Origin of the sequence: Pseudomonas sp. dw_358 (genome assembly GCF_018449655.1) — a bacterium.
In the GTDB taxonomy this organism is placed as follows: Bacteria; Pseudomonadota; Gammaproteobacteria; order Pseudomonadales; family Pseudomonadaceae; genus Aquipseudomonas.
In genome coordinates this window covers 113,864-341,065 of sequence record NZ_JAAVUX010000001.1, presented here as the reverse complement: position 1 = coordinate 341,065, position 227,202 = coordinate 113,864, and the positions used below count along the sequence as shown (strand labels likewise).

The 227,202-nt window shown below is 62.1% G+C and carries 214 protein-coding genes, 2 tRNA genes, 1 other RNA gene, 1 pseudogene and 1 riboswitch (2 of these 219 only partly in view); of the genes and pseudogenes, 107 read left to right on the top strand and 111 right to left on the bottom strand.

The window, feature by feature from the left end:
• The 7 genes from HB675_RS01605 to pilB all read right to left on the bottom strand — a co-directional run.
• Positions 1-282 carry the 5' portion of an NAD(P)/FAD-dependent oxidoreductase gene (locus HB675_RS01605; protein WP_213875337.1) on the bottom strand. The gene continues 1,017 nt to the left of window position 1, outside the view, so the window shows 282 of its 1,299 coding nt (coding positions 1-282); it begins with the start codon at positions 280-282; the stop codon falls past the left edge of the window.
• Positions 283-481: 199 nt separating this feature from the next.
• On the bottom strand, positions 482-1,111 hold the full coding sequence (locus HB675_RS01600; protein WP_213875336.1) for a DUF1780 domain-containing protein: 630 nt from the start codon (positions 1,109-1,111) through the stop codon (positions 482-484).
• 247 nt (positions 1,112-1,358) lie between these two features.
• Complete coding sequence (gene yacG / locus HB675_RS01595) at positions 1,359-1,559, bottom strand: DNA gyrase inhibitor YacG (RefSeq protein WP_213875335.1); 201 nt, start codon at positions 1,557-1,559, stop codon at positions 1,359-1,361.
• Positions 1,556-2,170, bottom strand: a complete 615-nt coding sequence (coaE, locus tag HB675_RS01590; RefSeq protein WP_213875334.1) for a dephospho-CoA kinase — start codon at positions 2,168-2,170, stop codon at positions 1,556-1,558. The genes yacG and coaE overlap by 4 nt, the downstream gene beginning before the upstream one ends.
• Entirely contained in the window at positions 2,170-3,039 is an 870-nt protein-coding gene (locus HB675_RS01585; protein ID WP_213875333.1) for an A24 family peptidase, read from the bottom strand. Before HB675_RS01585 ends, coaE begins: the two co-directional genes overlap by 1 nt.
• Position 3,040: 1 nt before the next feature.
• Entirely contained in the window at positions 3,041-4,258 is a 1,218-nt protein-coding gene (locus HB675_RS01580; protein WP_213875332.1) for a type II secretion system F family protein, read from the bottom strand.
• Positions 4,259-4,260: 2 nt separating this feature from the next.
• Positions 4,261-5,955, bottom strand: a complete 1,695-nt coding sequence (pilB, locus tag HB675_RS01575; RefSeq protein ID WP_213875331.1) for a type IV-A pilus assembly ATPase PilB — start codon at positions 5,953-5,955, stop codon at positions 4,261-4,263.
• 265 nt (positions 5,956-6,220) lie between these two features.
• Between pilB and HB675_RS26070 the strand changes: the two genes are divergently transcribed.
• The 6 genes from HB675_RS26070 (at position 6,221) to HB675_RS01545 (ending at position 11,249) form a co-directional block, all read left to right on the top strand.
• Positions 6,221-6,640 carry a pilin gene (locus HB675_RS26070; protein WP_213875330.1) on the top strand — a complete coding sequence of 140 codons (420 nt, stop codon included), beginning with the start codon at positions 6,221-6,223 and terminating at the stop codon, positions 6,638-6,640.
• Between the two features lie 233 nt (positions 6,641-6,873).
• Positions 6,874-7,314, top strand: a complete 441-nt coding sequence (locus HB675_RS01565) for a prepilin-type N-terminal cleavage/methylation domain-containing protein (protein ID WP_213875329.1) — start codon at positions 6,874-6,876, stop codon at positions 7,312-7,314.
• Between the two features lie 155 nt (positions 7,315-7,469).
• Positions 7,470-7,545, top strand: a tRNA-Thr gene (locus HB675_RS01560).
• A 176-nt stretch (positions 7,546-7,721) separates the two neighbouring features.
• On the top strand, positions 7,722-8,900 hold the full coding sequence (locus tag HB675_RS01555; protein ID WP_213875328.1) for an ATP-binding protein: 1,179 nt from the start codon (positions 7,722-7,724) through the stop codon (positions 8,898-8,900).
• Between the two features lie 124 nt (positions 8,901-9,024).
• Entirely contained in the window at positions 9,025-10,326 is a 1,302-nt protein-coding gene (locus HB675_RS01550) for an SGNH/GDSL hydrolase family protein (RefSeq protein WP_213875327.1), read from the top strand.
• A gap of 116 nt (positions 10,327-10,442) precedes the next feature.
• The gene (locus HB675_RS01545) at positions 10,443-11,249 is read left to right on the top strand and encodes an EAL domain-containing protein (RefSeq protein ID WP_213875326.1); all 807 of its coding nucleotides are present in this window, start codon (positions 10,443-10,445) and stop codon (positions 11,247-11,249) included.
• A gap of 92 nt (positions 11,250-11,341) precedes the next feature.
• Here the strand turns inward: HB675_RS01545 and HB675_RS01540 are convergent, their stop codons facing one another.
• On the bottom strand, positions 11,342-11,605 hold the full coding sequence (locus HB675_RS01540; protein ID WP_213875325.1) for a hypothetical protein: 264 nt from the start codon (positions 11,603-11,605) through the stop codon (positions 11,342-11,344).
• Positions 11,606-11,657: 52 nt separating this feature from the next.
• Complete coding sequence (nadC, locus tag HB675_RS01535; protein ID WP_213875324.1) at positions 11,658-12,506, bottom strand: carboxylating nicotinate-nucleotide diphosphorylase; 849 nt, start codon at positions 12,504-12,506, stop codon at positions 11,658-11,660.
• 258 nt (positions 12,507-12,764) lie between these two features.
• Here nadC and HB675_RS01530 point away from each other — a divergent pair, with 258 nt between their 5' ends.
• From HB675_RS01530 to ampE, 3 genes are all read left to right on the top strand, one after another.
• Positions 12,765-15,023 carry a DUF1631 domain-containing protein gene (locus HB675_RS01530; protein WP_213875323.1) on the top strand — a complete coding sequence of 753 codons (2,259 nt, stop codon included), beginning with the start codon at positions 12,765-12,767 and terminating at the stop codon, positions 15,021-15,023.
• A gap of 86 nt (positions 15,024-15,109) precedes the next feature.
• A complete protein-coding gene (ampD, locus tag HB675_RS01525) occupies positions 15,110-15,673 on the top strand; it encodes a 1,6-anhydro-N-acetylmuramyl-L-alanine amidase AmpD (RefSeq protein WP_213875322.1) in 564 nt (187 codons plus the stop codon).
• Positions 15,670-16,506, top strand: coding sequence for a regulatory signaling modulator protein AmpE (gene ampE, locus HB675_RS01520; RefSeq protein ID WP_213875321.1), 837 nt, complete (start codon positions 15,670-15,672; stop codon positions 16,504-16,506). Before ampD ends, ampE begins: the two co-directional genes overlap by 4 nt.
• Before the next feature lie 29 nt (positions 16,507-16,535).
• Here ampE and HB675_RS01515 read toward each other — a convergent pair whose 3' ends face one another.
• Together HB675_RS01515 and cra are read right to left on the bottom strand one after the other, a co-directional pair.
• Positions 16,536-17,324 carry a TatD family hydrolase gene (locus tag HB675_RS01515; RefSeq protein ID WP_213875320.1) on the bottom strand — a complete coding sequence of 263 codons (789 nt, stop codon included), beginning with the start codon at positions 17,322-17,324 and terminating at the stop codon, positions 16,536-16,538.
• 3 nt (positions 17,325-17,327) lie between these two features.
• Positions 17,328-18,323, bottom strand: a complete 996-nt coding sequence (gene cra, locus HB675_RS01510; RefSeq protein WP_213875319.1) for a catabolite repressor/activator — start codon at positions 18,321-18,323, stop codon at positions 17,328-17,330.
• Positions 18,324-18,592: 269 nt separating this feature from the next.
• Between cra and ptsP the strand changes: the two genes are divergently transcribed.
• Genes ptsP through HB675_RS01495 form a run of 3 tightly spaced genes read left to right on the top strand, consistent with a single transcriptional unit; the run spans position 18,593 to position 24,161 of the window.
• Positions 18,593-21,463 (top strand): phosphoenolpyruvate--protein phosphotransferase, encoded by a 2,871-nt coding sequence (gene ptsP, locus HB675_RS01505; protein ID WP_213875318.1) that lies wholly within the window; start codon positions 18,593-18,595, stop codon positions 21,461-21,463.
• Positions 21,463-22,401 carry a 1-phosphofructokinase gene (gene pfkB, locus HB675_RS01500; protein WP_213875317.1) on the top strand — a complete coding sequence of 313 codons (939 nt, stop codon included), beginning with the start codon at positions 21,463-21,465 and terminating at the stop codon, positions 22,399-22,401. Before ptsP ends, pfkB begins: the two co-directional genes overlap by 1 nt.
• 14 nt (positions 22,402-22,415) lie before the next feature.
• On the top strand, positions 22,416-24,161 hold the full coding sequence (locus HB675_RS01495; protein ID WP_213875316.1) for a PTS fructose-like transporter subunit IIB: 1,746 nt from the start codon (positions 22,416-22,418) through the stop codon (positions 24,159-24,161).
• Between the two features lie 50 nt (positions 24,162-24,211).
• Here the strand turns inward: HB675_RS01495 and HB675_RS01490 are convergent, their stop codons facing one another.
• Both HB675_RS01490 and HB675_RS01485 read right to left on the bottom strand, forming a co-directional pair.
• Positions 24,212-26,584: a PepSY domain-containing protein gene (locus HB675_RS01490; protein WP_213875315.1), complete on the bottom strand. Its 2,373-nt coding sequence runs from the start codon at positions 26,582-26,584 to the stop codon at positions 24,212-24,214.
• A 127-nt stretch (positions 26,585-26,711) separates the two neighbouring features.
• The gene (locus HB675_RS01485; protein ID WP_213875314.1) at positions 26,712-28,994 is read right to left on the bottom strand and encodes a TonB-dependent siderophore receptor; all 2,283 of its coding nucleotides are present in this window, start codon (positions 28,992-28,994) and stop codon (positions 26,712-26,714) included.
• Between the two features lie 217 nt (positions 28,995-29,211).
• On the opposite strand from HB675_RS01485, the gene HB675_RS01480 reads away from it, so the two are divergent.
• Positions 29,212-29,892, top strand: a complete 681-nt coding sequence (locus tag HB675_RS01480) for a Fe2+-dependent dioxygenase (protein ID WP_213875313.1) — start codon at positions 29,212-29,214, stop codon at positions 29,890-29,892.
• Position 29,893: 1 nt separating this feature from the next.
• Complete coding sequence (locus HB675_RS01475; RefSeq protein WP_213875312.1) at positions 29,894-30,637, top strand: tetratricopeptide repeat protein; 744 nt, start codon at positions 29,894-29,896, stop codon at positions 30,635-30,637.
• Between the two features lie 54 nt (positions 30,638-30,691).
• Here the strand turns inward: HB675_RS01475 and yejK are convergent, their stop codons facing one another.
• Entirely contained in the window at positions 30,692-31,693 is a 1,002-nt protein-coding gene (gene yejK, locus HB675_RS01470) for a nucleoid-associated protein YejK (RefSeq protein WP_213875311.1), read from the bottom strand.
• A gap of 361 nt (positions 31,694-32,054) precedes the next feature.
• On the opposite strand from yejK, the gene HB675_RS01465 reads away from it, so the two are divergent.
• Positions 32,055-32,336: an HU family DNA-binding protein gene (locus HB675_RS01465; RefSeq protein WP_213875310.1), complete on the top strand. Its 282-nt coding sequence runs from the start codon at positions 32,055-32,057 to the stop codon at positions 32,334-32,336.
• A gap of 61 nt (positions 32,337-32,397) precedes the next feature.
• Here the strand turns inward: HB675_RS01465 and rlmF are convergent, their stop codons facing one another.
• The 4 genes from rlmF to HB675_RS01445 form a co-directional block, all read right to left on the bottom strand.
• The gene (rlmF, locus tag HB675_RS01460; RefSeq protein ID WP_213875309.1) at positions 32,398-33,312 is read right to left on the bottom strand and encodes a 23S rRNA (adenine(1618)-N(6))-methyltransferase RlmF; all 915 of its coding nucleotides are present in this window, start codon (positions 33,310-33,312) and stop codon (positions 32,398-32,400) included.
• 98 nt (positions 33,313-33,410) lie between these two features.
• Positions 33,411-36,257: a valine--tRNA ligase gene (locus tag HB675_RS01455; RefSeq protein ID WP_213875308.1), complete on the bottom strand. Its 2,847-nt coding sequence runs from the start codon at positions 36,255-36,257 to the stop codon at positions 33,411-33,413.
• A 110-nt stretch (positions 36,258-36,367) separates the two neighbouring features.
• Complete coding sequence (gene gcvA / locus HB675_RS01450) at positions 36,368-37,342, bottom strand: transcriptional regulator GcvA (protein ID WP_213875307.1); 975 nt, start codon at positions 37,340-37,342, stop codon at positions 36,368-36,370.
• Positions 37,342-38,415 carry an LLM class flavin-dependent oxidoreductase gene (locus tag HB675_RS01445; protein WP_213875306.1) on the bottom strand — a complete coding sequence of 358 codons (1,074 nt, stop codon included), beginning with the start codon at positions 38,413-38,415 and terminating at the stop codon, positions 37,342-37,344. The genes gcvA and HB675_RS01445 overlap by 1 nt, the downstream gene beginning before the upstream one ends.
• Before the next feature lie 194 nt (positions 38,416-38,609).
• Here HB675_RS01445 and HB675_RS01440 point away from each other — a divergent pair, with 194 nt between their 5' ends.
• The gene (locus HB675_RS01440; RefSeq protein WP_213875305.1) at positions 38,610-39,677 is read left to right on the top strand and encodes an LLM class flavin-dependent oxidoreductase; all 1,068 of its coding nucleotides are present in this window, start codon (positions 38,610-38,612) and stop codon (positions 39,675-39,677) included.
• Position 39,678: 1 nt separating this feature from the next.
• Here the strand turns inward: HB675_RS01440 and HB675_RS01435 are convergent, their stop codons facing one another.
• The 3 genes from HB675_RS01435 to HB675_RS01425 form a co-directional block, all read right to left on the bottom strand.
• Positions 39,679-40,074: a DNA polymerase III subunit chi gene (locus HB675_RS01435; RefSeq protein WP_213875304.1), complete on the bottom strand. Its 396-nt coding sequence runs from the start codon at positions 40,072-40,074 to the stop codon at positions 39,679-39,681.
• A 7-nt stretch (positions 40,075-40,081) separates the two neighbouring features.
• Entirely contained in the window at positions 40,082-40,510 is a 429-nt protein-coding gene (locus HB675_RS01430) for a DNA polymerase III subunit chi (RefSeq protein ID WP_213875303.1), read from the bottom strand.
• A 128-nt stretch (positions 40,511-40,638) separates the two neighbouring features.
• Positions 40,639-42,129, bottom strand: a complete 1,491-nt coding sequence (locus HB675_RS01425; RefSeq protein WP_213875302.1) for a leucyl aminopeptidase — start codon at positions 42,127-42,129, stop codon at positions 40,639-40,641.
• 288 nt (positions 42,130-42,417) lie between these two features.
• Here HB675_RS01425 and lptF point away from each other — a divergent pair, with 288 nt between their 5' ends.
• Both lptF and lptG read left to right on the top strand, forming a co-directional pair.
• Complete coding sequence (gene lptF / locus HB675_RS01420) at positions 42,418-43,533, top strand: LPS export ABC transporter permease LptF (RefSeq protein ID WP_213875301.1); 1,116 nt, start codon at positions 42,418-42,420, stop codon at positions 43,531-43,533.
• Positions 43,526-44,587, top strand: coding sequence for an LPS export ABC transporter permease LptG (lptG, locus tag HB675_RS01415; protein WP_213875300.1), 1,062 nt, complete (start codon positions 43,526-43,528; stop codon positions 44,585-44,587). Before lptF ends, lptG begins: the two co-directional genes overlap by 8 nt.
• A gap of 121 nt (positions 44,588-44,708) precedes the next feature.
• On the opposite strand, the gene HB675_RS01410 is transcribed toward lptG, so the two are convergent.
• From HB675_RS01410 to HB675_RS01385, 6 genes are all read right to left on the bottom strand, one after another.
• Positions 44,709-44,921 carry a cold-shock protein gene (locus HB675_RS01410; protein ID WP_003227496.1) on the bottom strand — a complete coding sequence of 71 codons (213 nt, stop codon included), beginning with the start codon at positions 44,919-44,921 and terminating at the stop codon, positions 44,709-44,711.
• Between the two features lie 333 nt (positions 44,922-45,254).
• The gene (gene gcvT, locus HB675_RS01405) at positions 45,255-46,379 is read right to left on the bottom strand and encodes a glycine cleavage system aminomethyltransferase GcvT (RefSeq protein ID WP_213875299.1); all 1,125 of its coding nucleotides are present in this window, start codon (positions 46,377-46,379) and stop codon (positions 45,255-45,257) included.
• A gap of 77 nt (positions 46,380-46,456) precedes the next feature.
• Positions 46,457-49,324, bottom strand: coding sequence for an aminomethyl-transferring glycine dehydrogenase (gene gcvP / locus HB675_RS01400; protein WP_213875298.1), 2,868 nt, complete (start codon positions 49,322-49,324; stop codon positions 46,457-46,459).
• Positions 49,325-49,335: 11 nt separating this feature from the next.
• Entirely contained in the window at positions 49,336-49,713 is a 378-nt protein-coding gene (gcvH, locus tag HB675_RS01395) for a glycine cleavage system protein GcvH (RefSeq protein WP_213875297.1), read from the bottom strand.
• Positions 49,714-50,005: 292 nt separating this feature from the next.
• Positions 50,006-51,364 carry a carbohydrate porin gene (locus HB675_RS01390; protein WP_213875296.1) on the bottom strand — a complete coding sequence of 453 codons (1,359 nt, stop codon included), beginning with the start codon at positions 51,362-51,364 and terminating at the stop codon, positions 50,006-50,008.
• A gap of 386 nt (positions 51,365-51,750) precedes the next feature.
• Positions 51,751-54,120 carry a membrane-bound PQQ-dependent dehydrogenase, glucose/quinate/shikimate family gene (locus tag HB675_RS01385; protein ID WP_345945740.1) on the bottom strand — a complete coding sequence of 790 codons (2,370 nt, stop codon included), beginning with the start codon at positions 54,118-54,120 and terminating at the stop codon, positions 51,751-51,753.
• Between the two features lie 324 nt (positions 54,121-54,444).
• Here HB675_RS01385 and HB675_RS01380 point away from each other — a divergent pair, with 324 nt between their 5' ends.
• Positions 54,445-55,233 carry an SDR family oxidoreductase gene (locus tag HB675_RS01380; protein WP_213875294.1) on the top strand — a complete coding sequence of 263 codons (789 nt, stop codon included), beginning with the start codon at positions 54,445-54,447 and terminating at the stop codon, positions 55,231-55,233.
• A gap of 16 nt (positions 55,234-55,249) precedes the next feature.
• Complete coding sequence (locus tag HB675_RS01375; protein WP_213875293.1) at positions 55,250-55,888, top strand: TetR family transcriptional regulator; 639 nt, start codon at positions 55,250-55,252, stop codon at positions 55,886-55,888.
• On the opposite strand, the gene HB675_RS01370 is transcribed toward HB675_RS01375, so the two are convergent.
• The 9 genes from HB675_RS01370 to HB675_RS01330 all read right to left on the bottom strand — a co-directional run bounded on the left by HB675_RS01370 (position 55,885) and on the right by HB675_RS01330 (position 65,289).
• The gene (locus tag HB675_RS01370; protein WP_213875292.1) at positions 55,885-58,155 is read right to left on the bottom strand and encodes a molybdopterin guanine dinucleotide-containing S/N-oxide reductase; all 2,271 of its coding nucleotides are present in this window, start codon (positions 58,153-58,155) and stop codon (positions 55,885-55,887) included. The genes HB675_RS01375 and HB675_RS01370 overlap by 4 nt on opposite strands.
• 287 nt (positions 58,156-58,442) lie before the next feature.
• Positions 58,443-59,543 carry a redox-regulated ATPase YchF gene (gene ychF / locus HB675_RS01365; RefSeq protein WP_213875291.1) on the bottom strand — a complete coding sequence of 367 codons (1,101 nt, stop codon included), beginning with the start codon at positions 59,541-59,543 and terminating at the stop codon, positions 58,443-58,445.
• 21 nt (positions 59,544-59,564) lie between these two features.
• The gene (gene pth, locus HB675_RS01360; protein ID WP_213875290.1) at positions 59,565-60,149 is read right to left on the bottom strand and encodes an aminoacyl-tRNA hydrolase; all 585 of its coding nucleotides are present in this window, start codon (positions 60,147-60,149) and stop codon (positions 59,565-59,567) included.
• Positions 60,150-60,225: 76 nt separating this feature from the next.
• Positions 60,226-60,828: a 50S ribosomal protein L25/general stress protein Ctc gene (locus HB675_RS01355; RefSeq protein WP_213875289.1), complete on the bottom strand. Its 603-nt coding sequence runs from the start codon at positions 60,826-60,828 to the stop codon at positions 60,226-60,228.
• 139 nt (positions 60,829-60,967) lie between these two features.
• Positions 60,968-61,909, bottom strand: coding sequence for a ribose-phosphate diphosphokinase (locus HB675_RS01350; RefSeq protein WP_213875288.1), 942 nt, complete (start codon positions 61,907-61,909; stop codon positions 60,968-60,970).
• A 47-nt stretch (positions 61,910-61,956) separates the two neighbouring features.
• Positions 61,957-62,031 (bottom strand) — tRNA-Gln (locus HB675_RS01345).
• Between the two features lie 34 nt (positions 62,032-62,065).
• Positions 62,066-62,869 carry a 4-(cytidine 5'-diphospho)-2-C-methyl-D-erythritol kinase gene (gene ispE, locus HB675_RS01340; protein ID WP_218626393.1) on the bottom strand — a complete coding sequence of 268 codons (804 nt, stop codon included), beginning with the start codon at positions 62,867-62,869 and terminating at the stop codon, positions 62,066-62,068.
• 70 nt (positions 62,870-62,939) lie between these two features.
• Positions 62,940-63,557 carry a lipoprotein insertase outer membrane protein LolB gene (gene lolB / locus HB675_RS01335; protein WP_213875286.1) on the bottom strand — a complete coding sequence of 206 codons (618 nt, stop codon included), beginning with the start codon at positions 63,555-63,557 and terminating at the stop codon, positions 62,940-62,942.
• A 4-nt stretch (positions 63,558-63,561) separates the two neighbouring features.
• Positions 63,562-65,289 carry a tetratricopeptide repeat protein gene (locus tag HB675_RS01330; protein WP_213875285.1) on the bottom strand — a complete coding sequence of 576 codons (1,728 nt, stop codon included), beginning with the start codon at positions 65,287-65,289 and terminating at the stop codon, positions 63,562-63,564.
• A 175-nt stretch (positions 65,290-65,464) separates the two neighbouring features.
• Here HB675_RS01330 and hemA point away from each other — a divergent pair, with 175 nt between their 5' ends.
• From hemA to HB675_RS01300, 6 genes are all read left to right on the top strand, one after another.
• Positions 65,465-66,742: a glutamyl-tRNA reductase gene (hemA, locus tag HB675_RS01325; protein WP_213875284.1), complete on the top strand. Its 1,278-nt coding sequence runs from the start codon at positions 65,465-65,467 to the stop codon at positions 66,740-66,742.
• Entirely contained in the window at positions 66,739-67,821 is a 1,083-nt protein-coding gene (gene prfA, locus HB675_RS01320) for a peptide chain release factor 1 (RefSeq protein WP_213875283.1), read from the top strand. The genes hemA and prfA overlap by 4 nt, the downstream gene beginning before the upstream one ends.
• On the top strand, positions 67,822-68,652 hold the full coding sequence (prmC, locus tag HB675_RS01315; protein ID WP_213875282.1) for a peptide chain release factor N(5)-glutamine methyltransferase: 831 nt from the start codon (positions 67,822-67,824) through the stop codon (positions 68,650-68,652). It begins immediately after the preceding gene.
• Positions 68,646-69,401 carry a molybdopterin-synthase adenylyltransferase MoeB gene (locus tag HB675_RS01310; protein WP_213875281.1) on the top strand — a complete coding sequence of 252 codons (756 nt, stop codon included), beginning with the start codon at positions 68,646-68,648 and terminating at the stop codon, positions 69,399-69,401. Before prmC ends, HB675_RS01310 begins: the two co-directional genes overlap by 7 nt.
• Entirely contained in the window at positions 69,394-70,194 is an 801-nt protein-coding gene (gene murI, locus HB675_RS01305; protein ID WP_213875280.1) for a glutamate racemase, read from the top strand. The genes HB675_RS01310 and murI overlap by 8 nt, the downstream gene beginning before the upstream one ends.
• A gap of 112 nt (positions 70,195-70,306) precedes the next feature.
• Positions 70,307-70,831, top strand: coding sequence for an acyloxyacyl hydrolase (locus HB675_RS01300; RefSeq protein ID WP_275957922.1), 525 nt, complete (start codon positions 70,307-70,309; stop codon positions 70,829-70,831).
• A gap of 145 nt (positions 70,832-70,976) precedes the next feature.
• Here HB675_RS01300 and phrB read toward each other — a convergent pair whose 3' ends face one another.
• The 5 genes from phrB to HB675_RS01275 form a co-directional block, all read right to left on the bottom strand.
• Complete coding sequence (gene phrB, locus HB675_RS01295) at positions 70,977-72,413, bottom strand: deoxyribodipyrimidine photo-lyase (protein ID WP_213875278.1); 1,437 nt, start codon at positions 72,411-72,413, stop codon at positions 70,977-70,979.
• A gap of 18 nt (positions 72,414-72,431) precedes the next feature.
• Complete coding sequence (locus tag HB675_RS01290; protein WP_256737444.1) at positions 72,432-73,355, bottom strand: MerR family transcriptional regulator; 924 nt, start codon at positions 73,353-73,355, stop codon at positions 72,432-72,434.
• A 1-nt stretch (position 73,356) separates the two neighbouring features.
• Entirely contained in the window at positions 73,357-74,322 is a 966-nt protein-coding gene (locus tag HB675_RS01285; protein ID WP_213875276.1) for a DUF523 and DUF1722 domain-containing protein, read from the bottom strand.
• Between the two features lie 106 nt (positions 74,323-74,428).
• Complete coding sequence (locus HB675_RS01280; RefSeq protein ID WP_213875275.1) at positions 74,429-74,659, bottom strand: TIGR02450 family Trp-rich protein; 231 nt, start codon at positions 74,657-74,659, stop codon at positions 74,429-74,431.
• On the bottom strand, positions 74,652-75,638 hold the full coding sequence (locus HB675_RS01275) for an FAD-dependent oxidoreductase (protein WP_213875274.1): 987 nt from the start codon (positions 75,636-75,638) through the stop codon (positions 74,652-74,654). The genes HB675_RS01280 and HB675_RS01275 overlap by 8 nt, the downstream gene beginning before the upstream one ends.
• A gap of 193 nt (positions 75,639-75,831) precedes the next feature.
• Between HB675_RS01275 and HB675_RS01270 the strand changes: the two genes are divergently transcribed.
• Positions 75,832-76,731 carry a TIGR01777 family oxidoreductase gene (locus HB675_RS01270; protein ID WP_213875273.1) on the top strand — a complete coding sequence of 300 codons (900 nt, stop codon included), beginning with the start codon at positions 75,832-75,834 and terminating at the stop codon, positions 76,729-76,731.
• A gap of 39 nt (positions 76,732-76,770) precedes the next feature.
• Entirely contained in the window at positions 76,771-77,799 is a 1,029-nt protein-coding gene (gene hemH, locus HB675_RS01265; RefSeq protein ID WP_213875272.1) for a ferrochelatase, read from the top strand.
• 151 nt (positions 77,800-77,950) lie between these two features.
• Here the strand turns inward: hemH and HB675_RS01260 are convergent, their stop codons facing one another.
• Positions 77,951-79,213: a uracil-xanthine permease family protein gene (locus tag HB675_RS01260; RefSeq protein ID WP_213875271.1), complete on the bottom strand. Its 1,263-nt coding sequence runs from the start codon at positions 79,211-79,213 to the stop codon at positions 77,951-77,953.
• A gap of 2 nt (positions 79,214-79,215) precedes the next feature.
• Complete coding sequence (gene upp, locus HB675_RS01255) at positions 79,216-79,854, bottom strand: uracil phosphoribosyltransferase (RefSeq protein WP_213875270.1); 639 nt, start codon at positions 79,852-79,854, stop codon at positions 79,216-79,218.
• A gap of 146 nt (positions 79,855-80,000) precedes the next feature.
• On the opposite strand from upp, the gene HB675_RS01250 reads away from it, so the two are divergent.
• The 3 genes from HB675_RS01250 (at position 80,001) to HB675_RS01240 (ending at position 81,473) form a co-directional block, all read left to right on the top strand.
• On the top strand, positions 80,001-80,558 hold the full coding sequence (locus HB675_RS01250; RefSeq protein WP_213875269.1) for a hypoxanthine-guanine phosphoribosyltransferase: 558 nt from the start codon (positions 80,001-80,003) through the stop codon (positions 80,556-80,558).
• Positions 80,559-80,626: 68 nt separating this feature from the next.
• Positions 80,627-81,124 (top strand): hypothetical protein, encoded by a 498-nt coding sequence (locus HB675_RS01245; protein ID WP_213875268.1) that lies wholly within the window; start codon positions 80,627-80,629, stop codon positions 81,122-81,124.
• Between the two features lie 64 nt (positions 81,125-81,188).
• On the top strand, positions 81,189-81,473 hold the full coding sequence (locus HB675_RS01240) for a PA4642 family protein (protein ID WP_213875267.1): 285 nt from the start codon (positions 81,189-81,191) through the stop codon (positions 81,471-81,473).
• 44 nt (positions 81,474-81,517) lie between these two features.
• Here the strand turns inward: HB675_RS01240 and mqo are convergent, their stop codons facing one another.
• Complete coding sequence (gene mqo, locus HB675_RS01235; protein ID WP_256737451.1) at positions 81,518-83,041, bottom strand: malate dehydrogenase (quinone); 1,524 nt, start codon at positions 83,039-83,041, stop codon at positions 81,518-81,520.
• 619 nt (positions 83,042-83,660) lie between these two features.
• Here mqo and HB675_RS01230 point away from each other — a divergent pair.
• Entirely contained in the window at positions 83,661-84,245 is a 585-nt protein-coding gene (locus HB675_RS01230) for a YajG family lipoprotein (protein ID WP_213875265.1), read from the top strand.
• A 116-nt stretch (positions 84,246-84,361) separates the two neighbouring features.
• Here the strand turns inward: HB675_RS01230 and HB675_RS01225 are convergent, their stop codons facing one another.
• Together HB675_RS01225 and HB675_RS01220 are read right to left on the bottom strand one after the other, a co-directional pair.
• A complete protein-coding gene (locus HB675_RS01225; RefSeq protein WP_213875264.1) occupies positions 84,362-84,565 on the bottom strand; it encodes a hypothetical protein in 204 nt (67 codons plus the stop codon).
• Between the two features lie 72 nt (positions 84,566-84,637).
• A complete protein-coding gene (locus HB675_RS01220; RefSeq protein ID WP_213875696.1) occupies positions 84,638-85,804 on the bottom strand; it encodes a 1-acyl-sn-glycerol-3-phosphate acyltransferase in 1,167 nt (388 codons plus the stop codon).
• Between the two features lie 117 nt (positions 85,805-85,921).
• Here HB675_RS01220 and HB675_RS01215 point away from each other — a divergent pair, with 117 nt between their 5' ends.
• From HB675_RS01215 to HB675_RS01205, 3 genes are read left to right on the top strand one after another with little or no spacing between them, the layout of a single operon-like run.
• A complete protein-coding gene (locus tag HB675_RS01215; RefSeq protein ID WP_213875263.1) occupies positions 85,922-86,104 on the top strand; it encodes a CPXCG motif-containing cysteine-rich protein in 183 nt (60 codons plus the stop codon).
• Positions 86,104-86,367, top strand: a complete 264-nt coding sequence (locus tag HB675_RS01210) for a DUF2007 domain-containing protein (protein WP_213875695.1) — start codon at positions 86,104-86,106, stop codon at positions 86,365-86,367. Before HB675_RS01215 ends, HB675_RS01210 begins: the two co-directional genes overlap by 1 nt.
• A gap of 43 nt (positions 86,368-86,410) precedes the next feature.
• Positions 86,411-87,031: an SOS response-associated peptidase gene (locus HB675_RS01205; RefSeq protein WP_213875262.1), complete on the top strand. Its 621-nt coding sequence runs from the start codon at positions 86,411-86,413 to the stop codon at positions 87,029-87,031.
• A gap of 11 nt (positions 87,032-87,042) precedes the next feature.
• Here the strand turns inward: HB675_RS01205 and HB675_RS01200 are convergent, their stop codons facing one another.
• From HB675_RS01200 to HB675_RS01190, 3 genes are all read right to left on the bottom strand, one after another.
• Positions 87,043-87,630, bottom strand: a complete 588-nt coding sequence (locus HB675_RS01200; RefSeq protein ID WP_213875261.1) for a TMEM165/GDT1 family protein — start codon at positions 87,628-87,630, stop codon at positions 87,043-87,045.
• A 23-nt stretch (positions 87,631-87,653) separates the two neighbouring features.
• Positions 87,654-87,842: riboswitch (yybP-ykoY riboswitch) on the bottom strand.
• A gap of 39 nt (positions 87,843-87,881) precedes the next feature.
• Positions 87,882-88,880 (bottom strand): class I SAM-dependent methyltransferase, encoded by a 999-nt coding sequence (locus HB675_RS01195; RefSeq protein ID WP_213875260.1) that lies wholly within the window; start codon positions 88,878-88,880, stop codon positions 87,882-87,884.
• 45 nt (positions 88,881-88,925) lie between these two features.
• Positions 88,926-89,855, bottom strand: a complete 930-nt coding sequence (locus HB675_RS01190; protein ID WP_213875259.1) for a 2-hydroxyacid dehydrogenase — start codon at positions 89,853-89,855, stop codon at positions 88,926-88,928.
• Positions 89,856-89,991: 136 nt separating this feature from the next.
• Between HB675_RS01190 and HB675_RS01185 the strand changes: the two genes are divergently transcribed.
• The 5 genes from HB675_RS01185 (at position 89,992) to HB675_RS01165 (ending at position 96,751) form a co-directional block, all read left to right on the top strand.
• Positions 89,992-90,621: a LysE family transporter gene (locus HB675_RS01185; RefSeq protein ID WP_213875258.1), complete on the top strand. Its 630-nt coding sequence runs from the start codon at positions 89,992-89,994 to the stop codon at positions 90,619-90,621.
• A gap of 101 nt (positions 90,622-90,722) precedes the next feature.
• The gene (locus HB675_RS01180) at positions 90,723-92,402 is read left to right on the top strand and encodes a fatty acid--CoA ligase (protein WP_213875257.1); all 1,680 of its coding nucleotides are present in this window, start codon (positions 90,723-90,725) and stop codon (positions 92,400-92,402) included.
• A gap of 155 nt (positions 92,403-92,557) precedes the next feature.
• Positions 92,558-94,444, top strand: coding sequence for a DUF1302 domain-containing protein (locus HB675_RS01175; RefSeq protein WP_213875256.1), 1,887 nt, complete (start codon positions 92,558-92,560; stop codon positions 94,442-94,444).
• Positions 94,445-94,491: 47 nt separating this feature from the next.
• Positions 94,492-95,856 (top strand): DUF1329 domain-containing protein, encoded by a 1,365-nt coding sequence (locus HB675_RS01170; protein WP_213875255.1) that lies wholly within the window; start codon positions 94,492-94,494, stop codon positions 95,854-95,856.
• Between the two features lie 187 nt (positions 95,857-96,043).
• Positions 96,044-96,751 (top strand): OmpA family protein, encoded by a 708-nt coding sequence (locus HB675_RS01165; RefSeq protein WP_213875254.1) that lies wholly within the window; start codon positions 96,044-96,046, stop codon positions 96,749-96,751.
• A gap of 60 nt (positions 96,752-96,811) precedes the next feature.
• Here the strand turns inward: HB675_RS01165 and HB675_RS01160 are convergent, their stop codons facing one another.
• Positions 96,812-97,690 (bottom strand): acyltransferase, encoded by an 879-nt coding sequence (locus HB675_RS01160; RefSeq protein ID WP_213875694.1) that lies wholly within the window; start codon positions 97,688-97,690, stop codon positions 96,812-96,814.
• Complete coding sequence (gene pta, locus HB675_RS01155; protein WP_213875253.1) at positions 97,690-99,798, bottom strand: phosphate acetyltransferase; 2,109 nt, start codon at positions 99,796-99,798, stop codon at positions 97,690-97,692. Before pta ends, HB675_RS01160 begins: the two co-directional genes overlap by 1 nt.
• A 227-nt stretch (positions 99,799-100,025) precedes the next feature.
• Here pta and HB675_RS01150 point away from each other — a divergent pair, with 227 nt between their 5' ends.
• Together HB675_RS01150 and HB675_RS01145 are read left to right on the top strand one after the other, a co-directional pair.
• Positions 100,026-100,511 carry a peptidylprolyl isomerase gene (locus HB675_RS01150; RefSeq protein WP_213875252.1) on the top strand — a complete coding sequence of 162 codons (486 nt, stop codon included), beginning with the start codon at positions 100,026-100,028 and terminating at the stop codon, positions 100,509-100,511.
• Between the two features lie 229 nt (positions 100,512-100,740).
• Positions 100,741-101,847, top strand: a complete 1,107-nt coding sequence (locus tag HB675_RS01145; protein WP_213875251.1) for an NADH:flavin oxidoreductase — start codon at positions 100,741-100,743, stop codon at positions 101,845-101,847.
• Between the two features lie 4 nt (positions 101,848-101,851).
• Here HB675_RS01145 and HB675_RS01140 read toward each other — a convergent pair whose 3' ends face one another.
• On the bottom strand, positions 101,852-102,829 hold the full coding sequence (locus HB675_RS01140) for a glycosyltransferase (protein WP_213875250.1): 978 nt from the start codon (positions 102,827-102,829) through the stop codon (positions 101,852-101,854).
• 62 nt (positions 102,830-102,891) lie between these two features.
• Entirely contained in the window at positions 102,892-103,620 is a 729-nt protein-coding gene (cysZ, locus tag HB675_RS01135; protein ID WP_213875249.1) for a sulfate transporter CysZ, read from the bottom strand.
• Positions 103,621-103,974: 354 nt separating this feature from the next.
• Between cysZ and trxB the strand changes: the two genes are divergently transcribed.
• Positions 103,975-104,940, top strand: a complete 966-nt coding sequence (gene trxB, locus HB675_RS01130; protein ID WP_213875248.1) for a thioredoxin-disulfide reductase — start codon at positions 103,975-103,977, stop codon at positions 104,938-104,940.
• 68 nt (positions 104,941-105,008) lie between these two features.
• Here trxB and HB675_RS01125 read toward each other — a convergent pair whose 3' ends face one another.
• The 4 genes from HB675_RS01125 to folM are packed head-to-tail and all read right to left on the bottom strand — an operon-like array spanning position 105,009 to position 106,773.
• Positions 105,009-105,350: a HopJ type III effector protein gene (locus HB675_RS01125; protein ID WP_213875247.1), complete on the bottom strand. Its 342-nt coding sequence runs from the start codon at positions 105,348-105,350 to the stop codon at positions 105,009-105,011.
• Positions 105,343-105,639 carry a DUF1244 domain-containing protein gene (locus HB675_RS01120; protein ID WP_213875246.1) on the bottom strand — a complete coding sequence of 99 codons (297 nt, stop codon included), beginning with the start codon at positions 105,637-105,639 and terminating at the stop codon, positions 105,343-105,345. The genes HB675_RS01125 and HB675_RS01120 overlap by 8 nt, the downstream gene beginning before the upstream one ends.
• Positions 105,640-105,653: 14 nt before the next feature.
• Positions 105,654-106,025, bottom strand: a complete 372-nt coding sequence (gene folX, locus HB675_RS01115; RefSeq protein ID WP_213875245.1) for a dihydroneopterin triphosphate 2'-epimerase — start codon at positions 106,023-106,025, stop codon at positions 105,654-105,656.
• A gap of 40 nt (positions 106,026-106,065) precedes the next feature.
• Positions 106,066-106,773 carry a dihydromonapterin reductase gene (gene folM, locus HB675_RS01110; RefSeq protein WP_213875244.1) on the bottom strand — a complete coding sequence of 236 codons (708 nt, stop codon included), beginning with the start codon at positions 106,771-106,773 and terminating at the stop codon, positions 106,066-106,068.
• 164 nt (positions 106,774-106,937) lie between these two features.
• Here folM and HB675_RS01105 point away from each other — a divergent pair, with 164 nt between their 5' ends.
• A complete protein-coding gene (locus HB675_RS01105; protein WP_213875243.1) occupies positions 106,938-107,882 on the top strand; it encodes a MerR family transcriptional regulator in 945 nt (314 codons plus the stop codon).
• On the opposite strand, the gene HB675_RS01100 is transcribed toward HB675_RS01105, so the two are convergent.
• On the bottom strand, positions 107,879-108,484 hold the full coding sequence (locus tag HB675_RS01100) for a hypothetical protein (RefSeq protein WP_213875242.1): 606 nt from the start codon (positions 108,482-108,484) through the stop codon (positions 107,879-107,881). The genes HB675_RS01105 and HB675_RS01100 overlap by 4 nt on opposite strands.
• Before the next feature lie 67 nt (positions 108,485-108,551).
• Positions 108,552-109,010, bottom strand: coding sequence for a PAS domain-containing protein (locus tag HB675_RS01095; protein WP_213875241.1), 459 nt, complete (start codon positions 109,008-109,010; stop codon positions 108,552-108,554).
• Between the two features lie 128 nt (positions 109,011-109,138).
• On the opposite strand from HB675_RS01095, the gene HB675_RS01090 reads away from it, so the two are divergent.
• From HB675_RS01090 to hmgA, 3 genes are all read left to right on the top strand, one after another.
• Entirely contained in the window at positions 109,139-109,594 is a 456-nt protein-coding gene (locus HB675_RS01090; protein ID WP_213875240.1) for a flavodoxin, read from the top strand.
• A 103-nt stretch (positions 109,595-109,697) separates the two neighbouring features.
• On the top strand, positions 109,698-110,636 hold the full coding sequence (locus tag HB675_RS01085) for an alpha/beta hydrolase (protein WP_213875239.1): 939 nt from the start codon (positions 109,698-109,700) through the stop codon (positions 110,634-110,636).
• A gap of 304 nt (positions 110,637-110,940) precedes the next feature.
• A complete protein-coding gene (hmgA, locus tag HB675_RS01080; protein ID WP_213875238.1) occupies positions 110,941-112,239 on the top strand; it encodes a homogentisate 1,2-dioxygenase in 1,299 nt (432 codons plus the stop codon).
• Here hmgA and HB675_RS01075 read toward each other — a convergent pair.
• Positions 112,233-113,039, bottom strand: a complete 807-nt coding sequence (locus HB675_RS01075; protein WP_213875237.1) for a transglutaminase family protein — start codon at positions 113,037-113,039, stop codon at positions 112,233-112,235. The genes hmgA and HB675_RS01075 overlap by 7 nt on opposite strands.
• 129 nt (positions 113,040-113,168) lie before the next feature.
• On the opposite strand from HB675_RS01075, the gene HB675_RS01070 reads away from it, so the two are divergent.
• On the top strand, positions 113,169-114,191 hold the full coding sequence (locus HB675_RS01070) for a Glu/Leu/Phe/Val dehydrogenase dimerization domain-containing protein (protein ID WP_213875236.1): 1,023 nt from the start codon (positions 113,169-113,171) through the stop codon (positions 114,189-114,191).
• Positions 114,192-114,193: 2 nt separating this feature from the next.
• On the opposite strand, the gene HB675_RS01065 is transcribed toward HB675_RS01070, so the two are convergent.
• Positions 114,194-114,436: a YebG family protein gene (locus HB675_RS01065; RefSeq protein WP_213875235.1), complete on the bottom strand. Its 243-nt coding sequence runs from the start codon at positions 114,434-114,436 to the stop codon at positions 114,194-114,196.
• 241 nt (positions 114,437-114,677) lie between these two features.
• Here HB675_RS01065 and HB675_RS01060 point away from each other — a divergent pair, with 241 nt between their 5' ends.
• Positions 114,678-115,166 carry a phosphate-starvation-inducible PsiE family protein gene (locus HB675_RS01060; RefSeq protein WP_213875234.1) on the top strand — a complete coding sequence of 163 codons (489 nt, stop codon included), beginning with the start codon at positions 114,678-114,680 and terminating at the stop codon, positions 115,164-115,166.
• A gap of 127 nt (positions 115,167-115,293) precedes the next feature.
• Here HB675_RS01060 and HB675_RS01055 read toward each other — a convergent pair whose 3' ends face one another.
• The 3 genes from HB675_RS01055 to HB675_RS01045 all read right to left on the bottom strand — a co-directional run bounded on the left by HB675_RS01055 (position 115,294) and on the right by HB675_RS01045 (position 117,312).
• The gene (locus HB675_RS01055) at positions 115,294-115,623 is read right to left on the bottom strand and encodes a DUF3509 domain-containing protein (RefSeq protein ID WP_213875233.1); all 330 of its coding nucleotides are present in this window, start codon (positions 115,621-115,623) and stop codon (positions 115,294-115,296) included.
• Positions 115,624-115,847: 224 nt separating this feature from the next.
• Positions 115,848-116,270: an HPF/RaiA family ribosome-associated protein gene (locus HB675_RS01050; RefSeq protein WP_213875232.1), complete on the bottom strand. Its 423-nt coding sequence runs from the start codon at positions 116,268-116,270 to the stop codon at positions 115,848-115,850.
• Positions 116,271-116,397: 127 nt separating this feature from the next.
• Positions 116,398-117,312 carry an AraC family transcriptional regulator gene (locus tag HB675_RS01045; protein WP_213875231.1) on the bottom strand — a complete coding sequence of 305 codons (915 nt, stop codon included), beginning with the start codon at positions 117,310-117,312 and terminating at the stop codon, positions 116,398-116,400.
• 131 nt (positions 117,313-117,443) lie between these two features.
• Between HB675_RS01045 and HB675_RS01040 the strand changes: the two genes are divergently transcribed.
• The gene (locus tag HB675_RS01040; protein WP_213875230.1) at positions 117,444-118,349 is read left to right on the top strand and encodes a DMT family transporter; all 906 of its coding nucleotides are present in this window, start codon (positions 117,444-117,446) and stop codon (positions 118,347-118,349) included.
• A gap of 7 nt (positions 118,350-118,356) precedes the next feature.
• Here HB675_RS01040 and HB675_RS01035 read toward each other — a convergent pair whose 3' ends face one another.
• Both HB675_RS01035 and HB675_RS01030 read right to left on the bottom strand, forming a co-directional pair.
• On the bottom strand, positions 118,357-119,331 hold the full coding sequence (locus HB675_RS01035; RefSeq protein ID WP_213875229.1) for a D-glycerate dehydrogenase: 975 nt from the start codon (positions 119,329-119,331) through the stop codon (positions 118,357-118,359).
• Positions 119,332-119,389: 58 nt separating this feature from the next.
• A complete protein-coding gene (locus HB675_RS01030; RefSeq protein ID WP_213875228.1) occupies positions 119,390-120,337 on the bottom strand; it encodes a LysR family transcriptional regulator in 948 nt (315 codons plus the stop codon).
• 191 nt (positions 120,338-120,528) lie between these two features.
• On the opposite strand from HB675_RS01030, the gene HB675_RS01025 reads away from it, so the two are divergent.
• Genes HB675_RS01025 through HB675_RS01010 form a run of 4 tightly spaced genes read left to right on the top strand, consistent with a single transcriptional unit; the run spans position 120,529 to position 125,300 of the window.
• A complete protein-coding gene (locus HB675_RS01025) occupies positions 120,529-122,049 on the top strand; it encodes an efflux transporter outer membrane subunit (protein ID WP_213875227.1) in 1,521 nt (506 codons plus the stop codon).
• Positions 122,046-124,211, top strand: a complete 2,166-nt coding sequence (locus tag HB675_RS01020; protein WP_213875226.1) for an FUSC family protein — start codon at positions 122,046-122,048, stop codon at positions 124,209-124,211. The genes HB675_RS01025 and HB675_RS01020 overlap by 4 nt, the downstream gene beginning before the upstream one ends.
• Positions 124,201-124,401, top strand: a complete 201-nt coding sequence (locus tag HB675_RS01015) for a DUF1656 domain-containing protein (protein WP_213875225.1) — start codon at positions 124,201-124,203, stop codon at positions 124,399-124,401. The genes HB675_RS01020 and HB675_RS01015 overlap by 11 nt, the downstream gene beginning before the upstream one ends.
• Before the next feature lie 23 nt (positions 124,402-124,424).
• Positions 124,425-125,300 carry an HlyD family secretion protein gene (locus HB675_RS01010; RefSeq protein WP_213875224.1) on the top strand — a complete coding sequence of 292 codons (876 nt, stop codon included), beginning with the start codon at positions 124,425-124,427 and terminating at the stop codon, positions 125,298-125,300.
• A 28-nt stretch (positions 125,301-125,328) separates the two neighbouring features.
• On the opposite strand, the gene HB675_RS01005 is transcribed toward HB675_RS01010, so the two are convergent.
• The 14 genes and pseudogenes from HB675_RS01005 to yaaA all read right to left on the bottom strand — a co-directional run bounded on the left by HB675_RS01005 (position 125,329) and on the right by yaaA (position 143,009).
• Positions 125,329-126,153: an SDR family oxidoreductase gene (locus tag HB675_RS01005; RefSeq protein WP_213875223.1), complete on the bottom strand. Its 825-nt coding sequence runs from the start codon at positions 126,151-126,153 to the stop codon at positions 125,329-125,331.
• A 26-nt stretch (positions 126,154-126,179) separates the two neighbouring features.
• A complete protein-coding gene (locus HB675_RS01000; RefSeq protein ID WP_213875222.1) occupies positions 126,180-126,644 on the bottom strand; it encodes a multidrug transporter in 465 nt (154 codons plus the stop codon).
• A 160-nt stretch (positions 126,645-126,804) separates the two neighbouring features.
• Positions 126,805-127,446 (bottom strand): alginate O-acetyltransferase AlgF, encoded by a 642-nt coding sequence (locus tag HB675_RS00995; protein WP_213875221.1) that lies wholly within the window; start codon positions 127,444-127,446, stop codon positions 126,805-126,807.
• Positions 127,447-127,466: 20 nt separating this feature from the next.
• On the bottom strand, positions 127,467-128,615 hold the full coding sequence (locus HB675_RS00990; RefSeq protein ID WP_213875220.1) for an alginate O-acetyltransferase: 1,149 nt from the start codon (positions 128,613-128,615) through the stop codon (positions 127,467-127,469).
• 9 nt (positions 128,616-128,624) lie between these two features.
• Complete coding sequence (locus tag HB675_RS00985; protein WP_213875219.1) at positions 128,625-130,046, bottom strand: MBOAT family protein; 1,422 nt, start codon at positions 130,044-130,046, stop codon at positions 128,625-128,627.
• Positions 130,047-130,141: 95 nt separating this feature from the next.
• Positions 130,142-131,263, bottom strand: coding sequence for a mannuronate-specific alginate lyase (locus tag HB675_RS00980; RefSeq protein WP_213875218.1), 1,122 nt, complete (start codon positions 131,261-131,263; stop codon positions 130,142-130,144).
• A gap of 206 nt (positions 131,264-131,469) precedes the next feature.
• A pseudogene (locus tag HB675_RS00975) lies at positions 131,470-132,810 on the bottom strand (alginate O-acetyltransferase); the annotation flags it as partial.
• A gap of 11 nt (positions 132,811-132,821) precedes the next feature.
• Positions 132,822-134,441, bottom strand: coding sequence for a mannuronan 5-epimerase AlgG (gene algG / locus HB675_RS00970; RefSeq protein WP_256737442.1), 1,620 nt, complete (start codon positions 134,439-134,441; stop codon positions 132,822-132,824).
• Between the two features lie 26 nt (positions 134,442-134,467).
• Positions 134,468-135,952, bottom strand: a complete 1,485-nt coding sequence (locus HB675_RS00965; RefSeq protein ID WP_213875215.1) for an alginate export family protein — start codon at positions 135,950-135,952, stop codon at positions 134,468-134,470.
• Positions 135,949-137,358 (bottom strand): alginate biosynthesis protein AlgK, encoded by a 1,410-nt coding sequence (locus HB675_RS00960; RefSeq protein ID WP_345945739.1) that lies wholly within the window; start codon positions 137,356-137,358, stop codon positions 135,949-135,951. Before HB675_RS00960 ends, HB675_RS00965 begins: the two co-directional genes overlap by 4 nt.
• A gap of 17 nt (positions 137,359-137,375) precedes the next feature.
• Positions 137,376-138,539, bottom strand: coding sequence for an alginate biosynthesis protein Alg44 (locus HB675_RS00955; RefSeq protein ID WP_213875214.1), 1,164 nt, complete (start codon positions 138,537-138,539; stop codon positions 137,376-137,378).
• 32 nt (positions 138,540-138,571) lie between these two features.
• The gene (alg8, locus tag HB675_RS00950) at positions 138,572-140,056 is read right to left on the bottom strand and encodes a glycosyltransferase family 2 protein (protein WP_213875213.1); all 1,485 of its coding nucleotides are present in this window, start codon (positions 140,054-140,056) and stop codon (positions 138,572-138,574) included.
• Between the two features lie 64 nt (positions 140,057-140,120).
• The gene (locus tag HB675_RS00945) at positions 140,121-141,437 is read right to left on the bottom strand and encodes a nucleotide sugar dehydrogenase (protein WP_213875212.1); all 1,317 of its coding nucleotides are present in this window, start codon (positions 141,435-141,437) and stop codon (positions 140,121-140,123) included.
• Positions 141,438-142,232: 795 nt separating this feature from the next.
• Positions 142,233-143,009: a peroxide stress protein YaaA gene (yaaA, locus tag HB675_RS00940; RefSeq protein WP_213875211.1), complete on the bottom strand. Its 777-nt coding sequence runs from the start codon at positions 143,007-143,009 to the stop codon at positions 142,233-142,235.
• Positions 143,010-143,115: 106 nt separating this feature from the next.
• On the opposite strand from yaaA, the gene HB675_RS00935 reads away from it, so the two are divergent.
• Positions 143,116-144,249, top strand: coding sequence for a polysaccharide deacetylase family protein (locus tag HB675_RS00935; protein WP_256737441.1), 1,134 nt, complete (start codon positions 143,116-143,118; stop codon positions 144,247-144,249).
• 320 nt (positions 144,250-144,569) lie between these two features.
• On the top strand, positions 144,570-145,964 hold the full coding sequence (locus HB675_RS00930) for a PhoH family protein (protein ID WP_213875210.1): 1,395 nt from the start codon (positions 144,570-144,572) through the stop codon (positions 145,962-145,964).
• A gap of 45 nt (positions 145,965-146,009) precedes the next feature.
• On the opposite strand, the gene glsB is transcribed toward HB675_RS00930, so the two are convergent.
• On the bottom strand, positions 146,010-146,918 hold the full coding sequence (glsB, locus tag HB675_RS00925) for a glutaminase B (RefSeq protein ID WP_213875209.1): 909 nt from the start codon (positions 146,916-146,918) through the stop codon (positions 146,010-146,012).
• A 116-nt stretch (positions 146,919-147,034) separates the two neighbouring features.
• Here glsB and moaC point away from each other — a divergent pair, with 116 nt between their 5' ends.
• The 3 genes from moaC to moaE are packed head-to-tail and all read left to right on the top strand — an operon-like array spanning position 147,035 to position 148,198.
• Entirely contained in the window at positions 147,035-147,508 is a 474-nt protein-coding gene (moaC, locus tag HB675_RS00920; RefSeq protein ID WP_213875208.1) for a cyclic pyranopterin monophosphate synthase MoaC, read from the top strand.
• A complete protein-coding gene (locus HB675_RS00915; protein ID WP_213875207.1) occupies positions 147,505-147,747 on the top strand; it encodes a MoaD/ThiS family protein in 243 nt (80 codons plus the stop codon). Before moaC ends, HB675_RS00915 begins: the two co-directional genes overlap by 4 nt.
• Before the next feature lies 1 nt (position 147,748).
• Positions 147,749-148,198 carry a molybdopterin synthase catalytic subunit MoaE gene (moaE, locus tag HB675_RS00910; RefSeq protein ID WP_213875206.1) on the top strand — a complete coding sequence of 150 codons (450 nt, stop codon included), beginning with the start codon at positions 147,749-147,751 and terminating at the stop codon, positions 148,196-148,198.
• A gap of 38 nt (positions 148,199-148,236) precedes the next feature.
• On the opposite strand, the gene HB675_RS00905 is transcribed toward moaE, so the two are convergent.
• Positions 148,237-149,241: a GlxA family transcriptional regulator gene (locus tag HB675_RS00905; protein WP_213875205.1), complete on the bottom strand. Its 1,005-nt coding sequence runs from the start codon at positions 149,239-149,241 to the stop codon at positions 148,237-148,239.
• A 351-nt stretch (positions 149,242-149,592) separates the two neighbouring features.
• Between HB675_RS00905 and rplM the strand changes: the two genes are divergently transcribed.
• The 4 genes from rplM to HB675_RS00885 all read left to right on the top strand — a co-directional run bounded on the left by rplM (position 149,593) and on the right by HB675_RS00885 (position 151,723).
• A complete protein-coding gene (rplM, locus tag HB675_RS00900; protein WP_213875204.1) occupies positions 149,593-150,021 on the top strand; it encodes a 50S ribosomal protein L13 in 429 nt (142 codons plus the stop codon).
• 14 nt (positions 150,022-150,035) lie between these two features.
• Positions 150,036-150,428 (top strand): 30S ribosomal protein S9, encoded by a 393-nt coding sequence (gene rpsI / locus HB675_RS00895; RefSeq protein ID WP_213875203.1) that lies wholly within the window; start codon positions 150,036-150,038, stop codon positions 150,426-150,428.
• A gap of 231 nt (positions 150,429-150,659) precedes the next feature.
• Positions 150,660-151,277, top strand: a complete 618-nt coding sequence (locus HB675_RS00890) for a glutathione S-transferase N-terminal domain-containing protein (protein WP_213875202.1) — start codon at positions 150,660-150,662, stop codon at positions 151,275-151,277.
• Between the two features lie 17 nt (positions 151,278-151,294).
• Positions 151,295-151,723: a ClpXP protease specificity-enhancing factor gene (locus HB675_RS00885; RefSeq protein WP_213875201.1), complete on the top strand. Its 429-nt coding sequence runs from the start codon at positions 151,295-151,297 to the stop codon at positions 151,721-151,723.
• 61 nt (positions 151,724-151,784) lie between these two features.
• Here the strand turns inward: HB675_RS00885 and HB675_RS00880 are convergent, their stop codons facing one another.
• From HB675_RS00880 to HB675_RS00865, 4 genes are all read right to left on the bottom strand, one after another.
• The gene (locus HB675_RS00880; RefSeq protein ID WP_213875200.1) at positions 151,785-152,363 is read right to left on the bottom strand and encodes a BON domain-containing protein; all 579 of its coding nucleotides are present in this window, start codon (positions 152,361-152,363) and stop codon (positions 151,785-151,787) included.
• Positions 152,360-152,953 carry a phosphoheptose isomerase gene (locus HB675_RS00875; protein ID WP_213875199.1) on the bottom strand — a complete coding sequence of 198 codons (594 nt, stop codon included), beginning with the start codon at positions 152,951-152,953 and terminating at the stop codon, positions 152,360-152,362. The genes HB675_RS00880 and HB675_RS00875 overlap by 4 nt, the downstream gene beginning before the upstream one ends.
• Before the next feature lie 132 nt (positions 152,954-153,085).
• Positions 153,086-153,457, bottom strand: coding sequence for a YraN family protein (locus HB675_RS00870; RefSeq protein ID WP_213875198.1), 372 nt, complete (start codon positions 153,455-153,457; stop codon positions 153,086-153,088).
• Positions 153,457-155,253: a penicillin-binding protein activator gene (locus HB675_RS00865; RefSeq protein WP_213875197.1), complete on the bottom strand. Its 1,797-nt coding sequence runs from the start codon at positions 155,251-155,253 to the stop codon at positions 153,457-153,459. The genes HB675_RS00870 and HB675_RS00865 overlap by 1 nt, the downstream gene beginning before the upstream one ends.
• A gap of 164 nt (positions 155,254-155,417) precedes the next feature.
• Between HB675_RS00865 and rsmI the strand changes: the two genes are divergently transcribed.
• The 18 genes from rsmI to lpxC all read left to right on the top strand — a co-directional run bounded on the left by rsmI (position 155,418) and on the right by lpxC (position 174,966).
• Positions 155,418-156,287 carry a 16S rRNA (cytidine(1402)-2'-O)-methyltransferase gene (gene rsmI / locus HB675_RS00860; RefSeq protein WP_213875196.1) on the top strand — a complete coding sequence of 290 codons (870 nt, stop codon included), beginning with the start codon at positions 155,418-155,420 and terminating at the stop codon, positions 156,285-156,287.
• 172 nt (positions 156,288-156,459) lie between these two features.
• An RNA gene (gene rnpB, locus HB675_RS00855) (RNase P RNA component class A) lies at positions 156,460-156,819 on the top strand.
• Between the two features lie 308 nt (positions 156,820-157,127).
• The gene (gene mraZ, locus HB675_RS00850; protein ID WP_213875195.1) at positions 157,128-157,583 is read left to right on the top strand and encodes a division/cell wall cluster transcriptional repressor MraZ; all 456 of its coding nucleotides are present in this window, start codon (positions 157,128-157,130) and stop codon (positions 157,581-157,583) included.
• A gap of 2 nt (positions 157,584-157,585) precedes the next feature.
• Positions 157,586-158,527, top strand: a complete 942-nt coding sequence (rsmH, locus tag HB675_RS00845; RefSeq protein WP_213875691.1) for a 16S rRNA (cytosine(1402)-N(4))-methyltransferase RsmH — start codon at positions 157,586-157,588, stop codon at positions 158,525-158,527.
• Positions 158,524-158,817 (top strand): cell division protein FtsL, encoded by a 294-nt coding sequence (gene ftsL, locus HB675_RS00840; protein ID WP_213875194.1) that lies wholly within the window; start codon positions 158,524-158,526, stop codon positions 158,815-158,817. The genes rsmH and ftsL overlap by 4 nt, the downstream gene beginning before the upstream one ends.
• Complete coding sequence (locus tag HB675_RS00835) at positions 158,814-160,571, top strand: penicillin-binding transpeptidase domain-containing protein (protein ID WP_256737440.1); 1,758 nt, start codon at positions 158,814-158,816, stop codon at positions 160,569-160,571. Before ftsL ends, HB675_RS00835 begins: the two co-directional genes overlap by 4 nt.
• Positions 160,571-162,034, top strand: a complete 1,464-nt coding sequence (locus HB675_RS00830) for a UDP-N-acetylmuramoyl-L-alanyl-D-glutamate--2,6-diaminopimelate ligase (protein ID WP_213875193.1) — start codon at positions 160,571-160,573, stop codon at positions 162,032-162,034. The genes HB675_RS00835 and HB675_RS00830 overlap by 1 nt, the downstream gene beginning before the upstream one ends.
• Complete coding sequence (gene murF, locus HB675_RS00825) at positions 162,027-163,394, top strand: UDP-N-acetylmuramoyl-tripeptide--D-alanyl-D-alanine ligase (RefSeq protein WP_213875192.1); 1,368 nt, start codon at positions 162,027-162,029, stop codon at positions 163,392-163,394. The genes HB675_RS00830 and murF overlap by 8 nt, the downstream gene beginning before the upstream one ends.
• Positions 163,394-164,476, top strand: a complete 1,083-nt coding sequence (gene mraY / locus HB675_RS00820; protein WP_213875191.1) for a phospho-N-acetylmuramoyl-pentapeptide-transferase — start codon at positions 163,394-163,396, stop codon at positions 164,474-164,476. Before murF ends, mraY begins: the two co-directional genes overlap by 1 nt.
• 5 nt (positions 164,477-164,481) lie before the next feature.
• Positions 164,482-165,828, top strand: coding sequence for a UDP-N-acetylmuramoyl-L-alanine--D-glutamate ligase (murD, locus tag HB675_RS00815; RefSeq protein WP_213875190.1), 1,347 nt, complete (start codon positions 164,482-164,484; stop codon positions 165,826-165,828).
• The gene (gene ftsW, locus HB675_RS00810) at positions 165,828-167,039 is read left to right on the top strand and encodes a putative lipid II flippase FtsW (RefSeq protein ID WP_213875689.1); all 1,212 of its coding nucleotides are present in this window, start codon (positions 165,828-165,830) and stop codon (positions 167,037-167,039) included. The genes murD and ftsW overlap by 1 nt, the downstream gene beginning before the upstream one ends.
• The gene (murG, locus tag HB675_RS00805; RefSeq protein WP_213875189.1) at positions 167,029-168,099 is read left to right on the top strand and encodes an undecaprenyldiphospho-muramoylpentapeptide beta-N-acetylglucosaminyltransferase; all 1,071 of its coding nucleotides are present in this window, start codon (positions 167,029-167,031) and stop codon (positions 168,097-168,099) included. Before ftsW ends, murG begins: the two co-directional genes overlap by 11 nt.
• Entirely contained in the window at positions 168,092-169,546 is a 1,455-nt protein-coding gene (murC, locus tag HB675_RS00800; protein WP_213875188.1) for a UDP-N-acetylmuramate--L-alanine ligase, read from the top strand. Before murG ends, murC begins: the two co-directional genes overlap by 8 nt.
• Complete coding sequence (locus HB675_RS00795; RefSeq protein WP_213875187.1) at positions 169,543-170,520, top strand: D-alanine--D-alanine ligase; 978 nt, start codon at positions 169,543-169,545, stop codon at positions 170,518-170,520. Before murC ends, HB675_RS00795 begins: the two co-directional genes overlap by 4 nt.
• Positions 170,521-170,524: 4 nt before the next feature.
• On the top strand, positions 170,525-171,388 hold the full coding sequence (locus HB675_RS00790; protein ID WP_213875186.1) for a cell division protein FtsQ/DivIB: 864 nt from the start codon (positions 170,525-170,527) through the stop codon (positions 171,386-171,388).
• 17 nt (positions 171,389-171,405) lie between these two features.
• The gene (gene ftsA, locus HB675_RS00785) at positions 171,406-172,674 is read left to right on the top strand and encodes a cell division protein FtsA (protein WP_213875185.1); all 1,269 of its coding nucleotides are present in this window, start codon (positions 171,406-171,408) and stop codon (positions 172,672-172,674) included.
• Between the two features lie 68 nt (positions 172,675-172,742).
• Complete coding sequence (ftsZ, locus tag HB675_RS00780; RefSeq protein ID WP_213875184.1) at positions 172,743-173,942, top strand: cell division protein FtsZ; 1,200 nt, start codon at positions 172,743-172,745, stop codon at positions 173,940-173,942.
• Positions 173,943-174,054: 112 nt separating this feature from the next.
• Entirely contained in the window at positions 174,055-174,966 is a 912-nt protein-coding gene (lpxC, locus tag HB675_RS00775) for a UDP-3-O-acyl-N-acetylglucosamine deacetylase (RefSeq protein ID WP_213875183.1), read from the top strand.
• Positions 174,967-175,199: 233 nt separating this feature from the next.
• Here the strand turns inward: lpxC and HB675_RS00770 are convergent, their stop codons facing one another.
• Both HB675_RS00770 and HB675_RS00765 read right to left on the bottom strand, forming a co-directional pair.
• On the bottom strand, positions 175,200-175,973 hold the full coding sequence (locus HB675_RS00770; protein WP_213875182.1) for a hypothetical protein: 774 nt from the start codon (positions 175,971-175,973) through the stop codon (positions 175,200-175,202).
• A gap of 102 nt (positions 175,974-176,075) precedes the next feature.
• The gene (locus HB675_RS00765; RefSeq protein WP_213875181.1) at positions 176,076-176,531 is read right to left on the bottom strand and encodes a DciA family protein; all 456 of its coding nucleotides are present in this window, start codon (positions 176,529-176,531) and stop codon (positions 176,076-176,078) included.
• 306 nt (positions 176,532-176,837) lie between these two features.
• Between HB675_RS00765 and secA the strand changes: the two genes are divergently transcribed.
• The 3 genes from secA to HB675_RS00750 all read left to right on the top strand — a co-directional run bounded on the left by secA (position 176,838) and on the right by HB675_RS00750 (position 181,912).
• Positions 176,838-179,585, top strand: a complete 2,748-nt coding sequence (secA, locus tag HB675_RS00760) for a preprotein translocase subunit SecA (RefSeq protein ID WP_213875180.1) — start codon at positions 176,838-176,840, stop codon at positions 179,583-179,585.
• Positions 179,586-179,718: 133 nt separating this feature from the next.
• Positions 179,719-180,936 carry a bifunctional glutamate N-acetyltransferase/amino-acid acetyltransferase ArgJ gene (gene argJ / locus HB675_RS00755; protein WP_213875179.1) on the top strand — a complete coding sequence of 406 codons (1,218 nt, stop codon included), beginning with the start codon at positions 179,719-179,721 and terminating at the stop codon, positions 180,934-180,936.
• Positions 180,937-180,955: 19 nt separating this feature from the next.
• The gene (locus tag HB675_RS00750; protein WP_213875178.1) at positions 180,956-181,912 is read left to right on the top strand and encodes a Nudix family hydrolase; all 957 of its coding nucleotides are present in this window, start codon (positions 180,956-180,958) and stop codon (positions 181,910-181,912) included.
• 27 nt (positions 181,913-181,939) lie between these two features.
• Here the strand turns inward: HB675_RS00750 and HB675_RS00745 are convergent, their stop codons facing one another.
• The 4 genes from HB675_RS00745 to HB675_RS00730 are packed head-to-tail and all read right to left on the bottom strand — an operon-like array spanning position 181,940 to position 186,466.
• Entirely contained in the window at positions 181,940-182,503 is a 564-nt protein-coding gene (locus HB675_RS00745) for a cob(I)yrinic acid a,c-diamide adenosyltransferase (RefSeq protein ID WP_213875177.1), read from the bottom strand.
• Between the two features lie 2 nt (positions 182,504-182,505).
• Positions 182,506-184,539, bottom strand: coding sequence for an ATP-binding protein (locus HB675_RS00740; RefSeq protein WP_213875176.1), 2,034 nt, complete (start codon positions 184,537-184,539; stop codon positions 182,506-182,508).
• 49 nt (positions 184,540-184,588) lie between these two features.
• The gene (locus HB675_RS00735; protein ID WP_213875175.1) at positions 184,589-185,512 is read right to left on the bottom strand and encodes a putative 2-dehydropantoate 2-reductase; all 924 of its coding nucleotides are present in this window, start codon (positions 185,510-185,512) and stop codon (positions 184,589-184,591) included.
• Between the two features lie 3 nt (positions 185,513-185,515).
• Entirely contained in the window at positions 185,516-186,466 is a 951-nt protein-coding gene (locus HB675_RS00730) for a diguanylate cyclase (RefSeq protein ID WP_213875174.1), read from the bottom strand.
• A 159-nt stretch (positions 186,467-186,625) separates the two neighbouring features.
• On the opposite strand from HB675_RS00730, the gene HB675_RS00725 reads away from it, so the two are divergent.
• Complete coding sequence (locus HB675_RS00725) at positions 186,626-187,105, top strand: YajQ family cyclic di-GMP-binding protein (RefSeq protein WP_213875173.1); 480 nt, start codon at positions 186,626-186,628, stop codon at positions 187,103-187,105.
• Positions 187,106-187,205: 100 nt separating this feature from the next.
• Positions 187,206-188,048 carry a mechanosensitive ion channel family protein gene (locus HB675_RS00720; protein WP_213875172.1) on the top strand — a complete coding sequence of 281 codons (843 nt, stop codon included), beginning with the start codon at positions 187,206-187,208 and terminating at the stop codon, positions 188,046-188,048.
• 84 nt (positions 188,049-188,132) lie between these two features.
• Here HB675_RS00720 and HB675_RS00715 read toward each other — a convergent pair whose 3' ends face one another.
• Both HB675_RS00715 and HB675_RS00710 read right to left on the bottom strand, forming a co-directional pair.
• Positions 188,133-189,683: an AmpG family muropeptide MFS transporter gene (locus tag HB675_RS00715; protein ID WP_213875171.1), complete on the bottom strand. Its 1,551-nt coding sequence runs from the start codon at positions 189,681-189,683 to the stop codon at positions 188,133-188,135.
• Positions 189,684-189,726: 43 nt separating this feature from the next.
• A complete protein-coding gene (locus tag HB675_RS00710; protein WP_213875170.1) occupies positions 189,727-190,086 on the bottom strand; it encodes an MGMT family protein in 360 nt (119 codons plus the stop codon).
• A gap of 73 nt (positions 190,087-190,159) precedes the next feature.
• Between HB675_RS00710 and HB675_RS00705 the strand changes: the two genes are divergently transcribed.
• The 5 genes from HB675_RS00705 (at position 190,160) to groL (ending at position 194,772) form a co-directional block, all read left to right on the top strand.
• A complete protein-coding gene (locus HB675_RS00705; RefSeq protein WP_213875169.1) occupies positions 190,160-191,164 on the top strand; it encodes a DUF481 domain-containing protein in 1,005 nt (334 codons plus the stop codon).
• Between the two features lie 101 nt (positions 191,165-191,265).
• Positions 191,266-191,994 (top strand): HugZ family protein, encoded by a 729-nt coding sequence (locus HB675_RS00700; RefSeq protein WP_345945738.1) that lies wholly within the window; start codon positions 191,266-191,268, stop codon positions 191,992-191,994.
• A 64-nt stretch (positions 191,995-192,058) separates the two neighbouring features.
• Positions 192,059-192,541 (top strand): FxsA family protein, encoded by a 483-nt coding sequence (locus tag HB675_RS00695; RefSeq protein WP_213875167.1) that lies wholly within the window; start codon positions 192,059-192,061, stop codon positions 192,539-192,541.
• Positions 192,542-192,786: 245 nt separating this feature from the next.
• Positions 192,787-193,080: a co-chaperone GroES gene (locus HB675_RS00690; RefSeq protein ID WP_213875166.1), complete on the top strand. Its 294-nt coding sequence runs from the start codon at positions 192,787-192,789 to the stop codon at positions 193,078-193,080.
• Positions 193,081-193,128: 48 nt separating this feature from the next.
• On the top strand, positions 193,129-194,772 hold the full coding sequence (groL, locus tag HB675_RS00685) for a chaperonin GroEL (protein ID WP_213875165.1): 1,644 nt from the start codon (positions 193,129-193,131) through the stop codon (positions 194,770-194,772).
• Positions 194,773-194,884: 112 nt separating this feature from the next.
• Here the strand turns inward: groL and HB675_RS00680 are convergent, their stop codons facing one another.
• Positions 194,885-195,622: a phosphatase PAP2 family protein gene (locus HB675_RS00680; protein ID WP_213875164.1), complete on the bottom strand. Its 738-nt coding sequence runs from the start codon at positions 195,620-195,622 to the stop codon at positions 194,885-194,887.
• A 227-nt stretch (positions 195,623-195,849) separates the two neighbouring features.
• Here HB675_RS00680 and colR point away from each other — a divergent pair, with 227 nt between their 5' ends.
• From colR to HB675_RS00655, 5 genes are all read left to right on the top strand, one after another.
• On the top strand, positions 195,850-196,533 hold the full coding sequence (gene colR / locus HB675_RS00675; RefSeq protein WP_213875163.1) for a response regulator transcription factor: 684 nt from the start codon (positions 195,850-195,852) through the stop codon (positions 196,531-196,533).
• Positions 196,523-197,803: a HAMP domain-containing sensor histidine kinase gene (locus tag HB675_RS00670; protein WP_213875162.1), complete on the top strand. Its 1,281-nt coding sequence runs from the start codon at positions 196,523-196,525 to the stop codon at positions 197,801-197,803. The genes colR and HB675_RS00670 overlap by 11 nt, the downstream gene beginning before the upstream one ends.
• Positions 197,804-197,952: 149 nt before the next feature.
• On the top strand, positions 197,953-198,621 hold the full coding sequence (locus tag HB675_RS00665; RefSeq protein WP_213875161.1) for a class I SAM-dependent methyltransferase: 669 nt from the start codon (positions 197,953-197,955) through the stop codon (positions 198,619-198,621).
• Between the two features lie 5 nt (positions 198,622-198,626).
• The gene (locus HB675_RS00660) at positions 198,627-199,340 is read left to right on the top strand and encodes a lipopolysaccharide kinase InaA family protein (RefSeq protein ID WP_213875160.1); all 714 of its coding nucleotides are present in this window, start codon (positions 198,627-198,629) and stop codon (positions 199,338-199,340) included.
• Between the two features lie 2 nt (positions 199,341-199,342).
• Positions 199,343-199,549, top strand: coding sequence for a hypothetical protein (locus HB675_RS00655; RefSeq protein WP_213875159.1), 207 nt, complete (start codon positions 199,343-199,345; stop codon positions 199,547-199,549).
• Positions 199,550-199,574: 25 nt separating this feature from the next.
• On the opposite strand, the gene HB675_RS00650 is transcribed toward HB675_RS00655, so the two are convergent.
• From HB675_RS00650 to HB675_RS00640, 3 genes are all read right to left on the bottom strand, one after another.
• Positions 199,575-201,626, bottom strand: coding sequence for a bifunctional diguanylate cyclase/phosphodiesterase (locus tag HB675_RS00650; protein WP_213875158.1), 2,052 nt, complete (start codon positions 201,624-201,626; stop codon positions 199,575-199,577).
• 223 nt (positions 201,627-201,849) lie between these two features.
• On the bottom strand, positions 201,850-202,446 hold the full coding sequence (locus tag HB675_RS00645; RefSeq protein WP_213875157.1) for a Fe-Mn family superoxide dismutase: 597 nt from the start codon (positions 202,444-202,446) through the stop codon (positions 201,850-201,852).
• Between the two features lie 168 nt (positions 202,447-202,614).
• Complete coding sequence (locus HB675_RS00640) at positions 202,615-203,214, bottom strand: LysE/ArgO family amino acid transporter (RefSeq protein WP_213875156.1); 600 nt, start codon at positions 203,212-203,214, stop codon at positions 202,615-202,617.
• A gap of 88 nt (positions 203,215-203,302) precedes the next feature.
• Between HB675_RS00640 and HB675_RS00635 the strand changes: the two genes are divergently transcribed.
• The 3 genes from HB675_RS00635 (at position 203,303) to HB675_RS00625 (ending at position 206,162) form a co-directional block, all read left to right on the top strand.
• Positions 203,303-204,193, top strand: a complete 891-nt coding sequence (locus HB675_RS00635) for a LysR family transcriptional regulator ArgP (RefSeq protein WP_213875155.1) — start codon at positions 203,303-203,305, stop codon at positions 204,191-204,193.
• Between the two features lie 25 nt (positions 204,194-204,218).
• Entirely contained in the window at positions 204,219-205,220 is a 1,002-nt protein-coding gene (locus HB675_RS00630) for an NAD-dependent epimerase/dehydratase family protein (RefSeq protein ID WP_213875154.1), read from the top strand.
• 84 nt (positions 205,221-205,304) lie between these two features.
• The gene (locus HB675_RS00625) at positions 205,305-206,162 is read left to right on the top strand and encodes an ATPase (protein ID WP_213875153.1); all 858 of its coding nucleotides are present in this window, start codon (positions 205,305-205,307) and stop codon (positions 206,160-206,162) included.
• 157 nt (positions 206,163-206,319) lie between these two features.
• Here HB675_RS00625 and HB675_RS00620 read toward each other — a convergent pair whose 3' ends face one another.
• Together HB675_RS00620 and HB675_RS00615 are read right to left on the bottom strand one after the other, a co-directional pair.
• Positions 206,320-207,372: an alkene reductase gene (locus HB675_RS00620; RefSeq protein ID WP_213875152.1), complete on the bottom strand. Its 1,053-nt coding sequence runs from the start codon at positions 207,370-207,372 to the stop codon at positions 206,320-206,322.
• 58 nt (positions 207,373-207,430) lie between these two features.
• The gene (locus HB675_RS00615; protein WP_213875151.1) at positions 207,431-207,733 is read right to left on the bottom strand and encodes a metalloregulator ArsR/SmtB family transcription factor; all 303 of its coding nucleotides are present in this window, start codon (positions 207,731-207,733) and stop codon (positions 207,431-207,433) included.
• A 177-nt stretch (positions 207,734-207,910) separates the two neighbouring features.
• On the opposite strand from HB675_RS00615, the gene HB675_RS00610 reads away from it, so the two are divergent.
• The gene (locus HB675_RS00610; protein ID WP_213875150.1) at positions 207,911-208,480 is read left to right on the top strand and encodes an ACP phosphodiesterase; all 570 of its coding nucleotides are present in this window, start codon (positions 207,911-207,913) and stop codon (positions 208,478-208,480) included.
• A gap of 24 nt (positions 208,481-208,504) precedes the next feature.
• Here the strand turns inward: HB675_RS00610 and HB675_RS00605 are convergent, their stop codons facing one another.
• A complete protein-coding gene (locus tag HB675_RS00605; RefSeq protein WP_213875149.1) occupies positions 208,505-209,281 on the bottom strand; it encodes a lysophospholipid acyltransferase family protein in 777 nt (258 codons plus the stop codon).
• A complete protein-coding gene (gene olsB, locus HB675_RS00600; protein WP_213875148.1) occupies positions 209,281-210,036 on the bottom strand; it encodes an L-ornithine N(alpha)-acyltransferase in 756 nt (251 codons plus the stop codon). The genes HB675_RS00605 and olsB overlap by 1 nt, the downstream gene beginning before the upstream one ends.
• A 231-nt stretch (positions 210,037-210,267) precedes the next feature.
• On the opposite strand from olsB, the gene HB675_RS00595 reads away from it, so the two are divergent.
• Positions 210,268-211,425: a phosphatidylserine/phosphatidylglycerophosphate/cardiolipin synthase family protein gene (locus HB675_RS00595; RefSeq protein WP_213875147.1), complete on the top strand. Its 1,158-nt coding sequence runs from the start codon at positions 210,268-210,270 to the stop codon at positions 211,423-211,425.
• A gap of 95 nt (positions 211,426-211,520) precedes the next feature.
• Here the strand turns inward: HB675_RS00595 and HB675_RS00590 are convergent, their stop codons facing one another.
• Entirely contained in the window at positions 211,521-213,044 is a 1,524-nt protein-coding gene (locus tag HB675_RS00590) for a fumarate hydratase (protein WP_213875146.1), read from the bottom strand.
• Between the two features lie 328 nt (positions 213,045-213,372).
• Here HB675_RS00590 and HB675_RS00585 point away from each other — a divergent pair, with 328 nt between their 5' ends.
• Together HB675_RS00585 and HB675_RS00580 are read left to right on the top strand one after the other, a co-directional pair.
• Complete coding sequence (locus HB675_RS00585) at positions 213,373-214,479, top strand: diguanylate cyclase (protein ID WP_213875145.1); 1,107 nt, start codon at positions 213,373-213,375, stop codon at positions 214,477-214,479.
• Positions 214,472-215,416, top strand: a complete 945-nt coding sequence (locus HB675_RS00580; RefSeq protein ID WP_213875144.1) for an iron-sulfur-binding ferredoxin reductase — start codon at positions 214,472-214,474, stop codon at positions 215,414-215,416. Before HB675_RS00585 ends, HB675_RS00580 begins: the two co-directional genes overlap by 8 nt.
• A gap of 41 nt (positions 215,417-215,457) precedes the next feature.
• Here HB675_RS00580 and pyk read toward each other — a convergent pair whose 3' ends face one another.
• Entirely contained in the window at positions 215,458-216,909 is a 1,452-nt protein-coding gene (gene pyk / locus HB675_RS00575; protein WP_213875143.1) for a pyruvate kinase, read from the bottom strand.
• 181 nt (positions 216,910-217,090) lie between these two features.
• Here pyk and HB675_RS00570 point away from each other — a divergent pair, with 181 nt between their 5' ends.
• Entirely contained in the window at positions 217,091-217,468 is a 378-nt protein-coding gene (locus HB675_RS00570) for a tetratricopeptide repeat protein (RefSeq protein WP_213875142.1), read from the top strand.
• Positions 217,469-217,620: 152 nt separating this feature from the next.
• Positions 217,621-217,980, top strand: coding sequence for a PilZ domain-containing protein (locus HB675_RS00565; protein WP_213875141.1), 360 nt, complete (start codon positions 217,621-217,623; stop codon positions 217,978-217,980).
• 67 nt (positions 217,981-218,047) lie between these two features.
• Here the strand turns inward: HB675_RS00565 and HB675_RS00560 are convergent, their stop codons facing one another.
• The 6 genes from HB675_RS00560 to HB675_RS00535 are packed head-to-tail and all read right to left on the bottom strand — an operon-like array spanning position 218,048 to position 224,842.
• Positions 218,048-219,382 carry a DUF58 domain-containing protein gene (locus tag HB675_RS00560; RefSeq protein ID WP_213875140.1) on the bottom strand — a complete coding sequence of 445 codons (1,335 nt, stop codon included), beginning with the start codon at positions 219,380-219,382 and terminating at the stop codon, positions 218,048-218,050.
• Positions 219,379-220,431: a MoxR family ATPase gene (locus HB675_RS00555; protein WP_213875688.1), complete on the bottom strand. Its 1,053-nt coding sequence runs from the start codon at positions 220,429-220,431 to the stop codon at positions 219,379-219,381. The genes HB675_RS00560 and HB675_RS00555 overlap by 4 nt, the downstream gene beginning before the upstream one ends.
• Positions 220,432-220,475: 44 nt before the next feature.
• Entirely contained in the window at positions 220,476-221,636 is a 1,161-nt protein-coding gene (locus HB675_RS00550) for a DUF4350 domain-containing protein (protein WP_213875139.1), read from the bottom strand.
• Positions 221,633-223,153: a DUF4129 domain-containing protein gene (locus HB675_RS00545; protein WP_213875138.1), complete on the bottom strand. Its 1,521-nt coding sequence runs from the start codon at positions 223,151-223,153 to the stop codon at positions 221,633-221,635. Before HB675_RS00545 ends, HB675_RS00550 begins: the two co-directional genes overlap by 4 nt.
• The gene (locus HB675_RS00540; protein ID WP_213875137.1) at positions 223,140-224,120 is read right to left on the bottom strand and encodes a stage II sporulation protein M; all 981 of its coding nucleotides are present in this window, start codon (positions 224,118-224,120) and stop codon (positions 223,140-223,142) included. Before HB675_RS00540 ends, HB675_RS00545 begins: the two co-directional genes overlap by 14 nt.
• Positions 224,117-224,842, bottom strand: a complete 726-nt coding sequence (locus tag HB675_RS00535; RefSeq protein WP_213875136.1) for an RDD family protein — start codon at positions 224,840-224,842, stop codon at positions 224,117-224,119. Before HB675_RS00535 ends, HB675_RS00540 begins: the two co-directional genes overlap by 4 nt.
• A 126-nt stretch (positions 224,843-224,968) precedes the next feature.
• On the opposite strand from HB675_RS00535, the gene sbcB reads away from it, so the two are divergent.
• The gene (gene sbcB, locus HB675_RS00530) at positions 224,969-226,408 is read left to right on the top strand and encodes an exodeoxyribonuclease I (RefSeq protein WP_213875135.1); all 1,440 of its coding nucleotides are present in this window, start codon (positions 224,969-224,971) and stop codon (positions 226,406-226,408) included.
• Between the two features lie 86 nt (positions 226,409-226,494).
• On the opposite strand, the gene mvaT is transcribed toward sbcB, so the two are convergent.
• Positions 226,495-226,875: a histone-like nucleoid-structuring protein MvaT gene (mvaT, locus tag HB675_RS00525; RefSeq protein ID WP_213875134.1), complete on the bottom strand. Its 381-nt coding sequence runs from the start codon at positions 226,873-226,875 to the stop codon at positions 226,495-226,497.
• A 279-nt stretch (positions 226,876-227,154) separates the two neighbouring features.
• On the opposite strand from mvaT, the gene purU reads away from it, so the two are divergent.
• Positions 227,155-227,202 carry the beginning of a formyltetrahydrofolate deformylase gene (gene purU, locus HB675_RS00520; RefSeq protein WP_213875133.1) on the top strand. 801 nt of this gene lie beyond the right edge of the window, so the window shows 48 of its 849 coding nt (coding positions 1-48); its start codon is at positions 227,155-227,157; the stop codon falls past the right edge of the window.

Below are 227,202 nucleotides of genomic sequence, written 5' to 3'. Positions count from 1 at the left end.
CGCCAGCTGGATCTGTTTGCCGGCACGGTCCAGCCCGCTCATTTTGCCGAGCTGGAAGTTGAAGTGGTTCCACTTGGCCTGGGCCACGTAGTTGAGCTCGTCTTCCGAGGAGTTCAAGGAGCCGGCCGCCACTTCATGCAACAGCGGTTTCCAGATGTGGGTCAGGCTGGCGTCCACCAGGGTCACATTGGCCTTGCCACGCTTGCCCAGGGTCTTACCCAGGCGGGTCGCCAGCTCCAGGCCGCCGGCGCCGCCGCCGACAATCACGATACGGTGAGTCATGGGGATATCTCATAAGGTTTACGGAATTCGGGCCGGGACGGGCGAGCGCGAGGCAGCTCATAGCACCGTGTCTCACGGCGAGGGGAGGGCAATGATGTGCGCGTGGTACAGCGTACGCTTGGGGGCATCTTTCATTGGCAGTCAAATAAGGCAATGCAGGCTTTGTAACATTCGCCGGGGCTGAGCGCCATCGTCTCTTTCACAAGCTGATGCCGACATCGAAAACAATGCTGCGGCCCAGATTGGCCCGCAGAAAACCCGGGGCATCGGGATGGGCGAACAACACCCGGGCAAAGGTCGGGCCCACCAGCGACAACGAGCGCCACCCTTGGCGCAGGTACTCGGTGGGCGGCGGAAAATGGCTGTTGAGGTCCAGCACTTCGCGCTTGAGGCTGGCGAAGGCGATGATGTCCAGCTCGTTCAATTCCAGCCCGCGCTCGCGGTAGTTGTGGCTCTTCTTGCGCAGGGTCGGCGCCAGGCGTTGCAACAACTCCACGGCACTGATGCGCTTGGGCCGCGCCTCGCGGCGCACCAGCTGGCTCAGGGAAAAGGCACTGCGCCGGCGTTGCAGCTCTTCGCGCCACTCGTCATTGAGACGACGGCCCTCGTCGAGGACGAAAAACACTTCGAAACTGGCGTCCTGGAACAACACATCCGGCGGCTCCTGCCCGGCCGGCATGAAATCCTCATCGCGGTGCGGCACGTTCAAGCCCTGCAACAGACGCTGACACACCCATCTCTCGCGCTCCCACTTGCGGGCATTCGACAGGAAGGCATTGGCTTGTTCGGCCTGCAGGGTGAGCAGGCGCAGGTAGTCGGAGTCATCCATGGGGCTGAGCTTAGCGCTGTTAGATGTCTGTCTGCCATCGTTGCGGCAGAAGCGGCGGTGATTGGAACGGCTCACAATCCAACGGGGCGACTCCATGATTTCACACAACTGGCGTAGGAGCCGACCTTGGTCGCGATGCAGACAACTCGGTCTGTGGTGATGCCATCGCGACCAAGGTCGGCTCCTACGCCGGTTGCGCGAAGCCGTGGAATGGCCCGCGGGTTACCTGCTGAAATCGTGGTGACACTTAATGCCGCGGCCCCAACTCCTCTGAAAACAGATCATCCTCGGCATCCGGTGCCACCGGAATCTTGTGTTCTTCCGAGGCCCAGGCCCCGAGGTCAATCAACTTGCAACGGTCCGAACAAAACGGCCGGTTGGGGCTGGCGGCGCTCCATTCCACTGGCGCGCCACAGGTCGGGCACTCCACATTCACAGGTGAGCTCATGCTTGGCCTCCAGAAAGGGTCAGATAAAAGGTATGCAGGCGGTCGATCTCCGAGCGCAACCACGCCAGGTCGCGGTCATTGACCAGCACATCGTCGGCCTTGGCCCGGCGCTGCTCGCGGGTGGCCTGCGCCTTGAGGATCGCCTGCACCTGTTGTTCGTGGGTGCCGTCGCGGGCCAATGTGCGTTGCACCTGCAAGGCTTCCGGCGCATCGATCACCAGCAGCCGATTGGCCACCTTCGACTGCCCGGACTCCACCATCAACGGCGAGACAAACACCGCGTACGGTGAAGTCGCCTTGGCCAGTGAATCGGCGATTTCCTGCGCCACCAGCGGGTGCAGCAAACCCTCGACCCAACGGCGCTGCTCGGCATCGGCAAAGATCACCGCCCGCAACGCCCCGCGATCCAGCGTGCCATCGGCCTGCAAAATGCTCGGCCCGAAGCGCTCGGCAATCTGCGCCAGCGCCGGTCGGCCCGGTTCCACCACCCAGCGCGCCGCCTGATCGGCGTCCACCACGTGCAGCCCCAGCTCGGCAAAGCGCTCGGCGGCGGCACTCTTGCCGCTGCCGATCCCGCCGGTCAAGCCCAGTACCCAAGGTGTTGCGCTCATCAGAAGCCCGCGAAATGCATATAAGAGGTGTTTATTTGATCACCCCACAGCAATGCAATCCACCCCGCAATGGCCAGATAAGGCCCGAACGGTATCGGCGTGCTGGTCTTGGCATCGCGCAAACGCAGCATGATCACCCCCAGCACCGCGCCCACCAGCGACGACAACAGGATGGTCAGCGGCAACACCTGCCAGCCACCCCAGGCGCCGATCATCGCCAGCAACTTGAAGTCACCATGGCCCATGCCTTCCTTGCCGGTGACCAGCTTGAACAGCCAGTACACCAGCCACAGACTCATGTAACCGGCCACCGCGCCCCATAGCGCATCGGGCAGGCTGGTGTTCAAAGCTTGGCTGTTGAGGATCAACCCCAGCCACAGCAACGGCAGCACCAGCACATCCGGCAGAATCTGGTGGTCGGCGTCGATCAGGCTCATGGCCAACAGACCCCAACTCAACAGCATGAACGCCCCGGCCTGCCAGCCAAAGCCGAAGTGCCAGGCGATGAAGGCGGTAATCAGGCCGCTGGCCAATTCCACCAAGGGGTAGCGCTTGCTGATCGGCGCCTGGCAGCCTGCACAACGCCCGCGCAGGGCGAGGTAGCTGATGATCGGCAGGTTCTCCCAGGCGCGGATCTTGTGGCCGCAATGAGGGCAGGCGGAGTGGGGGAGGAGGAGGTTGTAGACGGGGCCCTTGGGCTCTTCCGGGAGTTTGAGGATGTCCCGGGCCTGGGCTTGCCACTCGCGTTCGAGCATTTTCGGCAGGCGGTGGATGACGACGTTGAGGAAGCTGCCGACCAGCAGGCCCAGAATCAGCGCGCACACGGCGAAGGCCAGCGGGGAGCTGGCCAGGAGGTCGAGGAGGGTCATGTTAGACGGCGTTGCCCAGTTGGAAGATGGGGAGGTACATGGCGATGACGAGGCCGCCGACGAGGACGCCGAGGACTGACATGATGATGGGCTCCATCAGGCTGGTCATGCTGTCGACCATGTTGTCGACTTCGGCTTCGTAGATGATGGCGACCCGTTCGAGCATGCCATCCAAGGCGCCGGACTCTTCGCCGATGGCAGTCATTTGGATGGCCAGCGAAGGGAATACGCCTGTGGTACGCATCGAGAAATTCAGCTGCATGCCGGTGGAGACGTCCTGTTTGATCTTGAGGACGGCGTTTCGGTAAACCACGTTGCCGGTGGCGCCCGCCACTGAGTCCAGTGCTTCGACCAGTGGGACGCCAGCGGCGAAAGTGGTGGCCAGGGTACGGGCATAGCGTGCTAGCGACGACTTGACCATCAGCGGGCCAATGATCGGCATTTTGAGAAGGAGCCGGTCTAGATTGTCTCGGAGTTTTTCACTGCGGCTGAGTGCATTTTTCCAGATGAAAAACAGAGCTACGATGCCACCGAGCATCGCCAGATACCACTCTTGGACAACTTCCGACAGCCCCACTACCATCAGGGTAAAGGCTGGAAGCTTGGCACCAAATCCGGAAAAAACCGCCTGAAACTGAGGCACTACTTTGATTAGCAAAATGCCCGTCACAATAATTGCTACGACGACTACCGCAATAGGATAAGTCATCGCTTTCTTGATTTTCGCCCTCAGCGCCTCGCTTTTCTCTTTGTAAGTGGCTACGCGGTCCAGCAACGTTTCCAGTGCACCGGCTTGTTCGCCTGCGTTCACCAAATTGCAGTACATATCATCAAAATATTTTGGTTTCTTGCGTAGAGACGCGGCAAAGCTGTTCCCAGCGGCCACCTCCAGCTTGACCTCCTCGACCAGCTTGCGCATGTTCGGGTTTTCAGAGCCCTCGGCAATGATGTCAAAAGATGAGAGCAGAGGCACACCGGCCTTCATCATGGTCGCCATTTGCCGTGTAAACAGGGCAATGTCCATGGGTTTGATTGGTTTGCCCTTGCCGAAGATCGAAGCACTTTTCTTGCGGACCTTACCTGGCGTCACACCTTGTTTACGCAACTGCGCCTTGATCATCTGCACATTCTGACCGTTCATTTCGCCGGTCATCTTGGTGCCCTTGCGGTCCACGCCTTCCCAGGCGTAGGTGCCGACTTTCATTTCCTTCGCCGCCATGATTAATCCTTGGTGACCCGGTTGACTTCCGCCAGGCTGGTCACGCCAAGCATCACTTTATAGAGGCCGGAAGCACGCAGGTCACTGAAACCGTCTTTGCGCATTTGCGTGGCGATGTCGATGGAGTTGCCGGACTCCATGATGATCTGCTGCAGCGCCTTGGTATTCTTGACCACCTCGTAGATACCTTGGCGTCCCTTGTACCCCCCATTGCAGGCATCGCAGCCCACCGGCTCATACACGGTAAAGGTGCCAATCTTGTCCGGCTGGAAGCCTTCTTCGAGCAGGATGTCCCTAGGGATATCGGCAGGGCGCTTGCACACGGTGCAGAGCTTTCTCGCCAGGCGCTGGGCGATGATCAGGTTCACTGAGGTGGCGATGTTGAAGCTGGCCACACCCATGTTCATCAAGCGGGTGATGGTCTCAGCGGCGCTGTTGGTGTGGAGTGTCGAGAGTACCAAGTGCCCGGTCTGAGCGGCCTTGACCGCAATCTCGGCAGTTTCCAGGTCACGGATCTCACCGACCATGATCACGTCCGGGTCCTGGCGCAGAAATGAACGCAAGGCAGAGGCGAAGTCCAGGCCCTGCTTGTTGTTGACGTTGACCTGGTTGATGCCTTCCATGTTGATCTCCACCGGGTCTTCGGCGGTGGAGATGTTGATATCGACCGTATTGAGAATGTTGATACCGGTATACAGGGAAACAGTTTTCCCCGAACCCGTCGGGCCCGTCACCAGAATCATGCCTTGGGGTTGTGCCAAGGCAGCCAGGTACAGCTCCTTCTGATCCGCCTCGTAGCCCAGGGCGTCAATGCCCATCTGGGCACTGGTGGGGTCGAGGATACGCATCACGATCTTCTCGCCCCACAAGGTCGGCAGGGTGTTGACCCGGAAGTCGATGGCCTTGTTTTTCGAAATGCGCATCTTGATCCGGCCGTCCTGCGGGCGCCGACGCTCGGAAATGTCGAGGCTGGCCATCACCTTCAGGCGTGCCGAGATACGCCCGGCCAAGTTAATGGGCGGGCGCGCGATTTCTCTCAGGATGCCGTCTGTGCGAAAGCGCACGCGATAGGCTTTTTCGTAGGGTTCGAAGTGAAGGTCTGAAGACCCGCTGCGAATGGCGTCCAGCAACATCTTGTTTACAAAGCGCACCACCGGGGCGTCGTCAGCGTCTACTCCGACTTTTTCTCCGGCATTGTCGCCGGATGTTTCAACGTCCAGGTTGTCGAGCTCATCGCCCAACTCTTCCAGTCCACTTGTGCCGCTTTCGAAAAACTTCTCTATCGCATCCGCCAGCTTGTCTTCTTCCACCAGAATGGCTTCGGTGTTCAGGCCGGTATTGAATTGGATGTCAGTGATGGCTTGATGGTTGGTGGGGTCAGACACACCCACGAACAGTTTATTGCCGCGCCGCCAAAGTGGCAGTGCGTGGTGCTGGCGTACCAGCTTTTCACTGACCAGACCGCGGGGCTGGCTTTCAGGATCGACCATCTTCAGATCGATCAGCGAAACCCCGAACTGATCGGAGGCAATCTCGGCAATTTCCCGGCTTTTCGCCAGCTTGTTCTGCACCAGATAGTGGACCAGCGGCACGCGGGTGCGATGGGCCTGTTGATACGCCTGCTGCGCGTCTTTGTCGGTAAGCAATTCGGCTACGACCAGTTGCCTGGCGAGGCCGGTTAGGGCGATATCGTTCATTGGACCACCGGATACATACAATCGCTGTTTTATAGCCTAGTCCAGCGCAGGTGCCAAATAGTGCTGGCGGCCGGTTTCGCTGGTCAGGATTTGTTACTGCAATTCGCTCGCCAACCACGGGGATATGCCTCAGGCTGCACCGCTCTTATCCGGGCCGATGGCACGGGTTATGCTCTGTAACCCGCTGGCACCGCGACGTCAGGGGGAGGCAGCCGGTCTCGCAGCGCTCATGAGGAGCCTGCTCCATATTCGAGGGAACCGAAGAATGAAAGTGATTCAACGTGGCTTCACGCTGGTCGAGTTGATGGTTGTGGTGGCAATCGTCGGTATTTTGGCGGCCGCTGCGACGCCGCTGTATCAGACCTACATCAAGCGAGCGGCATACACCGAAATTGTCAGCGCAATGGCACCTGTACAAACGGCTATAGCCATCTGCTACCAAGATAGTGGTTCGCTGAGCAATTGCGATGCCTATAGCAAACTGGGTGTGAATGAGCCAACCAGCTACGGTGCATTGGGCTCGCTCGTCCTTAATCCGGGCACCGCCGCCCTGTACGCCACCCCTACAAATTATAAGGGCTTGATCAGTACAGAGACCTGTACCTTGACCCCTGTTGTAACCGGTAGCGTCATAGGGTGGGTCTTCAGTGGTCCATGCATCGATAACGGCTATGTGAAGCAATAGCGATTTCTGTCCAGCAAAGCGTACTTCCTCGAATGAGGCAGCTGACAAAAAACGTCAATAAATGCCCGGATGAATGAGTCCTGGAACCAATTGCTACTTGAAAAAGGCAGAAGATCGGGACTCTGCAAAGTTGGCACGACCCATGCTCTAGTCATTTCAGGACTTGAGGGCTCGCCGATAAAACGGCATTGCCGCCTTCAGTGAGCTCCGTCATTTCATCCGAGGATTCAGCAATGAACAAAGTGCAGAAAGGCTTTACCCTGATCGAACTGATGATCGTTGTAGCAATCATCGGCATTCTGGCTGCAATCGCGATCCCGCAGTATGGTGACTACACGTCGCGTACTCGCGCTGCTGGTGCAATGGCTGAATTGGAGTCGACTAAAACCGCAGTCAGCATGTGTATCCAAGATACTGGCAAATTGACAGGTTGCAGTGCCGGGTCTAACGGTATTCCTACGCTGGTGGCTACGAAAAATATTACCGCTGTCCCTACTGTTACTGACGGTGTAATAACTGCCACGACTGGCGCAACTACCTCGGCTGGCGTTGCTTTGACTATCATCGATACGCCAACTCTGACCGCTGGTAGTGCTAACCTGCCATGGGCTAACTCCGGTACGACCTGTGACGCTAACCGTGGCTTCAAACCAGGCCAAGGCAACTGCCCATAATTCCAGCATGCTGACCTGATTCCGGATTTCAGGACAGCATCGGAAGCCAAAACGCCGGGTAATCTTCCCGGCGTTTTTTGTCCCAGGCCCAAAGCCATATCCCCTCACACGCTAGTCAACCACTCCCCAGCCCCTGTACTATTGCCCACCACCCCGCCGGTGTAGCTCAGTCGGTAGAGCAGCGCACTCGTAACGCGAAGGTCGTAGGTTCGATTCCTATCTCCGGCACCATTCTCACCCCGCCATACGCTTTCCTCCTACCCAGCCGCCTCGAGCGGTTTTTTTGTGCTCGTAGATCAACCCGCCCGTTGTTCAATCTCCACCTTGCACCCCCCGCCCAACCCGCCACCCTTCCGCTCGCCGATCCAAAACGAATAATTATCCGATCTGGATAAACGGAAATAATCATGCCTGCCTCCCCCGACGTCTTCCACCGCACGGCTTACGCCAACGAAATGGCCGGCCAGCTGCTCAACCCCACGGCTTTACAGATGAACGTCCGCTCCGGCGTATTCCTGTCGGGGATCCGTCGGGTCGGGAAGACCACCTTTTTGCGCCAGGACCTCTGGCCTGCATTGGAGGAGCGGGGCGCGGTGGTTATCTACGTTGACCTCTGGGCCGACCGGAGCAAAAGTCCCGCCGCGCAGGTCGAGGAGGCTGTGCGCGATACCTTTCGTCAGTTGCAGAGCCCCGGTTCCGAGCTGCTGCGGCGCTTCAAGGGGGGAAGCGTCAGTGCGGCAGGGGTGAGTTTCGGCTTCCAGCTGGACAGCATTTCCACCGGCGGCGGGACGACCTTTGCGCAGGCGTTCGCAGCCTTGATCGAGAAGGCCAAGGTCGATGTGGTGTTGATCATCGACGAGGTTCAGCAGGCCGTCCTCAGTGATGAGGGTTTCAACCTTTTGCACGCGCTGAAAGCGGCACGGGATGCGGTCAATGCAAAACCGGACACACCTGGGCATTTTCTGTTGTTGGGCACCGGTTCGCACAAGTCCTTGCTGACCGACATGGCGACCCGCCGCGCGCAACCCTTCAGTGGTGCATTAGCCACTGCCTATCAGGTGCTGGGCAGGGATTTCGTGGAATGGCAGCTGAAACGTATTGCCGCTGGAGCGGGAGTGGTGCTGCCGGACCTGGATGTGGCATGGGAAGGTTTTCAGGTCATGGGCCACCGGCCCGAAGAATTGCTGAAGGCGCTTGTCCAATTACAAACCTCCCGATCACCCGCCAATCAGGCGTTCATCATCATCAGCGCCACCTTGGCCGCTGCGGCAGCGGACGTCGAGCTGCGCGCGATCGAAGAGTTCGGCGAGCTGGGAGAGGCGATTTTTTCGCGCATTGCAGCAGGTCCGGAGAGCGGCGTCAGCGGGTTGTTCAGCGCTGAAGCCCTGGCAGCCTATTCGCGCGCAACGGCATCAACGGTCGAGACAAACCAGGTGCAAAATCTGCTCGAAAAGATGGTCGGCGCCAATCTCATCTCGCGTCCGCGCCACGGGACTTACGCCGTGGCTGACCCCTTTGTGCGCAAGGTCTGGCAAGACCGGGCGAATTTCGCTTTCATCACGGCATCCGAAAACCCCCTTACATAACCCCTTGTTCCGCCAAGACTTATTCATTGCCCCCACCCCCCGCATCCCCTACCGTCACCTCCTCAGCCACCGTCGTCCTGAAACGGAATTCCTGTCTCTGCTCACGTAAAAACCGAGGTGAAACATGGACGCTCCAACAATCACCAGCACCGAACTCAACGCCATCGCCGCCGTCAACCCGGCCAATTCCCGCTACGTCGGTTTCTTCGGCGACAGCCGTGCCTTTCTTTCCTACACCCCGCCCAGTGCCACCCAGTCGCAACTGCGCAATGTAGGGCTGGCGCACTGGCTGCAAGCCTATGGGCTGAATGCCTTCACGTTACTGGTGGAGCTCGCCGCCGGGATCGCGGGTGACACCACCACCGGCATGCTCAAGCGCCAGCCAGCCTTCATTCAGCTGCTGAAGACCAGAGGCTGCACCCGCGCGGTGTTCATCGGCAGCACCAATGACCGCACGGCGGGGATCGATCTGGGCACCAGCAAGAAGAATGTCCGCGAGATTGTGCGCAACTTTTTCGAGGCGGGTATCAGTGTGATTGCCATCAGCGAAACTCCACGGGGCAATGGCAGCAGCGATTACGAGCTCAGGACCCAGGAGCTGAAGAACGATCATTACCAGATGCACCTGTGGTTCAAGAACACCTTGTCCCAGGTCTGCACGGTGATCGATGTGTGGGACTTGATGGTGAACACGGCCTCGGGCACCCAGTATTACGTGAAGGACGGCATGACCGTGGACGGCATCCATATGTCGAAAGTCGGTGCCCAGCAGGTGGGCATTGCCGGTGGGGCGCGGATCGCGGCGGAGACGCGGCATTTGGGGGATTTTCTCGAGTCCAACGTCGGTTTCGACGCCAACAGCAATCCCTTGGGCACCTTGACCGGCAATCCATTGCTGGAAGGCACTGACGGCAATATCGCCTTCACCCCGGCGTCGGGCTCGCAGTTGGCCACGGGTTGGAAGGCGGCGGCCCATCGCACCGATGACTTGACCGTGAGCTTGAGCAAGGAGACCGACAGCGAGGGCAAGATCTGGCAGAAGGTCCACGTGCGCGGGCAGTCCAGTGGCAGCAACGGGCCGCAGATCCAGATCACCACGCCGGTGCCCATGGGAAATATCCAGAACGGTGACCGGATCAAGGCGACGGCGCGGGTGAAAAGCCAGGGAGGCGGGCTGTCGAATGTGGCGTTGGCGATTCTGATGGTGCCGGCGTGGGCCTTGAAAGGCGATGCGGAGGACAGTCACAAGGATTTTCCGTGGCCGAGTGACGCCACGGGGGTATTGTCACGGGAGACGCCGGTCTATCAGCATGATGGCACTCAGACGAGTCTGGATGTGCGCTTCGATATCGACTTCATGCCGAACGCAGCGATCGATGCCACGGTCTGGTTCAGCCAGTGCGGGGCGTTCAAGTTCACCTATTGAAACCGTATGTCACCGGCGGTCTGCCGCCCGGAGCGAATCGGTTTGCCTTGGAGTCTCAATAACGGTATGCCTGCGCGCAGGTTACTGTCTTTGTCGATTGCCCAAGGAAGCCCTCGATGAACCAAAGCATTTTCGTTCAGCCCTTCAAGGCCGTCGGTTGCGCCGACTGTCGCAACCTTGAAGGGCTGGGTTTCGATTTCACCATGGCGTTTCAGCCGATCTTCAATGTCCGCACGCACGAGCCCTATGCCTATGAGGCGTTGGTGCGCGGTGTCCATGGCGAGTCGGCGGCGGATATTCTCGGGCGGGTCAATGACGGCAACCGCTACCGCTTCGATCAGGCCTGCCGGGTCAAGGCCATCGAATTGGCGGCCGGGTTGGGGTTGTTGGGCATCCCGGATTGTCGGCTGAGCATCAACTTTTTGCCCAATGCGGTGTATCGCGCGGAAACCTGCGTGCGCGCCACGCTCGAGGCGGCCAGGGAATTCTCTTTTCCCCTGGACCGACTGATGTTCGAAGTCACCGAGGGGGAGCGGGTCGATGACCCGGATCACCTCAAGGCGATCTTCCAGGAGTACGAGCGCCAGGGGTTTACCACGGCCATCGATGATTTCGGCTCGGGGTATTCGGGGCTGAATTTTCTGGCGATGTTTCAGCCGCAGGTGTTGAAGATCGACATGGCCCTGACCCGTGGCATCGATGCCGATCCGGTGCGCCGGGCGATTGTCGAGGGCATCGTCCTGGTGGCCCACCGGCTGGGGATCACGGTGATTGCCGAGGGCATCGAGACGCCGCAGGAGTGTGCGGCGTTGTTGGCGCTGGGGGTGGAGTTGATGCAGGGGTATTTGTTTGCGCGGCCGGCGGTGGGCGTGTTGGCGAGCGGGGACTTCTCCAACCTTGCCTCCCCGACCCCGGACCTGTAGGGCCGAGCTTGCTCGGAACGAGGCACGACAATGCCAGACGCACCGAGTTGACAGGTTCCCGAGCAAGCTCGGTCCTACAGGTCGGTGGGGGGTTAGCCTTCCTTGCGCAACCGCACGGTATAGTGCGCCTGCACCCCATTCATCTGCGGCTGGAAGTGAGTATTGGTAATCCGGTAATGCTCGGCCGCCTGGCCAGGCACTTCGCGCTCAAGGGTGTCCCCCGCCCCGGCGTTGAGGGTGGTTTCGTGGATCAGGACTTTGGCCTGGTCGAAGGTGGTCTGAAATGGGCCAAAGCGGGTCCCGTCGATGCGCACGATATAGACAGTATCGGCTCCAGGGTTGAACGTGTTCGTCACTGCAGTTGCTCCGTGGACAAGAGGGCATGGAAAGGTGGCGTAAATCGGTTCATCAGAGACTCAGGCGCATGGACAGGTCCACCGCTTTGATTTCCTTGGTCATGGCACCGATGGAGATGTAGTCCACGCCGGTCTCGGCAATGGTGCGCAGAGTCTGTTCGTTGATGCCACCGCTGGCTTCCAGTTTGGCGCGGCCGGCGGTCAGGCGGACGCCTTCGGCCATGTCGGTCAGGCTCAATTCGTCGAGCATGATGATGTCCGCGCCGGCGTGCAGGGCTTCTTGCAGTTCTTCCAGGCTTTCCACTTCGACTTCCACCGGCTTGCCTGGCGCAATGCGATGGGCGGCACTGATGGCCTGGGCGATGCCACCGCAGGCCGCGATGTGGTTTTCCTTGATCAGGAAGGCATCGTACAGGCCGATGCGGTGGTTGTGGGCGCCGCCGCAGGTGACCGCGTACTTTTGGGCCAGGCGCAGGCCGGGCAAGGTCTTGCGGGTGTCCAGCAACTTGACCTGGGTGTCGGCCACCAAGTCGACAAAGTGCCGGGCACGGGTGGCGACGGCGGAGAGCATTTGCAGGAAGTTCAGAGCACTGCGTTCACCCGTCAACAGCGAGCGGGCCGGGCCTTCGAGGTGAAACAACGGCTGGTTGGGGCTGACGCGCTCGCCGTCGCCGACTTGCCAGTGTACGGCCACCCGTGGGTCCAGTTGACGGAAGACGCCATCGACCCAGGATGTGCCGGCAATCACAGCAGGCTCGCGGGTGATGATGGTAGCCTTGGCCAGGCGCTCTGCGGGGATCAGTTGTGCGGTGATGTCGCCGCTGCCGACGTCTTCGAGCAGTGCACGACGCACATTGGCTTCGATTTCGGCGGTCAGGTCAGCGAGGCGTAAATTCGGCATAACAAGCTCCACGGGCATAGTTCGCCGATTATAGGGCAGACGGATGGCAGGCGCGAAGGTGGCGGTAGCAGGTTGGGCCGACGGTCGGTAAATGATTCGGCGCTATAAACTGAGCAATTATTCCAATTCATGGTCTAGCTTTATAGGGATGCACTGAAAGAACTTTTCACCGGAAACGGAATCCATATCCCAGCACCTAAAGAGTGTCGCCAATTTGGCGCCATCCAATTGACGGGGTCCGGTATCATGGAGAACCGAATGCAGAACGATGGGAAGGTCGTACCGCTCAACAAGGCCTCTGCCGAACAGGCCAATCAAGCGCCGGTCGCCCGTTTGCCTGTGGTTTTACTTCAGGTTCGTGATAAATCCGCACTGCAATTGAAGCAGGGGCTCCACGCGCTGTTCGATAATGCCGACGACACGCTCTTCGAGATGGCCGACAAGGCCAAGAATAATGTCGAACAGAGCACGTTCTTTGAAGCCATGCGCGACTTGCGGCTCAAGCGAAAGAGCATCGAGCGCGGCTTCCTCGAGAAACTCTTCGAGGCGTTCGTGCGCATCGGTCAATATGAAGGTGCGGAGTTGCCGCTGCCCGAGCCGATGAGCTACGACAAGCTGGCGCTCGTGCCCAATGACGAATTGGAACGCACGGTGGCGCTGGATGCCATGGTTTCCAAAGTCTACAAACGTGATGGTCTGGCGCTTAGCCAATTGACCTCGCGTATCAACATGCTCGTGCCCAAACGCCTCGAAGATTCGAGCAACCCACTGGGCCCGTCGCAGTTATGTGAGTTCTTTCTTCAAGCCGGGCGCAGCCTGGGCGTGGAAATAAAGGTCAAGCTGATCATTCTCAAGCTGTTCGACAAGTACGTGCTCAGTGACACCGACCATCTCTATGCCGAGGCTAATAACTTGTTGATTGCCAGTGGCGTGCTGCCGGATTTGAAAGCCGCGCCAAGCCGTCGTGCCGCCGACCGCTCCAAACCGCCTGCCGCTGCCCCGGTGATTCCGCGCAGCAGTGACGACGCGATGACCGGCGCCTTGTCGGCGTCGGAAAGAGTTGCGCAGATCGATGAAGGCGTGCAAGAAGTCTTTGGCTCACTTCAAGGCTTGTTGCACGACTTGCGCGGCACCGTCGCACCCAAGCTCGAAGCCGCGACCAGCAGCGATGCCCAGCCGATTTCCACCAATGACTTGCTGCGCCTGCTGTCGCACTTGCAACAGTACGTGCCGTCACCCCAGGCGGTTGAGGCGCCGTTGGACGATTACGACCTGCGCCAGCAGCTTGAACAGTTGCTGACCCGCGTCAGCGTCAAAAGCGGCAAGTTCCGCGTGGTGGGCACTATTGATGAAGACGTCATCAACCTGGTCGCCATGTTGTTCGATTTCATTCTGCAAGACCGCAACTTGCCGGATTCACTCAAGGCCCTGATCGGCCGCTTGCAGATCCCCATGCTGAAAGTGGCAGTGGTGGACAAGAGTTTCTTCAGCCGCGGTAATCACCCGGCCCGTCGCCTGCTCAACGAGATCGCTTCGGCGGCCATGGGCTGGGGCAACCGGGACGATTACCAGCGTGATTCGCTGTACAGCCGCATCGAGCAGATCGTCCAGCGCCTGCTCAACGACTTTGTCGACGACCCGGCGCTGTTCAACGAGTTGTTGGTGGACTTCCTTGCCTTCAACAATGATGAGCGCCGCCGCAGCGAACTGCTGGAACAGCGCACCCGTGATGCTGAAGAAGGCCGCGCCCGGGCCGGGCTGGCCCGGCACATTGTCGAGCAGGAACTCAATCGCCGGCTGTTGGGCAAGACCTTGCCCCAGGTCGTGGTGCAACTGCTGCAGGAGGCCTGGAGCCGTGTGCTGCTGTTGACCTGCCTCAAGCACGGCGCGTCCTCGCCGGAGTGGAAGGCAGGGTTGGAGACCATGGACCAGTTGATCTGGAGCGTGGAGCGCCATGACGACCCGCAAGAGCGCCTGCGCTTGCTGGAGTTGGTACCCAGCCTGCTCAAGTCGCTGCGTGATGGCCTGACCAGTTCGGCCTTCGATCCGTTTGCTACCAGTCAGTTCTTCAATCGCCTGGAAGCACTGCACGTGCAAGCGTTCCACCATGACATCATGCAGCCCGAAGTGGCCAACGCTGCCGTGCGCGAGGGCACCATGGTCGAGGTGCTGGAGGAGATCGTGCTGGCCGCGCCAGGCGAGAGCATGCCCCTGGAATCGCAGGTGCGCCTGGCGGACGACGACCTGAGCCTGTTGCAGGTCGACAAGCTGCGCCCGGGGTGCTGGGTGGAAATTCAGGAAGATGAAGAGAACGTGCTGCGCTGCAAGCTGACCACCATCATCGAGCAGACCGGCAAGTACATTTTCGTCAATCGCACGGGCATGAAGGTTCTGGAGAAAACCCGCATGGGGCTGGCGGTGGAATTTCGCCGTGGCACCATCCGTATTCTGGACGATGCCCTGCTGTTCGACCGGGCGCTGGAGTCGGTGGTCAGCCAGTTGCGTCAGCGCCAATAGCACCTTTGCTTGCAGATGACTGCCCAGTTGCCGCGCCGCGCGGCATACTGCGTGTCCTTCACGGACATGCATGCAGGCCTCCCTCGATGAAGCTCGACCCCGCCAGTGGCTGGTTCCATGGCATCCGCCACTGCCCCTCGGCCAATTGCAACGAACGCCCCGACGGCGAGATCTCGTTGCTGGTCATCCACAACATCACACTGCCTCCTGGCCAATTCGGCACGGGCAAGGTTCAGGCGTTCTTCCAGAACCGTCTGGACACCTCCGAGCACCCGTTTTTTGCCGAGATTGCCGATTTGCGGGTGTCGGCGCATTTCCTCATCGAGCGTGACGGCGCCGTGACCCAGTTCGTGTCCTGCCTGGGGCGCGCCTGGCATGCGGGGGTGTCGAATTTCGAGGGCCGCGAAACCTGTAATGACTTTTCGCTGGGCATCGAGTTGGAAGGCACCGATGATCAGCCGTTCGCCGACGCCCAGTATGTGGCGCTGGTGGATCTGACGCGTCAGCTACAGGCCGCCTGGCCGGCCATTACCGTGCAACGGATCACCGGGCACAGTAACATCGCGCCGGGGCGCAAGACTGATCCAGGTCCGTATTTCGACTGGCCGCGTTACCGCCAGGCGTTGTTGGCGCAAGGGGAGCAATCATGAGTTTTCTGGTGTTGTTGCTGGTGTTGGTGATCGAGAAGTTTTCGGCGCTGCGTCATCGCCTGCAGGATGATCGTTTTTTCATCAGCGAGTTGCGTCGGCTCGAAGTGCGCCCGCGCCTGGCGCGTGAGCCAGGGTTTCTGCTGGTCATGTGTGTGCTGGTGCCGTGCGTGCTGCTGGCGTTGCTGTGTCTGGTGCTGCAACCAGTGGCCTATGGGCTGTTCGCTTTGCCGGTGCACCTGCTGGTGCTGGTGTACAGCCTGGGGCGCGGTGACCTGCGCGGTTCGCTGGGGCCGTTTCGTGACGCCTGGCGCCGCGAGGACACCCAGGGCGCTGTGCATGTGGCCGAGCGGGATCTGAACCTGGGCGCCGATTCGGCACCCGAACTGCTCCAGCGGGTGCAGGGCCACTTGCTGTGGGATGGTTATCAGGGCTTCTTTGCGGTGATTTTCTGGTACTGCCTGCTGGGGCCGGTGGCTGCTCTGGCCTATCGGCTGCTGGCCCTGGTCCAGACCCATGCCCAGACGCCGGCCCTGCAAGCCCGGGCCGGGCAGATCCGGCATGCCTTCGACTGGTTGCCTGTGCGCCTGCTGGCGGCCAGTTTTGCCTTGGTGGGCAACTTCGTCGCCCTGAGCCGGGCGATGATCCATGAGCTGCTGAATTGGGACATCAGCGCCCACGACCTCATCGAGCGCGCCGGTCGCGCAGCCAGCGAAATCCGCGATGAAGCACCTGGGCAGGAAGGGCTGGCCACACTGGACAAACTCTGGGAACTGCTGCTGCGCTCGGCAGTGCTGTGGTATGCGGCGTTTGCGGTGTGGACGGTGTTGGTGTAGCCCGAGCACCCGCGATGAGGCCGGCAGGTTCAAACGGTGGAAGACCACCCGAACACCTCGCACGCATTCACTCGACTCGCCTCCACCAGTCGCTCCACCTCGACCCCCATGATCTGCGCCAGTGATTCGGCAATCGCCGGCAGGTGCGCCGGGCTGTTGCGCACACCGGGGTACATCGCCGGGGCCATGTCCGGCGAGTCGGTTTCCAGCACGATGGCGTCTAGCGGCAGTTCGGCCAGGACTTTGCGCAAGCGCAACGCCTGGGGCCAGGTCGGGGCGCCGCCCAGGCCCAGTTTGAAACCCAGCTTGAGGTACTCGCGGGCCTCTTCGCGGCTGCCGGAGAAGGCGTGGATGATCCCGCGCCGTTCCAGCTTGAAAGCCTTGAGCGCGGCAGTGATCGGCGCATGGCTGCGGCGTACGTGGAGCAGGGCAGGCAGTTGGTAGTCCTTGGCGACCTGCAACTGCGCTTCGAACAATGCTTGCTGGCGCTCGCGGTCGAGGGATTCGATGTAGTAGTCCAGGCCGAATTCACCCACCGCGCACAGCTGCGGGTGCCCCGCCAGGCGGTCGAGCCAGTGGCGCAACTGCTCCAGGTGTTCCGGCCGATGCTGGCCGAGAAACACCGGGTGCAGGCCCAGTGCGGCATGCAATTGCGGATCGCTTTCGATCAGTGACCAGACCCGCTGCCAGTTGCCCTCATGCACCCCCAGCACCACCACCTGCTCCACACCTTGACGGCGGGCCTCGGCGAGGACTGCCTGACGGTCGGCATCGAAGTCGGGGAAATCCAGGTGGGTGTGAGTGTCGATCAGGCGCATGGCTCAGACCCTGTGGATACGCTGCTTGAAGGTCCGGGCAATGGCACGCACGCCGGGGGGGCAGTCCTGCTCGTCCACGGCGGCGATGGCCAGGTCCAGGGCGGTCTCGGCGATCAGGCCATGCTGCTGGGCCATGGCGTTGACCGGCAATGGCAAGAAGTCCAGCAGCTGCGTGTCGCCGAAGGTACCAAGATACAGCGATTGCGAATCCAGAGGCCGCCCTTGCAGCACATCGAAGACCCCCTGCAACAAGACGTAAGAGGTGGTGATCAACGCGTCGGGCAGGTGTTCGTGCTGTTGAAGCAATTCGCGCATCAACGCCTGACCGCATTCGCGGCTGAACGATTCGCCCTCCAGCCGCGTGATCTTGCCTTTGAACCCGTGCAGCGCTGCTTCGAAGCCGTTGGCGCGGTCACAGCTGATGCTCAGTTCAGGGCGCGCGCCGATCAGGGCGATATGCTCCGGTGCGGACTCCAGCAGGCTGCGGGTCAGCTGCGCGCTGGCGTGCTGGTCATCGCTGATCACCGAGCAGAACACCTCCGGGTCCATGGCCCGGTCGATGGCGATCACCGGCGTGCCCTTGGCCTGCAGCTCGCGATAGCTGTCATCGCTGGCGGGCAGGCAGCTGGCGACGAACAACGCATCGCAGCGGCGCGCCTTGAACAGCTGTTGCAATTGCCGCTCACTGGCCTGGTCGTCATCGGAACTGGCGATCAGCAGTTGGTAGCCACGGGCGCGGGCGCCTTGTTCCAGCAATTTGGCGATCCGGGCATAACTAGGGTTTTCCAGATCCGGCAAAATAAAACCCAAGGTACGGGTATGGCGGCTGCGCAGGCCCGCCGCCTGGGGGTTGGGGGTAAAGCCATGTTCTCGAACCACGGTCTCGACCCGCTCCACGGTGGCCTTGCTGATGCGTTGCTGCGGCGCCTTGCCGTTGATGACGTAGCTGGCGGTGGTGACCGACACACCGGCCAGGCGGGCTATATCACTGAGTTTCAAGCGCTCATTCCTTGTTATGCGGGCACATCTTGCGACCAGTCAGTCACGTTTACACCGGCCCAGGGGCTTCAATGATCGAAGATTATCGAGTAACGTGCCCGATATTCTAGATTAAACGTTTCAGCTAGCTATTTTATCTGCCGTCATTCTCCTGTCCTTGTGGTCAGGAATGTTATGCGGGCTTTTAAAGCCCTATGCTAGTTTTTTTTGGCTCAACCCTTCACAACAATACCTGAGCGTCGCCTGGCGCATGAAAAGGAGAGAGAGGCATGCTCGAGCTCACCGTTGAGCAGATTTCCATGGGCCAACAGGCTGTGGACAAATCCGCCGCCTTGCAACTGCTCGCTGACAAACTGGTTGCCGACGGCCTGGTGGCCCCCGGTTACCTGGCTGGCCTGCAGGGCCGCGAAGCACAAGGCTCGACCTTTCTAGGCCAAGGCATTGCCATCCCCCACGGCACCCCTGACACCCGGGAACTGGTATATGCCACCGGCGTGCGCCTGTTGCAATTTCCCGACGGGGTCGATTGGGGCGATGGCCACATCGTCTACCTGGCCATCGGCATCGCCGCAAAATCGGACGAACACCTGCGCCTGTTGCAGCTGCTGACCCGCGCTCTGGGCGAAACCGATCTGGGCGAGGCTTTGCGCCGCGCCGGCTCCCCGGAAGCCTTGCTCAAATTGTTGCAGGGTGCGCCTCAGGAGTTGGCGCTGGACGCCCAGATGATCGGCCTGAGCGTCGCCGCCGATGATTTCGAGGAATTGGTGTGGCGCGGCGCGCGGTTGTTGCGCCAGGCCGATTGTGTGAGCAATGGTTTCGCTGCAGTGTTGCAGCAGGTGGAAGCCCTGCCGCTGGGTGATGGCCTGTGGTGGCTCAACAGCGAGCAGATGGTCAATCGTCCCGGTCTGGCGTTTGTGACGCCGTCGCGACCGCTGCGTTACCTGGGCCAGCCGCTGATCGGGCTATTCTGCCTGGCCAGCCTTGGTGAGGCCCATCAGGCCTTGCTGGAGCGGCTTTGCGCGCTGTTGATCGAAGGTCGCGGCCAAGAGTTGGCCCGCGCTACCACTACCCGTGCGGTGCTCGAAGTGTTGGGCGGCGAGCTCCCAGCCGACTGGCCCACCGCGCGAATCGCCCTGGCCAATGCTCATGGGCTGCATGCCCGGCCGGCGAAAATCCTCGCCCAGTTGGCGAAAAGCTTCGACGGCGAGATTCGCTTGCGCGTAGTGGACAGCGCCGAGCCTGCGGTATCGGCCAAGAGCCTGAGCAAGTTGCTGAGCCTGGGCGTGCGCCGCGGCCAGGTGCTGGAGCTGGTGGTCGAACCGGGTATTGCAGTGGAGGCCTTGCCGGCGTTGCTGGCGGCCATCGAAGGCGGCCTCGGTGAGGAAGTCGAGCCGCTGCCGGTGATCACCACCGTGCCGGAGCCGGTGCACGCCGCGCCCGTTGCCAAGGCAGTGGCCGAAGCGCCAGCCGCTGGCACGCGCATTCAAGGCATTGCAGCAGCGCCAGGTATCGCCTTTGGCCCGGCCCACGTCGAAGTGCTGCGCGAATACGACTACCCGGCCCGCGGCGAGTCCGTGGCCGTCGAGCGCGAGCGCCTGCAACAAGCACTGATTCAAGTGCGCGCCGACCTTGAGGGGCTGATCCTGCGCGCCCAGGCCAAGGCCATCCGCGAGATCTTCATCACCCACCAGGAAATGCTCGACGACCCGGCCTTGACCGAGGACGTGGGCGCGCGCCTGCGACAGGGCGAAAGCGCCCCGGCCGCCTGGATCGGCGTGATCGAAGCCGCTGCCAGACAGCAGGAAAGCCTCGCCGATGCCTTGCTCGCCGAGCGCGCCGCCGACATGCGTGACATCGGTCGCCGCGTGCTGGCCCAGCTGTGCGGTCACGAGAACACACCGGAGCCGCAAGAACCTTACATTCTGGTGATGGACGAAGTCGGCCCGTCCGACGTTGCGCGCCTGGACCCGACCCGCGTCGCCGGCATTCTCACCGCCCGTGGTGGCGCCACCGCTCACAGCGCTATCGTCGCGCGAGCGCTGGGCATTCCTGCCGTGGTCGGTGCCGGTGACGCGGTGCTGTTGCTGGCCGCAGGTACTGCGTTGTTGATCGACGGGGGCCGTGGCCGACTGGACGTGGCGCCCTCGCCGGAAGACTTGAAGCGCGCCCTGAGCGACCGTGACCTGCGCGAACAACGCTTGCAGGCCGCCGCCGCGCGGCGCATGGAAAGCGCCGTGACCCTCGATGGCCACGCCGTCGAGGTCTGCGCCAACATCGGTGAAAGCGCCGGCGTGGCCGCAGCAGTGGAGCAGGGCGCCGAAGGGGTCGGCCTGCTGCGCACCGAGCTGATCTTCATGGCCCACTCCCAGGCCCCCGACGAAGCCGTGCAGGAAGCCGAATACCGCAAGGTGCTCGATGGCCTCGGCGGGCGTCCACTGGTGGTGCGCACCCTCGACGTCGGTGGCGACAAGCCGCTGCCCTACTGGCCCATTGCCAAGGAAGAAAATCCCTTCCTGGGTGTGCGTGGCATCCGCCTGACCCTGCAACGCCCGGACGTTATGGAAGGCCAGCTGCGTGCCCTGTTACGCGCGGCCGACAACCGACCGCTGCGGATCATGTTTCCCATGATCGGCAGTGTCGAGGAATGGCGCCAGGCCCGCGACATGACTGAGCGCTTGCGCCTGGAAATCCCGGTGGCCGACCTGCAACTGGGCATCATGATCGAGATTCCGTCGGCTGCGCTGCTGGCGCCGGTGCTGGCCCGTGAAGTGGACTTCTTCAGCGTGGGCACCAATGACCTGACCCAGTACACCCTGGCCATCGACCGTGGCCACCCGACCTTGTCGGCCCAGGCTGACGGCCTGCACCCCGCCGTGCTGCAACTGATCGACATCACCGTGCGCGCCGCCCATGCCCATGGCAAATGGGTCGGGGTGTGCGGTGAGCTGGCCGGCGACCCGGCCGCGGTGCCGCTGCTGGTAGGCCTGGGGGTAGACGAATTGAGCGTGTCGGCGCGCAGCATCGCCGAGGTCAAGGCCGAGATTCGCGACCTGACATTGACCCAGGCTCAGGCCTTGGCTCAGACCGCCTTGGGGCTGGGCACGGCAAAAGAAGTGCGCGCGTTGACGGAGAAGCGCTGATGGCCAACATCCTGACCCTCACCCTGAATCCGGCGCTGGACTTGACCGTCGAGTTGAGCGCGTTGCAGGTGGGGCAAGTCAACCGCAGCGAAGGCCTGCACAGTCACGCCGCCGGCAAGGGCATCAATGTGGCCCAGGTACTGGCTGACCTGGGCCACCGCCTGACGGTGAGCGGCTTTCTCGGCGAGGACAACCAGCAACCCTTCGTCAACTTGTTCGAGCAGCGTGGCTTCGTCGATGAATTCATCCGCGTGCCCGGCGAGACCCGAAGCAACATCAAGCTGGCCGAACGCAGTGGACAGGTAACCGACCTCAACGGCCCCGGTGCTTTTGTCGACGATCAGGCCCAGGCCGCCTTGCTGGCGCGTCTGGAGCAGATCGCCGGGCAGTTCGATGCCGTGGTGGTGGCGGGCAGTTTGCCGCGCGGGGTCTCGGTGGCCTGGTTGCAAGCCCTGCTCGAACGCCTGGCCGAGCGCGGGTTGAAGGTGGCGCTGGACACCAGCGGTGCGGCCTTGCGCGCCGGCTTGAACACCCGGCCCTGGTTGATCAAACCCAATACCGAGGAGCTGGCCGATGTGCTCGGCACGCCGGTCGACACGGTCCAACAGCAGGCCGCCGTCGCCCGGCAGCTGCACGCCAGCGGCGTCCAGCACGTGGTGATCTCCCAGGGGGCCGAGGGCGTCAATTGGTTCAGCCTCAAGGGCGCCTGGCATGCCCAGCCGCCCAAGGTCCAGGTGGCCAGTACGGTGGGCGCCGGTGACTCCTTGCTGGCCGGCATGCTGCATGGCCTGCTCATTGAAGCTGCGCCCGAACAAAGCCTGATCCTGGCCACCGCCATTGCCGCCATGGCGGTGTCGCAGATCGGTTTCGGTATCCCTTCCACAGAACAATTGGCGCAGCTGCAGAGCGGCGTCAGTGTTCGCGCGCTGACAGAATAAGAAGAGGGTTGAAGATGAAGTTAGCCATTGTCACGGCCTGCCCCAACGGCCGCGTCTCCAGTGTGCTCAGCGCACGTTTGCTGGATGCGGTTGCCCAGCGACAGGGCTGGAGCACCTGTGTGGAAATCCAGGACCCGGCGCACCCCGAGCGGCGCTTGTCCGCCGAGGCTATCGCCGAGGCCGACTGGGTGCTGGCGGTGCACACCGGCCCGATCGATCTTGAGCGTTTTGTCGGCAAGCGGGTATTCCAGAGCAGCCCCGCCGTGGCCCTCCAGGATGCGGAAGATTTCGTCCGGCGTGCTGCCGAAGAGGCCCAGGTGCACGAGGCTCAGGCGCCGGTCGCCAGCGCTGCGCCGGCCGCCGACCGGCCTGCGCGACTGGTGGCGATCACCGCTTGCCCGACCGGCGTGGCCCATACGTTCATGGCCGCCGAGGCGCTGCAACAAGCGGCCAAGCAGGCGGGCTATGACCTGCAGGTGGAAACCCAAGGTTCGGTGGGCGCGCGCAACCCGCTGACCGTAGCCGCCATCGATGCCGCCGACGTGGTACTGCTGGCCTGCGACATTGAAGTGGCCACCGAACGGTTTGCCGGCAAGCGGATTTTCCGTTGCGGTACCGGGATCGCCCTCAAACAGGCCAAGGCCACTTTGGATAAAGCCTTGGCCGAAGGTCAGGTGGAGTCCGCCAGTGGCGCGGCCCAGGCCGGCGGCCCGGCGAAGAAGCAGGAGAAGACCGGGGTCTACAAACACTTGCTGACCGGGGTGTCGTTCATGCTGCCCATGGTGGTGGCAGGCGGCCTGCTGATTGCGCTGTCGTTCGTCTTTGGTATCACCGCCTTCAAGGAGCCCGGCACGCTGGCTGCCGCGCTGATGCAGATCGGCGGCGACACCGCGTTCAAACTGATGGTGCCGCTGCTGGCCGGTTACATCGCCTACTCCATCGCCGACCGCCCGGGCCTGGCGCCCGGCATGATCGGTGGCATGTTGGCCGCGACCCTGGGGGCCGGTTTCATCGGCGGCATTGTCGCCGGTTTCGTTGCCGGCTACAGCGCCTCGGCGATCAACCGTTACGCGCGCTTGCCGGCCAGTATGGAAGCCCTCAAGCCGATCCTGATCATCCCGCTGCTGGCCAGCCTGTTCACTGGCCTGATGATGATCTACGTGGTCGGTACACCGGTGGCCAGCATGCTGGCGGCGCTGACTCACTTCCTCGACAGCATGGGCACCACCAATGCGGTGCTGCTGGGCGTGGTGCTGGGCGGCATGATGTGTGTCGACCTCGGCGGGCCGATCAACAAGGCGGCCTACGCGTTCTCGGTGGGGCTGCTGGCGTCCCAGAGCTACGCGCCGATGGCGGCGACCATGGCGGCTGGCATGGTTCCGCCCATTGGCCTGGGCATCGCCACCTTCCTTGCGCGGCGCAAGTTCGCCCAGAGCGAGCGTGAAGCGGGCAAGGCGGCACTGGTGCTGGGGCTGTGCTTCATTTCCGAAGGGGCGATCCCGTTCGCCGCGAAAGACCCATTGCGGGTGATCCCGTCGGCCATCGCCGGCGGCGCCCTGACCGGCGCGCTGTCGATGTTCTTCGGCTGCAAGCTGATGGCGCCCCATGGCGGGTTGTTTGTGATGCTGATCCCCAATGCCATCAACCATGCGCTGCTGTATCTGCTGGCGATCGTGGCGGGGAGCATTGTCACGGCGGTGGTGTATGCCGTGTTGAAGCGCCCGGAAGCGGTGGAGTTGGCAGGGGCTGAGGTGGCGTGATAGCCCGCAATGGCGTCACCTGGTTCCCGAGCTTGCTCGGGAACTGTCACTCAATACACATCCCGCCGATAGCGCCCATGCTCGACCAGAGCTTCCAGGCCGTCGGTGCCGATGATTTCCACTAATACCTCTTCCACCCCGCCCGCCATCCCATGCAGGCTACCGCAGACGTGGATCACTGCTCCGTCGGCGAGCCAGGCGCGCAGGTCGTTGGTGGCTTCGCGTAAACGCTGCTGTACATACACCTTGTGCGCCTGATCCCGTGAAAACGCCAGGTCCAGCCGTTGCAGATCACCGCTGGCCAGCCACCCTCGCAGCTCGTCCTGGCAGAAGAAGTCATGGGCTTGGTTGCGTTCGCCGAACAACAGCCAATTGCGCTGGCGGCCTTGCGCAATGCGCGCCTTGAGCAGGCTGCGCAGGCCGGCCAGGCCGGTGCCGTTGCCGATCAGAATCAAGGGCACATCTTCATGGCTCAGGTGAAAGCCGCTGTTGCGCCGCAGTTGCAGGCTGATCATTGCGCCCAGCGGCGCATGTTCGGTCAGCCAGCCAGAGCCCAGGCCCAGGCTGCCATCCGGGTGACGGTGCTGGCGCACGATCAGCTCCAGCACGCCGTCTTCGGGCAACGAGGCAATGGAGTACTCCCGCGCCTCGGTGGTCAGCGGTACGTCGAGGCTCAGGCGCGGCATCATTTCGATCAGGTCACCGGCGTGCCAGTTGCGCTCGGCCGGTGGTTGCAGGCCCAGCAAGTACACCGGCTCCCCCTGACTGCCGGGGTTGAGCAGTTGACGACTGACCAAGGCCCAGTCTTCGAATGCCGCACCTTGCCAGGCCGTGCCGGGTTGGCTGCCGGTCAGTTGACCAAGTTGCCGTTGCCAATCTTGCAGATGCCGGGGATCGCCACTGTCGACTTCCACGGGGGCAAAGGCCGAGCGCGCGCCACGGGCGACAAGCCATTGATGCAGGCGCTGGCCGAAGGCGCAGAACTGCGCGTACTGACGGTCACCCAGGGACAGCAGCGCGTATTCAAGGTGCTCCAGCGACCCGGCCTGGCCCAGGACCTTGCGCTCGAAGCCGCGGGCGCTGTCCGGCGCCTGGCCGTCGCCAAAGGTGCTGACCACGAACAGTGCCTTGTGCGCCCGGCCCAGGTCGCTCTGGGTGAGGCTGGCCAAGGGCCGAACTTGCACCGCCAGCCCGGCCGCCTGCAATTGTCCGGCCGATTGCCAGGCCAGTTGCTCGGCCAGGCCGCTCTGGCTGGCAAAGCCGATCAGCCAGCTTGGGCCATTTTCGGTATTGCCTGCCAGAGCGCTACGGGCTTCGCGGACCTGGCGCTTCTTGCGGCGCCGGTCCAGGTACAACAACCAGCCGGTCACGAAGAACAGCGGCATGCACAGCGCCGCGAGGGTGTTGACGATGCGCCCGGTCAGGCCAAAGAAACTGCCCGTGTGCAGCGCATACAGGCTGGTCATCAATTGGCCGCCCAAGGCCTTGTCGGCATAGCGCTCGACCTTGCTCACCTGACCACTGGCCGGGTTCAGGGTGATGATGTTCAGCGCTCTGGGGTGTGGCGAATCATTGAGCAGGTAGTAGACCGTGGCCGGTTGGTTGGGCGCTGGCGGCAGGCGCAGATTGAAGCCGCGCAGCTCGGGACCGGCGGTGTCCCGGATGGCGCTCCACAGCGCATCGTAGTCCACGGCAGGCGCGGCTTCTCCAGGCTTGGCGGTGGGTCGTCCACCCCGGCGCTCGGTATTGGGCCTCTCGCCCAGCACGCGGGTCAGCCCGTCGTTGAACCACTGGTAAGACCAGGCCAGGCCGGTCACCGCCAACAGCAGGTAGACCACCAGACACCAGGTGCCGAACACCGAATGCAGGTCCCAGTTGAAGCTGCGGCCTTTCTTGGCCCAGTCCAATGTCAGCCACGCCCGCCAGTTCAGCGCCTGGCGCGGCCAGCGCAGGTACAGCCCGGACAGGCAGAAAAACAGCAGGATCAGCGTGCAGGCACCGGTGATGTTTTTACCCACGTCCCCCGAGAGCAGGAAGCGGTGCAGTTGCAGGACCAGAGCGAAGAAGTCCTGACCCTGTACCTGCCCCTGCAACTGGCCGGTGTAGGCGTCGAAGTAGCGCATTTCGCCGCGACGTTCGCCGGGCGGCGGGGCGAAGAACACCCGCGATGCTTCCTGATTGGAGAGGTCGATGCTGATCGATTGCACGGCCTTGGGTTGCGCCGCCTGAATCCGCCGCACCAGTTCCGGCATGGGCAAGACGGCGCCCGGTTGCGGTTTGACATCGAGAATCGCCGGGTTGAGCAGGGTCAGGATCTCGTCCTGAAACGACACCGTGGCCCCGGTGATGCCCATCAAAGCCAGCACCGTGCCGGCCGTTATGCCGAAGAACCAGTGCAGCTGGAACAGGATTTTTTTCAGCACAGCGGCGTTCCTTTGAACAATCAGTTGGGGCGGCCGAGGATTATGCCGCAATAATGCGAATGCGTATTACTTTCAGACAAAAGCCCCGCTGACAGAAGTCAGCAGGGCGGGTAGGTGCTGCGTTGGATCAGAAGTGGAAGTTGGTGTTGAACAACACGGTGCGTCCGGCGGCTTCGTTGGCGAAGTGCGCGGCGTAGGCCTTGTCGAAGTAGATCTTGTTGGTCAGGTTCTGCACGTTGACCTGGAAGTCGATGTGCTTGTTCAGCTTGTACGCGGCCATGGCGTCGTAGCGCACGTAGGACGGCACGTAGACGGTATTCGCGGTGTCACCATAGACCTCGTCGACATAAAAGGCGCCGCCGCCGATGGTCAGCTTCGGTGCCAACTGGTAGGTGGTCCACAGGGTGGCGCTGTTCTTCGGCACGTTGGGCATCTGGTTGCCGGCTTGCGACACGGCACCGGCAGTGACTGCGCCGTTGCGGCCCGGTACGCCGGCGCTGACCAGTTCGCTGTCCAGGTAGCTGTAGCCGGCAAAGACTTGCCATTTGTCGGTGAGCTTGCCGGTGGCCGACAGTTCGACGCCGTCCACTCGGGACTCGCCGGCGTTTTCATACAGGCCGGTGCTGACCAGTACGCGGGTGTTGGTCATTTCGGTGCGGAATACCGCGGCGGTCAGCGAGACGCGCTCGTTGAGGATGTCCCACTTGGTGCCCAGTTCGTAGTTCTTGGTGGTTTCCGGTTCCAGGTCGCTGCTGGCGGTGCCGGCGGTCAGCGGATTGCCGTCCGAGCCTTGGCCCACCAGGCCTCCGGCCGGGGTCGCGGAGGTGGCGAACGAGGCGTAGATACTGCCATTCGGTGCCGGTTTCCAGGTCAGGCCGGCTTGCCAGTTCCAGAAGTTGTTTTCACTGCTGGCGTGCACCGTTGGCGAGTTGGCAGTGGTGTCGAAGTGGTCGTAACGGCTGCCGACGTTGAGCAACCACGCCGGGGTCAGCTCGATGGTGTCGAAGGCATAGATCGAGCGGGTGTTGGCGTCGGTCTGGGTGGTGGCGTAGTTGCGCTTGATGGTGCCGCCGTAGGTGTCTTCCGGGTTCGGGTTGGTCAGCGAGGTGCAGTTGCCGCTGACGGTGTTGCCGGTGCCGGTGGGCGAGCAGTTGTTCAGGGCGCTGGTGCTGTAGGTGTAGCTGCTGGAGCGGCTGACTTCGCGGGTGAGCTCGATGCCGGTGGCGTAGCTGTTCTTCAGGCCCAGCAGGTTGAACTTGCCGCTCAGGTCGGTCTGGTTGGTGGTGGTTTCGGTGTTGGACACCAAGGTGTTGGCCCGGCGCCAAACGGTGCCGTAGCGGTTGACGTTGCGCTGGCTGTCGTCTGGCTGGGTGAGGATGTAGTCCTGGCCCGAGTTGCCGTGACGGAAGGTGTTTTTCACCGTCATGTCATCGTTGAAATCGTGTTCGAAGCTGATGGTGCCGATGTCGGTGCGGGTCTTGCGGAAGTCGCGGCCCTTGAGGCCGTAGAAGTTGTTACGGTCACCGCCGTAGTCGGGCTTGTCGTGCACGTGGGCAGTGGCGGTGGACGAGCTGTAGCCGTAAGGGATGCCCGAGTCCGGCAGGTCGTCGCTGTGCAGGTGGTAGAAGCTGAGGTTCAGGCGGTTGGCGGTGCCCATGCCGAAGGTCAGCGACGGAGCGATACCGTAGCGGTCGTAATTGACGTCGTCACGGCCGGCGACGTTCTGCTCGTGGGTCATCAGGTTCAGGCGAAAGCCCACGGTATCGGTGAGCTTGTGGTTGACGTCCAGGGTGTAGCGGCGGGTCTGGTCGGAACCGTAGGTGAAGCCGCCGTCGATGAAGTCGCGGTCCTTGGGCATCTTGCTGATCAAGTTGATGCTGCCGCCGGCCGAGCCGCGCCCGCCCATGGTGGAGTTGGGGCCCTTGCTGACTTCGATGGACTCGATATCGAAGATCTCGCGGCTCTGGGCGCCGGTGTCGCGCACGCCATCGATGAAGGTGTCGCCCTGGGCATCGAAGCCGCGAATGATCGGCCGGTCGCCTTGCGGGTTGCCGCCTTCGCCGGCGCCGAAGGTAATGCCGGGCACGGTGCGCAGCGCGTCTTGCAGGTTCAGCGCGGCGGTATCCTTGAGCACTTGTTGCGGGATGACAGTCACCGAGCGCGGTGTGTCCACCAGCGGTGCGGTGTATTTCACCGAAGCCGATTTCTCTACCTGGTAGTCGCCATCCTGCACTGCATCGCTGCTGATGTTGGTGGCGCCCAGGGAAATGTTGTTGCCCTCGGCTTTGGTCTCGGTGTCCTGAGCGGCCTGGGCCATCTGTGTGGCGGACGCAGCGCTGAGGGCCATGCCGATGGCGGAGGCGAGCAGGCGTGGTGAGTTGAGCGGATTCGGCTTCAGTTGTTGCGACATTGTTGGTGACCTTCCCCAAGGTTTGAAGGGGGCGGAATATAGGACCAACAGGGATTTGTTACAATTGAGATGCATTACTATTCGCGACTAATTTACATTCTTTACACATTGCCACGACAAATCTTCTACATTTTTGCTGCCAGCACGATCTCGACCCTGTTTTTAGGCAATAAGAATCAATACCATTGGTGACTTCTTGTTTTCAGGTGCTGCCGTCATGCTTTTACACATCCCCGGCGTGTTCATGCCCGACGAGGTTCTGCGCATCCGCCAGGCTCTGGAGCAGGCCGACTGGGCCGACGGCAAGATCACCGCCGGCCATCAATCGGCCAAGGCCAAGCACAACCTGCAACTGCCGGAGGGGCACCCGCTGGCCAAGGAAATCGGCGCGGCCTTGCTGGAACGGTTGTGGAGCAATCCGCTGTTCATGTCGGCGGCGTTACCGAACAAGGTGTTCCCGCCGCTGCTCAATTGCTACACCGCCGGTGGCCATTTCGATTTTCATATTGATAACGCCGTGCGCCAGTCTCGAGGTTCCATCGAGCGGGTGCGCACCGACCTGTCCTCGACCTTGTTTCTCAGTGACCCCGACGACTATGACGGCGGCGAACTGGTGATCCAGGACACCTACGGGACGCGCGAGCTGAAACTGCCTGCTGGCGACTTGCTGTTGTATCCCGGCACCAGCCTGCACAAGGTCAACGGGGTCAGCCGTGGGGCACGCTATGCGGCGTTTTTCTGGACCCAGAGCCTGGTGCGCGAGGACAGTCAGCGCACCCTGCTGTACGAGATGGACACCGCCATCCGCCACCTGAGCGCCGATGTGCCGGACCACCCGGCGTTGCTGCAGCTTACGGGTAATTACCACAATCTGCTGCGGCGCTGGGTCGAGGTCTGACATGGACTTTCGCATACGCCATCGCCAGCCGCTGGATGACGCCGGCTGGCGCACGCTGCTGGACGAGCACCCGGCGCGGGCCATTCTGGCGGCGGCCGGGGCAAATGACGTGGATGCCCAGGCACTGCTCGGGCAGATCCTGCTGGACGGGCGCGGCATTGATCGTGATCAGCCGCTGGCGCTGCAATGGTTTGCCATCGCGGCCGGCCGTGGGCATCTGATGGCGCGCAACATGCTCGGGCGTTGTCACGAGCATGGCTGGGGCTGTGAGGCGGACCCGAGCGTGGCCGCGCGGCATTATCGGTTGGCGGCCATGGCGGGGCTGGATTGGGCCATGTACAACTACGCCAACATGCTGGCCACCGGCCAGGGTGTGGCGGTGAATCAACCTCAGGCCCTGGGCTGGTACCGACTGGCGGCTGAGGCAGGGCATGCCAAATCGATGAACCTGCTGGGGCGTTATCTGGAGCAGGGGCTGGCCTGTGCGGTGGACGTGGCGCAGGCCCGACATTGGTATCGATGTTCTGCCGAGGCGGGGGATTTTCGTGGGCAGTTCAGCCATGCGTCGGTGCTGGCCGAGCTGGGCAATGTGGAGGCAGCGTTGAGCTGGTTTCAGCTAGCGCTGCACGGTGGCAACCTGAATTTCCTGCGAGTCAGCGGGCCGCTGCTGGCGCAGGCCGAAGATACGCGGGTGCGGGCGCTGGCAGCAGCGTATCAGGCGCAGATGGAGCATTTGACTGGCTAACCCCCCGTAAGACCGAGCTTGCTCGGAAACCAGGCGACGGTAACAGGCGCTGGCTCACCGTCGCTTCAACTGATCGGTCAATTGCGTCGGTAGCCCCTTGATGATCAAGGTCCCGGCCTCTTCGTCGTACTCGATCTTCGAGCCCAGCAGATGGGCCTCGAAACTGATGGACAGACCCTCGGCCCGACCGGTGAAACGGCGGAACTGATTCAAGGTGCGTTTATCCGCCGGAATCTCCGGCGAGAGGCCGTAATCCTTGTTGCGGATATGGTCGTAGAAGGCCCGCGGGCGGTCCTCGTCGATCAACCCGGACAACTCTTCCAGCCCCATGGGCTCGCCCATTTTCGACTGGCTGCTGGCGTAGTCCACCAGCGTCTGGGTTTTTTCCCGGGCCGACTCTTCGGGCAGGTCTTCGCTTTCGACGAAATCGCTGAAGGCCTTGAGCAAGGTACGGGTTTCGCCCGGGCCGTCGACACCTTCCTGGCAGCCGATGAAGTCGCGGAAGTATTCCGAGACCTTCTTGCCGTTCTTGCCCTTGATGAACGAGATGTACTGCTTGGACTGCTTGTTGTTCTGCCATTCGGAAATGTTGATGCGCGCTGCCAGGTGCAGTTGGCTCAGGTCCAGATGTCGCGAGGGCGTGACATCCAGTTGCGCGTTCACCGCCACGCCTTCGCTGTGATGCAGCAGGGCAATAGCCAGGTAGTCGGTCATGCCCTGTTGGTAGTGGGCAAACAGCACGTGGCCGCCGGTGGAGAGGTTGGATTCTTCCATCAGTTTTTGCAGGTGCTCGACCGCTTGGCGGCTGAACGCGGTGAAGTCCTGATCGGCGTCCAGATACTGCCGCAGCCAGCCGCTGAACGGATAGGCACCGGATTCGCCGTGGAACAGCCCCCAGGCTTTGCCTTGTTTAGCGTTATAGCTGTCGTTGAGGTCGGCCAGCAGGTTTTCGATGGCGGCGGATTCTCCCAGTTCCGAGTCGCGGGCATGCAGCACGGCGGGCGTGCCATCGGGTTTCTTGTCGATCAAATGGACGATGCTGTGACGGATCGGCATGGGCTACTCGGCGCTTGCGGCAAAGTCGCCAAGTGTAACGCAACTGGGCTTGCGGGGTGTTTTCGCTCCGTTAAAGCGTGCGTTTTGCCTAAAATTCAAACAATCGACCGATAAAGCGCCACAAATACCAAGCGAGTGGCGGATATTTATCTGTCTCTGTGCTAGTTTTGCCCGGTCTTGCGCGTTAGAGCCGCGTGAAACCCGCAGTCTGCTTGCGTTTGCGTCGAACCAAACGCCGATTTGTGCATCTACAGATGCGATTCGTATCTCTGTAGCCCAACGCCCTGATCCTGGTGAGTCTGGCCTGAGACTGACGCGGCATGCTGCATCCAAATGAATTTGATAGGGAAGGAACACCACCATGGCATTAACCAAAGACCAACTGATCGCCGACATCGCCGAAGCTATCGACGCGCCAAAAAACACCGCGCGTAACGCTCTCGAGCAACTCGGCCAGATTGTTGCCGATCAGTTGGAAAATGGCAGCGAAATCACTTTGCCAGGTATCGGCAAACTGAAAATCACCGAGCGCCCAGCGCGCACCGGTCGTAACCCGTCGACCGGCGCCGCGATCGAAATCGCTGCCAAGAAAGTCGTCAAGTTCGTACCGGCCAAAGTGCTGACCGACGCTGTCAACAAGTAAGACTGTCGTCCTACTGACCGTTTCAAAGAACCGTGTCGCGGGACCACCCGGACACGGTTTTTTATTGCCCGCTGTATGACCAGGCGACGAAGCGGCTGATCTTCTGGCCCTGACCCATCTCCACCACGCGCTGCTGTTTGACCCCGGCCTTGCGCAGGGCCACCTCGATGGCCGGCAGGTTGGACGCCTTGGACACCAGGGTGCTGAACCAGAGCACCTGCCGAGGCACCTCGGCGCTTTCGGCGATCAGCTGGGTGACGAAACGAATCTCGCCCCCCTCACACCACAATTCGTTGTTCTGGCCACCAAAATTGAGCACCGGCAGCTTGCGCTTGGGATCGGCCTTGCCCAGTGCCCGCCATTTGCGGCTGCTGCCCCGCGTGGCTTCTTCCAGGGAGGCATGAAACGGTGGGTTGCACATGACCAGGTCGAAGCGTTCGTCGGCCCGCAAGAGGCCCTGCAGGATGTCTCGCGGGTTGCCCTGCTGGCGCAGGCTGACGGCCTTGCCCAGACCATTGGCCTGGACGATGGCCTTGGCGGACGCCAAGGCCACTGGATCGATGTCCGTGCCGACGAACTGCCAGCGGTAATCGCTGTGGCCCAGCAGCGGGTAGATGCAGTTGGCACCGGTGCCGATGTCCAGCACTCGCACGCCAGCGCCACGGGGAATCTCGCCGCCATGGCTTTCACCAAGCAGGTCGGCCAGTGCATGCACATAGTCGGCGCGGCCGGGGATCGGCGGGCACAGGTAACCGGCGGGGATGTCCCAGTGGGCAATGCCGTACAGGGCCTTGAGCAGCGCGCGGTTGAACACCTTTACCGCTTCCGGGTTGGCGAAGTCGATGCTTTGCTTGCCGTAGGGGTTGAGGATGACAAAGCGTGCGAGCTCGGGGCTGTTTTTGATCAGTTGCGGGAAGTCGTAACGGCCCTGGTGACGGTTGCGGGGGTGGAAGGTGGGTTTTGCTGGGGTTGTCATGGAATGTCCGTGGCCGTGCGGACGCCATCGCCTGCAGGACCGAGCAAGCTCGGTCCTGCAGGCGATGAGGCCATCAGCAGCAGTAAAGATATAGCCTGTTACAAACTGGCAATCCGCGCATGCTGCTCGGCCAGCTTGGCCAGTGCCTGCTCGGACTCGGCCAGCTTGGCGCGTTCCTTGTCGATCACCGCCGGCGGCGCCTTGTCGACGAAGGCGGCGTTGGACAGCTTGCCGCCCACCCGTTGCACTTCACCTTGCAGGCGCAGGATTTCCTTGTCCAGCCGCGCCAGCTCGGCATCCTTGTCGATCAGCCCGGCCATGGGCACCAGCACTTCCATCTCGCCCACCAGCGCCGTGGCGCTGAGCGGCGCTTCGGCGCCTGGCGCCAGCACGGTGATGGATTCCAGCTTGGCCAGCTTTTTCAACAGGGCTTCGTTTTCCACCAGGCGACGCTGGTCTTCGCTGCTGGCATTGCGCACGAAAATCTGCAATGGCTTGCCTGGCCCGATGTTCATTTCGCCACGGATATTGCGCGTGCCCAGCATCAGCGCCTTGAGCCACTCGATGTCGTCTTCGGCAGCGGCATCGATGCGGCTTTCGTTGGCCACCGGCCACGGCTGCAACATGATGGTCTTGCCTTCGGCACCCACCAGCGGCGCCAGGCGCTGCCAGATTTCTTCGGTAATGAATGGCATGAACGGATGGGCCAGGCGCAGGGCCACTTCCAATACCCTCACCAGCGTGCGACGGGTGCCGCGCTGGCGTTCGACCGGCGCGTTCTCGTCCCACAGCACCGGCTTGGACAGTTCCAGGTACCAGTCGCAATACTGGTTCCAGATGAACTCGTAGAGCGCCTGGGCAGCGAGGTCGAAGCGGAACTGGTCGAGCTGGCGGGTCACTTCGGCTTCGGTGCGTTGCAGCTGCGAAATGATCCAGCGGTCGGCCAGCGACAGCTCATAGGCTTCGCCGTTCTGGCCGCAGTCGTCGCCCTTGTCCAGCACGTAGCGGGCGGCGTTCCAGATCTTGTTGCAGAAGTTGCGGTAACCCTCGACGCGGCCCATGTCGAACTTGATGTCGCGGCCGGTGGAGGCCAGCGAGCAGAAGGTGAAGCGCAGGGCGTCGGTGCCATAGCTGGCAATGCCGTCGGCGAACTCGTCGCGGGTCTGCTTCTCGATCTTCTTGGCCAGCTTGGGTTGCATCATGCCGGAGGTGCGTTTCTGCACCAGGGCTTCAAGTTCGATGCCGTCGATGATGTCCAGCGGGTCGAGGACGTTGCCCTTGGACTTGGACATCTTCTGGCCCTGGCCATCTCGCACCAGGCCGTGGACGTAGACGGTCTTGAACGGCACTTGCGGGGTTCCGTCCTCGTTCTTCACCAGGTGCATGGTCAGCATGATCATCCGGGCGACCCAGAAGAAAATGATGTCGAAGCCGGTGACCAGCACGTCGGTGGAGTGGAATTTCTTCAGGAACTCGGTCTGCTCCGGCCAGCCCAGGGTGGAGAAGGTCCACAACCCGGAACTGAACCAGGTGTCCAGTACGTCGTTGTCCTGATTGAGGCTGACGTCGGCGGCGATGCCGTGCTTGCTGCGCACTTCGGCTTCGCTGCGGCCCACGTAGACCTTGCCGCTCTCGTCGTACCAGGCCGGAATGCGGTGGCCCCACCAGAGTTGCCGGCTGATGCACCAGTCCTGGATGTCGCGCATCCACGAGAAGTACATGTTCTCGTATTGTTTGGGCACGAACTGGATGCGGCCGTCTTCCACGGCGGCGATGGCCGGCTCGGCCAACGGCTTGGTCGATACGTACCACTGGTCGGTCAGCCACGGTTCGATGATAGTGCCCGAGCGGTCGCCCTTCGGTACTTTCAAGGCGTGGTCGTCGACGCTCACCAGCAAGCCGGCAGCGTCAAAGGCAGCGACGATCTGCTTGCGCGCTTCGAAGCGGTCGAGGCCGGCGTATTCGGCCGGGATGTTGCCGACGATGCTCTCGTTGAGCTTGCCGTCCAGGTTGAACACTTGGCAGGCCGGCAGCACGGCGGCATTCTTGTCGAAGATGTTCAGCAGCGGCAGGTTGTGACGCTTGCCGACTTCGTAGTCGTTGAAATCGTGGGCCGGGGTGATCTTCACGCAACCGGTACCGAATGCCGGGTCGCAGTAATCGTCGGCGATGATCGGAATGCGGCGGCCCACCAGGGGCAGCTCGACGAACTTGCCGATCAGGGCTTGATAGCGCTCATCGTTCGGGTTCACGGCGACGGCGGCGTCGCCCAGCATGGTTTCCGGACGGGTGGTGGCGACGATCAGGTAGTCATTGCCCTCGGCGGTTTTCGCGCCGTCAGCCAATGGGTACTTGAGGTTCCACAGGAAACCCTTCTCGTCATGGTTTTCCACTTCGAGGTCGGAAATCGCCGTGTGCAGCTTGGTGTCCCAGTTCACCAGACGCTTGCCGCGGTAGATCAGGCCGTCTTCGTGCAGGCGCACGAAGGCTTCCTTGACTGCCTCGGACAGGCCGTCGTCCATGGTGAAACGCTCGCGGCTCCAGTCCACCGACGAGCCCAGGCGACGGATCTGTCGGCTGATGTTTCCACCGGACTGCTCCTTCCATTCCCAGACCTTGTCGAGGAAGGCTTCGCGGCCCAGGTCGTGACGGCTCTGGCCTTGGGCTTCGAGTTGGCGCTCCACCAGCATCTGCGTAGCGATACCGGCGTGGTCGGTGCCCGGCTGCCACAGGGTGTCGCGACCCTGCATGCGGCGAAAACGGATCAAGGCGTCCATGATCGCGTTGTTGAACCCGTGGCCCATGTGCAGGCTGCCCGTCACGTTCGGCGGCGGGATCATGATGGTGTACGCGTCCCCCGAGCCCTGCGGCGCGAAGTAGTTTTCCGACTCCCAGGTCTGGTACCAGGAGGTTTCGATGGCGTGCGGCTGGTAGGTCTTGTCCATGCGCGGGGGGACCCTTAGGCATTAATTTGGGAAAGCCGAGCAGTATAACGGGGATGGGCGGAGGATGGAAAAGAGTGTGATGGGAGGAGGGGCGCAGGTTGTATGGGGCGCTACCGCGCGGCAATCGCCTCCAACGCCTCACGCCCCAGCCACTCGCGAAACTCGGCGATGGCCGGCTTGTTGGCGAATGCCGGGCTGGTCAGCAGATAAAAGCCTTCCTCGGTGCGCAGCTCGGTCGCAAAGGGCCGGACCAGCCGCCCGGATTTCAGATCGCTTTCCACCAGCAGATAGCTGGCCAATCCGATGCCCTGGCCTTGGGCCACGGCTTCGAGCATCACCCCCGGCTCATTGAAATACAGGGTGTCGGCAAAGCTCACGCCGCGCACGCCGGCGGCTTCGAACCATTCGCTCCAGTAACCGCTGTTGACCACCTGCAACAGGGTATGGCGGGTCAGTGCCTGGGGATTTTCCAGCGGCCCCTCGGTTTCCAGCAGGCGTGGGCTGCACACCGGAAAGATCGGCTCTTCGCCCAAGGGCGTGGCGAGCACGCCGGGCCAGTGGCCGTTGCCCCAGCGGATGGCGACGTCGATGTCCTGGCGGTCGAAATCCACCGGGTCGGAAGAGGCCAGCAGGGTGATGCGGATTTTCGGGAATTGCTCCATGAAGCGCTTGAGCCGTGGCACCAGCCAGCGGCTGGCGAGGGCTGGCGCCGCGTTGACGCAAAGCACGCTCGGGATGTCCGGGTCGATGACCCGTTCGCAGACTCGGCTGAGCATGCTCAAGGCTTCATGGGCGACGTCGGCCAGGGCGGTGCCTTCGCGGGTGAGTTCGATGCGCCGGGGCAGGCGGCGAAACAGGCGCACTTCAAGGAAGTCTTCCAGCTGACGAATCTGCTGGCTGACCGCCGAGGGGGTGACGCACAGTTCGGCGGCCGCGCCGGTGAAGCTGCCGCAGCGGGCGGCGGCGTCGAAGACGCGGAACAGGTTGAGGGGGGGGAGGCGCGAGAAGCGTCGGCCGTTGCGGCTCTCGGTGACAGGCAGTGGCTCGCCGGCTGCCGCCTGTGGCACGGGCGTGATTCGACCCATCAAGCGGCGTCCTGCGCTTGTGGCCCGCAAATGTGCAAAAGCGATTCAAGTTGGGGCATGACGTCACTGCCGAATCGCTCCATCGACGCCAGTGTTTCCCGCCGGCCGATGCCGGCAAAGCCCATGAAGCACGACAGGTGGGAGGGCTGCAGGGTGGTCAACTCGTGGTGCAGGCGCTCGGCGCAGTACTCGGCCGAGCCGATCACGGCGTTTTCCAGAAAGTCATCCAGTGGCGGCTCGTCATTGAGCGGCATCAGGCGCAGAAAGGGTCCGTCCTTGATCGGTTGGGCCCGTGACAGGGGGATTGCGGCCCGCGCCAGGTTGCGCACACAGGCGGCGGCGTGGGTGGCTTCTTCGGCGCAATCGGTCACATAGATGTAGCGTTGAATGGCGAGCGGCATGGCAGCGGCATTCCCTCCAGCATCGGTCCAGCGCTGGGCAATCAGCTCGCGAAACTGGCTGGCGGCGGCCAGCCCGCGATGGCCGAAACTCATGAATGGGGTATGGCCACCCTGCACCATGCGTGCCAGTACCTGCGGGTTGCTGCTGGCTACGAACACCTCTGGCATGGCCAGGCCGAACGGGCGCATGGACAGCTCCGTGCGCGGCACGTGATAGTGCTGCCCCTCGAACGCTACGGTGCCGGTGGTCAGCCCCTGCTCAATGATGGTCCAGGCTTCCAGCATGCGCTCGTAGCGCTGCTCCGGGGCGATCTGAAAACGCTCGAATTCATAGGGCTGATAGCCACTGCCCAGCCCCAGGACCAGCCGACCGCGGGTCATCAAATCGACGAACGCCAGCTCCTGCACCACGCGCAACGGTTGGTAGAAAGGCAAAGCCAGTACCCCAGGCCCCAGGCGGATGCGCGAGGTCTCGGGGGCGCAGTGGGCGACCATCAACAGCGCGGAAGGGCAGATGGAATGGTTGGTGAAATGGTGCTCGGCAAACCAGGCGATGTCGAAGCCCAGCTCCTCGGCCATGCGCACCATGTCCACGGTCGTGCGCAGGACCGACGCCGGCGAGGTGTTGCGGTCGTACAGCCCCATGAGGTTGAACAGTCCCAGCTTGACCATCGCAGCAGCCCCAGGCAGCAAAATCTCAGGCTACCGGGGCCAGAGAGGTCCGGCAATCAAGCGGTTCTAATGCATGGATTAGCAGAGGTTAATCGAGCTCTCGGGCAAGCCAGGCTAATCGCCGGGCAAGGATTGATCGTTTGTCACGCGGCCGACGTCGGGCCAAGACTGCGCTTTTACCCTGGGCGTATGTCATGAACTTCGGAATCTTCAACTTGATGGGCTTGCGCGACAACCCGCGCGGCGTAGCCGGCGTGATCGATGACACCACGAGCATGGTCAAGCTCGCCGAGGACATCGGTTTCGATATCGCCTGGTTCGCCGAGCATCACTTCACCAACTATTCCATCAGCGTCTCGCCGCTGATGATGGCGGCCTTCATGGCCGGCAAGACCGAACGGATTCGTCTCGGCGCCGGGGTGGTGGTGTTGCCGCTGTACCACCCGATGCGCGTGGCTCAGGAAATCGCCTTGCTGGACCAGCAGAGCGGCGGGCGGGCAGTGATCGGCGTCGGCACGGGCTATCAGGCATACGAGTTCGAGCGCTTCGGCGCGGACGTGGCACAGAAAACCGAGATGTTCCTGGAGTACTGGGCCGTGGTGGAGCAGGCGCTGACCCAGGGGCAGGTCGCGTTCGAGGGGCGGTTTATCCAGGTGCCGGACACCCGCATCACCGTGCGGCCGGTGCAGCAGCCCATGCCGGCGTTGTTCTGCACCTCGCCCAGCCCGCAGATTCTGCGCCAATTGGCACGCTGGAACGCCACGCCCTTCGTCACCGCCGGCTGGCGCGGCTCGAAGGCCTTGCCGGGGCTGGTAGACAAGGTCCGCAGCAGCTGGGTGGCTGCAGGGTTGGAGGCCGCACGCATGCCAGTAGCATTGCAGCAATATATCCATGTCACCGACAGCAAGAGCGAGGCACTGGAAGCGGCGGAGCGCGCCCGTTATGTGGGGCGGATGGTGACGGCGCTGCGCTCGCCTGATCTGGTGCTGGACGGCTCCTTCGTCCAGGCCCCGGCATTCGAGGATGAGCCACCGCTGGAAACATTCCGCGACAACCTGATCATCGGCGATGCCCATTACGTGGCTGAACGGATGGTCGCGGAGATCCGCGAATTGGACCCCCTGCACTACAACGGTTTCTTCCAGTTTGGCGACATGCCGATCAGTCGGGCCCGGCGCTCGCTGGAGCGCTTCGGTGCCGAAGTGATCCCGCTGCTGGAGCGCGAGTTGGGGCCGCTGGAAGCGATCGGCCTGAAGGGTTGAGTCAGGGTTGCAACAGGCGCTCCAGGCGCGCCTCGAGACGCCGCTTGATCTCGGTCTCGATGTGCGGGGCGAAATCGTCGATGACGTCCTGCATGATCTGCTGCGCCGCGCTGCGCAGGTCGGCGTCCAGGTGCAGCAAGGTGTCCTGGCGGTTGCGCTCGGGGGTCGCTTCGGCCACGGCCGGCCTGGCCAGTGGCGCTGCAGCGGCCGAGGGGGCTTGTTGCAGTGCCTCGGTTTCGCCTTCGACATCCAACAGCAAGGGAATCTGCTCGCGCTCGTGGGGCACGGCTTCAGTCAGCAACGGCGGTTGCAATGTTTCGTCGCCGAGCAACTGGCGGATCGACTCGAGGTCGTCCAGCAGGTGCGCGGACTTGGGCAGTGGCTTGAAGTTATCCATCTTGAACTCAAATTCGCTGTAGGCGGTGATCCTGCAAAGGATAGCCGCGTTCACGGTAGAAACGGAAACTCTCCCGGGCGGCCTGACGGATTGCCGGTTCTTCGACGACGATTTCGGCGATGCGCGCGAAACTCTCGAAAAAGGCCGGGACCTTCAGGTCCAGGTTGACCAACAAGTCGTTATGGGTGCCGGGTGTTTCGCCGATGCCCAGGGTGATTTGGGCGTCGGGGTCGTCTTCCACCACGTTGTGGGGCACGAAGCTTTCCCCCTTGAACGACCACAGGCGCGCATCCAGTGCCTCGCGCTGGGCGGCATCGCTGCAATGCAGGTGGATGCAGTGGCCCAGGCGCCAGGCCTTTTCGACGAGCTTGCAGGCGAAGTCCAGCCGCGCCTCGGGGAGCGGCGTGGGGAGGATGTAGAAGTCGATCTGTGGCATAGGGATAAGCCTTGTTTCCGGCCGGCAATCATGACGCCCCTGCAGGACCGAGCTAGCTCGGGAAGCCGGCGGTGCGTTCTTCCCGAGCAAGCTCGGTCCTACCGGGCAAGGCTTTGGCTTTGAAACAGTTAAACCCCGGCGCGGTCCAGCAGGTACTGGGTCAGCAGCGGTACTGGGCGGCCGGTGGCGCCTTTGTCCTTGCCGCCGCTCAGCCAGGCAGTCCCGGCGATGTCCAGGTGCGCCCAGTGGTAAGCCTTGGTAAAGCGCGACAGGAAGCAGCCAGCGGTAATTGCGCCGCCCTTGGGGCCGCCAATGTTGGCGATGTCGGCGAACGGGCTGTCGAGTTGCTCCTGGTATTCGTCGAACAGCGGCAGCTGCCAGCAGCGGTCGTCGGCTTGCTTGCCGGCGCTGAGCAGTTGCCCGACCAGATCGTCGTTGTTGCTCATCAGGCCCGAGGTGTGGCCGCCCAGGGCAACGACGCAGGCGCCGGTCAGGGTGGCGATGTCGATCACTGCCTGCGGCTTGAAGCGTTCGGCGTAGGTCAGCGCGTCGCACAGCACCAGACGGCCTTCAGCGTCGGTGTTGAGGATTTCGACGGTCTGCCCGCTCATGGTCTCGACGATGTCGCCAGGGCGGGTGGCACTGCCGCTGGGCATGTTCTCGGCGCAGGCCATGATGCACACCAGGTTGATCGGCAGCTCCAGCTCCAGCACCGCGCGCAAGGTGCCGAACACACTGGCGGCGCCGCACATGTCGTACTTCATTTCATCCATGTTCGCCGCCGGCTTGATGCTGATGCCGCCGGTGTCGAAGGTGATGCCCTTGCCCACCAGCACGTAGGGCTGGTCGCCTTTCTTGGCGCCCTGGTACTGGGCGACGATCAGGCGTGGCGGCTGTTCGCTGCCCTGGGCCACGGCCAGGAACGAGCCCATGCCCAGTTCCTTGATTTTCTTCTCGTCGTGCACTTCGACCTTGAGGTTCTTGTGCGACTTGGCCAGGCTCTTGGCCGCCTCGCCGAGGAAGGTCGGGTGGCAGAGGTTGGGCGGCAGGTTGCCCAGGTCGCGGGTGAAGCTCATGCCGCTGGCGATAGCGGTCGCATGGCGCACGGCACGCTCGACTTCAGGCTGCAGCGACTTGGTGGTCAGCAGGGTGATTTTCTTCAGGGCGCGGGGTTCGGCTTTCTGGCTTTTGAAGCGGTCGAAGACGTACTGGCCGTCGAGCAGGGTTTCGGCCAGCAGGCGGGTCTTGCCGTAGGCGTCGCGGTTCTTGATGGTCAGACTGTCCAGCGCAAATACGGCGTCGCTGCCGCCCAGGCCCTTGAGGACGTTGAGCACGGCCGTGGCCAGTTTACGCCATGGGCGATCGCCCAGTTCGCCTTCCTTGCCGGTGCCCACCAGCAGTACGCGCTCGGCCTTGAGGTTGGGAACATGGCTCAGCAGCAGGGTCTGGCCGGGTTTGCCGGCCAGGTCGCCACGCTTGAGCACGGCGCTGATGGCACCATTGCTGAGGCTGTCGATCTTGGCGGCAACGGTGCCTAGAACCTGGTCTTCACCCACGGCGATGACCAGTGTGGCGGTTTTCAATGTGTCGGCGTTGACGCTTTTTACTACCAATTCCATATCCGGGCCCCTGGCTGACAGTCGGTTGCGCCGGGACCTGCCCGGCGAGTGAGGCGGCAAGATCGATGCTTGCGCCAAAGCGCCCAGTTTGAGCCTTGCCGGCCGGCCCTGACAACCCTTGGATAAAGGCATTGAGCAGCAATGCCCTATGCCAAGTGACAGGCAGGGGCATTCACAGGATAATGCGCCAAATTTTTCGCGAGCTCTGCGTTGCGGGTTGCCCCGGCTGCGGGCCTGTCGTGTATTGCTTGTCGGGTCTTTCTGGCTCGACAACCTGGAGTGTCTGGTTTGATCGTCTCTCGCTATCTGTCCCGTGAAGTCCTGGTCACCATGAGCGCCGTCAGTGCGGTGCTGCTGGTCATCATCATGAGTGGACGCTTCATCAAGTACCTGGCCCAGGCGGCTTCGGGCGCACTGGACCCCAGTTCCCTGTTCATGATCATGGGGTTCCGGATGCCCGGCTTCCTGACCTTGATCCTGCCGCTGGGGTTATTCCTCGGGATACTGCTGGCCTATGGCCGGTTGTACCTGGAAAGCGAAATGACCGTGCTCTCGGCCACCGGGATGAGCCAGCAGCGCTTGCTGGCGATCACCATGGTGCCGGCGTTGCTGGTCGCCCTGATCGTGGCCTGGCTGTCGTTCAGTCTGGCCCCGCAAGGTGCGGCACGGTTTGCCCAACTGCTCAACCAGCAGGATGCGCTGACCGAGTTCGATACCTTGGTGCCGGGTCGCTTCCAGGCCTTGCGCGACGGCAGCCGGGTGACCTACACCGAGACCCTGACCGAAGATCGGGTCAACATGGGCAACGTGTTCATTTCGCAGAAGCGCCTGTCCCAGACTCAGAAAAAAGATGAAGGCATCACCGTGCTGGTCGGTGAAAAGGGGCGCCAGGAAACCCACCCGGACGGCACCCGCTTCCTGATCCTCACCAACGGCTACCGCTACGACGGCAATCCGGGCGAGGCCAACTACCGCTCCATCAAGTACGACACCTACGGCGTGCTGCTGCCCAAGCCCGACGTCACCGATGACGTGACGGAAAAGGACGCCCTGCCAACGTCCTCGCTGCTCAAGCCCGACGGTGACAAGGCCGAGTTGCAGTGGCGCATTTCGTTGCCGTTGCTGGTGTTCATCGTCACCTTGATGGCGGTACCGCTGTCCCGGGCCAATCCGCGTCAGGGTCGTTTCCTCAAGCTGCTGCCGGCGATCCTTCTGTACATGTCTTACCTGACGATTCTGATTTCGGCCCGTGGCGCGCTCGAGAAGGGCCGCATCCCCCAGTCCCTGGGCTTGTGGTGGGTGCACGCAATCTTCCTGGTGATCGGCATCGGCCTGATGTACTGGGAGCCACTGAGACTCAAGCTGGCGAGTCGCCGCGCGGCACGGGAGATCGGCCATGCGTAAGCTCGACCGTTACATCGGCCGCAGCGTGCTGACGGCCATCCTGGCGGTACTGGGGATCATTCTCGGGCTGGCTTCGCTGTTCGCCTTCATTGATGAAATGAGTGACGTTACCGCAGCCTATACCGCGTCCGATGCCGGCATTTTCGTCTTGATGACCGCCCCGCGACGGATGTATGACCAACTGCCCATGGCGTCCTTGATCGGCTGCCTGGTCGGCCTGGGCGCGCTGGCCAGCAGCAGTGAGCTGACCATCATGCGCGCGGCCGGGGTTTCGATCGGGCGCATTGTCTGGTCGGTAATGAAGCCGATGCTGCTGTTGATGGTCTGCGGTGTGCTGGTCGGCGAATACATTGCTCCGCCGCTGGAGAATATCGCCCAGGCACAGCGCTCGTTCCTGCAGGGACAGGGCGACGCGCAGACTGGACGGCACGGCGTATGGCACCGCGAGGGTGAGCAGTTCATCCATATCAACGCCGTACAGCCCAAAGGCCTGCTGCTGGGTGTGACCCGTTACACGTTTGACGATCAGCGCCACCTGCTGGAGGCCGGGTTTGCCAAGAAGGCGCAGTACACCGACGGCAAGTGGGTGCTGAGCGATGTCACGACTACCCTGTTTCACGAGAACAGTACGGAAATCGTCACCAGCGCATCCCTGCCTTGGGTGGTGAGCCTGACCCCGCAATTGCTGGATACCGTCGTCGTACCGCCCGAGGCACTGTCCATCAGCGGCTTGTGGAGCTACATCCAATACCTGTCCGATCAAGGCCTGAACAATGGCAAGTACTGGCTGGCGTTCTGGACCAAGGTTCTGCAGCCGCTGGTCACGGCGGCCCTGGTGCTGATGGCAATCTCGTTCATTTTTGGCCCGCTGCGCTCGGTGACCCTCGGTCAGCGCGTATTTACCGGGGTACTGGTGGGCTTTGTGTTCAAGATTGTTCAAGACTTGCTGGGGCCATCGAGCCTGGTGTTCGGCTTCACGCCGCTGTTGGCGGTGGCCGGGCCGGCAGCGGTCTGTGCGTTGGCAGGGTTTTGGTTGCTGCGCCGGGCGGGGTGATGGGTAGTCGCCCGCGATGGCCTTGTCGCGGGCGACTACGTTGTCCCATTGAAATAGAGCTCTGCCCACAAAAAAGCCCCCTGCTGTCGCCAGCAGGGGGCTTTTTTGTGAATGCGGCGAATCAGGCTTCGGCTTGGACTTCGTCAGCCTGCATGCCCTTCTGGCCTTGCACGGCAACGAAGGTCACTTTCTGGCCTTCTTTCAGGCTTTTGAAGCCGTTGCCCTGGATGGCGCGGAAGTGGACGAACAGATCTGGCCCGCTCTCTGGAGTGATAAAACCAAAACCTTTTTCGTCGTTAAACCACTTGACGGTACCGCTCTGACGAGTCGACATAGCTCTTTCCCTTGGAACTTGAAATTAATAACAGCGTCTTCCACCTGGAAGATTACTGGGGCTGCATTGCAGGAAAACAACAGACGTCGAACGGGTTGTAGCAAAGCTCAGAGCTACTGCCCAGGTCACCATCCTCGCGACCCATGCAAACACAGTAGGGAAACTCTACGCCAACTTCCGCCAGAAAAACAAGCCCTCTGAAACAGGGCTTTTAGTTCTTTTTGTCGAGTTTCAGACGCTTTTTTTCCGACGCTGCAAAGGTGACATTTTAATTGCACAACATCGGTGCCGCTGTAGGACGAAGGCGCCAAAAGGCGTCACTTCCGACCCTTTTCAGGTGCGAACGTAGCGCTGTGGCACAAACGGCATGCGGCTGACCTTCACCGCCACCCGCTTGCCGCGCACCAGGGCCCAAACTGAGGTGTCCAATGGGCTGTGGGCAAGGTCGACATAACCCATTGCCACCGGCGCCCCCAGTGTCGGGCCGAAACCGCCGCTGCAGACGCTGCCGATGACCTGCCCCGCATCGTCCACCAGCTCGGCCCCTTCCCGCACGGGTGTGCGCTCCTGAGGCAGCAGGCCCACGCGCTTGCGCACCACGCTGGCCGCCTGCTGGGCGAAGATTGCGGCGCTGCCGGGAAAGCCGCCAGCACGGGCGCCGTCGACCCGGCGGGTTTTCGATATTGCCCACAGCAGGCTGGCTTCGATCGGGGTGATCTGTTCGTTCATGTCATGGCCGTACAGGCACAGACCGGCTTCCAGACGTAACGAGTCGCGAGCGCCGAGGCCGACAGGAGCGACTTCCGGCTCTTGCAGCAGACGCCGAGCCAGGACTTCGGCCTGAGCGGCGGGAACCGAAATCTCGTAGCCGTCCTCACCGGTATACCCGGAGCGGCTGACGTAGCAGTCCACACCCAACAACGACACCGTGGTGAACTGCATGAAGGTCATGCTCGCCACTTCCGGCGCCAGCCGGGACAATACCGTGACGGCTTCCGGACCTTGCAGGGCCAGCAGCGCGCGCTCCTGGAACAACGGCTCGATGTCGCACTGTCCGGCCAGATGCTGGCGCAGGTGGGCCAGGTCTTGATCCTTGCACGCGGCGTTGACTACCAGCATCAAGGTGTCATTGCCCAGGTTGGCGACCATCAGGTCATCGAGGATGCCGCCTCGCTCGTTGGTGAACAGCGCATAGCGCTGCAGGCCCACGGGCAGGTCGATGATGTCCACCGGCACCAGGCTTTCCAGTGCAGCGGCGGCGCCCGCGCCGCGCAGGCGGATCTGGCCCATGTGCGAGACGTCGAACAGGCCCGCCTGTTCGCGGGTGTGCAGGTGCTCCTTGAGCACCCCCAAGGGGTACTGGACCGGCATGTCGTACCCGGCGAAGGGGACCATACGCGCGCCGAGCTCGAGGTGCAGGGCGTGCAGCGGGGTTTGTTGCAGGATGTCCGTGGACATGGGGGATTCCTTTGTGGGGCTTATCGCGGGTTTTGCAGGTCCTCACAGAGGCGTGTGCGAAGCCCGCGATGGCGTCTTCACGCCTCTTGATAAGCCTCGATGGACGGGCAGGCGCACACCAGGTTGCGGTCACCGAACACGTTGTCGACCCGACCCACCGGCGGCCAGTATTTGTTTTGCACCAACGACGGCAGCGGGTACACGGCCTGTTCTCGGCTGTAGGGGTGAGTCCACTCGCCGACCATTTCCTCGGCGGTGTGCGGCGCATTTTTCAACGGGTTGTCCGTGGCATCCAGGCGTCCTTCTTCCACGGCGCGGATTTCCTCGCGGATCTTGACCATGGCATCGCAGAAACGGTCCAGTTCTTCACGGGACTCGCTTTCCGTCGGCTCGATCATCAAGGTGCCGGCCACAGGGAACGACATGGTCGGTGCGTGGAAACCGAAGTCGATCAGGCGCTTGGCCACGTCATCGACGCTGATGCCACTGCTGTCCTTGAGTGGGCGCAGGTCGAGGATGCATTCGTGGGCCACCAGGCCATTGCTGCCGGTGTAGAGCACCGGGTAGTGCTCTTCCAGACGCCGGGCAATGTAGTTGGCATTGAGGATGGCCAGTTGCGAGGCGCGGGTCAGACCGGCGCCGCCCATCATGCGGATGTACATCCAGGTGATGGGCAGGATGCTGGCGCTGCCGAAGGGCGCGGCGCAGACCGCACCTTGCTTGCGGGCCATGGTCGCGTGCCCTGGCAGGAACGGTGCCAGGTGCGACTTGACGCCGATCGGGCCGACACCCGGGCCACCGCCGCCGTGGGGAATGCAGAAGGTCTTGTGCAGGTTGAGGTGCGACACGTCGCCACCGAACTGTCCGGGGGCGCAGAGGCCGACCATGGCGTTCATGTTGGCGCCGTCGATATACACCTGGCCGCCGTTGTCGTGAACGATGGCGCAGATCTCGCGGATCGCTTCCTCGAACACACCGTGGGTCGACGGGTAGGTGATCATCAGTGCAGCAAGCTGGTCGCGATGTTCGAGGGCCTTGGCACGCAGGTCCTCGACGTCGACATTGCCGCGGGCATCGCAGGCGGTGACCACCACGCGCATACCGGCCATGTGCGCAGTCGCCGGGTTGGTGCCGTGGGCCGAGGAGGGGATCAGGCAGATGTCGCGGCGGTCTTCGCCACGGCTCTGGTGATAGGCGCGGATGGCCAGAAGGCCCGCGTATTCGCCCTGGGAGCCGGCGTTGGGCTGCAAGGACACGGCATCGTAGCCGGTCGCCGCGCACAACATCTGTTCCAGTTCCTGGGTGAGCTGTTGGTAGCCCTGGCTTTGCTCCGCCGGCGCAAAGGGGTGCAGGTTGCCGAACTCGGCCCAGGTCACCGGGATCATTTCGCTGGCGGCATTGAGCTTCATGGTGCACGAGCCCAGCGGGATCATGGTGCGGTCCAGCGCCAGGTCCTTGTCGGCGAGGCGGCGCAGGTAGCGCATCAGCTCGGTTTCGGAGTGATAGCGGTTGAACACCGGGTGGGTCAGGATCGGCGACTGGCGCAGCAGGGCTTCGGGCAGACGGCTCTGCACGGCATCGGCCAGCGCGGCGAAGGACGGTGCGCTGCCGAACACGGCCCACAGGGCCTCGACGTCGGCCTGGGTGCTGGTTTCATCGAGCGACACGCCGAGGCGTTCGCCATCGATTTCCCGCAGGTTGATGCCGACGGCGTGGGCTTTGGCATGCAGCGGGGCAGTGGCGCTGCCGGTGGCCAAGGTCAGCGTGTCGAAGAAATGCTGCTGCTCGACCGTCACGCCGAGCGCGTTGAAGCCGTCGGCCAGAATCGCAGTGAGCGCGTGGGTGCGCCGAGCGATCTGTTGCAGGCCGGCCGGGCCGTGGTACACAGCGTACATGCTGGCGATGTTGGCCAACAGCACCTGGGCGGTGCAGATGTTGCTGGTGGCTTTCTCGCGGCGGATATGTTGCTCGCGGGTCTGCATGGCCAGGCGCAGGGCCGGCTTGCCATGACGGTCGATGGACATGCCGACCAGGCGCCCGGGCATGTCGCGCTTGAACGCGTCACGGGTGGAGAAGTAGGCCGCATGCGGGCCACCAAAACCCAGTGGTACGCCAAAGCGCTGGGCGCTGCCGATGGCCACGTCGGCACCGAACTCGCCAGGTGGGGTCAGCAAAGTCAGGGCCAGCAGGTCGGCGGCCACGGCCACCAGTGCATTGACGCTATGGAAGCGTTCGACCAGCGCGCTGTGGTCGAGCACATCGCCGTTGCTGGCCGGGTATTGCAGCAGGGCGCCGAAGAACGGGCTGACATCGCTCAGGGTCAGTTCGTCACCCACCACGATTTCGATGCCCAGCGGCTCGGCGCGGGTGCGTAACACATCCAGGGTTTGCGGGTGGCAGTGGCTGGATGCGAAGAAGGCATGGCCGTTCTTGTTCTTGCTCAGGCGCTTGCAGAAGGTCATGGCCTCGGCCGCAGCGGTGGCCTCGTCGAGCAGCGAAGCGTTGGCGATCGGCAGACCGGTGAGGTCGCTGATCAGGGTCTGGAAGTTGAGCAGTGATTCCAGTCGGCCTTGGGAAATTTCCGGTTGATAAGGCGTGTAGGCGGTGTACCAAGCCGGATTTTCCAGCAGATTGCGCAGGATCGGTGCCGGTGTGTGGGTGTTGTAGTAACCCTGGCCAATCCAGTTCTTGAACAGTTCGTTGCGCTGGGCAATGGCCTTGATGGCCGCCAGCGCCTCGGCTTCGCTCTGTCCGGCGTCCATGCTCAGCACGCTGGTGCCTTTGATGCTCTGGGGGATGACGCTGGCGCTCAGGGACTCGAGGCTGTCATGCCCCAGGGTCTTGAGCATGGCCAGCTCGTCGGCAGGACGCGGGCCGATGTGGCGGGCAATGAATTCGTTGTCGGTGCTCAGGGCTACCGAACTCAGGGCAGTGTGTTGCGTCATGTGCTGTGTCCTCAACCTTGGGCGCTGATCAAATCATCGTAGGCTTGTTGGTCGAGAAGTGCTTCGACCTGTTGGGTGTCTGTGGGGACGAAGCGGAAAAACCAGCCGCTGCCCAAGGGTTCTTCGTTGACGAGTTCGGGGGCATCGTTGAGCAGGGTGTTGATAGCCACTACATTGCCGTCCAGCGGCATGTTGATGCTGCTGGCGGCTTTCACCGATTCCACTACCGAGACTTCGGCATTTTTGGCGTAGCTGGCAAGATCGGGTAACTGCACGAAAACCACGTCACCCAGGGCGTCCTGGGCAAAGGGGGTGATGCCCACAGTGACAGTGCCATCGGTTTCGGCGCGCAGCCATTCGTGTTCGGCGGTGAAGCGCAACTGACTCATCCAGACTCCTCAAAGGCCTGCGTAATCGCAGCAGGCAACGGCGTAATTGATGAGTTGGATAGCAAGTTCGTTGCCAACTGGGTCAGGCCAATGAATACGGGCAGTTGGCCGAAGCTGGGGAAAGCTCGGATGTAATGAAATCGCTACAGCGGGGGGCGTTCGCGGGGTCAGTGCCCCGAAACGAGTGAGTGAGGCGGGTGTCAAGAATTCGTTACGGCGTAATTGAATCGCTACGCCTCAGGGGTAACCCTGGAGGACCGAGCAAGCTCGCTCCTCCAGGTCTGGGGTGGCATCAGAACACCGAGGTGACCTGCATGCCGAACACCAACGCATTGTTGGTTTCACGCACGCCGTCCGGGTCGCGGATCCACTGCAGGTTAGGCATGATCTGCACCCACTTGGTCGCCTGGATGCCGTAGTTCAGCTCGGTGGCCACTTCAGTGTGTTGCTCTGGCACATAACCGGCATCGCCATAGCTCAGGCCGCTTGCCTCGTTAGCGTTGCGAGCATTGCGCAGGAACTCGGAGCTGGCGTGGATGCGTGCGATACCGAAGCCCAGGCTGTCAGCCGGACGGGCATTGAACGGGCCTTTGTAGACCAGTTCGACCTTCTGGTAGCTGTCCACGGCGGTGGTCTGGCGGTCCTGGAAGGTGGCGCTCGCGGTGACGGTCAAGCCGCGGGAAATATCGCCGTCGACCGAAGTCAGCTGCTGCTTGGCCACCAGCCAGCCGCCATGACGGCCGGAGTCAGTGCGGTAGGCATCGCCGGTCAAGCCGGCCGACTGGCCGTTGACGTCATGGTAGACGTCCGTGGCGTCGGCAGTGCTGTGGTAGTAGCCGACGCGGTATTCACCCGGCAGCTTGTTGACTTTGGGTGCCCAGACCAGTTCGACCGGTACCAGGGTACCCTTGGTGCCCGAACCGTTGAGCTTGAAGCCGTTGTCGTTGTCCAGGTCCGACGGATTGATGTTGAACGCACCGATCTGGGCGTAGATCTCGTCGGTGAAGCGGTAACGCACACGGGCCGCCCACTGACTGATCGGGCCGTTGTAGATGCTGTCGACATAGTTGCCTGGCTGCGAGCCACAGAACGCCAGGCCCTGGAAGGAGCAATCTTCCACAGCGAATTCGTCGCTGACCGCCTGACGGCCGACCTTGACGCTCAGCTTGTCGTCGAACCAGCCTTTGCTGATCCACAATTCGCTCAGGCGGGTGACGCTGCCGCGACCCTGGATTTCCTGGGTGGAACCCATGAACGACGCACGAGGATCGTTGATCTGCTCGTTGAGGTTGTCGCCGTTACGGTTGGTGATCGAGAGGCTGGCGGCCGCGTCGTTCCAGCCCATGAGTTTTTGCAGATCGAGGTTGGCCCCGATGTTCCACTGGTCGGCGTAGCGGGTGGCACGGTCGTTCTTCTTGTAGCCGCCGTGCAGGCTGCTGGCCGATTCGCCGGTGTAGCCCATCACGATGTCCACACCCTTGTTCAACAGGTCGGTGCGCAGGCCCCCCCAGTCGCCAGTCATCCACGGCGAGTCGACCGCAAACGCATCGGCTGCCTGGGCGCTCACGGTCCAGCTGGAGGCAGCGCAGAGGGACAGCAGCAGAGTGAGTGCCTGGCGCTGGCGCGGCTGGCGAATTTGGGTGCGAGGCATATTGGGGGCTCCATGGTGTTATCCGTGCACGACCGACTCGGTTGCGCATTTTTGTTAGTTGCTTCAGGCCGCCACACCCGATAACAGCAGCGGCGCGTTAAAGAAGATTTAACGGAACTTCGGGGGCTGAACTTCCCTCCATTCTTCAGTCTTCCGGTACTCCGCGCCTGGTGTTAATGAATAAATCTTCAGGCCCGGAATAGAGCGGTCGCAGGAGGGTACGCGACAGATGGTCGCGGATGATCATAGATTTTCAAGATATTGTCTATCCCGTAAATGAATAATGAAAAGTTGAAGGAAAACCTTCATTTTTGTCAGGGTTGATTCAGTGGCGAAGTGTCTTTTTGTTTATTCAGCGGCGGGGCAATCTCCCCGCCGCTGAATCCTCATTGACGGGCGTTGTCATCCAGGCTGTAGGCGATGACATAGTCGCCGGACTTCGTGCCCAGCCCGCCGTGACCGCCAGCGGCAATCACCACGAACTGTTTGCCGTCGACCGAGTACGACATCGGCGTGGCCTGACCACCGGCCGGCAGGCGATCCTTCCAGACGATCTCGCCAGTGCGTTCATCGAAGGCGCGCAAATAGTTGTCGGCGGTGGCGCCCATGAACACCAGTCCACCCTTGGTTACCATGTTGCCGCCAATATTGAAAATCCCGGTATTGAACGGCAGGTTCGTGTGGGTGCCCAAGGGGCCTGTATCGCGCGTGGTACCGACCGGGTGCTGCCAGACAATCGAACGGCTCTTCAAATCGATGGCGGTCAGCGTGCCCCACGGCGGCGAGTTGCATGGCACGCCGACCGGGTTCAGCCACGGGTGCACGCTGCCCACATACGGCGTGCCGTACTGCGGGGCATACGCGCTCTTGTTGGCGGGTTGGTCACCCTTGCCATCCCAGGCAGGCACCTGTTTCCTGGCGTCGCGTGGAATCAGTTGGATGATGAATGGAATGTAGTTGGAGTTTGCTACAAGGACTTTCTGATTCGGGTCGATGGAAGCACCCATCCAGTCGATGACCCCATCGAACGCAGGGTAGACGATGGTGGGCTTGAGCCCGGGCGGGGTGAACTGGCCCTGGTAGTTATAGGACTTGAATTCGATCCGGCACAGCATCTGATCGAAAGGTGTCGCCCCCCACAGGTGCTTCTCCGTCAGGTCGGCCGGTGTGACCGAAGGCAGACCGGTGGAGTAGGGCTGGGTGGGCGATGTGTAGTCGCCAGCCACCGCCCCTTGGGGCACCGGCTTTTCTTCCACTTTGGCGATGGGCAGGCCGTTGCGCCGGTCCAGCATGAAGAACTCGCCGCGCTTGTTGGTCTGCACCAGAGCGGGGATGCTGCTGCCGGCATTGGCCGGGTCCGGCACATTCACCAGTGACGGGCCGATGGGCAGGTCCATGTCCCACAGGTCATGGTGGGTGGTCTGAAAGTGCCAGCGCTCTTCACCTGTGGCGATATCCAGGGCCACGATGGAGCTGTTGTATTTTTCATCGAACGGCCGCCGATGACCGCCAAAATAGTCCGGAGTCGCGTTACCGAGCGGTAAATACACCAGGCCCAGGTCGGCGTCGGCGGTGTAGACGCCCCAGGCGTTAGGGGTGCCGCGGGTAAGCTCGTCGTTGGGGCCCGGTTTCCAGTTGTGTGGCTCATGCCCGACGTCCCAGGCCCAAGTCAGCGCACCGGTGATAGGGTTGAAGGCGCGGATGGCGCCCGAGGGTTCATGTTCGGCCTGGTTATCCCAGACCCAGCCACCCAGTATCAGCCGGTCATGCAGCACCATGGGCGGCGAAGTGACGAAGTGAAAACCCTTCTGTACGTGGCCCAGGTACTGGGTCAAGGAGATGAAGCCGTGTTCGCCGAAGTCCTCGCAGGGCTTGCCGGTTTCGGCGTTCAGCGCCATCACCCGGGCATCCAGTACGGGTGCGATGATGCGGGTCGGGCAATCGGTGGCAACGCCTTTGGGCGCTTCGTAGTAGGCCACGCCACGGCATGCCAGATAGACGTCGGCATCCGTGTCAGCCTTGGGGTTGAACGACCATTTCTGCTGACCGGTCTTCGCATCCAGCGCTACCACCCAACTGTGCCCAGTGCACACGTACAGGGTGTTGCCCACCTTGGTCGGGGTGTCTTCGAAATTGAATTCGTGACCGGCATCGGTGCCCCCCACGTCTTCTCCAGGACGCATGGTGTCGCCTGTTCGTGCTTGCCAAGCGACTTTCAGGTGGCTGATGTTGCTGGTGTTGATCTGGGCCAGCGGTGAGAAACGGTCGCCCCTGGGGGTGCGGCCGTAGAACTGCCAATCGCTGTCGGCCACCGAAGTGTCATGGTCGTCTGGCGTGTTGGCTTGAGCAGGCAAGGTGCCGTTGATGCCGGGCGACTGCGTCAGCGACAGACCGCCGACGACGATTGCGAACACCACCGCCAGACCCAGCGGCAAGCGGCCCCGTGAAGGCTCACTGCCCAATCGGTTGACCACCCAGGGGAACAGCAGGTAGATGCCCAGGCAGGTCGGTACCAACATTCGCGGCTCCAACTCCCAGCCCCGCAGCCCGACTTCGTACAACGCCCAGATCACCGTACCGGCCAGTACCAGCGCATACAGGTGCAGCGCCCAGCGCCGGCCGAGGAACAAGCCGATCCCGGTGAGGACAATGCCAATGCCCGCCACCAGGTAGTACCAGCTTCCGCCAAGGGTTGCCAGATACACCCCGCCCACAGCCAGCGCCAATCCCGCCAGCAACACCAATACCCCGGTCACCCGGGGCCTCCGCCTGTCGATTGTAGTCAAGGTGAAATCCTCGAAGTGAGCCCAGAGTGATGCCCCGACCTTGCGTCGTCCGTGTCCTGAGGGAGAGGGCTGAATAGTAAGCTTGCTAACAACTCAGGATCATTGACCTACTTTGCCTTGGTATTGGTTCAACTTGTTTTGTGAAAAATCAATGCGGCGTAGGGTCGCGGTCTGTGGGTGCGCCGAAAGTGACCCCTGAAGATAGGCCGAAGGCCAGGTTGACGGATTCCTTTACAAAATGACCGGCAGTCATTTAATGTGCGTGACACACACCGTCACCTCTTGGAGGTCGTCATGCAATCGTTAAAAGGCAAGTGGGCGCTGGTCACCGGCGCGTCCAGCGGTATGGGTCGAGAGTATGCGCACGCGCTGGCCGAGCGTGGCGCCCATCTGGTATTGGTGGCGCGGCGCATCGAGCCGATGGCCGTGCTGGCCAGAGAGATCGAGGCGCGCCATGGTGTGGTCGCCAAGGTGCAGAGCGTCGACTTGAGCGTGGCAGGCGCAGCAGCCAGGCTCAAGGATGAGCTGATGGGGCAGGGCGTCGAGGTGGATGTGCTGATCAACAATGCGGGCATGGGCGTGATCGGCGACTTCCTCGAGCAGACACCGGCCAGCCTGGCCACCATGCTCAACCTCAATGTGCTGGGCCTGACCGAGTTGACCCAGGTGTTCGCGGCATCGATGAAGGCCCGCGGCGGCGGTCATATCCAGTTGTTGGCCAGTGTCGCGGCATTCCAGCCTTGTCCGATGTTTGCGGCCTACGCTGCCAGCAAGGCTTATGTTCTGTCCTTCGGCGAGGCGCTGCACACCGAGCTGGCGCCCTATGGTGTGGTGGTCAGTGTGCTGTCGCCCGGGGTGACCGATACGGAATTCTTCACGGCTGCCGGCAGCGCGCCGAATGCGGCCATGAAGCGCATGATGATGGCGCCGCGGCCTGTGGTGGATGTTGGTCTGGCGGCTCTTTTTCAGGCAAGATCGTCGGTCGTTGCAGGCGCGCTCAATCGCCTGATGGTCTTCAGTAGCCGCTTCTTGTCCCGCCAGTTTCTCTCGCGGGTCAGCTTCAAGGTGGCGCGCAGCCTGTAAAAGGACAGATTAGCGAATGGTTCGACACGCCTTGGACGCGACCGACAAGCATGCCCGGCGCGAATCGATTCTGGCGGCTGCCCGGCAATTATTTCTGGCCGAGCCTGGCAAGCTGCCGTCCGCTGCCCGCATTGCCGAGGCGGCGGGTTTGGCGAAAGGCACGGTTTACCTGTACTTCCTGACCAAGGAAGAGATCTTCATGGCGCTGCTCGATGCCGAGCGCGGCCAGCTGCTGGGGCTGGTCCATGAAGTGTTTGGTGGGGAAGATCGGCCTGCGGCCTTGCGCATCGAGCTGTTTCTGGATCGTTATGTGGAGCACCTGCGCAGCCACCCGCAGATGCTCATGCTCGAAGCACAGGGTTACAGCGTGCTGGAGCGCAACACGGACTTGCAGCGGCTGGTGGACTTCAAGTTGGCGGCCATCTCCAGCCTGAATGCTGCCGGTGCAGTGATCGACACTGCGCTCGAACTGGCACTGGGCCAGGGCACCCGACTGCTGATTCATACCTACTCGATTTCGTTGGGGCTGTGGCAGGCGCTGGACCTGCCGGACAATTGCCGATCACTGCTCGAACGCCCCGACATGGCCATCCTGGCCCTCGATTTCCATGTCGAAGTGCGCGCGGCCCTTGCGCGTTATTGGCGGCCAGACTAGACCCGCTCGGGTGGCTCGAAGGCCGTCACTTCGGGCAACACGCCTCGCCATTTTTCGATCTCCACGTAGGCCGTCTGCGCCGAGCAACCCTGGGAGAGGAGTGAGGAGCGCACATCCTCGGTCACCACATTGGGATTACCGTGCTTTTCCAGGCTGTCGGGCGCGGCCACGTCCTGCGGGTCATACCAGGCACCGGTAGCGATCTGCACCACGCCCGGCTTGATGGCGTCGCTGAGGATGACCCCGGCGAGAAACGCGCCACGCTCGTTGAATACCCGCACCACATCGCCGTCGGCAATGCCCCGCACCTGAGCGTCTTCACGGTTGAGAGTCATGGGTTCGCGCTGCTGGATCTTCGAGGCGCGGCTGTAGCCACCATGATCATACTGGCTGTGCAAGCGGGTTTTCGGCTGGTTGGACAGCAAGTGCAGAGGATGACTGGATGCCGGGCGCGGCAGCCAGACCGGGTGGCCCGGACAGTCGGCGTAGTCGAAACCGGCAATCCGTTCACTGAAAATCTCCAGCTTGCCAGACGGCGTCTGCAGCGGATGGGCCTGAGGGTCAGCGCGAAAGTCGGCGAGCAGCACGGTGTCGGCGTCCGGGTACGCCACCTCGAACAGACCCTTCTGCCAGAACTGCTCGAATTCGGGCAGGGCGATGTCGAAACTCTCGGCCCGGCCACGGGATTCATCATAGATATGGCGAAGCCAGCCGACAGCATCGCGGCCTTCAGTGAAATCCTGGGCGAAGCCAAGCCGCTCGGCCAGGTCGGCCAGAATCGAATAATCATCCCGGGACTCGCCCACCGGCTCGATGACTTTTTTCATGGCGATCATGAAGCGATCGGAGGCAGAACTGCCGATGTCATCACGCTCCAGCGTAGTGGTGGCCGGCAGCACGATGTCCGCGTGTTTGGCCTGGGCGGTCCAGTATTGTTCGTGGACGATGATGGTTTGCGGTCGCTGCCAGGCGGTACGCAGGCGGTTCAGGTCCTGGTGGTGGTGAAAGATGTTGCCACCCGCCCAGTACACCAGCTTGATATGCGGATAACGTTGCTGCTTGCCGTTGTACTCGAAGGGGGTGCCGGGGTTGAGCAGCATGTCGCTGACCCGGGCCACCGGGATGAAGTCCTTGACGGGGTTCACGCCTTGGGAGAAGCGCGGCCCGGAAAACGCCTTGCGCCCGCTCCCCGTGTTGTTCATGCAGCCGTAGCCCAGACCGAAGCCGCCCCCCGGCAGACCGATCTGGCCCAGCAGCGCGGCCAGGGTCACGGTCATCCAGAAGGGCTGTTCGCCGTGCTGGGCGCGCTGTAGCGAGTAGGCAATGTTGATCATGGTGCGCTGGCGGGCCATGCGCCGAGCCAGCTCGATGATCTGCTCGGCCGGCAGGTCGGTGAGTCCGGCGGCCCATTCCGGACTCTTCGGTTGGCCGTCGGTAGCCCCCAGCAGGTAAGGCTTGAAGCGCTCGAAGCCGACGGTGTAGCGCTTGATGAACGCCGGGTCGTACAGGTCTTCGCTGACCAGGACATAGGCGAGAGCGAGCATCAGGGCGGTGTCGCTGCCCGGGCGGACTGCCAGCCATTCGTTATGGCGGGCGCCGGTCAGATCATCGCGCAGCGGGCTGACGTTGACGAAGCGTACGCCGGCTTCGGACATGCGCTCTACGGCTGAGCGGAGCAGGTGATCGCTGGCACCGCCCGGGCTGCACTGGGCATTCTTGGCGGGCAAGCCGCCGAAGGCGACGAACAGTTCGCAGTGTTCGGCCAGATTGCGCCAGGACGTGTGTCCGGCCAGCAGCCAGTCCATGTTGCCGACGATATGCGGCATCAGCACCCGCCCGGCGCCGAGGCTGTAGCTGTCGGTGCTGTAGGTGTACCCGCCCCAGCCATTGAGAAACCGGTGCAACTGGCTTTGCGCGTGGTGAAAGCGCCCGGCACTGCCCCAGCCGTAACTGCCGCCGAAGATCGCCGAATTGCCGTGCTCGCCTTTGACCCGGCGCAGTTCGCTGGCTACCAGCGCCAGGGCTGTTTCCCAAGAGACTTCGACGAAAGGTTCCTGGCCGCGCAGCTCGGGGTGGCTGCCGGTGTTTTCCAGAAAGCTGCGGCGCACGGCGGGTCGCAGGATGCGACTGGGCGAGGTGATGGCCTCCGGCATGCCCAGGCCGATGGGCGAAGGGTCTTTATCCCATTCAACAGGGGTCATGGCTTCCAGCTTGCCATTGACGACCTGCGGGCGGTACGCGCCCCAGTGCAGCGAGGTCACGCTCATGCTTGGTTCACTCCGGGCGAGGTTTTGTCGGCCATAATGCGCAAGCTAGCATTGGTGGTGCGCGGAGGCACGTTAAAGCGTTGGGCAGGAAAAGTGAAATACCGATGTGGCTTAAGCTCATTCTGCGCCGTTTGCACTCGGATGATTGACCATGATCGTGACATCTCCCACAGGGTGCAATGCCAGCCGAAGCGCTTCGGGCATCCCTGGAATGTCCCACGGGTCGACCCCGCCCAGAAACACAAAACCCCCGCAGGGCGGGGGTTTTGTTCATTTCATCAACGTGATCAGACGTTAAAGCGGAAGTGCATCACATCACCATCCTTGACGATGTATTCCTTGCCTTCCAGGCGCCATTTGCCAGCTTCCTTGGTACCGGCTTCGCCGTTGTACTGGATGAAGTCGTTGTAGGCGATAACTTCGGCGCGGATGAAGCCTTTTTCGAAGTCGGTATGGATCACCCCGGCGGCCTGTGGCCCGGTGGCACCGACCTTGACGGTCCAGGCGCGGACTTCTTCGACGCCGGCGGTGAAGTAGGTCTGCAGGTTGAGCAGGTCGTAGCCGGCGCGGATCACGCGGTTCAGGCCGGGTTCTTCAAAGCCCAGGGCTTCGAGGAACATGTCCTTCTCTTCGCCGTCGTCGAGCTCGGCGATCTCGGCTTCGATCTTGTTGCACACCGGCACCACGATGGCGCCTTCTTCTTCGGCAATGGCCCGCACCACGTCCAGCAGCGGGTTGTTGTCGAAACCGTCTTCGGCGACGTTGGCGATGTACATCACCGGCTTGCTGGTCAGCAGATGGAAGCCGCGGATCACGGTCTTTTCATCGGTGCCCATGTTTTTCATCAGGCTGCGGGCCGGCTTGCCGAGGGTGAAGTGGGCGATCAGCTGCTCGAGCAGGCCTTTCTGCACCACTGCATCCTTGTCGCCACCCTTGGCGTTGCGCGCGACTTTCTGCAGTTGCTTCTCGCAACTGTCGAGGTCGGCGAAAATCAGCTCCAGGTCGATGATCTCGATGTCGCGCTTGGGGTCGACGCTGTTGGCGACGTGAATCACGTTCTCGTCTTCGAAACAGCGCACCACATGCGCGATGGCGTCGGTTTCACGGATGTTGGCCAGAAATTTGTTGCCCAGGCCCTCGCCCTTGGAGGCGCCCGCCACGAGGCCGGCAATGTCGACGAACTCCATGGTGGTCGGCATGATGCGCTTGGGCTTGACGATGGCGGCCAGAGCTTCCAGGCGCGGGTCCGGCATCGGCACGATTCCGCTGTTGGGCTCGATGGTGCAGAACGGGAAGTTTTCCGCCGCGATACCGGATTTGGTCAGCGCATTGAACAAGGTGGACTTGCCGACGTTGGGCAGGCCGACGATACCGCAGTTGAATCCCATGATGCTTGCCTCGTTGTGGGGTCAGGCCTTTTGGCTGTGCAGGTTTTTCATCGCGCGATTCCACTCGCCGGCGAAGATATCCGGCAGCACGCCGAGGGCATAATCGATACTGGTGTCCAATAATTCCTGCTCGGCGCGCGGCGCGCGGCCCAGCACGAAGTTGGACACCTGGCTGGCGACACCCGGGTGGCCGATGCCAAGCCGCAGGCGGTGAAAGCCATTGTTGTTGCCCAGCTGCGCGATGATGTCGCGCAAGCCGTTGTGCCCACCGTGCCCGCCGCCCACTTTGAGCTTGGCCACGCCCGGAGGCAAATCCAGTTCGTCGTGGGCCACCAGAATCGCTTCCGGAGGTATCCGGTAGAAATTCGCCAAGGCCGCGACAGCCTGGCCACTGCGGTTCATGTAGGTGGTGGGGATCAGCAGACGAACATCACTGCCCTGGTGGCTGAATTTTGCCACCAGGCCGAAATATTTACGCTCGGCTACCAGGTTTACACGCTGGAGCGAGGCGATGCGTTCAACGAAAAGAGCCCCTGCGTTATGCCGGGTCTGTTCGTATTCGGGGCCAGGATTACCTAGACCCACGATCAGTTGTATGGCGGTCACGAGGGGCTCTTTCCTTACAGTTGGTGGCAGGGCAGGGCGAGAATTCTCGCACAAGCCCGGCCTCCAGCGTACCGAATTACTCGGCAGCGCCTTCTGCGGTTTCTTCTGGAGCGATGCGCGGCAGGTGAACGTTGGCCACGGCCAGATCGTTACCGTGAGCCAGAGCCACGAACTCGACGCCTTTAGGGGCGGTCAGGTCGGACAAGTGCACGATGGTGCCGACTTCAGCGTTGGCCAGGTCGACTTCGATGAACTCAGGCAGGTCTTTCGGCAGGCAGGTCACTTCCAGCTCGGTCTCGGTGTGCGAGATCTCGCCGCCTTTCTTCACTGCAGCTTCCTGGTTCAGGAAGTGGATCGGCACGATAGCGGTCAGTTTCTGGCCGGCAACGACGCGGACGAAGTCAGCGTGCATGACGTGGCCTTTGGCTGGGTGGCGCTGCAGGGCCTTGATCAGGACGTTCTGCTTGGTGCCGCCAACGTTCAGTTCGATCACGTGGCTGAAAGCCGCTTCGTTTTCGAGCAGTTTGGCAACTTCCTTGGCCAGCATGCTGATGGACTCAGGGGCTTTTTCGCCACCGTAGACAACAGCTGGAACCAGGCTGGCGAGACGACGCAGGCGGCGGCTCGCACCTTTCCCCAGGTCGGAACGCGCTTCTGCATTCAGGGTAAAATCGTTCATGTTGAATCTCCAGGATAACCACGTTCACCCGGCGGTTGCGACCGCCGCCAAGGCGACATGGGCAAAAAAGCCCCGCCCCGACAGGATTGTCGGGGCGGGGCGCTTTACGTCAACGGATGTGCTGCACAGGGCAAAGCCCTCAGCGGAACATCGCGCTGATCGATTCTTCGTTGCTGATACGGCGAACCGCTTCAGCCACTACCGGTGCGATATCCAGTTGACGGATACGCGGGCAGGCTTGAGCCGCAGCGGACAACGGGATGGTGTTGGTCACCACCAGTTCGTCCAGCACGGAATTCTCGATGTTCTCGATGGCACGGCCCGACAGAACCGGGTGCGTGCAATAGGCGAACACCTTGGCGGCACCATGCTCTTTCAGGGCTTTCGCCGCGTGGCACAGGGTGCCAGCGGTGTCGACCATGTCATCGACCAGGATACAGGTACGCCCTTCGACGTCGCCGATGATATGCATCACTTCAGAGTGATTGGCTTTCTCGCGGCGCTTGTCGATGATCCCGAGATCGACACCCAGAGACTTGGCTACGGCCCGTGCACGCACGACGCCGCCAATGTCGGGGGACACGATCATCAGGTTTTCGAAGCGTTGATCTTCGATGTCGTCCACCAGTACGGGCGAGCCGTAGATGTTGTCGACCGGAATATCGAAGAACCCCTGGATCTGGTCAGCATGCAGATCGACCGTGAGAACACGGTCGATCCCGACCACGGTCAGCATGTCGGCCACGACTTTCGCGCTGATTGCCACACGGGCAGAGCGCGGACGACGGTCCTGACGGGCATAACCGAAATAAGGGATTACAGCAGTGATACGAGTTGCCGAGGAGCGACGGAAGGCATCAGCCATCACGACGAGTTCCATCAGGTTATCGTTGGTCGGAGCACACGTCGGCTGAATGATGAAGACGTCTTTACCGCGGACGTTTTCATTGATCTCAGCGGTGATCTCGCCGTCGGAAAATTTGCCGACAGAAATGTCACCGAGTGGGATATGCAGCTGACGCACGACGCGCCGAGCCAGATCGGGGTTAGCGTTCCCCGTAAAGACCATCATCTTGGACACGCGCAGTACCTGCCGGCTGAGGGTATACCTGGATGAGTATAGGAAAATGGCAGGGGCGGCTGGATTCGAACCAACGCATGGCAGGATCAAAACCTGCTGCCTTACCGCTTGGCGACGCCCCTGTAACTGAAACTACGAATGCCGGGCATTCGATTCTTAGAACAGACTTTGCAGCTTGCGATGCAACATCGAAACGTTGCTTCCCTTTGCCACGAACCCTGTAAGGGTCTCTGCAAGAAGGTGCGAAACTCTATCAGCTTCCGCTTTGCTTGGGAAGGCCCCAAACACACAACTTCCAGTTCCTGTGAGCTTTGCTTCAGTGAATTTACCCAGTAAATTCAATGCGTTACGTACCTCTGGGTAACGACGCTCGACTACAGGTTGGCAGTCATTACGACTGTTTCCCTCGAGAACGGGGCGCACTTTAATGGGGGGCGAGTCACGTGTCAACAACGGATCGGAAAAAATTTCCACTGTGCTGACAGAGACTTGAGGCACCAGCACCAGGTACCACGGCTCTTCCGGGTCCACAGGCGTCAGTTTTTCACCCACGCCTTCGGCAAACGCCGCATGGCCGCGGACGAAGACTGGAACGTCGGCGCCCAGGGTCAGGCCCAGTTCCGCCAGCAGGTCTTCGTCCCATCCCAGTTGCCACAAGTGGTTCAGGGCCACCAGCGTGGTAGCGGCATCGGAGCTGCCGCCACCGATGCCGCCGCCCATGGGCAGCACTTTCTTGAGCCAGATATCCACGCCCAGCGGCGTGCGGGCCAGCTGTTGCAGGCGGCGCGCGGCCTTGACGATCAAGTTGCTTTCGTTGGGCACGCCGTCGATGGGCGTACACAAGTTGATTTCACCGTCGTCGCGCAGGGCGAATTCCAGTTCGTCCCCGTAGTCGAGGAACTGAAACAGCGTTTGCAGTTCGTGATAGCCGTCTTCGCGGCGACCCAGAATATGCAACATCAAGTTGAGCTTGGCCGGGGCGGGCAGGGTCAGGCGAGGAGAATTCACAGGTCTGTGTCCTTAATACGCGTCACTGGCCCAGCCGGCGCGGCTGCCAGTCCTTGACCACCAGGGTCACATCGAGGTCGGGGCCGTGCAGTTTGATTCGCTCGGGCAGCGCATAGCCCCCCTGTTCGGTGTAGCTGAGGTATTCCACGGTCCAGTCGTCCTGCACCAGGGTGGCCAGGTGGCTGTTGCCGTCCAGGGTCAGGCGGCTCTTACTCTCAGGTGCTGGCAGGCCGCGCACCCACCACACCAGATTGGACACTGGCAGCCGCCAGCCCAGTTGATCCTGGAGCAGGGATTCGGGGCTGTCGGCGTCGAATTTGCCTTGGCCGGCCACTTCCAGGCTGACCTTGCCCGGTCGCCCGGTCAGACGCGCCGCGCCACGGCCCAGCGGGCCGGACAGGCGGATGTCGTAGTAGTCCTGGCGTTGCAACCAATAGAGGGTGCCGCTGCCCGAGTCCTTGGGCGCTCGAATGCCGACCTTTCCGTTGATCTCCCAGCCGTCAAGCTGGGTCAGCTGTGCTTTATGGGCGCTCCATTGCTGGGCGTTGCCCTGGCCCTGGACGGCCTCGCGGGAACCAATGCCGGCACAGCCGGCGAGCAGAACGATGAAACTGAGCAATACAAGGTTACGCAAAGACATAAGGTTACAGGTTCTCGGATCCGGTGACGCGCAGCACGGTGCTGCGAAGAACAGGGCTGTCGGGCTGGTCCTTGAGGAACTTGGCCCAGACTTGTTTTGCTTCGCGTTGCTTGCCGTTGGCCCAGAGCACTTCGCCCAGGTGGGCGGCCACCTCCTGATCGGGGAAACGGTCCAGGGCCTGACGCAGCAAGCCTTCGGCGGCATCGAGGTTGCCCAGGCGGAAGTTGACCCAGCCCAGGCTGTCGAGCACCGCCGGATCATCCGGGGTCAAGCGGTGGGCTTTTTCGATCAGTGCCTTGGCTTCGGCGTAGCGCGTGGTGCGGTCAGACAGCGTATAGCCCAGGGCATTGAGCGCCATGGCGTTGTCCGGTTCGCGCTGGATGATCGCCCGCAGGTCTTTTTCCATTTGCTGCAGGTCATCGCGTTTTTCGGCGAGCATGGCCCGGGTGTAGAGCAGGTTCAGGTCATCGGGGTACTGCTGCAATGCTTTTTTCAGCACGGCCCAGGCCTGATCGTTCTTGTCGTTGTTGACCAGCGTCTCGGCTTCGATCAGATACAGCTGGATCGCGTAGTCAGGCTCGTTGTCGCGGGCTTCGGCCAGCGCCTTGGAGGCCTCGTCCGCCTTGCCGTTGGACACCAGAATATCGGTCTGGCGCAGCTGTGCGGCAAGGAAATCGCTGCCGGGGCCGACCTGGCCATATTCGTTGAGCGCGCCCTGCGGGTCGTTGCGTTCTTCGGCAATGCGGCCCAGGTTCAGGTGTGCGGAGTCGACGTGGGCGCCGCGGTCTACCAGCTCATGCAGGTAGGTGGCCGCTTCGTCCCAGGCTTTGGCTTCCAGGCATACCAAGGCCAGGGAATAGCGCAGTTCGTCGTCGTCCGGGTACTGCTGCACCAGGCTGGCGAACTGCACTTTGGCGTCGGTCATGCGGTTCTGTTCCACCAGCGTGCGGGCGTAGGTCAGGCGCAGACGCTTGTCGTCCGGGTATTTCTTGATGTTTTTTTCCAGCAGCGGTATCGCTTCATTGCCACGGTTGAGTGCGCTAAGGATGCGGGCGTGCAGAAGGATGGGCGCGATCTCGCCGTCCTGGGGTGGGTTGTCCTGCAGCAGCTTGAGGGCTTCGTCGGGCTTGCCATCCTGCTGCAGCAGCAGGGCCTTGCCGAAGATCAGCTGGCCGTTTTTCGGGTATTTGGCCAACAGCCGATCGAAACTCTGCAGCAGGCCACGCCGGGTGTTCTGGTCTGTGTCGGCTGCGGACAGGGCGAGGAAGTCGAAATGCGTATCGCCCTGAGCCTGAAGGACTTTTTCCATGTACACCATGGATTCGTCATAGCGCCCGTTGCGCGCCAATTGGATGGCAGCAGCGCGCTGTGCATCGAGATTGCCCGGGGCGTTCTTGGCCCACAGCAGCGAAGCCTCAAGCGCCGACGGGTCGGCGCCGACATATTCGGCAATATGGAAAGCGCGCTCGGCCACACCGGCGTCCTGGGTCTGGATCGCCTGGGTCATGTAGTTGTCCAGCGCCACGTCGAAACGGTTGCGCTGGCCCGCAAGCTCCGCCGTCAGCAGGCTGAAGGTGGTTTCTTCGCTCAGTGAACCATAGACCGGTGGCTTGGCCACGGCGGGTGGTGCAGGTGATGCGGCAGGTGGCGTCGCCTGCGTGTGGTTTCCAGGCCAGGCCTGGCAGCCATTGAGCAAGGCAAAGGCGAGGAGCAATGCGGGAGTTCTATTCATATAGGGATTTGGCGGCTTACCTGCGGTCGGATCATCATGACACAAGCCGATGGGCAAAACCCACCAGTGATGGCTCATCTCGGCGCTGACTATTAGGACAATAGAGTGCGGTGGTTGTTCTCGTCCTGTCGAAGTAGGACAATTGCCGGCTTATCGTCATCATCAGCGACTTTGCATGGCCTTTCTTGCCCTCGGTATCAACCATAAGACTGCTTCGGTGGACGTGCGCGAGCGCGTGGCGTTTACGCCCGAGCAGCTGGTGGAAGCCTTGCAGCAGCTCTGCCGGCTGACCGATAGCCGCGAAGCGGCGATCCTTTCAACCTGCAACCGCAGCGAACTTTACATCGAGCAGGACCACGCCACGTCCGACTCCATCCTGCGTTGGCTGGCCGATTATCATCATCTGAGCGTCGAGGAGCTGCGTGCGAGTGCTTATGTGCACGAAGACGATGCGGCCGTTCGTCACATGATGCGGGTGGCTTCCGGGCTCGACTCGCTGGTGCTGGGCGAACCGCAGATTCTCGGCCAGATGAAGTCGGCCTACGCCGTGGCGCGAGAGGCAGGGACCATCGGCCCACTGCTGGGTCGGTTGTTCCAGGCCACGTTCAGCGCGGCCAAGCAGGTGCGCACCGACACCGCCATCGGTGAAAACCCGGTGTCGGTGGCCTTTGCCGCCGTGAGCCTGGCCAAGCAGATTTTCAGCGACCTGCAGCAGAGCAGTGCCCTGCTGATCGGCGCCGGCGAAACCATCACTCTGGTCGCCCGGCACCTGCACGAGCAGGGCATCAAGCGTATCGTGGTAGCGAACCGCACCCTGGAGCGGGCCAGCACCCTGGCCGCGCAGTTTGGCGCCCATGCGGTCTTGCTGTCGGACATCCCGCAGGAACTGGTGCACAGCGATATCGTCATCAGCTCCACCGCCAGCCAATTGCCGATCCTGGGCAAGGGCGCCGTGGAAAGTGCGTTGAAGTTGCGCAAGCACAAGCCTATTTTCATGGTCGATATCGCCGTACCGCGGGATATCGAGCCGGAAGTGGGCGAGCTGGACGACGTCTACCTGTACTCCGTGGATGACCTGCACGAGGTGGTGGCCGAGAACCTCAAGAATCGTCAAGGGGCGGCGCAGGCGGCCGAGCAGTTGGTCACCAGCGGTGTCGACGACTTCATGGCGCGGCTGCGCGAGCTGGCGGCGGTGGATGTGCTCAAGGCTTACCGCCAGCAGAGCGAACGCCTGCGCGACGAAGAGCTGCAAAAAGCCCTGCGTCTGCTGGCCAATGGCGGCAATGCCGAAGAAGTCATGGGGCAGTTGGCTCGCGGGCTGACCAACAAGTTGCTGCATGCGCCGAGCGTGCAATTGAAAAAACTTTCAGCCGAAGGCCGCCTCGATGCGCTGGCCATGGCCCAGGAACTCTTTGCCCTGAACGAGGGCTCCACGGATAAACCCCCGCAATGAAAGCGTCACTGCTCAACAAGCTGGACATGATCCAGGACCGCTTCGAAGAACTGACGGCGCTGCTGGGCGACGCCGAAGTCATTTCCGATCAGACGCGCTTTCGGACCTACTCCCGCGAATACGCGGAGTTGGAGCCGATCGTCGTCAATTTCCAGCAATGGAGCAAGGTGCAAGCTGACTTGGAGGGCGCCCAGGCGCTGCTCAAGGACAGCGACCCGGACCTGCGGGAAATGGCCGTCGAAGAGGTCAAGGATGCCCGTGAGCGCCTGGCCGTTCTAGAAGGCCAGCTGCAGCGCATGCTGCTGCCCAAGGACCCCAACGACAGCCGCAATGTGTTCCTCGAAATCCGCGCCGGCACCGGCGGCGACGAGGCGGCGATCTTCTCCGGCGACCTGTTCCGCATGTATTCGCGCTACGCCGAACGGCGCGGCTGGCGGGTCGAGATCCTCTCCGAGAACGAGGGGGAACACGGCGGCTATAAAGAGGTGATTGCCCGCGTCGAAGGTGACAGCGTCTACGCCAAGCTCAAGTTCGAGTCCGGTGCGCATCGCGTGCAGCGTGTGCCGGAAACCGAATCCCAGGGCCGTATTCATACCTCGGCCTGCACTGTGGCCGTGCTCGCCGAGCCCGACGAGCAGGTGGCGATCGAGATCAACCCGGCGGACCTGCGGGTCGATACCTACCGCTCCTCCGGCGCCGGCGGCCAGCACGTCAACAAGACCGACTCGGCGATCCGCATCACCCACTTGCCCACCGGCATCGTGGTGGAGTGCCAGGAGGAGCGTTCGCAGCACAAGAACCGTGCGCGCGCCATGGGCTGGCTGTCGGCCAAGCTCAATGACATCCAGACCAGCGCCGCGCAGAACGCCATCGCCAGCGAGCGCAAGCTGTTGGTGGGCTCGGGTGACCGTTCCGAGCGCATTCGTACCTACAACTTTCCCCAGGGGCGAGTGACCGATCACCGGGTCAACCTCACGCTGTACTCCCTGGATGAAGTCATGGCCGGTGGTGTGGATGCCGTGATCGAGCCGCTCCTGGCTGAATATCAAGCCGATCAACTTGCGGCACTGGGTGAGTAAATGACGATTATTGCCAGTTTCCTGAGAAACGCCGAACTGCCGCAGTCGCCTACTGCCCGTCTGGACATCGAATTGCTGCTGGCGGCAGCCTTGGGCAAGTCGCGCAGTTACCTGCACACCTGGCCCGAGCGCATTGTCAGCAGCGAGGCGGCAACACGGTTCAACCAATACCTGGAGCGCCGCCGCGATGGCGAGCCGGTGGCCTATATTCTTGGCCAGCAGGGTTTCTGGAAGCTGGACCTGGAAGTGGCGCCCCACACCCTGATCCCGCGTCCCGAGACCGAGATGCTGGTGGAAGCGGCATTGGAACTGCTGCCACCGGCTGAGGCCAAGGTGTTGGACCTGGGTACCGGCAGCGGCGCCATTGCCCTGGCCTTGGCCAGCGAGCGACCGAACTGGCAGGTGGTCGGCGTCGACCGTGTCGACGAAGCGGTGGCCTTGGCCGAACGCAACCGCGAGCGTCTGCATCTGGATAACGCGCAAATCCTGCGCAGCCACTGGTTCGATGCATTGGACGGTGAGCGTTATCAGCTGATCATCAGCAATCCGCCCTACATTGCTGCCGCCGATCCCCATCTGGGGGCCGGCGACGTGCGCTTCGAGCCCAGCAGTGCGCTGGTGGCGGGGGTGGACGGCTTAGACGACCTGCGCCAGATCATCGGCGCGGCGCCGCAGCACTTGGTGGCCGGCGGCTGGTTGCTGCTCGAGCACGGTTATGATCAGGCTGGCGAAGTCCGCGCGTTGCTGGCCGGCCGTGGTTTCGAGCGGGTCGAGAGCCGTGTCGACCTGGGCGGCCACGAGCGCATCACCTTGGGACGCCTGCCGTGCTGAGTGACGAGGAACTGCTGCGCTACAGCCGGCAAATTCTTGTGCAACAAATCGATATCGAGGGCCAGCTCCGCCTCAAGGCCGCGCGTGCCTTGATCATCGGGCTCGGCGGGCTGGGCTCGCCGGTGGCGCTGTACATGGCCGCTGCCGGCGTCGGCGAGCTGCACCTCGCGGACTTCGACAGCGTCGATCTTACCAATCTGCAGCGCCAGGTCCTGCATGACACTGCTTCGGTAGGGTCGAGCAAGGTGGATTCTGCGATGCTGCGTCTGGCGGCGATCAACCCGCAGGTGCGCCTGGTGCCTCACCGTTCGGCACTGGACGAGGACACGTTGGCCGCCGCCGTGGCCGCCGTGGACCTGGTGCTCGACTGCTCCGACAATTTCCACACCCGCGAGGCGGTCAACGCCGCGTGCGTGGTGGCGCAAAAGCCGCTGGTCAGCGGCGCGGCAATTCGCCTCGAAGGGCAGTTGTCGGTGTTTGACCCGCGCAACCCGGCCAGCCCTTGCTACCACTGCCTCTACGGTCATGGCAGCGAGACCGAACTGACCTGCAGCGAGGCCGGGGTGGTCGGGCCGCTGGTGGGCATGGTCGGCAGCCTGCAAGCCCTGGAGGCCTTGAAAGTGCTCGCCGGTTTCGGCGAGCCCCTGGTGGGCCGGTTGTTGCTGGTGGATGCTTTGAGCGCGCGTTTTCGCGAACTGCGGGTCAAGCGTGATCCAGCCTGCTCCGTGTGCGGTACGGCCCATGGCTGATGCACGTCAGGCGCCCGTCGGCGTATTCGATTCCGGTGTGGGCGGTCTGACGGTCCTGGCAGAAATTCAGCAATTGCTGCCGCGCGAGTCATTGCTCTACGTGTCCGATGGCGGTCACATCCCCTATGGCGAGAAGTCGCCGGCGTTCATCCGCGAGCGCTGCGTTGCAGTGGCCGAGTTCTTCATCGAGCAGGGCGCCAAGGCGCTGGTGATGGCCTGCAACACGGCGACCGTGGCGGCCATGGCCGACTTGCGCGAACGCTACCCCCGGTGGCCGTTGGTGGGCATGGAGCCGGCGGTCAAGCCGGCAGCGGCGGCCACGCGCAGCGGTGTGGTAGGGGTGCTGGCCACCACGGGCACGTTGCAGAGCGCCAAGTTCGCCGCGTTGCTGGATCGGTTTGCCAGCGACATCCATGTGGTCACCCAGCCGTGTCCGGGGTTGGTGGAGCTGATCGAGGCAGGGGACCTGCAGGCACCTGCGCTGGAGCAATTGTTGCGCAATTATGTCGAGCCGTTACTGGCTGCGGGCTGCGATACGCTGATCCTTGGCTGTACCCATTACCCCTTTCTCCGGCCGTTGCTGAGCCAGATGATTCCGGCCGACGTCAGCCTGATCGACACCGGCGCGGCCGTGGCCAGGCAGCTGCAGCGCTTGTTGCAGCAGGACCATCTGCTGGCCGAGGGGCCGGCCGCGGTGACGCGGTTCTGGACCAGCGCCAACGCAGAACATTTCAGAAACATTCTTCCGGCATTGTGGCAAAACTCTTACATTGTGCAAAGCTTCCAGCGGTAGCAGATTTCATCCAGAAAATGCCGTGTGTCAGTAAACTTGCGGCCGGCGACGAAATCTATAAAAAGCCTGTAGCTTGACCAAAAAAAGAACTGTCATTGCGTTGGACAATAGGATGTTTCTCATGAAGAAATTTTGCATGGCGGCGCTTGCGGCCATCTCCCTGGGGCAATGTTACACAGCGAATGCAATGGACGCGTCACTCTCGGTAGGTCACACCGGGCAGTCGGCGATGGTCTATCGCCTGAGCCTGCAATCGAACTGGGACAAGAACTGGGCCGAGAGCAGTGTCGGTCACATCACCGGTTATTGGGACACCGGCTTTACCCACTGGCAGGCGGACAAGGGCGAGAACAACAACACCCTTTCCTTTGCCCCGGTGTTCCGTTACGAGTTCAATGGCGACTACATCAAGCCCTTCATCGATATCGGCATTGGCGTCTCGGTGTTCCAGCACCTGGAGGTCGAGGACCAGAAGTTCGGTACGGCCTTCAACTTTGAAGACCGTATCGGCGCGGGCCTGCACTTCGGCAACGGCCAGGAAGTGGCGCTGCGGGTGATCCACTATTCCAACGGCGGCATCCGAGAGCCCAATGAGGGGGTTGAAGCGTACTCGTTGAACTACCGGATACCGTTGTAAAGCACACACCCTGTGGGAGCAGCGCCTTGGGCGCGATGCAGGCGACGCGGTCTGGCGTTATTGCGCAGTGATGACATTGCCGGCCAGCCGAAGCTCTGGCAGGCAACCATGGAATCTCCCACAGGACTCTCCGTTGACGGTGATCTCACCCCGTCACCTGCCGATGCGGCAGGTTTCGAAACGCCGCCAACGCCCGCTCGCGGCTCTTGCGCAGATCCACAATCGGTCGTGGGTAATCCCGGCTGCCGCCGAATAGATCGCCGCCTGCCTTGGGCTCATGAATCTCCTTGCTCTTTTCGCCTGCCAACTCCGGCACCCACTGGCGAATGAACACCCCTTGCTCGTCGAACTTCGCTGACTGGCTGACCGGATTGAAGATACGGAAGTAGGGCGAGGCGTCCGTCCCCGTCGATGAGCTCCATTGCCAGCCACCGTTGTTGGCGGCCAGGTCGCCGTCGATCAGATGCTGCATGAAGAACCGCTCGCCTTCGCGCCAGTCGATCAGCAAATTTTTGGTCAGGAACATGGCGGTGATCATGCGCAGGCGATTGTGCATCCAGCCTGTGCTGACCAGCTGGCGCATGGCGGCATCGACGATCGGAATACCGGTACGACCTTGCTGCCAGGCCAGCAGGTCTTCGGGGGCCTCGCGCCAGCGCAGCGCCTCGGTCTCCTGGCGAAAGGCCCGGTGCATGGAGACCCGCGGGTAGCCCACCAGAATGTGTTTGTAGAACTCGCGCCAGCACAGCTCGTTGATCCAGGTGACCGCACCGACATTGCCGCTCTGGAATTCACCCTGATTGCTGTTCAACGCGGCGTGCAGGCACTGGCGCGGCGAAATCACACCCGCCGCCAGGTAAGCGGACAGCTGGCTGGTGCCGGGTCGCGCGGGCAGGTCGCGCTCGCTGAGGTAGTCGTCGATCGGGCCGTCGCTGAAAAGGGTCAGACGGCGGTGTGCTTCATCCTCGCCGGCTGGCCACAGGTCGATAATGGCTTGAGGAGGCCTTTCGAAGCCCTTGGCTGTGCCAGGAACCGTGTCACTCTCGATGGCGGGGGCCTTCTGCCCATGGGGTTTGGGATGTACAGCCGGAATCGACTGGTGCAAGCGTTCATAGCAGACCTTGCGAAACTGGCTGAAGACCTGGAAGTAGGTGCCACTCTTGGTCAGCACGCTCCCGGGCGGGAAGAACAGCTGGTCCAGATGGCAGGCCCAGTTCACCTGATCCTGGTGAAGGCGATCCTGCACGGCGGCATCGCGCGCGGTTTCGTTGACGCCGTATTCTTCATTGCAGTGCACGGTATCGATGCTGTGGGTCTGGCACAGCTCAGCCAGCGCGGCCGGCGCTTCATCCCAGAGGTCGATGGTGCGCACCAGCAGCGGGATGCCGAGGGTTTCCAGTTGCTCGCGCAGCTCGGCGAGATTGCGCAGCCAGAAATCGACCTTGGCGGGAGCGTCGTCGTGGCGCTGCCATTGCCCGGGGCTTATCAGGTACGCGGCCACGGTCGGGCCCTGCCGGCAAGCGGCCGCCAAGGCGGTGTTGTCATGAATGCGCAGGTCGCAGCGAAACCAGATCAATTGCATAAGGGGCTCGTGGGCAGGTCAGGGCTGCGGTTGCAGCAGCCCCAGAAAGTGCAGGCGTGAATGGGCCGCCAGCGGCGTGTCTGCCAGGCTAAGGTCGTCGATACGGGCGGTGATGGCCGGCCACTCGCTGCGGTGAATACGTACGGCCGGGCCCACCAACAGTTTGGCGCAGTGACATTTGCTCAGCAGCCGTGGCAGTTGGGCCATGTTCAGGGATTTGCCGGCGTAGAGAACAACGGCGCGGGCGCCCAGGCGCTCCACGGCCAACGCCAGCTCACCCGGTGGCAGCGGCCAGTCGAAGACCTCCACCGGGCAGTCGGCGCTGCTGGCCAGCCAGGCGGTCATCCACAGCATCGGCTCCATGGGTACATCCGACTGGTTGACCAGCAGCAGCGGTTTGCCGCGTTGTTGGCGGTTGTTGTGATACAGGCGCGCGCCCAGTTTGCTGCGCAGCCAGGACAGGAAGAACACCCGTTCCATCTGGGCACCAAACTGACCTTGCCAACGATTGTCCAGTTCGGCCAGCAGCGGCAACATCAGCTGTTCGCACAGCGTCGCGGGCGGGTAGAGGGACATGGCCTGGTTGAAGAGCTCGTCGAGACGCCGCTCGGCCAGGCTGCCAATGGCCAGGATCAGGCTTTGGCGCAGGGGCAGCCAGTCGCCGCCGGCGTTGACGGCTGCCTCGGCGGCCGGCGCATCCAGCAGCGCCTTGACCTGACTGACTGCGACGCCACGATTGAGCCAGGTGAGGATCTCCTGAATGCGCGCCACGTGGCCAATGTCGAACAGGCGGTGACCCTTGGCGGTGCGGTGAGGCACGACTAGCCCGTAGCGCCGCTCCCAGGCCCGCAGCGTGACCGGGTTGACGCCGGTCAGACGGGAGACTTCGCGGATCGGCAGCCAGCCAGACGACAGGTCGGGAGCAGCAAGAGAAGAGGTCATGTCAGATCGCATTACGCAGGCTGAGGTTTTCCGGATGGGGCTGCAGATACACCTGCTGCGCAATATACGGGTCGGGATGACGACGAAATTGATGCTTGAGCAGGGTCAACGGCACCACCAGCGGGACGATGCCTTCACGGTATTGATCAATCAGGTGCAGCAGTTCCTGCTTGTCCGCGGCATCGATGTGGTGTTTGAGGTATCCGCTCAAGTGCAGCAGTACGTTGCTGTGGGTGCCGCGGGTTGCGCAACGCTTGAGGGCGGTCATCAAATGGCTGAAGTAGCGCGGGCCGATTTCCCGGGCATCGGCATCGCCCATGCTGCCCAGCAGTTTGCCCAGGGCTTTGTACTGCGGCGGGTTGTTGGCCATCAGCTGGTATTTGTAGCGGGCGTGAAATTCGGTCAGGGCGCGGCGGCTCAGGCCGTCCTTGAGCAGGTGTTGCCAGTCAGCATAGGCGAACACCCGCACCAGAAAGTTTTCCCGCAGGACCGGGTCGTTGAGCCGTCCTTCTTCTTCCACCGGCAGGTCCGGTCGCGCCGCGCAAAATGCCTGGGCATAGGCACCACGACCGCCACCAGGCTGAGGGGCGCCATTGTCGCGATAGACCTTGACGCGCTCCAGCCCGCAAGACGGCGACTTTTGCATGAAGATGTACCCGCAAATGTCCTCGAGTTCATCGGCCATCTTTTGCCCGTACGTTTGCAGCGGTTCGGTGACGTCCAGTTGAGTGTTGACCGTGCCCACCACTCTAGGGCTGGCAGGCTCGCCCACCAGTCGGATGGGCTCACGGGGGATCCCCAGGCCGATCGCCACTTCCGGGCAGATGCGCGCGAAGTCGAAGTGCTCGGCCAAGGCATCCCGGCACAGCAGAGATTGTTTATGCCCGGCGTTGTAGCGCACCTCGTCGCCCATCAAGCAAGCGCTGATGGCAAGGCGAGGCTTGGGCGCGGCGGCAGAGTGGGGCATCGATACCTCAGGCGGAACGCTGGCTCGGAGACGTGAGCATTGATCGCATCATAGGTGTATACCTATACAAGTCAATCGTCTTGTATAAGATCTTCCGGGGGATGACTTAGTTCCAGCCGCTGAGCCAACAGTGGGCATCTTGCAACGACTGCCAAGGCAGCCGCTGATTGCGTTGGGTCAAAACCGCCTGAAGTTCGATTTCTATCACCACGCCGGCCTCGTCGCAGAACAGTTCGGTGACCAGGAAATGCTTTTCGCGGTTCATGGGGCGGGCTGCCGTCCATTTCGACAGCAGCAACTTGCGGGGGTTGAGGCGATGGCGCGCCGGGCTATTCAAGCTGGGCGATCAGCTTGCGAGCCGCCTCGCTGCCGCTGATCCAGGCGCCTTCGACGCGCCCTGAGAGACACCAGTCGCCGCACACATATACGCCCAGGTCGACATCGGCCAAGGTGTTCCATTCACGTCCCCCGACTGGACGGGCGTAAAGCCAGCGGTGCGCCAAGGTGAAGCTGGGTGCGGGCATGGTGCAATCGAGCAGCTCGGCGAACGCGCCGTGCAAATGCTCGATCACTTGTTCTTTGGGCAGGTCGATGTGTTGCCGACTCCAGGTGCTGGTGGCGTGCAGTACCCAAGTGTCGCGGGTGGTGTCCCGGCCCGGTTTGCTGCGATCACGAGCGACCCAGTCCAGCGGGCTGTCCTGCACGAAGCAGCCTTGCATGGCCGTTTGCAGTGGCGCATCGAAGGCGACCGCCACGGCCCAGGTAGGGTCCATCTGCACCCCCGCAGCGGCGGCGGCAAGCTTGGGCACGGTGGCCAGCAACGCGGTGGCTTGTGGCGCCGGGACAGCGATGATCACGTGACTGAACGGGCCGAAATTGCGCCCATCGGCATCCTGCAGGTGCCAGTGCTGGGTGCCGCGAAACACTTCGGTGATGCGGCAGGCATACTCGACAGGCAATTCTCCTAGCATCTCCCGGCCAATGGCGCTCATGCGGGGCGTGCCGACCCAGCGGATCTGCTCGTCGGGCGATGGGCTCAAGACCCCGGAATTGGAGTTGTACAACAGAGGCGTCCACTCACCGACACAGCCGGCGGCTTGCCATTGTTGAACCTGATTGACGAAGCGGCGGTCGCGGGCGGTAAAGTACTGCGCGCCCATGTCGAGGGAGCCTACTTCGCTGCGCTTGCTGGACATGCGCCCACCGGGGCCCCGGCTCTTTTCGAACAGTTGAACGCTGTGCCCGGCCTTGTGCAAGGCCTGAGCGGCTGCCAGCCCGGCGATGCCGGTACCGATGATGGCGATAGGTGCGGTCATGTTTGGCCTCGTTGCTTGTGCACAGACTACGCTTTCAAACAAACCTGTACAATAAGCAGCTCTGGTATAAGTTATGGCGTCCCTGCTTAAATGGTTGCCCTATTTTTATCTGAGAAGAGGTCCCGGTAAAAGTGCCTCACTCCTCTAAAAATAGATCGGCGCGCGCTGTCCTGCCCCCCACGAGGAACCTGCCATGCACCTATTGATGACCGGCGGCACGGGCCTTATAGGCCGTCGCCTGTGCCAACACTGGCTTGCCCAAGGCCATCGACTGACGGTGCTCAGCCGACGACCGGCAGAAGTTTCCCGACTGTGCGGTACGACGGTGCAGGGCATCGCGACGTTGTCCGAACTGGGCGACGAACCCGTTGATGCCGTGATCAATCTGGCCGGTCAGCCGATTGCCGCGCGCCCTTGGACGGACGCTCGCCGCAAGAGCTTGTGGGCCAGTCGCATCGGCCTCACGGAAAACCTCCTGGGCTGGCTGGAACATCGTTCCCTGCGGCCACAGGTGCTGATTTCCGGCTCGGCGGTGGGCTGGTATGGCGACGCCGGGGAGCGGGAAATCACCGAGGCCTCGCAGCCGGTGCACGAGGATTTCGCCAGCCGCCTGTGTGGTGCCTGGGAAGAGACCGCGCTGCGTGCCGAGTCCCTGGGCATACGGGTGGCCTGCGTGCGCACTGGCCTGGTGCTGGCCAGCGACGGGGGCTTTCTGGCCCAGCTCAAGCTGCCATTCAAACTGGGCCTGGGTGGCCCCATCGGCAGCGGCCAACAATGGATGCCGTGGATTCACATCGACGACCAAATCGCCCTGATTGATTTTATCTTGCACCGCAGTGATGCCCGCGGTCCTTATAATGCGTGCGCGCCGCAGCCTGTGCGCAATCGCGAGTTTGCTCGCGCATTCGGCCAGGTCCTGCATCGCCCGGCATTCATGCCTTTGCCCGCGTTCGTGCTGCGCCCGCTGGGGGAAATGTCCGGGCTGCTGCTGGGCGGCCAGCGCGCACGGCCGGCGCGGTTGCAGGAGGCTGGCTTTGTTTTTCGTTTCACCGACTTGTCCACGGCGCTGGCTGATCTGGCGCCCAGGCTTTAAGCGTTACTTGTGACGTGCAACCCGCTAATAGGATCTCGCATGACCGATCACGCCCTGCTGTTGGTCAATCTGGGCTCACCGGCTTCGACCGATGTGGCCGACGTTCGCCGTTACCTCAATCAGTTTTTGATGGACCCCTACGTCATCGACCTGCCGTGGCCGGTGCGTCGCCTGCTGGTGTCGCTGATCCTGGTCAAGCGCCCGGAGCAGTCGGCACACGCCTATGCGTCCATCTGGTGGGATGAAGGCTCGCCCCTGGTGGTGCTGACCCGGCGTTTGCAGACGGTGATGCGCGAGCAGTGGAATCACGGTCCGGTGGAAATCGCCATGCGCTACGGTGAGCCTTCGCTGCAGACGGTGCTGACGCGTCTGGCCGGGCAAGGGGTGAATATGATCACCCTGGTTCCGCTCTATCCGCAGTTCGCTGACAGCACCGTGACGACTGTGATCGAGGAAGCCAGACGAGTGGTTCGCGAGCACAGGCTGGCAGTGAAATTCGCCACCGTGAAGCCGTTCTACGATCAGCCGGAGTACATCGAGGCGTTGGCCGCCAGCGCCCAGCCTCACCTGGACGCGGCGCCTTACGATCACCTGCTGTTGAGCTTCCACGGCTTGCCCGAGCGCCACCTTACCAAGCTCGACCCGACGGGCAATCACTGCCTGAAAAACGCTGATTGCTGTCGCAACGCGTCGCCCGAGGTGCTGGCCACCTGTTACCGGGCGCAATGCTTCCATGTGGCGGCTGCGTTTGCCGCCAGCCTGGGGCTGCCGGAGGGCAAATGGTCGGTGTCGTTCCAGTCGCGGCTGGGCCGCGCAAAATGGATCGAACCCTACACCGAGGCGCGTCTGGACGAACTGGGCAAACAAGGCGTCAAACGCTTGCTCGTCATGTGCCCGGCGTTCGTGGCGGACTGCATCGAAACCCTGGAAGAAATCGGCGACCGTGGCCGCGAGCAATTCGTCGCGGCGGGGGGCGAGGAACTGGTCCTGGTGCCGTGCCTGAACGACAACCTGCAATGGGCGCAGGCGTTGAATGTGCTGTCCGAGCGGGCAGTGGTGGAGGCTTGATCCAACGGTCATCGGGCTCATGGGCGGCTCGGATCAGGTGATCAGGCGATTTTCGCCTACCCGGTATTTGTTCGGAGAGTCCCTGGTGATCACGCGCCTGCACGTCTGATCCGAGCTTGTCCGCCGCCCGACGGACAAGCCTGTGGCACAGTCAATCCTGTGGAGCCCTCTTCCAACTGTCATGCCCCGGCAACACCAGGTTCAACGCAATCGCCACCACCGCGCACAGCGCAATCCCCTTGAGCCCGAAATCATTCGGCCCAGTCCCACTGCCCACCAGCACGCCACCGATCCCGAACACCAGCGTCACCGACACAATCACAAGGTTGCGCGCTTCGCCCAGGTCGATCTTGTGCCGGATCAAGGTGTTCAACCCTACCGCCGCAATCGAGCCGAACAGCAGGCACAGAATCCCGCCCATCACCGGCACCGGGATGCTCTGCAACAGCGCGCCAAACTTGCCGATGAACGCGAGGCTGATGGCAAACACCGCCGCCCAGGTCATGATCTTCGGGTTGTAGGCCTTGGTCAGCATCACTGCGCCGGTCACCTCGGCATAGGTGGTGTTGGGCGGGCCGCCGAACAGTCCGGCGGCGGTGGTGGCCAGGCCGTCACCCAGCAGAGTGCGGTGCAGGCCGGGTTTCTTCAGGTAGTCACGGCCGGTCACACTGCCGACGGCGATAACGCCGCCGATGTGCTCGATGGCCGGTGCCAACGCAACCGGCACAATGAACAGGATCGCCTGCCAGTTGAACGCCGGTGCGGTGAAGTGGGGCAGGGCCAGCCAAGGCGCGGCGGCGATTTTCGCCACATCGACCACGCCGAACCAGAACGACAGGGCAAAGCCCACCAGCACGCCAGAGATGATCGGCACCAGGCGAAAGATGCCCTTGCCGAATACCGCCACCACAATGGTGGTCAGCAGTGCGGGCATGGAGATGAACATCGCGGTGCGGTAAGGGATCAGCTCGGTGCCGTCGCCGGCCTTGCCCATGGCCATGTTGGCGGCGATGGGGGCCATGGCCAGGCCGATGGAGATCACCACCGGGCCGATCACCACGGGTGGCAACAGGCGGTCGATGAAGCCAGGGCCCTTGAGCTTCACGGCCAGGCCCATGAAGGTGTAGACGAAGCCGGCAGCCATCACCCCGCCCATGGTCTCGGCCAGGCCGAACTGGCCTTTGGCGAGAATGATCGGGGTGATGAAGGCGAAGCTCGACGCCAGGAATACCGGCACCTGGCGTCCGGTGACCAGTTGAAACAGCAGAGTGCCCAACCCGGCCGTGAACAGGGCGACGTTGGGGTCAAGGCCGGTGATCAACGGCATCAGTACCAGGGCACCGAACGCCACGAACAGCATCTGTGCGCCGGACAGTACCTGGCGCCACAGCGGATCGTTGAACTCGTCGGCCATGCTCAAGCGTCCTTCTGCTTGGTGCCGAAGATCTTGTCGCCGGCATCGCCCAGGCCGGGGATGATGTAGCCATGCTCGTTCAAGCGTTCATCGATGGAGGCCGTGTAGATCTGCACGTCGGGGTGGGCTGTTTCCACCGCCGCGATGCCTTCTGGCGCAGCCACCAGAACCATGGCGCGAATGTCCTTGCAGCCAGCTTTTTTCAGCAGGTCGATGGTGGCGACCATGGAGCCGCCGGTGGCCAGCATCGGGTCGATGATCATGGCCAGCCGCTCGTCGATGCCCAGTACCAGCTTTTCCAGGTAGGTGTGGGCTTCCAGGGTCTGCTCGTTGCGGGCGACGCCCACGGCGCTGACCTTGGCCCCGGGGATCAGGCTGAGGACGCCTTCGAGCATGCCAATGCCGGCGCGCAGAATCGGCACCACCGTGATCTTCTTGCCAGCGATTTTCTCGACCTGTACCGGGCCGCACCACCCTTCAATCTCGTAGTTTTCCAGCGGCAGGTCCTTGGTGGCCTCATAGGTCAGCAAGGCACCCACTTCCTGCGCGAGCTCGCGGAAGTTTTTCGTGCTGATGTCGGCGCGGCGCATCAGGCCGAGCTTGTGGCGAATCAGCGGGTGACGGATCTCACGGATGGGCATGGCATTGGGCTCCTGGCGGCAAAAAAACGAGCTAGATTAATCCATTCGGTCAACATTTAGCACGTTAGTCCACAAATGCTTGAACTGTCGTGGGCAGATGCGTACCTTTGCCCGCTTTTCCCCGACCGACCCCTCCGGAGAGCGCCATGTCCGCTGATCTCGAACACATCCGCCAAGTGATGCGCGAAGCCGATTGCCTGCACCCTGAAGCCACTGTCGAGGCCGCCATCGCCCGTGTCGGCGCGCAAATCAACGCCGATCTCGCCGACCGCAATCCGGTGGTGTTCTGCGTGATGAACGGCGGCCTTATCTTTTCCGGGAAGCTTCTGACCCACCTGGACTTCCCGCTGGAGGCGTCCTACCTGCACGCTACTCGCTACCGCAACACGACCAGCGGCGGCGATCTGTTCTGGAAAGCCAAGCCGGAAGTGTCGTTCATAGACCGCGATGTGCTGATCATCGACGACATCCTCGACGAAGGGAACACCCTCAGCGCCATCATCGATTTCTGCAAGCACGCGGGTGCCAGCGCGGTGCATACGGCGGTGCTGGTGGACAAGGACCATGACCGCAAGGCCGTGCCGGGGTTGAAGGCGACTTACACCGGTTTGTCCTGCGAGGACCGCTACGTGTTCGGCTACGGGATGGATTACAAGGGTTACTGGCGCAACGCGGCGGGGATCTATGCGGTAAAGGGGCTGTAGACCGCTCACCTTTTTTCAGTGCGCAAGATTGTGCGGTACAGTGTTCCCCCGCCTGCCCGGAGCCTGTCATGCGCTTGAAGATTGCCGCTTTCGCCTTGCTGTCTACCGTGATGTTCAACGTCCATGCCGCGCCGGCCCCGGCGGCCAGCGCGCCGATGCACGGGCAGTTCCTGCCGCCCGATGATCTGGACCTGCGCAGCGACAAGCCCGAGCAACAGCAGTTGTTGCAGGTCACCGAGTTCACCGTCGTGGTGGGCAACCAGCGTCAATCCGACCAGCAACCGATTCCAGTCACCGCGCCGTTGTCGGTGCGCCTCAAGGGTAAATCCTTGAACAAGGGCGCCACCATCAGCGAGGCGGTGCTGACGTTCGACAGCGAAAGCAAAAGCCTGAAGAAGCCGGTCTATGACGAAGCGACTCGGACCTTGACCCTCAACTACCCGCTGGTCCAATACCGCACCCTGATCGACCTGCTGCGCAACGACACTGTCTACGTGCAGTTTTTGACCTATGCCAACGGTCATATCTGGGCGGACATTCACACCGGCGCCGAACACGCGCGTTGAGCCAGCAGGCGCGGCGGAGTTACACTTGCCGCCCCGTGAACGGCCGAAGCGAGTTGGTAACCAGATGCGTAAAGACAAGAAGCAGGTGATTGGTGACGAGATCGGCGACGCGCAGATCAAATTGTTCCTCGATTTCGAACCGGTGGACGCCACTTCGCCGTCGCTGCACAAACTGATCAAGGCCTACCGTGGCCTGCGCGTCGATGACTTCGAGCGCTTTGTCGGCTTCTTCAAGGCTGCCGGTTTCGACCTGAACGGCAAGGACGAGCAAGGCCAGGATTTCATTGCGCTGATCAAGGATCAGCGCAATGCGCCCGAGTACATCGAGATCATCGAAAAGGCTCGTTGAAAAAAAACGCCCCGAAAGGGGCGTTTTTCATGATGCCGGGCGGATCAGGCGTAGTGCTGAGCACCGTCGGTCCGGGCCACCAGGTCCAGCGCTTCGCTGCTCTGGGTGCTGACGCGACGATACAGCTCGGCGTCGGTCTGCAAGGCCTTTTCCCGTGCGGGGAAGATTTCCGCGAGTTTCGCCGCCCAGGTGGTACGGGTCTGCTCGGGGAAGCAACGCTCGATCAACTCCAGCATGATCGAAACCGTCACCGAGGCGCCCGGCGAGGCACCCAGCAGGGCCGCCAGCGAGCCATCCTTGGCCGAAACCAGTTCGGTGCCGAATTGCAGCACCCCGCCTTTCTTCGGGTCTTTCTTGATGATCTGCACGCGCTGGCCGGCCACTTCAAGGCGCCAGTCCTCGGCCTTGGCTTCGGGGTAGAAGCGGCGCAGGGATTCCAGGCGCTGGTCCATGGACTGGCGCACTTCGTTCACCAGGTATTTGGTGAGGTCCATGTTGTCCCGGGCCACCGCCAGCATCGGCCCGATGTTGCCGGCCCGCACTGACATCGGCAGGTCGAGGAACGAACCGTGCTTGAGGAACTTGGTGGTGAAGCCGGCATAAGGCCCGAACAGCAAGGACTTCTTGCCGTCCACCACGCGGGTGTCCAGGTGCGGCACCGACATGGGCGGCGAGCCGACGGCGGCCTGGCTATAGACCTTGGCCTGATGGCGCTCGACCACTTCCGGCTTGTCACAGCGCAGCCACTGGCCGCTGACCGGGAAGCCGCCGAAGCCTTTGCTTTCCTCGATCCCGGACAGCTGCAGCAACGGCAGCGCCGCGCCGCCGGCGCCGAGGAAGACGAAGCGGGCGTCAATGTCACGGCTTTCACCGTTGTTGACGTCCTTGACGTTGACCCGCCAGCCGCTGCCCTGACGGCTCAGGCCGGTGACCTTCTTGCAATATTTGACTTGAGCATCCGGCGCGCGGGCCAGATGGGCCAGCAGCTTGTTGGTCAAGGCGCCGAAGTTGACGTCGGTGCCCCCTTGTACGCGGGTGGCGGCGATGTGCTGATCGGCGGGGCGGCCAGGCATCATCAGCGGCATCCACTCGACCATTTTGGCCTTGTCTTCGGTGTATTCCATGCTGGCAAAGGCGTGATGCTGCGAGAGCATCTCATGGCGCTTCTTGAGGAAAGCAATGCCTTTGTCACCCTCGACATAGCTCAGGTGCGGGATGGGGTTGATGAAATCCTTGGCCGGGCCGAAGTCACCGAGGCGCGCCAGGTACGCCCAGAACTGCTTGGAAACCTCGAACTGGGCGTTGATCTGCACGGCTTTCTTGATGTCCACCGAGCCGTCGGCAGCCTGCGGGGTGTAGTTCAGCTCGCACAGGCCAGCGTGGCCGGTACCGGCGTTGTTCCATGGGTTGGAGCTCTCGGCGGCACCGGAGTCCATCAGCTCGACCACTTCCACTTTAAGCGTCGGGTCCAGTTCCTTGAGCAGTACCGCGAGGGTGGCACTCATGATGCCCGCTCCGACCAGCACTACATCAACTGCTTCGTTATGCGCCATGTAACGCGTCTCCAAAATCTTCAGCACCAAATTGACAGCAAGGCGTCGCTTTCACCATTCGACCATCGGTGAGCGCGATTGTCTTGCCCAGCGAAAAGCTTCAGGCCCGGGTGACTGAATGCACCGGGGTGCCAGCCGTGGATGCTGTTCGGGACGTCGAAAAAGCTATTGGGAATGCAGAACTGTTCATTTGCTCGCCACACTCTTGTGAAGTAGGAAAATCCGTTCTTTCACGCTCTTTTGGAGTCGTTGACCTCAAAAAGGCCGCCGGGCACGTCACCAGAATCGGTGGGCGAGCAATGGCAGCTCTGCGGGGCAAGGGAGAAAGGCGATGCGGGAAAACCCGACATGGCGCTTCGACTGGCCCTGCGTGGGCGACTCTCTGTGGGCAATGCCGGAGCAAATGGAAGCATTTGCGATGGTGCGAGGCCCGATCAGGAGACGTCCTTATAATCGGGGGGAGATTATAACGACGATTTGCCGAGAAATGATCCTGTTACCTGACATTTCTTGTGCGCCTGCCACAAAAGTGTGCGGTGACTGGCCGGTCTGGCCGAGGGCTTCGGCCTGCTGGTTTGCCGGGGGGCTGCACCGCTATACTGCGGTCCTGTTGCCTATCCCTGGAGAGACGAGCATGTTGCAACGCCTGTTGTTTGGTTTGATCGCTGTGGCCAGCCTGACGTTGGCCGGTTGTGCCAACAGCCCGCAACAACTTAGCCCGCAGCCGCGGCTGACGTCGCAATTCGCGGCTGTCGGGCAGGGTCAGCAAGTGACCGTGCGCGTGGTCGACGGTCGTGCCTCGCAGAGCCTGGGCACCCGTGGCGGTCTGTATCCCGAGACCAGCGCTGTTACCGTCAATGGCAGCGATCTGCTGCCAAAATTGCAGGCTCAGACTGAAGCCGCTGTACGCCTGCTGGGTTACACCCCGGTTCAGGGTGGTGCCGGTCCGCAGCTGACTGTGACCTTGACCGACCTCAAATACCAGTCGCCCAAGGACAGCATGTACGTGACCGAGGCGACCATCAGCGCCAACTTCCGCGCTGACGTGGTCAATGGTGGCCGACACTACAGCGGTCGCTACGCCGCGTCCCTGGATCAGCGTTTCGGCATGGCGCCGAATCAGGACACCAATACCCGTCTGGTGGGTGATGTGTTGAGTGATGCGTTGACGCGGGTGTTCAAGGATGCCACGGTCGGCCAGACCCTGGGTCAGCAGTAACCTCGGCGGTCATCGCGCTCCTGCTGGGTGGGCTCGATAATGACGTTCACTCAGTGGGAGCAGGGCTCGTCCGCGATGGAGTTGCGCCCAAGGGCTGCTCCCAAGGGGGTAGCCGCTCAGGCTGCTTGATACAGGTCCAGCAAACTGATCCCCGTTGCCACATCCAGCTCCGGCCACGCGCTGTGCTGGTGGCCGCTCAAGGCGCAGTACACCACCCAGTCGCGGTCCTGCACGTTGAACGCCAAGGCGTCGATAAGGGCTTCCTGCTCGTCGCTGGGGGCGATCAGGTAGAGGCGATCCTGGTTCTGGGCGTGCAGCATGTCAAACTCCGAGGCTGTTCCAACGAGGGGCAACAGCCTGGCGCTTTTACATGACGAGCATATGACGCCGCCTTACAGCGGCAACCCGGCCTTGACCCGATACTGGTTGCGCACCGGTGTGGCGTACTGCAGCACCAGATAGGGCTGCTGCTCGGGCGGGCAATCATCCAGCCGGCTTTGCCACTCCTCCTTGGCCTGGTTCAGTTCCTCGACGCCAAACAGGCTATCGGCGGTCGGGACACTCAGGCTCGGGTCGGCGTCGGCCCATTGGGCGTAGGCCAGGTAGTGCGCCGGGAACAAGCGGTAGCCGCTCAGAATCAGGCGATCGACCTCCACGGCAAGCTGCTTGGTGTCCTCGAACGACTCGGTGATCGGTGCCGCGAAGTTCACGTGCACGCGGCCCTTGTAGCCGGTGATGCCTTTTGCAATGCTGGCGTCGTCTTCGCCTGGTGCTTTGGTGTAGCTTCCCGTGGTCGCGCGCAGGTACAGCTCGCGGGCCTTGGCCTGGTCGCAGGGGTCGTACTCGTAGCTGATGGACACCGGCGTCAGGTTCAGCGATTGAATGACTTCACTGAATGGCTCGTCCTTGCGGCTCATGTGAAACATTTTCAGGATCGCCGAATCGGTACGGTCATCACCGTCCTTGGCCCGGCCTTCGGCCTGGGCGATCCAGATCGACTGGCAGTCGGTGCGGATCGAATGGCTGATGTACGCCGACAGCAGTTGGTAAGCGGCGAGCTTTTCTCGGCGCCCGCTCAGGGACCGGTGCACGATGAAACTCTTGTTCAGGCGCATCAGGTCGCTGACGAAGGGCTTCTGCAACAGGTTGTCGCCAATGGCGATACGCGGCGTCGGCAACCCGGCGTGGTACACCGCATAGTTGACGAAGGCCGGGTCCATGACGATGTCGCGGTGGTTGGCCAGGAACAGATAGGCACTCCCGGACTTGAACTGCTCGACACCGGTATAAGTCACACCGTCAGTGGCGCGGTCGATGGTCTTGTCGACGTAGTGTTCGATCTTGTCCTGCAAGGTCGCGACACTGACCACGCTGGCGAACTCACGACGCAGCCGATGAGCTATAAGGGGTTTGAGGGCCCAGCCAAAGGTGCCTGCGGTGCGGGGAAAACGAAAGTGGGTAAGGATGTCGAGGAACGCCTGGTCACTGAGCAGCCTGTTCAATACAGCAGGTACTTCGGCATCGTCGTAGGGTCGGATGGCATCAAATTCGCCCATCATGCTCTCTTGTAGTGTGAACAACAGATGATCAGGATTGCGGCGCGGGCAAAGTGGTCAGGGCCGGTGCGCCTTCAATTAGACCGCCGATTATACGCATAACTCACTGGAGAGGCCGCGATGCTGGAAACCGAAGCTTATGACTGCCCTTATTGCGGCGAGCCGGCCGAGGCCGTGCTGGACCTGTCGGGCGGCGATCAGCAGTACATCGAGGATTGCCCGGTGTGCTGCCGGCCGATCATTTTTACCCTGCAGACTGATGGCCAGGAATGGATGCTGGACGTGCACAGCGAGAATGAATGATGCGCAGAGTCTACGAGCCGGAAAGTCTGATCGAGGCGCAGATGCTCATCGGCATGCTGGCCAGTGAAGGGGTGCATGCCTATTTGAGCGGTGGCGATCTGATGGGTGGGGTGGGCGATCTGCCCGCACTGGGCCTGTTGTCGCTCAATGTCGATAACGACCAGGCGGATCAGGCGCGCCAGTTGATCGCCGAGTACAATGCCGCTCTGCCGCTGTCCTGGGATGAACAACCGGACAGCTTTCCTGGCATTTTGTTGTGTTGAAGGCAAGCCGCCCACGTGGCTTGGCCGAAGAGTGTATTTGCTGATGTGTGGACGTTATGCGCTGTTTCGCTGGTCGCCGACCTTTGCCGCCCTGTCGGGGTTTCCGGCCGATCAGAAGGCTCAGTGGAATATTTCACCGGGGGACTCGGTGCTGATCCAGCGTCTGAATGAGGGGCAGCCCGAGTTGGCACGGGTGCGCTGGGGGCTGACGCCAGCCTGGCTCACCGACCTGTCCCGCACGCCGGCCCATGCCCGGGCGGAAACGCTGGTGGAGCAGCCGATGTTTCGTGAAGCGTTTCGCCTGCGCCGTTGCCTGATCCCGGCCAACGGGTTTTATGAGTGGCGGGGCGGCGTGCGCAAACGGCCTTACTGGCTGACGCCGGGGGAGGGGTCTTCGCTGTTCTTCGCGGCGATCTGGGAGGCGTATCCGGTGCAGGACCAGATTTGGCTGAGCACCGCCGTGATCACCCAGCCTGCCGCCGGGCAACGCCGTCCGCTGATCCTGGACGCGTCGGGTCAGCAGGCCTGGCTGGACCCTGAAACGCCGCTGCCGGTGTTGCACAGCCTGCTGGCAGCGCCACCCGCCGCCCTGCGCGAGCGACTGCTGGCCAATCTGGTGAACGACCCCAAGCTCAATGCGCCGGAATGCCTGACGCCAGGTTGAGGCTGCAGGTATCAGCCGATCCAGCCGCTGACTTTCATTGCGTCGTACAGCGAAATGATCGCCAGCACGAAGAACGCCACCGCTGCCAGGCGACGAATCAGGTTCAACGGCAGCTTGTCGGCGGCAAAGTTGCCGGCCAGCACTACCGGCACGTTGGCAATCAGCATCCCCAGTGTGGTACCGATGATCACCAGCAGCAGGTGCGGGTACTGCGCAGCCAACATGACGGTCGCGACCTGAGTCTTGTCACCGATTTCGGCGATGAAGAACGCGATCAGCGTGGTCAGGAACGGGCCGTAATTGCGTTTGCCGGTCCCTTCGTCGTCGTCCATCTTGTCCGGGACCAAGGTCCACAGCGCGGTCGCGGTGAAGCTGGCGGCCAGAATCCAGTGCCGAACGACATCCGTGAGATAGGTACTCATCCAGGCGCCTACCGCCGCGGCAGCAGCATGGTTGGCCAGGGTCGCGACGACGATACCGGCGATGATCGGCCAGGGCTTGCGAAAGCGCGCCGCAAGGATCAGTGCGAGTAACTGGGTCTTGTCGCCGATTTCAGCCAGCGCGACGATCCCGGTAGGGACGAGAAGGGATTCCAACATCAGGTGCTTTCCTATGGGGGCGGGTCGACACGGCTATGACACGTACAGCCTCCCCGCCCCGGGTAAGGTGTTCGTGTCATAGGTCTTGTCAAACCTGGGTCCGTCTGAAGCGGACCTCTGGGTCGCACGCGCCATGGTCTGAGGACCAAGTATGTTGACGCGTGCCGGACGAGCATGGCGCTCGTGGGAGACTACTCCCCTAGGACGGAGCGGATTCTGCCTAGACTCCGGCGTTTACGCAAGCACGGATTTCACCCGCGTTTGGCACGATAGACCTTGAACCCTTGGCCCTCTGCCAGTACGGCACAGATGCCCACATGCTTTTCGATCAATGGCTGATAGCGCAGGAAGCTATTGGCCACCAAGCGGAGTTCACCACCTTTTTTCAGATGTTCGCTGGCTTTTCGCAGCATGGTTTCCGATGCTGAATAATCGGTGTGAACACCGGTGTGGAACGGCGGGTTGCTCAGAATCGCATCCAGATAAAGCGGTGCGGCGTCTATGCCATCCCCATTGATGACCTCGGCTTCCAGGCCATTGGCGGCGAGGGTCAGGCGGCTGCTGGCGACCGCGAAGGCGTCCACGTCGAGCATCGTCACGCTGTTCTGCGGGTAGCGCTGCTTGATGGCCGCACCGAGCACCCCGGCACCACAGCCGAAGTCGAGAATGTGCCCTTTGGGCAGGCCGGACAGCGCTTCGAGCAACAGCGCCGTGCCGCGATCCAGGCGGCCATGGCTGAACACGCCGGGCAGGGTGACGACGCTCAAGGGCTGCTCGTGCAGGTCGAGTTTGTAGCGTTGCGCGAGGCTTTCCAGGCTGACGGCGGCGGGCGGGGTGTCGACCTGCACTTGCCAGAGCTGGCAGTGGCGGGCGCTGTCGAGCTTGCGCGGTTTGCCGAAGGCGTGCAGTTGCTTGGCCGCGCCTTCAATGCCACCGCGCTTTTCGCCGACCAGAAACAGCTGTTTGCCGCCCAGGCGCGAGGCCAGGGCGTTGAGCAGGTAGTTGGCGAGGTCACGGGACTTGGGCAGAAACAGTACGGCGGCCTCGAAGACCGTGTCGGGAGCCGCTACACCGAAGGCGCTGCGCCCGCTGAAACGGGCGTCGAGTGTGTGCTGATCGCCTGCATGCCAGCACCAGCCATGGGCGTCCGGCAGTTGGCCCAACAGGTCGTCAGCGGGCAGCCCGGCCAGCAGCACCGGGCCTTGGAACAGTTGAGCTTGGCGAAGCAACACTTCACTGCGCGGGTCCATGGAGGGCTCCTGCAAAAAGCGCGGAGTCTATCAGGGATGGCGGTTCTACAGGATGGCGTTGGCCGCCAACTGCCCGATGATCCGCTGCCGCGCCTCGCGGCTGCCCCAGGCGTTGTGCGGCGTGACGATCAACCGAGGAATGCTGTTATCCAGCAGCGGATTGCCCTGGGTGGGTGGCTCCACTGTCAGCACGTCCGTCGCCGCGCCGCCGAGATGGCCGGCACGAAGCGCATCGGCCAGCGCGTGCTCGTCAACCAGGCCACCGCGCCCGGTATTGACTACAAAAGCCCCCGGCTTGAGCAGGCCCAATTCCCGCGCGCCGATCAGGTTGCGAGTCTGCTCGGTCAGCGGGCAGTGCAGGGTCAGGGCGTCGATCTGCGGTAACAGCTCGTCCAACGCCAGGCGATCTGGGCGCGCCGGGCGCCCCGGCAACTGGCCGATCAACACACGCATGCCGAAGGCTTCAGCCAGCCGCCCGACGGCGCTCCCCAGCTCGCCATGACCCAGCAGCCCCAAGGCCTTGCCTTCCAGTTCGACAATGGGAAAGTCCAGCAGACAGAACTGGCTGGCCTGCTGCCAGCGCCCGGCCTTGATGGCCTGTTGATAGTCGGGAAAGCGGGTGGCCAGAGCGAGCAGCAGCATCAGCGTGTGCTGCGCCACGGACGGCGTGCCGTAGCCTTTGCAATTCCGTACCGGGATGCCGCGGGCCTGGGCAGCCTCCAGATCAATATTATTGGTGCCGGTTGCCGACACCAGAATCAATTCGAGATCGGGCAGCTGCGCCAGGGTCGACGCATCCAGACGCACCTTGTTGACGATGGCCACGCTGGCACCTTGCAAGCGCTGGACAATGTCCTGCTCTGCCGTCGCATCGTGCAGTTGCAATTCATCGAATGCTGCCTGCAATGGTGCGGGGTCCAGGTCGCCAAGGTCGAGCGAGCGATAGTCGAGAAACACGGCACGGGACAAGGGCATCGGCACATCTCCGAAAGAAAATTGCTCTTACCCTAGGCGCTGCGCTGTCCGGGTACAAGTGTAAGCAACTGTATCTGTCCCCTGGCGGGCGGCTGGCGTAAGGTGGCCGTCTTGCCGTTTGACTGCCGAGGCTGCCATGTACTGGACCGAATTTCTCACCGTTGCATTGATCCACCTGCTGGCGGTGGCCAGCCCCGGCCCGGACTTTGCTGTGGTGGTTCGCGAAAGCGTGGCCCATGGCCGTCGTGCTGGAACATGGACGGCGTTCGGCGTTGGCTCGGCGATTTTTCTCCATGTAGGCTATTCGCTGCTGGGCATCGGCCTGATCGTTTCCCAATCCATTGTGCTGTTCAATGGCTTGAAATGGCTGGCGGCCGCCTACCTGCTGTATATCGGTTTCAAGGCCATCCGCGCCAAACCGGCCCAGCCCGGTGAGCAGGCGCTTGCGCTCGAGCCCAAGGTGCGTACGCCTCGGCAAGCCTATGTAGCCGGCTTCATGACCAACGGTCTGAATCCCAAGGCCACACTGTTCTTCCTGTCGCTGTTCACTGTAGTGATCAACCCTCATACGCCGCTGCTGGTGCAAGCCGGCTATGGGGTGTACCTGGCGGTGGCCACCGGCTTGTGGTTTTGTCTGGTAGCGATGCTGTTCAGCCAGCAGCGGGTGCGTGCCGGTTTCGCGCGGATGGGGCACTGGTTCGACCGCACCATGGGTGCCGTACTGATCGCCTTGGGCGTGAAAATCGCCTTGACCAGGATGCATTGAAGCCCAAGCGTCGCCTGCCGTAAATCATCTGGCTGCCCAAGCCTTTAAAGTGGCCTAGTCTTGTCTGTCAGGCTTACGCACACCGATAAAGGACTTGAACGATGCAGACTCGAGTGATTCCGCCGGCCGAGGGTGCCTATGAATACCCGTTGCTGATCAAACGGCTGCTGATGTCTGGAAGCCGCTACGAGAAAACCCGAGAGATCGTTTACCGCGACGTGCTGCGCTACAGCTACCCGACCCTTACCGAGCGGATCGCGCGGTTGGCCAACGTACTGACCGAGGCGGGCGTCAAGGCAGGGGACACCGTGGCTGTGATGGATTGGGACAGTCACCGCTACCTGGAGTGCATGTTCGCCATACCGATGCTCGGCGCCGTCATCCATACCATCAATGTGCGTCTGTCTCCCGAGCAGATTCTGTTCACCATGAACCACGCCGAAGACCGCGTGGTGCTGGTCAACAGCGATTTCATCGGCCTCTACAACGCCATCGGCGGCCAGCTGGAGACCGTAGAGAAGACCTTCCTCATCACCGACGGGGAGACCAAGACCGCCGATCTGCCGAACCTGGTGGGGGAATATGAACAGCTGCTGGCCGCTGCCAGCCCGGCGTATGAGTTTGCCGACTTCGACGAGAACTCGGTAGCCACCACGTTCTACACCACCGGCACCACCGGCAACCCCAAGGGCGTGTATTTCACCCACCGTCAGATCGTCCTCCACACTCTGGCTGAAGCGGCGTTGGTGGGCGGTGTCGACAGCGTGCGTCTGATGGGCACCAACGATGTGTATATGCCCATCACCCCGATGTTCCACGTGCATGCCTGGGGCATTCCCTATGTGTCGACCTTGATGGGCATCAAACAGGTCTACCCCGGCCGCTATGAACCGGACATGCTGGTCAAGCTGTGGCAGGAGGAAAAGGTCACTTTTTCCCACTGCGTACCGACCATTCTGCAGATGCTGATCCACTGCAAGTCGGGCGAAGGGCTGGATTTCAAGGGGTGGAAAATCATCATTGGCGGCAGCGCCCTGAGTCGCCCGTTGTACGAAGCCGCCAAGGCCCGGGGCATTCAGTTGACGGCGGCCTATGGCATGTCGGAGACCTGCCCGATGATCTCCTGTGCGCACATCAACGACCAACTGCAGGGTGCCAGCGAAGAGGAGCGCACGCGCTACCGCATCAAGGCCGGGGTGCCGGTGTCACTGGTAGAGGCGGCCATCGTCGATACGGACGGCAACTTCCTCCCCGCCGATGGCGAATCCCAAGGTGAACTGGTCCTGCGGGCACCGTGGCTGAGCATGGGGTATTTGCGCGAACCCGAGAAAGGCGCCGAGTTGTGGGCGGGCGGCTGGCTGCACACCGGTGATGTCGCGACCCTGGATGACATGGGGGTGATAGACATCCGCGACCGTATCAAGGACGTGATCAAGACCGGCGGCGAGTGGGTCTCGTCGCTTGACCTGGAGGACCTTATTGGCCGCCACGGGGCGATACGCGAAGTCGCTGTCGTCGGTATGCCCGACGCCCAGTGGGGCGAGCGACCTGTTGCCCTGCTGGTGCTTCGCGACGGTCACGCGCTGGACGCTCAAGGGTTGAAGGAGCACCTCAAGCCGTTCATTGACCTGGGCCAGATCAATAAATGGGCGATTCCCAGCCAGATTGCCTTGGTGACCGAAATCCCCAAGACCAGTGTCGGCAAGCTGGATAAAAAACGTATCCGTCTGGATATCGTGCAGTGGCAGGCGGACAGCAGCCCCTTGCTCTCCTCGCTCTGACAGACCGCTCGTCGCCCGCTGGTCGGGCGGCGAAGGCTCTAGCTCAATGTTTTCCTTGTCAAAAGTCTAATTTCGGCCATTCTGGGCGCCTTTTTTTGTGCTCAAGTCATGCTGTGTCCAAGCCGATAACAATAAGGAATCAAGGAGCTGTGTCGATGACCTCAATTAAACCGATCTGGCGCCGAGCTCGCTTGCCTGTGGCAATCAGCCTCGCCTCCACTCTGGCCAGCCCGGTGTTTGCCGTCAGTTTCAACCTAGGCGAAATCGAAGGGCAGTTCGACTCGTCGCTGTCCATTGGTAGCAGTTGGTCGACGCAGAACCCGGACAAGCACCTGATCGGCTCCAACAATGGCGGCCATGGCCTGTCCGAGACCACCGACAACGGCCGCCTCAATTTCAAGGCGGGACAGACGTTTTCAAAGATATTCAAGGGCGTTCATGACCTTGAGCTCAAGTACGGTGATTCCGGTATCTTCCTGCGCGGCAAATACTGGTACGACTTCAAACTCGAAGACGAAGACCTCGACTTCCAGAACACCAGCGATGCCGGTCGCAAGGAAGCGGCCAAGTCCTCAGGCTTCGAGTTGCTGGACGCCTTCATTTATCACAACTACAGCATTGGTGACCTGCCCGGCACCGTGCGCCTGGGAAAGCAGGTGGTCAGTTGGGGTGAAAGCACCTTCATCGGTAACTCGATCAACAGCATCAACCCCATCGACGTGTCGTCCTTTCGCCGCCCAGGCGCGGAAATCAAGGAAGGGCTGATTCCGGTCGACATGATCTACCTGTCCCAGAGCCTCACGGACAACTGGTCGGCGGAAGGCTTTTATCAGTTGCAGTGGCAGCAGACGGTGGCCGATAACTGTGGGACGTTCTTTTCCACCTCCGATGTGTCCTCGCCGGGCTGCTACAACAACCTGGCGGTATTGCGCACGCAGTCCGGAATCAACAGCTCCCTGGCGGCAGCGGGCTTGTCGCCGACTTCCATTGCGGCGGTCAACGGCGGACTGGCAGCACGCGGGGTCACCTTCGGCTCGCCGGATGAAGGCGTGATCGTGCGCCGGGGACCGGATCGTGACCCGAGCAACAGCGGGCAGTTCGGTCTCGCCACCCATTACATGTTCGAGCCGCTGGACACCGAATTGGGTGCCTACTTCATGAACTACCACAGCCGCCTGCCGATCTTTAGCGGCCATGGCGCACCGGCCTCGGCCTACAGTGCCGGGGGGCTGCCGTCGGCGCTGGTGTCGAGCATCGTTGCGGGCAACTCCAGTTACTTCATGGAGTACCCGGAAAATATTCGCCTGTTCGGCCTGAGTTTCTCCACCACCTTGCCAGAGGGCACGGCGTGGAGCGGCGAGGTCAGCTATCGGCCCAATGCGCCGATCCAGCTCAACACCACCGACGTGCTGTACGCCGGGCTGACACCGCTCAACCCCAATGTCTCGCCGTTGCAAGGTGCGGCGGACACCGACCTGCACGGGTATCGGCGCAAGGAGATCACCCAGGCGCAGACGACCTTCACGCACTTCTTCGACCAGGTCATGGGCGCCGAGCGCCTGACCACGGTGGCCGAAGTCGGCTGGACCCACGTAGGCGGCCTCGACAGTGCTTCCAAGGCGCGCTACGGGCGTGACGCCAGCTACGGCCCGGGGCCTTTGCCCAACGGCACGTGCCAGGCCCTGAACGCGGGCAACCTGGCCGGCGCGGCGCAGAACAGCGTCAGCCGCTATTGCGAGAACGACGGTTTCACCACCTCCGATTCATGGGGTTACCGCGCCCGGGCCATCTGGGACTACAACAATGTCTTCGCCGGGATCAACCTCAAGCCCAGCGTTGCCTGGTCCCATGACGTCAAGGGCTACTCGCCCAGTCCCGGCGGCAACTTCGAGGAAGGGCGCAAGGCGATCAGCCTGGGAATCGACGCCGACTACCAGAACACCTACACGGTGGGGCTTTCCTACACCAACTTCTTCGACGGCAAGTACAGCACCATCGACGATCGGGACTTTGTGGCGCTCAGCGCCGGCATGACGTTCTGACGTTCTGATTTTCTGAACGACCTTTCTTAACAACAGGCATCGCGCCCATGAAAATTACAAAAAGCATGTTGCGAGTCGGAGTATTGGGGTTGTCGCTGCTGGCCAGTAGCGTGATGGCTGCCGTTTCGGCCTCGGAAGCGGCGAAGCTGGGGACCTCGCTGACGCCCATGGGTGCCGAAAGGGCGGGGAACGCCGCCGGGACTATCCCGGCTTGGGCGCCGCTGCCGAAAAACACCGGCACAATGGATGCCAGGGGCTTTCTTTCAGACCCTTATGCCAGCGAAAAGCCGCTGTTCGTGATCACCGCGCAGACTGTCGAGCAGTACAAGGACAAGCTCTCGCCGGGGCAGTACGCGATGTTCAAGCGCTACCCGGACACCTACAGAATGCCCGTGTATCCGTCCCACCGAGGCGCCAGCGTACCGGACAAGGTGTTTGCCGCGATCAAGGAAAACGCAGTGAAGACCCAACTGATCGCCGACGGCAATGGCTTGCAGGATTTCAACACCGCCGTACCCTTCCCGATTCCGCAGAGCGCGCTGGAAGTCATCTGGAACCACATCACCCGTTACCGGGGCGGCAGCGTCAAGCGCCTGGTGACCCAGGCCGTGCCACAACAGAATGGCTCCTACAGCCTGGTGTATTTCGAGGATCAACTGGTCTATCGCGATCAGATGAAGGATTACGACCCGGCCAACCCGGGCAATGTGCTGTTCTATTTCAAACAGAGCGTCACGGCACCGGCGCGACTGGCGGGCAGTGTGCTGCTGGTCCACGAGACCATCGACCAGGTCAAGGAGCCACGCTCGGCCTGGATCTACAATGCCGGTCAACGCCGCGTGCGCCGTGCACCGCAGGTGGCGTATGACGGGCCGGGCACGGCGGCCGATGGCCTGCGCACCGCCGACAACCTCGACATGTTCAACGGCGCCCCGGATCGCTATGACTGGAAACTGGAGGGCAAGACGGAACTGTACATCGCCGAGGACAGTTACAAACTCGACTCCCCTTCACTCAAGTACGACGAGATTCTCAAGGCCGGTCATATCAACCAGGACCTGGCCCGCTACGAACTTCGCCGCGTCTGGCACGTCGTCGCGACGTTGAAGGAGGGCCAGCGGCATATCTATGCCAAGCGTGATTTCTACATCGACGAAGACACCTGGCAGGCGGCGGTCATCGACCACTACGACGGCCGCGGCCAACTCTGGCGAGTGGCCGAAGCCCACGCGCAGTACTACTACAACGTGCAAGTGCCCTGGTACACCCTGGAAGTACTCTACGACCTGCAGTCGGGCCGCTATCTGGCACTGGGGATGAAGAACGAGGAAAAGTCGGCATACGATTTCGGCTTCAAGGCCTCGACGGCAGATTTCAGCCCGGCAGCGTTGCGCCAGGATGGGGTGAGGTAGGGCTGGGCAGGCCCGGTCCTCTGATCGAAGCCCCATTGCGTAGCCGATGGGGCAATCCCGCACTGTAAACGCCAGGTAACAAATCCCCCGCCACCTTTCACGGAATCTGTCGCCGTTTCCGTGTTCCTATTCGCATCCATTATCCCGTCAACTGCTGTCCCGTTCTCAGCTGTCCAGGAGCTCTGCCATGTTTACCACGCGTCGCCTGATTGCCACTGCCGCCGCCGTCGCCCTATTGTCCGGGTGCGTCAACCAACCCAATCCGTACGCCAATCAGGGGCAGGGTCAGGCCCAAGGCTCCGGGGGCGTGAGCAACACGGCCAAGTACGGTGGTCTCGGGGCGTTGGCCGGGGCCGTGGCGGGTGCGGCCATCGATCATAACAACCGTGGCAAGGGTGCGTTGATCGGTGCGGCAGTGGTGGGGGCCGGCGCGGCCGGCTATGGCTACTACGCCGACAAGCAGGAGGCCGCGCTGCGGGCGCAGATGGCCAATACCGGCGTGCAGGTACAGCGCCAGGGCGATCAGATCAAGTTGATCATGCCGGGTAACATCACCTTCGCCACCGACTCGTCGGCTATTTCCAGCAGCTTCTATTCGCCACTCAACAATTTGGCGAATTCGTTCAAGCAGTTCAATGAAAACACCATCGAAATTGTCGGCTTTACCGACAGCACCGGCAGCCGTCAGCACAACATGGACCTGTCCCGGCAGCGGGCTCAGGCAGTGGCGACTTACCTCACTTCTCAGGGTGTCGACGGCTCGCGGCTGTCGGTGCGCGGTGCCGGGCCGGATCAGCCGATTGCCAGCAACGCCGACGCCAATGGCCGCGCGCAGAACCGCCGGGTAGAAGTGAACCTGCGGCCGATTCCGGGGCAGCAATACCCGCAGCAGTAAGCCGGGTAAAGCACCGAGCTCCGGCAAACCATGCCGCAGGGTTGAACGGTACATCACGGTTCACTCTGCGGGATGCATGTCCGCCAAGACCTGGTCCTTCTCTTCCCACAGCCGATTGATCCACTGCTGGAACGCCCGGCGGTAAACCTCGTCCTGATCGTAGTTCCTGCCGATGAACTCGGCGGGTATCGCCCGTTCCTGGACATGCACCACGACCTCGCCGACCCGCCCGCACAACAGGTCCCAAAAACCCGGAACACCGGCCGGGTAATGGATTGTCACGTTGATCAGCGATTCCAGCTGCTCACCCATGGCATCGAGTACGAAAGCGATACCGCCGGCGCGAGGCTTGAGCAGGTAGCGAAACGCTGACTGCTGCTCCTGATGCTTGGCCGGGGTGAAGCGTGTGCCCTCGACAAAGTTGAAAATGCCGGTAGGCCTGCCGCGAAATTTCGCGCACATGGCGCGGGTGGTTTCCAGGTCCTTGCCTTTCTTCTCGGGATGCTTGGCCAGGTAAGCCTTGGTGTAACGCTTCATGAACGGAAAGCCCAGAGCCCACCAGGCCACGCCGATCACCGGCACCCAGATCAGTTCCTGTTTGAGGAAGAACTTCAAGGGCCGAACGCGCCGGTTCAACACGTACTGCAGGATCAGGATATCCACCCAGCTCTGGTGGTTGCTGGTCACCAGGTACGAGTGCTGATAGTCCAGCCCCTCCAGCCCGCTGACACACCAGCGGGCCGGTGCCAGCGTGTTCATCCAGGCCTTGTTGTTGCTGATCCAGGCTTCGTGAATATGGCGCATCAATTCGTCGGTGACACGTTGTGCTGCCGGGAAGCGCAGGCACAATTTGAACAGGCTGACGATGAACAAAGGCGTGCAGCAGACGAGGGTGTTGAGCGCCAGCAGCAGCGCTGCCAGCAGGCCGCGCCAGGGCATCATGGCAGCTCCTGGACAAGCGGCAGCCGGTGCGCCTGAATAGCGGTGAGGGCGATGGTGTAGACGATGTCGTCCACCTGAGCGCCTCGGGGCAGGTCGTTGACCGGTTTGCGCAGCCCTTGCAGCATGGGCCCGAGGCTCACGCAATCAGCACTGCGCTGCACCGCCTTGTGGGTGGTGTTGCCGGTGTTCAGGTCCGGGAACACGAACACCGTGGCCCGTCCGGCCACTGGGCTATCGGGTGCCAATTGCCGTGCGACATTTTCGTTGGCTGCCGCGTCATATTGCAGCGGGCCATCGATCAGCAGGTCGCGCTGGCTTTCCTGAGCCAGTTGCGTGGCCTCGCGGACCTTTTCCACTTCCTCGCCGCTGGCCGAATTGCCGCTGGAGTAGCTGATCATCGCCACCCGTGGCGCGATGCCGAAGGCCTGCGCTGAATCGGCGCTTTGCAGGGCGATTTCCGCCAGCTCGCTGGCGCTGGGATGCGGGTTCATCACGCAGTCGCCGTAGACCAGCACCTGGTCGGCGAACAGCATGAAGAATACCGACGACACCAAGGTGCAGCCCGGCGCGGTCTTGATCAGTTGCAAAGCCGGACGGATGGTGTTGGCGGTGGAGTGGATCAGCCCCGAGACCAGTCCATCGACCTCATCGAGGGCCAGCATCATGGTGCCGATCACCACGTTGTCTTCCAGTTGCTGTTCGGCCATGGGCGCGTTCAGGCTTTTGCTTTTGCGCAGGGCCACCATGGGCTCGACGTAGCGCTCACGAATCAGGTCCGGGTCGAGGATTTCCAGCCCTGGCGGCAGTTCGATGCCTTGGGCCCGGGCCACCGCCTGGACGTCGGCAGGCTTGGCCAGCAATACGCAGCGGGCGATGCCCCGTGCCTGACAGATTGCAGCGGCCTGCACCATCAACGGCTCTGCACCCTCGGGCAGGACGATGCGTTTGTCGGCCTGCTGGGCGCGCTGGATCAACTGATAGCGAAACACAGCCGGGGACAGGCGCAGTTCTCGCGGGGTGCCGCAGCGTTGGTGCAGCCATTGGGCATCAAGGTGGCTGGCGACAAAGTCGGTGATGATCTCCGCGCGCTCGCGGTCATCGATGGGGATTTCCTTGTTCAACTGGTTCAGGCGCGTGGCGGTCTCGTAGGAGCCGGTACTGACCGATAGCACGGGCAGGCCAGCTTGCAAGGCGCCCCGGCAGAGCTCGAGGATGCGCGGGTCAGGCACCGTGTCGCTGGTCAGCAGCAAGCCGGCCAGGGGCACGCCGTTCATGCTCGCCATGCTCACGGCAAGAATGATGTCGTCGCGATCGCCGGGCGTCACCACCAGCACGCCGGGTTTGAGCAGGGGCACGGTGTTGAGCACAGTGCGTGCGCAGATGATGATCTTGCTCATGCGCCGCTGCTCGTAGTCGCCGGCGTTGATGACCTGGGCGCCTAGCAGGTCGGCCACGTCGCGGGTGCGCGGGGCGTTGAGATCTTCTTGGTAGGGAATGCAGCCGAGCAGGCGGAAGTCACCGCCGCGCAGCAAGGGCGAGTGCTCCTTGAGGCGTGCCGCGAAGGCCTGCATGCTTTCATCGGTACGCACCTTGTTGAGGATGACACCGAGCACCTTGGGGTCCTTGGGGCCGCCGAACAATTGCGCCTGCAACTCAACGCGACCGGACAGTTCGCCCAGCACCTCGTTCTCGGCGGCAGACACCAGGATCACCTCGGCATCCAGGCTTTTGGCCAGGTGCAGGTTGACCCGCGCGGCATAGCTGGCGTGGCGGGTGGGCACCATGCCTTCGACGATCAGCACGTCCTTGCCCACGGCGGCCTGCTGGTAGAGGGTGATGATCTCCTCCAGCAGCTCGTCCAGTTGACCATCGCCGAGCATCCGTTCGACGTGAGCCAGGCCCAAAGGCTTGGGCGGGGCAAGGCCGTGTGTGCGGGCAATCAGCTCGGTCGATCGCTCCGGGCCCAGGTCACCCGGGTGCGGTTGGGCAATCGGTTTGAAGAAGCCGACCTTGAGGCCAGCGCGTTCCAGTGTGCGTACCAGCCCGAGGCTGATGGAGGTCAGGCCTACGCCAAAGTCGGTCGGCGCAATAAAAAATGTCTGCATGCGTGCTTCTCGAATGAGCGTTGCATTGACGTTGGCGTATGGCTCGCCAATCGCTTGATTCAATTAACAAGGGTACCGTTATCCGGGTCGGCTGCGCACCTGTCGCGACCGGCCCGGGAACTTTTGGCAGCGGTCCGTCCGTCCGCGTTCCGTTCGCTTTCGCGCAGTCCCTTGGTTACACTGGGCAGCACTACATTCTTAAATTAATACGCAAAAGGTCTAGCCCCATGCCGATCGCCGCCAACAAGGCCGTCTCCATCGACTATACCCTGACCAATGATATTGGTGAGGTCATCGACAGTTCTTCCGGAGGCGCGCCACTGGTTTACCTGCAAGGTGCAGGCAACATCATCCCTGGCCTGGAAAAAGCCCTGGAAGGCAAGAACGTCGGTGACGAACTGACCGTGACCGTCGAGCCTGAAGACGCCTACGGCGAGTACTCCGCCGAGCTGGTCAGCACGTTGAGCCGCAGCATGTTCGAAGGCGTCGACGAGCTGGAGGTGGGCATGCAGTTCCATGCTTCCGCGCCCGATGGCCAGATGCAGATCGTGACCATTCGCGATCTCGATGGCGACGACGTCACCGTGGACGGCAACCATCCCCTGGCCGGCCAGAAGCTTACTTTCCAGGTCAAGATTGTCGACGTGCGCGACGCCAGCCAGGAAGAAATCGCCCACGGTCACGTGCATGGCGAAGGTGGTCATCACCACTGATCGACCTGTCGCGGGCGGCGCTCTGTGCAAGCAGGGCTTACCCGCGATGCAGGCGACTCGGTATGGCAGCCCTTCGCGGTGCTGCCATCGCACCCGAGGGCTGCTCCCGCTCTGTGTGACCTCTGCGCGTTACCCATCTCCCTCCATCACCCCGATCAATAGTGCTGCCTGCAAGGCAAGTGCGACGATATTCTGTGCGCCTCTGATTTTCTTCCCGAGGAGCACCCCTATGTCGGTCCAGGCCCTGTTCCAGCCTTTCCACCTTGGCAGCCTGCAACTGCCCAGTCGCGTGGTCATGGCGCCCATGACGCGATCGTTCTCCCCGGGTGGCGTGCCGACGGCCGAGGTCGTCGAGTATTACCGGCGTCGTGCTGCAGCGGGTGTGGGGCTGATCATCACCGAAGGTACTACTGTCGGTCACAAGGCTGCCAATGGTTACCCTCACGTGCCCCGTTTCTATGGCGTGGATGCCTTGGCTGGCTGGAAGCGGGTGGTTGATGCGGTGCATGCCGAAGGCGGCAAGATCGTGCCCCAGCTCTGGCACGTCGGCAGTGTGCGCAAGCTCGGCACCGAGCCCGATGCCCGAGTGTCGGCCTACGGGCCGGTGGAAAAGCTCGACGATGAGGGCCAGCTTCGAGTCCGCGGCATGACCCTGGCCGACATCGATGAGGTGGTCAGCGCTTTTGCCCAGGCCGCCGTCGACGCCCAGGCTATCGGCATGGATGGCGTGGAGATCCATGGTGCCCACGGTTATCTGGTGGATCAGTTCTTTTGGGAGGCCAGCAACACGCGCACCGATGAGTACGGTGGCAGCGTGGCCAATCGCTCGCGCCTGGCACTGCGGATTGTCGAAGCGATCCGGGCTGCGACCGGCCCGGAGTTTCCGATCATCTTGCGTTTCTCCCAATGGAAGCAGCAGGATTACAGCGCGCGCCTGGTGCAGACACCCGAGGCGCTGGGCGATTTCCTGCGGCCGCTGGCGGCGGTCGGCGTGGATATCTTCCACTGTTCGACGCGGCGCTTCTGGGAGCCCGAATTCGAGGGTTCGGACCTCAACCTGGCGGGCTGGACCCGCCAGCTCACGGGCAAGCCGACCATCACGGTGGGCAGTGTCGGGCTGGACGGTGAGTTTCTGCAATTCATGGTCAAGACCGACAAAGTGGCGCAGCCGGCCAGTCTTGAGACCCTGCTGGAGCGACTGGGCAACGAAGAATTCGATCTGGTGGCGGTGGGTCGTGCGCTGCTGGTTGACCCGGACTGGGCGCTGAAAGTGCGTGAAGGCCGCGAACGGGACATTCTGCCCTTCAGCCGCGAGGCCCTGGCCCGATTGGCGTGAGCCGTCACGGCGGGGCGCCGGTCCGGTCGCAGGCACTGCGCAGCTGACTTTCAAAGTGCTTGATGGCGCCGCCCCAGTCTTGCCGAGTAGCGTGGTGACGGGCGTTGAGGCGAACGCGGCGCAGGGCTTCCTCGTCCTCCAGCAACCAGCCGGCGGCGTCGATAAAACCCTCCTCGTCACCTGGCAAGGCCACCGCGCCGGTGTGCCCGTGATGGATATGCTGGACCGCCGCACCCTGGTCGTAGGCGACCACGGCCAACCCGGACGCCTGAGCCTGGAGCACCAGGTTGCCGAACGGCTCGGTGAGGTCCGCACGCACATCGGGAAGCAGCAGGACATCGGCGGACGCGTAATGGGTGGCCAGTACCTCACCGTGCTGAGGACCGCAAAAAATCGCATCGGGCAGTTGCTGCTGCAGCGACCGGCGCTGCGGGCCATCGCCGATCACGATCAGTTTCAGGCGTCTGAGGGGAAAGCGTGCGCGCAACCCCTCCAGGCTGAGCTTGAGCAGACCGAGATTCTGGTCGCCTGCCAGGCGACCACTGTGGATCAGGGCCAGATCGTCATCGTCCAGGCCCCAGCTGCTGCGCAACAGGTGGCTGCGGCGGATCGGATCGAACAGCTGGCTGTCGACACCGCTCACCACGGTAATGTGCAGACGCCGCGCCGCGCGCAAGGCACTTTTGCCCAGTGGCCCGTCGGCGGCCATGAGCAGCACGTCAGGACGGTCCCGGCGCCAGCGGCGCAGCAGCTTGTACATCAGCAACTGGCCCCATTGCAGGTGACGCCAGCCGGTATGGCACAGCACCACGTCGCCATTGGCCGGTACCGTTTCATCGCCTTGACGCGGGCGGATGAGTTCGACCCGATGACCGAGTGCGCGCAGCCCTTCGCTCAGGTGCCGCAACGGGTTCGCCCTGTCGTTGAGCGACGGGATGAAGGTTTCGGTGATCAGTGCAACATGCAGGGAAAGTAGACTCATAGGGCCAGTGTCGACACTGGCCGTTGCGAGCCTATGGCATTGCCATGATGAATTTGTGACGCTCAGCCGCGCTCACGCACCCAGAATAAGGTGGCACCGGCCACGGCGGCGGGCATCATCAGCAGGTTGACCAGCGGGATCAGCAGCACGAGGTAGACGATGCCGCCAAACCCCAGGCTCTGCCAGCGCTTGTTGCGCAGCCAGGCCAGCATGTCCTGCCAGCTCATCTTGTGGTTGTCAGCAGGGTAGTCGATGTACTGGATGGCCATCATCCACACGCCGAACAGCAGCCACAGCGGTGCGGCCACCACATTCACCACGGGGATCAGCGACAGCACGAACAGCGCCAACGCACGGGGCAGGAAATAGCCCAGCTTGCGCATTTCGCGACTCAGGGTACGCGGCACCATGGCTATCAGTTCAGTCCAGCTGAACGGAGGGAAGTCATCCGTGCCGCGCACCACCACCTCGACCTTCTCCGACAGAAAACCGTTGAAGGGTGCGGCGACCACGTTGGCCAGCATGGTGAAGGTGAAGAACACCATGAAGATCACAAGGACCACGAACAGCGGCCACAAAATGTAATTCAGAAAGCTCAGCCAGTGGGGCAGGGTCGGCATCAGATGGTCGACCCATTGGCCAAAAGCGTGGCCGGCAAAGTAGATCAGGGTCAAGAACAGGATCAGGTTGATCGCCAAGGGCATCAGTACGAACAGGCGCAGCCCCGGGCTGAGCACCAGTTTCAGGCCTTCGCGCAGGTATTGCGGGCCAGAGAGGGCAAGGGTGGGCATGCAAGGCTCCAACAGTGAACACGCGCCGACCTTACCTGACTTTGTTTGTCCGCAGGAAGTGCCGATGAGCGGTAGAGAAAGGCGGCAACAAAGGCTTGGGCCTGGCGTCACATGCCATGTAGATAGGCATAGCGCCCGCCTATGAGGTGGATTGTAATTCGGTATTTCCTTACCCTAGTCGGTCTCGCTACAGTGCGACTCGATTATTCATGGCTTAAAATCAAGTTTTGAGGCGTTCGAGCACCACCCGCGTTTTCGGGGCCGATGCTGAATCACCTGCTTCATGGTGTTCGGCGTTCCCTTTTTAATTCCAGTCGGTCCAGGCTTGCCTTGGCCGCTCGTCAGGAGTCTGTCATGTCTGAAGCCCGTCATTCCCGCGTGATCATCCTCGGTTCCGGTCCTGCCGGTTACAGCGCCGCTGTCTACGCCGCGCGCGCGAACCTCAAACCGCTTCTGATTACCGGCATGCAGTCGGGTGGCCAATTGACGACCACCACCGAAGTCGACAACTGGCCCGGCGACCCCCACGGCCTGACTGGCCCGGTGCTGATGGAGCGCATGCGCGAACACGCCGAGCGCTTCGAGACCGAAATCGTGTTCGACCATATCAATGCCGTCGACCTGGCCGGCAAGCCGTTCACCCTCAAGGGTGACAGCGGCGAGTACACCTGCGATGCGTTGATCATTGCCACCGGTGCCAGTGCGCGCTACCTGGGCCTGCCTTCGGAAGAGACCTTCATGGGCAAGGGCGTTTCAGCCTGTGCGACCTGCGATGGTTTCTTTTATCGCAACCGTGAAGTGGCGGTGGTCGGCGGCGGCAACACCGCCGTGGAAGAGGCGCTGTACCTGGCCAATATCGCCAGCAAGGTGACCCTGGTTCACCGCCGCGAGACCTTCCGCGCCGAGAAGATCCTGATCGACAAGCTGCACGCCCGGGTCGCCGAAGGCAAGATCGCTCTCAAGCTCAATGCCACCTTGGATGAAGTCCTGGGCGACAACATGGGCGTGACCGGTGCCCGTTTGAAAAACAACGACGGCAGCAGCGATGAGCTGAAGGTCGACGGGGTGTTCATCGCCATCGGCCACACGCCGAACACTGCGCTGTTCGAAGGCCAGCTGGCCTTGAAGGACGGCTACATGGTGGTCAATGGCGGGCGCGAAGGCAATGCGACCGCGACCAGTGTGGAGGGTGTGTTTGCGGCGGGTGACGTGGCCGATCACGTGTACCGTCAGGCCATCACCTCGGCCGGTGCCGGTTGCATGGCGGCGCTGGACGTGGAGCGGTACCTGGATGGTTTGGCGAACGCTTCGTTTTCTTGAGTGAGCGTCTCGCGCTGTCAATAGGTGACGGCATCGCGACCTGGGTCGCGATGCCGTAGACGCGGCCTTCAGCCTTTGCGCGCCAACGGCTGTGCGTCGAACTTGACCCCCGCCAACCCATGGGCAATCAAGTTGCGGATGTTGCCGTGGTCGCTGCCTTCCGGGGTGGCCATCACGCTGCGATAGTGCTCGCCAAACGCCAGCAGCGCCTGCTGGTCGCTGAATCCTTCCAGCAGCGCCAGGCCCAGGGTCTTGCAGGACCCTTCGTTCTGCCCGACGGCGTTGTTCAGCTCGCCATTGCTGAAAGCCTGCGGCTGATAATCATAGTGCGCGGTCACAAAGGCCAAGGTGTCGGCGAACACGTGCCGGCCACTGTCCAGGCTGGCCAACAGGTTGTGCAAATCAGTCATGGGGTTTTCCTTGGGTGAACGCTTGCTGCTGTTCGGCGCTGGCTTCTTTCTGGTACTGGGCCTTCCACTCGGCGTAAGGCATGCCGTAAACCACTTCCCGGGCATCGTCGAGGCTGACCTCGATCTGGCGGTCGTCGGCGGCGGCCTTGTACCACTTCGAAAGGCAGTTGCGGCAAAAGCCCGAGAGGTTCATCAGGTCGATGTTCTGCACATCGGTACGCTTGCCCAGGTGCTCGACCAGGCGGCGAAAGGCCGCGGCTTCGAGTTCCAGGCGTTGTTGATCGGTCATGAAGGTTCTCCGGATCAGCGCTGGGCGGCGAGGGTGATGGACACCGACTCGGCAAAGCGCAGGGCGTGGGGTTTGTCGACTTCGACCTCCGCGTAGAGCACGGCCTCCTGGCTCATCACCAGATCCAGCAACTCCTGGGTCAGGCGTTCGAGCAGGGCGAAACGATTGCCCTCCACGTGCTGGATCACCGCCTTGGTGATAGTGCGATAGTTCAGTGCGTGGTCGATGTCGTTGTCACGCACAGCATCTTGGGCTGCATACAGGATGGTCAGGTTGATCAAGACGTCCTGCTTGTTGAGAATCTCGTCCTCGTTGATGCCGATGAACGTACGCAGGCGCAGGTCCTTGACCCGGATGCGCGCCATTCCTGGTTGCAGTTGTGACATGGAATTGCTCCGTTCAATCAATTGCGCAATACGCGACCGGCTATTTTACGTGCCTGCCGCCATTGACGGTCAAGGTCGTACCCGTCACATAGGGATTATCCAGCAGATAACGCAGGCTCTGGTAGATCACTTCGCTGCCAGGCTCGATGCCCAGGGCGGATTTGCTCAAGGCCTTGCTCCGATAGGCCGCGTCATCGTCCGGGTTAAACAGAATCATCGCCGGGGCGATGCCGTTGACCTTGATCGCCGGCGCCAGTTGACTGGCGAACGACAACGTGAGGTTGTCCAGTGCCGCCTTGCTGGCGCTGTAGGCGATACGGTTGGGGCTGCCCTTGCGCACCACATCGTCGCTGATGTGGACGATGTCGGCCAGGGGGCTGGCGCGCAGCAGTTCGGTGCAGTGCAGGTTGATCAGGTAGGGCGCCATGACGTGCACGCTGAGCATTTGGCTCAGGGCAGCGGCCTCATGCCCAGGGGTTTCCGCTTGCCAGGTGGAGGCATTGTGAATGATGGCGCGCAAGCCATGGGTGTGCGCCTTGAGCTGGGCGATGAAGCGCAAGACCCCTGCTTCGTCGGAAAAGTCGCCAGCCAGGACGATGGCGCCGAGGTCACGCAGACGTTGCACGCCCGGCCGTTCGCTGCGGTAACTGACAATCACCGGCTGACCGTCGGCCAGCAAGCGCTCGGCGCAGTGCAGCCCGATACGTTGGCTGGCGCCGGTGATCAGGATAGGAAAAGGGGCGGACATGGCGTGGCTCGTTTCAGAAAGGCATGCCGAGCTTATACCATCGCGGGGGTAGGCCGCTCCTGATGCGCAGCACCCGGGTATTGGACAAAGTGTTGCTGTCAGCCATCATCCACCGGTTATAGAATATCCGCCCGCCATCTCCTCAGTCCCTGGTTTTCCTGACGATGAACGATTCTGCAGCAGTGCCGCCGACTGATCCCGAGTTCTCGAGTCAGGAGTGGTTTGCGATCCGCGATGTAGCGCGACTGACTGGCGTCAACCCGGTCACCTTGCGCGCCTGGGAGCGTCGTTACGGTCTGGTGCAGCCGATTCGTACCGAGAGCGGTCATCGCCTGTACTCGCAGGCCAACCTCGACGAGGTGCGGCTGATTCTCGGCTGGATCGAACGCGGCGTAGCGGTGGGCAAGGTCGAGCGCATTCTCTCTCGGCGCGAATCGGCCAGTGCCTCACCGGCGGCCATGCCTGCCAATGACTGTACGCAGTGGCAGGCACGGATACTGAGCGCCGTCCGGGCCTTCGATCAGACGGCGCTGGAACACCTCTATGGCCAGGTTTTCGCCACTTGCCCGTTGATCATGGTGTTCCAGGACATCTTCATGCCCGTCTGGTTGCAACTGCTTGGCGAGCGCGGCCGTTTTGGACAACTCAGCGAATGGCTGATGCTCGACGATTTCCTGCGGGCCCGAACCCTCCAGCGGCTGCACCTGCACGCCGGGTTGTCCGGCCAGCAGACACGCGTGCTGGTGGGCGGGGTGCCCGGTCAATGTCATGAGCTGGAACTGCTGGTGGCGGGGCTGATGTTGCTGGGCGGCGGGGTGCAGATCCGCATGCTGCCCTTCGCTCAGCCGGTCGAGGAGTTGAGCCTGATCTGCGACAGGGTCAAGCCCGACGCACTGGTGCTGTTCTCCACTCACCCGCCGGCACTGGATGCGGGCAAGCGCTGGTCGCGTCTGGCGCTGGAGTTGGAGTGTCCGTTGCTGCTGGCGGGTGAGTTGGGGGAACTGGCCCACGAGAGTCTGGCGGGGTGCTCGCTGACCTGCATCGGCAGTGACGGCTATTACATGCAGCGGCGCTTGTTGCAGTTTCTAGATGGGCATCTGGACGGCTAGAGGTGCAGGTCCGGGTGGCTGAGCTGGTGCTGCTGGAGAATGTACTGGCGCAGCCGTTCGGTTTCCGCAGTGTCGCTCACGTTGAGTCGGTAAGCCGCCAGGCCCTTGTCCTTGGTGCGTTCCAGTGTTCCGTGCAAGGCCAGCGGGGCGTGGCCTTCGGGGCGGAACCACAGGGAGAACTCTGCCGGCGGCGGCAACAGCGGATTCAGTTCGAGGAGCACGCCCTTGAACGAGATTTCCCGGACCAGAAAGTCAGTCTCCACGCCGTTATCGTCATGCAGCGCAATCGGCTTGCTCAGGGTCAATCGCCATGGCCGAATGCTCGGGCCGTCTTCGTAGATGCTCGGTGCGCCCAGATGCAGGTGCATGGCATGGAACTCGTCTTCCACCAGTTCCAGCGGAAAACTCATTTGCTGGTTCTCGAACTGCGCCTGAATGGTGACGTTTTCGTGAGCGGCCAATCGGGTCAGCAGGTCTTTGACTTGCAGGCCGCCATTGACCGTCAGGCTCGCGCTGGCCTCTCCCACGTTGAGTGGGGGGCTGCTGGACATTTTCCTGATGAAATCCAGTTCATCCTGGGTCAGGAGCGCTTCGGGTTCCATTGACAGACTCGGGTTGGCGGTAAAAAGACGGTTTTACACTCATTTTGACAACAAAGGAAAACATAGGTTACATCCGTTCGTCACCTTGCCGCGCTTCAATCTGCTCCAAAGCCTCGGCCAGTCGGGCTTCCAACGCCGTAATACGGCGTTGCGCCGCCATATGTTCCGAGACATCTTTTTGTATCCCGATGTAATACATCAGCTGGTCGGCCTCGTTGAACACGGGTGTGATGGACAACTCGTTCCAGAACTCGGAACCGTCCTTGCGGAAGTTGCGCAGCACCTGGCGCGAAGGCTGGCCGGCGTTGATCGCCGCACGCAGTTGCTGCAGCACCAAGGGATCGCTCTGGCCGTTCTGCAGAAATCGGCAGTCGCGATAGAGAATTTCCGCCGCGCTGTAGCCGGTCAAGCGCTCGAAGGCGCGATTGACGTAGATCAGGATGTTGTCCTCGCCTTCCTTTTCGGCCACCACGATGCCGTCATTGGAGGCATCGATCATGCGTTGCAACAGTTGAGCATTGATCATGGCGTTTCCATCGCGTAACAAGGCAAGTGGCCATTATGGCTAACGTGCCGCGATCTTGCCACGAGCGCGCGAGGCACAGGGATCGAGTGGTAATATCCTGGCTCTTGATACTGCCCAGGATTACTTGCATGAAAGTTGCGATTCTTTCCGGCTCTGTCTATGGCGCCGCCGAAGATGTTGCCCTGCACGTCCAAAAAATACTGACCGATGCCAATCTGGATGTCTGGTACAACCCCCGTGCCAGCGCTGAAGAGCTGCTGGCATGCGCGCCCGATGCCCTGCTGGGCGTCACGTCGACCACCGGCATGGGTGAACTGCCGGATAACCTGCAACCACTGTACTCGGTGTTGCACAACACCCTGCCTGGCGCCTTGCGCGGTTTGCCGGGCGGGGTCATCGGCCTGGGTGATTCCAGCTACGGCGACACCTTCTGCGGCGGTGGCGAGCAGCTGCGCGAATTGTTTGCCGAACTGGGCGTGCGCGAGGTGCAACCGATGCTGCGCCTGGATGCCAGCGAGACGGTCACACCCGAGACCGATGCCGAGCCTTGGCTGGCGCAGTGGGTGCTCGCGCTCGAAAAATAAATGTTTGCCACGCATTTCAGCACTCATACCCCTGACGTAGACTGAGCACTGGGGCTACAGGATTGGTGGCCCTTCCTCATGACAGTCGACGGAATGATTACTGATGACCTTAGCCGCCATCCCCTTGAGCGTCTGGCGCACCCGAAGCCAGGCTTTTGCCTTCCAGGGTCATCAGATTCGCTACTGGACAGCGGGACAGGGCGAACCGCTACTCTTGCTGCACGGATTCGCCACCGGCAGTTGGGACTGGCATTACCTCTGGCAGCCACTGGCAAAGCGCTATCGCCTGATCAGCTGCGACATGCTCGGGTTCGGCGATTCGGCCAAGCCGACCCGGCACCGTTATAGCCTGGCGGGGCAGGCCGACCTGCAATTGGCGCTACTCGAGCACCTTGGCGTCAACCGAACCGTGCATCTGCTGGGCCATGACTACGGCGCCAATGTGGCACAGGAACTCATCGCCAGGCACCACGAGGGGCGCGCCCGTGTCGCCAGCTGTCTGTTCATCGGTGCCGGATTGTTCGCCGAAGCGACCCGGCGTCTACCGGTGCAAAAAGTGCTGCTGAGCCCCTTGGGCCCCTTGGCGGCGCGCTTGTTCTCCCGGCAGACGCTGGTGCGCCATGTGCTGAGCCTGCACGGTACGACCCGCCGCCCCAGCGAAAGCGATCTGGACGACCACTGGAGTCTGATGGCCGGTGGGCATGGAACCCGGGTCTTGCATCGACTGGTAGGGTACGTTCCAGAGCGCGCCCGGTACCGTGCCCGCTGGGTGCAGGCGATGCAGCAGGCGCAAGTGCCGATGCGGTTGATCGCGGGGGCGCTCGACCCGTTGGCAGGTCCGCGTATGGTCGAGCGTTTTCGCCAGTTGATGGTACCTGCCGACACGGTGTTGTTGCCCGAGACCGGGCACTACCCCCATACCGAAGTGCCGGAGCAGGTGCTGGAACACTACCTGATGTTCCGCGGCCAGCAGGTTGCCCTGAGTCGCCATCTGGCCGCCAGTTGGGCCGCGACGGCGCGTTTGGATGCACCCCAGCCATAAAAAAAGCCGCGGGCTCTGGAGCCGGCGGCGAAAAAAGACGTTGGTCAAGGAGCTTCAAAACAACGTCGGTCAACTCGGGGTACTGCAATATTTTGTATTGTATATAAGCCCGAGTACCTGAAATACGCTGCTTTGCGACATGGACTGTTACTCGCCACGCAACAGTCCCGGCTGATGCCCGCTGATACATCCGTTTACACCTGATCAGGATGATGTCTTGACGTGTCGCCAGGGCGAACCTACGTTGAGCTGGCTTGGATCAAGAAAAAATAACATTATCCAGACTGTGCAGAAGGCCCTCCCTATGCCCCACGCTCACGTACCCAAGGCGCTGCAGTACCTCAGCGGCTTTGGCAACGAATTCAGCAGCGAGGCCCTGCCCGGAGCGTTGCCCGTTGGACAGAACTCCCCGCAGCGCACCCCCTTCGGGCTCTACACCGAACAGTTCTCCGGCACTGCCTTTACTCAGCCGCGCAGCGAAATGCGCCGCTCATGGCTGTACCGAATCCATCCCTCGGCTCAGCATCCGGCATTTGCGCGTCTGAGTCGGCAATTGCTCGGCATGCAAGCGGGGCGGGTCACGCCCAACCGTTTGCGTTGGGACCCTTTACCCATGCCAGATGAGGACACCGACTTCATTGACGGGTGGGTCGCCATGGCGGCCACCGGAGCGGCTGATCAGCCTGCGGGTATCAGCCTTTATCACTATGCCGCCAACCGCTCCATGGATCGGGTGTTCTTCGATGCCGATGGTGAGTTGCTGGTGGTGCCCCAAGCGGGCCGTTTGCGCCTGGTCACCGAGTTCGGCGTGTTGGAGATCGAGCCTCTGGAGATCGCCGTGCTGCCCCGTGGGCTGAAGTTTCGCGTCGAGCTGCTGGACGTCCACGCCCGGGGGTATATCGCTGAAAATCACGCTGCCGCCCTGCGTTTGCCTGACCTTGGGCCGATCGGCAGCAATGGCCTGGCCAATCCGCGGGACTTTCAGGTGCCTGTGGCTCGCTATGAAGATATTCGCGAGCCCGTGGCTCTGGTGCAGAAGTTTCTCGGCGAACTGTGGGGCTGCGAGTTGCCCCATTCGCCATTGGACGTGGTGGCCTGGCACGGCAACAACCTCCCCTGCAAATACGACCTGCGCCGTTTCAATACCTTGGGCAGCATCAGTTTCGATCACCCCGACCCTTCGATATTCACCGTGCTGACCTCACCTAGTGGTACGCCGGGGCTGGCCGAGATGGATTTTGTGATCTTCCCGTCGCGCTGGCTGGTGGCTGAAAATACCTTTCGGCCACCCTGGTTTCATCGCAATCTGATGAATGAGTACATGGGGCTCATCCAGGGGGCCTACGATGCCAAGGCGCAAGGTTTCGTGCCGGGCGGGGCGTCCTTGCACAGTTGCATGAGCGCCCACGGACCCGATGCCCAAACCTGTGCACGGGCAATGGCCGCCGAGCTGCAACCGTACAAGATCGACCACACCATGGCGTTCATGTTCGAGACCCGGCAGGTGCTTCGCCCTTCGGTCTTCGCACTCGATTGTCCACAACGGCAGGCCGATTACGACGGGTGTTGGACGAGCTTGCCCGTCACCTTCAACCCTCAGTGAATGGAGGTGGGCATGGGGGGGAGTTGCGCCAGCCGCGCAGTGAGTCGCAAGCGCTGCAGCGGATCGTCGGACAGCAGCAAGGCATGCTCGACATCAAAGCGCTCGGCCTGGGGGCAATCCAGTCGCTGATAGATGCCGGCTCGGGCAAGGAAGTCGGTGGCATTGCTCGAATCGATCTGTAGCACCCGGTCGGCATCCTTCAACGCAGCGGCCTCATCGTCATGACTGATGTGCAACTGGCGCAAGTTGCGCGAAAGACGTTGCAGCATCTGGGCGGGCTCGGCCTCGTACAAGTGTTGGGCCAGCAAGGGTGTCTGGGCGCCGAATTGCCGGCTTAGCAGTTCTCGGCAATCGTTGGGGTACAGGCGTCGGCCGCCGCAAGGGTCAAGTTGATGGTCGGCGCCAGGGACCCGCAACAGAAAATGCCCGGGAAAGTTGACCCCCACCAGCGGTATGGTCAAACGTTTGGCCAGCTCCAGGGCAATCAGGGCCAAGGCCAGTGGTTGCCCGCGGCGGCGGGCGAGTACCTGGTCGAGCAGCGCAGCTTGGGGGCGCAACGGATGATGGTCGTCTTGCTGAAAGCCCAGGGTATTCATTTGCCGCAGCAGCGGTTGGCCGAGTTCTGCCACAGGCAGCAAAGGCAGGCCGCTGCTGACCTCGCGCTGCAGGTCATTGAGCATCGCCAGCCATTGGGTCGGCTGCACGCCGCCCTGGTGTTCGGCGGCCATCCATAGCGCCGCCTCGAAAAGGCCAGCATGGCCCCGTGCGAGGCAGGCAAGAAAAGCTTGGCGTGGGGTCATCGAAAGTCTCCGGTCCCATTCTTTTAGTCCGGCAAAGGTGATTCGTCCAGTACCGAGCTGTTACAGGGGATGCTTTGCCAGTGGCAGCCTATACTCGGTGGACAACTATAAGATGACGGAGCCAGGCCCATGTTTGCGCTCATGCAAAGCACACGCGGTGAAGCACTGCACCTGGCAGTGGATGCGGCCACGGGGCTGCGCGCGGTCATCGCCATTCACAACAGCGACCGAGGCCCTGCGCTGGGCGGCTGTCGTTACCTGGCTTATCCCGATGACGAGAGTGCGTTGGCCGACGCGATACGCCTGGCCCGTGGCATGAGCTACAAGGCGGCGTTGGCGGGCCTGCCACTGGGCGGAGGCAAGGCGGTGATCATCCGCAGTGCCCATGTGGCCGATCGGGCCGCCTTGTTCGAGGCGTTCGGACGTTTTGTCGACAGCCTGGACGGGCGCTACATCACGGCCATTGAAAGCGGCACCTCGCCCGCCGACATGGACTGCATTGCCCAGACCACCCGCCATGTCACCAGCACAACCGCCTCTGGCGACCCATCGCTGCACACCGCGCTGGGGGTATTCGCGGGCATCAGGGCGACCGCCATGGCGCGCTTGGGCAGTGACAACCTGGAAGGCCTGCGTATCGCTGTTCAGGGTTTGGGCAGTGTCGGTTTCGCGTTGGCGGAACATCTGCACGCCGCGGGCGCCGAGTTGCTGGTCAGTGATGTGGATGCCGGTAAAGTACGCCTGGCCATGGAGCAGATGGGCGCTCACCCGGTTGCCAGCGAGGCATTGCTGGCAACGCCATGCGACATCTTCGCCCCCTGTGCCACCGGCTCCGTACTCACCAGCCAGAGCGTGGCGCAGTTGCGCTGCGCGGCCGTGGCCGGTGCCGCCAACACCCAGCTAAGCAACCTGCAAGTGGCAGATCAGCTGGAGTCCCGAGGAATACTCTATGCGCCCGACTATGTGATCAACGCCGGTGGCTTGATACATGTTGCGCTGACCCATGCGGGCGAACCGCTCACCGCCATTACTTCGCATCTGGCCAACATTGCCAAGCGCCTGACCGAGATCTTTGGCCATGCGCAGGCAGAAAAGCGCTCACCGGCAGCGGTGGCTGAAATGCTGGCGGAGCGCTTGATATATGGGCGCTAGCTTTACAACTCGCTCAGCGTGCTGGCATTGCCCTTGAAAGCAGCGGCAAATACGGCGCGGTTCTTGGCCATGAAGATGCCTGCATCTTCGGCCTGCTGTTCGCTCAGCCCGGTGACGTTCTTTTGCAGGACCTGGGTGAGCAACTCGGCAAGCTCAAGCATCTGGTCGTGTGCGTCGGCTAGTTTGCGGTCCACGAAAGTAGTCTCCAAATCGCGGGTACTGCGATACAGGGTTTCAACAGCCATTTTCGGCCTCGTATTCAAGTGCAGTAGGGGCGGGGGTGTCCCGGTTCGGTCAGCGAACACGTGTCCATCTGACCGGCCAGCAGCTACTGTAGACTACTGGTTGTTTGTACAGTGAAGATCTTAAGGTAAAAAATTCCCTTTGACCAGCGCGGTGTCTCTCCTGCAGTGGGCAGCGTCCTTGCATGAACCAAGCCGCGCACATAGCATCCGCTCTCGCGCTCTCGCAGAAGGAATCAACCACGTGAAACTGAATTGGGCCGGATCGTTGCGCCACCGGGTGCATGGCCTCGCCGAGTCGCTGGGCAACCTGCTGGTCGAAACCTTCCACTACCTGGCGCTGTTCGCCATTGGTGCCGTAACGGCCTGGGCCGCAGTCGTGGCCTTTCTGGACATGCTGGAAAAGGGCCATATCACTGTCGATGACATTCTGCTTTTGTTTATCTATCTGGAATTAGGTGCCATGGTCGGCATCTATTTCAAGACCAACCATATGCCGGTGCGCTTTCTGCTGTACGTGGCCATTACCGCGCTGACCCGACTGCTGATTTCCGACGTGTCGCACCACGGTCCGGCGGATTTGGGAGTGGTCTATCTGACCGGTGCGATCCTGTTGCTGGCTGTATCGATTCTCGTGGTGCGCTATGCGTCGGCCAAATACCCTTCGGCAAAGATTCCCGACCCGCTGAGTCCGGTCAAAGGCGCAGTGACTGAGGAGAAGGGGGAAGTTTGACGCCATGATTCGCACCAATATCCGTCAGCGCGGTGCAGCAGAAGGTCTTAATGGGGCAGTATGCGGACCCCACCGCACCGACGAACGGTGCGGCCATGGTCGCTTGATCCAGGCGTTTTGCGCGGGCTCAAAGGCCGGCGGCGAGGGCAGTGCGGTGGCTGGTCCAGCTTTTGCCGGGCTGAGCCAGCAACTTGGTGTTGTCGCTGTCGGTCATGGCCGCAAGAATTTCCATGGCGCTGTGACCCTGTTCGATAGCGATGCCGAACTGGATGCTCTCGATCAGGCGGTGCAAGCGCTGGGGGTCGTTACGTTGGGCGGCGCTGATCATGCGCTTGGCCACCACACCGCTCTCGTTGGACAAGGTCAGCATGATGCTGCCGTCCAGGCGCTGGATACTAAGGTTGACCCGGTATTCGGGCTGAAAGGCTTCACTGATGATCTGGAAGGGATTGTCCATGTTATGCACCTGGTAAGTAAGACCTGCAGTAATTGACTGGGGGGTATTGAAATAAGTTCGCCGCCCAGACCACTGACGAGTCGTTTGCTCTTCCTGGCAAATACACATCGCCTGCTCCTGTCATAGACCTAGCAAGTCACGTGCCGGTTTTTGGTCAGGATCAAGACGCCAAAAAAAAGCGAGCCCCCGGGGGCTCGCTTTTTTTGCAACTCAACGACATGCCATTAGCTGTCGAGGGCGCGCTCCTTGGCCAGGAATTCCTCTTCGAGCAGGTCGTCGGCATGGCCGACGTCCAGTGCCTCGACGGCCGGGATTTCAGTGTTGGCAGTACGCCGAGGGGCGCGCAGCTTGCCGAACAGGTGCTCCAGCGCATGATTGAGCTTGGTGGCGGCGCCTTCCACGGCCTGATCCAGCGAGGCGGCAGTGTGAGTCACCGAGATGGGCTGGTGGCCTTTCGGACGGGCTTCCATCTGGCAGCGTTTGTCGTGGGTGCCAGGCTTGTCGCCATTTTCGTCTTTGAGGTGGACCTCGACTCGAGTCAAGTCTTCTTCGTAATGTTCCAGCGTGCTTTGGACCGTGCTACCGACCCAGTCCTCCAGACGGCTGCTGTTTTGAATGTGATTATCGCTATTGACCTGGATTTGCATGGTTAATCCTTATTCAGCTAGCTCACAAGAGATCCGCCAGATGGAAATGGGCGCCTCTTGCTTACAAGGTCAGGCACCGACGCAAACAATTCAACCCCTTTAAAAATATAAATATTTGGTAACTAAACTAACGCAGTGTGGTCGATTCGCCGCTCACTTTCTCGCCCGCTCCCAGCCAGGCCGCGCGGTAGACGCTTGGCGTCGCGCCCAGCACCTGGCGAAAGCGATTGCCGAAATGGCTGGCGCTGGCAAAACCGCACGTCAGGCCGATATCTCCGAGCGCCAAGCGATCGTCCTTGAGCAGCCGGCACGCACGCGCCAGACGCCGGTGCAGCACGTATTGGTGCGGCGGCACGCCAAAGCTGTGGCGGAACATCCGCGCGAAGTGGTATTCGGACAGGTTGCACAGCGCTGCCAGCAAACCCAGGCTCAACGGCTCGGCCAGATGGCTTTCGATATAATCGCGCAGCTGACGCCGCTGATGCGCGGCCAGCCCGCCCTTGACCCGAACCCCCTGCCGCTGCCCGACCTGGGTCAGCAAGGCATGTCCGAGCATTTCATGGGCCAGCGCCGACGTCAGCAGCCGTTCACCCGGCTCGTGCCAGTCCAGTTCGATCAAACGGCGAAAACGTCGGGCTTGTTGAGGATCGTCGAGAAACGTGTGTTCGCGCAGCTGCATCTCTCGAGGCTCGCGGTCCAGTAGCCCGACACAACCCAAGGCAAATTGCTCGGCGCTGAAATACAGGTGTGCCAGGCGAATCTCGCCGTTGATGACCCAGGCCGACGGGTGCTCGGCCGGCATCACGCAGAGTTTGTCGGGCGCTCCCTTGAGCCCCGGCTGGTCGCGGCGAAAGGTTCCGGTGCCACCGGCCAGGTAGCAGGACAGGGTGTGATGGCTGGGTGCCTGGTATTCCTGGGCATCATGGTGATTGCTCCACAGCGCCGCGACCATGCCATCGCCCAGCTCGGCGCTTTGCTCGAGTCGCGCGTGGGGGGAGCTGTTCAGTGCCTGGAAAACCTGGATGTGCTGGAGCCGGGACATGGTCAATACCTCGAAGCACATCCTATCGCACTGTTCTCTCGCGTGAAGCGCTGGTATGGAAAAAGCGCAAGTTTTCGCAAGGATCGGATCGCCGGGCATCGCACACTGACCGCCCATCAGGAGCCTGCGTCATGAATCTAGTTTTGTATGTCCTCACCGTGCTGATCTGGGGCACCACCTGGATCGCCTTGAAGCTGCAATTGGGCAACGTCGCCATCGAAGCGTCGATCGTTTACCGCTTCGGTCTGGCTGCGCTGATCCTGTTCGCCTGGCTGCTCATCAGCCGCCGCCTGCAACCGATGAACCGGCGTGGACACTTGATCTGTCTGGCCCAAGGGCTGTGCCTGTTCTGTGTGAACTTCATCTGCTTTCTCAATGCCAGCCAATGGGTGCCCAGCGGTCTGGTGGCGGTGGTGTTTTCCACCGCCACCCTGTGGAACGCCCTCAATTCACGACTGTTCTTCGGTCAGAAGATCGCCCGCAACGTGCTTTCCGGTGGCGCCCTGGGCCTGCTGGGCCTGGGGTTGCTGTTCTGGCCTGAACTGGCGGCGCGCAAAGCCAGCCATCAGACCTTGATCGGTCTGAGTCTTGCGCTGCTGGGGACCCTGTGCTTTTCGGCCGGCAACATGCTTTCCAGCCTGCAACAGAAAAACGGCCTGCGGCCACTGACCACCAATGCCTGGGGCATGCTCTATGGCGCTTTGATGCTGGGTGCCTGGTGCCTGTTCAAAGGCGTTCCCTTCAGTATCGAGTGGAATCAGCGCTATATCGGTTCACTGCTCTACCTGGTCATCCCGGGCTCTGTCGTTGGCTTCACGGCCTACCTGACCCTGGTCGGACGCATGGGCCCTGAGCGCGCAGCCTATTGCACGGTGCTGTTCCCGCTGGTGGCTTTGAACGTGTCGGCGGTGATGGAGGGCTATCAGTGGACAGCGCCCGCGCTGGTGGGGCTGCTGGCCGTGATGGCGGGCAATGTGCTGGTATTTCGCAAGGGGCGCCCCGTAGCGGCCCCCGCGTCGAAGGTGAAACTGGCTTAGCAGGCCTTCAGCCCTTGAACACCTGCGGATTGACCAGGTCCTGTGGGCGTTCGCCCAGCAGGGCCGCCGTCAGGTTGCCGACGGCACGGTCCGCCATGGCTTCACGGGTCTGAGTGGTGGCGGAGCCGATGTGCGGCAAGGTCACTGCATTCTTCAGGCGAAACAGCGGCGAGTCGCTCAGTGGTTCTGTCTCGTAGACGTCCAGCCCGGCGCCGCGAATGGTGCCTTGCTCAAGTGCCTGGATCAGTGCCGGTTCGTCGACGATCGGCCCACGGGCAATGTTGATAAGGAACGCACCGGGTTTCATCAAAGCCAGTTCCCGATGACTGATCAGGTGGTGGGTCTTGTCGCTGAGGGGCACCACCAGCACCACAAAGTCGGCCTCGGCCAGCAACTGGTCGAGGCTGCGAAACTGTGCACCAAGCGCCTGCTCCAGGTCGGTCTTGCGGCTGTTGCCGCTGTACAGCACCGGCATGTTGAAGCCTGAACGACCGCGGCGGGCGATGGCGGCGCCGATGTTGCCCATGCCGACGATGCCCAGGGTCTTGCCGTACACATCGCTGCCGAAATGACCTGGGCCGACACTGGCCTTCCATTCCCCTGCCTTGGTCCAGGCGTCCAGTTCGGCGACGCGCCGGGCGCTGCTCATGATCAGCGAAAAGCCCAGGTCGGCGGTGCTTTCAGTAAGTACGTCCGGGGTGTTGGTGAGCATCAGCCCGCGCTCGTTGAAATAGCCGATATCGTAGTTGTCGTAGCCCACCGACACGCTGCTGACCACTTCCAGTTTCACCGCGGCGGCCAACTGCTCGCGACCCAGCTTGCGGCCCGCGCCGATCAGTCCGTGGGCATGGGGCAGGGCTTCGTCGAACTGGGCGCCGATGTCGCCTTTTTTCGGGTCCGGCACGATCACGTCAAACTGCTGTTGCAGGCGTTCGATCATGGGCGGGGTGATACGGCTGAAGGCGAGTACGGTTTTTTTCATGACGTGATGGCTCGGCGCAGGAGAAAGCCAGCACGCTAACATTCCCCCGCGGCGAGGATCAAACCGCGAACGACAGCTCGTGGTTCTTCAGGTCCGCCTCATGCGCTGCGAGAATGTCCGGCAGCGAGCCGCGCAGGTATTCGACCCACGTCTTGATCTTGGCGTCCAGGTATTGCCGCGATGGATAGATGGCGTACAGGTTCAACTCCTGCAGCCGATAGTCTGGAAGCATGCGAACCAAAGTGCCGTTGCGCAGGCCGTCAATGGCGGCATAGATCGGCAAGACCCCCACGCCCATGCCGCTGATGATGGCGGTTTTCATGGCATCGGCGGAATTGACCTGAAACGGCGCGTTGGTGATGTTGACCATTTCCTGGCCTTCGGGCCCGTCGAACAGCCATTTTTCCAATTGCACCACCGGGCTGATCAGACGCAGGCAGGCATGGCCGCGCAAGTCCGATGGGGTGCGAGCGACTCCGTTGGCTTTCACGTAATCCGGCGAGGCGCAGACGATGCTGTAGGTGATGCCCAGGCGCTGGGAGACGAAGCCCGAATCCGGCAGCTCGCTGGCCAGTACGATCGACACGTCGTAGCCTTCGTCCAGCAAGTCGGGCACGCGGTTGGCCAGCGTCAGGTCGAAGGTCACGTCCGGATGGGTCTTGCGGTAGCGGGCAATGGCGTCGATGACGAAATGCATGCCGATGCCGGTCATGGTGTGCACTTTGAGTTGCCCGGCCGGACGGGCATGGGCGTCACTGGCCTCGGCTTCGGCCTCTTCGACGTAGGCGAGGATTTGTTCGCAGCGCAGCAAGTAGCGTTTCCCCGCCTCGGTGAGGGCAATCCGACGGGTGGTGCGGTTGAGCAGGCGAGTTTGCAGGTGCGCTTCGAGGTTTGATACGGCCCGGGAAACGTTAGCCGTGGTGGTGTCCAGTTGTGCGGCAGCAGCCGTGAAACTGCCGGCCTCGGCCACGCAGCTGAAGGCGCGCATGTTTTGCAAGGTGTCCATGGGTCACTCTCGAGAACGATGGGCAAATTGTCGCATGAAGTTACAATTGAAATCCTGCTGTTGAACACCGATTATCGCTTTTTTCGTAACAAACAATCGCGGATGGCCCCGCTTATCGTAACCCTGTCCGTCCCCTAGAATTGCGGCCACAACCGCCGTCCCCCTTGCTCTTCACCCTGGAACTCATCGCAGTGCCGTCTCGGATCGCTTCTCGGCTGAATGCTTTCAGCCCCTTGTTATTATCTCTTTTTCTGACAGGTTGCATCGGCACCCACGGTATCGCACCGCAGGACCATGCCGTGGCGGCGAACGCCTTGGCGACCGATGCGGCCATTGCGCAGGCTGCTCAGGATGCCCATTGGCCGCAAAGCCAGTGGTGGCGGGCCTATGGAGATGAGCAATTGAACCAGTGGGTGGCAAAAGCCGTGCAGGGCAGCCCGACCATTGCCATGGCCGCCGCTCGTGTACGCCAGGCCAAAGCCATGGCCGGTGTGGTGGAATCGGCGGAGTCTTTGCAAGTGACAGCCCACTCCACCATCGAGCGTCACGACTGGCCTGAAGACAACTTCTATGGCCCCGGCACCTTGGGCAACACCACTACCTGGGACGATAACGCCACGTTGGGCCTGAGTTACTCGCTGGACTTCTGGGGCCGCGAGCGCAACAACACCGAACGCGCGCTGGACATGGCCCACATGACAGTGGCCCAGGCGCGTCAGGCGCAGCTTGAGCTGGAAAACAACGTAGTGCGGGTTTATATCCAGCTATCGTTGCAATATGCGCAACGTGATATCGCCCAGGCCATGCTCGGCCAACAGCAGCAGATCCTGCAACTGGCGCAAAAGCGCCTGGATGGCGGAATCGGCACGCACTTCGAAGTCAGCGAAGCCGAAACGCCGTTGCCCGAAACCCAGCGTCAGATCGACAGCCTTGATGAAGAAATTGCCTTGAGCGCCAACCAGTTGTCGGCCTTGGCCGGTAAAGGGCCAGGCGAAGGCGCCCATTTACAACGCCCGAGCCTGTCGCTGGCGGCTGACCTGAAACTGCCTTCGGCGGTCCCGGCGCAGTTGCTCGGCCAGCGCCCTGACGTAGTCGCCAGCCGTTGGGCGGTAGCGGCCCAGGCCAGGGGTATCGAAGTCGCCCAGGCCGGTTTCTACCCCGACGTCGACCTGTCTGCCAGCCTCGGCTACTTCACCACCGCCGGTGGCATGCTGGAATTCCTCAAGGGCTCGAAGTTCGGTTACACCGCAGGTCCCGCTTTGAGCTTGCCGATCTTCGATGGCGGCCGTCTGCGCGGTCAGTTGGGTGAGGCCTCGGCCGGTTATGACGTCGCTGTCGAGCAGTACAACCAGACCTTGGTCAACGCGCTGAAAAGTGTCTCCGATCAGTTGATCCGCCGTCGCTCCATGGCCAAACAGGCGGACTATGCCGCGCAGTCGGTGGCCTCGGCGCGCAAGACCTATGACATTGCCACCGTGGCCTACAAGCGCGGCCTGACCGACTACCTCAATGTGCTCAACGCCCAGTCCATGCTGTTCCGCCAGCAGCAGATCGAGCAGCAAGTGCAGGCCAGCCGTCTGAGCGTCAACGCCGAGCTGATCACCGCCCTGGGTGGCGGCCTGCACGCGGGCGACGACAGCCCCGAGGCGAAAACCACGCAAGTACCGCCGACCCCCGCCAGCCTCAAATTGATGGACCGGTTCAAGCCATGAGCACGCTCATCGCCAGCTGGCGGCGCCTGGAGTGGCGACGTGGTTTCAATGAGTGGCTGCGCAGCGACGGCGTGACCTGGGTATACATCTTCAAGGTGCTGCTGGCGGCGTTCATCACTCTGTGGCTGGCCATGCGCCTGGAACTGCCCCAGGCGCGCACGGCGATGATCACGGTGTTCATCGTCATGCAGATCCAGAGCGGGCATGTGTTCGCCAAGAGCGTCTATCGCTTCATCGGCACCTTGGCCGGCTCTGCGTTCACGGTGCTGTTGATTGCCCTGTTTGCCCAGGTGCCGGAGCTGTTTCTCGTTGGCCTGGCCCTGTGGATCGCCCTGTGCACCGCCGGTGCCGTGCGCCATCGCAACTTTCGCGGCTATGCCTTCGTGCTGGCGGGGTACACCGCGGCCTTTGTCGGCCTGCCGGTCCTGATGCATCCGGACGGCGCCTTCATGGCCGCCGTGTGGCGAGTGCTGGAAATCTCGCTCGGGCTGGTGGTGTCCACGGTAGTCAGCGCGGCGATTCTGCCCCAATCGGCCAGCGGTTCGCTGCGCAATGGCCTGTACCAGCGCTTTGGCAACTTTGCCGGTTTCGTCGCCAAAGGCTTGCGCGGCGATCTTCCCCGCGAGGTGTTCGAGAGCACCAACCAGCGTCTGGTCAGTGAGGCCGTGGGCCTGGAAGGACTGCGTGGCGTGGTCGCCTTCGAAGACCCGCACATGCGTCGGCGCAGTGGTCGGGTCAGCCGTCTGAACAGTGAGTTCATGACCCTCACCACCCGCTTCAACGCCTTGCATCAGCTGCTGGAGCGCATTCGCCTCAACGGCCGCGTCGAGGTACTGGCAGCGGTCGAGCCGGGGCTGGCGCCACTGGTCCACCTGATGGATAGTTTCAGCGCACGCTTGCTGACCGCCGATGATGCCGTGGGCCTGGCCGAGCAATTGGCACAGTTCAAGGCCGCCTTCCGCGGGCAGGTGAGGGGCTTGCGCGAGACGTTCGTGGAGCAGGCGCCCACGGAACACGACCTGCTGGATTTCAACACCGCCTTCGAATTGCTCTATCGCTTCGTCGACGAATTGCACGGCTACGCCCAGACCCACGCGTCCCTGGCCCAGCACCGCCATGAGCGGGAAAACTGGGACGAGCCGTTCACCGCCCAGACCAACTGGCTGGCGTCCCTGGCGGCTGGGGTACGCGGCTCGTCCATCGTGCTGATCCTGGGCAGCTATTGGATCGCCACAGCCTGGGCCAGCGGTGCCAGCCTGATGCTGGTGGCGGCGGCAACACTGGGACTTTCCGCCTCGTCGCCCAATCCTAAACGCATGGCGTACCAGATGGCCGGCGGCACGGCATTCGGCGCGGTGACCGGTTTTATCGAGATGTTCTACCTCTATCCGCACATCGACGGTTTCCCGTTGCTGTGCGTGATGCTGGCGCCGGTCTTGATGTTGGGCGCCTTCCTGGCTTCGCGGCCACAATACGCCGGCTATGGTCTGGGCCTGCTGATCTTTTTCTCGATCAATTCGGTGCCCGATAACCTGACGGTCTATAACGCCTACAACTTCATCAACGACTACATCGCCATGGTCCTGGGCATGCTGGTGTCCGCCGCTGCCGGCGCGATCATTCTGCCGCCCAACAGCCGCTGGTTGTGGAACCGCATGGAGCAGGACCTGCGCGCGCTGGTGGTGTTCGCCGTCAGCGGCAAGCTGCGCGGCCTGGGTTCGGCCTTCGAAAGCCGTACCCGCGATGTGCTCAATCAGGCGTATGGCCTGGCAGCGGGCAAGCCGCAGGTGCAGCGCAGCCTGTTGAACTGGATGTTTTCGGTCCAGGAAGTGGGCCACGCAGTGATCGAGCTGCGCCGCGAGCAGGAAAAACTGCCAGCGCACCCGTGTTATGCCGAAGACCAGCCGTGGCGCCAGGCCAACCGAGCCATGGGCCGCTCGCTGGTGCGGCTGTTCATCAAGCCCAGCGCCGGCAACCGCGAGCGCAGCCTGCTGGCAGTGGACCTGGCCATCGAGCGGGTCCAGGCCACGCCCGAGCCGTTCGCCCCGCACTTCGACACCTCGGCATTGCGACGTATCCTGAGTTACCTGCACTTCATCCGCAGTTCGCTGCTCGACCCGCAATCGCCACTGGCTTCACTGGAAAACCGCCATGCCTCGTGAAATCGCCTTCCATGGCGTGTACATGCCCATCGTCACCGTGATGTTCCTCGTGGCCCTGGTGCTCGCCTGGGCGCTGGACCGCTTTCTGGCGGCGCTGAACGTCTACCGCTTCTTCTGGCACCCGGCGCTGCTGCGTCTGTGTCTGTTCTTCTGCATCTTCGGCGCCATGGCGCTGACTGTTTACCGCTGACCGATTACCTTGAGATCCGATCGATGAAAAGCTTCTTCAGCCTGCTTGGCACCTTGCTTGTTCTGGCCCTCACCTTGGTGATCGGTCGGGTCCTCTGGGTGCATTACATGGACACCCCCTGGACCCGCGACGGTCGCGTGCGTGCCGACATCATCAACGTCGCCGCCGATGTGGCGGGCTACGTGGTGGACGTGCCGGTGCACGACAACCAGGCGGTGAAAAAGGGCGACCTGCTGCTGCAGATCGACCCCGAGCATTATGAAATTGCAGTCAAGCAGGCCGAGTCGCTGGTGGCGTCGCGCAAAGCTACCTGGGACATGCGCAAGGTGAACGCAAGCCGCCGTGCCGACCTCGATAACCTGGTCATCTCCAAAGAGAACCGAGACGACGCCAACAACACCGCCAGCGCGGCCTTGGCTGATTACCAGCAGGCCCAGGCCCAGCTGGAAGCCGCCGAGCTCAACCTCAAGCGCACCAAGGTCCTGGCGACGGTAGATGGCTACGTGACCAACCTCAATGTGCACGTTGGCGACTATGCCCGGGTGGGTGACGCCAAGATGGCGGTGGTGGACCAGAACTCGTTCTGGGTCTATGGCTTCTTCGAAGAGACCAAGCTGCCGGGCGTGCACGTTGGCGACCCAGTGGACATGCAGATGATGAGCGGCGAGTTGCTCAAGGGTCATGTGGAGAGCATCTCGCGCGGCATCTATGACCGCGACAACCCGGAAAGCCGTGAACTGGTGGCCGACGTCAACCCGACCTTCAACTGGGTGCGCCTGGCCCAGCGTGTACCGGTGCGCATCCACATCGATTCGGTGCCGGCGGGCATGCTGCTGGCGGCGGGGACCACCTGTACGGTGGTGGTCAACCCTGGGGTCAACAGCAGTTCGGTCTGGTGATGGGGGGCCTGATTGCGGGAGCCTGCGATCACAACCGCCGATTCAAGCCGAATTTCACCCGCAAGAGACCTTCCAGCAAGCCCTTGGGCAGCCAGCGCGCCATCAACGGTAGCGCCAGGCAGCCATGGCCGACCCGCAGCAGCCTCGGCACCCGGGGCATTTCTGCGCATTTGAGCACGTGTCGCGCCACTTCGCGGGCCGGCGTCGGCCGACCCTGCGAGGCGCGCGCCCGTGCCCGAATGCCCTCGCGCAACGGCCACCAGGGCGACTGCTCGGCGATCAGCAATTCAGCCTCGGCGCTGGCGTTGTCGGCAAAGCGGGAATCGATGGCGCCGGGCTGCACTTCCAGCACGCGGATGCCGAAGGGCGCCAGTTCCATGCGCAGGGCGTCGCTCAGCGCCTGCACGGCCGCCTTGGAGGCGCAGTAGGCACCGGCGAACGGCGTCACCAGCACACCGGAAACACTGCCGATGTTGATCACCAGGCCGCGGCTGCGGCGCAGGGGTTCGAACAGCGCGCGAGTGACACCGACCACCGAGAACACATTGGTTTCGAACTGGCGCTGCAACGCCTCGACCCCGCCGTCCAGCAACGGACCCATGGCGCCGTAGCCGGCGTTGTTGATGAGGATGTCCAGCCGGCCGCCTTGCTGCTCCAGAGTGTCGGCCAAGGCGCTCAAGGCCTCGGTGTCGTTGACGTCCAGCTGCCGGGCGGTGAACCCGGCCGCTTGCAGTGTTGCCACATCGGCGGCTTTGCGCGCTGTGGCCCAGACCTCATGGCCCGCTTCCTTGAAGGCATCGGCCAGGGCGCGGCCAATGCCGCTGGAGCAACCGGTGATCAACACTATCGACATGGTGACGTTTCTCTCAAGGCGATGATTCAGCCGGAGAAACTACCCTGTAATCGCTCGGCATGAAACTCGAGGGTCTGCGCGCGATAGCCCGGACGCAGCGTCGGCAACGGCACACAGTCGCTCCAGCTGGCGCCCGGCTGGAGGCTGCCAGGCCCACGGTAGCGGGGCCCATCGTAGTCGTTTTCCACCAGATTGACGGTGTCTCCCGGCGCCGACGCGGCCACCCGCCAGCGCAATTCCACCAAGGGAATTGTGTTGCCATTTGTTAACCGAACCTGGAGCGGTCGATCCGCCGGGCATTGCTCCGGCGCGTAGCTCATGCGTAATTCCAGCCGCGCCAGCTGATGCTCCTCATGGATGTCCAGCCATGCCACCCACAGCGCCACGAGCCCCAGCCCGCACAGCGCGGCAAGCGATACGGGCAAGGCCTTGGCCGGGTAGCGCAGGAGCAGGACGAGCCAGATGAGGAGAAGGGCGATGCCGATGAGCATGGACGTGCACTTTGGCCATGAGTCGAGCTGCGATCATAGCACCGCGCTATCTGCAGGACCGAGCTCGCTCGGGAAGAAGGCGCCAGCATGTGTCAGCCATGGCGCGGCGTCCATTTCCTGAGCAAGCTCGGTCCTGCAAAGCTCGTCGTATCCTTGCTGATCACCGCGCCGAAACCGGCCTTACCACCCACACCGGCGCCAGATTCCCCGCGCTGCCGGTCACATACAACACCGACGCCTCGCCACGCTCCAGCGCCACCGGCTTGAGGTCGCTGACTTTCTTGTCGCCGTCATACAGCGCCAGGCTGACCTTGACCGGGTTGATCTCTCGTTGCCCGGTGCCTTTGGCCTGAACGTTGGCCACCACGTCGGTCTTGCCGTCGGCGGTCTTCAGGGCCAACGGCTGGTCGCTGAGGTTCTGCAGGCGTACCAGGGATTTTTGTTTGTTGGTGAACGGCGCCTCTTCCACCAGCACCGGCGCGGCGCTGCCGTAGCTGACCAGGGTGTAGTAATGGTCGGCGGCCAGCTTGACCGGCAACGAGCCGCTGCCGACCCTGGCGGTGTAATCGCCCTGCGGCAGGAAGCTGAAGTCGCTGCTGGCCAGCGGCGCGACGTCGTTGAGGTTGGCACTGCCGACGTTGGCGCTGACTTCGTTGTTGCTGGCGTTGAACAAGCGCACGAAGGTCGAGCCTTTGGGCGCCGTCGGGCCGTATAACGCCGAGTCGCTGGCGGCCATGGCGGACGCGGCGCTGATGGCGACAATCAGCGTGGCAGCAGTACGAATGACAGTTCGGGTCTTCATGGTGATTTCTCTCGGTGCGATCAGTTGGTCTGGCCCAGGGCCAGGTTCGCGGTGCCGGCCTCAGCTTTTTTCAGCCCGGCGATCCAGTTCGGGTCGAAGTCGCTCAAGTCGTTCTTCATGGGCAGGTAGCGCTCCGGGAATTCCCAGATCAGCACCTGCGGCGGGCTGTTTTTGAAGGCGTCTGTCTGCAGGTATTCAAGCATCGGCAAAATCGGCCCGTGGCCGTTCTCGGCGTAATTGACCACGTCGCTGTGCAGCGCCTGCTGCAAGGCACCGAGGAAATTCCAATGAGGGTTGGCGCTGTAGCTGGTGCCGACCAGGGCCACGGCAATGTCGGTATTGGCAAACAGGGCGTCATCGCTGGCAGCGGCCGCCTGTTGCAGATGGGTGGCGCGCTGAGCCAGTTCGTCCGGTGGCGGCAGAAGGTTGCTGAACAACGGATCAAGGGGCAGGAAGGTGGTCAGGTCACCTTTGTACGGCGCCGCTGGCTGACTGTCGGTGACGTAGGTCTGCGGTTCGCCGCTGAGGGGAGCGTGGGCGTGGACCGCCTCGCTCAGGCTGTGTGCCACCACCTCGGCGCCCATGGGCGTCCAGTGCGTGTCGGTGCGCAGAAACACCGGCCCCTGGGCCTTGGCCTGCTGCAACGGGCCGAGCAGATCGGGGGCAAAGATGCCGGCCTGCTGCGCCTGGCGATGGAACTGCTGGTACAAATCGTCATGCAAGGCGGCCGGCCCCGGTCCGTCGATATGCTCAGGATATAACCGCGCCTTGGCCGGGACGATGGCCAGCACCAACTGCACATGGTGCTGCGCCAAGGTGGCCTGCACGCCCCGGATCAGCGCCAGATTACTGGATTCGGACTGCTTGGCGTCGGCCATCGGGTTGAACTCTTCGTCGCTGTACAACCACTGATCGCGACCCAGTACCACACCGGGTCGGCCTTCCTTGAACAGGCCATAGTCCAAGGCCGCCCAGAGGTTGGTGCCCAGGCGTTTGATCGGGAACTGCTCGTCGTAATGGCTCTGCAGGCCTTGGGCGAGACGGCCGTTGAGCACGGTCATGGGCGCCGTGCGCTGAAAGCTGGCAAAGCTCAGCAGCGACCAGCCTCCAAGCGCCAGCAACAAGCCCAGAAACAAGCTGATATAGATGATCTGCCAGGAACGCGTCATGGCCGGCCCTCAGAACTGGAAGTACAGGAACGGCGAAAAGCTTTGCGCCGACAGTTTCAGGATCGCTGCCGAGAACAACAGCAGCACCAGGGCATGGGCGGTGACCGGTTGCACAACGCCGCTGACCGGGGCGCGGTCCGCTGGCCTGTACACATCGCGCCAACCAAAAAAGGCCAGCGTCAGGTAGGCGACAATCAAGGTGGCCACTTGCAGGCCGGTGAGGCTGGCGGCGGTCAGTTCCGAGAAATGCCAGTCGCTCAAGCTGAACATCGCCCGGTACATGCGCCCGGCCACGTGCAGGTCTTCGGCACGGAAGGTCACCCAGCCGGTCACCACCAGCAGAAACGTCAGCGCCCAGCGCAGCGGGTTGAGCCCCTTGGGCCGGGTGTCGATGCCCATGGCTTTCTCGATGGCCAGCCACAGGCCGTGCCAGGCGCCCCAGAGGATGTAGGTGATGTTGGCGCCGTGCCACAGGCCGCCCAGCAGCATGGTCAGGAACAGGTTGCGGTAGGTCTTGAAAGTGCCGCCGCGGTTGCCGCCCAAGGTGATGTACAGGTAGTCCCGCAGCCAGGTTGAAAGGCTGATATGCCAGCGCCGCCAGAACTCGGTGATGGACTGGCTGACGTAGGGCTGCTTGAAATTCTCCATGAAGCGAAAGCCCATCATCAGGCCCAGGCCGATAGCCATGTCGCTGTAACCGGAGAAGTCGAAATACAGCTGTGCGGTGTAGGCCAGCGCCCCCAGCCAGGCGTCGCCGGTACTGGGGCTGGCCAGGGCAAAGGCATGGTCGGCGACGGTCGCCAAGGTATCGGCGATGCACACCTTCTTGATGAAGCCCTGCATGAAGCGAGTGCAGCCTTCGGCGAACTTGTCCAAGGTGTGGGTGCGGCTATTGAATTGTTCCGCCAGGTCACGAAAGCGCAGCACCGGCCCGGCGATCAGGTGCGGAAAGATCGCCACGAAGGCGGCGAAGTCGATCAGGTTACGGGTGGCCGGGGTGTCGCCCCGGTACACGTCGATGATGTAGCTGATGGACTCGAAAATGTAGAACGAGATCCCGATGGGCAGTAGCACGTGGGTAAGGATGAACGGCTGCAACCCCAGACTGGCGACAATCACATTGAGGCTGTCGACGCCGAAGTTGGCGTATTTGAAATAGCCCAGCACCCCCAGGTCCAGGGCCACGCCCAGCAGTAGCCAGCGCTGTGCCGAGCGGGTGCGCACGCCGCACGCGCCGACCTTGAGGCCGATCCAGTAGTTCCACAAGGTCACGGCGGCGAACAGGGCCAGAAAGTCCACCCGCCACCAGGCGTAGAACACGTAGCTGGCCAGCAGCAACAGCAGGTTGCGATAGCGCAGGCCGCTCAGGTAGTAGAGCGCCAGGAACACCGGCAGGAACAGGAACAGGAAGACATTGGAGGAGAAGACCATCAGGGTTGGCTCCAGTCAGTTTTGACCAATGAGTAGTGACTTCACGAGCAACCTCTGTGGAAGCAGGGTCGATTCAAGGCACGCACCACAGACCCTCACCCATTCCCCTTTTCATGGGCCGGATCGAACACCTTGGTCACGTCCCCGCCCAGGCGGAAGGTCTTGAACGGCTCGCCTTCGCGCTTGCGGGCCAGGGCGTCGCCGTCGCAGTTATACAAGCTGCACCAAGGTTCCAGCCACGACCATTTGCTGGTGGTTTCCAGCTCACTCATGTCCTGCTCGCTGCCGTTGACCTTCTGGAAGATCGACGGGTCTTTCGCACCGGCCACCACTCGCTGACCAACCCGCAGCAGGGCGCTGTTGTTTTCTGCGCGCAAGTCGACGCCATTGGCCTGAGCGAAGCTGGCGATCATTGCCATGGGCTGCATGGCGTAGGCGTGGTAGGCCAGGGCGCGCTGGTCGCGCTTGAGCTCGTTGGGCCAGTAGCCCTGGGGGTCGACCTGATCGGCGCCGATCTTGAACTCTTTCACCGACCAGTCGAACAGGTCGCGACGGTTGAGCACCACTGCCGTGGACATCACCGACCAGGCCGCCCAGTAGGAGTGGTTGTTGGTCTTGTCCAGCGGCAGGTTGTCCCATTCGCTGACCACTTGATCGGCCAGGCGGCCGAACCAGGCCTCGATGACTTGTGCGTCCTGTTCATGGCCCACCAGCGGGTGGCTGGCGGAAAACTTCAGGTGCAGATAGGCCGACGACAGGCTGGCCAATGTCCATTTGCGGATTGACTTGCCGGTGTGGTTGAAGTCCTTGGACATCAAGGCGTCGGCCTTGGCCCAAGTGGTCAGCCAGCTCAGGGTGCAGTCGAGCTCGTCGGCGCGGCCATCGCGCATATAGTCCATCACGAGCTTGGAGGTGCCTTTCTCCATGTCGTTGATGTCATGGGTGGCGCTGCGAAAGGCTTTGTCGGCTTCAGGGTTGAGGGTAGAGCGCGACTTATCAGAGCCTTCGTACTTGCTGCGAAATTGCAGGCTCTGGGTATAGGGCGTCGGTACGGCGGCGCAGCCTTTGCCACTGTTGCCCTCTTTGACCTTGTCTACCGGGGCCAAGAAACCTTGGGGCGGGCGCAGTGGCGCGGCGGCCTGGGCGCTGCCGGCGAACACCGCCAGGGCCAGAATACCGGGGACGAACAGCTGTCGAGCGAGTGGGCAGTGCTTCATCGATAACCTCATAAGCCGGCTTGTGCGGTACGTGGTGACATGTTCGGCGACTCTTTGCGCACACACAGTTTGACCTGTAGTGGCTGCGGCTCCAGCGCGGCCACCTCGGCGGCCGCCGGCGCGTTGAGTGCGCTTACGTGAACGGCGGTGGTGACCGGGTCCGGTGCCGGCAGCACGGGGGGCGGGGCACTTTTGTCGGGCGGGGCGCCGTGTAACTCAAGCGCCAGCAGGGTCTGGTCGCCCCAATCACCGATCTGGCGCATGTCGAAGGCGAAGCGGCCATCGGTGGGCGCCGAGGTCGGCTTTTCGATGTGCAGCTCTTCGTGGCGGCCGTTCAGGTACCAAAGCGTGGCATACAGGTCCTTGACCGTCGGGTCCTTGAATTTGACGTCCAGGCGCCGGCTACCGTTGACCCAGTCCTTGACCCCGGTGGTGCCGTTGACCAGCAGGTCGGTGCGGGTGTTGGGCTGCAGGGTTGCCGACTGGGCGACTTCCACGGGTTTGCCCTCACAGCCGTTGTCGAGCATGGCCAGCACTTGGCGCCAGATGATGTCCTGATCGAGTTTGTACAGCGCAGAGAACTCCCAGACGATGATCTTCGGCGGATGCTTCTGGAAATCCTCACTCCCCAGGTACTGCAGCAAGGAGCCTTCCAGGCCGCCGCCGGGGAAGGCGGCATTGAGCACGTCGGCACTCAGGTCCTGCTCGAGAAAGCCGCCGAAGTTGTAGTTCTTGCCGCTGTGGCTGGTGCCCACCAGGGTGATCTGCGGCATCGGTGCATCGCCGAACAGCTCGCTGTCGGCCGCCACGCTTTTGGGCTCGGTGGTGAAGCTGTCGCTGTACTGCACCGAGTAGCTGGTGTTGCACAGCTGGCCGGCCAGGCCCATCAGCGTTCCGTTTTTGGTCAGGCGGCCGGAGACGTGGGTTTCGAATTCGCGCCGTGGGATGTCTTTGTACGCGGGGATCTGCTTGATGGTCGCCGCGACGATCTGTGCGGTGCGCTCGGCGCCATAGGGCGTCCAGTGCTGGTCGCCGCGAAAGTAGAAATCGTGGGCCGGCTTGTCGTCATCGCTCAGGTTGGACAGGTCGGGGGTGTAGTAGCCCATTTTCTGGAAGCGCCCGAGCATGCCCTGAAAGTTTTTGCGCGCCTTGTTGTAGTCGTACGTGGCGTAGTCCGCCGGCAGCAGGTAGCGACGGTCGACCATGCCGCGGGTGGGCTGGTACACCACCACCAGGTCGATGCCCCGAGCCTTGAATGCGTCATGGACTTCGCGCAGGCGCTCGTAGGCCGCCGGCGTGGTGTCGAACTCGGTGAGTAGGTCCTGCTGGCTGCGGAACATCCAGTCGCCCTTGCCTTGCATCAGCACGGTGAAATCCTGCTGGGTGCGAGTGGTGTAATTTTTCGGGTCCTTGGCTTCCGGGCACAGCTGGCAGCAGGGGGCGGCGCTGAAGCTTGGCGCGCTGTCGGCACTGGCGGGCGCCATGTTCAGCAGCAGGCCCGCAGCCAGGCCGGACACATTCAGCCACTGGATCAATCGCATGTGCATGGTCGTCCTCCCTAGTCGCGCATGGCGGTGGTCTGATGTTCAGTCGGTTCGATCAGCACGGTCTTGTGCTGGCGCATCAGCAAATCGAAGATCTGCGTCTGGTTGTCGCCCAGGATGCCGTTGAGGCTGATCCCCGTGAGCCGTGTCGGCGACAGCATGCTGACGTTGTACAGCTCGACGCGTTTGGGCGAGTCAATGGCCACCGGTGCGCCGCCGTTGCCGATCAGCTTGCCGCCGACCACGGTCATGGACACGTCCATGGTGTAGGGGTCGAGCTTGACGTCGCGTTTGGTGGCGCTCAGGTCCTTGGTGTGGCCGTAGATCCCGGCCAGGCCATTGCCCACCGAGGCGTTGTCGTAAATGCGCACGCCCTGGCTGTTGCGCAGGCGAATGCCGTGGCGGCGGTTGCTCAATACCTTGTTGCCATAGATCAGGTTGTCGCTGCTTTCGTACAGGGTGATGCCGTCGGTGTGGTTGCCCTCGATGTTGTTGAAGGCCACCAGGTTGTTCACGCTCTTGCGGTCGATGACGATGCCCGAGAGCTGATTGTCATGGGTGTAATTGTTGAAGATCCAGCTGTCATTGACCTCCCGCGAGACGATGATCCCGTGCTTTTTGTGGGTGCCGTAGACGTTGTTGTCGGTAATGATCAGGCGCTTGGAACGGTCGTGGGGGTCAATGCCGTAAATGATGTTGTCGTAGTAAGTGTTGCTCTTGACCACGTAGTCTTCGGCTTCGTAGCAGTAGAAGCCATACCACATGTCGGTGAAGCTCGAACCGAGGATCCAGCCCTTGGGCGCGCTGCGGTTCATCAGCTTTTTCAGGCTGGGCGTGTACTGTGAGATGCTCACCCCGTACGACTTGCTCTGGTTGTAGCCCATGCTCGCCAGGTGGCTGTTGACCAGGTAAGTCTCGGTGCCGCCCCAGCCCAGTACGAAGGGGCGAAACGTCTTCGGCGCCTCGTAGGTGGAGGGGCCGTTGCGCGCCTCGCTCCAGCCAGTGAGACGGGTGTCGGTGATAAACAGCTTGCCGTCATTGACGATGAAGGCGCCCCGGTCCTGGGACAGGCGCACTTCTTTGGTCTGCTTGTCGATTTCCAGGATGCCCTTGCGGCCCACCACGATCGGCAGCCGCGCCAGCCAGACGTCGGGCGCCACTTCGGTGAAGTAGGCCGGCTGCGCCTTGGCCATCTGCTTGAAGTTCATGTAGCCGTCGTCGAGGAACAGCGCCGAGGGGATGCCGCGCTGGCGCGCCACCCATTCGGCCATCTTGTTGTGGCCACCGACGAATTCCTTGAGTTCGTTCTCCTGCATCATCCGCCGCACCGACAACTTGCCCGGCTGGCGGCGATCAATCTTGGCCTCCACCGCGGCGGCGGTGTAGCCGCTGAGGTCGGGCAGCTTGGGCCTGGCCAATGCCAGGTTGTCCGGTGGCGGGCTGCTGACGGAATAGTTGTTGGCCATGGCCAGATCGCGGGCCAGCGCCTGCCCCGGCGCCAGTACGGGTGCCGGCGCCACCACGGGCACAGCCGCCGGCGCGGGTACCGGTTGCTGGGCACTGGCCAGATGGCTGGCCAGCAGCAGTGCACTGCCGGTCAGCGTCAGGCTCCAGCGATTGGGTGAAGGGTTCATGTCACGCACTCCTTTCGCGATTCGCATCAGAAGCGCCAGATCACATCGACAATGGCGCGGTGCATGTAGTTGTCTACGCCACTGCCGTAGGCGTCTCCGGGTTTGAACACGCCTGCGCGCAAGCGAATCAGCGCTGACGGTTCGTCGAATTGGTCAGAGGCGAGGGCGGGTAACTGGCCTGCCTTGAAATAGTGCGTGAGCACCAGGTCCACCTCCTGCCCGAGGTCTTTGCTACCGTCGTTCAACGGCAAGGCAGTCATGCTGCTGACTTGCACGCCGTCGCTGGCGTCTGTGGCCGGGTCGATACCGGTGGTGCCGATGGGGCTGTTGCCGTCTACGCGGCGGAACTTGTGGTAGATCAGCGAGGCGTCATCCTCATCGCGCAATTGCCAGGTGCCGAACAGCGAGCCGCTCTCGACGTTGGCCATGTCCGGCAGGTACGCCTCGCCATAGCGGGCGATGCGGGTGCGGGTGCCGGTCCAGTTCGAGCGGTTGCTCTGCAGGCCGTTCTGCTGGTAATTCTTGCTGGCGCGGGAGTAGGCCGCGCCCACCTGCCATTGCGTGGCCAGGCGCAGGCGCGCGCCGAGGTCGGTGGCCCAGCCGCTGATGTCGCTGCCTTCGGTCTGGTTGGCCCGCAGATAACCGTCGGTGCCGACCGAGGGGTGGTTGCGGTCGACGTGGCCATTGATCCAGGTGACGTTGGTCCAGTAGTTGAGCGCGTGAAGGTTCTGGAACTCGTAGGCGTCGCTGTTGAGGTCCAGACCCAGCCAGGTCAGGTTGCCGTTGCTGGTCTTGTCGAGATCGTCCATGCGCGCGCCCTGATTTTTCAGGTCGCCGTCGTCGTGGGTGTGGTGCAGGCGCAGGCCGGCCCATTGCCCGGGCATCCACTGGTAGTAGGCATCGCCGTAGACGTGCAGGCGGTCCTTGTCGGTGGGGGTCAGCTGCGAATAATCAGTGCGGTAGTCACTGAAGCGTTCGGCGCTGCCCACATGGGCCTTGAGCAGGGTGGTTTCGAAATCCCAGTTCAAGGCTTCGATGTTGCTGTCGCGCCACTCGCCGTCGTCGTTGCGCAGGCGCTGGCGACCGAACTTGAGAATCTCGCCGGGGTAAGGGGTCAGGCCGCTGTAGCCGACCCAGAATTCGCGCAAGGCCAGGTACGTATCGGCGGCCTTGCGGTTGTTGCTGACGTTCTGGCCGCTGGAAATCGGGTTGTTGGCCGGGCTGTCCAACGGGTCGGTCTGGATGGTGTCGGTGGCACTGACTATCTGCCCCATGCCATAGGCGCTCCAGTTGTCCCAGTGGCCGAAGGCCCAGGGCCGCAGGTCGACCCCGATACCGTTGACTTCACCGCCCGCACGAGTGCCCAGGTCTCGGTCGCCCTCGAAATCCCCGGTGCCTTTTACTTCGATGCCGAAATTTTGTTCGGCGGTCAGTTCCGCCAAGGTCGGGCAGGACCACAAAGAGGCCATGCTCAGGCCAATGCCCGCCATCATCCATCGATTCAACTTCATAGGGCTTGGTCCTCGCCAACAGCGACTTCGGGCAGATTTTGCAGATCAGTTTGCGCACCACGGGCGTGCTGCTCGCGTTCGAGCAGCTGTTGCGCCTGGGCCTTTTTATCGAGGGGCAGTTGCTGGTCGATGGCCGCTGCCAGGTCGGTCACCTGTGGCAGCGGATCGGGCTGGGCCTTGGCCAGTTGGGCGAACACATACGCGTTGATCAGGTTTGGCTGGATGCCGTGGCCGGTGGCGTAGAGCTGGGCCAGGGCGAAGTCGGCACCGCCCTGGCCATCGCGGGCGGCGATCAGCAGGTGGTCGATGGCTTTCTGCGGGTCGGGGTCCCCGAGGTAGCCGCGGCGGTAGATCTGGCCGATGTAGTAGTGGGCGGTGACCTCGGTACGCGCGGCTTTCTCCAGGTACTGCAAAGCCACCGGGACATTGGGCGTCATCAGTCGGCCGTCGTAGTAGAGGCGCCCCAGCAGCAGATTGGCCCGGGGCTGCGCGGCGGCGCGGCCTTTTTCCAGATAGGCCATGATCTGGTCGACGCCGCCCAGTTCCGGAAAGTCGTAGAGCAATTGCGCCAGGCCGACCCAGGACGCCGGGTAAACCGGTGCCACCTGCTCGAACATCGCCTCGGCGGTCTTCAGGTCCGGCTTGCCCAGGTCGGGGTCGGCCAGCACCCGGGCGACACTGTCCAGGCGCTCGGGTGGAATCTTGTGCAGGGCATAGTCGCTTTGCAGTTGTTTGAGCAGCGCGGCTTGTTGGTCGGCCTGGGCGCGCTTTTGATAAACGGTGGCCAGTTCTACGTAGCAGACGTCCAGCCGGTTCAACAGCTTGCGGCAGGTGTGCTCGATGTCGTCCAGGTGCTGGTCGTAGGTGTTGGTGGCGCGGTACAGGACAATCTGTGCCAGCGCGGCCTCCAGGTAGCCGGCCCGCTGCCATTCATTGATCTTCTGCTGCACATCTACGCCGGGAAAGCTGGCAGGGTACTGCAAATAGAGCATGGCCAGAGAAACCACGGAGCTGCTTTCGTTGCCCAGCAGCGAGCGGTTGAGCAGTTGGTCGGCTTCTTCGCGCTCGGCCTGGGTCGAATGCGGCTTGACCACCAGCAGGCGGCCTAGCCGCGATTGCGCGCGGGGCGAGTTATCGAGGTTGGCGCGGTAGGTGGCTTCGGCCAGGCGAATCTGGTCAGGATCGCGGCTGAGCACCTGAATATCGGCGATACCGACCGTGGCATCGGTGTAGCCCAGGGCGGACATGCGCTGGTAGTTGTCCAGCGCCACGCGGGTGTCGCCACGGCGCAGGGCTTCGTTGGCCAGGCGCTGGTCGGGCAGGTTGGCGCAGGCGGCCAGGCCCAGGGCAATCGCCAGGCCCAGGGTAGCCTGCGGGTACAGACGCCTCGCAAGTAAAGTGGCCACGGCGCTGATCTCCCGACTCAAAGGCCAGCGGCCATGGCTTTGCCCACCAGCCCGTTCAATGACGGGCCATGATCGCTGGCCACATCCACCGGCTGGCCGGCCAGTGCCACTGGCAGCGGTTCGTCAGGCTTGATCTGCACGCGGATGTCGGTGGCCATGTCCAGCGGGTTGAGAATGGTGCTGGTGACGATCTGGCCTTGGCGCAGCTGGGTGTCGCCGGCCACTTGGAAGCTGACATGGGTGCCGGGGCGCACGTCGGCGAACTGGCGATAGGGGAAGCGTGCGTCGATGTTGGCGGTGGCGGTCTTGGGGATCATGGTGAAGATGATCTGGCCCTTGTTGGCGAACTGGCCGTCCGGCACCAGCTGCTGGCCCACCACGCAATCGCAGGGCGAGGTCAGGGTGCCGGTCATCTGCTTGCCGAACATTTCGGTGATCTTTTCCGGGGTCAGTTGCAGGTCGGTCAGGTGGTCGCGCAGCACGTCGAGCATGCTGGTGCTGAAAGTGGCCATGGGCGCGCCCTTGGGAGCGTCGGCATTGAGTGCGATCAGGCTTTGCACCGTCCCGTCCCGGGGCATGGTCACGTTGACCCCGGGCAGAGTCACCACGCCCGAGGTGGCATGGCTGACGAAGTACACGTCGTACAGCGATTTGAAGACAAAACCGAAGGCGCCGAGGCCGACGACGAACACGCCGAGGCTGAAGGTCACCGCCCGCAGCCGGGCAAAGGCGCTCATGCCGCCCAGATTATTCTTGCGCCCGCGGGACTTGGTGAAGTTATCGCGTTGCAAGGTTCCCAGCACGTCCCCCACGGTGACCAGCTCGCCGGCCATGTGTGAGGTGATCAGGGTGCGCAGGGTGGCGATTTCCTGCTGGTCGAGGTTCTGGAACTGACAGCCGGAACGGCCGTCGGCATCGGTCGAGCGCACCTGGAATTCCACGTCCATGCCCAGCCCGAGGCTGTCGATCATGAACATCAGACGGCCCTTGTACACCTGGCCGTCACCCAGGGGTTGCTTGGCGTGGAAGCTGAAGCCGCCTGCCGACAGGTCGTCCAGGCGCACCTCCTGAGGTTCGCGGTTAGGCCCCAGGTAGCGCAGACGCGTGGGGATGCGCACCCGGGCGTGCTGGCGCTGGGCTTCGGATTCGTGCACCACATTCATATTCAGGGCGGTACTCATGGCGGTTTCTCCAAAGAACGGTAAAGGGCCGGTCAGACGAACTGGGTCATCACGGCAACAAAAATGCTGACGGCCGAGAACGTCATGGTTCGGGACGACCAGGTGTTGAACCACAATTGAAAGCTGGCAAGGTCACGCTTGAGCGAGGTGGGCTGGCGGGTCCACGATTGCCGGTCGAGGCGGAAGAACACGTAGATCTTCACCATGGCGCCCATCACCTGGTTGTAATAAAGAATGATCGGGTAGGCCGGGCCGATGGCATGGCCGGAGAACGACAATAGAATGGTCAGGATCAGCCGGGTAATGCCGATCCATAGCAGGTAGATCATCAGGTAGGAGAGGCTGGCGAACTTGAGGCTGGCCAGCAGCGATACCGTCAGCCCCAGCAGGCTGGTCCACATGGACACGCGCTGGTCCAGCAGCACCACGCTGGTGAACAGCCCCAGCCGGTTGATGCCCAGGGTCAGGGCCCGGGAGTTCTGGCGCAGGTTGTTGCCGTACCAGCGATACATCAGTTTGCGGCTGGCCTTGATAAAGCTTTTTTCCGGCGGATGTTCCACGGTGTTGATGGCGGCGTCCGGCACATAGAAGGTGTCGTAGCCCAGGCGCATCAGGCTGAACCAGCTGGACTTGTCGTCCCCGGTAAGGAACTTGAAACGGCCCAGTCGCCAATGCTGCAGCGAGTCGCTTTCGACGTCCGCGATGAACTCGGGGTTGGTCACCACCGAGGCGCGAAACACCGACATGCGCCCCGTCATGGTCAATACCCGCTTGGACAGGGCCATGGAGCACATGTTGATGTGGCGCTGGGCGAAGCGCAGCTTGTGCCACTCGCTCATGATGTAGCTGCCGCGTACTTCGCAGAACTCGTTCGTGGTCAGGCCGCCGACGTTGCCGAACAGCTTGAACCAGGGCACGGTCTTGCGCACGACACCGTGGTCGAGCACCGTGTCGCCGTCGATCACGGCCACCACGGCATTGGCGTCGGGCAAGTGCCGGGAAATCGCCCGGAAGCCGAACGCCAGGCCGTCGCGCTTGCCGGTGCCCGCGATGCGCACGAAGTCCAGCTTGACCCGCGCCGGCGGGTTGGCCTTCTCCCACAGCGCCTTGACCAGTAGCTCATCGGACATCTCCACCAGCGAGCACACCACTGTGGTGGGGAAGCCGCACTCGATGGCTTCGCGGATCACCGAGCCGTAGACCTGGGCGGTGGTCAGTGCGTCGATGCGAAAGCTGGTCACCATCAGAAACACTTCTGACGGATCGGTCTCGGCGCCCATCTTGCGCACCTTGCGCCGCAGGCGCGGGTACACCAGGTAGAGAAACAGCATGCCGCGCACGAAGTGGGTGAAGCCCATCGAATAGCGCCAGATGCCCACGGCACCAATCAGGAAGATGAAGTCCTTGGACTGGGAATCGAACAAGCTCGACGGCAAGGCCACGGCCATCGCCATCAGCACACTTAGATAGAACAACCAACCGGCGGCCTGTAGAAGGCCTTGTCTTAGCCTGAGCATGGTCTGCATCCATAACGGTTCAAGGCAGGCGTAAAAGGACCCGGCAGCCGCCGGGCCCGGTCCTTCACCAGCAGATACCTTCCACACGTTCTTCGACGTTGGTGGTTTTCGGCATGAAGCCCACCAGGTCGAAGACGAATTTACCGGCCGGGACCTGGCTGACCAGGGCGCGGAACTTCTCGTCGCGGTTGCCCAGGATGATCACGTCGGCGTGGCTGATCACCGCATCGAAATCCTCATCGAGCAGCGAGGACACGTGGGGGATCTTCGACTCGATGTATTCCTTGTTGGCCCCGTGAACGCGGGCGTACTGCACGTTGCTGTCGTAGATCTTCAGGTCGAAGCCCTTGCCGATCAGCATTTCGGCCAGTTCCACCAGCGGGCTTTCGCGCAGGTCGTCAGTGCCGGCCTTGAAGCTCAGGCCCAGCAGGGCCACCTTGCGCTTGTCGTGGCCGGAGATGATGTCGAAGGCGTGCTGCACCTGGGATTCGTTGCTGCGCATCAGCGAGTTGAGCAGGGGCGAATCCACGTCCAGGCTGCCGGCGCGGTAGGTGAGGGCTCGCACGTCCTTGGGCAGGCACGAGCCGCCGAAGGCAAAGCCGGGTCGCATGTAGTACTGGGACAGGTTGAGGGCCTTGTCCTGGCAGACCACGTCCATCACTTCGCGACCGTCCACCCCGCAGGCCTTGGCGATGTTGCCGATTTCGTTGGCAAAGGTGACCTTGGTGGCGTGCCAGACGTTGCAGGTGTACTTGATCATCTCGGCGACTTCGATCCCCTTGCGGATGATCGGTGCGTCGAGCTCTTCGTACAGGGCCTGCAGGATATCGCCCGAGGCTTCGTCGAACTGGCCGATGACGGTCATTGGCGGGTGATCGTAGTCCTTGATCGCGGTGCTCTCGCGCAGGAACTCGGGGTTGACGGCCACGCCGAAGTCTACGCCGGCCTGTTTGCCCGAGCAGTCTTCCAGCAGCGGGATCACGACGTTCTTCACGGTGCCGGGCAGCACGGTGCTGCGGACCACGACCGTGTGGCGGGTGGTCTTGTCGCGCAGCGCGAAGCCGATTTCGCGGCACACCGACTCGATGTAGTTGAGCTCCAGGTCGCCGTTTTTCTTGCTCGGCGTGCCCACGCAGATCATCGACAGGTCGGTGGTCCGGATGGCTTCGGCAAAGTCTGTGGTGCCCCGCAGATTGCCCTCGCGGATCCCTTGAGCCAAGAGTTCGCCGAGACCGGGTTCGACAATCGGCGACTTGCCGTTGTTGATCAGGTCGATCTTGGCCTTGGACACGTCCACGCCTACCACTTCATGGCCCCGTGCCGACAAGCATCCCGCACACACTGCACCGACATAACCCAAACCGAAGATGCTGATACGCATCGCATTCACCTCACTGTGTAGTCGTACCGATTTCGGTGCGGCACGCGCCTGGGCTCTGCCAGATTCGAGGCGACCGGAACCGGACCGGGTTTAAAGTAACCAGCCGTTTTGCAGGCACTCGCACGCGGTGACGGGCAAGCAGTCACATCGCTCGGTGCAGGCAGTTTTTTGAACAGTAAGTAACGAGTGCCGGAAAAGGTGCACTCAACGGGAGCGTGATACGCCGTCAACTACGGGCACGCCCTGAAATGAAGCCGGCGTCAGTCAAACTGCAACTACCGGACCCCGCGTTGTCGCACGCCTTCTGGTGAGTCGTGCACAAAAACTGACGCAGGTGACCGGCGTCCATGACGGGGCGCAGGCGTGGGTCAAACGATGTCTGTGGGTGCTGTTCTCTCCTGAGAGCCCGCTAAAAGCCCTGTGATCAGGGCTTTTTGGATCCGTGCCCGGGACGAGCTGTCCAGGGCGGTACCTCTTGGAGGGGGTCGCATTGCGCGGCGTACCTGACCCACTACCGTCTATCTGTTCCAGAGCTAAAGCTAGCCCATGAATAAAAAAGCACACGGCAAAAGTAAAAAATATTTTTCGGGCGGTGTGAAGTTTGTGACGACACGCGCGGTTTTAATGGTGGCGCGCTAGTTAATATGGCCGTATGCCATCATTTGTACGGCGGCGACCGCCCTTAGTTGCACGAGTGGCAACTAGTGGGGCGGCGCTTAGTTGACGTTTGGCTGGCGCCAAGAAAGGTAGCATATGGCCAGTCCGGCGGCTTGAGGTGGCCGCCGCGACGTGGCGTCATTGCGCGCTGTCGCGCAGGAAAACCAGCTTGTCGGCACTCGACTGCTCTTTACTGAAGCCGTAGCCATCGACGTCGAAGCCTTGCAGGCCCTTGACGGTCTTGATGCGCTCGGTGATGACGAAACGGCTCATCATGCCCCGGGCTTTCTTGGCATAGAAACTGATGATCTTGTACTGGCCATTCTTCAGGTCACGAAACTCGGTGTCGATGATGCGAGCCTTGAGGGCCGAGCGCTTGACCGCCGAGAAGTATTCATTGGAAGCCAGGTTCAAGAGCAGATCATCGCCCTGTTCGGCCAGCGCCTGGTTCAGCCATTCGCTGATGCGTTCGCCCCAGAACGCATACAGGTCCTTGCCGCGCGGATTCGCTAGCTTGGTGCCCATTTCCAGCCGATACGGTTGCATCAGGTCCAGGGGGCGCAGCAGGCCGTACAGGCCGGAAAGCATGCGCAGGTGTTTCTGTGCGTAGTCCAATTGTTTTTCGCTGAAGGTCTCGGCTTGCAGGCCGGTGTAGACATCACCCTTGAATGCCAGCAAGGCGGGCTTGGCGTTCTCCGGCGTGAAGGGTCGATCCCAGCTGCCAAAGCGCGCAGCATTGAGGCCGGCCAGTTTGTCGGACAAGTGCATCAACCCGGCGATCTGTGCCGGTGACAATTCGCGCAACTGCTCGATCAGCAATTGGGAGTGGTCCAGGAATTCAGGCTGGGTAAAACGCCGGGTGGTGGGTGGCGTCTCGAAATCGAGGGTCTTGGCTGGGGATATCACCATCAGCATGCAGTTGTCTCCTTTGATCGTCGGGCGATTTTAGGGGCGCACGCGGGGCATAACCAGCTATAAGGTCGATATACACTATTGAGTCACGCTTTCCGGAGATCTGCTCTTGCGCTTCGCTACTTTGTTGTTGACCGGCCTGACCCTCGGGCTGTGCCACCTTCACGCGGTTGCCGCCCCGCAACCGCTGGCGGTCATAGACCGCAGCACCTGGCCGGAAAAACTGCAGACACCGGCGGCTTTCGACGTGGCGTCCCGTGCCGAAGTCCTGCAGTTCGCCAGCGCCTTGAAAGACAGTGAGGCCCTGAGCGAAGAGCAGATCGCTGATCGTCTGGACCTGCGTACGGTCAATATGGCGTCCATCAACGTCTTGCGTGCCCAATTGTGGACGAGACTGTGGCGAAGCTTCGATCAAGCCCAGCAGAGTTGTGATCAGGACGCCTCATTCTGTTTCGCCATCGACAGTCAGGCCGATCTGCAAGAGCAGGCCGCCGCTTATGTGGTGCCGGTCGATTCGTTCTACGCCACCTGGTCACTGTCGGCCAAAGCCTTCGATGAAGCCTATCTGGACGAATTGCTCCACGCCGCCGCGCTGTCGCCACAGATCAGCAGCGAAGTGCTGCGCCTGAACGACACCGAGCGCAACGGCGATGAACTCAATGACCGGGTGTTCCTGTTGACCTTCGATGGCGGCCCGACGCCGCCCCAGGGTCACACCGACTGGTTGGTGGACTACCTGCGTCGGCAGAAAATGAGTGCAACCTTCTTCGTGCTGGGCAACAGTTTCGCCAACCGTCGAGACAACCCGGCCGGCGACGATCTGCCTGCCCTGTATCAGGACCAGTGCGTCGGCGTGGAAGGTTGGGAATATCGCAACCACAGTGTCTGGCAGGATTGGCAGGATTCCATTCAGCGCAGCGTGGCGCTGGTGCAGGGCGAGCTGCCGGACAGCTACGTGCCGTTGTTCCGGCCGCCTTACGGTCAACGCCGTGGCGACGCGCAGAACTTCTTTGCCGGGCAGAACCTGCAGGTGGCGCTGTGGGACATCGATTCCCAGGATGGCAGCGGGCGCATGACCGCCGAGCAGTCGGCGCAACGGGTATTGACCCTGATGCTGTTATGGCGGCGGGGGATCGTGCTGTTCCATGACGCCCAGGACAAGGCGCAGACGGCATTGCCATGGTTGCTGGCGCAGACCGCCCAGAGCGGGATTGGCTGGCAGCCTTGCAAGCAGTTTCAATAGGGGAGGCGGCAGATCCCAGAGGAGAATCCTGATTTTTTCATGGCGCATCGGCCTCGAGCGGACTTCCGACTGTAACGGTGTCCATCGCCCTCGCCAAGCGCTATTCGTCACACCGAAAAATAAACATCAAAGTGCTTTTTTCTTGCAGCCATTTTGCGGTATCAAGAAGCCAGACCGCCGAACCCTGCAACACAGGTGGCGTCATGCTCCTGTTGTTGGAAGGTTTCGAAGCCTGCGCACCTTGGCGGGTAACGGCGGCACTTCGCGGCGCAATACCGTTCAGGCATTGCGTCGACTGGCTCCCACAAAGGTGACCGTGTATGGATGATCAAGGACGCAACATTTCCTCCAACCAGCCAATCCTTTATGTGCTCGACACCAACGTTCTGATTCACGACCCCAACGCTCTGCTGAATTTCGAAGAACACCACGTCGCCATCCCCATGACGGTCCTCGAGGAACTGGACAAGCTCAAAGCCGGTAAACATTCAGTCGCCGCCGAGTGCCGCCAGGCTATCCGGCTGATCGATAACACCCTGGGTGATGCCACCCCGGCCAACGTCGAGTTGGGCGTGCCTATCCAGCGCGGCAAAGGCGAGCCCAAGGGCTTTCTCTCCATCCTGATGGACAAGCGCGCAGAGCCGGCCAGCCTGCTGCCTAACCATCTGAACGACAACATCATCATCAATCAGTTGATCGACCTGCACAGCCGCAGCCCGCATATCAACGTGGTGCTTGTCACCAAAGACATCAACATGCGTCTCAAGGCTCGCGCCTGCGGGATCGAAGCCGAGGACTACAGCACCGACCAGCTGGTGGACGACGTTGCCCTGTTATCCCGTGGCTATCACAACGTGACCGGTTCGTTCTGGGACCGTGTCGCGAAGGTGGAAACCCGTCAGGACCATGGTCGTACCTGGCATCGCGTGCAACTGGCCGAAAAGCTTCCGGCCGCGCACATCAACGAATTCATTATTGACGAACAAGGTTTCGTCGGCTGGATCAAAGCGGTCAAAGACGATGAACTGATGCTGCTGGACTTGCATCAGGAGCCGTTGCTGCATCAGGAAGCCTGGGGCCTCAAGCCGCGGGATATCTACCAGGGTCTGGCGCTGTTTGCGTTGATGGACCCGGACATTCACCTGGTCAACCTGTCCGGCGCGGCCGGTTCCGGCAAAACCATCCTGGCCCTGGCGGCGGCCATTGAACAGACCATGGTCACCAAGCGCTATCGGCGCATCATTGCCACCCGCAGCGTGCAGGGACTCGACCAGGAAATCGGCTTTTTGCCGGGCACCGAAGCGGAAAAAATGGAGCCCTGGCTGGGTGCGATCACCGACAACCTCGAAGCCCTGCACATGGACGACGAGAACACTCACGGCAGCGTTGACTACATCCTCAGCAAAGTCCCGTTGCAGTTCAAATCCCTCAACTACATACGCGGTCGCAGCTTCCAGCAAAGCCTGATCCTGATCGATGAGTGCCAGAACCTGACGCCACACCAGATGAAAACCATCATCACCCGCGCCGGTTCCGGCTCCAAAGTCATCTGCCTGGGCAACCTTGCCCAGATCGACACCCCTTATCTGTCGGCTACCAGTTCGGGGCTGACCTACCTGACGGAGCGCTTCAAGGATTTCCCCAACGGCGTGCACATCACCTTGCAGGGCGTGCCACGCTCGATTCTGGCCGAATACGCAGAGTCCCATCTGTAAGCCTCTGCCCTTGCGAAGAAGGCCCGCGTTGCGGGCCTTTTTGTCTTAAAAGACGGACCACTCGATTCGCTGGGTCAGCTTCTCCAGCGCTGCCATGCCCACCAGAGAATTACCCGCCGCATTGAGCTCGGGCGACCATACACACACCGAGAAACGCCCCGGTACCACGGCGACAATGCCGCCGCCCACGCCGCTTTTGCCCGGCAAGCCCACTCGATAAGCGAAGTTGCCGGCCTCGTCGTACAGCCCGCTGGTAGCCATGATCGAATTGACTTGCTTGGCCTGTCGCGCGGTCAGCACTTGCTCGCCGCTATGGGCGCAATAGCCTTGGTTGGCCAGAAATCCGAAGGCCCTGGCCAGATCGAGGCAATTCATGCTCAGTGCGCAATGGTGAAAGTAGCTACGCAACACGGTCTCGACATCGCCATGGAAGTTGCCGAAAGACTTCATCAGGTAGGCCGCTGCGGCATTGCGGGCGCGGTGCTGGTATTCCGACTCGGCCACTTTGGCGTCGGAGACAATGTACGGGTTGCCGCACAGGCGGCGCACAAAATCGCGCATGGACAAAGCCGGCGCTGCGAAGCGTCCCTGATTGATGTCGCAGATCACCAGCGCGCCAGCATTGATGAACGGGTTGCGCGGCCGGCCGCGCTCGAACTCCAGCTGCACCAGGGAGTTGAACGGCTGGCCCGAGGGTTCGTGGCCCAGGCGTTGCCAGATGTCTTCGCCGGAATGCCCGATCGCCTGCACCAGGCTGAAGACTTTGGAGATGCTCTGGATGGAAAACAGCGTCTGGGCGTCGCCGGCGCTGTACATCTCGCCACTATTGCCGTACACCGCGATCCCCAGTTGGCGCGGCTCGACCTCACCCAGCGCGGGAATGTAGTCAGCCACTTTGCCTTGGCCGATCAGCGGACGGACGTCATCAAGTATTTCATCAAGGATCTGCTGCATGGCCAGGCTCGCTTCTGTGCAATGGTCCAATAGACGTGTGGCCAGTCTGGTGCATCACACCGTGCAAGACCACTGGGCGGGGTTTACACTTCTGGCTTGATAACAGGAGCATTGCTGTGCTGACTCATCTTGATTCCCAAGGGCGTGCGAACATGGTCGACGTCACCGACAAGGCCGTCACCTTTCGCGAGGCGGTGGCCCAGGCCCGTGTGCGGATGATGCCGCAGACACTGAAAATGATCGTCGACGGCGAGCACCCCAAAGGCGATGTGTTTGCCGTGGCGCGTATCGCCGGGATTCAGGCGGCGAAGAAAACCTCCGACCTGATTCCATTGTGTCACCCGCTGATGCTCACCGGGGTCAAGGTCGAGCTGGCTGCCGAAGGCGAGGATGCCGTTTTGATCATCGCCCGCTGCAAGCTTTCCGGCCAGACCGGGGTGGAAATGGAAGCCCTCACGGCGGCCAGCGTGGCCGCCCTGACCCTCTATGACATGTGCAAGGCGGTGGATCGCGGCATGGTGATCGAGCAAGTGCGCCTGCTGGAGAAGCTGGGCGGCAAAAGCGGCCACTTTCAGGCAGATCCGGCATGAAGCTCAAGGTGTTGTACTTTGCCCGCTATCGTGAGGTGCTGGGTCGTGATCGCGAGTGGGTGGAAGGTGAGTTCTCCAGTGTCGACGCGTTGCGCCAGTTTCTCATTCTGCGCGGTGGGCACGATGTGTTGGGCGAGCAGAACATCATGTGTGCGCGCAACGAAGAACTGTGTGCCCTCGCAGAGACCCTTGTCGACGGCGACGAGATAGCGTTCTTTCCTACGGTCACCGGAGGGTGAGATGACGGTTCGAGTCCAGGCGGCGGCGTTCGACCCCGGCACCGAGCTCAACACCTTGCACTCGGCCAATGCCGGGGTCGGTGCTGTGGTCGGGTTTGTCGGCTATGTCCGTGACTTCAATGACGGGCATGACGTGTCGGGCATGTTTCTGGAGCACTATCCGGGCATGACGGAGAAGGCCCTGGAGAAAATCACTCTGGAGGCCGCCCGGCGCTGGCCGTTGCTCAAGGTCGAGATCCTGCATCGGGTTGGCGCTCTGGAACCCGGCGAGCCGATTGTATTCGTCGGTGTCGCCAGTGCTCACCGTCGTGCCGCATTCGAGGCCTGTGATTTCGTGATGGATTACCTCAAGACCCGGGCGCCGTTCTGGAAGAAGGAAAACACCGAGGACGGCCCACGCTGGGTGGAGGGGCGCGAAAGTGATCATTTGGCGGCGGATCGCTGGAGATAAGTTATCGATCCCCATCGCCTGTATCGAGGTCTCGGGCCTCAGGCGCACATCCCTACAAACTGCAGCCGATACTCGTTCGGTGACATGTCGGTGTGTTGGCGAAAGAGCCGGGCAAAGAAGCTCGCGTCGTCATAGCCCACTTCATAGCTGATGGTCTTGACGCTTTTGCGTGAGCCCGAGAGCAGGCCCTTCGCAGTCTCGATGCGTAACCGCTGCAAATAGTGCAGCGGCTTGTCGCCGGTGGCGCTCTGGAAGCGGCGCATGAAATTGCGAATGCTCATGCCATGCTGGCGTGCCACATCCTCGAAACGAAACTTTTCGGAAAAATGCCCTTCGAGCCACTGCTGTACCTGCAGGATCAGTGTGTCGTGGTGCAATTTCTGGCCGCCGAAGCCCATGCGCCCCGGTGCATAGCTGCGCTGCACTTCATAGAGAATATCCCGGGCCACTGCCTGCGCCACGCTGGCACCGCAGAATCGCTCTATCAGGTAGATGTACAGGTCGCACGCCGAGACCGGGCCGCCGGCGCAGTAGAGATTATCGGCGTCGGTCAGGTGTTTGTCCGGGTTGAGGATGACCTTGGGAAAGCGCTGGCGAAACTCCTCGAAGAAACGCCAGTAGGTGGTCGCCTCCTTGCCGTCCAGCAGATCCGCCGCCGCCAGCCAGAACACGCCGCTGGCTTCGGCACACAGCACGGCTCCTCGAGCATGCTGGTGCTGCAGCCAGGGGATGACCTGAGGGTAGCGAGCGCAGAGGGCGTCAAAGTCATCCCAGTGCGCGGGCAGAATAATGATGTCGGCATCTTCCAGGGCACTGCTGACCGGCAGTTCGACATCGCTGAAGCTGCGCACCGGCAGGCCGTCGGGGCTGACCAGGCGGGTCTCGAATACAGGGGTCAGTCCGTGCCCGCTCTGCTTGCCGTAACGCAGGCTGGCCATGTGGAAGAAGTCCTTGGCCTGCATCAGCATCGAGGCCATGACCTTGTCTACTGCAAGAATACTCACGCGGCGCAAGGCCGCCGTGACGGGGGGAGAGAAGGTCATATGCTTGTTCTTATAGGTTGAAGCACCCAGAGTAGGGCGAGCCGAGTCCTGCTTCAAGCGCCCTGCAACAAGAAAAAACACTCTGGTGTACCGGTTCCACCTTGCACAGGACCTTCTGAAGCTTTCCGCCGTTTCTGGTTGCTTTTTTTCTGAGGATCTGGATAATTCGGCACCTCTCTAAGAAGCGGCGTGATGCCCCGCCTCCCGGAAGAATCTTGCCGTGCATGAGACGTGATGACCCGAGCCCCCGAAAAGCGTCACGTGCCCGGCTGCCTTTGACTTGTCAAAGTAAGCACTATTCAGTAAGATCCGCCGTCTATTTTTGCTGGGCGGCCCCTGAGGCTATAAAGAATGAAAACTTTTACTGCTAAACCGGAAACAGTAAAGCGCGACTGGTTCGTCGTTGATGCTGCTGGTCAGACCCTGGGTCGTCTGGCTACAGAAATCGCGAGCCGTCTGCGTGGCAAGCACAAGCCTGAGTACACCCCTCACGTTGACACCGGCGACTACATCGTCGTGATCAATGCCGAGCAGGTTCGCGTTACCGGTGCTAAAACCACCGATAAAATGTACTACTCCCACTCCGGTTTCCCGGGCGGTATCAAGTCGATCAACTTTGAAAAGCTGATCGCCAAGGCCCCTGAGCGCGTGATCGAGACCGCGGTTAAAGGCATGCTGCCGAAGAACCCGCTGGGTCGCGACATGTACCGTAAGCTGAAAGTCTATGCGGGCACTGCTCACCCTCATACTGCTCAGCAGCCCCAAGAACTGAAGTTTTAACGGAATAGTTCATTATGTCGGCGACTCAAAATTACGGCACTGGCCGTCGCAAGACTGCAACCGCACGCGTTTTCCTGCGTCCGGGCACTGGTAACATCTCCATCAACAACCGTTCGCTGGACACTTTCTTCGGCCGCGAAACTGCCCGCATGGTAGTTCGTCAGCCGCTGGAACTGACCGAGACCACCGAAAAGTTCGACATCTACGTCACCGTTATCGGTGGTGGTGTCAGCGGTCAGGCCGGTGCGATCCGTCACGGTATCACCCGTGCGTTGATGCAGTACGACGAAACCCTGCGTGGCGCTCTGCGCAAAGCGGGCTTCGTGACTCGCGATGCTCGTGAAGTTGAACGTAAGAAAGTCGGTCTGCGTAAAGCGCGTAAGCGTCCGCAGTACTCGAAGCGTTAATTCGCCGCTTCGTTCAAAAAAAGCCCGGCTCTTTGGAGTCGGGCTTTTTTTTGCTGAAATTCAGGGAGCGGTGCCAATCCGTCAGCCGGATGTTCATCAATGCTTACTGCTTCAGGCGAGATTAGGCGCGGGTGCGGACGTGAAATGCTGTAAAATTCGCGGCTTGTCAGTGTGCCGCCCGCGGTACGCCTGCTTTGCAAGTCCATATTTTTATACGCGAGGAGGACCGCCATGGGCGTGACCAATCGGTTGGCCTGTTACTCCGACCCCGCTGACCACTATTCTCATCGGGTGCGCATCGTTCTCGCCGAGAAAGGTGTAAGCGTCGAAATCATCGATGTAGTGGCGGGGCGCCTGCCGCCGCAACTCATCGAAGTGAATCCCTACGGCAGCACCCCGACGCTGGTGGACAGGGATCTTGCCCTGTACGAGTCGACGGTGGTGATGGAGTACCTGGACGAGCGTTATCCGCATCCGCCGTTGCTGCCTGTCTATCCCGTGGCCCGTGCCAACAGTCGCTTGCTGATCCACCGGATACAGCGCGACTGGGTGGGTCTGGTGGATCTGATCCTGGATCCTCGCAGCAAGGAGCCGGCGCGGGTTCAGGCGCGCAAGGAACTGCGCGAGAGCTTGACGGGAGTATCCGCACTGTTTGCCGACAAGCCTTATTTCCTCAGCGAGGAGCAAAGTCTGGTCGACTGCTGTCTATTGCCGATACTCTGGCGTTTGCCCATTCTGGGCATCGAATTGCCAAGGCCGGCTAAACCGCTGTTGGATTATATGGAGCGTCAGTTTGCCCGGGAGGCCTTCCAGGCCAGCCTGTCGGCAGCTGAACGTGAAATGCGCTAGCTTTAAGGAGCTGTTTGATGAACTCCAGTCGTCCCTACCTGATCCGCGCTCTTTACGAGTGGATCGTGGATAACGATTGCACCCCGCACATGCTGGTCAATGCCGAGTACCCCGCTGTCCAGGTGCCCCAGGGCTTTGCCAGCGATGGTCAGATCGTTCTGAATGTTTCCCCTAGTGCCGTGCGTCATTTGCACATGGACAACGAGGCCATCAGCTTTGATGGTCGCTTTGGCGGTACTTCTCATACTTTGTACGTGCCAACCGGTGCGATCCTGGGCATCTATGCCCGGGAGAACGGTCAGGGTATGGTCTTCGACCTGGAGCCGGATCTCGGCGATGAGTCGTTATCCGAGGCGCTGGAAGAAGAAGGGTCTGACGACGATACGCCACCAGACGGTCAGCCACCGCGTCCGTCGGGGCGGCCGAGCTTGAAGGTGGTCAAGTAACCGATCTGCGCGACAAAAAAAGGCGACCTTCAAGGTCGCCTTTTTCATGGGTTCGAATCGATCAGTCAATGTACTCGAACAGCTTCACGATCTTCTGCACGCCTGATACGCCCTGCACCAGATTCGTGGCTCGGGTGGCTTCCTGCTGTGTCAGCAGGCCCAGCAGGTAAACGATGCCGTTCTCTGTCACGACCTTGATGCGCGAGCCGGGAATGGCCGTGTCCGCCAGCATCTGGGTCTTGATCTTGGTGGTCAGCCAGGCGTCATTGTTGCGTGCCAGCAGCGACGACGGCTCCATTACCTGAAGCTCGTTGTGGACCTTCTTGACCTTCTGCACTTCGCTGGCAGCCTGTTCGGCCTGGGCCTTCAGATCGGCGCGGGGGGTTTGCCCGGCCAGTAATACCACGCCGTTGAAGCTGGTCACGACGATGTGCGAGTTCTGATCAAGGTCGACGTTGGCCTTGGCCACATTGACCTGCACCTTGGTCTCGATCAGCGAGTCGTCGATCTTGGAGCCGAAGGTGCGTGTGCCGCGGTCATCCTCGATGGGCTTGTCGCGGGTTGCGGTCAGTACCGAGCCGCAGCCGGTCAGCGTCAGGCAGAGCGTCAGGGCCAACAGGCCTAGGCGATGAGGGGTCATTCTTCACTCCCGAACAATTGGCTGTCGATCAGATCGCAAAGGCAATGGATCGCCAGCAGGTGGACTTCCTGAATTCTCGCGGTGACGTTCGCCGGCACGCGTATCTCGACGTCTTCGGGCAGCAGCAGCGAGGCCATGCCGCCACCATCGCGACCGGTCAGTGCGACCACGATCATCTCGCGATCATGGGCTGCCTGGATGGCCTGGATGATGTTGGCCGAGTTGCCGCTGGTGGAAATGGCCAGCAACACATCGCCGGGCTGGCCCAAGGCACGAATCTGCTTGGAGAAGACCTCGTTGTAGCTATAGTCATTGGCGATCGAGGTGATGGTCGAGCTGTCGGTGGTCAGCGCGATGGCTGGCAAGCTCGGACGTTCACGTTCAAAGCGGTTCAGCAGTTCTGAAGAGAAGTGCTGAGCATCGCCTGCGGAGCCGCCATTGCCGCACGAAAGCATCTTGCCCTCGTTCAGCAGGGCGTTGACCATCACTTGGCTGGCCTGCTCGATGTACGGTGCAAGGACTTCCATCGCCTGTTGCTTGGTATCGATACTGGCCTGGAATAGCTGGCGAATTCGGGATTGCATGTCCATCAATGTGACCTTCAGTAGGGCGGCTGGTCGGGCAATGCCTGGGGGATTCCCGGCGTGTTCCCGGCACATGAATGTGCAGCCCGCAAAGCAAAAAGCAGAAAAAACCAGCGCCAAACCCGGTGGCTCGGCGCGTCAAGAATCAAAGGCATTGCTCAGCCATTGTACTTTATGGGTGGCATCGGCACTGCCTTCCAGGGCAATCACGTCGAAGCGGCAAGGTGAGGATTGCCAGTGGCTCTCGATCTGCAGAAACCACTGAGCTGCCTTGATCAGTCTCGCTTGCTTGCGCGCGTCGATGCTGCCCAGGGCTCCGCCCCATTTGGCGTGTAGCCTATAGCGAACTTCGACGAATACTACTGTATCGCCATCAAGCATGACCAGATCAAGCTCGCCCCCTTTGCTCAGCCAGTTGCGGTGCAATACCCGCAGGCCTTGAGCCTGCAGGTAGTCCAGCGCTTGTTGCTCGGCAGCCTGGCCGGCTGCGCGGGGCGAGCTGGGCCCCATCAGGGCGTGACGTCGGGCAAGGGTTTGATCTTGCCGCTGTCGAATTGTGCCCAGGGCAGTTGGCGATCGATGCGCTGGTTGCTGCCCAGCCCCAGGCTGCCGGAAACACCTGGAATGCGATTGTCCGGCAAGGCCTTGAGCTGCTGCAGGCGTGAGGCCAGGGTAAAGGCGTCGGCGCCCATGGCATACAAGCGGCCGAGGCTGCTGGCGGCCTGTGGCCATTGGCGGGTCACCTGCTGTTGCAGTGCACCGTTGGTGTCCAGCAACCAAGGTGTTTCACAGAACATGATGCCATTCATGTCGTTGTACTGCGCCTGATCACCGCTGGCGCTATAGACATTGGAGGTGGCATACACTGGCACGTCCCCGGCGTACTGGTAATTCAGGGTGGGCTTGATCTGCTGGGCCTGTTGCGGGGTCGAGGCAAGGAAGACGAAGTCGACGTCCTGGCGACGGCTTGGCTGGGCGCCTTGGCCGTTCTGCAGGCTGCTGCCGGACTGACCGTGGACCTGAAACAGGCGTTCGATCTGCTGGGCCAGCGCGACCGGCTGATCGACCCGCTCGGAGCCGAGCAGCGTCCCGCCATTGGCTTCCCAGTCCTGGCGGAAAGCGGCCAGAACGCGATCGCCCCATTCGCCCTTGGGCACCAATGCAACCGCGTTATGGCGGCCGTCGGCGCGGGCGCGGCGGGACACTTCACGGGCTTCGTCTTCGGCGGCCAGGCCAAACTGGAACAGCTGGGGTGGGCTGATCGGGTTGGTGTCGCTGTAGTTCAGTGCCAGGGTATTGATCGGCAGCTGTGCGCGAGCGGCCAGCTGCTTGACCAGCGGCTTCTCGAGGGGGCCGACCACCAGTTGCGCGCCGGACGCTTGCGCCTGGCGGTAGAAGTCGTCCAACGAGGTCAGGCGCGAGCTGTCGACGACCTCAATGGCCGGCGTTTTGCTCCCGGCCTGCTGTGCCTGGAATTCGCTGGCCATGAAGCCGTCACGCAAGGCGCGACCGACCCCGGCCAATTGGCCTTCCTGGGGCAGCAGCAAAATGATCTTGGTCAGCGGTTGGCTGGTCAGGGCCATGAGCTTGGTCAACGGTGCGGGCAGCTGCCGGGCCGCCGGGTGGTCCGGATGTTGGGCTTTCCATGCGTTGATTGCGCTTTGCTGCTGTTCCAGGGTCGGCGAGGACTTGACCGCCTGCGCCAGGCTCAGCCAGCCACCGAACTCGTCGTTGCCGGCGTTCTGCAGTTGATCGGCCGGCAGTGCCGAAACCAGGCTCCAGATGGCTTCCTGGTTGCTTGCGGCTTGTTCGCCACTGAGCATCGGCGCCACGAAAACCCGCCCGCGGGCTGCGGCCAGCAGTTGGCCGTCGGCTTCCAGGGCGCGAGCCTGGACCAGTTGCGTGCGAACCTGTTGATCCAGCGGCAGTTCACTCAGGCGCCCGAGGCTCGGATGGCTGAGGGCGGCAAGCGCGGCCTTGGGGTCGTTGCGGCCCAAGGCAAGCTCTGCCGACAGGGTGCTGGCATAGACTTGCGGGCCGGGTTTGAGCACGTCCAGATTGACTTGGGTCAGAATTTGCGCAGCCCGGGTCGGGTCATTCTGCTTGGCCGCCAGATCCGCCGCGTTGAGACGCAGCAGGGCGCTCTGCTCGGGCGACTTGTTGCTGTCGGCCTGCTGTATCAGCTGCTCGATGCTGGCGTCCGGCGTGCGGGGCAGTTCACCCAGGCTGGAAGAAGGCGAGCTGGCGCACGCGCCCAGCAGGGCCGCAATACAGAAAGCGGTGAACAGCCGCAGGCAAGCATTCATGTAGGTTTTCCTGACTCGGGCATAAAAAGACGGTCGATTGTACCCAAGCGGCGGCCGGGGTGCGACGTTGCAGGTGTGCAAGCCTTTACCTTTGGTTTCACGGGCGGTCATCAGGCCTCGGCAATCTGTACAATGGCGCTTTGGCTGAACAAAAGGTGTGTGCTGTGACTGCTTCAGGCGCTTCGAATTCCACCCCGGGGACACTTTATGTGGTGGCCACGCCCATCGGTAATCTCGACGACATGAGCGCCCGTGCCTTGAAAGTGCTTGGCGAGGTGGCACTGATCGCCGCGGAGGATACCCGCCATTCGATTCGCCTGCTGCAGCATTTCGGCATCGGTACACCGTTGGCGGCCTGTCACGAGCACAACGAGCGCGACGAGGGCGGTCGGTTTCTGACGCGCTTGCTGGCCGGTGACGACGTGGCACTGATCTCCGATGCGGGCACGCCGCTGATCTCCGACCCCGGTTATCACCTGGTGCGCCAGGTGCGCGCGGCCGGGATCGCCGTGGTACCAGTGCCGGGCCCTTGCGCGTTGATCGCCGCGCTGTCGGCGGCCGGGCTGCCTTCGGACCGGTTCATTTTCGAAGGCTTTCTACCGGCCAAGGCGGTGGGCCGGCGGGCGCGCCTGGAGCAGGTTCGTGAAGAGCCGCGCACCTTGATTTTCTATGAGGCCCCGCACCGTATTCTCGAATGCCTGCAGGATATGGAAGCGGTCTTTGGTGGCGAGCGTCCGGCGTTGCTGGCTCGCGAGTTGACCAAGACCTTCGAGACCCTCAAGGGCCTGCCGTTGTCCGAGTTGCGCGCTTTCGTTGAAAACGACAGCAACCAGCAGCGGGGTGAATGCGTCGTGCTGGTTTCGGGCTGGGTTGCGCCCGAAGCCGAGGATGCCGTCAGTGCCGAGGTGACGCGTATCCTTGACCTGCTGCTGGCGGAGATGCCGCTCAAGCGTGCGGCGGCTTTGGCAGCCGAGATTACCGGGGTGCGCAAGAACCTGTTGTACCAGGTGGCGCTGGAAAAACAGAAGATCTGATGCCGCTCCAGCTCTTGTGGAGTTCCGCTGGCTCGGGAAGGGCGTGCTGCAAGGTGTCAGGCTCCCGAGAAGGCTCGCACCTGCATGAAAGGGGAGGGCGGCCGATGGCTGGATCGCTGTCTGAGCAATAAAGCTTGTCCTCCCGCGCCCATGTCGTTAACCTGCGCGGCGGAGAGTCGATCGGACAGTCGCTGCCTTCTTTTGTTCCGCAGAAGAGGGGGGAGGAAAGTCCGGGCTCCATAGGGCGCAGTGCCAGGTAATGCCTGGGGGGCGTGAGCCTACGGAAAGTGCCACAGAAAATAACCGCCTAAGCGCGCAAGCGCCGGTAAGGGTGAAAAGGTGCGGTAAGAGCGCACCGCACGACTGGTAACAGTTCGTGGCTAGGCAAACCCCACTGGGAGCAAGACCAAATAGGGTTCCATATGGCGCGGCCCGCGTTGGAACCGGGTAGGTTGCTAAAGGTGTCCAGTGATGGCCATCGTAGACGAATGACTGTTCAAGACAGAACCCGGCTTACAGATCGACTCTCCACCTTTTTCCTCCCTGCTTGAATCGATAGCAGACCCCCCGATCCTAAGATCGAAAAAATCTTAAAGCTCACAAATTACTTTAACTGTGTAACATAGCTAATTGAACACAAACGGCTTTATGTCTCGTTTCCCCCTGTTAAATGCCCCCCTTGACCTCTTTCGTCTTCTAAATCTCCGATCTGTAAGGGTTTTCCCGTCGTGCGCGCCTTGACGGTGTGGTGGCCGCATTCCTATAGTGTGCGCGAGTGGAGGAAAGTGGCGTAAAGTGGGTTTTTAAGGCGGTTTTTGATGACTTCGGGGGAAGGCAGCTGTGTTTCGTGGAGCAAATCCGATCAGCCTTGATGCGAAGGGTCGGCTCGCCATGCCGAGCCGGTATCGTGACGAGCTCGATTCGAAGTGTTCCGGCCAGTTGATTATCACCGTCGATACCATTGACCCCTGCCTCTGTGTCTACCCGCTGGACGAGTGGGAAGTGATCGAAGCCAAGCTTCGAACCCTGCCGTCGCAGCACGAAAGCGTTCGTCGCCTGCAGCGTCTATTGATCGGTAATGCGGTCGATCTGGAGCTTGATGGCAGCGGACGCTTTCTTGTTCCTCCACGCCTGCGCGAGCACGCGAAGCTGGACAAGAAGGCCATGCTGGTCGGCCAGCTGAACAAGTTTCAACTGTGGGACGAAGACACCTGGAACGCTGTTGCGACAGCGGATCTGGCAGCTATTCAACAACCGGGTGCCATACCCGACGAACTGCGTGATTTGATTCTGTGACTATAAAAAGCGGCTTTAACCACATCACCGTGCTGCTCGACGAAGCCGTCGAGGCTCTGGACGTGCGCGCGGATGGCCGCTACCTCGACGGTACGTTCGGGCGCGGCGGCCACAGCCGCCTTATCTTGCAGGGCCTGGGCCCGGAGGGCCGATTGCTGGGGTTCGACAAGGACCCTCTGGCGATTGCCACCGGGCAAGCGCTGGCGGCCGAAGACGGCCGCTTTGTCATTGTGCAGCGCAGCTTTGCCGAGCTGGCCGATGAGGTCGCCGCGCGCGGCATGGCAGGCCAGGTCGACGGCATCCTGCTGGACCTGGGTGTTTCCTCGCCGCAGCTGGATGATGCCGAGCGCGGTTTCAGCTTCATGAATGACGGTCCTCTGGACATGCGCATGGACCCGACCCGCGGCGTCAGTGCTGCACAGTTCATCGCCACGGCGCCCGTGGAAGAAATCGCCCGGGTGTTCAAAGAGTACGGCGAAGAGCGTTTCGCCAAGCGCATGGCACGTGCTGTGGTCGAACGTCGGGAAACCCAGCCATTCGAGCGGACCGGCGACCTGGCCGAAGTCCTCAAGGTTGCCAACCCTGCCTGGGAGAAGGGCAAGAACCCAGCCACTCGGGCGTTTCAGGGTTTGCGCATTCACGTCAATAACGAATTGGGCGACCTTGAGGCCGGCCTTGATGCTGCCTTGGCTGCGCTGAAAGTGGGCGGTCGGCTCGTGGTCATCAGCTTCCACTCTCTGGAAGATCGCATCGTCAAGTTGTTCATGCGCAAGCTGGCCAAGGGCGAGGCAGACAACTTGCCGCGCAATCTGCCGGTGCGCTTCGAGGCATTCGAACCGTTCATCCGCATCCATGGCAAGGCGCAATTCGCCTCCGAAGCCGAACTCAAGGCCAATCCGCGCTCGCGCAGTGCTGTCATGCGTGTTGCGGAGAAACTCCGTTGAGCAAGGGTCACTTCAAGCCGTTGCCGGCCGGAAGCTTCCTGATGCTTCTGTTGTTCATTGCCGTACTCGTTTCGGCCATCGGGGTGGCCTACAGCGCTCACCTTGACCGCCAACTGGTCAATACGCTGTACACCGAACTCAACGAGCGCGACAAGGCGCAGGCCGAGTGGGGCCGGCTGATTCTCGAGCAAAGCACCTGGACCGCCCACAGCCGGATCGAGACCCTGGCTAGCGAGCAGCTGAAAATGCGCGTTCCCGACGCGGCCGAAATTCGTATGGTGGCGCCATGATGAAGCTTGAAGGCGCCCTGTACCCATGGCGATTCCGGGTCATGATCGGCTTGCTGTCGATCATGGTCGCGGCCATCAGCTGGCGCATCGTCGACCTGCAGGTCATCGACCGTGACTTCCTGATCGGCCAGGGCGATGCCCGGAGCATGCGCTACATTCCGATCCCGGCGCACCGTGGGGTCATCACCGACCGCAACGGCGAGCCTCTGGCCGTCAGCACGCCGGTGACCACGTTGTGGGCCAACCCCAAGGAAATGCAGCAGTCCAAGGACAAGTGGCCGGCCTTGGCAGCGGCCCTGGGCCAGGACCCCAAGTCCTTTACGGAGCGGCTTGAAGCATCGGCTACAAAGGAGTTCATCTACCTGGTCCGGGGCCTGACCCCGGAGCAGGGACAGTCGGTCCTGGATCTCAAGGTTCCTGGTGTCTACGGCATCGAGGAATTTCGTCGTTTCTACCCGGCCGGCGACGTGGCCGCGCACATGGTCGGCTTCACCGACCTGGACGACCACGGTCGCGAGGGCGTCGAGTTGGCCTATGACGAGTGGCTGGCCGGCGTGCCGGGTCGCCGTCAGGTGATCAAGGATCGCCGTGGCCAATTGATCAAGGACGTGCAGGTCACCAAGAATGCCAAGGCCGGGAAGACCCTGACCTTGTCCATCGACCTGCGCCTGCAATACCTGGCCACTCGCGAGCTGCGTAACGCCATCACCGAGCAGGACGCCAAGGCCGGCAGCCTGGTGATCCTGGACGTCAAGACCGGTGAAGTGCTGGCCATGGTCAACATGCCCACCTATAACCCCAACAACCGTCGCACCATGGTGCCGGCGGCCATGCGTAACCGGGCAATCATCGACGTGTTCGAGCCGGGTTCGACCATGAAGCCCATCTCCATGAGTGCCGCGCTGGAAAGCGGGCGCTGGAAGCCGACCGACAAGGTCTCGGTGTACCCAGGCACCCTGAAGATCGGTCGCTACACCATCAAGGACGTGACCCGGACCGAAGGCCCGATTCTCGACCTCACCGGCATCCTGATCAATTCCAGTAACGTGGGGATGAGCAAGGTAGCCTTCGACATCGGCGGTGAAGCGGTCTTTCGCGCCATGTCGGCGGTCGGTCTGGGCCAGTACACCGGTCTGGGCTTCCCGGGCGAGCGTGTGGGCGACCTGCCCAACCACCGCGAGTGGCACCCGGCCGAAACGGCCACGCTTTCCTATGGCTACGGCCTGTCGGTAACCGCCCTGCAGCTGGTTCACGCCTACTCGGCGATCGCCAACAACGGCAAGCTGGAACCCTTGACCATCCTCAAGACCGACAAGGCGCCCGCCGCGACCCAGGTCATGCCGGAAAATATCGCCAAGACCCTGCAGGGCATGATGCAGCAGGTGATCGAGGATCCCCGCGGCGTGTACCGCGCACGTGTGCCTGGCTATCATGTGGCCGGCAAGTCGGGTACCGCGCGCAAAGCCACCATCGGTTCCAAGGGCTACACCGAGAACGCCTACCGTTCGCTGTTCGCCGGCTTCGGGCCAATGAGCAATCCGCGTTATGCCGTGGTGGTGGTCATTGATGAACCGCGCAAAGCTGGCTACTTCGGTGGTCTGGTATCGGCACCGGTGTTCAGCAAGGTGATGTCGGGCACGCTGCGTTTGATGAACGTGACGCCGGACAACCTGCCGTCTACCCCGCAACAACAGGCCAACGCGACGCCGGCGCCTGCTGCCGTGCCCGTGCTCAACAAGGGAGGACGGGGTTGATGTCCATGCCTCTGAACAAGCTGTTCCCTCAGGCCGGCCACGACCCGCTGATCCGCGAGTTGAGCCTGGACAGCCGTACCGTTCGCGCCGGCGATCTGTTTCTCGCGGTGCCGGGTGCCCTGGTGGATGGTCGCGCGCACATCGCCGATGCCTTGCAACGCGGTGCGGCAGCCGTGGCCTACGAAGTCGAAGGCTCCACTGTACTGCCGTTCACCGGTGTGCCCTTGATCCCGGTCAAAGGTCTGGCGGCGCAGTTATCGGACATCGCCGGACGTTTCTATGGCGAGCCCAGTCGCATGCTGGATCTGGTGGGTGTCACCGGCACCAACGGCAAGACCAGCGTGACCCAGTTACTGGCCCAGGCGCTGGACCAGTTGGGACGTCATTGCGGCCTGATCGGCACGTTGGGCTGCGGTTTTCATGGCGCCTTGCAGAGCGGTCGCCTGACCACGCCTGACCCGGTGGCCGTGCAAGCCACCCTGAACGATCTGAAAAAAGCCGGGGCGAAGGCCGTCGCCATGGAAGTGTCTTCCCATGCCTTGCATCAGGGCCGGGTCGCGGCACTGGCGTTCGACATCGCAGTGCTGACCAACCTGTCCCGGGATCACCTGGATTACCACGGTGACATGCAGGCTTACGCCGAGGCCAAGGCGCGGCTGTTCGCCTGGCCCAGCGTGAAAACCCAGGTGTTGAATCTGGACGACGACTTCGGCCAGCAGCTGGCTTGCGACGCCGTCGGCAGCCGTGTCATCAGCTACAGCCTGGAAAATCCGGCCGCCACCCTCTATTGCCGTGACGCCCAGTTCAGCGACGCGGGTGTGCGCGCGATTCTGGTCACCGCCCAGGGCGAGCACAGTCTGGTGAGCCGCTTGCTGGGTCGGTTCAACCTGAGCAACATGCTGGCGGTGGTCGGTACCTTGCTGGCCATGGAGTATCCGCTGGATGACATCCTCAAGGTCCTGCCCGGCCTTCACGGCCCCGCCGGACGCATCCAGCAACTGGGCGGCGGCGCGCTGCCCCTGGTGGTTGTGGATTACGCACACACTCCTGACGCCTTGGAAAAGGTCCTGCAAACCCTGCGCCCCCACGCCCAAGGCCATCTGGCTTGCCTGTTTGGCTGCGGAGGCGACCGTGATCGCGGCAAGCGCCCGCTGATGGCCGAAGTGGCCGAGCGCCTGGCCGACCGCGTCGTGGTGACCGATGACAATCCACGCGGTGAAACGCCGGAAGCGATTTTTGCCGACATCCGCCCGGGCTTTACCCAGGCAGGTTCGGTGCAGTTCGTCGCCGGTCGCGGCGCTGCCATTGCCCAGTTGATCGCTTCGGCATCGGCCAGGGATGTCATCGTCCTGGCGGGCAAGGGGCACGAGGACTATCAGGAAATCAACGGTGTTCGCCAGCCGTTCTCCGATCTGCACGAGGCCGAAAAGGCCCTGGCCATCTGGGAGGTGGAACATGCTTGAAGCCTTGTCCTTGAATTATCTGCGTTTGCCCCTTGAAGGCCGTCTGGTAGGCGATGACTGCAGCTTTCACAGCGTCAGCATCGACAGCCGCGCCATTGAGCCGGGTCAACTGTTCATTGCCTTGGCCGGGCCGAAATTCGACGGCCATGATTACCTGGAACAGGTCGCTGCCAAAGGTGCGGTCGCCGCACTGGTCCAGCGTGAAGTGCCAGGTGCGCCCTTGCCACAACTGGTGGTGGCCGATACCCGTCTGGCCCTCGGTCAACTGGGCGCGCTCAACCGCGCCGCGTTCACCCATAAAGTGGCTGCGATCACCGGCTCCAGCGGGAAGACCACGGTCAAGGAAATGCTCGCGTCAATTTTGCGCACGGTCGGTCCCGTGCTGGCGACCCGTGGCAACCTGAACAACGATTTTGGCGCGCCGCTGACCTTGCTCGAACTGGCCCCCGAACACACTGCCGCGGTGATCGAGCTGGGCGCTTCGCGCATTGGCGAGATTGCCTACACCGTGGGGCTGACCCAGCCCCACGTGGTGGTGATCAACAACGCGGGAACCGCTCATGTCGGCGAGTTTGGCGGCCCGGACAAGATCGTCGAAGCCAAGGGCGAGATTCTCGAAGGCCTGCAAGCGAGCGGCACAGCCGTGCTCAATCTTGACGACAAGGCGTTTGCCCGTTGGCAAGCGCGGGCGGGCGAGCATGCTGTCCTGACGTTTGCCCTGGAAAACACCGAGGCCGACTTCCACGCGACCGACCTGTCCCTCGATCCGCGCGGCTGCTGTGGTTTCACCCTGCACGGGCCGGATGGATCGGCACCGGTGCAACTGAACCTGCTGGGCGTGCACAACGTGCGCAACGCGCTGGCCGCCGCAGCCTGCGCCCATGCCATGGGCGTGTCGCTGCCAGGCATCGTCGCCGGGCTTGATGGCGTCCAGCCGGTCAAGGGGCGCACCGTTGCCCAGTTGGCCCGTAACGGGGTGCGGGTGATCGACGACAGTTACAACGCAAACCCCACCTCGGTGTGTGCGGCGATTGATATACTGGCCGGCTTTTCCGGTCGCACCGTCCTGGTGCTCGGGGATATTGGCGAACTGGGCGACTGGGCCGAACAAGGCCACCGCGATGTCGGCGAATACGCGGTGGGCCGAGTGTCGGCGCTTTACGCCACCGGGCCTTTGATGGCCCATGCGGTCAAGGCCTTCGGTGGCCAAGGCCGGCATTTCACCACGCAAGCAGAACTGATCGCGGCGCTGGCCGCCGAGCAGGGCTCCACTACAACAATTTTGATCAAGGGTTCGCGTAGCGCGGCGATGGAAAACGTCGTGGCTGCCGTGTGCGGATCTGGCGGGGAGAAACATTAATGCTGCTGCTGCTGGCGGAGTATCTGCAACAGTTCTACAAAGGCTTCGCAGTCTTTCAATACCTGACCCTGCGCGGGATTCTGGGTGTGTTGACCGCGCTGTCGCTGGCCCTTTGGTTGGGCCCATGGTTTATCCGCACCTTGCAGATTCGTCAGATTGGCCAGGCCGTGCGCAATGATGGCCCGGAGTCCCACCTGAAAAAGTCCGGCACCCCGACCATGGGCGGTGCACTGATTTTGTCGGCCATTACCATCAGTACGCTGCTGTGGGCCGACTTGTCCAACCGCTACGTTTGGGTGGTCATGCTGGTCACCCTGTTGTTCGGCGCCATTGGCTGGGTCGATGACTACCGTAAAGTCATCGAGAAGAACTCACGCGGCCTGCCGAGCCGCTGGAAATATTTCTGGCAATCGGTGTTTGGCCTGGGCGCAGCGCTGTTCCTTTATCACACCGCGCCGTCGGCCGTGGAAACCACGCTGATCATCCCGATGTTCAAGGATGCCAGCATCCCGTTGGGCGTGTTTTTCGTGGTGTTGACCTATTTCGTGATTGTCGGCTCCAGCAACGCTGTCAACCTGACCGATGGCCTTGATGGCCTGGCCATCCTGCCCACCGTGCTGGTGGGCGGCGCGCTGGGGATTTTTTGCTATCTGTCCGGCAACGTCAAATTCGCCGATTACCTGTTGATTCCCTATGTACCCGGGGCCGGCGAGTTGATCGTATTCTGCGGCGCGCTGATCGGTGCCGGCCTGGGTTTTCTGTGGTTCAACACCTACCCGGCACAGGTCTTCATGGGCGACGTCGGCGCACTGGCGCTGGGCGCGGCACTGGGCACTATTGCGGTGATCGTTCGCCAGGAAATCGTCCTGTTCATCATGGGCGGCATTTTCGTGGTCGAGACCCTTTCGGTAGTCATTCAAGTGGCGTCCTTCAAGTTAACCGGTCGCCGGGTGTTCCGCATGGCGCCCATTCACCACCATTTTGAACTCAAAGGTTGGCCTGAGCCGCGGGTCATCGTCCGTTTCTGGATCATCACCGTGATTCTGGTGCTGGTCGGCCTTGCCACGCTGAAGCTGAGGTAGAACGAGTGTCTCTTATTGCTTCTGACCACTTCCGCATCATTGTCGGCCTCGGCAAGAGCGGTATGTCCCTGGTGCGCTTCCTGGCGCGCCGGGGCGTGGCTTTTGCTGTGGCTGACACTCGGCCGAATCCGCCCGAACTGGCGACCCTGCAACGTGACTTCCCACAGGTGGAAGTGCGTTGCGGCGAGCTGGACGTGGAATTTCTCTGCCGCGCCGACGAACTGTATGTCAGCCCAGGTCTGGCCTTGGCCACTCCGGCATTGCAGCAAGCGGCGGCACGGGGCGTGAAGATGTCCGGTGATGTCGATCTGTTCGCCCGCCACGCCAAGGCGCCCATCGTGGCGATCACCGGCTCCAACGCGAAAAGCACGGTGACCACCCTGGTCGGCCAGATGGCCGCCGCAGCGGGCAAGCGCGTCGCCGTGGGTGGCAATCTAGGCGAGCCAGCCTTGGACCTGTTGAGTGACGACGTCGAGCTATACGTGGTGGAGCTGTCGAGCTTTCAACTGGAAACCACCGATGCGCTCAACGCCGAAGTGGCCACCGTGCTGAACGTCAGTGAAGACCACATGGATCGCTACAGTGGCCTGCCGGCCTATCACCTGGCCAAGCACCGGATTTTTCGCGGTGCGCGGCAGGTGGTCTACAACCGCCATGACGCCCTCAGCCGTCCCTTGTGGGGCGAAGGCTTGCCGTTCTGGACCTTTGGCCTGAACAAACCTGACTTCAAGGGCTTCGGCCTGCGCGAAGAAAATGGCGAGAAATACCTGGCGTTCGAGTTCCAGGATCTGATGCCCGTGCGCGAGCTGAAGATCCGGGGCGCCCATAACCAGGCCAATGCCCTGGCAGCGTTGGCCTTGGGCCATGCCGTCGGTCTGCCGTTCGAGCCGATGCTGGCGACCTTGCGCACGTTCGCTGGGCTCAAGCACCGCTGCCAGTGGCTGCGGGAAATCAACGGCACGAGCTGGTACGACGATTCCAAGGCCACCAACGTCGGTGCGGCCCTGGCGGCCATCGAAGGCCTGGGCGCCGACATCGCTGGCAAGCTGGTGCTGGTGGCTGGCGGTGACGGCAAGGGCGCGGATTTCAGTGGCCTGCGCGGGCCCATTGCCGTCCATTGCCGGGCCGTCGTGCTGCTGGGCCGCGACGCCGAGCTCATCGCCGCCATCGTCGGCGACAGCGTGCAGCAGGTCAGAGTGAGCACCCTCGATGAAGCCGTGGCCCGTTGCGCCGAGCTGGCTCAGCCGGGCGATGCCGTCTTGCTGTCGCCGGCCTGCGCGAGCCTCGACATGTTCAAGAATTACGAAGAGCGTGGGCGCCTGTTCGCCCAGGCCGTGGAGGCTCTGTCATGATTTTGGGCGTGATCAAGCCTTACCCGTCGCCGCTGATCAGCGGGCGCGGGATCGATGTGGATTTCCCGATGCTGGCCGGCTGTCTGGCACTGCTCGGCCTGGGCCTCGTGATGATCACCTCGGCGTCGTCCGAAGTGGCTGCAGCCCAGTCCGGCAACTCGCTGTACATGATGACCCGTCACCTGATCTACCTGGTGCTGGGCATCGGCGCCTGTGGCGTGACCCTGATGATTCCGGTGGCCACCTGGCAGCGCCTGGGCTGGTGGATGCTGATGGGGGCCTTCGGCCTGTTGGTGGCGGTGCTGGTGCCGGGGGTGGGCCGCGAGGTCAACGGCTCGATGCGCTGGATCGGCTTCAGCTTCTTCAACGTGCAGCCCTCGGAAATCGCCAAGGTGTTCGTGGTGATCTTTCTGGCTGGCTATCTGATTCGTCGGCAGACCGAGGTGCGCGAAACCTGGATGGGCTTCTTCAAGCCGTTTGTGGTGTTGCTCCCCATGGCCTTCCTGCTGCTGATGGAGCCGGACTTCGGCGCCACCGTGGTGATGATGGGCGCGGCGGCTGCCATGCTGTTCCTTGGCGGCGTCGGGCTGTTCCGTTTCGGCTTGATGGTGGTGCTGGCGGTTGGCGCCGTGTTCCTGCTGGTTCAAGCCCAGCCCTACCGGATGGCGCGCTTGATCACCTTTACCGACCCCTGGGCAGACCAGTTCGGTTCCGGCTACCAGTTGACCCAGGCGTTGATCGCCTTCGGTCGCGGCCAGTGGCTGGGCGTGGGGCTGGGCAACAGCGTGCAGAAACAGTTCTACCTGCCGGAAGCGCACACCGACTTCGTGTTCTCGGTACTGGCTGAAGAGCTGGGCGTGGTCGGTTCGCTGTGCACGGTAGCGCTGTTCGTGTTTGTCTGTATTCGCGGCATGTACATCGGCCTGTGGGCAGAGAAGGCCAAGCAATTCTTTGCCGCCTACGTCGCCTACGGTTTGTCGTTTCTGTGGATTGGTCAATTTCTGATCAATATCGGCGTTAACGTCGGGCTGTTGCCGACCAAGGGACTGACGTTGCCATTCCTCAGCTATGGCGGTAGCTCGCTGGTGATCTGCTGCGCCTGTCTGGGCCTGCTGCTGCGCATCGAGTGGGAAAGCCGCGCCGCGCTGGGCAGTGAAGAAGCAGACTTCAAAGAGAGCGATTTCGCCGAGGAGGCTCCCCGTGGCAGGTAATGTCCTGATCATGGCGGGCGGTACCGGCGGCCACGTGTTTCCGGCGCTGGCCTGTGCCCGCGAGTTCCAGGCGCGAGGCTTCAGCGTGCATTGGCTGGGAACCCCCCGTGGCATCGAGAACGAGCTGGTACCGGGCGCGGGCCTGCCCCTGCACCTGATCAACGTCACCGGTGTGCGCGGCAAGAGCAAACTGTCGCTGCTCAAGGCGCCGTTCGTGATCCTCAAGGCGGTGTGGCAGGCGCGGCATATCATCCGTCAGCTCAAGCCGGTCTGCGTCGTCGGTTTCGGTGGTTACGTGACCGGCCCCGGCGGTCTGGCGGCGCGCCTGTCCGGCGTGCCAGTGATCGTCCACGAGCAGAATGCCATCGCTGGTACCGCCAATCGGTTGCTGGTGCCGTTCGCCAGCCGGGTCTGCGAAGCTTTCCCCGACACCTTCGGCCCTTCGGCCAAGCGCCGTACCACCGGCAACCCGGTGCGCAGCGAACTGTTCCTGGAAACGCCGCGTCAGGCTCGCGCCGGGCGCAAGTCGCGGCTGCTGGTGCTGGGCGGCAGCCTCGGTGCCGAGCCGCTGAACAAGCTCTTGCCGCAAGCCTTGGTGCAGGTGCCCGAAGAGTGGCGCCCCGAGGTGTTTCATCAGGCCGGCAAGTTGCATGACGAGATCACCGCACAGCGTTATCGCGACGTGGGGATCGAGGCGCAGGTGGCGCCTTTCATCAAGGACATGGCCCAGGCCTACGGCTGGGCCGACCTGGTGGTCTGCCGCGCAGGCGCTCTGACCGTCAGCGAGCTGGCAGCCGCCGGTCTGCCGTCCTTGCTGGTGCCGTTGCCCCACGCCATCGACGATCACCAGACCCATAACGCCGATTATCTGGCCCGTGAAGGCGCTGCCTTCCTGATGCCACAAGCAACAACGGGAGCGGCGCAACTCGCCGATCGCCTGAAAGAGGTTTTGATGCAACCCGAGAAACTCGACTCCATGGCGAGCACCGCACGCCGCCTGGCCAAACCCGACGCCACCCGCAGTGTGGTCGAAGTCTGCCTGGAGGTGGCCCATGGTTGAAAATCAGCGCGCCATGCCACAGCCGGAAATGCGCCGCATCCGTCACATCCATTTTGTCGGCATCGGCGGCGTGGGCATGTGCGGCATTGCCGAAGTGCTGCTGAACCTCGGCTATCAAGTCTCGGGCTCCGACCTCAAGGCGTCGCCGGTGACCGAGCGCCTGCAAAGCTTCGGCGCGGAAATATTCATCGGCCACCGCGCCGAGAACGCTGCGCGTGCCGACGTGCTGGTGGTTTCCAGTGCGGTGAATACCTCCAACCCGGAAGTGGCGACCGCCCTGGAGCGTCGCATTCCCGTGGTGCCGCGCGCCGAAATGCTCGCCGAGCTCATGCGCTATCGCCACGGCATCGCGGTGGCCGGAACCCACGGCAAGACCACCACCACAAGCCTGATCGCCTCGGTGTTCGCCGCCGGTGGCCTGGACCCGACGTTCGTCATTGGCGGTCGCCTCAATGCAGCGGGCACCAATGCCCAGTTGGGCACCAGCCGCTACCTGATTGCCGAAGCCGATGAAAGCGACGCCAGCTTCCTGCACCTGCAGCCGCTGGTGGCCGTGGTCACCAATATCGACGCCGACCACATGGCGACCTACGAAGGTGACTTCAACAAGCTGAAGAAGACCTTTGTCGAGTTTCTCCACAACCTGCCGTTCTACGGGCTGGCAGTGGTGTGTCTGGACGACCCGGTGGTGCGCGAAATCCTGCCGCAGATCGCCCGTCCGACCCTGACCTACGGTTTCAGCGAAAACGCCGACGTGCGTGCCATCAACATTCGCCAGCAGGGCATGCGCACCTGGTTCACCGTGCTGCGTCGTGATCGCGAGCCGCTGGATGTATCGGTGAACATGCCTGGCAACCACAACGTGCTCAATGCACTGGCCACCATTGCCATCGCCACCGATGAAGGCATCGACGACGAAGGCATCGTGCAAGGCCTCTCGGGTTTTGAAGGCGTCGGTCGGCGCTTTCAGGTCTACGGCGAGTTACCGGTCGAGAACGGCCACGTGATGCTGGTGGACGACTACGGCCACCATCCGACCGAAGTGGCGGCGGTGATCAAGGCTGTGCGCGGCGGCTGGCCGGAGCGCCGGCTGGTGATGGTCTATCAGCCACATCGGTTCACTCGCACCCGTGACCTGTACGACGATTTCGTCCAGGTGCTGGCCGACGCCAATGTCCTGCTGCTGATGGAGGTCTATCCCGCAGGCGAGGAACCCATTCCCGGCGCCGACAGCCGGCAGCTGGCGCGCAGCATCCGCCAGCGCGGGCAGGTCGATCCGATCTACATCGAGCGTGGGGTCGACCTCGCGCCGCTGGTCAGGCCGCTGCTGCGTGCCGGTGACATCCTGCTTTGCCAGGGCGCCGGTGACATCGGCGGGCTGGCACCACAACTATTGAAAAGTCCGTTATTCGCCGGCGCCGTGCCTGCCGGGGGGAAGTCGAAATGACTGTAAGCACTGAATCTGCGGGCCACAGTTACGCCTCGCTGTTTTCCACTGTTGCGCCGGCCACGTTCGGCCGCGTGGCAGTTCTGTACGGCGGCAAGAGCGCCGAGCGCGAAGTCTCGCTGAACTCCGGCCGCGCCTGCCTGCAAGCCTTGCAGGACGGTGGCGTGGACGCCTTCGGCATCGACGTGGGGGATGACTTGCTGCAGGTTTTGCTGGCCGAAAAGATCGACCGCGCCTTTATCGTGCTGCATGGCCGTGGCGGTGAAGACGGCAGCATGCAGGGTCTGCTCGAATGCCTGGGCATTCCGTACACCGGCAGCGGCATCCTCGCGTCGGCCCTGGCCATGGACAAGCTGCGCACCAAGCAAGTGTGGAAAAGCCTGGGCATTCCCACCCCGGCGCATGCGGTTCTGGCCAGCGAGGACGATTGTATTTTGGCCAGCAGGGAACTGGGCTTCCCTTTGATCGTCAAACCGGCCCATGAAGGTTCAAGTATCGGTATGGCCAAGGTGACCAGCGTCGACGAGCTGGTGGTTGCCTGGAAAGAGGCCAGCACCTACGACTCGCAAGTGCTGGTCGAGCAGTGGATTCAAGGTCCGGAGTTTACCGTGGCGACCCTGCGCGGCCAGATGTTGCCGCCGATCGCTCTGGGCACCCCGCACACGTTCTACGACTACGACGCCAAGTACATCGCCAACGACACCCAATACCGTATCCCCTGCGGCCTCGATGCAGCGCGCGAAAGCGAGCTCGTCGATGTGTGCGCCCGCGCCTGCGAAGCCATCGGCATCGCCGGCTGGGGCCGGGTGGACATCATGCAGGACGAGCAGGGCCGGTTCTGGCTGCTCGAAGTCAACACGGCCCCAGGCATGACCGATCACAGCCTGGTCCCCATGGCGGCCCGTGCCGCCGGTCTCGACTTCCAGCAGTTGGTGCTGGCGATCCTGGCTGCCAGTCTTGAGGCGCGAGGTTAAACCCATGCGAGGCGCATCGATTCGTCATCAGTCATCACCTGCCGTCGGCCGTAACAAGCCGGTGCCCCGTGGTGCCAGTCGAATGGTGGACAAAGAACCGTTGCGCCTGCCAAAGGCCAACTTCGGCTTTCTCAAACTGTTGCTGTGGCCGGCCGCTCTGGTTGTGTTGGGGCTGGGCACCTATGAAGGCGCGCAATATGCGCTGCCTTATGCCGACCGGCCGATTGCCCACGTGGCGATCCAGGGTGACCTCAGCTACATCAGCCAGCAGGCCGTTCAACAGCGCATTGCGCCGTACCTGAACGCACGGTTCTTCACCATCGACCTGACGTCCATGCGTTCGGACCTGGAGACCATGCCATGGATTGCCCACGCCGAGGTGCGGCGTGTGTGGCCTGACCAGGTGGTGATTCGCCTGGAAGAACAGCTGCCCGTCGCCCGTTGGGGTACCGAGGCGCTGCTCAACAACCAGGGCGAAGCGTTTGCGCCGCGAGAGCTGGCCAACTACGACCATCTGCCGCAGCTGGTCGGCCCTCAGCGGGCGCAGCAGCAAGTGATGCAGCAGTACCAGGTACTCAGCCAGATGTTGCGGCCCCTGGGTTTTTCCATCGCGCGGCTGGAACTGCGCGAGCGTGGCAGCTGGTTCCTGACCACCGGGGCAAGCAGTACGGGCCCGGGGATCGAATTGCTGCTGGGTCGGGATGACCTGGTGGCGAAGATGCGCCGCTTTATCGCCATCTATGACAAGACCTTGAAAGACCAGATCACGAATATCGCGCGGGTCGATCTGCGCTACTCCAACGGCTTGGCCGTGGGTTGGCGTGATCCCCAGGCGGCAGCGGAAAAACCCGCCGTCGCGAAGAATTAAGAAGAGGCAGGACCCCAATGGCAAACGTGCAAAGCGGCAAAATGATCGTCGGTCTGGATATCGGCACCTCCAAGGTGGTGGCGCTGGTAGGCGAAGTCGCGGCCGACGGCACGCTGGATATCGTCGGTATCGGTACCTATCCCTCCCGCGGCCTGAAAAAAGGCGTGGTGGTGAACATCGAATCCACGGTGCAGTCGATCCAGCGCGCCGTGGAGGAAGCCCAGTTGATGGCCGGCTGCCGCATCCACTCGGCGTTCGTCGGGGTGGCCGGCAATCATATCCGCAGCCTGAACTCCCACGGCATCGTCGCCATTCGCGACCGTGAAGTGAGCATGGCCGACCTGGAACGCGTGCTCGACGCCGCCCAGGCTGTCGCGATCCCGGCTGATCAGCGGGTGCTGCACACGTTGCCCCAGGACTACGTGATCGATAACCAGGAAGGCGTGCGCGAGCCGCTGGGTATGTCGGGCGTACGCCTGGAAGCCAAGGTCCACGTGGTGACCTGCGCGGTCAATGCGGCGCAGAACATCGAGAAGTGCGTACGCCGTTGCGGCCTGGAAATCGACGACATCATCCTCGAGCAACTGGCTTCCGCGTATTCGGTGCTGACCGACGACGAGAAAGAGCTGGGCGTCTGCCTGGTGGACATCGGCGGCGGTACCACCGACATCGCTATCTTCACCGAAGGCGCGATTCGTCACACGGCGGTGATCCCGATCGCGGGCGATCAGGTCACCAACGACATCGCCATGGCCCTGCGTACGCCGACCCAATACGCCGAAGAGATCAAGATCCGTTACGCCTGTGCCCTGGCCAAACTGGCCGGTGCCGGCGAGACCATCAAGGTCCCGAGCGTGGGTGATCGTCCGCCCCGCGAGCTGTCCCGCCAGGCCTTGGCCGAGGTGGTGGAGCCACGCTATGACGAACTGTTCACGCTGATTCAGGCAGAGTTGCGTCGTAGCGGTTACGAGGACTTGATCCCGGCCGGCATCGTGCTGACCGGTGGTACGGCGAAGATGGAAGGTGCGGTCGAACTGGCCGAGGAAATCTTCCACATGCCTGTACGCCTGGGCGTCCCGCACACCGTGCGCGGCCTGTCCGACGTGGTGCGCAACCCGATCTATTCAACGGGGGTAGGGCTGTTGATGTACGGCCTGCAGAAGCAGTCCGACGGCCTGTCCCTGAGCGGTATCAGCCATAACCGCGAGACCAGCAGTTATGGCAGCGACGAACCCAAGGCTCCGGTACTGGAGCGCATCAAACGTTGGGTCCAGGGCAATTTCTAAGCTTCAAGACAGTTTCAAAAAGCAGTAGCGGTAGGCGCACAAAACTAGAGAATGAAAGGAGAGGGAACATGTTCGAACTCGTAGACAACATCCCGCAAAGCCCGGTCATCAAAGTGATCGGTGTGGGCGGTGGCGGCGGCAACGCGGTCAACCATATGGTCAAGAGCAACATCGAAGGCGTGGAATTCATCTGCGCCAACACCGATGCTCAAGCCCTGAAGAACATTGGTGCGCGCACCATTCTGCAGTTGGGTACGGGTGTGACCAAGGGGCTGGGTGCTGGTGCCAACCCTGAAGTCGGTCGTCAGGCGGCCATGGAAGATCGCGAGCGCATCGCCGAAGTGCTGCAAGGCACCAACATGGTGTTCATCACCACTGGCATGGGTGGCGGTACCGGTACTGGTGCGGCGCCGATCATCGCTGAAGTGGCCAAGGAAATGGGCATCCTGACCGTGGCGGTCGTGACCCGTCCGTTCCCGTTCGAAGGCCGCAAGCGCATGCAGATCGCCGACGAAGGCATTCGCATGCTTTCCGAAAGCGTCGACTCGTTGATCACCATTCCCAACGAGAAGCTGCTGACCATCCTGGGCAAGGACGCGAGCCTGCTGTCGGCTTTCGCCAAGGCTGACGATGTCCTGGCCGGTGCCGTTCGCGGTATCTCCGACATCATCAAGCGTCCGGGCATGATCAACGTCGACTTCGCCGACGTGCGCACCGTGATGAGCGAGATGGGCATGGCGATGATGGGCACTGGTTGCGCCAGCGGTCCGAACCGTGCACGTGAAGCCACGGAAGCGGCCATCCGCAACCCGTTGCTCGAAGACGTCAACCTGCAGGGCGCCCGAGGGATCCTGGTGAACATCACCGCCGGTCCTGACTTGTCCCTGGGCGAGTACTCCGACGTGGGCAGCATCATCGAAGCTTTCGCTTCCGACCACGCCATGGTCAAGGTCGGCACCGTGATCGATCCCGACATGCGTGACGAGTTGCACGTCACCGTGGTGGCAACCGGTCTGGGTGCCAAGATCGAGAAGCCGATGGTCAACAAGGTCATCGACAACACCTTGCAGAGCCCCTCCCAGCAATCGGCTGCCGCCCAGCAGCAGACGCGCCAGGAATCGGCTTCGCCTAACTACCGCGATCTCGACCGTCCGACCGTGATGCGCAACCAGGCTCACGCCGGTGCGGCTGCAGCGGCGAAGATGAACCCGCACGATGATCTGGACTACCTGGATATTCCGGCCTTCTTGCGTCGTCAGGCTGATTAATGGAATTTATCAGGGCTATGAGGGTGATTGGTGTTCAGCAAAGGTCTGGTCTGCTATTATCGCCAGCCTTTGTTGATACCAGTTCGCAATTTGCGCTGAAGCGGCCAATGCCATGATTAAACAACGCACCCTCAAGAATATCATCCGTGCCACAGGCGTCGGTCTGCACTCCGGGGAGAAGGTATACCTGACCCTCAAGCCCGCGCCCGTGGATACCGGTATCGTGTTCTGTCGCGTCGACCTCGACCCGGTCGTGCAGATTGCTGCACGTGCTGAAAACGTCGGCGCCACCACGATGTCCACCACGCTGATCAATGGCGACACCAAGGTGGATACGGTGGAGCACTTGCTCTCGGCCATGGCTGGCCTGGGAATCGATAACGCCTACGTCGAGCTCTCAGCGTCCGAAGTGCCGATCATGGATGGTAGTGCCGGGCCCTTTGTATTCCTGATTCAGTCTGCTGGCCTGGAAGAACAGGACGCCGCCAAGAAATTCATCCGCATCCTGCGTGAAGTGACAGTGACCGAGGGCGACAAGCGCGCCACCTTCCTGCCTTTCGAAGGGTTCAAGGTCAGTTTCGAGATCGATTTCGATCATCCGGTTTTCAAGGATCGTACCCAGTCGGCCAGCGTCGACTTTTCCAGTACGTCTTTCGTCAAGGAAGTCAGCCGCGCACGGACCTTCGGGTTCATGAGCGATCTGGAGTACCTGCGCAAGCACAACCGTGCCCTGGGCGGTAGCGTCGACAACGCCATCGTTGTCGGTGTCGACGGCGTGGTCAACGAAGACGGCCTGCGGTATGAGGACGAATTCGTCAAACACAAGATTCTTGATGCCATTGGTGATCTTTACCAACTGGGCAACAGCCTGATCGGCGAGTTCCGCGGCTACAAGTCGGGGCACGGGCTGAACAACCAGCTGTTGCGCAAGTTGCTGTCCGAGAAGGATGCGTGGGAAGTGGTGACGTTTGAGGACGCCAGTCTGGCGCCGATCTCGTATATGCGTCCGGTTGCTGCCGGTTAAGCGAACAGCTTTCTTCTCTAGTTCTGTTTTGATTAAAACCGCCTTCGGGCGGTTTTTTTTATGGCCGATATCCCTATCGGCGCGACGATCCGCGCTGGCTTGTGATCTTGATTGTCCACTCCCGCGCTGCTTCAGTCGGCCTGCTGAGGGCGCGGACAATCAAAAACCACAGCCACAGCAGACACAACCGCATCGCCCCTTGCTTGCCGTAGGGTCGGAGAAGACCGTCAACCTCATTCCGCTGGCTGCTTGGGAAACAGATAGGCAATGGCGATCAATTCGTCTGCGGACCAGCCATACCAAGGGTGTACCGTGCTGGCCATGACCGCCTTCTCGTCGATGTCCGGGCTGGTGCCCGGGATGTGCCGGTCGGGAGGTTCAAAGATGTTGTCTTCACCGCCAGAATGGGCAAGACCCAAGGCATGCCCCATTTCATGCACGATCGTGTTCTTGTAAATGGATGCAGGGTAGTCGGACGCATAGAAAACGTTGATGTACAACTCGACACCGATGACGCCGTCCCGAGGTATTTCAGCATGACCCAGCTTTCGGTCATCGAGGCTGTACAGCGTGACGACAGTATCGGCTTCAGCCGGCTGCTGGACGAAGCGCAGATGAACGCCGGAGCCCGGGCCTGCATTGTTCCATTCATTCAAGGCCTCGCGAATCAATGCGTCCCATTCGGCATTCATCGGGGGCACGTATACCTTTATATCCGCTGCCGCCGCAGGCGTGGCCACGAACCAGTCGATAGGGAACATGTAGCTTCGGCTCTGGTTGTCGCGCTTGAGTTCGCTCAACCGGTGCTGGATTTCAGAGGCGCGGTCAAAACCGATCAGCATGCCGCAGGATGAGATGACAAAACCCACGCCGGGCACCAGTTCGGCTTCCTTCATCCCGGCTTCATGCAGGCGCGCGAGCATGGTCGCTACCTCGCTTTCGCCAGGCTGGGGCTTGGTGGGGCGGGGGGGAGGGCTGACTTTAGGCAGGAAAATATCCATGTTCATGGTTGATCACCTCGCGTCTGGGTAAGAGAACTGCGAAGTCAGTACATCACCCCGAACAAGGGCTGTTAACTCGTAGATTTACCAGTTCTGACCGATGCGTGCTCAACCCTTGCGCGTGGCATGGCTGGCCAACCGCTCCAGCGCGGCGCGCAGGTTGGGGTCGGTAATCCCTTCGGCTGTCGCCTGAATGTTATCCCCTGAGCGGGCCGACAGGTCTATGGCCCGGGTAACCGGTATGGCGGGCGTGTGGGGTGGCTGGACCTTGAACAGGATCCGGGTCAGGCTGGCAAAGGCCTCGAGGGCCTGCAGATCACGCTGCAGACGCTTCTGCTGATAGCGCAAGCGCGTCGCCCAATGACCATCGGTCACGATCAGCAACAAGCTGCCCTCGCGCCAGGACGCGACATGGCAATGGGGGCGCGCAGCGGGCTGTAATTGACTCTCGAGCAAGCGCTGCAAATGAGCGAGGCGCTGGGCCTGGCTGAACAGTGCCTTCAATGGCTTGGCTTCGCGCAGCAGGACGGCGGGCGCCTGAGCGGGAAGAGGGCGATAGGCCATGGACGAGATACCGGAGGTTACAGAAACGCCATCGTAACAGATCTGCTGCAAAGCGCTGAATCCCCGGCTCGGTGGCGTTTTTCCGGACAAATCAAGGGGTAACTTATGACCCGCGGCGCTTGAAGTTGGCGCAAAAGCCCTTATTGTAAAAAAGCCCCGTCACAGCGCTGTGCCAGCATCGTGGAATAACGCCACTTTCCTCTCCATCGTTTCCGGGTAGAATGCTCGTTCGCATGCGGCCATAAGGGCTGCACGGGCGACTCACGGGGCCGCCCTCCATCCCTACGTGTGGAAGATCTTGCCGATATGTTTGCGCCTTTGTTAAAAAAACTTTTTGGAAGCAAGAACGAGCGTGAAGTCAAACGCATGCTCAAGACGGTACAGATCGTCAATGCCTTCGAAGAGCAAATGGTGGCCCTCTCGGACGAGCAGCTGCGCGCCAAGACCGAAGAGTTCAAGGCCCGCCTGGCAAAGGGCGAGACCCTCGACAAACTCCTGCCCGAAGCCTTTGCCGTCTGCCGCGAAGCCGGCAAGCGGGTCATGGGCATGCGCCACTTTGACGTTCAGCTGATCGGCGGCATGACGTTGCACGAAGGCATGATCGCGGAGATGCGCACCGGTGAGGGCAAGACCCTCGTGGCAACCTTGGGCGTGTACCTCAACGCCTTGTCCGGCAAAGGCGTCCACGTGGTCACGGTGAACGACTACCTCGCACGCCGCGACGCCAACTGGATGCGTCCGCTGTATGAGTTCCTTGGTCTGACCGTGGGGGTGGTCACGCCGTTCGCACCGCCTGAAGAAAAACGCGCCGCCTACGCTGCCGACATCACCTACGGCACCAACAATGAATTCGGTTTCGACTACCTGCGCGATAACATGGCGTTCAGCGTCGAAGAGAAATTCCAGCGCGAGCTGAATTTCGCGGTCATCGACGAAGTCGACTCCATCCTCATCGATGAAGCCCGCACCCCGCTGATCATCTCGGGCCAGGCCGAAGACAGCTCCAAGCTGTATACCGAGATCAACCGTCTGATCCCGCAGCTTGAACAGCACATTGAAGAAGTCGAAGGCGTGGTCACCAAAGAGGGCCACTTCACCATTGACGAGAAGACCCGCCAGGTCGAACTCAATGAAGCGGGCCACCAGTTCATCGAAGAGATGCTGACCCGTGTCGGCCTGCTGGCCGAGGGCGAAAGCCTGTACTCGGCGCACAACCTGGGCCTGTTGACCCACGTTTATGCCGGCCTGCGTGCCCACAAGCTGTTCCATCGCAATGTTGAATACATCGTTCAGGATGGCCAGATCCTGCTGGTGGATGAACACACCGGCCGGACCATGCCTGGCCGTCGTTTGTCCGAGGGCCTGCACCAGGCCATCGAAGCGAAGGAAAACCTCAATATCCAGGCCGAAAGCCAGACCTTGGCGTCGACCACCTTCCAGAACTACTTCCGTCTGTACAACAAGCTGTCCGGCATGACCGGTACGGCCGACACCGAAGCGTTCGAGTTCCACCAGATCTACACCCTGTCGGTGATGGTCATCCCGCCGAACAAGCCGTTGGCGCGCAAGGACTTCAACGACCTGGTGTACCTGACCGCCGAAGAGAAGTACGCGGCCATCGTCACCGACATCAAGGAAAGCATGGCCAAGGGCCGTCCGGTGCTGGTGGGTACAGCGACCATCGAAACCTCCGAGCACATGTCCAGCCTGCTCAACAAGGAAGGCATCGAGCACAAGGTGCTCAACGCCAAGTTCCACGAGAAGGAGGCCGAAATCATTGCTCAGGCGGGCCGTCCTGGTGCGCTGACGATTGCCACCAACATGGCCGGTCGCGGTACTGACATCCTGCTGGGCGGCAACTGGGAAGTGGAAGTCGCTTCGCTGGACAATCCGACCGCAGAGCAGATCGCCCAGATCAAGGCCGACTGGCAGAAGCGTCACCAGGAAGTGCTGCAATCCGGTGGCCTGCATGTGATTGCCTCCGAGCGCCATGAATCGCGTCGTATCGACAACCAGCTGCGCGGCCGTGCCGGCCGCCAGGGTGATGCCGGTTCCAGCCGTTTCTACCTGTCGCTGGAAGACAGCCTGATGCGTATCTTCGCCTCCGATCGGGTGAAGAACTTCATGAAGGCCTTGGGCATGCAGTCCGGAGAAGCCATCGAGCATCGCATGGTGACCAACGCCATCGAAAAGGCTCAGCGCAAGGTCGAGGGTCGCAACTTCGACATTCGCAAGCAGTTGCTTGAATTTGACGACGTGGCCAACGAACAGCGCAAAGTGATCTACCACATGCGCAACAGCCTGCTGGCCGCGCAGAACATTGGTGACACCATCGCCGATTTCCGTCAGGAAGTCCTTAACGTCACCGTCAGCTCGCACATCCCGCCACAGTCGTTACCTGAACAATGGGACGTGGCGGGTCTGGAAGCGGCATTGCTCAACGATTTCGGCGTGAAGCTGCCGATCCAGCAATGGCTCGACGACGACGAAAAACTCTACGAAGAGACGCTGCGCGAGAAGCTGCTGACCGAGCTGCTGGCGGCCTACAACGAGAAGGAAGAACAGGCCAGCACCGACGCGCTGCGCACCTTCGAGAAGCAGATACTGCTGCGCGTGCTCGACGACTTGTGGAAGGACCACCTGTCCACCATGGATCACCTGCGCCACGGTATCCACCTGCGCGGCTACGCCCAGAAGAACCCGAAGCAGGAATACAAGCGCGAGTCGTTCACCCTGTTCCAGGAACTGCTGGACTCGATCAAACGCGACACCATTCGCGTGTTGTCTCATGTCCAGGTGCGTCGCGAAGATCCTGTCGAGGAAGAGGCGCGCCTGCGCCAGGAAGCCGAGGATCTGGCCGCGCGCATGCAGTTCGAGCACCCGTCCGCGCCAACCCTCGAAGTGGCCGATGCCGTTGAAGAGGGCGGCGATGTGGCCTTGGCTATGGCTCAGGCCACGACGCCGGTGCGCAACGACCAGAAGCTGGGTCGCAACGAGCTGTGCTGGTGTGGCTCGGGCAAGAAATTCAAGCACTGCCACGGCCAGATCGACTGATCGACGCGCGATACAGTGAGTTCGAGCGCCGCGACAGATTCACCTTGTCGCGGCGTTTTTTCATATAAGGTTTTGTCATTCATCGTCCGGCGTGCTGCGGCGCGCCGACCTGTCGTCATTCAGGAGCGTTCACATGGCTGTCGGTCTCGGTCCCTTGCCCACTTTGCACCCGGTTGCCGGTTTTGAACTCGGTATTTCCAGCGCCGGTATCAAACGTCCGGGGCGCAAGGATGTGGTGGTCATGCGTTGCGTCGAAGGCTCGCACGTGGCGGGTGTCTTCACCCTCAATGCCTTCTGTGCCGCGCCGGTGATCCTGTCCAGGCAGCGCGTGGGTGGCAATGTTCGTTATCTGTTGACCAATACCGGCAATGCCAACGCCGGCACCGGCGAGCCTGGCCTGGCCGCCGCCGCGCGGACCTGCGAAGCCCTGGCGCGCCTGACCGGCGTGCCGGCCGAAGCGGTACTGCCGTTCTCCACCGGTGTCATCGGCGAGCCCTTGCCCGTCGAGAAGATCGAAGGCGCCTTGCAGGCGGCGCTGGACGACCTGTCCCCTGACAACTGGGCGGCGGCCGCCACCGGCATCATGACCACCGACACCCTGCCCAAGGGCGCCAGCCGTCAATTCCAGCATGACGGCGTCACCGTGACGGTCACCGGCATCAGCAAGGGCGCGGGCATGATCCGCCCGAACATGGCGACCATGCTCGGTTACATCGCCACCGACGCCAAGGTGGCTCCCGAGGTGTTGCAAGACCTGCTGCGCGACGGCGCGAACAAGTCGTTCAACCGCATCACCATCGACGGTGACACCTCCACCAACGACTGCTGCATGCTGGTTGCCACCGGTCAGGCCGATGTGCCCTTGGTCACCGAAGCCCGCGGCGAGCTGTTCAATGCGCTCAAGCGGGCGGTGTTCGAGGTGTGCATGGAGGTCGCTCAAGCGATTGTTCGTGACGGCGAAGGCGCGACCAAATTCGTCACCGTGGAAGTCAACGGCGGCGGCAATCACCAGGAATGCCTGGACGTCGGCTACGCCGTGGCCCATTCGCCCCTGATCAAGACCGCGCTGTTTGCTTCGGACCCTAATTGGGGGCGTATCCTGGCCGCTGTCGGGCGCGCTGGCGTGCCTGATCTGGATGTGAGCAAGATCGACGTGTTCCTCGGCGAAGTGGTCATCGCCAGCGGCGGTGCGCGGGCGGCCAGTTACACCGAAGAACAGGGCTCGGCAGTCATGGCGCGCGAGGAAATCACCCTCCGTATCGAATTGGCGCGAGGTGATTGCAGCGAGACGATCTGGACCACCGACCTCTCCCACGAGTACGTGAAAATCAACGCTGAATATCGCACCTGAGTCCAGTCAAGGGGGCAGCATGAAACGGGTCCACGTAGCGGCCGCGGTCATCCGCGACCGCGACCAGCGCATTCTCATCGCCAAGCGCGCCGACAGCCAACATCAGGGCGGTCTCTGGGAGTTTCCCGGTGGCAAGCTGGAGGCCGGTGAGGACGTGCCCACGGCACTGGCGCGGGAGCTGCGTGAAGAGCTGGGTATCGAAATGGAAGTGGCGCGGCCGCTGATCAAGATCGCCCATGACTACCCGGACAAACAGGTGTTGCTGGATGTCTGGGAAGTCTCGCAGTTTCGTGGCGAGCCTCATGGCGTTGAAGGCCAGCCGCTGGCCTGGGTCTCGGCGCGGCAGTTGGCCGGCTATGAGTTTCCCGAGGCCAACCGGCCGATTGTCGCGGCCGCGAGCCTGCCAGGCGAATACCTGATCACCCCCGATGGGCTCGACAACGGCCCATTGCTGCGGGGTATACAGCGGGCCATTGCCGAGGGCACACGGCTGATCCAGCTGCGTGCGCCCAACGGCTATGACCCCAAGTACCGAGATCTGGCGGTAGACGCCGTGGGCCTGTGTGCCGGCAAGGCGCAGTTGATGCTCAAAGGCCCGTTGGAATGGCTGGGGGACTTTCCCTCGGCGGGTTGGCATCTGACGGCCGCGCAGTTGCGCAAATACGCCAGCAAGGGCCGACCGTTTCCCCAGGAACGCTGGCTGGCGGCTTCGTGTCATGACGCTGAAGAGTTGGCCCTCGCCGAGCAGATGGGCGTGGATTTCGTCACCTTGTCACCGGTGCAGGCGACCTTGACCCATCCCGAGGCAGTTCCATTGGGCTGGGAGGCGGCAGGGAAACTGATTGCTGGCTTCAAGCGCCCGGTCTTTCTGCTGGGCGGGATGGGCAAGGCCCAGCTTGAGCAGGCATGGGAGGCCGGAGCGCAAGGTGTGGCAGGCATTCGGGCGTTCTGGCCTGGGGAGTCCGGCAAAGACTGATGGCCCGCGATGCAGGCGACGCGGTCTTCATGGCTTGACGGCCGCCTGCCACAACACCTCAGCCACGCCTTCACGGCGAGCTACGATTCGCGCCGCGACGAACAACAGATCCGACAACCGATTGATGTAGGCCAAGCTTACCTCGCCCAACGGTTCCAGCGCATTGAGCTGCTGACAGCGCCGTTCCGCCGTGCGCGCCAGGGCTCGGCAGACATGGGCCTGGGCGATCAGAGCGGAGCCACCCGGCAGGATGAAATTTTCCAGCGGCCCCAGTTCTTCGTTCCAGAGATCAATAGCCGCCTCCAGCCGCTGCACCTCGGCCTCGGTCAAAGCCTTGTAGGCCGGCATGGCAAGTTCGCCACCGAGATCGAATAGCCGGTGCTGGCATGGCGCCAAGACGTCCACCAGCTCGGCCATCCCGCCGTGCTCGATCAGCCCGGCCAACAGCAGTCCCAGCTGACTGTTCAAGCTGTCCACCTCGCCAATGGCCTCCACTCGCGGATGGTCTTTCGGCACCCGCCGCCCATCGCCCAGGCCGGTTTCGCCCTTGTCGCCGGTGCGTGTGTAAATCTTTGACAGGCGAAAGCCCATGTTCAAGTCTCCAGGTGGGCGACGGGATAGCCGATCACAGCCCCCGTCAACGGCAGGCGCAAGGTGAAGCAGGTGCCTTGGCCGACCGCCGACTGCACCTCCATCTGACCTTTATGGTTGTTGGTGATGATGAAATACGACACCGACAGGCCCAGCCCGGTGCCCTGGCCAATTTCCTTGGTGGTGAAGAACGGCTCGAAGGTGCGTTTGCGCACGTTCTCGGGCATGCCGATGCCGTTATCTTCCACTTGGATCTCCGCCCAGGGCGGGTTCAGGCGAGTGCGCAAGGTGATACGCCCCGGCTCGCTGCCCTCGGGGCGCTGGTGAATGGCCTGGGCGGCGTTCTTCAGCAGGTTGAGCAGGACTTGCTCCAACTCGTTGGCGGTACCGGGTACAGGCCCCAGCGCGGAGTCGAACTGGCGGACGATGGCCTGGCCCTTGAAGTCGAAGCCGATGGCCAGATCGAAGTCGTTGCCGGCAATCTCCACCGCCTGATCGATCAGCGCCGGCAGGTCGCAAGGAGCCATTTCTCGTTTGCTGCGGCGGCTGAAGCTGAGCATGTGGGTGACGATTTTCGCCGCGCGGCCGCCGGCATGCTGAATGCCCTCAAGCAGTTGCGGGATTTCACGCCCGCTCAGGTAGCGGTTGACGGTCTGCAAGTCGATCCCCACCTCGTTGGCGTAATCGACGTTTTTCGGCAGCTCCAGTGACAGCCGCCGACGGATGTTCTGCACGTTGTGCAGAATCGCCCCCAAGGGATTGTTGATTTCGTGGGCCATTCCGGCCGCCAGTCCGCCCACCGAGAGCATTTTCTCCGACTGCACCATCATCTCCTCCAGCGATAGTCGCTGGGTGATGTCATCGATCCGGATTACCACGCCGCGCCCGGCGCCGCCGGTCAGGGGATAGAAAGTCAGGGCGTAGTGGTTGACCACCTCGCCCTTGACCCAGGTTACCCGCTCGATCTTGGCAACGGTGTGCTGTTCCACGGTGCTCTTTAACTGGGGCAGAAAGGCTTTGAGTGGTTCGAAGGCCAGGTAGATCGGCTGGTTCAGCGCCTCGTCCAGGCGGGTCCCCGAAAGTGCGCTGGCTTCCTGATTCCATTGGGTCACGTACAGCTGTTCGTCAAGGGCGATAAGGGCCGACGGCATGGAATCGATGATGCTGTTGAGGTAGTTCTGAAAACCGGTGAGTTTTTTCTCGATCTTGCTGCGTACCTGGACTTCCAGTTCCAGCTTGCGATTGGTATGACGGGTTTCCTCGGCCAGGCCCTGGGCTTGAGCGTAGGCGGCTTCGGAGTCGTCGCGAGCACGCTTGAGTTGCTGTTCGCGGGCCTCGATGCGCGAGAGCATGGTGTTGAAGGCCTCGGCCAGGCTACCGATCTCGTCGTGGTTGCCTGGGGCTGCGCGCAGGGCGTAGTTCTCTTCGCGGGTGACCTGTCGCGAGAGTTCTTCCAGGCGGTAGATGGGTTGGGTGATCAGGCGCTTGATCTGCCGAGCCACCACCAGCCACAACAGCACGCTGAACACCAGAATGCCGAGACTGGCGGTCAGGGTGCCGGTGTAGAACGCGCCGGGCAATTCGCTGCTGGCTACCAGCAACAGATGGCCGACGCCGTTGCCGGCACCATGCAGGAGCACCACTTGGGTGCTGCGGTATTCATTTTCGCGCCAGTCATCAATGCGCTCATAGTGGTTGGGCAGACGCAATGGCGCGCCGTGTTGGCGCTCGGCCAGCAGGGCGCCGCTGGCGTCATAGACGGCTGCCGCGCGCAGGGGCGAGTAGCCATGCAGTTCCTGGAGCAAGGCGTCGGCTTTTTCGCTTGATTGCAGCGCCTGCTGGGTCAGCCCGGGGTTGTTCAGCAGGCGGCCGATGGTCTGCAGAGCCTGAGGCGCCATGCTCTCCTGGGAGATCCAGTAAGCGGCGCTGATGAAGGTCAAGTTGGCCACTAGCAGCACCGTAGCCAGCAGTGCCAACAGTGCGGCCAGCAATTTTTGTCCTACAGGAAGGTTTTCCAGGCGCTGGCGCAAAGGCATCGTTGTATCCATGGAAGACTTGATCGGGCCAGTGTATCAAAGGGCTGCTTCAGTCGCTGGGCAGGCCGCAGGCGCGCAGTTTTTCGGCCAGGCGTTCGCGCAGGTGCAGCACGTGAGGCAGGTGCAGGCCATGGCGCGCAGCGGCTGCACAGGCGTAACCCAGCAGGTAGTGGATCTCTGTGCGGCGGCCGTGGCTGACGTCCTGGTGCATCGAAGAGTAGTTACGCGCCGTGGCCTGAATGACACGCAGCACCTCACTGTACAGCTCGCTGGCCGCTTCAGGCTGCCCGCAGCATTCAAGCAGCTCCGTCAACTCGGCACACAGGCCGGCCACTTCGCAGACGTGTTGGGTCAGTTCACCGTTACGGCAGTCATGGAGCACGGTCAGGGGGTTGATCGCGCAATTAAGTGCCAGCTTGCGCCACAGACGGCCGAGAATGTCCGGGGTCCATTGGTGGGGGATGCCGGCCCGACCCAGGTCGGCCAGCCACGGCGGCGGCACCGGATTGGCCGGGTCGCCAAGCCAAGTGTGACCCTGTCCGGCAAATTCGCTGTGCCAGGGCTGGGGACGGAAGGCGCCTTCGGTACTGGAGGCATAAATGCAGCGTCTGCCTGGCAGGCTGGACGCCACTTCGTCCTGGCTGCCCAAGCCGTTCTGCAACACCACCACGTCCGCATCGGGCGCCAGTCGGTGGGCCAATGCGAGCACGGCAGAGCGTGCGTCATAAGCCTTGCAGGCCACCAGCAGGCGCTCAATGGGCAGGCCGTCCTCGGCGGTCTCGGCGGGGACGGGCCATTGCTGCGAAAGGCTTCGTTCGGTCAAGGTCAGACCGCCCTCGCGCTCGTAGCTGGCCAGGCTTTCGGCACCGCGCAGGATCAGCCGCACCCCCAGTCCCGCCCGCCGCAGCCGGCAGGTCCAGAGCGTACCCAGGCTGCCAGCGCCGAGCACATGCCAGACCGCCTGCCCGCTCATGGGTCAGAGCTTGGAAGGCAGGCGCTTGGCGGTCACCAGGCCTGAATTGTAGGAATAGTCGAGTAGGGCGCTGGCTTCGTCGAACAGACTTTGCGGGTCGATCGGCAGGCTGCGGCTGTCCAGGCCCACCAGGCTGATGCCGGCGGCGATGTCCAGCAAACCGGCGCTGGTCATGAAACCTTTCAGATTGAGACCTTCGTGCAGGCGCTTGAAGCTGCTGGGGGCGCATTCCTGCAGGTCGGCGGGCAGGGTCAACAGGACGAAATGCTGATCGTCCAGCCGGGCCAGGATGTCCAGCGGCCGTACCATCTGTTGCAGGCGCCTGGCGACGCCTTGCAGCAGTTCGTCGTAAAAGTCGCTGCCATACTCGCGCTGCAGCGCTGCCGATTGTTGCAGGCCGATCAGCAGGTAGCACAAGGCGCCACCACGGGCCTGGATCTGGCGCAGGCTGTCGGCCAGTTTCTGGCGCAGGTAGCGAGCATTGCCCAGGCCGGTCAGGGAGTCCACCAGGTTGCGCTGCTCGAGGCTGGCGATGTTCTGGCGCAGCAGGCGGTTTTCCTGGCGCAGGCGTTGCAGGTTGCTGGTCAAGCGGTCGGCGGCAGCCACCCGGGGCAGCAGATGGTCGCGAACATGGCCTGGGTGAATCACGTCATCGATGCCATTGTCGGCCTGTTCATCCAGCAGGTAGGCTGCCGGGCGCTGATCGATGAGCAGGATATAGGTATAGTGGTCGCCCATTTCATCGAGCTGGCGTACCTGAGTAGCCAGTTGCAGGCCTTCCTCGCCGCTGACCAGCAACAGGCTGGCCGGCTGGTTCTCGAGCAAGCCGATGGCCTCTCCCGGTTGCGCCAGGCGAATGTCCTGATACCCCGCCTGACGAAGTTCGCCGGTGGTGATAGCGGCGCTGTCGAGGTCGTCAGTCACCAGCAAAATGCTCAATATCGGGTTAGGCATGTGGAGCTCGCATGAAAAGGAATATATGGCCTGAGTGCGCAAGCATGAAGCTCATGTCGTAATGCTGGCAACCGTTATAATGACCCGGCATTTTACCCGTCAAGCCAAGCGCGTTCCATTGGTCTGCAAGTCGCGCCTTTTTCAATCTGGAGAGAATACATGCCCTCGTTCGACGTAGTGTCCGAGCTCGATAAACACGAAGTCACCAATGCGGTCGACAACGCCATCAAGGAACTGGACCGTCGCTACGACTTGAAAGGCAAGGGTTCCTTTGTCTTCAAGGAACTGACCGTCAGCCTGACGGCCGAAGCGGAATTCCAGCTCGAAGCGATGATCGAAATCCTCAAGCTTTGCCTGGTAAAACGCAAGATCGACGTGCAGTGCCTTGAAGTCAAAGACGCCTACGCTTCCGGCAAGGAAATGAAGCAGGACGCCGTGCTGCGCGAAGGCATCGACAAGGAACTGGCGAAGAAAATCGTGGCCCACATCAAGGACGCCAAGCTCAAGGTCCAGGCGGCCATCCAGGGTGAGCAGGTGCGAGTTACCGGCAAGAAGCGCGACGACCTGCAAGAGGCCATCGCGGCCCTGCGCGCGAAGGAATTCGGCATGCCGCTGCAGTTCAACAATTTCCGCGACTGAGGCCTTTGGCACGAGCAGTCCGCCGGGCGTTGCCGGGAACCTCATTGGTCTGCCAGCGTCCGACTTTGTTGAACAAAGCTGAAAGACGATGGAGAGGTACATGGATTTGAATGCGCAAGTAGACCACTTGGTCAAAGCTTCCGAAGGCTGGATCCCGATGATTCTGCAGTACGGCAGCAAGGTCTTGCTGGCATTGGTGACACTGGTGGTGGGCTGGTGGTTGATCAATAAGGTGACTGCCAATCTGCAAAAGCTGCTAGCTCTGCGCCATATCGACCTGGCCCTGCAAGGTTTCATCGGCAGCCTGGCCAACATCATCCTCAAGGTTTTACTGATCGTCAGCGTCGCGTCGATGATCGGTGTGGAAACCACCTCGTTCGTCGCCGCCATCGGTGCCGCCGGGCTGGCCATCGGTCTCGCCCTGCAGGGCAGCCTGGCCAACTTCGCCGGCGGGGTGCTGATTCTGTTGTTCCGGCCCTTCCGCATCGGTGACTGGATCGAGGCCCAAGGGGTGCAAGGTACCGTGGACGCGGTGCTGATCTTTCACACCGTGCTGCGCACCGGCGACAACAAGACCGTGATCATCCCCAACGGCAATCTGTCCAATGGCATCATCACCAATACCAATCGGCAGCCGACACGCAAGATCACCTACAACGTAGGCGTGGACTACGACGCGGACCTGAAGAAGGCCCAGGCCATTCTGATGGACCTGGCCAAGGACCCTCGCGTGCTGGAAAGCCCGGCGCCGGACTGCGTGGTGTCGGCCTTGGGCGACAGCTCGATCACTCTGTCGCTGATGATGTGGGTCAATACAGGGGATATGGGTGGCATGACCAACATGCTCAACCTGGAAGTGCGCGATCGTTTGCGCTCGGCAGGGATCGAGATTCCATTTCCGCAGCGAGTGGTGCGGGTGGTGCAGGAAGCACCGGCGAAGTAATTTGATCGCGCTGGCGAGAAGCGCTCGTCGAGACGGTCAATAGAGCTGTCACCGCCCGCGCGGGCGGTGGCAGCCATCACTCGGTCACAAGCCTGGCTGATCCGCAGCAGCCTCACCTTCAACCTCTTTCCCCTCGCGCCGACTCTCCTGACGCCAATGCAGCGCAATCAGCACCAGCGTCGGCAAGCCCAGAATCGCCGTGATCAGGAAGAAGTTATGGTAGCCATACTTCTCCACCATCACCCCTGAATAGCCGCCGATCAACCTTGGCAGCAGCAGCATCAGCGAGCTGAGCAGAGCGTATTGAGTGGCGGAGAACTTCAGGTTGGTCAGGCTCGACAGGTAGGCGACGAAGGCCGAGGTGGCGAGGCCCGAGCTGAGGTTGTCGAGGGAGATCGCGACAATCAGCATCTTCAGGTTCGGGCCCATGTCGGCCAGCATCAGGAACAACAGGTTGGTGGCTGCCGAGGCCGCGCCGCCGACGAACAGGATCGGCAGAATGCCGAAACGCACGATCAGCAAGCCGCCGATGCCGGCCCCGGCCAGGGTCATGACCAGGCCGAAGAGCTTGCTGACACTGGCGATCTGGTCTTTGGTGAAGCCCATGTCGATGTAGAAGACGTTGGACATTACCCCCATTACGGTGTCGGACATCCGGTAGGTTGCGATCAGGCCCAGCAGCAGCAAGGCCTGCCAGCGGTAGCGCACGATGAAGTCATTGACCGGCGTCAGCACGGGTGCGAGGCCGCGACGGCCCATCGACGACAGGCACAGCGTGGTCAGAATGGTGTAGAGAATGGCGCGCAGGAAGGCGCGGTCCTCCAGCAGCAGGTCAGTGAGGCTTTCACCGTTGATCACGGCGGCAAAGTCGGTGTTGTACAGCTGGGTGCACATGGCCGGCACGGAAATCAGCAGGATGATCAGCACGAACACCGACATCACTTGATGGCTGAAACCGTAGCGTGCAGCTGACAACTGGGTGCGCAGGGGCACGGGGGATTCACGCATGACCAGGGTGGTGATCAGGGCCGGCACCATCAGCACGCCAAACAGCATGTAGGTGTTGGACCAGGCTTTTTGCAGGTACGCGTATCCGGTGGAGCCAAAGCTTTCGGCGAAGAACAGCGCACCCGCAGTGGCCAGCAAGGCCGCGACCCGGTAGCCCGCCATATAACTGGCGGCAAGCGCCGCCTGGTTGCTGTCCTCGGCGACTTCAAGACGGTAGGCGTCGACGGCGATGTCCTGAGTGGCCGACGCGAACGCGACCACCACGGCAATGGCAATCAGCCAGGAAAGATGTTTCTGCGGGTCGCAGAAGCTCATGCCGATCAACCCCAGTACAATCAGGGTCTGGGACAGCACCAGCCAGGAGCGCCGACGCCCCAGGCCGCCGAGCACGGGCAGGCGCCATTGGTCGAGCAGGGGAGACCACACCCATTTGAAGGCATAGGCCAGACCGATCAGGCTGGCATAGCCGATGGTTTCACGGGCGACGCCTGCTTCGCGCAGCCAGACGGACAGCGTCGAGAACACCAGCATGTACGGCAGGCCTGAGGCAAAACCGAGCAAAAGGAGTACGAGCGTGGAAGGGCTGGCATAGGCGGCGAGCGCGGCGCGCCAGGTTTTACGGGGCATGGGCTGGAATCTGCCTCAAGTTTGCGAAAACAAAGCGCGCACTCTAACCGCTGTGCTCACTCGGGCGCCAGCCATGCCGGTGCATATCCACACGATTCTTCATGATCAGCACCCCCTCGCTGCGCAACCGCCCCCTTTGTTCATCACCGCCGACGCTGCCCTCTACCAGACTCAAGCGCCCGCCCGCGCCGATCACCCGGTGCCAAGGCAGAAGACTGCCATTGGGCAGCTGGCTCAGGGTCCGCCCGACCCAGCGCGCCGCCCGGCCGAGGCCGGCCATGTCGGCCAGTTGGCCATAAGTCACCACTTTTCCGGGTGGTATCTGCGCCAGTACGGTATACAACGCCGTGCGTCGTTCTGCCGCGGAATCATTTTGTAACTTTCCGGGGAACTCGTCTGACATCGTTTTGTCAGTCCTTGTGGCCGTGGGTGTGCTGATCATGCCCGAATTTTCCTGAACTTGAGCGCACTTGCCCATGATGTCCAGAACCCTGCTATGCCTTGCTGTCGCCAGCACATCGACCGTCGCCCTGGCCGACACTGTGTGGCTGAAAAATGGTGACCGTCTGACCGGTGATATCACGGTCTTCGACGGCGGCAAGCTGATGCTGACCACCAAGTACGGTGGCGCGATCCCCATCGACATGAAGCAGGTCAAAACGTTCGAGAGCTCCCATGAGCTGCTGGTCAAGCAAGGCAAGTACGACGAGCAGAAAGCCAAGACCATCAAGGCCGCCGATGATGGCAAGGTCACCTTGGAAAACGGCGAGGCCAAGACGGTCGACATTGCCAGCCTGCAACAGCTGATCAAGCCCAAGCCGGTGATCACCGATCTGGTCTGGACCGGCAACATCGACGCCGCCGTGGATTTCCAGCGCGCCGACACCGATACCGATGACTACAACCTGGCCTTCAAGACCACCGCGCGCAGCGGCCGCTGGCGCCACACGGCGACGGGCGAATACAACCGCGAGACCCAGGAGCAGGTTACCACCACCAACAACTACACCCTGGACTACCAGGCTGACCGCTTCATCACTGATAAGTGGTTCTGGGACGGTCGCGGCAACTACAACCGCGACACCATCGAAGACCTGGCCCGCCAGCGCACGGTGGGTACCGGTCCGGGCTACCAGTTCTGGGACGACGAGCTAGGCGCTTTCTCGCTGATCGGCCTGCTCAACCGCACTGATTACGAGTACCGCGATGGCAGCCTGGATAATTTCATGTCGGCCTCGGTACGCTGGAACTACAACCGCTTCCTGATGGGCAAGACCTTGGAGTTCTTCACCGAGGGCGAGCTGGGCAAGCCCTTGTCCGGCGCCGCCAACTACAGTTTGAGCAGCGATGTAGGATTGCGTTACAAAGTCACTTCCTGGGCCTCGCTCAACCTGAAGATGGAGAAGGACCAAGTCACCGGCAGCAGCAGCGGCGACCTCAACACCACCCGCTATACCGCCGGTCTGGGCCTGACCTGGTAACATCCGCAAGCAATAATGGTTACCTGACCTGGTAGCATCCGCAAGCAGTAATGTTTACCGTTGTGGCTCTGCCTTTCCTTTATGAAGATGAGGAGCCACGTGTGAGCATTGATACCGCCACCCAAGCCCGCCACTTGTTGCTCAAGGACTACCGCGGGGTCTTGTCCACCCATTCCAAGGCCATGCCGGGGTTCCCGTTCGGTTCCGTGGTGCCGTACTGCCTGGACGCCGCCGGCCAGCCGCTGATCCTGATCAGCCGGATCGCCCAGCACACTCATAACCTCAAGCTCGATCCCAAATGCTCGTTGCTGGTGAGCGAGCGGGGCGCCGAAGACATCCAGGCAGTAGGACGGTTGACAGTGCTGGCCGAGGCACACAAGCTTGAAGGCGACGCCGTGGCCTCGGCTGCCGAGCGCTATTACCGCTATTTTCCCGACTCGCGCAATTACCACAGTGCCCATGATTTCGACTTCTGGGTGCTCAAGCCTGTGCGTCACCGTTATATTGGCGGTTTCGGGGCGATTCACTGGCTGGACGACCTGACGCAGGCCAACCCTTTCGCCGAAACGACGGAGGCAGGGATGGTCGAGCACATGAACGCCGATCACGCCAAGGCCATTGCTCACTACGTGGAGTTGGCCGGGCTGCCGACGACGCCGCCTGCGCGGATGGCGGGTGTCGACAGCGAAGGGCTGCATCTGCGCATTGGCCAAGGTCTATACTGGCTGCCGTTTGCCGAGCCTTGCAACACTCCGATACAAGTGCGCGAGGCCTTGGTTTCTCTGGCTCACGCCGCTGCCTGGCCCGGTCTTGAGGTGCAGGCAGGTTGAAATCGCCCTCGGCGGACGCATTTAGCTATTTCAGGAAGAACTGTCTTCCGTCGAGGAAACCACGATGCGCGCTTTTCTGTTGCTGTTATTGCTCTTTCCGGTGCTGGAGCTGTATGTGTTCTTCCAGGTCAGCACTGCCATCGGCTTTTTCCCTGCCCTGTTGTTGATCATCGCCGGCTCCGTGCTGGGCTTGATGGTCGTGCGCGTGGTCGGTCTGGCCACCGCGTTGCGCACCCGGGAAAGCATGCAGCGCGGCGAGCTGCCGGCCGAACAGATGTTCCAGGGCTTGATGCTGGCCGTGGGGGGTGGGCTGTTGTTGCTGCCCGGTTTTGTAAGCGATGTGCTGGGTGTTCTGCTGATGCTGCCACCCAGTCGCCGCCTGATCGCCAGCGTCCTGCGTCGTCGCGTCGAGGCCCAGGCCGTGCGTCAGCGTGCCTTCTCCGAAGACCTCAAGCCCCGCGGCGGCCCGAATGTGCACATCGAACCGCCGAGCTCAGGTCGTCGACCCGACATCATCGAAGGCGATTTCGAGCGGCGTGATTCGTGAGTTTTCGCCAGCGCTCTCCCGAAAAAAAAATGCCTGCGGCCTTGTAATCGGCCTTGGCGACCTCATGTATGGGTCACCGCAAGGTTTCTGGTTCCTGTTCACACGGGCCAGACATGATTCCGCACCTCGCCTGGCCTGCTCCGGCGTCATCGAGCAGCGCACGGCAGGTGTGACCGGCACCGCCGGACGTAACAACCGCCGGGTTCATACCGGCCGATGAAAACCATAATTAGGAGAGATCGACAATGAAGCTTCGTCCTCTGCATGACCGCGTCGTAATTCGTCGCAGCGAAGAAGAGTCCAAAACCGCTGGCGGTATCGTTCTGCCAGGTTCGGCCGCTGAAAAACCCAACCGTGGCGAAATCGTCGCTGTGGGTACCGGCACCATTCTGGACAACGGCGAAGTTCGTGCGCTGGCCGTGAAAGTGGGTGACAAGGTCGTGTTTGGCCCCTACTCCGGCAGCAACACTGTGAAGGTAGACGGCGAAGACCTGCTGGTGATGAGCGAGAAAGAAATCCTCGCTGTCGTCGAAGGCTGATTGGCTACGTACTCCCGTTACGACCCCGTATTCAAGGAATAAATGATCATGGCTGCTAAAGAAGTTAAGTTTGGCGATTCCGCTCGCAAGAAACTGCTCACCGGTGTCAACGTCCTGGCTGACGCAGTAAAAGCGACCCTGGGCCCTAAAGGCCGTAACGTCATCATCGAGAAAAGCTTCGGCGCGCCGACCATCACCAAGGATGGCGTTTCCGTAGCAAAAGAAATCGAGCTGAAAGATCGCTTCGAAAACATGGGCGCGCAGCTGGTCAAAGACGTTGCCTCCCGTGCCAACGATGACGCAGGCGACGGTACCACCACCGCCACCGTACTGGCTCAATCGATCGTCAACGAAGGCCTGAAGGCCGTCGCTGCCGGCATGAACCCGATGGACCTCAAGCGCGGCATCGACAAGGCGACCATCGCCATCGTCAAAGAGCTGAAAGCTCTGTCCAAGCCATGCGCTGACTCCAAGGCCATTGCTCAAGTCGGTACCATCTCGGCCAACTCCGACAACTCCATCGGCGACATCATTGCCGAAGCCATGGAAAAAGTCGGTAAAGAAGGCGTGATCACCGTCGAAGAAGGCTCGGGCCTGGAAAACGAACTGTCGGTCGTAGAAGGCATGCAGTTCGACCGTGGCTACCTGTCCCCATACTTCGTCAACAAGCCAGACACCATGGTCGCCGAGCTTGACGGCCCGCTGATCCTGCTGGTGGACAAGAAGATCTCCAACATCCGCGAAATGCTGCCCGTGCTGGAAGCCGTTGCCAAAGCCGGCCGCCCACTGCTGATCGTGGCTGAAGACGTCGAAGGCGAAGCCTTGGCAACTTTGGTCGTGAACAACATGCGTGGCATCGTCAAGGTTGCTGCCGTCAAGGCACCAGGCTTCGGCGACCGTCGCAAGGCCATGCTGCAGGACATCGCCGTACTGACTGGCGGTACCGTCATCTCCGAAGAGATCGGCCTGAGCCTGGAAAGCACCACCCTGGAGCACCTGGGTAACGCCAAGCGTGTGATCCTGTCCAAGGAAAACACCACCATCATCGACGGTGCTGGTGTTGAAGTGGACATCCAGTCCCGCGTGACTCAGATCCGTCAACAAGTGGCCGACACTTCGTCCGACTACGACCGTGAAAAACTGCAAGAGCGTCTGGCCAAACTGTCCGGCGGCGTTGCAGTGATCAAGGTTGGCGCTGGTTCCGAAGTCGAAATGAAAGAGAAGAAAGCCCGCGTTGAAGACGCCCTGCACGCAACCCGCGCAGCCGTCGAAGAAGGCGTGGTACCTGGCGGTGGCGTGGCACTGATCCGTGCTCTGCTGGCCATCGTTGACCTGAAGGGCGACAACTCCGACCAAGACGTCGGTATTGCTGTCCTGCGTCGCGCGATCGAAGCGCCTCTGCGCCAGATCGTTGCCAACTCCGGTGACGAGCCAAGCGTTGTGGTCGACAAGGTCAAGCAAGGTTCGGGTAACTTCGGTTACAACGCGGCTACCGGCGAATACGGCGACATGATCGAAATGGGCATCCTGGACCCAACCAAGGTAACCCGTTCGGCTCTGCAGGCTGCAGCCTCCATCGGCTCGCTGATCCTGACCACCGAGGCCGCCATCGCGGAAATCGTGGAAGACAAGCCTTCGGGCGGCGGCATGCCAGACATGGGCGGCATGGGTGGTATGGGCGGCATGATGTAAGCCGGCTTTACCCCCTGAGTATCACCCATAAAAAAACCCCGCCTTGTGCGGGGTTTTTTTATGGGTATCTCAAGTGGGGCCTGAGGCAACAGGGCTGCTCCCACAACCGCTGTCAGGCGATGGCGGGTTGTGGCTCGGTGATCTCTACAGCCTTGGGCCGGTACAGCATGACGTAGTAGGTCCCCAGGCAGATCAGCCAGCAGAAGGTCGCGGCCCAGATGTTATGGGATAGAAAATGCGCGCCCTGAATCATTCGGCCGATGGAGAACACGGTGCCCAGCGCGAAGGCGAAGACCAGGCTGCGGCGTGCCCAGCGCCGGCTGCGATTGCGGAAGGCAAAAAACAGGGTGAACAAGGTAAAACCGGTGGCCGCATGGCCGCCGGGCCAGCAACGACCAGGATCATCGGTCGGTGGGCGGTGCTGCAGCAACTTGGTGTAGACCTGCTGGCCGCCAAACTCGGTCAAATCCCAAGGGCATTGCACGCCGGTGAGTGTCTTGATGGGAGCGGTGTAGCTGGTGGACAGGGTCATGGCCACTACGACGAAGGCGAATTCGCGGCGGTAGGTCAGCAAACGCTTGACCATGTAGCTGGCGAAGTACCCAACGGCGGCGAACACGCCGATGGCGATCACAAACTGCTTGGCGCGGTCGTGCAGCACCGTTTCCAGCCAATAGCTGTGCTTGCCGGCAAAGGTGTGGTCGATGGGGTCGTAGAACAGGCGCTCCAGTACCATGTCGATATCAGTGAGCTCCAACAGCAGGAGCGAGATGGCCACCATTATTGGCAAGCCGAGATACAGCTTGAAATTAATGCGCGGTGACGTGGGTTGCAGGGCGGTTGAGGGCATGGTCGGTCCACGGTAAAACGGAACGGTTCCCATCGTCATGAAGGCGATCAGGATTGAATGACACGCTAACCTTCAAGTTTGCGCGTTTTAACGTTGGATGTGTGTCAATGAGAGGTGAAAAAAACGTCAATGGTGTCAAACGTCGATGGGCGCTGGCCGGTTGCCTGCGCAACCTTTAAGCTGCGCCAGCCAAACGGGAATCTGCGGCGAATGGAGCGAGAACACTGATGCGAATTTTGTTGGTCGAAGACAACCGGGACATCCTAGCCAATCTGGCTGACTATCTGGGTTTGAAGGGGTATACCGTCGATTGCGCCCAGGACGGACTGTCTGGCCTGCACTTGGCGGCCACCGAGCATTACGACCTGATCGTCCTCGATATCATGCTCCCCGGCATCGACGGCTATACCCTGTGCAAACGCCTGCGCGAAGATGCTCGGCGCGACACGCCGGTGATCATGCTGACCGCCCGCGACCAGTTGGATGACCGCCTCCAGGGCTTCCGCTCGGGTGCCGACGACTACTTGCTCAAGCCCTTTGCCCTGTCGGAACTGGCCGCCCGCATCGAGGCTGTGCTACGTCGCGCCCAAGGCGGTGGCCGGCGCAACCTGCAGGTGGGTGAGCTGATCTACGATCTCGACACCCTTGAGGTGACGCGCGAGGGCAAACTGCTCAAGCTCAACCCGGTGGGCCTCAAGCTGCTGGCGGTATTGATGCAGAAAAGTCCTCATGTCCTGCGCCGCGAAGTACTTGAGGAAGCCCTGTGGGGCGATGATTGCCCGGACAGCGACAGCTTGCGCAGCCACGTTCACCAATTGCGTCAGGTCATCGACAAGCCATTCGACAAGCCACTGCTGCACACGGTGCACGGCGTCGGCTATCGGTTGGCCGAGGGTCGTGATGGAGTTTAAGCAAAGCCTTTCACAACGCATCATCATCGCGTTTGCCCTGATGAGCGCGCTGGTGGCCGGAGCTTTTGCCGTGGGCATTGTCGCCACCGTACATTTGGTGGAAGAGAAGCTTATCTCCGCAGGCCTGGGGGGTGATCTACAGCGTCTGTTGCAGATGGACAGCGTCGGCGACTGGTCGCACCGCCCCGAGCCTGACCAATTATTCTATTTCTCCGGCGGGCCGGGCGACTATGAACTGCCCAAGGATCTGCATCATTTGACGCCGGGCTTTCATGAAGTGTTTCGCGGCGACCTGTCCTATCACGCCATGGTCGAGGTCGTCGACGGTCGGCGCTACGTGCTGCTGCAGGACCAGAGCGATTTTGAGGAGCGCGAACGCGTGCTGTTCGCCGTGGTGGTGGTGGGCTTCGTTCTCAGCCTGGCGCTGGCCTTGGTCCTCGGCTGGGTACTGGCGCGTCGCGTCATGGCGCCGGTGGTGCGCCTGGCCCGTCAGGTCCGGCACCGTGACCAGTTGCTGGGCCTCGCGCCGCCGCTGGCCCCGGACTACGCCGCCGATGAGGTCGGTGAGTTGGCCGTGGCCTTCGACGCCACCCTGGGGCGGCTGCGCGAGGCCCTGAGCCGCGAGCGCATGTTCACCAGCGACGTCAGCCATGAGCTGCGCACACCGCTGATGGTGCTGGCGAGTTCCTGCGAGCTGTTGCTGGAGAATCCTGCCCTGGAACCTCGCGCTCGCAACCAGGTGCAACGCATTGCCCGGGCTTGCGAAGAAATGCGCGAGCTGGTGCAGACGTTCCTCATGCTGGCGCGGGCCCAGCGCGATGACTCCGATCTGACCGCGCAGATCACTCTCGAGCAAGTGGCCGAGGACCTGCTTCAGCTCTGGCGCACGCCGATCGAGGCCAAGGGGTTGCAACTGGAATACTTCGCCGAAGGCGCAACGGACCGGCGCTACAACGCGACCTTCTTGCTGACCGTCATGGGTAACCTGCTACGCAACGCCATGCACTACACCGACCAGGGCTTTATCCGGCTGAAACTCTCGGGCCATGTCTTTACCGTGGAAGACAGCGGTGTGGGCATTCCTGAGGAGAAGCGCGAAGCCATGTTTCAGCCTTTTGTGCGCGGTGGGGAAAAACGCGGCGAAGGCCTGGGCCTCGGGCTGTCCCTGGTGCAACGCATCTGTGAGGACCAAGGCTGGCAGGTCGAGCTCAGCGAGCGCGAGCCGCAAGGCTGCTGTTTCCGCGTGGAACTGGCAGCGGGTGCCAACTGAGCCAGAAAAACCATTCATGACTATTTTTTTTGTTAATTGAAATATCTTGAAATGTATGAATTTGTTAATAATGAATTTTTCACATTTGTCTGACTGCTCGACCACAAACGCGTGGCTAGTCTCGGGGGATGCACTCAGGAGATAGCCCCATGAGCGAAGAGGTCAAGCTCGAGTTTTCCGACAAATACGATGAAGCCCACGCCCGGAAATACTTTTTAAAACACCAGAATGGTGTTGCCCGTCGGATGTCGCATTGGCGGGATGTGCAACTGGCCCGCAAGGTATTGGCCATGGCGGGCGACCCCGGCCTGGTATTGGATCTGCCCTGTGGGGCAGGCCGTTTCTGGCCGATGTTGGCCGAAAAGCCCGGGCGCGTGATCATCGGTGCGGACAATTCCGCTGCCATGGTGCAGACGGCCTGCACGATGCTGCCGCCTGAAGTGGTCAAGCGGGTCAGACCCTTGCAGACCTCCGCCTTCGCGATCGACCTCCCCGAGGCGTCAGTGGACTGCATCTTCAGCATGCGCCTGCTGCATCACATCGGCGAAGCGGCGCACCGCGCGGCCCTGTTCAAGGAGTTTCATCGTGTCACCCGCGACAGTGTCATCCTGTCGTTGTGGGTCGATGGCAACTTCAAGGCGTGGAAGCGCCAACGCGCCGAGGCCAGCCGCCAGCAGGAGGGCTACCAGAATCGCTTTGTGTTACCCAGGCAGAGGGTGGCGCGCGAGTTTGCCGAGGCAGGGTTCAGGGTCGAGCGACACTTGGACTTTGTGCCCCACTACGCCATGTGGCGCGTGTACTTATTACGTAAGGATTGATTGTCATGGCTGCAAACAGTGCAACTGAAAGCGGCGCTACTCAGGATCAGCGTTTCGACTATTTCTGGGCCCAGCGCGGTGAGTGGGTGGAAGAGCCCAACGAGCGGCGCGGCGGCGAGAGCGGCGTACAGCGGATTCATGCCAGCAACGGCGGACTGCTGTATGCCAAGCGCCAGACCGGGCATATCTACCGCAGCTGGCTGTACCCCTTCGGCCGTCCGACGGTGCTGCGCGAGCGGGACGCCATTCAGGGCTTGCAGGCCTTGAATGTGCGGGTGCCGGAGCTGATCTTCTGTGGCGCCCAGCGCGATCCTCAGCATCAGTGGCGGGCGCTGTTGGTCACCGCCGCCCTGGAGGGCTTCGACGAACTGGACAACTGGTACGCCGCCGGTGGGCGCGAGCGGTACGGGGAAGAACTCCATGAGCGCATTCTTGAGGCGTTGGCGCAGAACCTGGCACGCATGCACAAGGGGCGGTGGCAGCACAGCTGCCTGTACAGCAAGCACGTGTTTGTCCGGGTAATTGGAGAGGGCGAGGACGCTAAAGTGGAAGTGGCACTCCTGGACCTCGAGAAATGCCGTCAACGGCTCCTGCCCCAGGCCGCTGCTCGCCACGACCTCAAGCAACTGCGCCGCCACTCGTCGTTCAGCGATGCAGAGTGGAAGAAGTTCCTCTACTTTTATGAGGCAGCGTTTGGCAGCGCTATCAAGGGGTTGTAGTCATGAAGTTAGAAGTCGCTCGAGGTGTGTTTCTGGTGGCGGCGCTCGGGGTTGCCACGGCAGCTGCGGCTGCCTGGGGTGAGCCCGGCTCGCAAGTGGTCAGCGCGGGGGCCTGCGTGCCTCGTGTGGCCAAAATGCAGACTTCGGCCCAGCCAGGCCAGCCATTCCTGATGCTCATGTACAGCCTGGGTCACGCCGGACGGACCTGAGGCCCGACCGGGTTCCGTCGTTGTCCTACAACGATGGTACCCGGATCCGGTCGGTCTGCCTGAGAAACGCCGTCAACTCGCGCACCGGCAGCGGCTTGCTGTACAGGTAACCCTGACCTTCATGGCAGCCCTCGGCAATGATGTAGGCCTCCTGTTCGATGGTCTCCACCCCCTCGGCGATGACTTGCATGCCAAGGCTTTTGCCCAACTGGATGATGGCGCGCACGATGGTTGCGTCATCGTCGTCCTGCAGCACATCCTGTACGAAGCTCTTGTCGATCTTGATCTTGTCCAGCGGCAGTGACTTCAGATAGCTGAGGGACGAATACCCCGTCCCGAAGTCGTCAATGGCGATCAGCGCACCGGAGCGGCGCAGGCTCAGCAGATGCTGGGCAGCGGTGCTGATGTCTTCCATCAAACCGGTTTCGGTGACCTCCAGCTCCAGGCTGCGCGGCGGCAGGCGATAGCGCTGCATGAGGTTGTTGATTACCCGTGGCAGCTCACTGTGGTGCAGCTGCACCGTGGACAGGTTGACCGCCATGCGCACATCGGTGAAACCCAGGTCATGCCATTCGCGAAGCTGCCGGCAGGCCTGGTCCAGCACCCATTCGCCAATAGCGATGATGCAGCCGTTCTGCTCGGCCAGCGGAATGAACTGGTCCGGCGGGACCAGCCCGTGCTCCGGATGCTGCCAGCGCAGCAAGGCCTCGACCCCCACCACACGGTGGTCGGCATAGCTGATCTGCGGTTGATAGACAAGGTACAGCTGGTTGCGCGGCAAGGCGTCGCGCAGGTCTTTTTCCAGTTCACGCCGGCGGCGCATCTCGCTGTCGACGCTGGCGATGTAGAACTGGTAACGATTGCGCGAGCGGGTCTTGGCCAACGTCATGGTCTGTTCGGCTTTTTGCAGCAATTTTTCGGTGCTGTCGCCATCTTCCGGGAAGAGGGTGATGCCGATGGTGGCGCGCAGGCGGATTTCGTGAGGCTCAAGGGCAAACGCCGCTTCTAGGTCGTCGAGGATGTTCTGCGCCAGCTCGGCGGCCTCGTAAGGCTGCTCGATGTCCGCCTGGACCAGTGCGAATTGATCGCCGCCCAACCGCGCCAAGGCGCCGAGACGGCCGCTGTGGCCGCGCAGGCGGTCTGCCAGGGCCAGCAGCAGCTGATCGCCGATCTGGTAGCTGAACTGCTCGTTGATGCCCTTGAAGTCGTCCAGGCCTACGCATAACACGGCCACGCTGCGTTGCCGGCGTCCGGCGTCGACCAGAATCTTGTCCAGCTGACTCTGCAATTGCAGGCGATTGGGCAGCCCGGTCAGGAAGTCGTACTGGGACATGCGCTGCAGGCTGTTTTCCGCTTCATGGCGCAGGTGGGTGTTGCGTTCGATGGATTCGAGCAGTTGGTTGGCCGTGTTGATCCACAGGCCCAACTCGTTCCGTTCATGCCCCTTGAGCAGCGGCAGCTTGTGCTCGCTGGGACGGTCGGGGTTGATCTGGGTCAGGTGCTCGATGATCCGCGACAGCGGCTTGGTCAGCATCCAGTGGTAGATCAGGTACAGCACCAGGCCCATGGCCATGGCTCGCAATACGCCGGAAATGAAGATGATCACCGAGCTCATCAGGAACGCCTGGCCATAGCTGGCGGTGTCAAGGGTGATGCTCAGGTCGCCGTAATATTCGCTGTAGGGGCTGCGGCCCACCAGTTGCGTGGTGAAGGTGCGCTGGGCGCCGAGGATCGGGTCGGTCAGCCAGCGGCTCGCGGATTGCTCCAGCGGCCGGGTCTTTTCCGCCAGCATGGCTTCATTGGGGTGCCCGATGGAGGCCACGCGCACGGCCTGGTCCTGGAACAACCCTTCGATGACCTGCATGCCCATTTCCCGATCCAGGCTGTAGACGGCCTGGGTCGAAGGGTCGCGGAACATGTTGAGGATGCGTCCGGCGTCATTGGAAACGGCCTGGCGGGTCTTGTAGACGTCGAAGACGATCTGCGCACAGCTGAGCGCAACACCGACAATCAGCGCTGATAACAGGACGAACCGGAGTAGCTTCACCGACAGGCTGTGCTTGAGTTCCAGCTTCAAAGCGTTTTTCCTTGTACCGAGCGCCATGCTTCACCGTGCCGAGAGTATTGGCAATCTGGAGGTGGCCGTCAAAGGGCATTCCGAAGGTGGCAATTCTTGCCTTGCTAACTATCTCGGCAGGAGTCGGGTCAATCTTGAGGACCCTTCGTCAATTGTCATCGACCCAACGCGCGGGCATAAAAAAACCGACCCGCGAGGGGGTCGGCTTTCAAAGCACGTCGGCTCAGGCCGTGAACGCTTTGCCTTCGAACTGCTCGGCAACGAACTTCCAGTTCACCAGGTTCCAGAACGCCTCGACGTACTTCGGACGCAGGTTGCGGTAGTCGATGTAGTAGGCGTGTTCCCAGACATCGCAGGTCAGCAGCGGGGTATCGCCACTGGTGATCGGGTTGCCGGCGCCGATGGTGCTGGCCAGGGCCAGGGAACCGTCCGCCTTTTTCACCAGCCAGCCCCAGCCGGAGCCGAAGGTGCCGATGGAGGTCTTGCTGAACTCTTCCTTGAACTTGTCGAACGAACCGAACGACTTGTCGATGGCTGCGGCCAGTGCGCCAGTCGGTGCGCCGCCAGCGTTGGGGGCCAGGCAGTTCCAGTAGAAGGTGTGGTTCCAGACCTGGGCCGCGTTGTTGAAGATCCCGCCCGAAGAGGACTTGACGATCTCTTCGAGGCTCTTGCCTTCGAACTCGGTACCAGGGACCAGGTTGTTCAGGTTCACGACGTAGGTGTTGTGGTGCTTGTCGTGGTGGAACTCCAGAGTTTCCTTGGAGATGTGCGGTTGCAGCGCGTCGTGGGCATACGGCAGCGGTGGCAATTCGAAAGCCATGGGTGATTCTCCTAATCAGGGTCTGTTGCGGTGAACGCAAGGCCGATCACGGGCGGCCAGTAATACGCCGGCGAGTTTTTACTCTTTGCGGCGCAGCGTTGGATCATAGCACCGGGGCAGAGCCTTAACCACGCAACAACTGTAGGGGATAGAGGTTCCGCTTTCGGTTCAGCCGAGCATCAGTTGACCGGCCACTGCAAGCATCATGACCGCCACCAACCCGTCGAGGATGCGCCAGGTGGCCGGCCGTGCCAGCCAGGGTGCCAGCCATGCGGCCGCCAGGGCCAGGCTGAAAAACCAAAGCAGGGACGCGCTGGCGGCGCCGGCCACGTAGGCACCGGGAACGCTCTGCTGGGCCCCCAGCGAACCGATCAGCAGCACCGTGTCGAGGTACACGTGGGGGTTGAGCAGGGTGACCGCCAAGGCGCTGAGCAGCACCGCGTGCAAGGCGCGGGTGCCCGCGCCGGCCGCCTGTTCCAGGCTCTGGGCTGCAAGCGCCCGGCGCACGGCTTTGCAGGCATACCCGATGAGGAACACCACGCCGCCCCACCGGGCCACCGCCAGCAACAGGGGGTTATGCGCCAGCACGTTGGCCAGGCCGAATACCCCGGCAGTCACCAGCAGAGCATCGCAAAGCACGCAGAGTGTGGCCACGGCGAGGTGATGTTCGCGACGCAGGCTTTGAGCCAGTACGAAGGCGTTCTGCGTGCCGATCGCCATGATCAGGCCGCCGGCCACCAAGATCCCGTTGAAATAGCTCTGCCACATGACTCATACCCCATTAATGAGCTGCCATGCTCGGGCTAATCGGTGTATAAGGAAAACGAATAACTGTAATTACCCATTAGGTAAACTGATGTTCGACTACAAGTTACTGTCGGCCTTGGCCGCCGTGGTGGAACAGGCTGGCTTTGAGCGTGCCGCGCAGTTGCTGGGTCTGTCGCAATCGGCGGTCTCGCAGCGCATCAAGTTGCTCGAAGCCCGAGTCGGTCAGCCGGTGCTCATCCGGGCCTCGCCGCCCGTGCCCACTGGGCTGGGCCGCCAGTTACTCAATCACGTCCAGCAAGTACGCCTGCTGGAGCGCGGCCTGCAAGGCCAGGTGCCGAGTCTGGACGAGGAGGGCATTGCCCAACGTCTGCGGGTGGCAATCAACGCCGACAGCCTGGCCACCTGGTGGGCTGCGGCTGTCGGGGATTTCTGCGCCGAGGAAGGGTTGCTGCTGGACCTGGTGGTGGAAGATCAGGACGTCTCCCTCAAGCGCATGCGCGCCGGTGAGGTGGCTGCCTGCCTGTGCGCCAGTCAGCAGCCGGTAGCGGGTGCACGCAGCCTGGCGTTGGGGGCCATGCGTTACCGGGCACTGGCGTGCCCCGGATTCATGGCGCGGCACTTTGCCAAGGGGGTCACCCCGGCAACATTGAGCCGCGCTCCGGCCCTGGTCTATGGCCCGGATGACACCCTGCAGCACCGCTATGTGGCGATGCTGGGCATGGACGGCCCATTTTCCCACCACCTGTGCCCGTCCTCCGAGGGCTTCCTGCGCATGGCCGAGGCCGGTATCGGTTGGGGCCTGGTGCCCGAACTGCAGGTGCGCGAACAGTTGGCCAAGGGTGTGCTGGTCGAGCTGATGCCGGATAATCCATTGGATGTGCCGCTGTACTGGCACTATTGGCGCAGTGGCGGCCAGTTGCTCGAGCAATTGACCGATCGCTTGGCCCGAGCCTGCCATCAGGCGCTTGTCCAGGGCTGAAGATGAAAGACGAGTGGAGCAGTTCATGAAAATTCTGGTCACCGGCGCGAGCGGGTTCATTGGCGGCCGCTTTGCGCGCTTCGCTCTGGAGCAAGGGCTCGACGTGCGGGTCAATGGGCGGCGCAGCGAGGCGGTCGAGCACCTGCAGCGCCGGGGCGCACAATTCATTCCGGGCGACCTGGGTGACGCCGAGTTGGCCCGGCGCCTGTGCATGGGCGTCGACGCGGTGGTGCACTGTGCCGGCGCGGTGAGCCAATGGGGTCGTCGCCAGGACTTTATCCAGGCCAACGTCCAGGTCACCGAGAATGTCGTCGAAGCCTGCCTGAAGGAGCACGTGCAGCGCCTGGTACACCTGTCTTCGCCCTCGATCTATTTCGACGGCCGCTCGCACCTGAATATAAAGGAAGAGCAGATACCGCGGCGTTTCTACAACCACTACGGGGCCAGCAAATACCTGGCGGAGCAGAAGGTCTTCGGCGCCGCCGAGTTCGGCCTGGAGGTGTTGGCCTTGCGTCCGCGTATGGTCACCGGTGCTGGCGACATGGCGATTTTTCCGCGCTTGTTGCAGCTCCAGCGCAAGCGCCGTCTGGCCATCATCGGCAACGGTTTGAACAGGGTCGATTTCACCAGCGTGCACAACCTCAACCAGGCGTTGCTCAGTGCCTTGCAGGTGGGGCCAGCGGCGTTGGGCAAGGCCTATAACATCAGTAATGGCGCGCCGCTGCCGATCTGGGATGTGATCAACTATGTGCTGCGCCGGATGCAGCTGCCTACTGTCACCCGATACCGTTCGTTCGGGCTGGCCTATGGCGCTGCGTTGCTCAACGAGGGCGCCTGCTCCCTCTGGCCCGGTCGGCCGCGGCCCACGCTGTCGCGTCTGGGCACGCAGGTGCTGAACAAGAGTTTCACCCTCGACATTTCCCGGGCCAGGCATCATCTGGGCTATGAGCCCTCGGTGAGTCTGTGGGCGGCGCTGGACGAGTTCTGTGGCTGGTGGCAGGCCAGTCAGCCGATGCTCGAAGATTGAAACATTTGCGGGTCGATCAAACCCGGCGGGCAGTTTAAGATCCCAGCATTTTTTGCCAACACTGATTCATGAAGGTCACCCGCCATGCGCAAAGACGCCACAGACGATTTTGATGACCACTTGCCCAGTCTGCGGGCCGATGACCGTGACCATGAATTCGACGCGCCCGCTTCGGCGCCGGATCGCAACGCGGTGTACTCGCGCACGACACCCGTAGTGCGGGTCAAGCCGCCGATGATGGGGGCGCTCTGGGCGCTGATTGGCGCCTTGGCCATTGCGCTGGCAGGACTGGGCTGGTGGAGCTTCCGCCACCTGTCGATGATGGAACAGCAATTGGTCGCTACTCAGGAAAGCTTCGCCCGTATCAGCGAAGATGCCGCAGGTCGCTTGCAGGCCATCAGCGGCAAGGTCGCCAATACCGAATCCAGCGCCAGCTCCGATACCGAGGCGTTGAAGGCGCAGGTGCAGCAGCTTCAGGCACGCCTCGACGACCAGGCCCGTCAGCAACAACAAGGCGTCATGGGCTTGCAGAGCGGGCTGGGCAAGCGTCTGGAAGATGCGCAGAACCAGTCCAGCGCTCAGGCGGTGGCGTTGCAGGCGGCCAACGAGCAGTTGCAGGCGCAGGTGAAAGCCCTGAGCAGTGACCTGGCCACGCTCAAGGCAGCCCAGACCGGTCAGGGTCAGTTGGAAAGTCAGGTCAATACGTTGAACGGTGATGTGGCAGCCTTGAAGAAACAGGGCAACCCGGCCGCGCAACTGGAGCAGATCCAGCAAGACCTGCTGGTACTCAAAAGCGAGCAGGACAACCGCCCGGCGGCGACCCCGGCCAATACGGCAGAGTTCGATGCGTTTCGTGGCCAGGTGACCCGCAACATCATCGCCTTGCAGAGTCAGGTGCAGAATCTGCAACAGCAGATCAATGCGCGGGCTGGCCAACAGTAGGCATGATTGAGGCGCTTGTGGCAGCAGCGCTGGGGCGCGATGCAGGCGACGCGGTCTTGCAGGAGCATGCGTTGATGTCATCGCGCCCAAGGGCGGCTTCCACAGGGTCCGAAGTGGGTTCGGATTTTCTGCAGAAGCCGGTAGTGCCCGTCAGCCCTTACGCCAAGGCTGGATAATCGGTATACCCCACTGCGCCCTGGCTGTAGAACGACTCCGGGCGTGGCTCGTTCAGCGGCGCCTCGGCCCGCAAGCGTGCCGGCAGGTCAGGGTTGGCGATGAACGGCACACCAAAGGCGACGGCATCGGCGACGCCGCGGGACAAGGCAGCGTTGGCGCTGTCCTTGCCGAAACGCTCGTTGACGATGTAGGGGCCGCCAAAGGCTTTCTTGATCAACGGGCCGATGCTGTCGTCAGCTTCCTTCTCCCGTGAGCAGATGAACGCGATACCGCGTTTGCCCAGTTCCCGTGCCACGTAGGTGAAGGTCTCGGCGCGGGTGTCGTCGCCCATGTCGTGCAGGTCGGCGCGTGGCGAAAGGTGCATGCCTACGCGGCCGGCGCCCCACACGTCAATGGCGGCGTCGGTCACTTCCAGCAGCAGTCGTGCACGGTTTTCCACCGAGCCACCGTAGGCGTCGGTGCGCTGGTTGGTGCTGCTTTGCAGAAACTGATCCAGCAGGTAACCGTTCGCGCCATGTATCTCCACGCCATCGAAGCCCGCTGCCTTGGCATTTTCGGCGCCGGTACGGTAGGCGTCTACGACGTCGGCGATCTCGGCCGTTTCCAGGGCGCGCGGCGTCGGGAAGTCAGCCAGCGGACGCACCAGGCTGACATGGCCGGCCGGCTGGATGGCACTCGGCGCCACCGGCTTTTCACCATTCAGGTAGCTCTCGTGGGAAATGCGCCCGACGTGCCACAGTTGCAACACGATGCGCCCGCCCGCTGCGTGCACGGCATTGGTCACCTCGGTCCAGCCACGGACCTGGTCGTTGGACCAGATGCCGGGGGTATCCGGGTAGCCCACCCCCATGGGCGTGACCGAGGTGGCTTCGGAGATGATCAGTCCGGCGCTGGCCCGTTGTACGTAGTACTCGGCCATCAGCGCGTTGGGCACGCGACCGGCATCAGCGCGGCAGCGGGTCAGGGGCGCCATCAGAATGCGGTTGGGCAGCTCCATTGCGCCCAGTTTGATCGGGTCGAAAATCGTGGTCATTCGGTAAGCCTCGTCAGTGTCTTTCAATGATCATGGGGTAGTTCAGGCCGCCAAGCGCCTAGAGTTCAAGGCTCAATTGGCGGAGGAACGCCTGGACAGCGTCCTCGTTGCGCTTGAAGAAATGCCATTGGCCGACCTTCTTGCTGCTGATCAAGCCAGCACGCTGCAGGGTGGCCAGATGGGCGGAGACAGTCGATTGGGAGAGGCCGCAACGTTGGTCGATCTGTCCGGCGCACACGCCGTGTTCCGTGGCGTACTGCTGGTCGGGAAACTGCTGTTGCGGGTCTTTGAGCCAGGCCAGGATTTCGCGCCTTGCGGGGTGAGCCAGCGCTTTTATGATGTCGTCGAGATCCAGAGGCATGAATCGATCACTTATTGGGTTGGGCCGGTTACCGGGACAGCGCGGAAGAATATATCGCAAGAACACGAAATTTATATCGGTATTTCGCGATATACAAATATATATCGGCGCTAAGCGCGCCTTTCAACCAAATTTCAAGCTATAACCACCTTGATGGCAAGTGCTAAGCTGCCCCGCATGAACTATCTCGCACACCTGCACCTCGGCGGGCAAAGCCCGCAACAACTGCTGGGCAGCCTGTACGGCGACTTTGTCAAAGGGCGTCTGGAGGGGCGTTTTGCGCCGGATCTGGAGGCCGCCATCCGTTTGCACCGGCAGATCGATGCCTACACCGACAGTCATCCGTTGGTGCTCTCGGCATTGCAGCTTTTCAGTGCCGAGCGTCGCCGGTATGCGGGCATCATCCTCGATGTGTTTTTCGATCACGTGCTGGCCAGGCACTGGCGCCAGTACCACCCCGAACCTCTGGGCGCATTCACTGCGCGCTTTTATGAGGTGCTCGGCAGCACGCCGGACCTGCCAGGTCGGCTGGCGCAGATCGCGCCGTCGATGACTGCCGATGACTGGCTGGGCTCCTACCGCGATTTTCGGGTGATAGAGCCTGTGCTCAATGGCATTGCGCGCCGCCTGTCGCGGCCCGAAGGCCTGGCAGGGGCGTTTGCCGAGGTGCGGGATCTGTATGAGCCGCTGAGCGAGACGTTCTTCGCCTTCTATCCCCAGGTGCAGGCCTTCGCGTTGGGGAAGTAGGGTGCAACTTCGGTCAGACCCGGTTCACGCGGCCTGTCGAGCCACTTCTGCGGGTGCCTCCCCAAACAGTGCGGCGTGCACCGCGCATTGGCATTCGTGGGCCAGTGCGGCTCGCTCCTTGCCTGTCGTGGCGATGGGCGCCAACAGGTAAATGTGCACTTGCGCGCGATTCTGTCCCAGCAGACGCATCAGGTGCGACAGCAGATCATCATCGCCGATGAACGGCGCCACCCCGTCGATCCGCCCGTCGCGCACATAGCGAATGGCGATGGGCTGCAACGCCACGCCGGCATCCTGGGCACTGGCCAGCAGGCGTCCATGGAACGTTCGCAGGTGACGTCCGTCCGTGGTGGTGCCCTCGGGGAAGATCAGGACGGGCGCGCCTTTTTGCAGCTGCAAGGTCATTTGCCGGCGGGTCAGCTGACTGTCGCCTGCCCCCCGGCGGATGAACAGGGTCCCGGCCTGCACGGCCAGCCAGCCTGCCACCGGCCAGCTGCGCACATCGGCCTTGGACAGAAAGGCCAGGGGTGCCAGCATCCCCAACAGCGGGATGTCGGCCCAGGACACATGGTTGCTGACCCAGAGCATTGGTTCGCGCGACGCCTGACCGTGTACCGTGACGGTGAAGGGCAGGGCGTCGCTCAGACGTATCATGAAGGCCTGTGACCAACGCAGACGACGCTCGCCGGAATCGCTGATCCTCGACCACTCCAATAGACGCACGGTGGCGGCCATGGCCAGCCCCAGCCCCACCACCATCACGATCCGCAGCATCCGCCCCAGCAGGCGCACGCGGCCCATCACACGGCCGCCTTGAAGTGCCGCGCATAGCGTGGGCACAGTTCGTCGCGCTTGAGCAGAATGAATACGTCGGCCACCTGAAACTGTTCGTCCCAGCATGGCTCGCCACAGACCTTGGCGCCCAGCCGCATGTAGGCCTTGAGCAACGGCGGCAGTTCGGCAATGACGTTGTGCGGCAGCTCCAGTGCCGGCAGTGCATGCCGTGGCTCGGCGCGCAATTGCTCGGTGCTCAAATAACGTTCGCGCAGGCGCTGCATGATGGCTTCGGCCTGGATGCCGCCGTCTTTCATCGAGATGCTGGCGCAGCCCATCAGGTAGCGGTACTGACCCTGATTGAGCACCTCGGCCAACTCGCTCCATAGCACGGCGATGGTGCCGCCGTTACGGTACGCAGGGTCGACGCAGGTACGGCCGATTTCCAGAATCGAACCTTGCAGGCTGTTCAGGCCGTGCAGCTTGAACTCTTCTTCGCTGTAGAAACCGCCTAAACGGTCTGCCGCCCGATGATCCAGCAGCCGTGTAGTGGCCACCAGGCGGCCTGTGCTCAGGTCGCGTACCCCGATGTGCTCACAGTGTGAGTCGTAGGTGTCCCTATCAAGGCCCAGTTCGGCGCCGTTCAGCCGGGCATCGAACGCCTCGCTGAACACGGCATAACGCAAGCTCTGGGCCTCACGCAACGCCTTGGTGCCGACCAGGCGCTCGGCCTGCAGACGACGTTCCTGGCGAGTCTCGACAACACGTGCACTCTGAGTCATGGCGGTCTCCATGGGCCAGCCGTTGGCATGGCTTTAGACTGATTGGGCAGACTCAGGCTATGCAGGGGCGGTGTCAGTCAAGTGACCTTTCAGTGATGCTTGGATGACAGCCGACTCAGAGGTTTGCCAGCGGCTGGACGGGCAGTTATGGTTGGCGCCTGAAACGATTGGACATATTTATGGGTCTCTGCCTACTCCCGCCACACCCCCTGCCACACCGGGCTCGCTGAGATGGCGGGTGCGATCTTTCCCTGGCGCGGTGACAACCAATTCGAGTTGCTGATCGACGGGCCGCAGTTCTTTCCTCCGATGCTCGCGGCCATTGCCCAGGCCCGGCGCCAGGTCGACCTTGAGCTGTATCTGGTCGAGGCCGGTGCGTGCGCAGAGGCCATGGTCGAGGTCCTGGTCAACGCCGCCGAGCGCGGAATCAAAGTGCGCTGCCTGTTCGATGGTTATGGCGCCCAGGCTTTCGGCCTGATCCTGCGAGGGCGGCTGCTGGAGGCGGGCGTCGAGCTGCGTACGTATAACCCGACCCGCTGGTACCGTGGTGGCCGCAACTTGTACCGCGACCACCGCAAGTTGTTGCTGGTGGACCAGAGCTGGGGCGTGGTGGGCGGCACCGGGGTGACCGATCAATTCTGGCAGCCGGGCGAGCCCGACAGTGAATGGCACGAAGTCATGGTGCAGATGCGCGGTACGCTCGTGGCCGATTGGCAGATGCTGTTCGACCGTCAGTGGCGCGCCAACCTGCGCCGCAGCGCCTGGCGCCCGGCGACCCACTTCGGCCTGCCGCGCCTGCCGCCGGTTCCCGTCGGTGGCGAAGGCCTGGGCCGGGTGGCCTATGCCGATTCGCGTCAGCACCGCGACATTCTGCAATCCCTGGTGCGTGCGCTGAACAGCGGCCAGCGTCGCATCTGGCTGGCCACGCCTTATTTTTTGCCCACCTGGAAAGTCCGGCGTTCACTGCGCCGCGCCGCCGCGCGGGGCGTGGACGTGCGTCTGCTGCTCACCGGCCCGCGTACCGATCACCCTTCGGTGCGCTACGCCGGGCATCGCTACTACCCGCGCTTGTTGCGCGGTGGCGTGAAGATTTTTGAATACCAGCCGTGCTTCCTGCACCTCAAAATGGTGCTGGTGGACGATTGGGTCAGCCTCGGCTCGTGCAATTTCGACCATTGGAACCTGCGCTTCAACCTGGAGGCGAATCTCGAGGCCCTCGACAGCACATTGACTGACCAGGTGCAGGCCAGCTTCGAGCACGACTTTGCCCGCAGCGCCGCTGTGACTTTGGCGGACTGGGAGGCGCGGCCGCTCTGGCGGCGGGTGCAGCAGCGTGTCTGGGGCTGGCTGGATCGTCTGGTGGTCAACCTGCTTGATCGTCGCAGCTGAGCCTTGAGGCCGGTGCTGTCGCTCGAAAATCCTGGTGGCCACCGTGGGATCTCCCACAGGTTGCGCAAACCCTGTGGGAGGATGGCCAGCCGGTTTTACTGCACCTCTACCGCCAGGCTATCGGCAATCTTCTTCTGCCAGATCGCCGGCCCGGTGATGTGCACCGATTCACCCTTGCTGTCCACGGCAACGGTCACCGGCATGTCCTTGACTTCGAACTCGTAGATGGCTTCCATCCCCAGTTCTTCGAAGGCCACGACCCGCGACTTCTTGATGGCCTGGGCCACCAGGTAGGCAGCGCCGCCTACGGCCATCAGGTATACGGCCTTGTAGTCCTTGATTGCCTCGATGGCGACAGGGCCCCGTTCGGACTTGCCGATCATGCCCAGCAGCCCGGTCTGATCCAGGATCTGCCGAGTGAACTTGTCCATGCGCGTGGCCGTGGTCGGACCGGCCGGGCCTACCACTTCGTCGCGAATCGGATCGACCGGGCCGACGTAGTAGATGAAACGGCCCTTGAGGTCTACCGGCAGCGTTTCGCCACGGTTGAGCATTTCGACCATGCGCTTGTGGGCGGCATCGCGGCCGGTGAGCATCTTGCCGTTGAGCAGGATAGTCTCGCCCGGTTGCCAGCTCTGCACGTCTTCCGGGGTCAGGGTGTCGAGGTTGACGCGACGGGCCGACGGGCCCGCTTCCCAGACGATTTCCGGGTAGGCGTCCAGGTCCGGCGCTTGCAGCTCGGCCGGGCCGGTGCCGTCCAGCACGAAGTGAGCGTGACGGGTGGCCGCGCAATTGGGGATCATGCACACCGGCAGGGACGCGGCGTGGGTCGGGTAGTCCATGATCTTCACGTCGAGCACGGTAGTCAGGCCGCCCAGGCCCTGAGCGCCGATACCCAGCTGGTTGACCCTCTCGAAAAGCTCCAGACGCATCTCTTCGATACGGTTGCTCGGGCCGCGCTTTTTCAGCTCATGGATGTCGATGGAGTCCATCAACACTTCCTTGGCCATGACTGCCGCTTTTTCGGCGGTGCCGCCGATGCCGATGCCCAGCATCCCCGGTGGGCACCAGCCTGCGCCCATGGTCGGGACGGTCTTCAGGACCCAGTCGACAATGGAGTCGGAAGGGTTGAGCATGGCCATCTTCGATTTGTTTTCCGAGCCACCACCCTTGGCGGCCACGTCCACTTCCACGGTATTGCCCGGGACGATGGAGTAGTGGATCACCGCCGGGGTGTTGTCCTTGGTGTTCTTGCGGGCACCGGCCGGGTCGGCGAGGATCGAGGCGCGCAACACGTTTTCCGGCAGGTTGTAGGCGCGGCGCACGCCTTCGTTGATCATGTCGTCCAGGCTCAGGGTGGCGCCGTCCCAGCGCACGTCCATGCCCACGCGCACAAACACGGTGACGATGCCGGTGTCCTGGCAGATCGGACGGTGGCCGGTGGCGCACATGCGCGAGTTGATCAGAATCTGCGCAATCGAGTCACGGGCCGCTGGCGATTCTTCGCGCAGGTAGGCTTCGTGCATCGCCTGGATGAAATCGACGGGGTGGTAATAGGAGATGAACTGCAAGGCGTCAGCGACGCTCTGAATCAGATCATCCTGCTTGATCACGGTCATGGGTGCGCTCCTCTGAAGATGGGAACATTCGATTGAATGACGGCTTGGTCGGGCCGTGCCATATCGGAAAGCCCCGCATGTGCGGCAGTCTGGCGGTTGCAAAAAAGGCGACGAAGTATACCGCGACTGATTGCCGCGTACAGTCGCCGATGCTCAAAGGTCGGGCGATAACCGGTGAGTAGCAAATTGCTACCATCCGTAGGAAACTTGTACACGGGGGCGAAATTGGATAGTTATTTTAGACGCTGAACACTAAAGTGGCATCTGGCCATATTCTCTCCGGTGCCAGCCAGGGAAAGGATTTCCATTCAACACGGTGAGTCAACGAGTGACTGAACACGCCCTACAAAAACTGCTGCTCAAGCGTTTTCTCTTCGCTGCGGCCACTTACGCCCTGGTTTTGCTGCTGTTTTGGGCGGCTGTGGTCGGCGGTTTTTTCAGCGAGTCTTCAGGTGTCGCCGTGGCCGGCAGTGTACTGGTGGTGCTGAGTCAGATCGCCCTGCTGGTGGTGTTCCTGACCGGGCTGAACAAGCGTTTCGCCGATGCCAGCCTGACCGAATTTCAAGTGTGGCTGGGGCTGGCCGGGCAGACCTGGCTGATTGCCTGCCTGGACACCGCCCGCGGCGCCTTCATGGTCCTCTATGTAGTGATCATGCTGTTTGGCCTGTTTCACCTGGACCGCCGAAAATTTCTGCGCTGCGCCGCGCTGGTGTTCGCCAGCTTCGTGGTGCTCAACCTCTGGGAAGCCTCCCATGGACAGATGCGCGATCCCCGGCTGGCGTTCATTCAGGGCTGTGCCTTGTTTGCCGTGCTGGCCTGGCTGAGTTTCTACGCCAGCTATGTACAGGCTTCGCGCCATCGCATGCGTCAGCGCCGCTATGCCTTGCAGGCGCATCAGGACACCCTGCGCGGGATGATGCGCCAGCTCGAAGACCTGGTGGCCACCGACGAGTTGACCAGCCTTTTCAACCGTCGGCACTTTCTGCGGCTGGCGTCCCGCGAGTTGTCGGCTCTGGCCAAAGGCACCCAGCACGGCCTGGCCTTGATCGACCTCGACCATTTCAAACGCATCAACGACGTACATGGCCACGCGGCTGGCGATCAGGTGCTGCAGACCTTCGCTACGGTGGCCACGGCCAGCCTGCGGGACGGCGATGTCCTGGCCCGCTACGGCGGTGAAGAGTTCGTCCTGCTCTTGCTCGACAGCCATGCCGAGGACCTGACCCTGTGCTGCGAGCGCTTGCGCCTGGCGTTTGCCGATGCGCGGCCGGAGGGGCTTGAACTCGACGGCCTGAGCCTGTCCGTCGGGATGACCCTGCTGCTGCCGGGGGACGACCTGGACGACGCGCTGCACCGTGCCGACCAGGCCTTGTACCGAGCCAAGCGCAGCGGTCGCAACCGCTGTGCTGCGGCCTGGGAGCCGATCGATGCCTGAGATCCGTGTCGGCGAACGGCACTGGACGGTCGCGCCCGGTGCCTCGTTGCTCGATGCACTCAACGAGGCCGGTGTCGTGGTGCCCTACAGTTGCCGGGCAGGCAGCTGCCATGCCTGCCTGGTGCATTGCCTGGCCGGTGAGCCAGACGACATCAACCCCGCCGCCCTGCAAGCTGAACGCCGCGCCGAGGGCTGGCGCCTGGCCTGCCAGTGCCGGGTGGTCGGTGACCTTGAGGTCGCGGTGTTCGACCGTCAGCGCGACGGCGTGCCCAGCCGCGTGGTGGCGGCCGACTGGCTCGGTTGCGGGGTACTGCGCCTGCGCCTGCAACCCTCACGACCACTGCGTTACCGCCCTGGCCAGCACCTGGTGCTGTGGACCGACACAGGCGTCGCCCGGCCTTACTCGCTGGCGAGCTTGCCAGGGGCCGATCCGTGGCTGGAGTTTCATATCGATTGCAGCCAACCGGGTGCATTTGCCGATGTTGCCCGCCACCTGACCCCCGGTGTCGATATCCGCCTGGGCGAGTTGAGCGGTGGCGCCCTGCACTACGCTCCGGACTGGCAGGCCCGCCCCCTCTGGCTGCTGGCTGCCGGCACTGGCCTGGCGCCACTATGGGGGGTGCTGCGCGAAGCCCTGGAAGCAGAACATCAGGGCGCGATTCGCTTGCTGCACCTGGCGCGGGACAGCGATGGGCATTATTTGCGGGAGGAACTTGAAGCGCTGGCCGAGGCATGGCCGCAGTTGCAAGTGGAATTGTTGACGCCGGCCGAGTTGCCTGCTGCGCTGGGGGCGTTGCGATTACAGTCGCGGCAGACCATGGCCCTGGTGTGCGGTTCGCCGTCCAGTGTCGAGAGTTTTTCGCGGCGATTGTTTCTGGCGGGGCTGCCACGGGGGCAGTTGTTGGCGGATGTGTTTGTGGGGCGGGGCCCAGCGTGAAACAGGCGCCGCTGACCATCGGTCAAGCGGCGCCCTCAACCTCACAAGATCGGATCACCGACATGCAGAATCTTCATGCCGTTGGTGCCGCCGATGCGGTTGTAGCTGTCGCCCTTGGTCAGGATTACCCAGTCACCTGGCTCGACCACGCCCATCTTCAGCAACTCGTCCACGGCAGCCTGGCTGACTTCGCTCGGCGGCAGGGCTGCCGGATCGAAGGCCACCGGGTAGACGCCGCGGAACATCGCCGAACGGGCGCGAGTGTCGCGGTGTGGCGAGAAGCAGTAGATCGGCACCGACGAGCGCAGGCGCGACATGATCAAAGGCGTGTAGCCGCTTTCGGTCAGCGCGATGACTGCCTTGACGCCCGGGAAGTGGTTGGCCGTGTACATGGCCGCCAGGGCGATGCTTTCGTCGCAACGTTCGAACTGAGTGTGAAGGCGGTGGCTGGACTTCTTGCCGGACGGGTGCTTTTCAGCGCCCAGGCAGATGCGCGCCATGGCCTGCACCGCTTCGATCGGGTAGGCACCCGCAGCGCTTTCGGCCGAGAGCATCACCGCGTCGGTGGAGTCGAGCACGGCGTTGGCCACGTCGGATACTTCGGCGCGGGTCGGCATCGGATTCTGGATCATCGACTCCATCATCTGGGTCGCCACGATCACCGCCTTGTTGTTGCGGCGGGCGTGCTGGATGATCTTCTTCTGGATACCGATCAGCTCGGCATCGCCGATTTCCACACCCAGGTCGCCACGGGCCACCATGACCGCGTCACTGGCGCGGATCAGGTTGTCGAGGGTTTCGTCGTCGGCCACGGCTTCGGCGCGTTCGATCTTGGCCACCAGCCAGGCGGTACCGCCGGACTCGTCACGCAACTGACGGGCATACTCCATGTCGGCAGCATCGCGGGGGAAGGAAACGGCCAGGTAATCCAGGTCCATTTCCGCCGCGAGCTTGATGTCCTGCTTGTCCTTTTCGGTCAAGGCAGGCGCCGTCAGGCCGCCGCCACGGCGGTTGATGCCCTTGTGGTCGGACAGCGGGCCGCCGATCAATACCGAGCAGTGCAGCGCGTCAGCGGTGGCGGTTTCGACGCGCATCACCACGCGACCGTCGTCCAGCAGCAGCTCATCGCCGACGCCGCAGTCCTTGACCAGGTCCGGGTAGTCGATACCGACGATTTCCTGGTTGCCTTCGGTCAGCGGGTGGTTGATCGAGAACGTGAACCGATCGCCGACTTTCAATTCGATCCGCTTGTTGGCGAACTTGGCGATGCGGATCTTCGGACCTTGCAGGTCGCCCAACAGCGCCACATGGCGGCCATTGCGCGCAGCGATTTCACGAATGAGGCGGGCGCGAGCCTTGTGCTCGTCCGGCGTGCCGTGGCTGAAGTTCAGGCGGGCCACATCCAGCCCGGCGAGGATCAGCTGTTCGATCACTTCCGGCGAATTGCTCGCAGGGCCCAGGGTAGCTACGATTTTAGTACGGCGAACGGTCATTCACTGACTCCTTGTATTGAAGCGCAGCAGAAGGCTACTCCTCAAACGGGCTGTAGTCATTGTTCCTCTGCACTACCTGAGGCCGACTTTGTTCGGCGATTGTGCAGAACGGGCATGACGCTGTCATGGCATTGAAGATTTCGCCGAGCGGGCCGATACCCCGGCATTACAGGAGAACTTCATGCGAATCTTCATGCTTTCGGCCCTGCTGCTGACCGGCCTTTCGGGCTGCACTCGCTGGGCCATGAACAGCCACCTCGACGACGCCTATCGCGCCTACGACAAGGGCGACTGCGCCACTGTGATGCTGCGCCTTTCCCAGGTCGAACGCGAGAGTCGCACTCGGCAATACGTCATGCCGCAAGTGAGCCTGCTGCGCGGCCAGTGCCTGGAACGCGAGCAGTTGTACGTGGACGCCGCCCAGACTTATCAGTTCATGCTGATGCAGTACCCGGACACCGAATACGCTTATCGGGCACGGGCTCGGCTCGATACATTGCAACAGGGCGGCCATATCCACGAGGCGCAGCCGGCCCAGACCTTTCCCGCCAAACGGTGAAAAAAACACGGTAAGGTTTCACCGCCGGCGTCTGGAAGTTTGTGCGTAACCGGCTAAGCTCTGGATGATGGCTCTTTGAGTCCATAGCGGCCTTTGAGCCCTCGTGCTTTAGTGCGACCATGCTCCATGGTCATTTGATTGCGGTACATCCTATGTATATCGAGCGCCGTATCGAACGTCAGCAGCTACCGTATTACCTTCAGGTGTTCAATGGTTATAACGGGCAGCCGATCGGCTACCTGGGCAACGTGTCGGAAAACGGCCTGATGCTGATCAGCCAGCTGCCCATGCTGGTCGGTGTGGATTTCACGCTGCAACTCAAAATCCCTACGGCCAGTGGCGGTCCGCAGTTATTGAATCTGACGGCCAATTGCATGTGGTCCAGGGAAGATGAAACGCCGGGGTATTACGATTCCGGCTTTGCGCTGACCCAGTCCTGCGAGCTGTACGCAGAGTTGGTGGGGGCGTTGCGCAGTTACTTCACCTTCAGTCAGGCCGGGGCTTCGGCTTGATGCCTTGAGTTGTCAGGGGTCGCGTTGCAGTCCATACCGCGACGCGATTCCTTTGAAATGCCCTCTTTTACAACGTTCCCGCCTTTTTCCACGCCAGGTACCGTGTGATCAACCGAGCCCCCAACTGACTGGGCCGTGCATCCAGCACTGCCATGCCGTGGGCGCTCAGGCGTTCATGCAAGTCATCTCGGGCATTGAGATAATCCACCGCCGCGCAGTAGCTCAGGGCCTCCTCATGGCTGTGCACTGGCGCCAGGCGCAGGCTGTCGAGCAGTTCTTCGCGCAGGCTGGCCACCAGCACGCGATGACGCCGGCCGATGCGTTGCAGCGTGCTCACCCATTGCTCATCATCCTCGTCCCGCAGGTTGGTCACCCAGATCACCAGCGCCCGACGCTGCTGACGGGCGAGCAGGAGGTCGCTGGCGGCGCTGAAGTCGCTGGGACGCTGGCTGCTGTGCACGTCATAGAGACTGTTGAGCAGCACGTTCATCTGCGCCTGGCCCTTGCGCGGTGCCAGATACAGTGGCTGATCGCCGGCGAAGGCCATCAGGCCCACGGCATCGCCCTGGCGCAGGGCCACCTGGCTGAGCAGCAGGCAGGCGCCAAGGGCGTGGTCGAAGTGCGCCAGCTCACCGTCCTGGCTGCGCATGCGGCGGCCGCAATCGAGCATCAAGATAATCTGCTGGTCGCGTTCGTCCTGATATTCCCGGGCGATAGGCGTGCCTTGGCGGGCGGTGGCTTTCCAGTCGATCTGGCGCAGGCTGTCGCCTTCGCGAAACTCGCGCAGCTGGTGAAACTCCAGGCCTTGGCCGCGGCGCGGACGCTGGCTGATGCCCAAGTGACCCAGCCACTGATCCGCCGCCAGCAGACGCCCATCGGGCAGATGACGGTAGTCCGGATAGACGCGCACGGCATCGGCGCTGTCGATGAATCGGCGCAGGCGCCATAGGCCCATGCGGCTGGGCAGTTGCAGTTCACAGCGGGAAAATAGCCATTGCCCCCGTTGCAGCGCTCGTACCCCGTAGGCCACGACATTCGACTGGCCAGGCGCGAGCTCGACGGTGGGTGGCAGCTGGCGCGACTGCATGCCGGGGGGCAGGTGATCGTACAGGCTCAAGCGGACCGGCCAGGCCAGCTCGTGCTCCAGGGTCAGGCTGACTTCGCTCCAACGGCCTTGAGCCAGGCTGGCGGGCAGGCGCCTGTGCAGACGCACCATGGGCGCGCGCAGCAACAGATGCAGGGCATCGATGGCCGCGACAATGAAGCTGGCAAACACAATGCCCCAGGTGATGGCATTGACGCTGTCGGGCACGTCGGTGTCCAAGGCCCGCAGCGCACCCAGCAGCACGCTCAAGGCCAGCAACCCGGCAACCCAACCCAGCAACAGGCGTGATGGCTTCACAGGCGCGGCGCCGCCACCTGGTCCAGCAACTGCCCCAGCACCTGGTCCACCGAGAGCCCCTCGATGTCCAGTTCCGGCGCCAGCCGCACCCGATGGCGCAGCACGGCCAGCGCGCAGTGTTTGACGTCGTCCGGGATCACGAACTCACCGCCGCGCAGCAATGCCCGCGCCCGCGCACCACGTACCAGCGCAATCGAGGCCCGCGGCCCGGCGCCGATGGCCACCCCTGGCCAGTCCCGAGTCGCCCGGGCCAGGCGCACGGCATAATCGAGCACCTGCTCGTCGCAGGGCAGTTCGCTGGCGATGCGTTGCAGCACATTGACATCCCGGGCGTTGAGCAGGGTGCGCGGCGGGTGCACCTCGAGCATTTCCGCGCGGGAAGAACGCGTCACTTCGCGGACCATGTTCAGCTCCTCGTCAGCCGCCGGGTAGTCCATGCGCAACTTGAGCATGAAGCGATCAAGCTCGGCCTCGGGCAGCGGATAGGTGCCTTCCTGTTCCAGCGGGTTCTGGGTAGCGAGCACCATGAACGGCTGGGCAATCGGCAGGGCGCGGCCTTCGAGGGTGACCTGGCGCTCCTGCATGGCTTCCAGCAAGGCCGCCTGGGTCTTGGCCGGTGCGCGGTTGATCTCGTCCGCCAGCAACAGGTGGGTGAACAGCGGGCCCTTGCGCAGTTTGAACTGCTCGGTCTGCAGATCGTAGACCGCCTGGCCGGTGACGTCGCTGGGCATCAGGTCCGGGGTGAACTGGATGCGTGCGAAGTCGCCACCGAAGCACTTGGCCAAGGCCCGTACCAGCAGAGTCTTGCCCAGCCCCGGCACGCCTTCGATGAGTACGTGGCCGCCGGCAATCAGGGCGGTCAGCACATCGTCGATCGCACCGTGCTGGCCGATGATGACCTTGCGCAGTTCATGGCGCAGCGCCTGGGCCAACTGACTGGCGCGGTGGCGTTGCTGGGTTTGATGTTCTTCGGGGCTGACTTCAGCGCCCGTTCCGGGGCTGCTTTCAGGCGGTGAGGCTGGGGCAGGAGAGACATCGGCAGTGTCCATTGGCTCTGGAGCGGGCGGGATGTCGGTGGGTTCGATCGAGTCGCTCATAACGCATTCCTGATAGTTTGCAGGTGAGCCACCTGCCGGCTGAAGTCAGCTGCCGACTGCCGGCCCTTGGGGCGCGGACGCAGGGCGTTACCGATAGCGGCGGTGGGCTGGTGAGTCAGGCGGGCGAGGATCTGCCATTGTTCGGCGACCGGCAGGCGCTCGAAACCGGGATGGCGGCGTCGGGCACAGCGCAGGATGTCCCACTGCAAGGCGCGCAGCAGGCTGCCTTGGCCGGCCTTGCGCAGAAGGAAATCGGCGCTGGCATTGAGGTGCTCGCGTAATTGTCGGCGAGCCAGGGGGCTGGACGGGGTCAGAGGCCCTTCCCGCACGGCAAGGTGCCAGCCCCCAAGCACCAGCAGGGCAAGCAGGGCGGTCAGCGCTTGGGGGAAATAGCGCCAGAGCAAGGTGCCGAGGCTGTCGTGATCGGCCTGGCTGACCAGCGTGACCTGAGTGGCCTGGGTCAGGTACCAGAGCAGCCAGGCATTGTCGTATTGGGCGATATGAGCATTGCGCCAGAGGTCCGCATCGGTCACCACGGTGATCAGGCCATCGCCCCAGTCCAATTGCATCAGGTGCGTGGCGGTGGCGTTGTTGGCCCAGGCATGGACCTTGTTGACCGGGTCCTCCAGATGCCATTCCGGGTTGAAATTGAAGTAGGCCGGGGCCTTTTCGTTTTCCAGATACAAGCGGGTCAGCTGCGGGTACTGGATGCGGTCACCGGGGGACAGGCGTGGCAGCGAGCGCGTCAACAGTTGGTGCAGTTGCAGCCTATCGAGCAGCAGGTCGCCGCTCATGGCCTTGTCCTGATCCCACAAGGCCTGAGCCACGAACAGCAGACGCCCGCCGGCGTGCACCCAACGCAGCACGCGGTCGGCCTGGTCCGGTGACATGCGCGCACGGTTGCCGAACAACAGCAAGCTGGCACCGCGCGGATCGAGCCGGTCGAGCACATCGAGGCGGCGAGCCTGCTGCACCGTCACCCCTTGCCGGCGAAGAAAGGCCGCGGCAGCAAGGTAATCATCGGCCTTGACCTCGTCGGCGGGACCTCTGTCGACGTCCAGTCGATACGACTCCAGCCGGCCGAACCGACCGCTCCATACGGCCAGCGCCAGCAGCACGAGCACCCCGGCCAGCAGCCACTTGGCACGTCGGGTCATGTGGCGGTTCCGTCCGGCTGTGGTGCGAAGGGTTTTTCGAACAGCGCCCGCCAGCCTTGGCACAATTGCTCGCGTGCCTCGGCGGGGGGCAGCCGGTGGCCATAGGCGAGATTCAGCCAGTGGCCGGTGAGCTGTTCGCTGAACTGGCTCAGTGAACGCTGGCCGAGGGTGTTGACACGGGCCAGGACCTGGGTCTCTGTGTCCGCCGCGCCGAGGGCGAGTCGATGGTCGCTGATCAGGCGGCTGAGCAGGCCGCGATAGAGCAGGCTCAGGGCCTCTCGCGGATGCTCGCCCCAGAGCTGTTCGGCGGTGTCCGCGAGGTTGCGGGGCAGGCTGTCCGCGTGCAACACCACGCCCGCCACCATGGGCAATGGTGCGATGTCGGTCGTGCGAGCCGGTGGGCGGCCGATCAGGGCAGCGAGGGTGCCGCGATAGCGCCAGGCGAGGCCCAGTGCGCCGCCCATTACCACCATCCAGAGCAGCCACTCGATGACTCTGGCCATGCCTTCGAAGCGCCCCGACGGGATGCTGGGTATAGCTGTCGGGGCTGTCTGCGGCTGGGTCCCCCTGACCCAGCGCCAGTGCTCCTCGGTTTCCACGTTGCGAAAGGGGGGCTGCAACAACAGCTCCCTGACGCTTTGCCGGGCCGCGTCGCTGGTGACTTTCTGATTGAGCAGGCGCGGGCTGTCCGGGGCGGCAACGGCCCAGGCGCGCTCGCCGGGCAGGCTCAGCGCGACTGCCAGCAACAGCGCGCCGACCACGGTGCCCAGGCGCTGCGCCAGGCGCCGCAGGACCTGCTCGATGTCCCAGGCTTCGAGCTGCGTACGACGGTTCACATACAGGCCAAATCCACAGGCAACGTACATAGGCTCGCTGATCGTCAGCACCAGGGCGTAGCTCAGGTTGGTCAAGTGGGCCGGCCAGGCGGCCTTGAGGCTTGCGGTGCTGGTCAGCGAGGTGCCAAGGTGCCAACTCTGATCGAACAGATGGGGTTCAAACATCAGCACCAGGGCCATCAGGCCCAGGGCGAACACGCACTCCAGATTCGCCCACACCAGGGTCAGCCAGCGCGCCGCGCCGCGGTTGTCCTTGCGCAGCAGGATCATGCGGCGTTGCCGGGCCGGGCCGTCGAGGCCTTCCAGCTGGCTGATGGGCAGGTAGAAGCTGCGGCTCAGGCTCAATCGACGCCAGATCAAGGCGGGCCACAGCTGGGACCTGAGCAGGCCGGGAAAGCGACGCAAGGCCTGGGCCAGAGTCGGCGGTGCGCCGGTCCAGGCCTGGGCGAGAATGTCCAGCGGCACGCGCTCGAACGCCGGCTTGAGCCACCAGAGCAATAACAGCACGGCGGTGGGGTGATCCCACAGCAGCCAACTGGCCAGTGCCAGGACAGGCAAGGTTACGCAGGCCCAGCTCAGCATGAGCAAGCGCCGGTGGCGTGCGGCCAGCAACAAGCCCAGGTCCATGGCTTCCCAGGGCGAGCGTGGGCGCAGCACCGCCTCGGCTTCACTCAGGCGCATGGCGACGCCTGCCCGCAAGGCTCAGGTAGCTGAGCACCAACAACCACAGCCCGGCGCCCACGGCGTATTTCACGCTGGCGGGCAGGGTGGTGATGGAGGACCAGTAGGCTTCGATAAAGGCGGCTATCAATAGCAGCACTACTGCGCCGTACACCAGTTGCATGGCCTTTCTGGCGCTGTGGCGCAAGGCTTCGCTGCGTGCCAGCGGGCCCGGTGCCAGCAGCGCGCCACCCAGCCGCAGCCCGGCGGCCCCGGCCAGCACCAGCCCGGTCAGTTCGAACGCGCCATGGCCGATGACGAAGGGCCAGAAGGTCTGATTGAAGCCGATCTGGCCAAGGTGACCCGCCACCGCGCCAATCGACAGCCCGTTGGACACCAGCAGATAGAGGCTGCCCAGGCCCAGCAGCAGGCCGCCGGCGAAGATCTGGAAGGCGATGCCGATGTTATGCATCACGTAGTAGCCAAACATCATCAGGCCGGTGCTGCTCAAACGCTGCGCCGCCGGACCGAAACGGGTTGCGCCGGGGTCATACATGGCTTCCATTTCCAGCACTTCCCGGGGGCTGATGATGGCGTAGATCAGGTCGGGGAAGTGATAGACCAGACCCAACGTCAGCATCAGACTGAGCACAAACACCAGAGCTGCACCCGCCACCCAGCGCCATTGCTCACGCACCTGCCCCGGGAATTGCACCAGGACGAACGCCAACACGCTGGCCAGTACCCGGCTGTGATGGCGATACAGTTGCTGATGACCGCGCATGGCCAGGTGTTGCAATGTGTCGATCAAGTGGTGGCTGTAGCCGCGTTCGCCGGCCAGCGCCAACTGGCTGCACAGATGCCGATACCGACGACAGAAGTCTTCGCTTTCCTCGGCGCTGGCGCGACGGCTTTCCAGGCGTTCGAGCAAGTGCTCGAACTGCTGCCATCGAGGCCGATGCAGCTGCTCGAACTGGCTCTGCTTCATGGGGCATCCCGCAGGTGTCGGGCGATCCCGTGAAGGGCGGTCAGTGCCTCGTCGGCGGGCACGTGCAAGGGGGCTGCGAGGAGTGCTGCCAGCTCGCGGCTTCGATGGGTCGGGAGCTGGCGATGACGCTCGGCGAGGGCGATGATCGCCTGCTGTTCGGTCACCTGCAGAGCCCAGGGGGCGGAGCGGGGCGTTACGGGCGGCATCTCGACCGGCGTGGGGAGCGAGTCACGGTGGATCACCAGGGTGCCGGCGGCGAGATCGCCCAGGCGCTTGAAGTGTCGATGGTGCAGGCTGCAGAAGGCTCCCACGCCATAGGCCAGCGGGAGCGCGTCCAGTGCGCGTAACAGGTTGCGGATCAGCGAGGCCGTCCAGCCGATCGGCGTGGCGTCGTCGTGAACGACGCACAGGCCCATGAGCTGCTTGCCCGGGCTGCGACCCTGATGCAGCACCTCGAAAAGCACCATGTACCACCAGTTGATCACGAACACCAACAAGGCACCGAGACCGAAGCCGACGTAGCCCATCTTGCCAAGCGCCAGCATCAACCCGGCCAGCAAAATCCCGCGCAACACCAGATCGATGGCGAAGGCCAGCGCACGGGTCACCACGCCGGCCGGGCGCAGCACCAGTTCGATGCCTTCCGGCGTCTCCAGAATCAGGCGGGTGTCCACAGGATCAGGCAGCGCTGCATTCCGTGCGTAGGCTGTAGCAAATGGCATCAGTGACGCGCCCGATCGATAACGGCAAAGGGTGATGCTAGCCAGCCGCAGGCGATGGCGCAACTGCTGCTGGCTCTCGATACCCGCACACCCTAGACTTTGCTCAACTTCAAACAGGACCCGCCCGTGACTTCGAGCATTTTCTGGTACGACTACGAAACCACCGGCATCAACCCGCGTAACGACCGGGCGCTGCAGGTGGCGGGGATTCGCACCGACGCCGACCTCAACGAGATCGGTGCCCCGGTCAATCTCTATTGCCAGCCCAGTGACGATATCCTGCCTCACCCCATGGCGTGCATGATCACCGGAATCACCCCCGGTACGCTGGCTGAAAAAGGCTTGAGCGAGGCCGATTTCATGACCCGCGTGCACGCCCAGTTAAGCGCCCCCGGCACCTGCGGTGCGGGCTACAACACCCTGCGCTTCGACGATGAAGTCACTCGCTACAGTTTCTATCGCAACTTTTTCGACCCGTATGCCCGGGAATGGCAAGGGGGCAACAGCCGTTGGGACCTGATCGATGTGGCGCGGGCGGCCTACGCGTTGCGCCCCGAAGGCATCCAGTGGCCCGAGGTCGATGGCAAGGTCAGCCTGCGTCTGGAATTGTTGACTGCCGCCAATGGCATCGACCATGGCCAGGCTCACGATGCACTCTCGGATGTACGCGCCACTATTGGCCTGGCGCGATTGATCAAGGAAAAACAACCCCGCCTATATGACTGGCTCTATCAATTGCGCGCCAAGCAGACTGTCTTGGAGCAGGTGCGCCTGCTACAACCCATGGTGCATGTTTCCGGGCGCTTTTCCGCCGCACGTCATTATTTGAGCGTGGTCTTGCCATTGGCCTGGCATCCGCGCAATCGCAATGCACTGATTGTCTGCGATCTGCATGTTGATCCGTCACGCTTGTGGCTCGACGATGCCGAGGTGCTGCGCGACGGGTTATACCAGCGTCGGGATACATTGATGGCCGGGCAGTTGCCGGTGCCGTTGAAGTTGATTCACGTGAATCGCTGTCCGGTGGTGGCGCCGCTCAAGGTATTGCGTGAAACCGATCAACAGCGGCTCGGTATTGACTTGGCACTGTGTCTGGCGCGCGCCGAGCAACTGCGCGAACGCAGTAGTGAATGGCGGGACACGTTGGCGACCGTGTATGGTCATGATGTTTTTGCCGAGGTCATGGACCCGGAACAACAGTTATACGACGGTTTTATGGGTGACCGTGATCGGCGCCTCTGCGAACAGGTCAGGCTGGCGGAACCGGCGGACTTGGCCGGGTCGCGCTGGATGTTCGATGATGCGCGTTTGCCGGAATTATTGTTTCGCTACCGTGCGCGTAACTTCCCTGACACCCTGACGGTGTCCGAAAAAGAGCGCTGGGCGCTGTTTTGCCAAAGGCGCCTGAGTGATCCGGCCCAGGGCGCGCCCAATACGGTCGGGGGTTTCACCGAGGCGCTGGCTCAGGCACGGCAGATTGCGAACTCGCAGCAGTTGGCGGTGCTGTCTGAATGGGATGCTTATGTCCAGGCGCTGTCGTTGCGGTTGAAAGTGACTTGTCCCTGAAACTTTCTGAAATAAAAAACGCCCAGAGTGTGGGCGTTTTTATGTATCCGTTCTTGAACAAACAAGCAACGGTCACCGGCGGCCAATCAGCCCAGCAGGGTGGCCCAGCTTTCAACCACGTCGCCGCCCCACTTGGCTTTCCATTCTTTCAGGGTCTTGTGGTTGCCGCCTTTGGTTTCGATGATTTCGCCATTGTGCGGGTTTTTGTACTGTTTCACTTTGCGCGCGCGCTTGGTGCCCGGGACTTTGACAGCACCGCCACGTGGCAGCTTGCTGCTTTTGGCTTCCGGGTCGAGCAGCGAAATGATGTCACGCAGCGACTTCTGGTATTCGCCCATCAAGGTCCGCAGCTTGCCTTCAAATTCCAGTTCGGTTTGCAGTTTGTCGTCTTGTGACAGGTTTTTCAGACGCGCCTGCAGTTCTTTGATGGCTTCTTCTGTAGCGCGATATTCGTTGATCAGAGACATGGGGACTACCTTGGTTGTAAAGCGTCGGGAACAGTGGGGCCAATAATAGGCATACCCGTTGTTCAAGTAAACATTAAAAAAACCATGTCGTAAAATTAAGTTATATTTTTTATTTCAATGTGGCCGCCGTGAATGTGTTTCGCTGGATATATGCCGGTGGCGGTCGCCGCGCTGTTCAATGGGCTCGTTGCCCTGGCCCGCGGGGCTGCACAGCGCCGTGCAGAGTGCAGCGACACTCGCTAGAATAGCCGCCTTTATGAAGTATTGGAGTTTTCCCTCATGCGCACTTTTCGGCTGGTGATTGCCTGCCCGGACCGCGTTGGCATC

Bases quoted from the DNA above. Each gene is read 5' to 3' on its own strand.
- ychF (WP_213875291.1), bottom strand. From the start codon at position 59,543: ATGGGATTCAACTGCGGTATCGTCGGCCTGCCCAACGTCGGCAAGTCC.
- HB675_RS00875 (WP_213875199.1), bottom strand. From the start codon at position 152,953: ATGGACATGCAATCCCGAATTCGCCAGCTATTCCAGGCCAGTATCGAT.
- mvaT (WP_213875134.1), bottom strand. From the start codon at position 226,875: ATGTCTCTGATCAACGAATATCGCGCTACAGAAGAAGCCATCAAAGAA.
- HB675_RS01245 (WP_213875268.1), top strand. From the start codon at position 80,627: ATGCGCTTGAAGATTGCCGCTTTCGCCTTGCTGTCTACCGTGATGTTC.
- HB675_RS00690 (WP_213875166.1), top strand. From the start codon at position 192,787: ATGAAGCTTCGTCCTCTGCATGACCGCGTCGTAATTCGTCGCAGCGAA.
- HB675_RS01170 (WP_213875255.1), top strand. From the start codon at position 94,492: ATGAAAATTACAAAAAGCATGTTGCGAGTCGGAGTATTGGGGTTGTCG.
- HB675_RS01000 (WP_213875222.1), bottom strand. From the start codon at position 126,644: ATGCTCATCGGCATCGCCCTTCTCCTCATCTGGCTCGTCCTGCTCCTG.
- pyk (WP_213875143.1), bottom strand. From the start codon at position 216,909: ATGACCGTTCGCCGTACTAAAATCGTAGCTACCCTGGGCCCTGCGAGC.
- HB675_RS01200 (WP_213875261.1), bottom strand. From the start codon at position 87,630: ATGTTGGAATCCCTTCTCGTCCCTACCGGGATCGTCGCGCTGGCTGAA.
- HB675_RS01125 (WP_213875247.1), bottom strand. From the start codon at position 105,350: ATGACTGATTTGCACAACCTGTTGGCCAGCCTGGACAGTGGCCGGCAC.
- HB675_RS00555 (WP_213875688.1), bottom strand. From the start codon at position 220,431: ATGGACACTGCCGATGTCTCTCCTGCCCCAGCCTCACCGCCTGAAAGC.
- HB675_RS01075 (WP_213875237.1), bottom strand. From the start codon at position 113,039: ATGACCCCACGCCAAGCTTTTCTTGCCTGCCTCGCACGGGGCCATGCT.
- HB675_RS01105 (WP_213875243.1), top strand. From the start codon at position 106,938: ATGAACGATTCTGCAGCAGTGCCGCCGACTGATCCCGAGTTCTCGAGT.
- HB675_RS01565 (WP_213875329.1), top strand. From the start codon at position 6,874: ATGAACAAAGTGCAGAAAGGCTTTACCCTGATCGAACTGATGATCGTT.
- cysZ (WP_213875249.1), bottom strand. From the start codon at position 103,620: ATGCCCACCCTTGCCCTCTCTGGCCCGCAATACCTGCGCGAAGGCCTG.
- HB675_RS01095 (WP_213875241.1), bottom strand. From the start codon at position 109,010: ATGATCAATGCTCAACTGTTGCAACGCATGATCGATGCCTCCAATGAC.
- HB675_RS00705 (WP_213875169.1), top strand. From the start codon at position 190,160: ATGATGTCCAGAACCCTGCTATGCCTTGCTGTCGCCAGCACATCGACC.
- HB675_RS01545 (WP_213875326.1), top strand. From the start codon at position 10,443: ATGAACCAAAGCATTTTCGTTCAGCCCTTCAAGGCCGTCGGTTGCGCC.
- HB675_RS01065 (WP_213875235.1), bottom strand. From the start codon at position 114,436: ATGGCTGTTGAAACCCTGTATCGCAGTACCCGCGATTTGGAGACTACT.
- HB675_RS01015 (WP_213875225.1), top strand. From the start codon at position 124,201: ATGCCTCGTGAAATCGCCTTCCATGGCGTGTACATGCCCATCGTCACC.
- rlmF (WP_213875309.1), bottom strand. From the start codon at position 33,312: ATGACAACCCCAGCAAAACCCACCTTCCACCCCCGCAACCGTCACCAG.
- HB675_RS01100 (WP_213875242.1), bottom strand. From the start codon at position 108,484: ATGGAACCCGAAGCGCTCCTGACCCAGGATGAACTGGATTTCATCAGG.
- HB675_RS01240 (WP_213875267.1), top strand. From the start codon at position 81,189: ATGCGTAAAGACAAGAAGCAGGTGATTGGTGACGAGATCGGCGACGCG.
- HB675_RS00695 (WP_213875167.1), top strand. From the start codon at position 192,059: ATGCGCGCTTTTCTGTTGCTGTTATTGCTCTTTCCGGTGCTGGAGCTG.
- HB675_RS01040 (WP_213875230.1), top strand. From the start codon at position 117,444: ATGAATCTAGTTTTGTATGTCCTCACCGTGCTGATCTGGGGCACCACC.
- HB675_RS00945 (WP_213875212.1), bottom strand. From the start codon at position 141,437: ATGCGTATCAGCATCTTCGGTTTGGGTTATGTCGGTGCAGTGTGTGCG.
- HB675_RS01370 (WP_213875292.1), bottom strand. From the start codon at position 58,155: ATGAGCGTGACCTCGCTGCACTGGGGCGCGTACCGCCCGCAGGTCGTC.
- HB675_RS00660 (WP_213875160.1), top strand. From the start codon at position 198,627: ATGGCTGCAAACAGTGCAACTGAAAGCGGCGCTACTCAGGATCAGCGT.
- rplM (WP_213875204.1), top strand. From the start codon at position 149,593: ATGAAAACTTTTACTGCTAAACCGGAAACAGTAAAGCGCGACTGGTTC.
- HB675_RS00570 (WP_213875142.1), top strand. From the start codon at position 217,091: ATGCGAATCTTCATGCTTTCGGCCCTGCTGCTGACCGGCCTTTCGGGC.
- HB675_RS00710 (WP_213875170.1), bottom strand. From the start codon at position 190,086: ATGTCAGACGAGTTCCCCGGAAAGTTACAAAATGATTCCGCGGCAGAA.
- HB675_RS00595 (WP_213875147.1), top strand. From the start codon at position 210,268: ATGGCGGGTGCGATCTTTCCCTGGCGCGGTGACAACCAATTCGAGTTG.
- HB675_RS00610 (WP_213875150.1), top strand. From the start codon at position 207,911: ATGAACTATCTCGCACACCTGCACCTCGGCGGGCAAAGCCCGCAACAA.
- HB675_RS00655 (WP_213875159.1), top strand. From the start codon at position 199,343: ATGAAGTTAGAAGTCGCTCGAGGTGTGTTTCTGGTGGCGGCGCTCGGG.
- HB675_RS00680 (WP_213875164.1), bottom strand. From the start codon at position 195,622: ATGCCCTCAACCGCCCTGCAACCCACGTCACCGCGCATTAATTTCAAG.
- yacG (WP_213875335.1), bottom strand. From the start codon at position 1,559: ATGAGCTCACCTGTGAATGTGGAGTGCCCGACCTGTGGCGCGCCAGTG.
- HB675_RS01465 (WP_213875310.1), top strand. From the start codon at position 32,055: ATGGCATTAACCAAAGACCAACTGATCGCCGACATCGCCGAAGCTATC.
- HB675_RS01050 (WP_213875232.1), bottom strand. From the start codon at position 116,270: ATGCAAATCCAGGTCAATAGCGATAATCACATTCAAAACAGCAGCCGT.
- HB675_RS01210 (WP_213875695.1), top strand. From the start codon at position 86,104: ATGCGCAGAGTCTACGAGCCGGAAAGTCTGATCGAGGCGCAGATGCTC.
- nadC (WP_213875324.1), bottom strand. From the start codon at position 12,506: ATGCCGAATTTACGCCTCGCTGACCTGACCGCCGAAATCGAAGCCAAT.
- HB675_RS01600 (WP_213875336.1), bottom strand. From the start codon at position 1,111: ATGGATGACTCCGACTACCTGCGCCTGCTCACCCTGCAGGCCGAACAA.
- HB675_RS00640 (WP_213875156.1), bottom strand. From the start codon at position 203,214: ATGTGGCAGAGCTATTTCAACGGGATCTTGGTGGCCGGCGGCCTGATC.
- HB675_RS00830 (WP_213875193.1), top strand. From the start codon at position 160,571: ATGTCCATGCCTCTGAACAAGCTGTTCCCTCAGGCCGGCCACGACCCG.
- ampD (WP_213875322.1), top strand. From the start codon at position 15,110: ATGAAGCTCGACCCCGCCAGTGGCTGGTTCCATGGCATCCGCCACTGC.
- HB675_RS00735 (WP_213875175.1), bottom strand. From the start codon at position 185,512: ATGAGCGGGCAGGCGGTCTGGCATGTGCTCGGCGCTGGCAGCCTGGGT.
- HB675_RS00625 (WP_213875153.1), top strand. From the start codon at position 205,305: ATGCGCAAAGACGCCACAGACGATTTTGATGACCACTTGCCCAGTCTG.
- hmgA (WP_213875238.1), top strand. From the start codon at position 110,941: ATGCCCCACGCTCACGTACCCAAGGCGCTGCAGTACCTCAGCGGCTTT.
- HB675_RS01140 (WP_213875250.1), bottom strand. From the start codon at position 102,829: ATGAGTCTACTTTCCCTGCATGTTGCACTGATCACCGAAACCTTCATC.
- HB675_RS00745 (WP_213875177.1), bottom strand. From the start codon at position 182,503: ATGGGCTTTCGCCTGTCAAAGATTTACACACGCACCGGCGACAAGGGC.
- HB675_RS00740 (WP_213875176.1), bottom strand. From the start codon at position 184,539: ATGCCTTTGCGCCAGCGCCTGGAAAACCTTCCTGTAGGACAAAAATTG.
- HB675_RS01430 (WP_213875303.1), bottom strand. From the start codon at position 40,510: ATGCCACAGATCGACTTCTACATCCTCCCCACGCCGCTCCCCGAGGCG.
- HB675_RS00905 (WP_213875205.1), bottom strand. From the start codon at position 149,241: ATGACCTTCTCTCCCCCCGTCACGGCGGCCTTGCGCCGCGTGAGTATT.
- HB675_RS01020 (WP_213875226.1), top strand. From the start codon at position 122,046: ATGAGCACGCTCATCGCCAGCTGGCGGCGCCTGGAGTGGCGACGTGGT.
- ptsP (WP_213875318.1), top strand. From the start codon at position 18,593: ATGCTCGAGCTCACCGTTGAGCAGATTTCCATGGGCCAACAGGCTGTG.
- HB675_RS00545 (WP_213875138.1), bottom strand. From the start codon at position 223,153: ATGCGCCTGAGTGAAGCCGAGGCGGTGCTGCGCCCACGCTCGCCCTGG.
- folM (WP_213875244.1), bottom strand. From the start codon at position 106,773: ATGTCCGCCCCTTTTCCTATCCTGATCACCGGCGCCAGCCAACGTATC.
- HB675_RS01455 (WP_213875308.1), bottom strand. From the start codon at position 36,257: ATGGACAAGACCTACCAGCCGCACGCCATCGAAACCTCCTGGTACCAG.
- HB675_RS01445 (WP_213875306.1), bottom strand. From the start codon at position 38,415: ATGGTCAAGCTGGGACTGTTCAACCTCATGGGGCTGTACGACCGCAAC.
- HB675_RS01055 (WP_213875233.1), bottom strand. From the start codon at position 115,623: ATGGACAATCCCTTCCAGATCATCAGTGAAGCCTTTCAGCCCGAATAC.
- groL (WP_213875165.1), top strand. From the start codon at position 193,129: ATGGCTGCTAAAGAAGTTAAGTTTGGCGATTCCGCTCGCAAGAAACTG.
- murF (WP_213875192.1), top strand. From the start codon at position 162,027: ATGCTTGAAGCCTTGTCCTTGAATTATCTGCGTTTGCCCCTTGAAGGC.
- HB675_RS00885 (WP_213875201.1), top strand. From the start codon at position 151,295: ATGAACTCCAGTCGTCCCTACCTGATCCGCGCTCTTTACGAGTGGATC.
- HB675_RS00665 (WP_213875161.1), top strand. From the start codon at position 197,953: ATGAGCGAAGAGGTCAAGCTCGAGTTTTCCGACAAATACGATGAAGCC.
- ftsZ (WP_213875184.1), top strand. From the start codon at position 172,743: ATGTTCGAACTCGTAGACAACATCCCGCAAAGCCCGGTCATCAAAGTG.
- pilB (WP_213875331.1), bottom strand. From the start codon at position 5,955: ATGAACGATATCGCCCTAACCGGCCTCGCCAGGCAACTGGTCGTAGCC.
- HB675_RS01220 (WP_213875696.1), bottom strand. From the start codon at position 85,804: ATGATGGGCGAATTTGATGCCATCCGACCCTACGACGATGCCGAAGTA.
- pta (WP_213875253.1), bottom strand. From the start codon at position 99,798: ATGCAGACATTTTTTATTGCGCCGACCGACTTTGGCGTAGGCCTGACC.
- HB675_RS01585 (WP_213875333.1), bottom strand. From the start codon at position 3,039: ATGACCCTCCTCGACCTCCTGGCCAGCTCCCCGCTGGCCTTCGCCGTG.
- HB675_RS00565 (WP_213875141.1), top strand. From the start codon at position 217,621: ATGTATATCGAGCGCCGTATCGAACGTCAGCAGCTACCGTATTACCTT.
- HB675_RS01440 (WP_213875305.1), top strand. From the start codon at position 38,610: ATGAACTTCGGAATCTTCAACTTGATGGGCTTGCGCGACAACCCGCGC.
- olsB (WP_213875148.1), bottom strand. From the start codon at position 210,036: ATGACTCAGAGTGCACGTGTTGTCGAGACTCGCCAGGAACGTCGTCTG.
- HB675_RS01085 (WP_213875239.1), top strand. From the start codon at position 109,698: ATGACCTTAGCCGCCATCCCCTTGAGCGTCTGGCGCACCCGAAGCCAG.
- HB675_RS01515 (WP_213875320.1), bottom strand. From the start codon at position 17,324: ATGCGCCTGATCGACACTCACACCCACCTGGATTTCCCCGACTTCGAT.
- HB675_RS01380 (WP_213875294.1), top strand. From the start codon at position 54,445: ATGCAATCGTTAAAAGGCAAGTGGGCGCTGGTCACCGGCGCGTCCAGC.
- coaE (WP_213875334.1), bottom strand. From the start codon at position 2,170: ATGAGCGCAACACCTTGGGTACTGGGCTTGACCGGCGGGATCGGCAGC.
- yejK (WP_213875311.1), bottom strand. From the start codon at position 31,693: ATGCCGATCCGTCACAGCATCGTCCATTTGATCGACAAGAAACCCGAT.
- glsB (WP_213875209.1), bottom strand. From the start codon at position 146,918: ATGCAGCAGATCCTTGATGAAATACTTGATGACGTCCGTCCGCTGATC.
- HB675_RS00725 (WP_213875173.1), top strand. From the start codon at position 186,626: ATGCCCTCGTTCGACGTAGTGTCCGAGCTCGATAAACACGAAGTCACC.
- rpsI (WP_213875203.1), top strand. From the start codon at position 150,036: ATGTCGGCGACTCAAAATTACGGCACTGGCCGTCGCAAGACTGCAACC.
- ispE (WP_218626393.1), bottom strand. From the start codon at position 62,869: ATGTTGCATATTCTGGGTCGCCGCGAAGACGGCTATCACGAACTGCAA.
- HB675_RS01250 (WP_213875269.1), top strand. From the start codon at position 80,001: ATGTCCGCTGATCTCGAACACATCCGCCAAGTGATGCGCGAAGCCGAT.
- HB675_RS01185 (WP_213875258.1), top strand. From the start codon at position 89,992: ATGTACTGGACCGAATTTCTCACCGTTGCATTGATCCACCTGCTGGCG.
- HB675_RS01145 (WP_213875251.1), top strand. From the start codon at position 100,741: ATGTCGGTCCAGGCCCTGTTCCAGCCTTTCCACCTTGGCAGCCTGCAA.
- HB675_RS01165 (WP_213875254.1), top strand. From the start codon at position 96,044: ATGTTTACCACGCGTCGCCTGATTGCCACTGCCGCCGCCGTCGCCCTA.
- lolB (WP_213875286.1), bottom strand. From the start codon at position 63,557: ATGTCTTTGCGTAACCTTGTATTGCTCAGTTTCATCGTTCTGCTCGCC.
- HB675_RS01375 (WP_213875293.1), top strand. From the start codon at position 55,250: ATGGTTCGACACGCCTTGGACGCGACCGACAAGCATGCCCGGCGCGAA.
- HB675_RS01035 (WP_213875229.1), bottom strand. From the start codon at position 119,331: ATGAAAAAAACCGTACTCGCCTTCAGCCGTATCACCCCGCCCATGATC.
- phrB (WP_213875278.1), bottom strand. From the start codon at position 72,413: ATGCAATTGATCTGGTTTCGCTGCGACCTGCGCATTCATGACAACACC.
- upp (WP_213875270.1), bottom strand. From the start codon at position 79,854: ATGCCCATCCGTGAGATCCGTCACCCGCTGATTCGCCACAAGCTCGGC.
- HB675_RS00645 (WP_213875157.1), bottom strand. From the start codon at position 202,446: ATGGCTTTCGAATTGCCACCGCTGCCGTATGCCCACGACGCGCTGCAA.
- HB675_RS01195 (WP_213875260.1), bottom strand. From the start codon at position 88,880: ATGGACCCGCGCAGTGAAGTGTTGCTTCGCCAAGCTCAACTGTTCCAA.
- trxB (WP_213875248.1), top strand. From the start codon at position 103,975: ATGTCTGAAGCCCGTCATTCCCGCGTGATCATCCTCGGTTCCGGTCCT.
- HB675_RS26070 (WP_213875330.1), top strand. From the start codon at position 6,221: ATGAAAGTGATTCAACGTGGCTTCACGCTGGTCGAGTTGATGGTTGTG.
- HB675_RS01555 (WP_213875328.1), top strand. From the start codon at position 7,722: ATGCCTGCCTCCCCCGACGTCTTCCACCGCACGGCTTACGCCAACGAA.
- HB675_RS01330 (WP_213875285.1), bottom strand. From the start codon at position 65,289: ATGAATAGAACTCCCGCATTGCTCCTCGCCTTTGCCTTGCTCAATGGC.
- HB675_RS01190 (WP_213875259.1), bottom strand. From the start codon at position 89,855: ATGCCCTTGTCCCGTGCCGTGTTTCTCGACTATCGCTCGCTCGACCTT.
- HB675_RS00730 (WP_213875174.1), bottom strand. From the start codon at position 186,466: ATGCCTAACCCGATATTGAGCATTTTGCTGGTGACTGACGACCTCGAC.
- HB675_RS00550 (WP_213875139.1), bottom strand. From the start codon at position 221,636: ATGACCCGACGTGCCAAGTGGCTGCTGGCCGGGGTGCTCGTGCTGCTG.
- HB675_RS01230 (WP_213875265.1), top strand. From the start codon at position 83,661: ATGTTGCAACGCCTGTTGTTTGGTTTGATCGCTGTGGCCAGCCTGACG.
- HB675_RS00750 (WP_213875178.1), top strand. From the start codon at position 180,956: ATGAAACGGGTCCACGTAGCGGCCGCGGTCATCCGCGACCGCGACCAG.
- yaaA (WP_213875211.1), bottom strand. From the start codon at position 143,009: ATGCTGATGGTGATATCCCCAGCCAAGACCCTCGATTTCGAGACGCCA.
- HB675_RS01150 (WP_213875252.1), top strand. From the start codon at position 100,026: ATGCCGATCGCCGCCAACAAGGCCGTCTCCATCGACTATACCCTGACC.
- HB675_RS01160 (WP_213875694.1), bottom strand. From the start codon at position 97,690: ATGCCCTGGCGCGGCCTGCTGGCAGCGCTGCTGCTGGCGCTCAACACC.
- HB675_RS00985 (WP_213875219.1), bottom strand. From the start codon at position 130,046: ATGGTCTTCTCCTCCAATGTCTTCCTGTTCCTGTTCCTGCCGGTGTTC.
- HB675_RS01485 (WP_213875314.1), bottom strand. From the start codon at position 28,994: ATGTCGCAACAACTGAAGCCGAATCCGCTCAACTCACCACGCCTGCTC.
- algG (WP_256737442.1), bottom strand. From the start codon at position 134,441: ATGAACCCTTCACCCAATCGCTGGAGCCTGACGCTGACCGGCAGTGCA.
- gcvH (WP_213875297.1), bottom strand. From the start codon at position 49,713: ATGAGTCAGTTGCGCTTCACCGCCGAACACGAATGGCTGCGCGCCGAA.
- HB675_RS00715 (WP_213875171.1), bottom strand. From the start codon at position 189,683: ATGCCCCGTAAAACCTGGCGCGCCGCGCTCGCCGCCTATGCCAGCCCT.
- HB675_RS01180 (WP_213875257.1), top strand. From the start codon at position 90,723: ATGCAGACTCGAGTGATTCCGCCGGCCGAGGGTGCCTATGAATACCCG.
- HB675_RS01530 (WP_213875323.1), top strand. From the start codon at position 12,765: ATGCAGAACGATGGGAAGGTCGTACCGCTCAACAAGGCCTCTGCCGAA.
- HB675_RS00580 (WP_213875144.1), top strand. From the start codon at position 214,472: ATGCCTGAGATCCGTGTCGGCGAACGGCACTGGACGGTCGCGCCCGGT.
- HB675_RS00790 (WP_213875186.1), top strand. From the start codon at position 170,525: ATGCGAGGCGCATCGATTCGTCATCAGTCATCACCTGCCGTCGGCCGT.
- hemA (WP_213875284.1), top strand. From the start codon at position 65,465: ATGGCCTTTCTTGCCCTCGGTATCAACCATAAGACTGCTTCGGTGGAC.
- HB675_RS00880 (WP_213875200.1), bottom strand. From the start codon at position 152,363: ATGACCCCTCATCGCCTAGGCCTGTTGGCCCTGACGCTCTGCCTGACG.
- HB675_RS01355 (WP_213875289.1), bottom strand. From the start codon at position 60,828: ATGAACGATTTTACCCTGAATGCAGAAGCGCGTTCCGACCTGGGGAAA.
- HB675_RS00615 (WP_213875151.1), bottom strand. From the start codon at position 207,733: ATGCCTCTGGATCTCGACGACATCATAAAAGCGCTGGCTCACCCCGCA.
- HB675_RS01275 (WP_213875274.1), bottom strand. From the start codon at position 75,638: ATGACCGCACCTATCGCCATCATCGGTACCGGCATCGCCGGGCTGGCA.
- murI (WP_213875280.1), top strand. From the start codon at position 69,394: ATGGCTGATGCACGTCAGGCGCCCGTCGGCGTATTCGATTCCGGTGTG.
- HB675_RS00980 (WP_213875218.1), bottom strand. From the start codon at position 131,263: ATGAAGCACTGCCCACTCGCTCGACAGCTGTTCGTCCCCGGTATTCTG.
- HB675_RS00955 (WP_213875214.1), bottom strand. From the start codon at position 138,539: ATGAGTACCGCCCTGAATATGAATGTGGTGCACGAATCCGAAGCCCAG.
- HB675_RS00890 (WP_213875202.1), top strand. From the start codon at position 150,660: ATGGGCGTGACCAATCGGTTGGCCTGTTACTCCGACCCCGCTGACCAC.
- HB675_RS00620 (WP_213875152.1), bottom strand. From the start codon at position 207,372: ATGACCACGATTTTCGACCCGATCAAACTGGGCGCAATGGAGCTGCCC.
- HB675_RS01005 (WP_213875223.1), bottom strand. From the start codon at position 126,153: ATGTCGATAGTGTTGATCACCGGTTGCTCCAGCGGCATTGGCCGCGCC.
- HB675_RS00770 (WP_213875182.1), bottom strand. From the start codon at position 175,973: ATGAACATGGATATTTTCCTGCCTAAAGTCAGCCCTCCCCCCCGCCCC.
- HB675_RS01090 (WP_213875240.1), top strand. From the start codon at position 109,139: ATGAAAGTTGCGATTCTTTCCGGCTCTGTCTATGGCGCCGCCGAAGAT.
- HB675_RS01175 (WP_213875256.1), top strand. From the start codon at position 92,558: ATGACCTCAATTAAACCGATCTGGCGCCGAGCTCGCTTGCCTGTGGCA.
- HB675_RS01550 (WP_213875327.1), top strand. From the start codon at position 9,025: ATGGACGCTCCAACAATCACCAGCACCGAACTCAACGCCATCGCCGCC.
- alg8 (WP_213875213.1), bottom strand. From the start codon at position 140,056: ATGCTCAGGCTAAGACAAGGCCTTCTACAGGCCGCCGGTTGGTTGTTC.
- moaE (WP_213875206.1), top strand. From the start codon at position 147,749: ATGACGGTTCGAGTCCAGGCGGCGGCGTTCGACCCCGGCACCGAGCTC.
- HB675_RS00635 (WP_213875155.1), top strand. From the start codon at position 203,303: ATGTTCGACTACAAGTTACTGTCGGCCTTGGCCGCCGTGGTGGAACAG.
- HB675_RS01205 (WP_213875262.1), top strand. From the start codon at position 86,411: ATGTGTGGACGTTATGCGCTGTTTCGCTGGTCGCCGACCTTTGCCGCC.
- HB675_RS01425 (WP_213875302.1), bottom strand. From the start codon at position 42,129: ATGGAATTGGTAGTAAAAAGCGTCAACGCCGACACATTGAAAACCGCC.
- HB675_RS01010 (WP_213875224.1), top strand. From the start codon at position 124,425: ATGAAAAGCTTCTTCAGCCTGCTTGGCACCTTGCTTGTTCTGGCCCTC.
- HB675_RS01475 (WP_213875312.1), top strand. From the start codon at position 29,894: ATGGACTTTCGCATACGCCATCGCCAGCCGCTGGATGACGCCGGCTGG.
- HB675_RS00670 (WP_213875162.1), top strand. From the start codon at position 196,523: ATGGAGTTTAAGCAAAGCCTTTCACAACGCATCATCATCGCGTTTGCC.
- HB675_RS00990 (WP_213875220.1), bottom strand. From the start codon at position 128,615: ATGACGCGTTCCTGGCAGATCATCTATATCAGCTTGTTTCTGGGCTTG.
- lpxC (WP_213875183.1), top strand. From the start codon at position 174,055: ATGATTAAACAACGCACCCTCAAGAATATCATCCGTGCCACAGGCGTC.
- HB675_RS00835 (WP_256737440.1), top strand. From the start codon at position 158,814: ATGATGAAGCTTGAAGGCGCCCTGTACCCATGGCGATTCCGGGTCATG.
- HB675_RS00630 (WP_213875154.1), top strand. From the start codon at position 204,219: ATGAAAATTCTGGTCACCGGCGCGAGCGGGTTCATTGGCGGCCGCTTT.
- HB675_RS01120 (WP_213875246.1), bottom strand. From the start codon at position 105,639: ATGACCGATCAACAACGCCTGGAACTCGAAGCCGCGGCCTTTCGCCGC.
- hemH (WP_213875272.1), top strand. From the start codon at position 76,771: ATGACCGATCACGCCCTGCTGTTGGTCAATCTGGGCTCACCGGCTTCG.
- pfkB (WP_213875317.1), top strand. From the start codon at position 21,463: ATGGCCAACATCCTGACCCTCACCCTGAATCCGGCGCTGGACTTGACC.
- HB675_RS01480 (WP_213875313.1), top strand. From the start codon at position 29,212: ATGCTTTTACACATCCCCGGCGTGTTCATGCCCGACGAGGTTCTGCGC.
- gcvT (WP_213875299.1), bottom strand. From the start codon at position 46,379: ATGTCCACGGACATCCTGCAACAAACCCCGCTGCACGCCCTGCACCTC.
- prmC (WP_213875282.1), top strand. From the start codon at position 67,822: ATGACGATTATTGCCAGTTTCCTGAGAAACGCCGAACTGCCGCAGTCG.
- HB675_RS01215 (WP_213875263.1), top strand. From the start codon at position 85,922: ATGCTGGAAACCGAAGCTTATGACTGCCCTTATTGCGGCGAGCCGGCC.
- HB675_RS01260 (WP_213875271.1), bottom strand. From the start codon at position 79,213: ATGGCCGACGAGTTCAACGATCCGCTGTGGCGCCAGGTACTGTCCGGC.
- gcvP (WP_213875298.1), bottom strand. From the start codon at position 49,324: ATGACGCAACACACTGCCCTGAGTTCGGTAGCCCTGAGCACCGACAAC.
- HB675_RS01390 (WP_213875296.1), bottom strand. From the start codon at position 51,364: ATGCCTCGCACCCAAATTCGCCAGCCGCGCCAGCGCCAGGCACTCACT.
- HB675_RS00590 (WP_213875146.1), bottom strand. From the start codon at position 213,044: ATGACCGTGATCAAGCAGGATGATCTGATTCAGAGCGTCGCTGACGCC.
- HB675_RS01030 (WP_213875228.1), bottom strand. From the start codon at position 120,337: ATGGACACCTTGCAAAACATGCGCGCCTTCAGCTGCGTGGCCGAGGCC.
- HB675_RS01285 (WP_213875276.1), bottom strand. From the start codon at position 74,322: ATGCCCCACTCTGCCGCCGCGCCCAAGCCTCGCCTTGCCATCAGCGCT.
- HB675_RS00995 (WP_213875221.1), bottom strand. From the start codon at position 127,446: ATGAAGACCCGAACTGTCATTCGTACTGCTGCCACGCTGATTGTCGCC.
- ampE (WP_213875321.1), top strand. From the start codon at position 15,670: ATGAGTTTTCTGGTGTTGTTGCTGGTGTTGGTGATCGAGAAGTTTTCG.
- HB675_RS01270 (WP_213875273.1), top strand. From the start codon at position 75,832: ATGCACCTATTGATGACCGGCGGCACGGGCCTTATAGGCCGTCGCCTG.
- prfA (WP_213875283.1), top strand. From the start codon at position 66,739: ATGAAAGCGTCACTGCTCAACAAGCTGGACATGATCCAGGACCGCTTC.
- HB675_RS00930 (WP_213875210.1), top strand. From the start codon at position 144,570: ATGGATGATCAAGGACGCAACATTTCCTCCAACCAGCCAATCCTTTAT.
- HB675_RS00915 (WP_213875207.1), top strand. From the start codon at position 147,505: ATGAAGCTCAAGGTGTTGTACTTTGCCCGCTATCGTGAGGTGCTGGGT.
- HB675_RS01045 (WP_213875231.1), bottom strand. From the start codon at position 117,312: ATGTCCCGGCTCCAGCACATCCAGGTTTTCCAGGCACTGAACAGCTCC.
- HB675_RS01225 (WP_213875264.1), bottom strand. From the start codon at position 84,565: ATGCTGCACGCCCAGAACCAGGATCGCCTCTACCTGATCGCCCCCAGC.
- lptG (WP_213875300.1), top strand. From the start codon at position 43,526: ATGCGTAAGCTCGACCGTTACATCGGCCGCAGCGTGCTGACGGCCATC.
- HB675_RS00535 (WP_213875136.1), bottom strand. From the start codon at position 224,842: ATGCCATTTGCTACAGCCTACGCACGGAATGCAGCGCTGCCTGATCCT.
- argJ (WP_213875179.1), top strand. From the start codon at position 179,719: ATGGCTGTCGGTCTCGGTCCCTTGCCCACTTTGCACCCGGTTGCCGGT.
- HB675_RS00765 (WP_213875181.1), bottom strand. From the start codon at position 176,531: ATGGCCTATCGCCCTCTTCCCGCTCAGGCGCCCGCCGTCCTGCTGCGC.
- HB675_RS00605 (WP_213875149.1), bottom strand. From the start codon at position 209,281: ATGGGCCGCGTGCGCCTGCTGGGGCGGATGCTGCGGATCGTGATGGTG.
- HB675_RS00540 (WP_213875137.1), bottom strand. From the start codon at position 224,120: ATGAAGCAGAGCCAGTTCGAGCAGCTGCATCGGCCTCGATGGCAGCAG.
- ftsA (WP_213875185.1), top strand. From the start codon at position 171,406: ATGGCAAACGTGCAAAGCGGCAAAATGATCGTCGGTCTGGATATCGGC.
- HB675_RS00965 (WP_213875215.1), bottom strand. From the start codon at position 135,952: ATGAAGTTGAATCGATGGATGATGGCGGGCATTGGCCTGAGCATGGCC.
- HB675_RS00870 (WP_213875198.1), bottom strand. From the start codon at position 153,457: ATGGGGCCCAGCTCGCCCCGCGCAGCCGGCCAGGCTGCCGAGCAACAA.
- HB675_RS01290 (WP_256737444.1), bottom strand. From the start codon at position 73,355: ATGACCTCTTCTCTTGCTGCTCCCGACCTGTCGTCTGGCTGGCTGCCG.
- mraY (WP_213875191.1), top strand. From the start codon at position 163,394: ATGCTGCTGCTGCTGGCGGAGTATCTGCAACAGTTCTACAAAGGCTTC.
- colR (WP_213875163.1), top strand. From the start codon at position 195,850: ATGCGAATTTTGTTGGTCGAAGACAACCGGGACATCCTAGCCAATCTG.
- folX (WP_213875245.1), bottom strand. From the start codon at position 106,025: ATGTCACAACTGCAACCAGGAATGGCGCGCATCCGGGTCAAGGACCTG.
- secA (WP_213875180.1), top strand. From the start codon at position 176,838: ATGTTTGCGCCTTTGTTAAAAAAACTTTTTGGAAGCAAGAACGAGCGT.
- HB675_RS00865 (WP_213875197.1), bottom strand. From the start codon at position 155,253: ATGAATGCTTGCCTGCGGCTGTTCACCGCTTTCTGTATTGCGGCCCTG.
- murC (WP_213875188.1), top strand. From the start codon at position 168,092: ATGGTTGAAAATCAGCGCGCCATGCCACAGCCGGAAATGCGCCGCATC.
- HB675_RS01435 (WP_213875304.1), bottom strand. From the start codon at position 40,074: ATGGATAACTTCAAGCCACTGCCCAAGTCCGCGCACCTGCTGGACGAC.
- HB675_RS01070 (WP_213875236.1), top strand. From the start codon at position 113,169: ATGTTTGCGCTCATGCAAAGCACACGCGGTGAAGCACTGCACCTGGCA.
- HB675_RS00795 (WP_213875187.1), top strand. From the start codon at position 169,543: ATGACTGTAAGCACTGAATCTGCGGGCCACAGTTACGCCTCGCTGTTT.
- HB675_RS01495 (WP_213875316.1), top strand. From the start codon at position 22,416: ATGAAGTTAGCCATTGTCACGGCCTGCCCCAACGGCCGCGTCTCCAGT.
- HB675_RS00720 (WP_213875172.1), top strand. From the start codon at position 187,206: ATGGATTTGAATGCGCAAGTAGACCACTTGGTCAAAGCTTCCGAAGGC.
- HB675_RS01410 (WP_003227496.1), bottom strand. From the start codon at position 44,921: ATGTCGACTCGTCAGAGCGGTACCGTCAAGTGGTTTAACGACGAAAAA.
- HB675_RS01300 (WP_275957922.1), top strand. From the start codon at position 70,307: ATGTTTCTCATGAAGAAATTTTGCATGGCGGCGCTTGCGGCCATCTCC.
- HB675_RS01580 (WP_213875332.1), bottom strand. From the start codon at position 4,258: ATGGCGGCGAAGGAAATGAAAGTCGGCACCTACGCCTGGGAAGGCGTG.
- gcvA (WP_213875307.1), bottom strand. From the start codon at position 37,342: ATGGGTCGAATCACGCCCGTGCCACAGGCGGCAGCCGGCGAGCCACTG.